This is a genomic window from Flavobacterium sp. 3HN19-14, assembly GCF_051373205.1.
GTDB lineage: Bacteria > Bacteroidota > Bacteroidia > Flavobacteriales > Flavobacteriaceae > Flavobacterium.
Genome location: NZ_JBPPZT010000001.1, coordinates 1785965 through 2016650, shown reverse-complemented (window position 1 = coordinate 2016650; position 230686 = coordinate 1785965). Strand labels below are relative to the sequence as shown.

At 41.1% G+C, this 230686-nt stretch carries 197 protein-coding genes, 2 tRNA genes, 3 rRNA genes and 49 pseudogenes (1 of these 251 only partly in view); 138 read left to right on the top strand and 113 right to left on the bottom strand.

The genetic code is table 11. The features are described 5' to 3' along the window. The first annotated feature begins 4 nt into the window (after positions 1-4). From ACSLFW_RS10790 to ACSLFW_RS10780, 3 genes are all read left to right on the top strand, one after another. Positions 5-367 carry a hypothetical protein gene (locus ACSLFW_RS10790; RefSeq protein ID WP_436555738.1) on the top strand — a complete coding sequence of 121 codons (363 nt, stop codon included), beginning with the start codon at positions 5-7 and terminating at the stop codon, positions 365-367. Next, positions 301-459 carry a helix-turn-helix transcriptional regulator gene (locus ACSLFW_RS10785; RefSeq protein WP_436557431.1) on the top strand — a complete coding sequence of 53 codons (159 nt, stop codon included), beginning with the start codon at positions 301-303 and terminating at the stop codon, positions 457-459. Before ACSLFW_RS10790 ends, ACSLFW_RS10785 begins: the two co-directional genes overlap by 67 nt. Before the next feature lie 78 nt (positions 460-537). Then, complete coding sequence (locus ACSLFW_RS10780) at positions 538-1062, top strand: DUF4199 domain-containing protein (RefSeq protein WP_436555737.1); 525 nt, start codon at positions 538-540, stop codon at positions 1060-1062. A gap of 106 nt (positions 1063-1168) precedes the next feature. On the opposite strand, the gene ACSLFW_RS10775 is transcribed toward ACSLFW_RS10780, so the two are convergent. From ACSLFW_RS10775 to ACSLFW_RS10765, 3 genes are read right to left on the bottom strand one after another with little or no spacing between them, the layout of a single operon-like run. Further along, complete coding sequence (locus ACSLFW_RS10775; RefSeq protein ID WP_436555736.1) at positions 1169-1414, bottom strand: hypothetical protein; 246 nt, start codon at positions 1412-1414, stop codon at positions 1169-1171. Continuing rightward, on the bottom strand, positions 1366-2235 hold the full coding sequence (locus ACSLFW_RS10770; RefSeq protein WP_436555735.1) for a M1 family aminopeptidase: 870 nt from the start codon (positions 2233-2235) through the stop codon (positions 1366-1368). Before ACSLFW_RS10770 ends, ACSLFW_RS10775 begins: the two co-directional genes overlap by 49 nt. Before the next feature lie 5 nt (positions 2236-2240). After that, positions 2241-3392, bottom strand: a complete 1152-nt coding sequence (locus tag ACSLFW_RS10765; RefSeq protein WP_436555734.1) for a hypothetical protein — start codon at positions 3390-3392, stop codon at positions 2241-2243. Between the two features lie 429 nt (positions 3393-3821). Here ACSLFW_RS10765 and ACSLFW_RS10760 point away from each other — a divergent pair, with 429 nt between their 5' ends. The 7 genes and pseudogenes from ACSLFW_RS10760 (at position 3822) to ACSLFW_RS10730 (ending at position 8621) form a co-directional block, all read left to right on the top strand. Continuing rightward, complete coding sequence (locus ACSLFW_RS10760) at positions 3822-3986, top strand: hypothetical protein (protein WP_436555733.1); 165 nt, start codon at positions 3822-3824, stop codon at positions 3984-3986. Then, entirely contained in the window at positions 3974-4672 is a 699-nt protein-coding gene (locus ACSLFW_RS10755; protein ID WP_436555732.1) for an aldose 1-epimerase family protein, read from the top strand. Before ACSLFW_RS10760 ends, ACSLFW_RS10755 begins: the two co-directional genes overlap by 13 nt. Before the next feature lie 136 nt (positions 4673-4808). After that, positions 4809-5369: pseudogene (locus ACSLFW_RS10750) on the top strand (GNAT family N-acetyltransferase). A gap of 55 nt (positions 5370-5424) precedes the next feature. Next, the gene (locus ACSLFW_RS10745) at positions 5425-5586 is read left to right on the top strand and encodes a hypothetical protein (protein ID WP_436555731.1); all 162 of its coding nucleotides are present in this window, start codon (positions 5425-5427) and stop codon (positions 5584-5586) included. 2 nt (positions 5587-5588) lie between these two features. Continuing rightward, entirely contained in the window at positions 5589-5822 is a 234-nt protein-coding gene (locus ACSLFW_RS10740) for a hypothetical protein (protein WP_436555730.1), read from the top strand. 106 nt (positions 5823-5928) lie between these two features. Beyond that, the gene (locus ACSLFW_RS10735; RefSeq protein ID WP_436555729.1) at positions 5929-7098 is read left to right on the top strand and encodes an ABC transporter ATP-binding protein; all 1170 of its coding nucleotides are present in this window, start codon (positions 5929-5931) and stop codon (positions 7096-7098) included. Between the two features lie 11 nt (positions 7099-7109). Further along, positions 7110-8621 (top strand): hypothetical protein, encoded by a 1512-nt coding sequence (locus ACSLFW_RS10730; protein WP_436555728.1) that lies wholly within the window; start codon positions 7110-7112, stop codon positions 8619-8621. 25 nt (positions 8622-8646) lie between these two features. On the opposite strand, the gene ACSLFW_RS10725 is transcribed toward ACSLFW_RS10730, so the two are convergent. Next, a complete protein-coding gene (locus tag ACSLFW_RS10725) occupies positions 8647-8844 on the bottom strand; it encodes a VF530 family DNA-binding protein (RefSeq protein WP_436555727.1) in 198 nt (65 codons plus the stop codon). 44 nt (positions 8845-8888) lie between these two features. Between ACSLFW_RS10725 and ACSLFW_RS10720 the strand changes: the two genes are divergently transcribed. The 3 genes and pseudogenes from ACSLFW_RS10720 to ACSLFW_RS10710 all read left to right on the top strand — a co-directional run bounded on the left by ACSLFW_RS10720 (position 8889) and on the right by ACSLFW_RS10710 (position 9871). Beyond that, on the top strand, positions 8889-9155 hold the full coding sequence (locus tag ACSLFW_RS10720) for a histidine phosphatase family protein (protein WP_436555726.1): 267 nt from the start codon (positions 8889-8891) through the stop codon (positions 9153-9155). A gap of 258 nt (positions 9156-9413) precedes the next feature. Beyond that, positions 9414-9799: pseudogene (gene smpB / locus ACSLFW_RS10715) on the top strand (SsrA-binding protein SmpB); the annotation flags it as partial. Continuing rightward, positions 9755-9871, top strand: a complete 117-nt coding sequence (locus ACSLFW_RS10710; protein WP_436557512.1) for an SsrA-binding protein — start codon at positions 9755-9757, stop codon at positions 9869-9871. The pseudogene smpB and the gene ACSLFW_RS10710, both read left to right, overlap by 45 nt. On the opposite strand, the gene ACSLFW_RS10705 is transcribed toward ACSLFW_RS10710, so the two are convergent. After that, positions 9868-11151: a T9SS type A sorting domain-containing protein gene (locus ACSLFW_RS10705; protein ID WP_436555725.1), complete on the bottom strand. Its 1284-nt coding sequence runs from the start codon at positions 11149-11151 to the stop codon at positions 9868-9870. The two genes, ACSLFW_RS10710 and ACSLFW_RS10705, sit on opposite strands and share 4 nt — an antisense overlap. Before the next feature lie 4 nt (positions 11152-11155). Beyond that, a pseudogene (locus ACSLFW_RS10700) lies at positions 11156-11715 on the bottom strand (protein-L-isoaspartate(D-aspartate) O-methyltransferase). 226 nt (positions 11716-11941) lie between these two features. Here ACSLFW_RS10700 and ACSLFW_RS10695 point away from each other — a divergent pair. From ACSLFW_RS10695 to ACSLFW_RS10655, 9 genes and pseudogenes are all read left to right on the top strand, one after another. After that, positions 11942-12908: pseudogene (locus ACSLFW_RS10695) on the top strand (Gfo/Idh/MocA family protein). Between the two features lie 27 nt (positions 12909-12935). Further along, the gene (locus tag ACSLFW_RS10690) at positions 12936-13823 is read left to right on the top strand and encodes a 3-hydroxyacyl-CoA dehydrogenase family protein (RefSeq protein WP_436555724.1); all 888 of its coding nucleotides are present in this window, start codon (positions 12936-12938) and stop codon (positions 13821-13823) included. Positions 13824-13837: 14 nt separating this feature from the next. Next, positions 13838-15054 (top strand): annotated as a pseudogene (locus ACSLFW_RS10685) (DUF1015 domain-containing protein). A 23-nt stretch (positions 15055-15077) separates the two neighbouring features. Next, positions 15078-15738, top strand: a pseudogene (locus ACSLFW_RS10680) (YggS family pyridoxal phosphate-dependent enzyme). Between the two features lie 136 nt (positions 15739-15874). Further along, a complete protein-coding gene (locus tag ACSLFW_RS10675) occupies positions 15875-16084 on the top strand; it encodes a four helix bundle protein (RefSeq protein WP_436555723.1) in 210 nt (69 codons plus the stop codon). A 113-nt stretch (positions 16085-16197) separates the two neighbouring features. After that, positions 16198-17557 (top strand): annotated as a pseudogene (locus ACSLFW_RS10670) (exonuclease domain-containing protein). Between the two features lie 38 nt (positions 17558-17595). Continuing rightward, positions 17596-18420, top strand: coding sequence for an ion transporter (locus tag ACSLFW_RS10665; protein ID WP_436555722.1), 825 nt, complete (start codon positions 17596-17598; stop codon positions 18418-18420). Next, on the top strand, positions 18417-19334 hold the full coding sequence (gene miaA, locus ACSLFW_RS10660; RefSeq protein WP_436555721.1) for a tRNA (adenosine(37)-N6)-dimethylallyltransferase MiaA: 918 nt from the start codon (positions 18417-18419) through the stop codon (positions 19332-19334). Before ACSLFW_RS10665 ends, miaA begins: the two co-directional genes overlap by 4 nt. Positions 19335-19357: 23 nt before the next feature. Beyond that, positions 19358-20098, top strand: coding sequence for an acyl-[acyl-carrier-protein] thioesterase (locus ACSLFW_RS10655; protein ID WP_436555720.1), 741 nt, complete (start codon positions 19358-19360; stop codon positions 20096-20098). 198 nt (positions 20099-20296) lie between these two features. Here the strand turns inward: ACSLFW_RS10655 and ACSLFW_RS10650 are convergent, their stop codons facing one another. From ACSLFW_RS10650 to ACSLFW_RS10580, 15 genes and pseudogenes are all read right to left on the bottom strand, one after another. Then, entirely contained in the window at positions 20297-21013 is a 717-nt protein-coding gene (locus tag ACSLFW_RS10650) for a response regulator transcription factor (RefSeq protein ID WP_436555719.1), read from the bottom strand. Positions 21014-21016: 3 nt separating this feature from the next. Then, positions 21017-22589, bottom strand: a pseudogene (locus ACSLFW_RS10645) (sensor histidine kinase). Between the two features lie 104 nt (positions 22590-22693). Then, on the bottom strand, positions 22694-23245 hold the full coding sequence (coaE, locus tag ACSLFW_RS10640; RefSeq protein ID WP_436555718.1) for a dephospho-CoA kinase: 552 nt from the start codon (positions 23243-23245) through the stop codon (positions 22694-22696). Positions 23246-23482: 237 nt separating this feature from the next. After that, positions 23483-24482 (bottom strand): annotated as a pseudogene (locus tag ACSLFW_RS10635) (glycosyltransferase). 84 nt (positions 24483-24566) lie between these two features. After that, entirely contained in the window at positions 24567-25340 is a 774-nt protein-coding gene (locus ACSLFW_RS10630) for a T9SS type A sorting domain-containing protein (RefSeq protein ID WP_436555717.1), read from the bottom strand. Further along, a complete protein-coding gene (locus tag ACSLFW_RS10625) occupies positions 25282-25776 on the bottom strand; it encodes a hypothetical protein (protein WP_436555716.1) in 495 nt (164 codons plus the stop codon). Before ACSLFW_RS10625 ends, ACSLFW_RS10630 begins: the two co-directional genes overlap by 59 nt. After that, positions 25721-27016, bottom strand: coding sequence for a hypothetical protein (locus tag ACSLFW_RS10620; RefSeq protein ID WP_436555715.1), 1296 nt, complete (start codon positions 27014-27016; stop codon positions 25721-25723). Before ACSLFW_RS10620 ends, ACSLFW_RS10625 begins: the two co-directional genes overlap by 56 nt. 202 nt (positions 27017-27218) lie before the next feature. Next, positions 27219-28410 (bottom strand): annotated as a pseudogene (gene fabV / locus ACSLFW_RS10615) (enoyl-ACP reductase FabV). Between the two features lie 59 nt (positions 28411-28469). Next, the gene (gene recN / locus ACSLFW_RS10610) at positions 28470-30122 is read right to left on the bottom strand and encodes a DNA repair protein RecN (protein ID WP_436555714.1); all 1653 of its coding nucleotides are present in this window, start codon (positions 30120-30122) and stop codon (positions 28470-28472) included. A gap of 45 nt (positions 30123-30167) precedes the next feature. Further along, a pseudogene (locus ACSLFW_RS10605) lies at positions 30168-30940 on the bottom strand (DUF4835 family protein). A 105-nt stretch (positions 30941-31045) separates the two neighbouring features. Next, a pseudogene (gene coaBC / locus ACSLFW_RS10600) lies at positions 31046-32255 on the bottom strand (bifunctional phosphopantothenoylcysteine decarboxylase/phosphopantothenate--cysteine ligase CoaBC). Between the two features lie 7 nt (positions 32256-32262). Continuing rightward, positions 32263-32580, bottom strand: a complete 318-nt coding sequence (locus tag ACSLFW_RS10595) for a DNA-directed RNA polymerase subunit omega (protein WP_026706405.1) — start codon at positions 32578-32580, stop codon at positions 32263-32265. 6 nt (positions 32581-32586) lie between these two features. Beyond that, positions 32587-33381, bottom strand: coding sequence for an outer membrane protein assembly factor BamD (locus ACSLFW_RS10590; RefSeq protein WP_436555713.1), 795 nt, complete (start codon positions 33379-33381; stop codon positions 32587-32589). Positions 33382-33629: 248 nt separating this feature from the next. Next, positions 33630-34511: a 4-hydroxy-tetrahydrodipicolinate synthase gene (dapA, locus tag ACSLFW_RS10585; RefSeq protein ID WP_436555712.1), complete on the bottom strand. Its 882-nt coding sequence runs from the start codon at positions 34509-34511 to the stop codon at positions 33630-33632. 2 nt (positions 34512-34513) lie between these two features. Beyond that, a complete protein-coding gene (locus ACSLFW_RS10580) occupies positions 34514-35032 on the bottom strand; it encodes a DUF6913 domain-containing protein (protein ID WP_436555711.1) in 519 nt (172 codons plus the stop codon). A 48-nt stretch (positions 35033-35080) separates the two neighbouring features. On the opposite strand from ACSLFW_RS10580, the gene ACSLFW_RS10575 reads away from it, so the two are divergent. Together ACSLFW_RS10575 and ACSLFW_RS10570 are read left to right on the top strand one after the other, a co-directional pair. After that, positions 35081-35857, top strand: a complete 777-nt coding sequence (locus ACSLFW_RS10575) for a 5'-nucleotidase C-terminal domain-containing protein (RefSeq protein ID WP_436555710.1) — start codon at positions 35081-35083, stop codon at positions 35855-35857. A 90-nt stretch (positions 35858-35947) separates the two neighbouring features. Then, positions 35948-36868, top strand: coding sequence for a bifunctional metallophosphatase/5'-nucleotidase (locus tag ACSLFW_RS10570; RefSeq protein ID WP_436555709.1), 921 nt, complete (start codon positions 35948-35950; stop codon positions 36866-36868). 80 nt (positions 36869-36948) lie between these two features. Here the strand turns inward: ACSLFW_RS10570 and ligA are convergent. From ligA to rpsF, 14 genes and pseudogenes are all read right to left on the bottom strand, one after another. After that, positions 36949-38948, bottom strand: a pseudogene (ligA, locus tag ACSLFW_RS10565) (NAD-dependent DNA ligase LigA). Between the two features lie 199 nt (positions 38949-39147). Next, complete coding sequence (locus ACSLFW_RS10560; protein ID WP_436555708.1) at positions 39148-39495, bottom strand: OmpA family protein; 348 nt, start codon at positions 39493-39495, stop codon at positions 39148-39150. Beyond that, complete coding sequence (locus tag ACSLFW_RS10555) at positions 39492-39791, bottom strand: carboxypeptidase regulatory-like domain-containing protein (protein ID WP_436555707.1); 300 nt, start codon at positions 39789-39791, stop codon at positions 39492-39494. Before ACSLFW_RS10555 ends, ACSLFW_RS10560 begins: the two co-directional genes overlap by 4 nt. Next, positions 39698-41083 carry a hypothetical protein gene (locus tag ACSLFW_RS10550; protein WP_436555706.1) on the bottom strand — a complete coding sequence of 462 codons (1386 nt, stop codon included), beginning with the start codon at positions 41081-41083 and terminating at the stop codon, positions 39698-39700. The genes ACSLFW_RS10555 and ACSLFW_RS10550 overlap by 94 nt, the downstream gene beginning before the upstream one ends. 11 nt (positions 41084-41094) lie before the next feature. After that, positions 41095-41589, bottom strand: coding sequence for a PorP/SprF family type IX secretion system membrane protein (locus ACSLFW_RS10545; RefSeq protein ID WP_436555705.1), 495 nt, complete (start codon positions 41587-41589; stop codon positions 41095-41097). Between the two features lie 110 nt (positions 41590-41699). Continuing rightward, a pseudogene (locus ACSLFW_RS10540) lies at positions 41700-41960 on the bottom strand (PorP/SprF family type IX secretion system membrane protein); the annotation flags it as partial. 96 nt (positions 41961-42056) lie between these two features. After that, positions 42057-44381, bottom strand: a complete 2325-nt coding sequence (locus ACSLFW_RS10535) for a gliding motility-associated C-terminal domain-containing protein (protein ID WP_436555704.1) — start codon at positions 44379-44381, stop codon at positions 42057-42059. Continuing rightward, the gene (locus ACSLFW_RS10530) at positions 44332-47409 is read right to left on the bottom strand and encodes an immunoglobulin domain-containing protein (protein WP_436555703.1); all 3078 of its coding nucleotides are present in this window, start codon (positions 47407-47409) and stop codon (positions 44332-44334) included. The genes ACSLFW_RS10535 and ACSLFW_RS10530 overlap by 50 nt, the downstream gene beginning before the upstream one ends. Before the next feature lie 19 nt (positions 47410-47428). Beyond that, positions 47429-47686 (bottom strand): hypothetical protein, encoded by a 258-nt coding sequence (locus ACSLFW_RS10525; RefSeq protein ID WP_436555702.1) that lies wholly within the window; start codon positions 47684-47686, stop codon positions 47429-47431. A 56-nt stretch (positions 47687-47742) separates the two neighbouring features. Further along, complete coding sequence (locus ACSLFW_RS10520; RefSeq protein WP_436555701.1) at positions 47743-49323, bottom strand: immunoglobulin domain-containing protein; 1581 nt, start codon at positions 49321-49323, stop codon at positions 47743-47745. Between the two features lie 419 nt (positions 49324-49742). Next, positions 49743-50216 (bottom strand): DUF6495 family protein, encoded by a 474-nt coding sequence (locus ACSLFW_RS10515; protein WP_436555700.1) that lies wholly within the window; start codon positions 50214-50216, stop codon positions 49743-49745. Between the two features lie 134 nt (positions 50217-50350). Then, a complete protein-coding gene (rplI, locus tag ACSLFW_RS10510) occupies positions 50351-50791 on the bottom strand; it encodes a 50S ribosomal protein L9 (RefSeq protein WP_436555699.1) in 441 nt (146 codons plus the stop codon). 61 nt (positions 50792-50852) lie between these two features. Next, a complete protein-coding gene (rpsR, locus tag ACSLFW_RS10505; protein ID WP_436555698.1) occupies positions 50853-51149 on the bottom strand; it encodes a 30S ribosomal protein S18 in 297 nt (98 codons plus the stop codon). Positions 51150-51151: 2 nt separating this feature from the next. Then, a pseudogene (gene rpsF, locus ACSLFW_RS10500) lies at positions 51152-51489 on the bottom strand (30S ribosomal protein S6). 167 nt (positions 51490-51656) lie between these two features. Between rpsF and ACSLFW_RS10495 the strand changes: the two are divergent. Next, a complete protein-coding gene (locus ACSLFW_RS10495) occupies positions 51657-52355 on the top strand; it encodes a LytR/AlgR family response regulator transcription factor (protein WP_436555697.1) in 699 nt (232 codons plus the stop codon). Here ACSLFW_RS10495 and priA read toward each other — a convergent pair. The 4 genes and pseudogenes from priA to nadC form a co-directional block, all read right to left on the bottom strand. Then, positions 52349-54791, bottom strand: a pseudogene (gene priA / locus ACSLFW_RS10490) (replication restart helicase PriA). The gene ACSLFW_RS10495 and the pseudogene priA overlap by 7 nt on opposite strands. 135 nt (positions 54792-54926) lie before the next feature. Next, complete coding sequence (locus tag ACSLFW_RS10485; RefSeq protein WP_436555696.1) at positions 54927-55352, bottom strand: DUF2147 domain-containing protein; 426 nt, start codon at positions 55350-55352, stop codon at positions 54927-54929. A 145-nt stretch (positions 55353-55497) separates the two neighbouring features. Next, positions 55498-56430, bottom strand: a complete 933-nt coding sequence (locus ACSLFW_RS10480; protein ID WP_436555695.1) for a YihY/virulence factor BrkB family protein — start codon at positions 56428-56430, stop codon at positions 55498-55500. 34 nt (positions 56431-56464) lie between these two features. Further along, positions 56465-57328, bottom strand: a complete 864-nt coding sequence (nadC, locus tag ACSLFW_RS10475; RefSeq protein ID WP_436557430.1) for a carboxylating nicotinate-nucleotide diphosphorylase — start codon at positions 57326-57328, stop codon at positions 56465-56467. A 193-nt stretch (positions 57329-57521) separates the two neighbouring features. On the opposite strand from nadC, the gene ACSLFW_RS10470 reads away from it, so the two are divergent. The 5 genes and pseudogenes from ACSLFW_RS10470 (at position 57522) to ACSLFW_RS10450 (ending at position 61469) form a co-directional block, all read left to right on the top strand. Next, positions 57522-58529 carry a DHH family phosphoesterase gene (locus ACSLFW_RS10470; RefSeq protein ID WP_436555694.1) on the top strand — a complete coding sequence of 336 codons (1008 nt, stop codon included), beginning with the start codon at positions 57522-57524 and terminating at the stop codon, positions 58527-58529. Position 58530: 1 nt separating this feature from the next. Beyond that, positions 58531-58833, top strand: coding sequence for a hypothetical protein (locus ACSLFW_RS10465; RefSeq protein WP_436555693.1), 303 nt, complete (start codon positions 58531-58533; stop codon positions 58831-58833). Between the two features lie 105 nt (positions 58834-58938). Further along, on the top strand, positions 58939-59094 hold the full coding sequence (locus ACSLFW_RS10460; RefSeq protein ID WP_436555692.1) for a hypothetical protein: 156 nt from the start codon (positions 58939-58941) through the stop codon (positions 59092-59094). A gap of 9 nt (positions 59095-59103) precedes the next feature. Then, positions 59104-60240, top strand: a complete 1137-nt coding sequence (locus ACSLFW_RS10455; protein WP_436555691.1) for a peptidylprolyl isomerase — start codon at positions 59104-59106, stop codon at positions 60238-60240. A 68-nt stretch (positions 60241-60308) separates the two neighbouring features. After that, positions 60309-61469 (top strand): annotated as a pseudogene (locus ACSLFW_RS10450) (peptidylprolyl isomerase). A 50-nt stretch (positions 61470-61519) separates the two neighbouring features. Here the strand turns inward: ACSLFW_RS10450 and ACSLFW_RS10445 are convergent. Next, positions 61520-61957, bottom strand: a complete 438-nt coding sequence (locus tag ACSLFW_RS10445) for a hypothetical protein (protein WP_436555690.1) — start codon at positions 61955-61957, stop codon at positions 61520-61522. Positions 61958-62211: 254 nt separating this feature from the next. Here ACSLFW_RS10445 and ACSLFW_RS10440 point away from each other — a divergent pair, with 254 nt between their 5' ends. The 6 genes from ACSLFW_RS10440 to ACSLFW_RS10415 all read left to right on the top strand — a co-directional run bounded on the left by ACSLFW_RS10440 (position 62212) and on the right by ACSLFW_RS10415 (position 66051). Further along, a complete protein-coding gene (locus ACSLFW_RS10440; protein ID WP_436555689.1) occupies positions 62212-63669 on the top strand; it encodes a beta strand repeat-containing protein in 1458 nt (485 codons plus the stop codon). Continuing rightward, complete coding sequence (locus tag ACSLFW_RS10435; protein ID WP_436555688.1) at positions 63638-64225, top strand: hypothetical protein; 588 nt, start codon at positions 63638-63640, stop codon at positions 64223-64225. Before ACSLFW_RS10440 ends, ACSLFW_RS10435 begins: the two co-directional genes overlap by 32 nt. Beyond that, positions 64222-64629, top strand: coding sequence for a right-handed parallel beta-helix repeat-containing protein (locus ACSLFW_RS10430; protein WP_436555687.1), 408 nt, complete (start codon positions 64222-64224; stop codon positions 64627-64629). Before ACSLFW_RS10435 ends, ACSLFW_RS10430 begins: the two co-directional genes overlap by 4 nt. Further along, positions 64560-65210, top strand: a complete 651-nt coding sequence (locus tag ACSLFW_RS10425) for a hypothetical protein (protein ID WP_436555686.1) — start codon at positions 64560-64562, stop codon at positions 65208-65210. The genes ACSLFW_RS10430 and ACSLFW_RS10425 overlap by 70 nt, the downstream gene beginning before the upstream one ends. Before the next feature lie 62 nt (positions 65211-65272). Next, complete coding sequence (locus ACSLFW_RS10420; protein WP_436557429.1) at positions 65273-65539, top strand: hypothetical protein; 267 nt, start codon at positions 65273-65275, stop codon at positions 65537-65539. Continuing rightward, positions 65536-66051 carry a T9SS type A sorting domain-containing protein gene (locus ACSLFW_RS10415; RefSeq protein WP_436557428.1) on the top strand — a complete coding sequence of 172 codons (516 nt, stop codon included), beginning with the start codon at positions 65536-65538 and terminating at the stop codon, positions 66049-66051. Before ACSLFW_RS10420 ends, ACSLFW_RS10415 begins: the two co-directional genes overlap by 4 nt. Positions 66052-66130: 79 nt before the next feature. On the opposite strand, the gene ACSLFW_RS10410 is transcribed toward ACSLFW_RS10415, so the two are convergent. Continuing rightward, complete coding sequence (locus ACSLFW_RS10410) at positions 66131-66697, bottom strand: GNAT family N-acetyltransferase (protein WP_436555685.1); 567 nt, start codon at positions 66695-66697, stop codon at positions 66131-66133. A gap of 99 nt (positions 66698-66796) precedes the next feature. On the opposite strand from ACSLFW_RS10410, the gene ACSLFW_RS10405 reads away from it, so the two are divergent. Continuing rightward, on the top strand, positions 66797-67249 hold the full coding sequence (locus ACSLFW_RS10405) for a GNAT family N-acetyltransferase (RefSeq protein WP_436555684.1): 453 nt from the start codon (positions 66797-66799) through the stop codon (positions 67247-67249). 200 nt (positions 67250-67449) lie between these two features. Here the strand turns inward: ACSLFW_RS10405 and ACSLFW_RS10400 are convergent. Next, positions 67450-68628 (bottom strand): annotated as a pseudogene (locus tag ACSLFW_RS10400) (AIR synthase related protein). An 82-nt stretch (positions 68629-68710) separates the two neighbouring features. Continuing rightward, entirely contained in the window at positions 68711-69985 is a 1275-nt protein-coding gene (locus ACSLFW_RS10395) for a PDZ domain-containing protein (RefSeq protein WP_436557427.1), read from the bottom strand. Positions 69986-70273: 288 nt separating this feature from the next. Here ACSLFW_RS10395 and ACSLFW_RS10390 point away from each other — a divergent pair. Next, positions 70274-71466, top strand: a pseudogene (locus ACSLFW_RS10390) (pyridoxal phosphate-dependent aminotransferase). Positions 71467-71532: 66 nt separating this feature from the next. Here the strand turns inward: ACSLFW_RS10390 and ACSLFW_RS10385 are convergent. The 4 genes from ACSLFW_RS10385 to ACSLFW_RS10370 all read right to left on the bottom strand — a co-directional run bounded on the left by ACSLFW_RS10385 (position 71533) and on the right by ACSLFW_RS10370 (position 78122). Beyond that, entirely contained in the window at positions 71533-71820 is a 288-nt protein-coding gene (locus tag ACSLFW_RS10385; RefSeq protein WP_436555683.1) for a T9SS type B sorting domain-containing protein, read from the bottom strand. A gap of 318 nt (positions 71821-72138) precedes the next feature. Next, the gene (locus tag ACSLFW_RS10380; RefSeq protein ID WP_436555682.1) at positions 72139-75798 is read right to left on the bottom strand and encodes an immunoglobulin domain-containing protein; all 3660 of its coding nucleotides are present in this window, start codon (positions 75796-75798) and stop codon (positions 72139-72141) included. After that, the gene (locus ACSLFW_RS10375; RefSeq protein WP_436555681.1) at positions 75758-77353 is read right to left on the bottom strand and encodes a hypothetical protein; all 1596 of its coding nucleotides are present in this window, start codon (positions 77351-77353) and stop codon (positions 75758-75760) included. Before ACSLFW_RS10375 ends, ACSLFW_RS10380 begins: the two co-directional genes overlap by 41 nt. Next, positions 77283-78122, bottom strand: a complete 840-nt coding sequence (locus ACSLFW_RS10370; RefSeq protein WP_436555680.1) for a hypothetical protein — start codon at positions 78120-78122, stop codon at positions 77283-77285. The genes ACSLFW_RS10375 and ACSLFW_RS10370 overlap by 71 nt, the downstream gene beginning before the upstream one ends. 290 nt (positions 78123-78412) lie before the next feature. Between ACSLFW_RS10370 and folE the strand changes: the two genes are divergently transcribed. The 5 genes from folE to ACSLFW_RS10345 all read left to right on the top strand — a co-directional run bounded on the left by folE (position 78413) and on the right by ACSLFW_RS10345 (position 82271). Then, on the top strand, positions 78413-79084 hold the full coding sequence (gene folE / locus ACSLFW_RS10365; RefSeq protein WP_436555679.1) for a GTP cyclohydrolase I FolE: 672 nt from the start codon (positions 78413-78415) through the stop codon (positions 79082-79084). 107 nt (positions 79085-79191) lie between these two features. Further along, complete coding sequence (gene cysS, locus ACSLFW_RS10360) at positions 79192-80667, top strand: cysteine--tRNA ligase (protein ID WP_436555678.1); 1476 nt, start codon at positions 79192-79194, stop codon at positions 80665-80667. A 4-nt stretch (positions 80668-80671) separates the two neighbouring features. After that, the gene (yidD, locus tag ACSLFW_RS10355) at positions 80672-80923 is read left to right on the top strand and encodes a membrane protein insertion efficiency factor YidD (protein ID WP_436555677.1); all 252 of its coding nucleotides are present in this window, start codon (positions 80672-80674) and stop codon (positions 80921-80923) included. A gap of 71 nt (positions 80924-80994) precedes the next feature. Next, positions 80995-81927: a prolipoprotein diacylglyceryl transferase gene (gene lgt / locus ACSLFW_RS10350; RefSeq protein WP_436555676.1), complete on the top strand. Its 933-nt coding sequence runs from the start codon at positions 80995-80997 to the stop codon at positions 81925-81927. A gap of 101 nt (positions 81928-82028) precedes the next feature. Next, entirely contained in the window at positions 82029-82271 is a 243-nt protein-coding gene (locus tag ACSLFW_RS10345) for a hypothetical protein (RefSeq protein WP_436555675.1), read from the top strand. 388 nt (positions 82272-82659) lie between these two features. Here the strand turns inward: ACSLFW_RS10345 and secDF are convergent. The 10 genes and pseudogenes from secDF to ACSLFW_RS10295 all read right to left on the bottom strand — a co-directional run bounded on the left by secDF (position 82660) and on the right by ACSLFW_RS10295 (position 98351). After that, positions 82660-85616: pseudogene (secDF, locus tag ACSLFW_RS10340) on the bottom strand (protein translocase subunit SecDF). 222 nt (positions 85617-85838) lie between these two features. Further along, positions 85839-86774: a malate dehydrogenase gene (gene mdh / locus ACSLFW_RS10335; RefSeq protein ID WP_436555674.1), complete on the bottom strand. Its 936-nt coding sequence runs from the start codon at positions 86772-86774 to the stop codon at positions 85839-85841. Between the two features lie 188 nt (positions 86775-86962). Beyond that, a pseudogene (locus ACSLFW_RS10330) lies at positions 86963-87768 on the bottom strand (DUF6588 family protein). Positions 87769-87793: 25 nt separating this feature from the next. Further along, positions 87794-89735 (bottom strand): annotated as a pseudogene (gene gyrB, locus ACSLFW_RS10325) (DNA topoisomerase (ATP-hydrolyzing) subunit B). Positions 89736-89950: 215 nt separating this feature from the next. Next, positions 89951-90253, bottom strand: a complete 303-nt coding sequence (locus tag ACSLFW_RS10320; RefSeq protein ID WP_436555673.1) for an enolase C-terminal domain-like protein — start codon at positions 90251-90253, stop codon at positions 89951-89953. A 46-nt stretch (positions 90254-90299) separates the two neighbouring features. After that, entirely contained in the window at positions 90300-90974 is a 675-nt protein-coding gene (locus ACSLFW_RS10315) for an enolase C-terminal domain-like protein (RefSeq protein WP_436555672.1), read from the bottom strand. A 68-nt stretch (positions 90975-91042) separates the two neighbouring features. Then, entirely contained in the window at positions 91043-92659 is a 1617-nt protein-coding gene (gene asnB, locus ACSLFW_RS10310) for an asparagine synthase B (protein WP_436555671.1), read from the bottom strand. A gap of 233 nt (positions 92660-92892) precedes the next feature. After that, positions 92893-93342, bottom strand: coding sequence for a hypothetical protein (locus ACSLFW_RS10305; protein ID WP_436555670.1), 450 nt, complete (start codon positions 93340-93342; stop codon positions 92893-92895). Positions 93343-93440: 98 nt separating this feature from the next. Beyond that, positions 93441-95189 carry a TonB-dependent receptor gene (locus tag ACSLFW_RS10300; RefSeq protein ID WP_436555669.1) on the bottom strand — a complete coding sequence of 583 codons (1749 nt, stop codon included), beginning with the start codon at positions 95187-95189 and terminating at the stop codon, positions 93441-93443. 135 nt (positions 95190-95324) lie between these two features. After that, complete coding sequence (locus ACSLFW_RS10295) at positions 95325-98351, bottom strand: tetratricopeptide repeat protein (RefSeq protein WP_436555668.1); 3027 nt, start codon at positions 98349-98351, stop codon at positions 95325-95327. Positions 98352-98619: 268 nt separating this feature from the next. Between ACSLFW_RS10295 and ACSLFW_RS10290 the strand changes: the two are divergent. Further along, positions 98620-99304, top strand: a pseudogene (locus tag ACSLFW_RS10290) (cell division ATP-binding protein FtsE). Positions 99305-99459: 155 nt separating this feature from the next. Here ACSLFW_RS10290 and ACSLFW_RS10285 read toward each other — a convergent pair. Further along, on the bottom strand, positions 99460-100692 hold the full coding sequence (locus ACSLFW_RS10285) for a hypothetical protein (protein WP_436555667.1): 1233 nt from the start codon (positions 100690-100692) through the stop codon (positions 99460-99462). Positions 100693-100774: 82 nt separating this feature from the next. Between ACSLFW_RS10285 and ACSLFW_RS10280 the strand changes: the two genes are divergently transcribed. Genes ACSLFW_RS10280 through ACSLFW_RS10270 form a run of 3 tightly spaced genes read left to right on the top strand, consistent with a single transcriptional unit; the run spans position 100775 to position 103324 of the window. Continuing rightward, on the top strand, positions 100775-101491 hold the full coding sequence (locus tag ACSLFW_RS10280; RefSeq protein WP_436555666.1) for a glycosyltransferase family 2 protein: 717 nt from the start codon (positions 100775-100777) through the stop codon (positions 101489-101491). Positions 101492-101493: 2 nt separating this feature from the next. Further along, on the top strand, positions 101494-102381 hold the full coding sequence (locus ACSLFW_RS10275) for a glycosyltransferase family 2 protein (RefSeq protein WP_436555665.1): 888 nt from the start codon (positions 101494-101496) through the stop codon (positions 102379-102381). 1 nt (position 102382) lies between these two features. Beyond that, complete coding sequence (locus ACSLFW_RS10270) at positions 102383-103324, top strand: glycosyltransferase family 2 protein (RefSeq protein ID WP_436555664.1); 942 nt, start codon at positions 102383-102385, stop codon at positions 103322-103324. Here the strand turns inward: ACSLFW_RS10270 and ACSLFW_RS10265 are convergent. Together ACSLFW_RS10265 and ACSLFW_RS10260 are read right to left on the bottom strand one after the other, a co-directional pair. After that, positions 103302-103709, bottom strand: coding sequence for a sugar 3,4-ketoisomerase (locus ACSLFW_RS10265; protein ID WP_436557426.1), 408 nt, complete (start codon positions 103707-103709; stop codon positions 103302-103304). The genes ACSLFW_RS10270 and ACSLFW_RS10265 overlap by 23 nt on opposite strands. Then, entirely contained in the window at positions 103709-104854 is a 1146-nt protein-coding gene (locus tag ACSLFW_RS10260; protein WP_436555663.1) for a glycosyltransferase, read from the bottom strand. The genes ACSLFW_RS10265 and ACSLFW_RS10260 overlap by 1 nt, the downstream gene beginning before the upstream one ends. On the opposite strand from ACSLFW_RS10260, the gene ACSLFW_RS10255 reads away from it, so the two are divergent. Next, entirely contained in the window at positions 104838-105980 is a 1143-nt protein-coding gene (locus tag ACSLFW_RS10255; protein WP_436555662.1) for a glycosyltransferase family protein, read from the top strand. The genes ACSLFW_RS10260 and ACSLFW_RS10255 overlap by 17 nt on opposite strands. Continuing rightward, positions 105962-107641, top strand: a complete 1680-nt coding sequence (locus ACSLFW_RS10250; RefSeq protein WP_436555661.1) for a hypothetical protein — start codon at positions 105962-105964, stop codon at positions 107639-107641. The genes ACSLFW_RS10255 and ACSLFW_RS10250 overlap by 19 nt, the downstream gene beginning before the upstream one ends. On the opposite strand, the gene ACSLFW_RS10245 is transcribed toward ACSLFW_RS10250, so the two are convergent. From ACSLFW_RS10245 to ACSLFW_RS10235, 3 genes are read right to left on the bottom strand one after another with little or no spacing between them, the layout of a single operon-like run. Continuing rightward, positions 107624-108907, bottom strand: coding sequence for an O-antigen translocase (locus ACSLFW_RS10245; protein ID WP_436555660.1), 1284 nt, complete (start codon positions 108905-108907; stop codon positions 107624-107626). The two genes, ACSLFW_RS10250 and ACSLFW_RS10245, sit on opposite strands and share 18 nt — an antisense overlap. Continuing rightward, positions 108908-110008, bottom strand: a complete 1101-nt coding sequence (locus ACSLFW_RS10240) for a DegT/DnrJ/EryC1/StrS family aminotransferase (protein WP_436555659.1) — start codon at positions 110006-110008, stop codon at positions 108908-108910. Then, positions 110005-110982, bottom strand: coding sequence for a GNAT family N-acetyltransferase (locus tag ACSLFW_RS10235; protein WP_436555658.1), 978 nt, complete (start codon positions 110980-110982; stop codon positions 110005-110007). The genes ACSLFW_RS10240 and ACSLFW_RS10235 overlap by 4 nt, the downstream gene beginning before the upstream one ends. 127 nt (positions 110983-111109) lie before the next feature. On the opposite strand from ACSLFW_RS10235, the gene ACSLFW_RS10230 reads away from it, so the two are divergent. Together ACSLFW_RS10230 and ACSLFW_RS10225 are read left to right on the top strand one after the other, a co-directional pair. Next, positions 111110-111973 carry a hypothetical protein gene (locus ACSLFW_RS10230; RefSeq protein ID WP_436555657.1) on the top strand — a complete coding sequence of 288 codons (864 nt, stop codon included), beginning with the start codon at positions 111110-111112 and terminating at the stop codon, positions 111971-111973. Then, complete coding sequence (locus ACSLFW_RS10225) at positions 111949-112899, top strand: gliding motility-associated C-terminal domain-containing protein (RefSeq protein WP_436555656.1); 951 nt, start codon at positions 111949-111951, stop codon at positions 112897-112899. The genes ACSLFW_RS10230 and ACSLFW_RS10225 overlap by 25 nt, the downstream gene beginning before the upstream one ends. On the opposite strand, the gene ACSLFW_RS10220 is transcribed toward ACSLFW_RS10225, so the two are convergent. After that, complete coding sequence (locus ACSLFW_RS10220; protein ID WP_436555655.1) at positions 112900-113502, bottom strand: trimeric intracellular cation channel family protein; 603 nt, start codon at positions 113500-113502, stop codon at positions 112900-112902. 109 nt (positions 113503-113611) lie between these two features. Further along, positions 113612-114352, bottom strand: coding sequence for an RDD family protein (locus ACSLFW_RS10215; protein WP_436555654.1), 741 nt, complete (start codon positions 114350-114352; stop codon positions 113612-113614). 20 nt (positions 114353-114372) lie between these two features. Between ACSLFW_RS10215 and ACSLFW_RS10210 the strand changes: the two genes are divergently transcribed. The 9 genes and pseudogenes from ACSLFW_RS10210 to ACSLFW_RS10170 all read left to right on the top strand — a co-directional run bounded on the left by ACSLFW_RS10210 (position 114373) and on the right by ACSLFW_RS10170 (position 122672). Further along, positions 114373-115344: a stage II sporulation protein M gene (locus ACSLFW_RS10210; protein ID WP_436555653.1), complete on the top strand. Its 972-nt coding sequence runs from the start codon at positions 114373-114375 to the stop codon at positions 115342-115344. A 2-nt stretch (positions 115345-115346) separates the two neighbouring features. Next, complete coding sequence (locus ACSLFW_RS10205; RefSeq protein WP_436555652.1) at positions 115347-116126, top strand: DUF4129 domain-containing protein; 780 nt, start codon at positions 115347-115349, stop codon at positions 116124-116126. Further along, positions 116126-117331, top strand: coding sequence for a DUF4350 domain-containing protein (locus tag ACSLFW_RS10200; protein WP_436555651.1), 1206 nt, complete (start codon positions 116126-116128; stop codon positions 117329-117331). The genes ACSLFW_RS10205 and ACSLFW_RS10200 overlap by 1 nt, the downstream gene beginning before the upstream one ends. Before the next feature lie 36 nt (positions 117332-117367). Continuing rightward, the gene (locus ACSLFW_RS10195; RefSeq protein WP_436555650.1) at positions 117368-118387 is read left to right on the top strand and encodes an AAA family ATPase; all 1020 of its coding nucleotides are present in this window, start codon (positions 117368-117370) and stop codon (positions 118385-118387) included. A gap of 13 nt (positions 118388-118400) precedes the next feature. Further along, positions 118401-119733, top strand: a pseudogene (locus ACSLFW_RS10190) (DUF58 domain-containing protein). Between the two features lie 140 nt (positions 119734-119873). Continuing rightward, positions 119874-120666 (top strand): annotated as a pseudogene (locus ACSLFW_RS10185) (TrmH family RNA methyltransferase). A 10-nt stretch (positions 120667-120676) separates the two neighbouring features. After that, a complete protein-coding gene (locus tag ACSLFW_RS10180) occupies positions 120677-121150 on the top strand; it encodes a hypothetical protein (protein WP_436555649.1) in 474 nt (157 codons plus the stop codon). Beyond that, positions 121147-121881: a serine hydrolase domain-containing protein gene (locus ACSLFW_RS10175; protein WP_436555648.1), complete on the top strand. Its 735-nt coding sequence runs from the start codon at positions 121147-121149 to the stop codon at positions 121879-121881. Before ACSLFW_RS10180 ends, ACSLFW_RS10175 begins: the two co-directional genes overlap by 4 nt. Before the next feature lie 35 nt (positions 121882-121916). Then, positions 121917-122672 carry a DUF3471 domain-containing protein gene (locus ACSLFW_RS10170; RefSeq protein ID WP_436555647.1) on the top strand — a complete coding sequence of 252 codons (756 nt, stop codon included), beginning with the start codon at positions 121917-121919 and terminating at the stop codon, positions 122670-122672. 144 nt (positions 122673-122816) lie between these two features. Here ACSLFW_RS10170 and ACSLFW_RS10165 read toward each other — a convergent pair whose 3' ends face one another. From ACSLFW_RS10165 to ACSLFW_RS10140, 6 genes and pseudogenes are all read right to left on the bottom strand, one after another. Continuing rightward, positions 122817-122999 carry a CsbD family protein gene (locus tag ACSLFW_RS10165; RefSeq protein ID WP_436555646.1) on the bottom strand — a complete coding sequence of 61 codons (183 nt, stop codon included), beginning with the start codon at positions 122997-122999 and terminating at the stop codon, positions 122817-122819. Between the two features lie 67 nt (positions 123000-123066). Next, on the bottom strand, positions 123067-124098 hold the full coding sequence (locus ACSLFW_RS10160) for a COX15/CtaA family protein (protein ID WP_436555645.1): 1032 nt from the start codon (positions 124096-124098) through the stop codon (positions 123067-123069). Between the two features lie 78 nt (positions 124099-124176). Beyond that, a pseudogene (locus ACSLFW_RS10155) lies at positions 124177-125605 on the bottom strand (CCA tRNA nucleotidyltransferase). An 18-nt stretch (positions 125606-125623) separates the two neighbouring features. Then, positions 125624-126192: pseudogene (locus ACSLFW_RS10150) on the bottom strand (L-threonylcarbamoyladenylate synthase). Further along, complete coding sequence (locus tag ACSLFW_RS10145) at positions 126192-127040, bottom strand: glycosyltransferase (protein ID WP_436555644.1); 849 nt, start codon at positions 127038-127040, stop codon at positions 126192-126194. The pseudogene ACSLFW_RS10150 and the gene ACSLFW_RS10145 overlap by 1 nt, the downstream one beginning before the upstream one ends. A gap of 75 nt (positions 127041-127115) precedes the next feature. Further along, complete coding sequence (locus ACSLFW_RS10140; protein ID WP_436555643.1) at positions 127116-127859, bottom strand: glycosyltransferase family 2 protein; 744 nt, start codon at positions 127857-127859, stop codon at positions 127116-127118. Between the two features lie 160 nt (positions 127860-128019). On the opposite strand from ACSLFW_RS10140, the gene ACSLFW_RS10135 reads away from it, so the two are divergent. From ACSLFW_RS10135 to ACSLFW_RS10120, 4 genes are read left to right on the top strand one after another with little or no spacing between them, the layout of a single operon-like run. After that, the gene (locus ACSLFW_RS10135; RefSeq protein ID WP_436555642.1) at positions 128020-128832 is read left to right on the top strand and encodes a glycosyltransferase family 2 protein; all 813 of its coding nucleotides are present in this window, start codon (positions 128020-128022) and stop codon (positions 128830-128832) included. A gap of 10 nt (positions 128833-128842) precedes the next feature. Next, the gene (locus tag ACSLFW_RS10130) at positions 128843-129463 is read left to right on the top strand and encodes a glycosyltransferase (RefSeq protein WP_436555641.1); all 621 of its coding nucleotides are present in this window, start codon (positions 128843-128845) and stop codon (positions 129461-129463) included. Further along, a complete protein-coding gene (locus ACSLFW_RS10125) occupies positions 129378-129794 on the top strand; it encodes a glycosyltransferase (protein ID WP_436555640.1) in 417 nt (138 codons plus the stop codon). The genes ACSLFW_RS10130 and ACSLFW_RS10125 overlap by 86 nt, the downstream gene beginning before the upstream one ends. 16 nt (positions 129795-129810) lie before the next feature. After that, positions 129811-129960 carry a glycosyltransferase gene (locus ACSLFW_RS10120; protein WP_436555639.1) on the top strand — a complete coding sequence of 50 codons (150 nt, stop codon included), beginning with the start codon at positions 129811-129813 and terminating at the stop codon, positions 129958-129960. A gap of 274 nt (positions 129961-130234) precedes the next feature. Here the strand turns inward: ACSLFW_RS10120 and ACSLFW_RS10115 are convergent, their stop codons facing one another. Then, the gene (locus ACSLFW_RS10115) at positions 130235-131050 is read right to left on the bottom strand and encodes a 2,3,4,5-tetrahydropyridine-2,6-dicarboxylate N-succinyltransferase (RefSeq protein ID WP_436555638.1); all 816 of its coding nucleotides are present in this window, start codon (positions 131048-131050) and stop codon (positions 130235-130237) included. A 136-nt stretch (positions 131051-131186) separates the two neighbouring features. On the opposite strand from ACSLFW_RS10115, the gene ACSLFW_RS10110 reads away from it, so the two are divergent. From ACSLFW_RS10110 to ACSLFW_RS10090, 5 genes are all read left to right on the top strand, one after another. Beyond that, on the top strand, positions 131187-131480 hold the full coding sequence (locus ACSLFW_RS10110; protein ID WP_436555637.1) for a GldL-related protein: 294 nt from the start codon (positions 131187-131189) through the stop codon (positions 131478-131480). Positions 131481-131548: 68 nt separating this feature from the next. Next, positions 131549-132286: a class I SAM-dependent methyltransferase gene (locus ACSLFW_RS10105; RefSeq protein ID WP_436555636.1), complete on the top strand. Its 738-nt coding sequence runs from the start codon at positions 131549-131551 to the stop codon at positions 132284-132286. Positions 132287-132415: 129 nt separating this feature from the next. Continuing rightward, positions 132416-132832: a Holliday junction resolvase RuvX gene (ruvX, locus tag ACSLFW_RS10100; RefSeq protein ID WP_436555635.1), complete on the top strand. Its 417-nt coding sequence runs from the start codon at positions 132416-132418 to the stop codon at positions 132830-132832. Positions 132833-133067: 235 nt separating this feature from the next. Continuing rightward, positions 133068-134564 carry a malate:quinone oxidoreductase gene (locus ACSLFW_RS10095; protein WP_436555634.1) on the top strand — a complete coding sequence of 499 codons (1497 nt, stop codon included), beginning with the start codon at positions 133068-133070 and terminating at the stop codon, positions 134562-134564. Between the two features lie 132 nt (positions 134565-134696). Then, entirely contained in the window at positions 134697-135485 is a 789-nt protein-coding gene (locus tag ACSLFW_RS10090) for an HAD family hydrolase (RefSeq protein ID WP_436555633.1), read from the top strand. A 21-nt stretch (positions 135486-135506) separates the two neighbouring features. On the opposite strand, the gene ACSLFW_RS10085 is transcribed toward ACSLFW_RS10090, so the two are convergent. Together ACSLFW_RS10085 and ACSLFW_RS10080 are read right to left on the bottom strand one after the other, a co-directional pair. Further along, positions 135507-136094, bottom strand: a complete 588-nt coding sequence (locus ACSLFW_RS10085; RefSeq protein WP_436555632.1) for a hypothetical protein — start codon at positions 136092-136094, stop codon at positions 135507-135509. Further along, positions 136007-137716, bottom strand: a complete 1710-nt coding sequence (locus ACSLFW_RS10080) for an FUSC family membrane protein (RefSeq protein ID WP_436555631.1) — start codon at positions 137714-137716, stop codon at positions 136007-136009. Before ACSLFW_RS10080 ends, ACSLFW_RS10085 begins: the two co-directional genes overlap by 88 nt. Positions 137717-137895: 179 nt before the next feature. Here ACSLFW_RS10080 and def point away from each other — a divergent pair, with 179 nt between their 5' ends. The 6 genes and pseudogenes from def (at position 137896) to ACSLFW_RS10050 (ending at position 141655) form a co-directional block, all read left to right on the top strand. Continuing rightward, on the top strand, positions 137896-138486 hold the full coding sequence (gene def / locus ACSLFW_RS10075) for a peptide deformylase (RefSeq protein ID WP_436555630.1): 591 nt from the start codon (positions 137896-137898) through the stop codon (positions 138484-138486). Positions 138487-138513: 27 nt separating this feature from the next. After that, a pseudogene (locus ACSLFW_RS10070) lies at positions 138514-138935 on the top strand (DUF5606 family protein). A gap of 86 nt (positions 138936-139021) precedes the next feature. Continuing rightward, the gene (mazG, locus tag ACSLFW_RS10065; protein ID WP_436555629.1) at positions 139022-139795 is read left to right on the top strand and encodes a nucleoside triphosphate pyrophosphohydrolase; all 774 of its coding nucleotides are present in this window, start codon (positions 139022-139024) and stop codon (positions 139793-139795) included. Between the two features lie 44 nt (positions 139796-139839). Beyond that, entirely contained in the window at positions 139840-140151 is a 312-nt protein-coding gene (locus ACSLFW_RS10060) for an antibiotic biosynthesis monooxygenase family protein (RefSeq protein ID WP_436555628.1), read from the top strand. 155 nt (positions 140152-140306) lie between these two features. Further along, on the top strand, positions 140307-141299 hold the full coding sequence (locus ACSLFW_RS10055; protein WP_436555627.1) for an amino acid permease: 993 nt from the start codon (positions 140307-140309) through the stop codon (positions 141297-141299). Further along, positions 141257-141655: an amino acid permease gene (locus tag ACSLFW_RS10050; protein ID WP_436555626.1), complete on the top strand. Its 399-nt coding sequence runs from the start codon at positions 141257-141259 to the stop codon at positions 141653-141655. The genes ACSLFW_RS10055 and ACSLFW_RS10050 overlap by 43 nt, the downstream gene beginning before the upstream one ends. A 45-nt stretch (positions 141656-141700) precedes the next feature. On the opposite strand, the gene ACSLFW_RS10045 is transcribed toward ACSLFW_RS10050, so the two are convergent. The 6 genes and pseudogenes from ACSLFW_RS10045 to ACSLFW_RS10020 all read right to left on the bottom strand — a co-directional run bounded on the left by ACSLFW_RS10045 (position 141701) and on the right by ACSLFW_RS10020 (position 150298). Then, positions 141701-141925 (bottom strand): hypothetical protein, encoded by a 225-nt coding sequence (locus tag ACSLFW_RS10045; RefSeq protein ID WP_436555625.1) that lies wholly within the window; start codon positions 141923-141925, stop codon positions 141701-141703. 791 nt (positions 141926-142716) lie between these two features. Next, positions 142717-144898 (bottom strand): annotated as a pseudogene (locus ACSLFW_RS10040) (DUF349 domain-containing protein). Between the two features lie 162 nt (positions 144899-145060). Continuing rightward, a pseudogene (locus tag ACSLFW_RS10035) lies at positions 145061-145797 on the bottom strand (shikimate dehydrogenase family protein). 18 nt (positions 145798-145815) lie between these two features. Next, positions 145816-147211 (bottom strand): annotated as a pseudogene (locus ACSLFW_RS10030) (tetratricopeptide repeat protein). A gap of 218 nt (positions 147212-147429) precedes the next feature. Continuing rightward, positions 147430-148621, bottom strand: a pseudogene (locus ACSLFW_RS10025) (aspartate aminotransferase family protein). Positions 148622-148691: 70 nt separating this feature from the next. Beyond that, positions 148692-150298: pseudogene (locus ACSLFW_RS10020) on the bottom strand (OstA-like protein). 327 nt (positions 150299-150625) lie between these two features. Between ACSLFW_RS10020 and ACSLFW_RS10015 the strand changes: the two are divergent. The 3 genes and pseudogenes from ACSLFW_RS10015 (at position 150626) to ACSLFW_RS10005 (ending at position 153633) form a co-directional block, all read left to right on the top strand. Beyond that, positions 150626-152427: pseudogene (locus ACSLFW_RS10015) on the top strand (alpha-amylase family glycosyl hydrolase). 79 nt (positions 152428-152506) lie between these two features. Next, the gene (locus tag ACSLFW_RS10010) at positions 152507-153082 is read left to right on the top strand and encodes a hypothetical protein (RefSeq protein WP_436555624.1); all 576 of its coding nucleotides are present in this window, start codon (positions 152507-152509) and stop codon (positions 153080-153082) included. Between the two features lie 323 nt (positions 153083-153405). Next, the gene (locus ACSLFW_RS10005) at positions 153406-153633 is read left to right on the top strand and encodes a hypothetical protein (protein WP_436555623.1); all 228 of its coding nucleotides are present in this window, start codon (positions 153406-153408) and stop codon (positions 153631-153633) included. Positions 153634-153665: 32 nt separating this feature from the next. Here ACSLFW_RS10005 and ACSLFW_RS10000 read toward each other — a convergent pair. Together ACSLFW_RS10000 and ACSLFW_RS09995 are read right to left on the bottom strand one after the other, a co-directional pair. Continuing rightward, positions 153666-154940 (bottom strand): annotated as a pseudogene (locus ACSLFW_RS10000) (adenylosuccinate synthase). 26 nt (positions 154941-154966) lie between these two features. Continuing rightward, the gene (locus ACSLFW_RS09995) at positions 154967-155449 is read right to left on the bottom strand and encodes a Fur family transcriptional regulator (protein ID WP_436555622.1); all 483 of its coding nucleotides are present in this window, start codon (positions 155447-155449) and stop codon (positions 154967-154969) included. A 179-nt stretch (positions 155450-155628) separates the two neighbouring features. Here ACSLFW_RS09995 and ACSLFW_RS09990 point away from each other — a divergent pair, with 179 nt between their 5' ends. The 3 genes from ACSLFW_RS09990 (at position 155629) to ACSLFW_RS09980 (ending at position 157113) form a co-directional block, all read left to right on the top strand. Beyond that, positions 155629-156060, top strand: coding sequence for a hypothetical protein (locus ACSLFW_RS09990; protein ID WP_436555621.1), 432 nt, complete (start codon positions 155629-155631; stop codon positions 156058-156060). Between the two features lie 31 nt (positions 156061-156091). Beyond that, positions 156092-156526 (top strand): hypothetical protein, encoded by a 435-nt coding sequence (locus tag ACSLFW_RS09985; protein ID WP_436555620.1) that lies wholly within the window; start codon positions 156092-156094, stop codon positions 156524-156526. Positions 156527-156663: 137 nt separating this feature from the next. Then, entirely contained in the window at positions 156664-157113 is a 450-nt protein-coding gene (locus ACSLFW_RS09980) for a hypothetical protein (RefSeq protein WP_436555619.1), read from the top strand. 71 nt (positions 157114-157184) lie between these two features. Here ACSLFW_RS09980 and ACSLFW_RS09975 read toward each other — a convergent pair whose 3' ends face one another. The 9 genes and pseudogenes from ACSLFW_RS09975 to ACSLFW_RS09935 all read right to left on the bottom strand — a co-directional run bounded on the left by ACSLFW_RS09975 (position 157185) and on the right by ACSLFW_RS09935 (position 165323). Continuing rightward, a complete protein-coding gene (locus ACSLFW_RS09975) occupies positions 157185-157397 on the bottom strand; it encodes an ACT domain-containing protein (RefSeq protein ID WP_436555618.1) in 213 nt (70 codons plus the stop codon). Further along, the gene (locus ACSLFW_RS09970) at positions 157379-158215 is read right to left on the bottom strand and encodes a TGS domain-containing protein (RefSeq protein ID WP_436557425.1); all 837 of its coding nucleotides are present in this window, start codon (positions 158213-158215) and stop codon (positions 157379-157381) included. Before ACSLFW_RS09970 ends, ACSLFW_RS09975 begins: the two co-directional genes overlap by 19 nt. Before the next feature lie 159 nt (positions 158216-158374). Then, positions 158375-159401, bottom strand: a pseudogene (locus tag ACSLFW_RS09965) (HD domain-containing protein); the annotation flags it as partial. Between the two features lie 80 nt (positions 159402-159481). Beyond that, positions 159482-160237, bottom strand: coding sequence for a LytR/AlgR family response regulator transcription factor (locus ACSLFW_RS09960; RefSeq protein ID WP_436555617.1), 756 nt, complete (start codon positions 160235-160237; stop codon positions 159482-159484). Positions 160238-160302: 65 nt separating this feature from the next. Continuing rightward, positions 160303-160623, bottom strand: a complete 321-nt coding sequence (locus ACSLFW_RS09955; RefSeq protein WP_436555616.1) for a 2TM domain-containing protein — start codon at positions 160621-160623, stop codon at positions 160303-160305. 10 nt (positions 160624-160633) lie between these two features. Further along, positions 160634-160947, bottom strand: a pseudogene (locus ACSLFW_RS09950) (2TM domain-containing protein). A gap of 15 nt (positions 160948-160962) precedes the next feature. Next, positions 160963-162318, bottom strand: a complete 1356-nt coding sequence (locus tag ACSLFW_RS09945) for a 2TM domain-containing protein (RefSeq protein ID WP_436555615.1) — start codon at positions 162316-162318, stop codon at positions 160963-160965. 26 nt (positions 162319-162344) lie between these two features. Then, positions 162345-162968 (bottom strand): hypothetical protein, encoded by a 624-nt coding sequence (locus tag ACSLFW_RS09940; protein ID WP_436555614.1) that lies wholly within the window; start codon positions 162966-162968, stop codon positions 162345-162347. Between the two features lie 205 nt (positions 162969-163173). After that, a pseudogene (locus ACSLFW_RS09935) lies at positions 163174-165323 on the bottom strand (TonB-dependent receptor). Between the two features lie 138 nt (positions 165324-165461). Between ACSLFW_RS09935 and ACSLFW_RS09930 the strand changes: the two are divergent. From ACSLFW_RS09930 to ACSLFW_RS09885, 10 genes and pseudogenes are all read left to right on the top strand, one after another. Next, on the top strand, positions 165462-166526 hold the full coding sequence (locus tag ACSLFW_RS09930; RefSeq protein ID WP_436555613.1) for a hypothetical protein: 1065 nt from the start codon (positions 165462-165464) through the stop codon (positions 166524-166526). Positions 166527-166649: 123 nt separating this feature from the next. Further along, a pseudogene (locus ACSLFW_RS09925) lies at positions 166650-167731 on the top strand (winged helix DNA-binding domain-containing protein). A gap of 68 nt (positions 167732-167799) precedes the next feature. Then, entirely contained in the window at positions 167800-168177 is a 378-nt protein-coding gene (locus ACSLFW_RS09920; protein WP_436555612.1) for a VOC family protein, read from the top strand. A 30-nt stretch (positions 168178-168207) separates the two neighbouring features. Further along, complete coding sequence (locus tag ACSLFW_RS09915) at positions 168208-168603, top strand: hypothetical protein (RefSeq protein WP_436555611.1); 396 nt, start codon at positions 168208-168210, stop codon at positions 168601-168603. A 135-nt stretch (positions 168604-168738) separates the two neighbouring features. Next, positions 168739-169200 (top strand): hypothetical protein, encoded by a 462-nt coding sequence (locus ACSLFW_RS09910; protein WP_436555610.1) that lies wholly within the window; start codon positions 168739-168741, stop codon positions 169198-169200. Between the two features lie 141 nt (positions 169201-169341). After that, positions 169342-170193, top strand: a complete 852-nt coding sequence (locus tag ACSLFW_RS09905) for a chloride channel protein (RefSeq protein WP_436555609.1) — start codon at positions 169342-169344, stop codon at positions 170191-170193. Continuing rightward, positions 170133-170612, top strand: a complete 480-nt coding sequence (locus ACSLFW_RS09900; RefSeq protein ID WP_436557424.1) for a chloride channel protein — start codon at positions 170133-170135, stop codon at positions 170610-170612. The genes ACSLFW_RS09905 and ACSLFW_RS09900 overlap by 61 nt, the downstream gene beginning before the upstream one ends. Next, entirely contained in the window at positions 170612-171229 is a 618-nt protein-coding gene (locus ACSLFW_RS09895; RefSeq protein WP_436555608.1) for an HPP family protein, read from the top strand. The genes ACSLFW_RS09900 and ACSLFW_RS09895 overlap by 1 nt, the downstream gene beginning before the upstream one ends. Continuing rightward, the gene (locus tag ACSLFW_RS09890; protein ID WP_436555607.1) at positions 171226-171498 is read left to right on the top strand and encodes a hypothetical protein; all 273 of its coding nucleotides are present in this window, start codon (positions 171226-171228) and stop codon (positions 171496-171498) included. The genes ACSLFW_RS09895 and ACSLFW_RS09890 overlap by 4 nt, the downstream gene beginning before the upstream one ends. Beyond that, positions 171381-171716 carry a DUF6265 family protein gene (locus tag ACSLFW_RS09885; protein ID WP_436557423.1) on the top strand — a complete coding sequence of 112 codons (336 nt, stop codon included), beginning with the start codon at positions 171381-171383 and terminating at the stop codon, positions 171714-171716. The genes ACSLFW_RS09890 and ACSLFW_RS09885 overlap by 118 nt, the downstream gene beginning before the upstream one ends. A gap of 97 nt (positions 171717-171813) precedes the next feature. Here ACSLFW_RS09885 and ACSLFW_RS09880 read toward each other — a convergent pair whose 3' ends face one another. Beyond that, complete coding sequence (locus tag ACSLFW_RS09880; RefSeq protein WP_436557422.1) at positions 171814-173277, bottom strand: aminoacyl-histidine dipeptidase; 1464 nt, start codon at positions 173275-173277, stop codon at positions 171814-171816. Positions 173278-173567: 290 nt separating this feature from the next. On the opposite strand from ACSLFW_RS09880, the gene ACSLFW_RS09875 reads away from it, so the two are divergent. From ACSLFW_RS09875 to ACSLFW_RS09860, 4 genes are all read left to right on the top strand, one after another. Next, positions 173568-174629 carry a DUF3810 domain-containing protein gene (locus ACSLFW_RS09875; RefSeq protein ID WP_436555606.1) on the top strand — a complete coding sequence of 354 codons (1062 nt, stop codon included), beginning with the start codon at positions 173568-173570 and terminating at the stop codon, positions 174627-174629. 225 nt (positions 174630-174854) lie between these two features. Next, positions 174855-175349 (top strand): RNA polymerase sigma factor, encoded by a 495-nt coding sequence (locus ACSLFW_RS09870; RefSeq protein ID WP_436555605.1) that lies wholly within the window; start codon positions 174855-174857, stop codon positions 175347-175349. Between the two features lie 85 nt (positions 175350-175434). Next, positions 175435-175992: a hypothetical protein gene (locus ACSLFW_RS09865; protein WP_436555604.1), complete on the top strand. Its 558-nt coding sequence runs from the start codon at positions 175435-175437 to the stop codon at positions 175990-175992. Further along, a complete protein-coding gene (locus ACSLFW_RS09860; protein WP_436555603.1) occupies positions 175992-176843 on the top strand; it encodes a TraB/GumN family protein in 852 nt (283 codons plus the stop codon). Before ACSLFW_RS09865 ends, ACSLFW_RS09860 begins: the two co-directional genes overlap by 1 nt. Here the strand turns inward: ACSLFW_RS09860 and ACSLFW_RS09855 are convergent. The 3 genes and pseudogenes from ACSLFW_RS09855 to ACSLFW_RS09845 form a co-directional block, all read right to left on the bottom strand. After that, positions 176840-177681: pseudogene (locus ACSLFW_RS09855) on the bottom strand (lysophospholipid acyltransferase family protein). The gene ACSLFW_RS09860 and the pseudogene ACSLFW_RS09855 overlap by 4 nt on opposite strands. A gap of 91 nt (positions 177682-177772) precedes the next feature. Next, the gene (locus ACSLFW_RS09850) at positions 177773-178162 is read right to left on the bottom strand and encodes an NUDIX hydrolase (protein ID WP_436555602.1); all 390 of its coding nucleotides are present in this window, start codon (positions 178160-178162) and stop codon (positions 177773-177775) included. Between the two features lies 1 nt (position 178163). Beyond that, the gene (locus ACSLFW_RS09845; RefSeq protein ID WP_436555601.1) at positions 178164-178421 is read right to left on the bottom strand and encodes a hypothetical protein; all 258 of its coding nucleotides are present in this window, start codon (positions 178419-178421) and stop codon (positions 178164-178166) included. A 118-nt stretch (positions 178422-178539) separates the two neighbouring features. Here ACSLFW_RS09845 and ACSLFW_RS09840 point away from each other — a divergent pair, with 118 nt between their 5' ends. Continuing rightward, positions 178540-178974 carry a DUF4268 domain-containing protein gene (locus tag ACSLFW_RS09840; protein ID WP_436555600.1) on the top strand — a complete coding sequence of 145 codons (435 nt, stop codon included), beginning with the start codon at positions 178540-178542 and terminating at the stop codon, positions 178972-178974. 55 nt (positions 178975-179029) lie between these two features. Here ACSLFW_RS09840 and ACSLFW_RS09835 read toward each other — a convergent pair whose 3' ends face one another. The 8 genes from ACSLFW_RS09835 to ACSLFW_RS09800 all read right to left on the bottom strand — a co-directional run bounded on the left by ACSLFW_RS09835 (position 179030) and on the right by ACSLFW_RS09800 (position 188791). Next, complete coding sequence (locus ACSLFW_RS09835; RefSeq protein WP_436555599.1) at positions 179030-181753, bottom strand: hypothetical protein; 2724 nt, start codon at positions 181751-181753, stop codon at positions 179030-179032. Further along, positions 181750-182226, bottom strand: coding sequence for a toll/interleukin-1 receptor domain-containing protein (locus ACSLFW_RS09830; protein WP_436555598.1), 477 nt, complete (start codon positions 182224-182226; stop codon positions 181750-181752). The genes ACSLFW_RS09835 and ACSLFW_RS09830 overlap by 4 nt, the downstream gene beginning before the upstream one ends. A 579-nt stretch (positions 182227-182805) precedes the next feature. After that, positions 182806-182914: ribosomal RNA gene (gene rrf / locus ACSLFW_RS09825) — 5S ribosomal RNA — on the bottom strand. A 120-nt stretch (positions 182915-183034) separates the two neighbouring features. After that, a 23S ribosomal RNA gene (locus ACSLFW_RS09820) occupies positions 183035-185908 on the bottom strand. A 175-nt stretch (positions 185909-186083) separates the two neighbouring features. Further along, a tRNA-Ala gene (locus tag ACSLFW_RS09815) sits at positions 186084-186157 on the bottom strand. A 121-nt stretch (positions 186158-186278) separates the two neighbouring features. After that, positions 186279-186351: transfer RNA gene (locus ACSLFW_RS09810), tRNA-Ile, on the bottom strand. A 94-nt stretch (positions 186352-186445) separates the two neighbouring features. Then, positions 186446-187953, bottom strand: a 16S ribosomal RNA gene (locus ACSLFW_RS09805). Together the 16S, 23S and 5S rRNA genes with 2 tRNA genes alongside form the textbook arrangement of a ribosomal RNA operon. A gap of 394 nt (positions 187954-188347) precedes the next feature. After that, positions 188348-188791: a hypothetical protein gene (locus ACSLFW_RS09800; protein ID WP_436555597.1), complete on the bottom strand. Its 444-nt coding sequence runs from the start codon at positions 188789-188791 to the stop codon at positions 188348-188350. Between the two features lie 163 nt (positions 188792-188954). Between ACSLFW_RS09800 and ACSLFW_RS09795 the strand changes: the two are divergent. Then, a pseudogene (locus tag ACSLFW_RS09795) lies at positions 188955-190105 on the top strand (MFS transporter). Positions 190106-190127: 22 nt separating this feature from the next. On the opposite strand, the gene ACSLFW_RS09790 reads toward ACSLFW_RS09795, so the two are convergent. Genes ACSLFW_RS09790 through ACSLFW_RS09770 form a run of 5 tightly spaced genes read right to left on the bottom strand, consistent with a single transcriptional unit; the run spans position 190128 to position 193101 of the window. After that, a complete protein-coding gene (locus ACSLFW_RS09790) occupies positions 190128-190457 on the bottom strand; it encodes a hypothetical protein (protein WP_436555596.1) in 330 nt (109 codons plus the stop codon). Next, positions 190439-191890 (bottom strand): NAD(P)-binding protein, encoded by a 1452-nt coding sequence (locus ACSLFW_RS09785; RefSeq protein WP_436555595.1) that lies wholly within the window; start codon positions 191888-191890, stop codon positions 190439-190441. The genes ACSLFW_RS09790 and ACSLFW_RS09785 overlap by 19 nt, the downstream gene beginning before the upstream one ends. Before the next feature lie 4 nt (positions 191891-191894). Then, entirely contained in the window at positions 191895-192293 is a 399-nt protein-coding gene (locus tag ACSLFW_RS09780) for a hypothetical protein (protein WP_436555594.1), read from the bottom strand. Further along, positions 192266-193003 carry an FAD-dependent oxidoreductase gene (locus ACSLFW_RS09775; protein WP_436557421.1) on the bottom strand — a complete coding sequence of 246 codons (738 nt, stop codon included), beginning with the start codon at positions 193001-193003 and terminating at the stop codon, positions 192266-192268. Before ACSLFW_RS09775 ends, ACSLFW_RS09780 begins: the two co-directional genes overlap by 28 nt. Then, on the bottom strand, positions 192907-193101 hold the full coding sequence (locus ACSLFW_RS09770) for a hypothetical protein (RefSeq protein WP_436555593.1): 195 nt from the start codon (positions 193099-193101) through the stop codon (positions 192907-192909). The genes ACSLFW_RS09775 and ACSLFW_RS09770 overlap by 97 nt, the downstream gene beginning before the upstream one ends. A gap of 232 nt (positions 193102-193333) precedes the next feature. On the opposite strand from ACSLFW_RS09770, the gene ACSLFW_RS09765 reads away from it, so the two are divergent. The 4 genes from ACSLFW_RS09765 (at position 193334) to ACSLFW_RS09750 (ending at position 195712) form a co-directional block, all read left to right on the top strand. Continuing rightward, positions 193334-193894 carry an RNA polymerase sigma factor gene (locus tag ACSLFW_RS09765; protein ID WP_436555592.1) on the top strand — a complete coding sequence of 187 codons (561 nt, stop codon included), beginning with the start codon at positions 193334-193336 and terminating at the stop codon, positions 193892-193894. Beyond that, positions 193881-194438 (top strand): hypothetical protein, encoded by a 558-nt coding sequence (locus ACSLFW_RS09760; RefSeq protein ID WP_436555591.1) that lies wholly within the window; start codon positions 193881-193883, stop codon positions 194436-194438. The genes ACSLFW_RS09765 and ACSLFW_RS09760 overlap by 14 nt, the downstream gene beginning before the upstream one ends. Before the next feature lie 129 nt (positions 194439-194567). Further along, on the top strand, positions 194568-195491 hold the full coding sequence (locus ACSLFW_RS09755; protein ID WP_436555590.1) for a hypothetical protein: 924 nt from the start codon (positions 194568-194570) through the stop codon (positions 195489-195491). Beyond that, positions 195482-195712: a hypothetical protein gene (locus ACSLFW_RS09750; RefSeq protein WP_436555589.1), complete on the top strand. Its 231-nt coding sequence runs from the start codon at positions 195482-195484 to the stop codon at positions 195710-195712. Before ACSLFW_RS09755 ends, ACSLFW_RS09750 begins: the two co-directional genes overlap by 10 nt. A 100-nt stretch (positions 195713-195812) precedes the next feature. On the opposite strand, the gene ACSLFW_RS09745 is transcribed toward ACSLFW_RS09750, so the two are convergent. Beyond that, entirely contained in the window at positions 195813-196445 is a 633-nt protein-coding gene (locus tag ACSLFW_RS09745) for a hypothetical protein (protein ID WP_436555588.1), read from the bottom strand. Positions 196446-196727: 282 nt separating this feature from the next. Between ACSLFW_RS09745 and thrS the strand changes: the two are divergent. The 5 genes and pseudogenes from thrS (at position 196728) to ACSLFW_RS09720 (ending at position 200765) form a co-directional block, all read left to right on the top strand. Then, positions 196728-198678, top strand: a pseudogene (gene thrS / locus ACSLFW_RS09740) (threonine--tRNA ligase). A gap of 77 nt (positions 198679-198755) precedes the next feature. Further along, positions 198756-199263, top strand: a pseudogene (gene infC, locus ACSLFW_RS09735) (translation initiation factor IF-3). Between the two features lie 103 nt (positions 199264-199366). Next, positions 199367-199564 carry a 50S ribosomal protein L35 gene (gene rpmI, locus ACSLFW_RS09730; RefSeq protein WP_187657964.1) on the top strand — a complete coding sequence of 66 codons (198 nt, stop codon included), beginning with the start codon at positions 199367-199369 and terminating at the stop codon, positions 199562-199564. A 168-nt stretch (positions 199565-199732) separates the two neighbouring features. After that, the gene (gene rplT / locus ACSLFW_RS09725; protein WP_436555587.1) at positions 199733-200077 is read left to right on the top strand and encodes a 50S ribosomal protein L20; all 345 of its coding nucleotides are present in this window, start codon (positions 199733-199735) and stop codon (positions 200075-200077) included. Between the two features lie 316 nt (positions 200078-200393). After that, positions 200394-200765, top strand: coding sequence for a hypothetical protein (locus ACSLFW_RS09720; protein WP_436555586.1), 372 nt, complete (start codon positions 200394-200396; stop codon positions 200763-200765). Positions 200766-200776: 11 nt separating this feature from the next. Here the strand turns inward: ACSLFW_RS09720 and ACSLFW_RS09715 are convergent, their stop codons facing one another. Then, complete coding sequence (locus tag ACSLFW_RS09715) at positions 200777-201169, bottom strand: winged helix-turn-helix transcriptional regulator (RefSeq protein ID WP_436555585.1); 393 nt, start codon at positions 201167-201169, stop codon at positions 200777-200779. Between the two features lie 67 nt (positions 201170-201236). Here ACSLFW_RS09715 and ACSLFW_RS09710 point away from each other — a divergent pair, with 67 nt between their 5' ends. The 11 genes and pseudogenes from ACSLFW_RS09710 (at position 201237) to ACSLFW_RS09660 (ending at position 206744) form a co-directional block, all read left to right on the top strand. Beyond that, positions 201237-202178, top strand: a complete 942-nt coding sequence (locus ACSLFW_RS09710) for an NADP-dependent oxidoreductase (RefSeq protein WP_436555584.1) — start codon at positions 201237-201239, stop codon at positions 202176-202178. 177 nt (positions 202179-202355) lie between these two features. Next, positions 202356-202574 (top strand): hypothetical protein, encoded by a 219-nt coding sequence (locus ACSLFW_RS09705; RefSeq protein WP_436555583.1) that lies wholly within the window; start codon positions 202356-202358, stop codon positions 202572-202574. Further along, positions 202531-202626: pseudogene (locus ACSLFW_RS09700) on the top strand (hypothetical protein); the annotation flags it as partial. The gene ACSLFW_RS09705 and the pseudogene ACSLFW_RS09700, both read left to right, overlap by 44 nt. 18 nt (positions 202627-202644) lie before the next feature. Then, positions 202645-202821 carry a hypothetical protein gene (locus tag ACSLFW_RS09695; protein ID WP_436557511.1) on the top strand — a complete coding sequence of 59 codons (177 nt, stop codon included), beginning with the start codon at positions 202645-202647 and terminating at the stop codon, positions 202819-202821. A gap of 61 nt (positions 202822-202882) precedes the next feature. Then, positions 202883-203371, top strand: coding sequence for a hypothetical protein (locus ACSLFW_RS09690; RefSeq protein ID WP_436555582.1), 489 nt, complete (start codon positions 202883-202885; stop codon positions 203369-203371). A 170-nt stretch (positions 203372-203541) separates the two neighbouring features. Further along, positions 203542-203787, top strand: a complete 246-nt coding sequence (locus ACSLFW_RS09685; RefSeq protein WP_436555581.1) for a hypothetical protein — start codon at positions 203542-203544, stop codon at positions 203785-203787. After that, positions 203781-203921 (top strand): helix-turn-helix domain-containing protein, encoded by a 141-nt coding sequence (locus ACSLFW_RS09680; RefSeq protein ID WP_436555580.1) that lies wholly within the window; start codon positions 203781-203783, stop codon positions 203919-203921. Before ACSLFW_RS09685 ends, ACSLFW_RS09680 begins: the two co-directional genes overlap by 7 nt. Positions 203922-204077: 156 nt before the next feature. Next, positions 204078-204838 (top strand): annotated as a pseudogene (locus tag ACSLFW_RS09675) (SDR family NAD(P)-dependent oxidoreductase). 85 nt (positions 204839-204923) lie between these two features. After that, positions 204924-205268 carry a hypothetical protein gene (locus ACSLFW_RS09670; protein WP_436555579.1) on the top strand — a complete coding sequence of 115 codons (345 nt, stop codon included), beginning with the start codon at positions 204924-204926 and terminating at the stop codon, positions 205266-205268. A gap of 11 nt (positions 205269-205279) precedes the next feature. Then, positions 205280-205822 carry a helix-turn-helix domain-containing protein gene (locus ACSLFW_RS09665; RefSeq protein WP_436555578.1) on the top strand — a complete coding sequence of 181 codons (543 nt, stop codon included), beginning with the start codon at positions 205280-205282 and terminating at the stop codon, positions 205820-205822. Positions 205823-205904: 82 nt separating this feature from the next. Beyond that, positions 205905-206744, top strand: a complete 840-nt coding sequence (locus ACSLFW_RS09660; protein ID WP_436555577.1) for an oxidoreductase — start codon at positions 205905-205907, stop codon at positions 206742-206744. Positions 206745-206811: 67 nt separating this feature from the next. Here the strand turns inward: ACSLFW_RS09660 and ACSLFW_RS09655 are convergent, their stop codons facing one another. Both ACSLFW_RS09655 and ACSLFW_RS09650 read right to left on the bottom strand, forming a co-directional pair. Then, positions 206812-207654 (bottom strand): isoaspartyl peptidase/L-asparaginase, encoded by an 843-nt coding sequence (locus ACSLFW_RS09655; protein WP_436555576.1) that lies wholly within the window; start codon positions 207652-207654, stop codon positions 206812-206814. An 84-nt stretch (positions 207655-207738) separates the two neighbouring features. After that, a pseudogene (locus ACSLFW_RS09650) lies at positions 207739-208634 on the bottom strand (cyanophycinase). A gap of 261 nt (positions 208635-208895) precedes the next feature. Between ACSLFW_RS09650 and cphA the strand changes: the two are divergent. The 3 genes and pseudogenes from cphA (at position 208896) to ACSLFW_RS09635 (ending at position 213766) form a co-directional block, all read left to right on the top strand. Next, a pseudogene (cphA, locus tag ACSLFW_RS09645) lies at positions 208896-211515 on the top strand (cyanophycin synthetase). Positions 211516-211639: 124 nt separating this feature from the next. Next, positions 211640-211957, top strand: coding sequence for a hypothetical protein (locus ACSLFW_RS09640; protein ID WP_436555575.1), 318 nt, complete (start codon positions 211640-211642; stop codon positions 211955-211957). A 208-nt stretch (positions 211958-212165) separates the two neighbouring features. Further along, positions 212166-213766, top strand: a pseudogene (locus ACSLFW_RS09635) (DPP IV N-terminal domain-containing protein). A gap of 122 nt (positions 213767-213888) precedes the next feature. Here the strand turns inward: ACSLFW_RS09635 and ACSLFW_RS09630 are convergent. Continuing rightward, the gene (locus tag ACSLFW_RS09630) at positions 213889-215160 is read right to left on the bottom strand and encodes an asparagine synthetase B (RefSeq protein ID WP_436555574.1); all 1272 of its coding nucleotides are present in this window, start codon (positions 215158-215160) and stop codon (positions 213889-213891) included. Between the two features lie 240 nt (positions 215161-215400). Here ACSLFW_RS09630 and ACSLFW_RS09625 point away from each other — a divergent pair, with 240 nt between their 5' ends. From ACSLFW_RS09625 to ACSLFW_RS09540, 18 genes and pseudogenes are all read left to right on the top strand, one after another. Continuing rightward, a complete protein-coding gene (locus tag ACSLFW_RS09625; RefSeq protein WP_436555573.1) occupies positions 215401-215616 on the top strand; it encodes a hypothetical protein in 216 nt (71 codons plus the stop codon). Positions 215617-215675: 59 nt separating this feature from the next. Beyond that, positions 215676-216209: a hypothetical protein gene (locus ACSLFW_RS09620; RefSeq protein WP_436555572.1), complete on the top strand. Its 534-nt coding sequence runs from the start codon at positions 215676-215678 to the stop codon at positions 216207-216209. Beyond that, positions 216203-217954 carry a hypothetical protein gene (locus tag ACSLFW_RS09615; protein ID WP_436555571.1) on the top strand — a complete coding sequence of 584 codons (1752 nt, stop codon included), beginning with the start codon at positions 216203-216205 and terminating at the stop codon, positions 217952-217954. Before ACSLFW_RS09620 ends, ACSLFW_RS09615 begins: the two co-directional genes overlap by 7 nt. After that, positions 217891-218526: a hypothetical protein gene (locus ACSLFW_RS09610; RefSeq protein WP_436555570.1), complete on the top strand. Its 636-nt coding sequence runs from the start codon at positions 217891-217893 to the stop codon at positions 218524-218526. Before ACSLFW_RS09615 ends, ACSLFW_RS09610 begins: the two co-directional genes overlap by 64 nt. Continuing rightward, entirely contained in the window at positions 218471-219646 is a 1176-nt protein-coding gene (locus ACSLFW_RS09605; protein WP_436555569.1) for a hypothetical protein, read from the top strand. Before ACSLFW_RS09610 ends, ACSLFW_RS09605 begins: the two co-directional genes overlap by 56 nt. Next, positions 219570-220004, top strand: coding sequence for a T9SS sorting signal type C domain-containing protein (locus ACSLFW_RS09600; RefSeq protein WP_436555568.1), 435 nt, complete (start codon positions 219570-219572; stop codon positions 220002-220004). The genes ACSLFW_RS09605 and ACSLFW_RS09600 overlap by 77 nt, the downstream gene beginning before the upstream one ends. Positions 220005-220348: 344 nt before the next feature. Then, positions 220349-221380, top strand: a complete 1032-nt coding sequence (locus ACSLFW_RS09595) for a hypothetical protein (protein WP_436555567.1) — start codon at positions 220349-220351, stop codon at positions 221378-221380. Then, the gene (locus ACSLFW_RS09590) at positions 221274-222974 is read left to right on the top strand and encodes a hypothetical protein (RefSeq protein ID WP_436555566.1); all 1701 of its coding nucleotides are present in this window, start codon (positions 221274-221276) and stop codon (positions 222972-222974) included. Before ACSLFW_RS09595 ends, ACSLFW_RS09590 begins: the two co-directional genes overlap by 107 nt. Continuing rightward, positions 222974-223639, top strand: coding sequence for a hypothetical protein (locus ACSLFW_RS09585; RefSeq protein WP_436555565.1), 666 nt, complete (start codon positions 222974-222976; stop codon positions 223637-223639). The genes ACSLFW_RS09590 and ACSLFW_RS09585 overlap by 1 nt, the downstream gene beginning before the upstream one ends. After that, a complete protein-coding gene (locus ACSLFW_RS09580) occupies positions 223636-224289 on the top strand; it encodes a T9SS sorting signal type C domain-containing protein (RefSeq protein WP_436555564.1) in 654 nt (217 codons plus the stop codon). Before ACSLFW_RS09585 ends, ACSLFW_RS09580 begins: the two co-directional genes overlap by 4 nt. Before the next feature lie 144 nt (positions 224290-224433). Continuing rightward, a complete protein-coding gene (locus tag ACSLFW_RS09575; protein WP_436555563.1) occupies positions 224434-225909 on the top strand; it encodes a putative Ig domain-containing protein in 1476 nt (491 codons plus the stop codon). Next, positions 225906-226634, top strand: a complete 729-nt coding sequence (locus ACSLFW_RS09570) for an SdiA-regulated domain-containing protein (protein ID WP_436555562.1) — start codon at positions 225906-225908, stop codon at positions 226632-226634. Before ACSLFW_RS09575 ends, ACSLFW_RS09570 begins: the two co-directional genes overlap by 4 nt. A 168-nt stretch (positions 226635-226802) precedes the next feature. After that, positions 226803-227111 (top strand): annotated as a pseudogene (locus tag ACSLFW_RS09565) (porin); the annotation flags it as partial. 5 nt (positions 227112-227116) lie between these two features. Then, entirely contained in the window at positions 227117-227815 is a 699-nt protein-coding gene (locus ACSLFW_RS09560; protein WP_436555561.1) for a hypothetical protein, read from the top strand. A 14-nt stretch (positions 227816-227829) separates the two neighbouring features. Then, complete coding sequence (locus ACSLFW_RS09555) at positions 227830-228264, top strand: hypothetical protein (protein WP_436555560.1); 435 nt, start codon at positions 227830-227832, stop codon at positions 228262-228264. Further along, complete coding sequence (locus ACSLFW_RS09550) at positions 228149-228841, top strand: hypothetical protein (RefSeq protein ID WP_436555559.1); 693 nt, start codon at positions 228149-228151, stop codon at positions 228839-228841. The genes ACSLFW_RS09555 and ACSLFW_RS09550 overlap by 116 nt, the downstream gene beginning before the upstream one ends. Before the next feature lie 4 nt (positions 228842-228845). Beyond that, a complete protein-coding gene (locus ACSLFW_RS09545; protein WP_436555558.1) occupies positions 228846-229655 on the top strand; it encodes a T9SS type A sorting domain-containing protein in 810 nt (269 codons plus the stop codon). Positions 229656-229914: 259 nt separating this feature from the next. After that, a protein-coding gene (locus tag ACSLFW_RS09540) for a YDG domain-containing protein (protein WP_436555557.1) crosses the window boundary here: on the top strand, positions 229915-230686 show its start. 6680 nt of this gene lie beyond the right edge of the window; the window shows 772 of its 7452 coding nt (coding positions 1-772); the start codon lies at positions 229915-229917; the stop codon falls past the right edge of the window.

The window sequence follows — 230686 nt, the reverse complement described above, 5'->3', positions numbered from 1 at the left end:
AATCATGCTTGTCGACAGGATAAAGGCGAACAGGGAAAATATCATTTACGGCATTTCGATTGCGTTGCTTATCGCTTTGATAAAATGGATGGAATTTCGATTTGTCGTCATCAGCAACCGGCTCGAAATTTACGTTGGCATCATCGCGCTGATTTTTGCTGCGCTGGGCGGATGGCTCGTTTATTCGTTGTTGCCGAAAGGTGGAAAACCTGAAATTCCCGTTACTGAAGTTCCTTTTATTTTCAATGAAGCCGAAGCCAAAATCCGCAACATCAGTAAACGCGAACTCGAAGTTTTAGCATTGATGGAAACAGGATTATCGACCAGGAAATTGCCGACAAGCTTTTTGTTTCTGTCAACACAATAAAAACCCACGCATCAAATCTGTTTGAAAAACTCGAATCCAAAAGAAGATTACAGGCAATTGCCGTCGCAAAAGCGCTGAATTTATTGCCTTAATTGCAAAATCATCCGAAAGGATGACCGCTGATAACGGCAGTTTTTCCAAATTTGCTGCCTAATTCAAATACATACAACATGAAAAAAATTATCATTAAGTACGGATTCATTTCCGGTGCAATCGCAACAATTTTTATGGTTATCGCATCGGTGATGATGCACAACGACCCGAATTTCCATGGCAGTATGATTATGGGCTTCGGCGGAATGCTGATTGCCTTTTCATTCATATTCCTTGGCATTAAAAATTTTCGCGACAAGCAAAACGGAGGCACTGTAAGTTTCGGAAAAGCCTTGCAGATCGGTATTTTAATTGCATTGATTTCTGCAACCTGTTACACCGGCGTATGGATGCTGGAACATCATTTTTTATATCCGGATTTTATGGAGAAATACAGCGCTTTGCAATTGAAGCACCTTTCAGAATCCGGATTGAGTGCTGGAGAAGTACAGACAAAAACTGCAGAAATTATGAAGATGAAAGAAGATTACAAAAATCCGTTTATGCGGATCATGTATACCTATATGGAGATTTTTCCGCTTGGCATTATCGTAGCTTTAATAAGCGCTTTGATCCTGAAAAAGAAAGCAGTTGTCTTATAAAAACTTGCGCCTTAGCATCTTCAATAATAAGATGTTAAGGCGCAAATATAATTCTTGTTAAATTGCTTTGATTTTGAATTAAGTCGAGCAATTTAACTATTTTATCCTACTTTTTATCTTTTGTAAATACAAAATCCTGCCCTTGTGCATGGAATGTTACCTGAGATTTATCCGCATTATACTGTGCAGTTAGCCCCGCTTGTTTGAATTCGAATTTGTCGTTCCCCATGTCTTCGAGTGGAATCAACGGATAGCCGGTTACCTGCAAATTCAGTATGCCATCGACATCTGAGAATTCAAGTTTTATCGGAAGCAGTTTACTTGAAAAAGTCCCGACATAATTATCAAGCACAGGTTCTGTTTCAAGCGTGTTAATGCCGCTTTTCCAGACATTATTACCCGGATTTGAATCAGGAAGTGCGTGTGAAGGGTCGAGGGTAATCGTGTCAATTTCTTCGGTTGTATTGCTGGCGAAGGTTCAGATTTTTCATTGCGCTGCCAAATTTCCACAGGCAGTTTTATCGTTTTGGCGCCGCCACTCTTGAATTTGATTTCAACAGTTACCGGCATTGCCATTTTTTCAAGGTTGACAATAGTAATTTTTGCGCCTTGTTTTGGGTCATTCTTTCTATATTTTACAGAAGCAACGCCCTGATCCAATTTCCAATTGTTGATGAACCAGCCGCGCCAGAACCAATTTAAATCTTCGCCACCGACATTTTCTATAGTTCTGAAGAAATCATCCGGAGTTGGGTGCTTGAATGCCCATCTTGCCACATAAGTGCGAAAAGCCCTGTCGAAGCGCTCATTCCCAAGGATTTGCTCGCGTAACATCGTGAGTCCTTCGCCTGGTTTTGCATAACCTAAAATGCCCAGATGCTCTTCTTTCAAACCATCAGGAGCGGTCATGACTGGTTCCAATTCAGGATTCGTAAATGCATCAGCCATCATCTGCAGGTCTTTCGTTTTGTCTTTATATTCGCCATTGTTGAAATCAGCGCCGCTAATTGAATTGATAAAAGTGTTAAAACCCTCGTCCATCCATGCATATAAACGCTCGTTCGAGCCCACAATCATCGGGAACCAGCTGTGGCCGAATTCGTGATCTGTTACACCCCAAAGTCCTTCACCTGTCGACTGCCAGTCACAGAACGCAATGCCCGGATATTCCATTCCGCCTACGATACCCGCAACATTGGTGGCCGCCGGATAAGGGAATTCAAACCATCTTTTAGAATAATTTTCGATGCAGCCTTTTGTATATTCCGTTGAACGTCCCAGGCCGAATTGCCATTGCTTTCTGCAGGATAAGCTGAAATCGCCATTGATTTTTTACCACTTGGAAGATTGATTCTTGCAGCATCGATGATAAAAGATGCCGATGAAGCCCAGGAAACATCGCGGGCGTTTTTTATTTTGAAGTGCCAGGTCAAAGTCGTTTTCCCTGAAGGCCTTGAAGCCGGATTGGTAACTTCGCTTTCGCTGCGAATCATGACAGTTTTGTCGCTTTTTGCAGCCTCAGTCCATCTTTTTTGCTGCTCTGCTGTATATACTTCAGTTGGATTTACCAATTCTCCTGAAGCAACAACGATATGATTGGCAGGTGCCGTAACGGTCAGGTCGAAATCGCCGTATTCGAGGTAGAATTCTCCTGCACCCAGATAAGGCAAAGTATTCCAGCCACGGATGTCGTCATAAACGCACATTCTTGGATACCATTGCGCAATCTCATATATCTTTCCGTTTTTGGTATCCTGGATGCCCATTCGGTCGGAACCGAATATTGGAGAGATGAATGAAAAGTCAATTTTAAGTTTTACCGTTCCGCCGTTGGCATTGATATCCTGTGGAAGGAAAACCTGCATGCGGGTATCATTGACTTCAAATTTGAGTTCTTTTTCGGTGGTTTTTCCGTTGGAAGTTGACAATAACTTCACAGATTTTATCTTGTGCCCGCCATCAAAATCCTGGCCTTTGTCGCCATTGCGGCTTCCTGAGAGCGGAATGATGGCTTCGCCTCGTGCCTCTTTTGAAAACAGATTCTGGTCGACATTCATCCAAAGGAAGCCAATTTTGTTCCGGACTGTTATTGGTGTAAGTAAGGATTTCTGAACCGGTGACCTCATCTTTTTGTCATCTAAGGTTGCAGAAAGTTGGTAATCGGCTCGGTTTTGCCAGTATTTTGAGCCGGGCTGCCCGCTTGCCGAACGCGTGTCGGTACCGTTTGAAGTATAAAACCCAGGTGCGAAGGCATCGTGGTAATTGTAGTTGGATGTTGCCGGTGCTTGTTGTGCATTGCCGCTCCAACCCGTGAAAACAAAGCCACACACGCGGCTTTAAGAACATTTTTTGTCATATCTATAGAATTGCTTTGGCAAATAAAAGAAAAAAAAAGATGCGGGGTTTAAAATGAAGGAGTTGGGGTTGATAAATATTCGTTAAAAGTTGGGTTCAGGTGTTGGGTTCAGGGTATTGCATGATGGGACACAGATGACGCGGATTATACAGATATCCGCGGATTTTCTGTTATTCATTGAAAATGATTTGAAATAGTAAAAGTTCAGGCGACACACACGCGTTAGGGATAGCAGCAAGTATCCTGACATTGCACATTATTATTTCCTTTTGAATGAAACTTTCCGCAATGGCAGATACTGCGGATAGCCCAACCCGCAGGGGAACGCCCAAAAAAGCACCGTGAAATCTATGATTTAGATTTAATCTGCTAAATTTGTTGTGAAGCAAATATTTCTTTAAGAATGAACATAACAATTTCGAACAACCATCTTACCGCCGTCATCAACCCGAAAGGCGCCGAACTCATTTCACTTAAAAATACCGCCGGTAAAGAATTCATCTGGGAAGGCAATCCTGATTTTTGGGCAAGCACTCGCCTGTGCTGTTTCCGATTGTGGGTACGCTAAAAAATAATGAGTATATTTTTGAGGATGAAAATTATTCGCTTTCACGCCACGGGTTTGCACGCGATATGGAATTTTCTGCGAAGGAAACTAAGGCCGACAGCGTTACTTTTTCATTAACGTCGACAGAAGAAACGATAAAAAATTATCCGTTCAGATTTATCTTCGAAATTAGTTATACGCTTAAAGAAAAAGGCCTTATCATCAGTTACAGGGTTTTCAATAATGACGAAAAAACAATGTGGTTTTCTTTGGGCGCACATCCTGCGTTTGCGCTTCCTGGCAATTTTGAGGATTATGCCATTGTATTCGATAATGATGAAAATCCGGAATATCATTTGCTTGAAAGCGATTTGATTTCGCCAAAAACTTCCTTATTGACGACGAAAAACGGTGAAAATGGCTTAAATTATTCGATGTTTGAAAATGATGCCCTGATTTTTAAAAAGCTGCAATCTAAAGGGCTTTCCATCCTGAAAAATGCAAATCCGTTTTTAAAAGTACATTTTGGAAATTTTCCTCATTTGGGCATCTGGACGAAGGCCAACGCGCCATTTCTTTGCATTGAACCTTGGTTTGGTCATTCAGATGCAATTGACAGCAATGGTGATTTTACGCAAAAACAAGGCATCCAAAATATCGGAATTAATGGTATTTTTGAAGCTGCATTCCGAATCGAAATCTTATAAAAAATCAATGTCAAGTTCAATTTCAAAAATCAAACCTGATATTAATTTTTGAAATTGATTTTTTGTAATTGTAATTGATTTTGTAATTGACCTTTGTAATTGACCTTTGTAATTGACCTTTGTAATTGATATTGATATGTTAGAACTCAATTTTACGCCTTTTCCAATTCTTGAAACAGAAAGACTTTTGCTGCGACGGCTTGAAAACAGTGACATCAGGAACGTTTTTGCATTGCGGTCTGATCCGGAAACTATGAAATACATTCCGCGCCCGCTTGTCACCAACGATGAAGAAACGCTCGCGCACATTGCAATGATCAATGAAAAGATTGACAATAACGAAGGCATCAATTAGGCAGTGACGATAAAAGGCAATCCGGAATGCATTGGAATTATGGGCATTTACAGGATTCAACCCGGGAATTACCGCGCAGAAGTCGGCTATATGATTTTACCCCAATACAACGGAAAAGGCATTGTCACCGAGGCGGTTGCAGCAATTGTACGATACGGGTTTGAAGATTTAAAGCTGAATTCTCTCGAAGGCGTCATCGATCCTGAAAATATTGCCTCGGCGAAAGTCCTTGAAAAAAACGGTTTTATAAAAGAAGCGCACTTTCTGGAAAATGAATTTTTTAATGGAAAATTTTTAGATACAGTTGTGTATTCGCTGCTGAAGAAATCATGGAACCGTTAAAGGAGCAACCTTTTCGCAAAAATTGCATCTTTATTTTATAAACAAAACTAAAATTATGAAGTTAAAATCAATCCTTTTTATCTTATTTGCAGCCGTAACCTTTACAGCTTGCGACCTTCACAGTTCTTCTTCCGCGAGCTGCGAGCAAACTATCGGCATTGGCACTACTGCTGTAACTGGCCCAATACTGCCTCCGTTAACCAAACCATTACACTAAATGTGACTTATCTGAGGTCGTCCTGTGCGACTTTTTCAGAATTTTCCACCATAAATGGTACGAGTACCCAAAATGTAACCGTAATGGTTGATGTTGACCCTTGCGCCTGTGTGAACGAAGAGTCGGTGACAGAATCGAAGAATTTTGATTTTAACAGAACTACTGCCGGAACTTATGTACTGAATTTTAAAAAAGCCGACGGTACTTTCTTAACCCATACAATTGTAGTTTCTTAATACCCGTTCAATAAATTCAAATCCCGATGAAATAGTCGGGTTTTTTTTTTTGCTTTCCTCTCATTGCAATAAGTAATTCTTTACATTTGGCTAAATATCACTTGTAATGAATGAATTTCAACAACAATTTGAGCAAATAAAAGATTACCTCAAATTTGAGGATTTTTCGCTGCTTACCAAACGCATCATCGACCTTACGCTCGACACCGAAAATATCACTTTTTATAAGCAAACCTGCGATTTCCTAAACTGGATTGATCAGAACGAAACCGATGCCGAAGGCAGAAAAGTGCGTTTTGAAGCAATGCTTTCTGCACTTTACAACGAACTTTCTGCAAAACCGATTCCGCCGAAAAAAATCCTTATCAGTACCGAAAAACTGCAAAAGTCATACGGCATGTCGCGCTTTTCACTCGGCCCAATTGATATGGAAATCCACGAAGGTGAAATCCTCGGCCTTGTCGGCGAAAACGGGAATGGAAAAACTACTCTGTTGCGCGCTTTGTGCGGCGAACTATTTCCGAGTTCAGGCAAATTGCAATACCATTTTGATTACGGGGACACTTACGACTTGCGCACCAAACTGGTGTATATTCCGCAAAGGACAGATACCTGGTATGGTTCGATGTATGAAAACCTGCAGTTTACTGCGGCTTCTTACGGCTATAAACCTGAAGAAAATGAACTTGTTGTAACATTAATCATAGCGCGTTTGGGGTTGCGAAAGTTCCGCGACCACAGCTGGAAAAGCCTTTCATCCGGCTACAAAATGCGTTTTGAACTCGCGCGGATGTTACTCAGAAAACCTAAAATTTTGCTGATTGACGAGCCGCTCGCGAACCTTGACATTCTGGCGCAGCAAACGATATTGGAAGATTTCAGGTCGATTGCCAAATCGCCTTTCCGTCCTATCGGAATTGTATTGAGTTCGCAGCAGTTGTATGAAGTCGAAAAAACTTCCGACCAGGTTATTTTCCTTAAAAATGGCGTTCAGAAGAATTTACATAATAAGGTTTCGGCGACAGAAGAATTTAAAGAAATTCAGCAAAATCATCTCGTAATAGAATTTGAAAGTGGTTGGTCGCAAAGCCAGTTGGGTGAAATTTTCAAAGACAAAAACCTGATTTCTTTACAATTTAACGGTGGCACTTACATCGCAACTTTCCCCGAAACTTTTACCATTTACAACTTCATGGCGTTGCTTGTCGCACAACAGGTACCGGTACTTTACTTGCGGGATATTTCCAATTCGACGCGCAGATTCTTCGTTTCCTAAAACCAAAAATTATGTTCAAAAACATCCAAAAATACCTGTTGATCAACTATTCGTTGTTATGGAACCTGAAAATCGTGCCGATTGCCGCGACCGCACTGGCCTTCAATATTTTGTTTTTTATAATAGGATATGCCAACGGCGCGATCGATTTTACTGAAACCGACGACAATTACCTTTCAAATCGAAATGACGGAACCGCCGTTTTCTTCGGTGTGCTTTTAGCCTTTTTGATTGCTGTCATCTGGCTGGTTTTTTATTTTAAGAATAATGCATATAAATCATTTTATCCAATAAAGAAATTTTCGCTTTTCAGTGAATGGGCATTATTGCTGTGTGGCGCCTTGCTGATCTGCACGTTTTCATTTAGTTATTTTTACGGAAAAGATACGAAAGTCCGCAGCTATTTTACCAAAGATGAAGCTGTAAGGCGCTGTAAAGTTTTAAGCGTCGGCGCATTCTTTATGAACAAAAGCGGCTATGTTTTCAATGAATATGTAACGGCAGACAGTGCGTCAACTATTGTAAACGTGCGGGTTGATAGTTTTAATTACCGCGGGCATAAATACCACGTCAATTCATTGATGAATAAAAACATTAAGGGATTCCAGTTTACCAATCAAAAGCAGGATTCCCTTTTAAGAGTCCGCATAAAAGACTGGCTTGTTCATAACCAGAAAGATTCGGTGCAAGCCGCGCTGCAGCAATACATGAAAATCGCCAAAGAACATTACCTGCCTGCAAATATTACGGCTGAACAATCAACAGGCCTCGTATACGACTATCCTGATTTTATGCGCTATAAGGAAATCGGAACCGAAGAACGCGAGTATTACAACCCGAATCAATATGATTATGAAAACCGAAGGACACAAATCGACACCGCCAATCAATACCTGAAAGTTATTGGCAACGACCAATATATCTATAACAAATATTTTGTTCCGGCCGAGCAACTTAACCATTCTTACGATACAATCGCCAGAAGCTGGGTCAATCCGACCGCAGATGCCGGTATGTTGAGAAATATATTTTATGCAGCGCTCGCGTTTTCAATCGCCGTATTTTCTTTCCGCGCCACATCCGGCAGAAACTGGCTGATTGCCCTTATTTCATTTGGCGTGCTCAATATGCTAACCGGATTGTTCAGCGCGATGGCCGGCACCGAAAAACTCTACCTTTATGTGAGTTGTATCATTGCAATTGCCATCATAATTTATTTTTTCGCCACTGTCGCTTCGGGAAAAGGAAAAAACATTTCCGGAGTTGTACTCAATGTGATTTTGTGGATCTTGCCGATAATTTTACCGTTGTTGTTTTACACCGGACTTGAAATTGCAAAATACGCGAGCGGCTATTATTCGTATGACCTCGATTATGAGATGAGAAGAAATGCTTTCCCGACCATTACGATGCTGATCGAGAGTTATGAACTGGTTTTTCTTATCAATATTCCGGTAGTAATCCTTATGATGTTGTATCTGTCGGTTGTGATTAAGAAATGGAAAGGTTTGGCTGAAAGCTGATTTTATTGAAATTTTGGTAATGTTTTTATGTAAAGCGCTTCGACTTTCTTCTTGCCCAATCGGTTTTCCGAAGAAAGGCAAGGCTCGATTTGATACTCGGATTTTCATTGAAACACTTGATTTTGATAAGTTCGCCAAGCGTATCGAAACCGTAATGTGCTTCAAGTTGTTCGAGCATCTTTTGCAAAGTGATGCCGTGCAGCGGATTGTTCTTATGTTCCATCCGGCAAAAATACGTAAATTAGAAGTCGTACATTAATGAAAGCAATGAAGAAAATATATTTTATCCTGATTTCAATCTTTATGCAGAATATGAATGCCCAAAACGAACCCCTAACTACAATTTATTTGTTCCGTCATGCGGAAAAAGCAGCAATGGCGGCCGATCCTGAATTATCAGAAGCAGGAAAACAACGGGCGCAATTCTGGATGCAGTATTTTGAAAATATTCCTGTTGACCTGATTTACAGCACGCAATACAAAAGAACGCAGTCGACAGCGTTTCCTTTGGCATCGAAAAAGGACTCGAATTAATCGCTTATTCGCCTGCAACATTAGATTTAAAAGCACTTGCGGCAGCCAATCCGGGAAAAATCATTGTAATTGTCGGACACAGCAATACGATTCCGAAACACATCAATCAGTTGCTTGGCACTGATAAATACAAAGACATCGACGAATCTGAATTCGGTAATCTTTATAGCATCAAAATCCAGGGAAACACCATCAACGACACACTTATCCATCCTTAAAATTGCGGTTTCGAACATTTGTGATTACCTTTGCCTTCCTATGCTGAAAACTGTAAATATCTTAAACAAAAGGGCGCGTTTCGATTACGAAATCATCGAAACGTATACGGCCGGAATTGTTTTGGCAGGAACCGAGATCAAATCGATCCGCCTCGGCAAAGCCAATATTACCGAGAGTTTTTGCGAATTTAATGAAGATGGAGAGCTTTTCGCGATCAACACCAATATCGATGAATATGCGTTCGGCAACCAATTCAACCATAAAGCCCGAAGCGAACGCAAGCTTTTGCTCAATAAACGCGAGCTGAAAGGCCTGGCGAAAAACGTGCAGGCAAAAGGATTGACGATTGTGCCGCTGAAATTGTTCACCAACGAAAAGGAATGGCGAAACTTGACATCGCACTTTGCCGTGGGAAGAAAACCTACGACAAGCGCGAATCGCTTAAAGAACAGGATACAAAAAGGGATATCGACAGGCTTAAAAAAGCTTTCCGTTAATTGCGGACGATTTTTCGGGTTACTTTTTTGCCGTCTTTTTCAATCGAAATCACATAAATTCCTGAAGCAAAATTGCTGGTATTTATGGTTTCGTTTTCTTTCACAGCCTTATTTTCATACACTTTTCTGCCCTGACTGTCGGTAATTATTACTGTAGCTTTATCAAGACCGTTGAAGCGGATTTCGGTATCAAACGGCACCGGATAAACCGTGACATTCTGCCCTGTAAAATCTTCAACACCTAAAATGCATGTCGATGCTGTTCCCGCTCCCGAAGAGAAAACGCCATTGATAACTTTCCAATTCTCCCAGCTGCCACCAGATCCGGTTTGCCAATCGCTGAGATTGAAATAATTCGTGCCGTTGGCAGTTCCGGGCACTTTGTAGACTTTTACGGCTTGTCCGCCCTGATTCCATGTAAGCGACGAACCAGACTGGCAGGTTTCAGGCAAATAACTGTCGTCGCAATTGGCCTGTGCGAAATAGGCGAATTCCTGATAATTCGGATAATCGCCGTAAACTTTTGCTTTTCCGGCCGCATCAATGCAAACGGCAACATATTCATTGGCTGCAATCCCGAACGAACGGATGCCTTCATCAGTCGCGATTCTGGCAAGAAAAGTCATCAAACGGCCTTTCCTGTCGGGATTATCGAAATGCGTATCCGTAATCGTATGGTTCAATATCGGAATATTGATAAAATCGTAAGCGCCAATCGTAACAGTATTGCCGTAAGGATTGCTCAAAGCCGTCGAAGAAGTTACCGAACCATTTTGTGCAGAAAAATAATGATCGCCCAAAATCGCCATTCCCGCGCTCGTGCCGCCAACCGGATAATGTTTCACATTGATGTGGTTATTGATGGCATCTTCGAGTGCATTGTCTTTGAAATAGGAAACATAATTGTATTGATCTCCGCCTGCAAACCAAATCATCTCGGCATTGGCAACTTTGTTCAATACATAAGGATTCGTAGCGCCTGCCGCTGAAGTAATCACAATCGATTCGACTGAATTGACCGTCACCTGGCTGGCCAAATCGCTGTAAATGTAATCGTTATAACCATCACTTCCGGAACAGCGTAAAATCAAAACATCACCTTCATCTGCCTGTTTCAAAAGCCAAACCATCGCATTATCGTGCTCGGTCGCGCCACCCATAAGACAGAATCCCGGAGATGGATTTGTATCGACATTAACCGGATTTCCTGTAAAATAACTGGTATAACCTTGAGCAAATCCGATAATTGGAAACAATAAAAAGAGTAGTATTTTTTTCATAAATCTAATTTTTATTTTCGAGTAAAGGCACAAACCGGAATTCCCCAAATTCATGCTTCTCAAACTGCGTTTCATTTTTGCGGATTAAAAGTGTCATGATCTGGTGTTCTTCGCCAAGCGGAATGACGAGCCTTCCCCTATTTTTAATTGCGCCATCAATGGTTTGGGGATTATCGGTGCACCGGCGGTAACAATGATGCTGTCGAACGGCGCATGATTCGGCAAACCTTTATAACCATCTCCAAATGATAAATGTTTCGGGCGGATTCCCAATTTCGGAAGCAGTACAGACGTTTGCTTGAAAAGTTCATTTTGTCTTTCGATGCTGTAAACTTTTGCGCCCATCATGCACAAAACCGCTGTCTGGTAACCTGAACCTGTACCAATTTCTAGGATTTTATCTTCTTTTTTTACTTCAAGCAATTGCGATTGAAAAGCAACGGTATAAGGTTGTGAAATTGTTTGCCCGGCGCCAATCGGAAACGCTTTATCCTGATACGCATAGTCTTCAAAACTCGAGTTCAGGAACAGGTGGCGCGGGAGTTTTTTGATGGCTTCGAGCACGTTTTTATCTGTAATTCCTTTTTCCTGCAAAACGCTGATGAGTTGATTGCGAAGTCCCTGATGTTTGGCTGTATCTTTCAAAATTGGCGGTGATTAATTTTGGTAAAAATAGTAAAGTAAATGAATTATGAAAGGTGAATTTAAAATTTTAAATCCGTCAAACTTTAAATGGTAAACTTTACGCTTTTAAACAAATAATCTTATTTTTGTTTGAAAATATACCAATATGTTAAAAGTGGGAGTTTTGGGTGCAGGCCACCTTGGAAAAATTCATTTGCGTTTGCTTCAACAATCTGAAAAATATGAACTCGTTGGTTTTTACGATGAAAACCACGAGAATGGCGAAAAGATTGCGAAAGAGTTCGGATACAAGCAATTCCATACCATCGCTACGCTGATTCACGCCGTTGATGTAATCGATATCGTGACGCCTACGCTTTCCCATTATAAATGTGCAAAAGTCGCCATCAAATCAGGCAAACACGTTTTTATCGAAAAACCAATTTCGAACACTGTCGAAGAAGCCGAAGAAATCATTGCGCTCGCCAACGAATACAAAGTAAAAGGGCAAGTCGGCCACGTTGAGCGTTTTAATCCGGCGTTCAAAGCCACCAAAGACATGATCGAGAATCCGATGTTTATTGAAACGCACCGTTTGGCAGAGTTCAATCCGCGTGGTACAGACGTTCCGGTGGTTTTAGATTTGATGATTCACGATATTGACGCAATTTTAAGCGTAGTCAAATCTCCTGTGAAAAATATCAATGCGAGTGGCGTTTCCGTAATTTCAGACACTTCCGGATATTGCTAACGCCAGAATTGAGTTCGAAAACGGTTGTGTTGCTAATTTAACGGCAAGCCGGATTTCACTCAAAAACATGAGAAAATCACGCTTCTTCCAAAAAGACGCGTATATTTCTGTTGATTTTCTGGAAAAGAAATGCGAAGTAGTGAAGATGAAAGACGCGCCTGAAAATCCAGGCGATTTCGATATGATTTTACAAAATGCAGAAGGCGTAAAAAAACAGATTTACTTTGCCAATCCCGAAGTCGAGCAAAACAACGCCATTTTAGACGAGCTCGAAACTTTTGCAGATGCCATCAACAGCAATACAACGCCAGTTGTGACTTTAGAACAGGGAACCGAAGCCCTGAGAGTCGCTTACCGCATCATCGATTGCTTCAAAAAATAAATTCCAATTTAAATTTCAATTTCAGATATGAAGAACATAGCCGTAATCGGAGCCGGGACAATGGGCAACGGAATCGCACATACTTTCGCGCAAAGCGGATTTATCGTTAAACTAATCGATGTTTCAGAAAAATCGCTTGATAAAGGCATGGCTACAATAGCCGGAAACCTAGACAGGATGGTTGCAAAAGGCACCATTTCCGAAGATGATAAACTTAAAACCATCGGGAATATCATTACTTACACAGACATTAAAGATGGCGTTGCTGGCGTTGATTTAGTGGTTGAAGCTGCTACAGAAAATGTCGATTTAAAACTCAATATCTTCAGGCAGCTCAACGACGCTTGTTCTCATAATACCATTCTGGCTACCAATACTTCATCGATTTCAATCACGCAGATCGGTGCCGTTGTGGCGCATCCGGAACGCGTTATCGGCATGCATTTCATGAATCCGGTGCCGATTATGAAACTGGTTGAAATCATCAGGGGTTACAATACTTCAGACGAAGTCACGAAATTAATCATGGATTTGTCTGAAAAATTAGGTAAAGTTCCGGTTGAAGTGAACGATTATCCGGGATTTGTTGCCAACAGAATTCTAATGCCAATGATCAACGAATCGATTGAAACTTTATACAACGGCGTTGCCGGCGTTTACGAAATTGATACCGTAATGAAACTCGGAATGGCGCATCCAATGGAGCCGTTGCAACTCGCAGATTTCATCGGACTCGACGTTTGTCTTGCGATTTTGCATGTCATGTACGACGGTTTCAAGAATCCGAAATATGCACCTTGCCCGCTTTTGGTGAATATGGTGCGCGCAGGAAAACTCGGCGTAAAATCCGGCGAGGGTTTTTATGATTATTCCGAAAGCAAAAAAGCAGAGAAAGTTGCGAAGCAATTCTCTTAATTAACAATCAATAAGTGGCCAAAATCATTCCTTTTCGCGCAGTCCGACCATCGTCAGATAAAGTTTCACTTGTAACTTCGCGTTCTTATGACGAATATTCGGCTGCAGAATTGGCGTCGCAACTCGACTTTAACCCGTTTTCATTTTTGCATGTATTGAATCCGGCTTATGTGAACCAGCAGAAAATCGGGCTCGAAAAAAGATTCAAGCTTGTCGCCCAGAAATACAACGATTTTAAGTCAGAGAATATCCTGATAAAAGAAGACAAACCGGTTTTTTATTTATACGAAATTCAATCGAAAGAGCGCATTTTCACCGGAATTATCGCCGGAACTACTATTGATGATTACAAATCCAACGTCATCAAAAAACACGAAGATACGCTGCAATACCGTGTTGAATTATTTAAGGATTATCTGCACCAAATTGGTTTCAATACAGAACCAGTTCTTGTAACTTATCCCGACAATGAAGCTTTAAGCGGTTGGATTATGGCAAAAAAGTCAATGCCGGCATTGTATGAATTTTCGACAACAAAAAGAAAAACATTCACTTTGGAAAATCGAAAGTAACGAAGACATCCAATGGCTGCAACAGCAATTTGAAATTATTGGTGATTTGTATATCGCCGACGGACACCATCGAAGCGCCTCAGCAGAGTTATTGTATGAACAGGATAAAGCTTCCGGCAACGAAAACCTCAAATATTTCATGAGCTTCCTGATTGCCGAAAGCAACGTGAAAATTTATGAATACAATCGTATCATCCGTGATTTGAACGGACATCCAAAAGAAGAATTCCTGCAGCTTTTGGGCGAGCATTTCTGGCTTAAAAACAAGGAACAGGAATTGTGGAAACCCACTAAAAAATTCGAATTCGGAATGTATTTCGATGGCGAATTTTACAGTCTTACACTAAAGGATGAATACAGTTTTTCTTCTGTATTAGAAAGACTTTGACGCGCAGATTTTATACGAAAAGGTGCTCAAACCAATTTTAGGCATTGAAGATTTACGCAATGACGAGCGCATCGATTATATCCCCGGAAAACAATCAATTGTGACCATCAAAGAAGTCGTTGATGAAGGCGAATTTGAACTCGGATTTATGCTTTTTCCAACCGGAATTTCAGAAATCAAGGAACTGGCTGAACCAAAACCTGATTATGCCGCCGAAAAGTACTTATATCGACCGAAATTCAGAAGTGGTTTGGTAGTTTATGAATTGTAGACTGAATAAAAAAATTGAAAAAAATGTCGATTGAAAATAACCTGCTTTTCATAAAAAAAAGCACTTCCCGCGGATGTTACGCTGGTTGCCGTTTCCAAAACCTGGCCTGTGTCAGATTTGATGGAAGCTTACAATGCCGGGCAACGCATTTTTGGCGAGAACAAAATCCAGGAAATGACCGAAAAATGGGAACAGATGCCAAAAGATACCGAATGGCACATGATTGGTCATATTCAGTCGAATAAAGTCAAATTTATGGCGCCGTTCGTAAGTTTGGTGCACGGCGTTGACAGTTTAAAATTGCTTGAAGAAATCAACAAGCAGGCTTTAAAAAGCAATCGCGTTATCAATTGTTTATTGCAAATACATATCGCTGAAGAAGACACTAAATTTGGTTTGGATGAAAGAGAACTCGACGAAATCTTAAATTCTGAAAAATTAAAAGAACTTAACAATATAAAAATCTGCGGATTGATGGGAATGGCGACATTTACAGAAAATCAGGCGCAAATCATAACGGAATTCCAAAATCTGAAAGTAATTTTCGATAAATACAAAAATCTGAAATCTGAAATCTGCAATCTCGAAATCCTGTCAATGGGTATGTCAGGCGATTACAAACTCGCAATTGAATGTGGAAGTAACATGGTTCGGATTGGAAGTAGTATCTTTGGAAATCGATAATTGCACAATATCAAAAATCAATTGCAATATCAAAAATCAAAACCAACCAACTTCTATATACGCCTATGCAATTAGCTGAACCAACTTTTGATAAGATTTATAATTTTGAAAATCGACTTGTTTGCTTTGCAGCTGAGTGTATTTTCTTCGTCAAGGGAGTATTTCCGACAAAGATTTTATATTTAAGCTGTCGCTCACTGTTAAAGAACTTAAAGAATCTAGAAATTCACTGAAAATTCTTGAATACATCAAAGAAGGCGACAACGATGAAAGGCAATGGCTTTTAAAAGAAGTAGAGGAAATAATCGCTATTGCCTCTAAGATGATTAGTAATAAAAAGAAATAATATAAGTCAGTTATTAGCTTCAATATCAATGATAAGGTGATTTTATTTTTAAAAATGATATTCCTTTTTGAACCTATTGAAATTGATTTTTGAAATTGATATTGATATTTTATATGTACGCAATACTCGACATAGAAACCACCGGCGGGCAATTCAACGAAGAAGGCATTACTGAAATCGCCATCTACAAATTCGACGGGCACGAAGTGGTCGACCAGTTCATTAGTCTTGTTAACCCTGAGAAACCAATTCAACCTTTTGTGGTAAAATTGACTGGGATTAATAATGCGATGTTGCGCTCGGCTCCGAAATTTTATGAAGTTGCAAAACGCATCATAGAAATCACTCAGGATTGCGTTTTGGTAGCACATAATGCCGTTTTTGATTATCGTATTTTGCGTACGGATTCCGTCGTCTGGGTTATAATTTCGAATCAAAAACCATTTGTACCGTTGAATTGGCGCAGAAATTAATTCCGGAACAACCGTCTTACAGTTTAGGGAAATTAGTGCGCGCTTTGGGCATTCCGATGGCAGACCGGCATCGTGCAAGCGGAGATGCTTTGGCAACCGTCAAGCTCTTCAAAATGCTTTTGGAAAAAGACATCGACAAAGAAATCGTAACCACATTCATCAAATTCGAAATCGAAAAAGGAATTGCCCCGAAATTGCTCGATATCGTCTGAAAGTTTGCCATCGCGAACCGGATTGTATTACATCCATAACGAAAAAGGCGAAATCATCTACATCGGGAAAAGCCGCAATATCCGCAAGCGCATCAACCAGCATTTTACAGGAACGACGAGCAAGTGCAAACGCATACAGGCCGAAGTTTTCAGGGTAACTTTTGAGGAAACCGGCAGTGAACTCATTGCAACGCTTAAGGAATCCGAGGAAATAAAAATCCACAAACCCGTTTACAACCGTGCCTTTAAAAAGACGGTTTTTACCTGGGCATTTACCTTGACAAAATTCGGAACGGATATCTTTCGCTGAAAATGCAGAAACAGACGCCCGTAAAAAAGAAATTGCGTTGTTCGCAAGCCAGCAACAGGCACAACGGGAATTGTTCAAGATTACTGAGCGCTATACACTCTGCCAGAAAATCAACGCTTTGGAAGAGGTGAAGACGAATTGCTTTCCATTTCAGATGAAAGCGTGTAATGGTGCGTGCATTGGGCAGGAATCGCCTGAAGAATACAATTTGCGCGTAACAGAATTTCTCGAAAAAGAGCAATTCCAGAACCAGAATATTGTGGTTTCCGACCGTGGCAGAAACGTCAACGAGCGCAGCGCCATCCTGATTGAAAACGGCATTTTCAGAGGTTATTGCTTTTACGACCTCAACTACCAGATCAATAATGTCGAAATATTGCGAAATCTTATTATTCCAATGCAGGCGAATCGCGATACCAAAAACATCATCCATTATTACCTGCAAAGAAATAAAGGCCACAAAATCATCTCTTTTTAAAGGATTTCGTAAATTTGAATATACCTGAAAAAAGCAGCTTGAATACGTCCAAAACAGAAAAGGCGAGAAAGAAATTCCACGAAATCATTTATGAAGCCGACACATTGCCCGGCAAATTATTTGATCTCGTGCTTATTTTCCTGATTTTAATCAGTATCGCAGCAGTAATGCTTGAAAGTGTCGCTTCAATTCAGGCTAAATACGGCAATGAACTCGAAATCGTCGAATGGATCATCACCGTATTTTTCACTTTAGAATACATAGGCCGCATCATCGCAGTAAAAAAACCACTTAAATACATTTTCAGTTTACAGGGAATTCTCGATTTATTGGCGACCATTCCGGCTTATATTGATTTAATTTTTCCGGGATTGCATTTTCTTGTTTCGATACGCGCGATCAGACTGCTTCGCATTTTCAGGATTTTAAAGCTCGGGCAATTCGTCGGTGCTTCTGACCAACTTGTTGAAGCACTCAAGAAAAGCCGCATGAAAATCGTCGTTTTCCTGTTCAGCGTTATCATCCTTTGCGTGATTCTTGGCACTGTGATGTATATCATCGAAGGCCCTGAAAGCGGATTTACAAGCATTCCGGTAGCAGTTTACTGGACAATTGTGACTTTAACGACAGTCGGTTTTGGCGATATCACGCCGCAAACGCCATTCGGGCAATTTGTCTCAATGGTGATTATGATTTTGGGCTACGGTATTATCGCTGTTCCGACCGGATTAGTGACAGCAGAATTTATGTCAAAAAGAACAGCTGACAACAACACGCAGGTTTGCCCGAATTGCAGTGCCGACCACCATCGCGATGATGCAGAATTTTGCTATCATTGCGGCCATTCACTCGAAAAAAAATGAAGTATTTAATCACTGTCATCGGGCCGACCGCCATTGGAAAAACTGCACTGGGCATTCAATTGGCGCAGCATTTTAAATGTGAAATCATTTCTTGTGATTCGAGGCAGTTTTTTAAGGAAATGAGTATCGGAACTGCCGCTCCGACTGTTGAGGAATTAGCCGCAGCACCGCACCATTTCGTTCACAACAAATCGATTTTTGATTGTTATACGGTTGGCGATTTTGAAAAAGAAGCCATTGTGAAACTCGACGAATTGTTTAAAACGAATGATTTCGCAGTAATGGTTGGCGGTTCCGGGTTGTATGTTGATGCTGTTTTAAAAGGATTTGACGATTTTCCGGAAATTGATATTGCCGTTCGTGAGAAAATTCAAAAGGAATATGAAATCTCCGGGATTTCATATTTGCAGGATAAACTAAAGGAGCTTGACCCGGTTTATTATGAATCGATTGTGAAAGAAAACCCGCAAACGCTTCAAAATCCACAGCGGTTAATGCGGTTTGTTGAAGTCTGTGTTGGCACCGGAAAACCTTATTCTTCGTTTTTGAAACAGAAGAAAAACCAGCGGAATTTTACACCAATCATCATCGGACTCGAGGCCGAAAGGCAAATCATGTACGACCGGATCAACCAACGTGTCGATTTGATGACAGCCGCCGGATTGTTGCCTGAAGCCGAAAAATTATATCCGCATGCAGCACTAAATGCCCTTCAAACTGTTGGTTACCGGGAGCTTTTTGATCATTTCGATGGAAAAACAAATCTTGATTTTGCCATCGAAGAAATTAAAAAAAATACGCGCCGATTTTCAAAACGCCAGTTGACATGGTTCAGGCGAACTGAAAATGCCAAGTGGTTTGATTACAAAACCGATGTTTTGGAAATTATTGATTTCATTCAATCTAAAATCTAAAATCTCAATTCTAAAATCTAAACATGCCAATAGCCGAAAACTTTACCTCGATTTTTTCAAAAGAATGGGAAATCAATTTCACGCAATGCACGCCGAACGGCTTGTTGAAATATACCGATTTGTGCAATATGCTGCAGTTGACAGCTGGTTATCACTCTGAAATTGGAGGCATCAGTTTCAGCGATATGCAGGAATTCAATCAGGCGTGGGTATTGAGCCGGATGCGGGTTGAGATCCTGGAATTACCGAAATGGCGCGACATCGTAACTGTAAAAACGTGGATTGTTTCTCTCGAAAATTCGCGTTCGGTGCGTGCTCTGGAAATGTATGTGAATGGTAAAAAAATCGTTGGATGTGAAACTTTCTGGGCGGTTTTCAATACGAAATTGAGGCGGCCGGAAGCACTCGCTTTACCAAGTGATCATTTTGAGAAATATCCTGATATTTTTTCTACAGTTGAAAGAGTGAAAAAAGTAGTGATTGCAGAAAATAATGAACTCGTTGGCCAACGTGAAGTTGTAATTTCTGATTTAGATATTGTAAATCACGTAAATAATGTAAAATATTTGGAATGGATTCTTGATTTGGTAGAACCTGATTGGATTTTAATGCAAGAATTACAAAGTTTCGATATGAATTTCATGAAGGAATTGGTGTTTGAAGATGACGTTTTAATTTATGGTTCAGAAACTGAAAATAGCGATGTCTTTTTGATTGAAAAGGATGAAAAGGCTTGTTTTGCACTGCAATTAAACTGGAAGTAATTTTTTACCGCAAAGGCGTCGAAGATTACCGCGAAGTTCGCAAAGCTTTACGTTGAAAGTAATTTATAATTCCACTACTCCCATAGCCCGGATAGCAACGGTTATCCTTTTGCCGCCTTATTTAGGCGGGAAAAGATATTAGTGGATAGCCGGATTGGCTTCAAAAAAAAAAGCCCCGGTTTCCCCGAAGCTTTTGATTTATTCTGCAACTTTGTTTTTTACTACCAAACGGAAACCTTCGCCGTGGATGTTGAGGATTTCGACATCTTCGTCTGGTTTGAGGTATTTTCTGAGTTTAGCGATATAAACATCCATACTTCTGGAAGTGAAGTAGTTGTCGTCTCTCCAGATTTTGGTCAGTGCCAGTTCACGCGGCATTAGGTCGTTTTCGTAAATGGCGAGCATTTTCAATAGCTCATTTTCTTTTGGCGACAATTTGATCGGCTCTTCGTCTTTGAAAGTCAGGAAACGCAGTTTTGAATTCAGGTGGAAATTTCCGATTGTGAATTCAAATTTCGTTACGTCTGTTTTGCTGTCTGATGCTTTTCTCTGGATGATGGCTTTGATTTTCATCAACAAAACTTCAGAATCGAATGGCTTGTTGAGATAATCGTCTGCGCCGACTTTGTAACCTTTCAACACGTCTTCCTTCATGGATTTCGCGGTAAGGAAAATGATTGGCACATCTTTGTTTTTTTCACGGATTTCTTTGGCAAGCGTATAACCGTCTTTGTACGGCATCATTACGTCAAGTATGCAAAGGTCGTAAGTATCTTTCTTGAATTTCTCGAAACCTTCCATGCCGTTTTTAGCCAAAGTGACGTCAAAATCGTTAAGAATTAAATAATCTTTCAGGATTGAACCGAAGTTCGGATCATCTTCAACTAAAAGAATCTTCTTGTTTTCTGTTTCCATATTTTAATTTATTAATGGTATTTTTAAAATGAAGGTACTGCCCTTCCCCTTTTCACTCTCTACTGATATCTGACCATTGTGGTCGTCTACGATTCGTTTTACGTAGGCTAACCCGAGTCCGTGGCCTTGACATTATGCAGATCGCCGGTGTGTTCGCGGTAGAACTTCTCGAATATTCTTTTTGTGCCACTTTGCTCATTCCGGCGCCGTGGTCTTTTATTTTAATGATGACAAAATCTTTTACATTTTCGGTGTAAAGGTCGATTATCGGCCTTTCCGGCGAGTATTTTATTGCGTTGTCAAGGATATTTACGATTACGTTGGTAAAGTGTACATCATTCAACAATGCGGTTGTGCGTTTGGCATTGAAGTGCGGATTGATAACACCTTCACGGTCTTCAATAATCAGGTTGACATGCTCCATGGCGTCTTCGATGATCTCGTGGATATCGATTGGCTCTTTGGTGATTTCGAGTTCTCTTTTTTCGAGTTTTGAAATCCGCAAGACATTTTCAACCTGTGCGTGCATTCGCTTATTCTCATCTCTTATCATTTGAAGATAGCGCTGTGTTTTTTCGCGGTCTTCGATAATTTTCGGATTCTTTATCGCATCTAAAGCCAGGTTTATCGTTGCAATCGGCGTCTTGAATTCGTGCGTCATGTTGTTGATGAAATCGGTCTTGATTTCTGAAATCTGCCTTTGCTTGATGAGTTGGCTCAGTGCGCTGCTGTAGGCGATGATAATAATCAACGTAAAAACGACTGATAAAATTGTTATCGAAATCAGCTCAGAAAAAAGAAATTTCTTCTTTTCCGGAAAACTGACGAGTAGTCGGTATTTGCTGTTGCCTTCTGCATCGACTAAAATCGGGATAGAGAAAGTTGCGTTTTTATCGAGCTTGAACTTATCTGATTTGATTTTCGTTGCGAGTCCGTTGCTGTAAATGGCAAATTCGAATGGCGTATTAACGTCGGCCTGCTTTAACTCTTTCGCCAGCATTTTCACGAGCCTGTCTTTTGAAATCCTGTCTTTCAGTGATTTGGTTTCTGCAATTTCCCTGAAGAACATATCGAATTGTGCCTTATCGAGGATTTTCACCCTGCGGATGGTCACGTCTGGTTTTACATTATGCTGTATATCAGATTTATCAATGGCGCTTCCTGAATAGATTTCGGTTTTGCTTTTTGAAACAATACTTTTGGCTTTCAGGATAGAATCTTTTTTCTTGTCAAAGAACGAAGGCATCTGGTAATCGTCGGCGATGATGCTGCTCGAATAAATGATGGTTTCGTTGGTCATCCGGTTGTTCTGCACGAGCATAAAATTGAGCAGCTCTGTAGTTTTCGGATCCTTCCCGATACTATCTTTTAACTTGTTATATTCGTTAATCAGGCTGTATGTTTCCTGCTGCTGTATGTCTTCGGCAACATTGTCAATGACTTGCTTTACGTGATATTTGAATTGCTCGTCGTTGTTTTTCAGGGAAGTATTTATCAGATACAGCTGAACCAGAATTATCCCAATCAGGGAAAGGCTCATCAGAAAAACAAGTAAGCGAAACAAGGTTTTATTCATCAATCACAAAATTAACATTTTAACATTTGTTCGTGTAATACATTAACCAAACATTAACATCTTAAAGAAGTTTTAATGAATCTGTAATTCCTGGTAAATTTTATTTACCTGTAGCTTAGTATTTTCGGGGAAATATTTTCGATAACGAAGTCACTTTTGGCGATTTTCATTTCGTCTGACCATTGATTTTCAATGCGTTTCAGGATGGATTCGCGGGAAGTGTTATCGCGGTGCATGACCCTTTCGATTCTGATTTCTAAAGGTGCGGTAACGGTGATGATTTTGTCGCAGTCGAGGTAACTGCCGCTTTCAAAAAGGATGGCGGCTTCGCGGATGACGAAAGGTAATTTCTTGAAGTTTTCAAGCCATTCTCCAAAATGGATTTTAACTAAAGGATGTATGATGCGATTGAGCTGTTGTAGTTTTCCGGGATCATTAAAAACGATATTGGCGAGTAACGAACGATTGATGCGGTTGTCTTCGATAATCTCTTCACCGAAATTTTCTCTGATCTGCGCAATGGCTTCAGCAGTTTCAGAAACTTCTTTGGCCGCAGCATCTGCAATGTAAACCGGAACTCCGAGTGCTTCAAACAGTTGTGCAACGGTTGTTTTTCCGCTGCCAATACCGCCTGTAAGTCCGATTATTTTTGCCATGGCTTCTTTTTAATCGTTGTTTTGAATTGTATAAAATACCGTCTCTTATACAAAATCAAAGCTTTAACAATTTTTACGGCGTTCCCGTAACCAAGTAATTCATTTTTTTATTAGGGAAGCAATTACCCCTTCCCTGAAGGCAAAATACAAATTTTTTCGACAGGTTGTGTTGCGGGAAAGCCGTAAAAATTCTTAAATCTTTTTGCGCAATCGATTATGATATCTCTTTCCGCTAAATTATTTTTTAAAGAATAATTCAGGGAAAACTTTTTCAGGATTTTTCTTAAACAATCCAACCATAACGAAGGATTTCAGGAAACCAAACCCATAACCGTAAAACTGGATTACGACTGCAATTAAAGATAGAAATCCTATTTTAACGCTTTTGTTGGATATAATTGACGAAAGGAAAAGTAATGCGAAATAGCATCCGTAAAGCAAAAGTAATATCTTACTTCCTGCTGCTAACAAAATCAATGCAACAAGAAATCCCAAGTCAAAAACCGTTGGAAAGAAAAACGTGAGTTTGCGATGTTCAGGATACCAACTGTTCAATATTGGCCGGGCTTTACCGAATTTATTAACCTGCTTATAAAATTTAGACCAGTCGATTCTGCGTTTATGGTAAACGTAGGCGTGCAGCAATAATTTCGTTTCAAAGCCAAGATTCCATAATCGGATTGATAAATCAGGATCTTCACCGGGGTGGATATTTCCAAAACCTTCCGGATGCTTCAAATGCTTTTTTAGAAAGTCCCATATTGAAACTCCGCGGCTGGAATTTATGTATTTTTTCAGATCCACCGCGAATTCCGCCAGTAGTAAGAAAAGAAGTCATGGCGAAATTGATAGATTTCTGAACGTCTGAAAAAGAATCGAGTGCGCGTCTGGACCGCCAAAACAATCGGCGTAGTTTCCAGAAAGTGCGCGGTCAACTTCACTTAAATATTCTTTCGGAATGATGCAATCGGAATCAAATATGATAAAATAATCGCCTTTGGCTTTTTTCATACCGAAATTCCTTGAATCTCCCTGGACCAGAATTGGGTTTGGAATAATAGGAAATTTGCAGTTTTTCGGAGAATTCTTTCGCGATATGCTCACAGGTAATTGTGGAACCGTCTTCAATAATAACAACTTCAAAAGGTTTCCCATAATCGGATCCTGTCAGGCTCGACAGCAGTTCGCTGACCTCGTCAGGGCGATTGTATACCGGAATGATGAGTGAGAATTGCATTCGCAGAAATTTCAGCAAAGATAAACCTTATAAAATAAAAAAGCCACCCCGAAGGATGGCTTTTCATATCGTCTGCCAATTTGGTTATTCTTTGATAACTTTAATTGTTTTAACCTGACTGTCTGCAGTAATTTTTACTACGTAAGTTCCGGCAGATAATTGCGACATATCTATTTGGGTCTGATTTGCATTCATAGTTTTGGCAATCACTTGTTGCCCAAGCAGATTGTAAACCGCAACATTGGTAATGTTTTGTGTGTGATTGAAATTCAACACATCTTTTACAGGATTCGGAGAATAAGAGAATCCTGCGAATGGTGTATCACCAACTGCTGCTTCAGCAGAAAGCACTCTAAGTAAGAAAGTTCCCTGCTCAGTAGCACTAGACCAAACCTGAACATAGTAAGTAGTTCCAACTGTCAAGCCAGTAAGGTTTTCAGTAGTAGCTGCAACAAGATTCGAATTACATGTACCTGTAACCGGCACTAATGCATCACAAGTACCTGAATAGATGTTGAAGTTTAATGAAGTCATCGTTTGATTTTCGCAAGTAACATCAGCTGTATCAGCACCAGCTACGAATGAGAACCATACATCCTGAATACTTCCGAAAGTATCACATGATGGCTGAAACGGACTTACATCTCCGAAAGAGTTGTCTGAAGTAGTGTTAGAACCGTCAGTCGGGACGTTTAAGGCAGAATCACAAGTCTGGTTGTCAACAGCCGGTGGCGTAACCGGAGCACAGGTAATTTCCATAGCAAAGCTTCCGTTACTGAAATCAGTATAACCTCTTACATCAATGTAATAAGTTGTAGTTCCATCGGAATGAAAGTTGACATACGACTGTCTGCCCAATGGACAGACATGAGTCGTCGTTACCCGCAACAGCAGTAAGGTTACCGCTTTCGCCTGTGTAAACTAATACCGCAGTATCGTATCCTGAAAGACAAAAGCCTAAAGTAACCGTTGATGGTTCACCATTTCCGGTAAATTTATACCAAACATTCCTGCTGGTTCCTGTAACACCAAATCCAACCGGAGCAGAAGCTTCATCAATGGTAGCCAACGTGGTATTACCAGTATAAGTCATTGCACATTCTACCGGAATTGCATCTGCAAAGTTGTCATTTATTGGGGGACAAGCTGTTTGATTTTGAGCCGGACTTGTCAATACACATGTATTGTCATCATCATTTGATACAGTAAAAATGACAGGTGTATTATTTGGATAAGGTTCAGAAAGTCGCCGCTCCTGCTTCTGTAAGTGTTTGTGGCGCACTTCCCTGATCATCAGCAATGGTGTTAGAAACGGCAGTTCCCATATCGGTAATCTCAACTTTTACATTGAATTGCTCGCCATTGGCACAGTCAGAAACAACAGTGTAAGTTACCGTTGCATCTGTACAGGTAGGAAGGCACTGGATTTGGAAAGTATGGGTTTTAGCATCTGTACCTTCACCATCAAGCAAGAAATAATAAGTTGTTCCTGCTGTTAATGTACCGATAGCATCAGTTCCCGCTCCATTATTATCGTCAATACATATCCACCCGGTTGCGTCACATGACCCTGAAGCTTCTTTGTAAAAATAATCGATGTAACCTCCGGTAGCTGAAAGCACTTCCAATGTATAATCGCCGGTTTCTGCCGGTGTAAAGCTGTAAATCAACTCTGTTTCCGGCGTATTCCATCCGCAGCTAAATGGGTTCCAGGCACCGTTACCAGCTACAATTTCTGCAGTAGTCGGCTCATTACAAGTTGCAATGACAGTCGCGTTCGCACAATTTGGCGGACATGTTGCCTGAGTTTGTACCGGGCTCGTTAAAGTACAATCTGAATCTTGTTCGTTGGCTACTGAAAAAACAACCTGAGTTCCGTTCGCAAAAGGCCCAAATAGTACAGCTCCCGGGGCAGTAACAATCTGAGGCGCACTACCCTGGTCATCAGAAATTGCGATAGAAGTTGCAGATCCCATATCGGTAACCTCAACGCTTACATTAAATTGCTCTCCATTGTCGCAATCAGAAACTACTGTATAAGTGGCCGTTGCCGGTGAACATGCAATAACTGACCAAGCCAATGTAAATGTCCCTTCTAGTGGTACTGGGCTAAAACTACTAGTATAACCGTCTTCAAGCCAATAAAATGTTTGGTCAGTTCCTGTTTCATTTTTCCAGGTGACTGTAGTGAAGTCGCTGTCGTCGAAACAAGCGACTTCAGTTCTATTGTCGCAATCGCCATAAAAAGCCTTATTGGCAGAATCGAAATCATTTGCAGTCTGGCCTATTGTAATTGTAGAACCATTCGGTACTAAAATGGAATAAAACAAATCCGGAGAAACATTATCTATTATCGCACCGGAATTATTACAAAAGGTAAGCTCGTCATTTGCTGCACCGACCGTAGTACCCGAAAACGGTGATGACAGCGTTGCCAAATCGATTGCTTCTGCGCAGGTTTCACCAGATTGTGCCCGTGCACTCCAATTGGTAAAAGCAAGCAAAAACAATAAAATTAAAGTAATTTTTTTCATTAGTTTTTCGTTTAAAGTTATAGTGGACTAAACTACAAAAAAATCTTAAATAATTACTTCAACATCAATCAAATTAGGTGCATTTTTATTAATTATAGAAATAATTCTCTGCTTTTTAAGACATAATCAAAATAAAAGAAGTTTTATCATAAAAAAAGCCTTTGAATGATCAAAGGCTTGAATTGTTTTCAATGATTTCTGACTATTTGATACTCTCGACCTCAACCAATTCATTGGCATCTTTTTTATAATCGACGCCATTTACGTCGAAACCAAACAGATTGTAAAAATCTTTCCTGTAACCTTCAAGGTCACCAATTTCGGAGAGATTTTCTGTAGTTGCTTCTTTCCATAAAGCAGAGGACCTGGTCATGAACATCATCGCGCATTTCCCAATCATCAATCCTGATCCTGCCTTTATCATCTGTCGGCACTTCATTTCCTGAATATAATCTTTGCTGATAAAGTCGCTGGATTTGCTCAATTGTTCCTTCATGCAACCCTTTCTCTTTCATAATTTTGTATAAAAGCGAGATGTATAACGGAATCACCGGAATTGCAGAACTCGCCTGCGTCACCAACGCTTTATTTACCGAAACATAAGCCTTTCCGCCGATATCTTTCAAATCATCCGTAATCGAAAAAGCAGTTGCTTCCAGATCGTCTTTCGCGCGGCCGATAGTTCCTTTTCTGTAAACCGGCTCAGTCACTGCAGGCCCGATATACGAATACGCAACCGTAATCGCGCCCGGCGAAAGCAGGTTTTCGTCTTTCAAAGCTTTCATCCACATCGACCAGTCTTCGCCACCCATTACGACAACCGTATTTTCGATGTCTTCTTCGTTGGCTGATGTTATTGAAATTTCAGAGACTTTTCCGGTGTGAAAATCAACAGTCTTATTCGTAAATGTATCGCCAATCGGCTTTAAAACCGAACGGTGCAGGACGCCCGTTACCGGATGCTGCCTTACCGGAGAAGCGAGGCTGTAAATCACAAGATCAATTTGACCCAAATCAGCTTTTATCAAATCGATTGCCTGTTGTTTTACTTCATTCGAAAAAGCGTCGCCATTGATACTTTTTGCATATAAACCTGCTGCATGCGCTTCTTTTTCAAAAGCGGCAGAGTTGTACCAGCCCGGAGAAGCCGTTTTGCCTTCCATTGGCGGCTTCTCAAAAAATACGCCTATAGTAGCGGCATCAGAACCAAAGGCAGAAGTTATCCTTGATGACAAGCCGAATCCTGTTGAAGCGCCAATAACCAGTACTTTTTTTGCACCGGCAATAGCACCTTTTGATTTCACATAATCAATTTGATTTTTCACATTTTGTGCCGCTCCGTCGGGATGTGCAGTCGTGCAGATAAAGCCGCGCATTCTTGGTTCTATGATCATAAATTTGTTTTTTTATTTTATATAAAACGAATCTGGTATTACAAAGATAGCCTGTTTTTTCAGTTCAACAAGGCTTTTGCATGATTTATGGCAGAGTCGGAAATGTTCTTTCCGGAAAGCATTTCGGCGATTTCAGAAACGCGCTCTTCTCTCGATAATAATTTCAGTTCTGACACGGTTTGTTCGCCTGAAACCGATTTGAATACCTTGAAATGTTCATCGCCTTTTGCAGCAATCTGCGGTAAATGCGTAATCGCGAAAACCTGCATGTCCTGACTCATATTTTTCATGATTTCTGCCATTTTATTGGCAATTTCGCCTGAAACACCCGTATCAATTTCGTCAAAAATGATTGTCGGCAATTTTGAATATTGGGAGAGAATCGCTTTTACGGCAAGCATGATTCTTGACATTTCCCCGCCCGAAGCGACTTTTTTCAGCAAGCCGAAATCGGAACCTTTATTAGCAGAAAATAAGAATTTGAGTTCGTCTTTTCCGTTGGAAAAATAATTTTCAGAAGGCGATAATTCAATATTGAAACGCACATTCGGCATACCTAATTCTGATAAAATTTCAATAAGTTTTCCCGATAAAACCGGAATGGCATTTTTACGATTTTGTGTAATTATAGTTGCATTTTCATCTAAATCGGCTTTCTTCCCGGAAATCTGTGTTTCAAGATTTTTAATGGCTGATTCAAGATTTTCGACAGAAACGACTTTGCTTTCGAGTTCATTCTGAATTTGCAACAGTTCATCAATCGTAGCAACCTGGTGCTTTTTCTGAAGATTATAAATCGTCTGCAACTGGTTGTTGACCAATTCCAATTGCGTTGGGTCATCGATGAGTTTTTCGCTTGTAAGATTCAATTCTGAAACTACATCGTCAAATTCAATCAACACACTATTGATGCGTTCCGATAAAATTGAAAATTCCGGTGAAAGCGAAGCAATTTTCTGCAGTGAAGCTTTAATTTCCTTCAGGTTCTGTAAAACACCGAATTGCTCATTGTCTGCAAAAGACAACGATTTGCTTAAATTCTCTTTAATAAATTCGACATTATTGAGCTGTTCATAAATGCTTTCGAGGTTTTCCTGTGCACCTGAAACAAGTTTGGCATTTTCTAATTCTTCGTATAAAAAAGTGTTGTAATCTTGTTCTTTTCTCGCATCTTTTAAATCAGCATTTAAATTTTCGAGTTCATTTTTATCAGCTTTCAATTTTCGCAAAAGCGATTCAAACGCAACAACATTTTGCTGATTTCCGGCAATCGCGTCGATGATTTCAAACTGGATTTTCTCGTCTGACAATTCCCGTGTCTGGTGCTGCGAATGGATGTCAATCAGGAACAATCCCAAATCCTGCAATTCCTGCAGATTTACCGGACTGTCATTAATGAATGCGCGGGATTTTCCTGTCGGAAGGATTTCGCGGCGAAGGATTGTAATGTCTTCGTAATCGAGATCGTTCGCCTCAAAAAAACCTTTTAAATGATAGGCTGAAATCTGAAAATGCGCTTCAATGACGCACTTTTCTTCTTTATTTTTAAGGGATGAAAGATCGGCGCGTTTTCCCAAAACCAATCCCAATGCGCCCAGAAGTATTGATTTTCCTGCTCCCGTTTCACCGGTAATAATGGAAAAGCCGCCGGAAAAATCAATGGATAATTTTTCAATCAGCGCAAAATTCCTGATAGACAACGAAGTAAGCATGGTGCGTTTTTAAATTCAATACTGCAGCAATTTAGGAAAAAAATCCTAAAGCTTTACCGCCGACCATTTTGAATTGTTGATTGGAGAAAGTTTGCCTAATTCCTGAGTTAAATCGGCAATATCAACTGTCGGGCTTCCTGAAAAAATGGAAACGATTTCATCTGCTTTGGCGTCAAAAAATACCCTGGTAAGGAATGCATTCGGTCTTAAAGCATATATTTTTTCAAGGTTCATGATGGCGTCTTTGACTTTTTGCTTTCCTCCTTTTACATTCTCGCTCATGATATCCAGACCCTCAGAATGATAAGAATATAAAGTTTCACGGATTGGCGCAAAAGTATTCGAAATCAAATCATTGATCAAAAAATAACGGTTTTGGTTGCCGTCAATCTGGCTCCATCCCTTAAATCCTCCTGTTTGTGCTGTACTTGCAACGGCTTGCGCCTGTGCGTAAAAATCAGAACCGCCCATTGGAGCAAAAGTATCGGCATCCATTCCAATTATAATGTAACTGTAGAAAGCAAGCACCGAAACCAGATTGGAATCAAAAGTATTCGGGTCGAAAATAAGTTGTTCAAACTCTGTATAACGGAAAGAAAACTCCTTGTCATTGAAATTAAAAACCGGTGAAGAATAAGTAGAATTAAAACTCGGGCGCGACGATTGCACCTGAATTGTTGCTACAAACTGGTCTGAGCTATAAGAAGAAACACTTATAAACATTGAACATTCGATACGCTCTTTCTGTTTATAAGTCTGGTTGGTCACTTTGTCTTGTTGACGAACTCGTTAAGTGATTTTTCAAGTGTCTTAAAAATCTGCCTGTTGGTTGTCGTAATCTGGTCAGCGTTGACCTGGACAGTGCAATTAAGTTCCTGGAATTTGCGATTCCGAAAAACATTAACAAAAAGAAAACCAGTATTTTATGCATAATGATTGATTACTTTATTTAGGATATCTGCGGCTACTTCTTCCTTCGATTTTAACTCCATCGGCTCGGTATTTTCAGCGCGGTCAATGAATGTGATTTTATTGGTTGGTTTCCCAAAACCAGCGCCTTCGTCCTGAAGTGAATTTAAAACTATCAAATCTAGGTTTTTTTTCCGGATTTTCAATTTTGCGTTTTCAATTTCGTTTTCGGTTTCGAGCGCGAATCCGATTAAAAACTGATTCTTTTTGATTTCGCCCAGCGATGCCAGAATGTCTTTTGTCTTTTCAAGTTCGATTGTAAAATCTGCCTTCGTTTTTTTTATCTTCTGTTCTGCCACAACTTTTGGCCTGTAATCTGCAACCGCGGCAGCGGCAATAGCCACATCACAGGAATTATAATGCGCGTGACAGGCTTCGTACATTTCTAAAGCTGACGTTACATGAACAATTTCAATGTGCGGTTTGCTGATTTTCAAATGTGTCGGACACTGAAATCAAAACCACAGAAGCACCAAGTGCTGCAGCCTTTTCGGCAATATCATAACCCATTTTCCCGGACGAATGATTTCCTATAAAACGCACAGGATCTATGGCTTCGTATGTCGGACCTGCAGTAATTAGTATTTTTTTTCCTTTCAGGGGCAATTTGCTTTCGATATCGGCTTCAAGGAAAGCCACGATATTTTCTGGTTCTGCCATTCGGCCTTCTCCTGAAAGTCCGCTTGCAAGTTCACCGGATTCAGCGGGAATGATAATATTTCCGAAACTTTTCAATGCATTGAAACTCGCCAAAGTCGACGGATGTTTGTACATATCCAAGTCCATCGCCGGAGCAAAATAAACAGGACATTTCGCCGATAAATAAGCAGCTAATAAAAGATTGTCGCAGGTGCCGTTGGCCATTTTCGACATCGTATTAGCCGTTGCCGGTGCAATGACCATCAAATCTGCCCAAAGGCCTAAATCGACGTGGTTGTTCCAGACGGCATTCTCGTCATCTTCATTATAAAACGAAGAATGAACGGGATTTTTGGAGAGCGTGGACAATGTAAGCGGCGTTACAAAATCCTTAGAAGCAGGCGTCATGATCACCTGGACATGTGCGCCTGCTTTTATGAAAAGTCTCACTAATGTTGCAGTTTTGTAAGCGGCAATTCCACCAGAAACGCCCAGTAATATTTTTTTTCCGCTTAAAACTGACATATAGTTTTTATTTTGTAGAATCTCTGTGGTAGATTTTGTTGTCTAGCCATTCCTGAACTGCCAAAGCGTGTGGTTTTGGCAATTTTTCGTAGAATTTAGAAACTTCGATTTGCTCTTTATTTTCGAAGATTTCTTCAAGACTGTCATTATAAGTCGCAAATTCTTCCAGTTTTTCTGTCAGTTCTTTCTTGATTTCAGAATTGATCTGGTTTGCTCTTTTAGCCATAATCGTGATTGCCTCATATACATTGCCGGTTGGCTCTTCAATTACGGTTTTGTTGTAAGTGATAGTGTTTACCGGTGCATTCGTCTTTTTTAAATCCATGACTTTTTATTTAGAATATTGTTTTAAATCTGTTTCAATTTTGGCCAGCATTTCGTCAGCCTCTGCTTTGTATTTGGTGTCTGCTTTAAATTTTATCAGGTTATTGTATGCCGTTTTGGCTAAAGTAAGCCTTTCCGCCATTCTCGCCTGAATACTGTTGATCGCCAATTTGTAGGCCGAATCAAATCTTAAATAAAGCGCGTCTTCCTTGTAAGGTGTTCCCGGAAAATCGGCAATGAAATTATCAAAAGCTACTAAAGCCGAAGGATAATCCATAATCGTATTGTATTGCTTTGCGATTTCAAAAGCCTTTTTCTCCAGTTTTTCTCTCAATTTTTTTGCAAGTTCATTTGCTTCGCCCATGTACTGTGAATTCGGGTAATTGTCGATGAAAGACTGTAATTTATCAATCGCTTTGTATGTATCAACTTGGTCTAAACTGTATCTCGGCGACAAGTAAGAATAGCTTTTTGCTCCTAAAAACGAGGCTTCTTCCATCTTTTCGCTTTTCGGATAACTCGATGCAAAGCTTTCAAACTGGAAACCTGCAGAATAATATTGTTTCGTATTGTAAAATGATTTGGAATACATATAAAACATCTTTTCTGCCTGCGGTTTTCCGCGGTAAGCCGGCGCAATCTGCTCGAAAAGTCGTATCGCTTTGGTGTATTTGCCTTTTTCGTACATTTTTGTAGCTACGTCAAACTTCAGACCTACATCTTCAGATTTCAATGCTCTTTGGTATGGACTGCAGGCACTTAGCGCAACGACGACAAGCAATAAGGCAAAAATTCTCTTCATTTTTTGTATTGGATTTTGTTGATTTCATGCAGATTCCCGATTGAAAAAAAATCCCGAAATCACGGGAGCAAATTTAGTTATTAATTGCAGACTACAAAACATTTTTTTTCTGTTGTAAATAAAGGGTTTAAAACAGATATAAGTTGCTAAAGAATTGCTAAAATTTTATGGAAAATTGATTAACACGAATTGCACAAATTCTCACCAATTAATTCGCAGAAATTTGTGTAATCCGTGTTTGATTTTTATTAATTATGGTTTTTTTTGACGAATGAATGAATTCTCCCGGCCAATTCATCATCAACCGAAACCAACGGCAGCCTGACGGTATTTTCAGACAGGCCTAAAACTTTGTGGATTTCTTTCACACCAGCCGGATTTCCCTGTTCGAAAATCATGTCAATTGAATCTGCGATTTTGTAATGTAAAGCGTATGCTTCATCAACTTTTTTAGCCAATCCGAGGCGTACCATTTCTGAGAATTCTTTCGGAAAACCTTCGCCAATTACTGAAATTACTCCTGCCCCACCAGCCAGTACAATCGGAAGCGTTACCATATCGTCACCCGAAATTACAAGAAAATCTTTCGGTTTGTCCTGAATCAGTTTCATCGCCTGGACGATATCTCCGGCAGCTTCTTTTACACCAATAATATTGCTGAAATCATTCGCCAGACGGATAATTGTAGCCGGCAAAACATTACTCGCCGTTCTTCCCGGAACATTATATAAAATCACCGGCAGCGGCGAAACTTCGGCGACAGCCTTAAAATGCTGGTAAATACCTTCCTGTGTTGGTTTATTATAATAAGGAGAAACGGATAATATCGCGGAAAAATGCGTGAAATCGCGGGTTTTCAATTCCTCAACCACTTGTGCGGTATTGTTGCTGCCAACGCCTAAAACGAGTGGCAATCTGCCGTTGTTGGCTTTTACAATGGTGTCAATAACCAATTCCTTTTCATCATTCGTAAGTGTTGCCGGTTCGCCAGTTGTTCCTAAAACGACCAAATATTCAACGCCGCCATCGATGACAAAATTGACGATTCTGGTCAGGGCTTCCGTGTCTACGGAAAAATCTTTTTTGAAAGGCGTAACGAGTGCAATTCCGGTTCCGAAAAATGATGGCATGGTCATATTTTGTTTAAAATTTTGAGGTATCTGAATAATTCGTCGGTAAAAACTTTGTAATTCTCGGCAATCGTACTGATCATAAAGTGGTTCAGCCTTTTGTCTATGGTTGAAAAACCGACTTTAAATCCGGCTTTTGTCGTGCAACTTACCAATAGCAATGCGGCTTTTTCGACATCATAATAATTGATGAGCAAATCGAAATCTTTTTTCATGAAAGCCTTCACATCTTCATTTATGATTTCGGCGTCCCAGCTTAAATCTTTAAGACTGAAAGTCGTATGTGCAAAAGTTTCGTTTTTTTTGATTTTGTCGCGATAAGCTAAAAGCGTAACATCAGCTTCATGGATTCCGTTGGCGATTAATTCACTGATAAGATTTTCTGTTTCAGTAAAATAGCTTTCATCAATTAAAATCCCGACCGTCCTGATGCTTTCGTTTGAAAATTCATTCTTAACATTGGACAGGCTTTTTTTTAACTTTCTTTTTAAGAAAAAATCTTTAAAAAATTTCAGAAACATAGTACTTTTACCGGATTACAAATTTAATTAAATTCAGCCGTATTTTCGATGGTAAATCTAAAAAAGTATAACGTTTTATCGCGTCATTTTGTTTTATTCTTAACATTTCTGGTTTTTGCGGCTTGCGGAAGTCAGCACAACACCATCACAGAAATAAAAGGAAAGCAAATCGGCATTACCGATAAAAGTTCCCAGACGCCTGCGATTGAAGATTTTGTAAAACCGTATCGCGAAAAACTAGATGCCGACTTAAATACCGTACTCGCCATTGCGCCCGAAACCATTGACAAAATTGGTGAATGGCAAAGCCCGATGGGCAATTTTATGGCCGATGTGACACTTAAAAAAGGCGATTCGGTTTTTATCAAAAGAGAAAACAAGCATATCGATATTTGTCTTTTAAACCATGGCGGCATCCGCGCCATCATCCCGAAAGGTGATATCACAACAAGAACCGCTTTTGAAATTATGCCGTTTGAGAACAGCCTGATCGTAATTGCGATGAAAGGCGAACAAATTAAGGAAATTGCCGATTATATTATTAAGGAGAAAAAACCGCATCCGCTGTCAGGAATGGGATTTACGATTGACAAAAGCGGGCAGTCGAAAAATATTCTGGTACAGGGAAAGCCTTTGGAAATGGGAAAAACATATTATGTGGCGACCTCCGATTATCTGTCAAATGGCGGCGATAATATGGTTTTCTTTAAAAAAAATACCGGCAGTTTTGACATGGAATACAAATTGAGGGATATTTTGATTGATTATTTTAAGGAAGTGAAAATTGTTCCTCTTATTAGTGATAAGAGGATAATTGTAGAATAATTAAGAACTATTCTGCCAACGACGTCCCTCGACTGCGCTCGGGATGACATCTAAATAACTTTGTGACTTAGCGCCTTTGTGGCAACTATTATGAAAAGAAGAGAATTCATACAAAAAACAGCGGCAACTTCAGCACTTCTGGCGTTGCCGAATATTCCGGTTTTCGGGATGGGATTTGGTGCAGGTCAGGTAAAACAACTGACGGTTTTGCATACGAACGACGTGCACAGCCACATCGACCCGTTTCCGCCGACGGATGCGAAAAACCCGAATATGGGTGGCGTTTCAAGGCGCGCAGCCTTGATTGAATCGATTAGAAAAGAGGCTTCAAATGTTTTGCTGCTCGATGCCGGCGACGTTTTTCAGGGAACGCCTTACTTTAATTATTATGGCGGCGAACTTGAATTCAAGTTGATGAGCATGATGAATTATGACCTTTGCACGATGGGCAACCACGATTTTGACAACGGGATTGAAGGTTTTTACAAGCAATTGCCGAATGCGAATTTTCCGTTTGTTTCTGCAAATTATGACTTTAAGAATACGATTCTTGACACGATTGTAAAGCCATATAAAATTTTCAATAAGAACGGAATTAAGGTTGGCGTTTTCGGACTTGGCGTAGAGCTGCAGGGTTTGGTCGACAAGAAAAATTATAAGGAAACTGTTTATAACGACCCGGTTTCTGTGAGCCAGGACATGGCGCGAATTTTAAGACACGAAGAAAAATGCGATTTGGTGATTTGTCTTTCGCATCTTGGCTACCAATATAAAAATGAGCCGGATAAAATCTGCGATGTGACTTTAGCGGCGAAAACGAAAGACATTGATTTGATCATCGGCGGGCATACGCATACTTTTCTTGACAAACCTACTATTGTTAAAAATATTGAAGGTGTTGATGTTTTGGTGAACCAGGTGGGTTGTTATGGGATTAATCTGGGCAGGATTGATTTTACTTTTGATAGCAATCAATCGAAGGTTCATGCTGCGAGAACGATAACCGTTTAGTTTTTTTTAAAACCATTAAGACATTAAGAAAAGTTAAGAACAAACTTAATGAACCTTAATGTCTTAATGGTTCAATATTATCAGGATAACATGTTAATAAAATCGTCCTCAGTGATGATCGGCACATTTAACTTCACTGCTTTTTCCAGTTTCGCCTGCACCATATTATCCCCTGCAACCACATAATCGGTTTTGGCTGAGATTGAACTTCCGACTTTTCCACCGTTGTCTTCAATGGCTTTTTTGAGGTCGTCACGTGAGAATTTTTCGAAAACTCCTGAGACGACGAATGTTTTGCCTTCGAGTAAATTGGTGGCGTCGGGATTATGTTTTTCGACGATTTCGAATTGGACGCCAAAGTTTTTCAGACGTTCGATGATGCGCTGGTTTTCTTCATTTTCGAAGAATTCAATGACGCTTGAGGCGATTCTTTCCCCAATCTCATCTACTAAAATCAAATCCATTAATGTGGCTTTGCTTAAAGCTTCTATGTTTTTGTAATGCTTGGCGAGTTTTTTGGCAACGGTTTCACCAACGAAGCGGATTCCGAGCGCGAATAAAACACGTTCAAACGGAATTTCCTTTGATTTTTTTATGCCATTCACTAAATTTTCTGCCGATTTCTGCGCCATTCTTTCAAGTGGCAAAATATCGTCAATCGTGAGTTCATACAAATCTGAATAATTATGGACGAGGTTATTATTATATAGTAGAGCGACCGTTTCTCCACCCAAACCTTCGATATCCATGGCTTTTCTTGAAATGTAATGTTGTATCCTGCCGATAATCTGCGGTGGGCAACCGTAGAAATTAGGGCAATAATGATTGGCTTCGCCTTCACCTCTGACAAGTTTGGTATCGCATTCAGGACAATGGGTAATGTATTGTGTTGGCGCTGTATTTTCAGGTCTTTTGGTAAAATCTACAGCAATAATTTTCGGAATGATTTCGCCGCCTTTTTCTACAAATACCTCATCTCCTACCCTGATATCGAGTTTTTCAATCTGGTCGGCGTTGTGCAAAGAGGCGCGTTTTACAACAGTTCCTGCCAATTGAACAGGCGCTAAATTCGCGACCGGCGTAATCGAGCCTGTTCTTCCAACCTGATAAGAAATCGAATTCAATCGCGTCGAAACCTGTTCCGATTTAAATTTGTAAGCCATCGCCCAACGCGGAGATTTGGCGGTATAGCCAAGTTCTTCCTGATATTGAAAACTGTTTACTTTTACGACAACACCGTCGGTTTCATAAGGCAAATCGTGACGATGGATGTCCCAATGGTCAATGAACGCAAAAACTTCTTCGAGATTTTTGGCAAGCCGGGCTTCTTTCGGGACTTTGAATCCCCATTTTCTGGCGGATTCTAATCCATCAAATTGTGTAGAAAACGGTAAATTATTTCCAATCAAAAAATACAAAAGACATTCCAAAGGGCGTTTTGCCACTTCCGAACTGTCCTGCAATTTCAAACTCCCGGAAGCAGTATTTCTTGGATTGGCATAAGGAACCTCACCATTTTCAATCAGTTCCTGGTTCATTTTTGCAAAACCTTCGAGCGGTAAAATGATTTCGCCGCGGATTTCAAATTTCTCCGGAATATCATCGCCTTTCAGCGCAAGCGGAATCGATTTAATCGTCTTGATATTATTCGTCACATCGTCACCCTGAAAACCGTCGCCGCGCGTTACGGCACGTTTTAATTTTCCGTTTTCAAAAGTGATGCTGATGGATGCGCCGTCATATTTCAATTCGCAGGTATATTCAAGCGGCACATCGCCTAAAACTTTTTGGATGCGTTTTTCCCAATCGATCAAATCTTCTTTTGAATAGGAATTATCGAGCGAATACATGCGGTAATCATGCGCAACGGTCTGGAAATTTTTGGTGATCATTCCGCCTACTCTTTGCGTTGGCGAATTTTCGTCGAAGAAATGCGATTTTCATCTTCGAGTTTTTGGAGTTCCTTTAGTTTCAGGTCGAAATCGTAATCTGAAATCGTCGGATTATCGAGTACGTAATAATTATAATTGTGTGTATTGAGGGTTTCGCGTAATGCCTGGATTTGCTGTTGGATGTCCATAGAAATGCTGTAAAATGCGGGAATTTATTTCGTTTAAAAGTAATAATTCTTATTGAAATTTTATACTTCCCGCCAAATTTTCTTTGCGTCTTCGCGCCTTTGCATGCATTATTCTCGCAAAGGCGCGAAGACGCAAAGTTTTAAAAAAAGGAAAACCACCTCCGGAGAAGTGGCTTTCCATGAAAATAAAAACTACCATTTATTTTTGTATCACGATAAAATCGGATCGTCGGTTTTTCAGGTGTTCTTCCTCTGAGCATTTGACGCCGTTTTTGCAGCGGTTGACAGGTCGGCTTTCGCCATAACCGATGGCACTTTCAATTCTTGATGAATCGATGCCTTTTGAAATGATGTATTGCTGTGTCGATTTGGCGCGTTTGTCAGACAATTTTAAGTTGTAAGCGTCTTTTCCGCGCGAGTCGGTGTGTGATTCAATCTTGATTTTTACATTGGGGAATTTCTGCATCACATAAACCACGCGGTCGAGTTCATCAGCGGCTTGCGGTGTGATGTCCCATTTGTCATATTCGAAGAAAATCGGGTTCACGATGATTTTTCCTGGCCGTTATCAACTTTCACCAAATCGGCATAATTGCTGAGTTCGAAGTTGACATCGGGAATTTCATCACCATCTTTATCCTTCGTTTCAACAGGTTTTTCGTCGCTGCTGTGGTTGAGTTTCGAGGCGACAAACCGGTACTTTTTGCTGCATGGCAAGGTGACTTTATATTTTCCATCAGCATCAGTTTTCACGACGGCTTTTGAATCCCCGAAAGGGTCATAAACAGTAATCGAAGCGTCGGCAATCGGTAATTTTGATTTGGAATTGATGACTTTTCCCAAACAATCTGGTTACAGTCAGGTTTGCCTTTTGTAAAATAATAGATGTCATCGTCGCCTTTTCCACCCGCACGATTCGAGGAAACATAGCCGTAAGTGTCGTTCGCATCAACGATATAAGAGAAATCGTCTTTGTTGCTGTTGATGGGCGCGCCGAGGTTTTTGGGTTCTGAGAAATTGAGTCCGCCACTGAATTTACTTTCGTAAACATCCAAATCACCCCAACCGTAATGCCCGTCGGATGCAAAATACAAAGTACCGTTTCTGAAAAAAGGAAACAATTCATTTCCAATCGTATTAATCGTCGGCCCGAGATTTTGCGGAGAATTCATCGTTCCGTCTTCGGCAATCTGCACAACATACAAATCCGTTTCTCCATAACCGCCGGGCATATCTGAAGCGAAAAACAGCCATTTCCCGTCTTCGCTCAAAGCAGGATGACCGACTGAATATTTATCGCTGTCGAAGAATAATTTTTCGAGTTTCGTGAGTTTTTCGCCGTCGATTTTTCCTTTTACGATTTGAAAATTGTTGGTTAGTTTTTTATCGACGATGAGTTTGTCATTTTTGTTGACGACGTTGGTTGTATAATAAGCCGTTTTCAGATCGGGGGTAAAAGTAATCGTTGCTTCGTGATAGCGCGTCATGACGTTAGGGAAAAACACTGTCGCATTGGATAGGCTTCCATCGGCGGCATTTCTTTCGGCAACATACAAATCTAAAAACGGCTGTTTGTTCCAGCTGTAGAGCTTTTGGGCGAATTTCATCGTGTCGCGGCTTGAGGCAAAGACGACTTTATCGCCGTAAAAAGCGGTTCCGAAATCTGATTTCGTCGAATTGATCTCGAGATTTCTTACCTTATACAAAGGTTTCGCATTCGCCAGGCTGTCGTTGACGCGCTTTTGAAAAACATAGCGGTCGATTTCCTTCTGGTCGCCTTTCTTGTCGAGGCGTTCCTTAATGGCTTTGTTCGCCTGGTCATAATCCATTACACCTTTTAGCGACTGCACATACCTGAGAAAATACTGATCAGTGAGATTATCGCCCTGCATTTCGTATAACTTTTTATACCATTTCAAAGCGTTGCGGCTGTCATCGCTGAAGTAATACGAATCGGCGAGATTCCTGACCGTTTGCGCCGTTGGCTTATCGTTTTTCACGAGATAATCTTCATAAGCTTTAATCGCATCCAGATAATAATAATCCTTGAAAAGCTTGTCGGCTTTTTTGAGTTTCGACTGGCCTAAAGCGGCAGTAAAACACAACAATAAACTGAGAAAGTATATTTTTTTCATGGCTTCTTGTTTTAGAAAAATCTTGGTGATTTAATTCGTTTTGCTGCCTTCATCAACTGAAATCTAATGATGATTTCGTGCGAACCGTCGTTGTATTTATTGAGGTCAGTGACCGTATAATCAAAGGAATATCCGGCGAAAATGCTGTTCGTGATCTGGAAACCGGCGAGCGCGCTTACGGAATCATCCAATCGATAAGAAGCACCTAAAGTCAACTTTTCCTGAATAAGGAAATTCGCAGAAAAATCTGCCGAAACCGGCGCACCACTGACAGCTTTGAGCATCACTGCGGGCTTGAATTTGAAATTATCTGAAAAAGTAAAAACATAACCTCCAATCGCATAATAATGCAGCCTTTCGGTGTTTACCGATTCCTGTACATCATCGTAATAATCGCCGCGAAGGAAATTCGGAACAGAAAGTCCGGCATACCAGTTATCGGTATAAAAGAAAATTCCGGCACCAATCGAGGCATTGACTTTATTGTCAACATTGGTGTTGAGCAATGCGTCATTCGGGTCGTAATAAATCCCTTTCGACCAATCGATGTTAGGATTCTCGCGCCGGCTTTTAAACCAAACGCGAGTTTTTTATCATAATCGAAGTTAATGGTATAGGAAAAATTTCCGTCGACGTATAGTTCATTCGATGGCCCGAGGCGGTCGTTTACGGCACTGAATCCGAGTCCGACGCGTTCATTGGCCAATGGCGCGTGAATCCCGAAAGCCTGTGTTGCCGGTGCGCCGCTTATCCCAACCCATTGTGAGCGGTGCAGCAAAACGGCGTCAAGCGAACCGGTCGAACCGGCATAACCCGGGTTAATGGTCATCGTATTGTACATATATTGCGTATATTGCGGATCTTGCTGCGCGGTCATGTTCATCGCGGTTAAAAAGACAATCAGCAACCCTGTTTTTCTGAAATTTATAGATGGTTTCATACTTATTATTTTTAGATTGATAAATTGGTGCGATTATCTGGCGAGGTACACCCAGCCTTGTTTGACAATTCCGTCGACACCTGTATTAAGAATGAAGTAATAAGTCCCTGAAGGCAGCTTATCTTGCCTACCGAAAGTTCCGACGTTTGGCGTGCCATCCCAATCGTTCATGTATTGTTTTTTCGTATACACCAAAACACCATACCTGTTGTAGATTTCAATAGAATTGTTCGGATAATTTTCGATGCAGTCGATACGGAACGTTTCATTTGAGCCGTCACCGTTTGGCGAGAATTCGTTGTAAACGATTAAGCATAACGGATCAGTCGTCACTTCAGCATGGTTATTTCCCGGATCGGAATCAGGAGGATTTGACGAAATGATTGAAGTGGTGTTCAGGTAATCGCCTGTCGGAAGTACTTTCACCGTAATCGCAAGTGTTGCGGTCTGGTTAGCGTTCAGTTGCGGAATATTCCAAATTCCGGTTATGTTGCTATAACTTCCAATCGAAGCGTTTGAACTGACGAAAGCATATCCCGAAGGTAAAACATCAGTCACAACCAAATCTGTAAATTGCCCTGAACCGACATTGCTGACGGTAATCGTAAAGACAACATTATCATTAACTGACGGCGTTGGGTTATCGACGGTTTTTGTAATTGTAATATCAGAACAAGTTGTGACGTTGACCGTTGCAATTGCGGTATTTGTATTGGAGCAACTATCTGTGTAAACAACTGTGACAGTTCCAACTCCGTTATTTGTCCACGAAATCGTGATGGTATTATCAGTTGTTGTTCCGCCAGCGGTCACCGTTCCATTCACGACTGTGTAAACGTAATTGGTTTTGCCGGGATTGGTGGTATAAGTAACGCTTTCGCCGATGCAGGCGTCGCCGTCGCCACCGGTAATTGCCGGAGTGCCGCCATTATTAACGGTTACGGTAATCGCCAGTCTTATCGAACTTTGGCAGCCAGAAACCGGATCGAGCAATGCGGCATAATACGTTCCGGATGTTAACGGTGTTGAAGAAACCAGCGCACTTCCACCTGTTGCAGCCGTGTAAAAAATCACATTCGGCTGATTCGTCTGGATGTTTGCGATAGTCGGATTTGAAGTAGTACAGAAATCCTGTGTATTGTCGTTGGTTGTAGGCGTCGCAGCGTCATTCACGGTAACGGCAATTAAAAGCCTTGTTGCCGACGGGCAATTGTTCGTTCCGTCGAAAGCGGCATAATAATTTCCGGAAACCAACGCGTTTGTTGACGCCAAAGCGGTTCCTCCTGAAGCAGTTGTGAAAAATTGCACGCCACTTTCATTGACTTGTAAATTGGCAACCGTCGGATTATCAATTTTACAGAAAGATTGCGTATCATCACCGGTTGTAGGTGTTGACGGTGTTCCAAAAGTGACGGATATGGCAAGACGAGTGGAACTTTCACAACCATTTACGATTTGCGAAACATAGTATGTCGCCCCGTTGACCAATGCTATAGTCGGATCTAAAGCATTTCCACCTGTGGCAGCGTCATAAAATATAACGCCTGTTTCATTCACCTGAATATCCGCAATCGTTGGGTTATTCGCCTGACAGAAATTTTGTGAATTATCATTTGTTGTAGGCGTTGCGGGAGATGTCAAACTAACCGTGATTGCCAGTCTTGTCGAACTTTCACAGCCATTTTCAGAAATCGCAGCGTAATAAATTCCGTTGGACAAACTGGTAGTTGAAGCTAATGCAGTTCCGCCCGTTGGCGAAACGTAGAAAATCACATTCGGCTCATTCACCTGCAAATCTGCAACGGTCGGATTGTCTGAAGTACAGAAATCCTGAGTTGCATCAGTTGTTGTTGGCGTTGCCGGATTTCCGATTGTCACCGTAATTTCGAGACGTGTAACACCACTGCATCCCGAAGCTGTGCTAAAAGCCGCATAATAAATGCCATTGGTAAGCGGCGTTGTAGTTGCTAAAGCTGCTCCGCCTGAAGCTGTAGTGAAGAATTCAACATCTGGTTCATTGACCTGAATATCAGCAACTGTTGCGTTTTGTGCCGTGCAGAAATTTTGCGTTGCATCGTTGGTTGTCGGCGTTCCGTTTGTGCTTAATGTTACGGTAATGGCTAATCTCACGGAGCTTTCGCAGGCATTTATAATTTGGGAAACATAGTAAGTTGTTCCATTTGTCAAAAGCGTTGAAGATGGCAACGCGCTTCCGCCAGTAGCAGTCGCATAAACAACAACATTGCTTTCATTGACCTGTAAATTAGCAACTGTCGGATTGCTAGCCGCACAAAATTCCTGTGTGGCATCATTTGTAGTTGGCGCAGCCGGGTCTGATATTGAAATTGTGATTGCCAAGTCTTACTGAACTCTCGCAACCTTCTTCAGTAATTGAAGCGTAATAAATGCCATTTGTCAATGGTGTTGTTGCAGTTAAAGCAGTTCCGCCTGTTGGTAAATTGTAGAAAACTACGCCGGTTTCATTGACCTGAATATCAGCAATCGTTGGATTTTCAGACAAACAAAAGTCTTGTGTGGTATCTGTAGTTGTTGGCGCTGCCGGATTTATAATGGTCACAGCGACTAACAATCTTACAGAACTTTCACAGCCACTTTGAGCAATAGCAGCATAATAATTTCCGGTTGTTAAAGCTGTAGTTGCCGGCAGCAGACTTCCACCCGACGCCAAATTATACCAAATCACATTCGATTCATTGACCTGAATATCAGCAACGGTCGCATTTTCTGAAAAACAGAATTGTTGCGTGGTATCATTTGTTGAAGGCGTTGGAACATCGTCAAGTGTCACTGTAATTGCAAGTCTTACTGAACTTTCGCAGTTTGTTGTGCCGTTCACCAAAGCCGCGTAATACGTTGCGCCGTTGACCAAAGCCGCAGTCGGATTCAAAGCTGTTCCGCCGGTTGCAGCACTATAAAATATTGCGCCGGTTTCATTCACCTGAATATCGGCAATCGTTGGATTTGCTGAAATACAGAAATTTTGCGTAGTATCGATTGTGGTTGGCGTTGCAGTATTGCTGATTGTTGCTGTAATAGCCAATCTTGCGGTGCTCGCACATCCGACAGATGCATCATAAGCCGCATAATAAGTAGTTCCGTTTACCAAGGCAGTATTTGCGGGAATCAAGTTTCCGCCTGAAGCGGCATCATAAAAAACAGCATTCGGTTCATTGACCTGCAAATCAGCAACGGTCGGATTTTCCGAAACGCAGAAATCCTGTGTGGTATCTGTTGTTGTCGGTATGCCGGAATCAATTACGGTAATTGTAACCGGTTTGAAATTTCCTGATTGGTTGAGGCAGCTTGCGTCACTTACCAATCCGATATAATAGGTGTATGGACTTCCCAATGCTGTCAGTCCCGAAACTGTAAGCGTTCCGTTTGGCGCAATGGTGTAAGTCACGCCGCCGACTGTTCCGTTTGTAATTGGCTGCGTATTATTATTTGAAAAATAATAATAGAATTGCGGATTTGCCAACGCAGATGAAGGCGTAATCACAGCATTTGTTCCGGTGCAAATCAACGCATTTGAAGCGGTTATATTGGCAACTGTAGAAAATGGCAAAATAGTAAACGTCACCTGAGTCCTGTCGGCAACAGCAGTCTGGCAATATTCATCTGAACTTATGCCTACGGAATAGGTGTAAGTTCCGGGAGCCAATCCGTTCAATACCAAACTTGAAGTTGTCTGGCCTGTAACAAGCGTATTTCCATTATACCAATAAAATATCGGATTCGTAATGGGCGGTGCAGCGGCTAAAGTTGCGGCTAATGTTACTGTTCCGGTTGGTGTACAAATGGTATCATCAGCACCGCCGTTGATGCTCACCGATGCAATGGCAGTTGAAGGTGCTGTTGCTCCAACGACAACGGTTACTATTCTGCGATCAAAAGTCGGACAGCCATAGCGAATCGCCTGAATGTAATAAGTGTAAGTGCCGGCAGCCAACGTCGCAGGAATTGTAAAGCTATTCCCAGTAGAAACCACATTACCACCTGTCGCAGCGTCATACCAGATATAGCTGCTGCAATCCTGTTGGGTAGTTGTCAATTGAATGCTCGTTCCCTGACACGCTTGGACGGTATTTGTATTATCGGCACCAACGACTGAAGTGTCCGCACTTCTACGAATATCATTCACTCGTAGTAAATCCAGGACCGAAGCAACGCCCCCAAACCTGATCCTTATACGATCATACGGTTGTGATTGCGGAGCAATTGTCAATCTTGCCTGCGCACCTCCTCCCAACAAAGTAAGGCTTAATAAGCTCGAGTTATTTACAATTGGTGCCCCAACAGGGGAATTGCCAAGGAAAAGCTGAATTGAAATTCCAGCCAATAAGTTTAAATCTAGAATTGTTGCTGGTCTTGAAACAATTATTTGTGTTGTATCACCAGAAAATGTTGGCGTATGAAAATCTACTGTCAATTCGGCTGTAGCCAAAATTCCCGCACCGCTGAACATTGTTGCATAAGTATTTACGTCGGTATCAACCGCATCATAAGGGTCGGCAACGCCAACTGTAGCTGAGGCAACACCAACACCCAAATCGACAGCACCGTAGAAAACATCTTCAGCATCATCAGAATTGCAGGCAATTTGTGTTACATTTCTATCGTAATACGCTTCATAAACTTTTACATTCTGTGCAACACTCACGAGCGAGCCGACTATGATCCTTACACCGTCATACGCCTGTGGCCCTGCTCCGTTTGCCGGAACGAACGTAAATTCAAAAGTATTTTGTCCCGTTAATAAATCAACTAAAGAACCTGATACCGGCTGAATATTCCCGATATCAACCGGTATATTCGACGCATTTCGTTTTGTACCTACGATTGAATAAGCGCCGGCGACAATCAATCCGCTGTATTCAGAACCTAATTTTACGGTTACCGGAGTTCCCGCTGCGATGGTTTGATTCCATTGTAAAGTTTGCCATGTGGTGCCAATTCCGAGTAACCCGAGTCCGGTGACGATTGTTGAAAACGTACGCGGATTTCCGTCAACTGCTGCAGGTGCATCTGCAACGCCGCCAGTGATGATGGAACTCCAGCTTTGGGTGTCTGCGTATTTTCTTTCGGTGAGCGGCGGACATTCATCAGCATCAATTACACTTACAAAAACATTACGGCTTACAGAGCAGCTGCCAAGTGTAGCTACTGCTGTGAATGTATAAAAGCCCGGCGTTGGGAATGGTCCGGCTGTATCTCCCGGAAGTGCAGTTCCCGCAGCATTATACCATATTATCGAGGCATTTGAAGTCGCGTCGAGCGTTACAGAACTTCCTGTATTTACAACCACGTTTGGGTTATTGATTGTTAACGTCGGCTGTGGATTTACAGTTACGACAACTTGTTGCATTGTCGAAGAACAACCGCCATTAAGACTTTGTGCCCTGGATAAAATAAGTGCCGCTGGATTGGATATTTGCAGCCGCATCAGCAGTTATCGGCATATTTGCACTATTGAAAAAGTTATATTGGATATCATCCGAACTGTCAAAATTCAGGATCGCATTGCGAAGATTTACACTTCCGCAACCTTGAATTGATGCCTGGACATTTAAAATAAGTTGCGAAGAAAAATTGACAGTTACAGGTTTTAAAGTATTTACGGCATTTTCGCAAAGGCCATTCACAGTAAGGGAAATATAATAAACGTAAGGCGATGCGGCCGCGTTAAGTCCGGTGATGGTTAAAGTTCCGGTGGTGTTATTTTTTGTGTAAGTAACGCCGGCATCTCCCGAATATCCTGTTGTGATTTCCTGGTTTTTGCCTGATCTTTATAATATCGGAAAGCAGTGCCTCCGTTAGAAGCCGTCGGTGCCAGAACAACTGAGCCGTTACAGGCGTTCAATTCATTCGCAATATTGATTGACGTCGCGGTTGGTAATGCAATTACATCTACGTTAATTCTTATTCTTAACGATTCTTCTGTACAACCAATTTTTCTGGCTGAAACATAGTAAGAAGTATCTGCATTTAAAATTCCTGTGACAAATGGCTGTCCGGAAGTTGTCGTGGCCAATATCGTTCCACCCTGCGCTTGTGAATACCAATTCAACTCGGTTCCTGCGACAGTTTGCGCGATTAAAGAAGCCGTTGAGCCAGCACAAATCACCGGATTTGAAGTAAACGAATCTGTAATCGTTGGATTAGCCGGCGCGCGAACAATGCCATACAAATCCAGGCTTTGTGTAAGTTGCACATTCAACAGTGAATTGTACCTGACTGTAATCCTGCTAACCGGTGAGCCAGGCGAAAACCTGATTCTCGCTACCTGATTTCCCTGCAATAAGGTAAGCAAATCAAGATTAAGCAACGAATTTAAGTTTACAGTTTGTACCAAATCAGGGCCATTGTAAGCAATAACCTGGATATTGTTGACAACGCCGAGCGTCAGTAAAGACGGGTCAATTTTCATTCTTATAAAAAACTGATCAGTGCTCGCAGACAAATCGTCAAAGTAAACGGTCTGCTCGATTGAGCCCGCTACATTCAGGATTCCCAAGCTGAGCCTTGAAAAATTATTCGGATTGGCATCGATGACATTTTGCGGATTGGCCACCCCTGCACCGCCCAACCCCAATAAATCGAGACTTAAGCCAGAGCCGTCAAACGAAGTATAGGAAGCGCCACCGCATGGATCAGGCGTTCCGATGTAAAAAGCTTCGTAAACGTCGAGCCGCTTGGTGTTGTTCAATCCTACTAATGAACCTAAACGATTGGTAAGCCGGATTCGGTTATAGGCTTGCGATGGTGTCAATGCGAGGAAATAATCTCCGGCACCATTGACCACAACACGCAATCTTGGCGTTGAAAATTCACTTATTGTCTGACTATTTCCAAATAAAACTATCGAATTGTTATTTTTTGCCTGTACTGTGAATTCCTGGTTACCAATCAATACTCCTCCGAGAACATCCGAAAGCAATCCGCCCAAACTACCGCCTAAAATGGCAGGCAAAAGATTGTCGTCGGTTTGTATTTTTACAAATGAAGTGGTGTTGGCGGGTAAAAGTGAAGGAAATTCGAGCTCAACATGACCGTCGTAATCACCAATCCCCAAAGCAATTCCGGAACTGGCGCGAATCCTTGCCCGTGTGGTTAAATTTCCGTCGATTGCATTTGATGAAAAATCGACATGATCCTGGCTTGAAATGCTTGTCGCATATACCGGAACCGACTGTGCCGCGGTGTTATTCACTGATAACAGGAATAAAATAAAGAAAAGATTCAGCGCGGACTTTCTGCAAAAAATGGTAGTGTTTTTCATAAGCCTGATTTTAATTATTATACTTTATTTCAGAAAAGACAATAGTTTACAGGGACACAAATTGTATCCAATTTTTTCAGAAGGCATGGAAAAAAATCACACCTTTCAGTAAACTTTAAATGAGTTAATTTTTAATGATAAATCTGAATTTCGGGTAACAATTCAGGCAGAATTTTTTATCACAAACAATTAACAAGAAACTTTTGTCATATAAAGCTAGGACACATTTCGTGAACTACAAAATAAAAAAGACGCTAAATGAGATTTTAAATAAAAATTTAGGATAATATTTAGATTTGTTGATATTTTAAGTTCGCAAATGTTAAATTAAATCGACAAAGCAAAAATAAATATTTCACAATAGATAATTTCAGAATTACCATATTGCATTTCGAACAGAAGAAAGAATAAAAGTCGTATTAAGATTCCAATACAGAAACAATCTGAAGATACAACTGTCCGTCGCTCAAGAACGCACCCTGACGGATCAGCTCAAAAATAGAAACGTTACGATCAGCGTCAAAAACTTTACTGCCACGCTTCATTTCGATATTATCAGTAAATAAATTATCGCCAAGCCATTCGAGTCCTGATTGGGTAAGGAAATCAATTTCAGCATCCATTGATTTAAGTACAATCGAATGAATGACGGTTTCATTGCAATGGAATAAGAAAATATAATTTTTAGAGAAATGCTCAAGGTATTCAGCACGCGTAAGCACACCCTCCCATATCAAATCTGAAAAAACATCGAGTTCCTGCTCGGCAATTTGCGGCTGTTCCGATTTTATTTTATCCCACTCAGACTTATCAATTGATTGTGTGGCCAGAAAGTTTATAAATTCCGGGTGTAGTTCTTCGAATTGTTCCTTGGTTAATCTGGAGTATTTCATATTATATTTATGATACTGATTTAGATAAGCAAGCCCCCGACTGCGCTCGGGGTGACATATCGTGCAAATTTACAAATCATCAAAAAAAAATCCCGACTTTCGCCGGGATTTTATATTCAAATATCTGAAAAATATTATTTCTCAGCAACGATTTCGTAAGGCAATTCAACAATCACATCACGGTGAAGTCTCACAGTAGCAGTATATTTACCGGTACGTTTAACAATTCCGCTGGTGATGTATTTCCTGTCGATTACCTGACCTGCTTTTTCCAAAGCTTCAGCGATGTCGATGTTGGTTACAGAACCAAACAATTTCTCACCACCTGCTTTTGCAGCAATCTTGATTTCGATGCCTTTCAGTGTCTCAGCCAATTTCTTAGCATCGTCAACAATTTTAGATTCTTTGTGCGCTTTTTGTTTCAAATTCTCAGCCAATACTTTTTTAGCTGAAGGTGTTGCTAAATGCGCGTGTCCTTGCGGGATTAAAAAGTTACGTCCGTAACCGGCTTTTACCGTTACGATATCATCTTTAAAACCTAAATTCTGAACGTCTTTTTTTAAGATCAATTCCATGTTGTTGTCCTTTTTATAGAAGTTAGGTTCCGTTTCCGGAAACCAACAACTGTGTTTTTAATTATTTCAATAAATCCGCCACATATGGCATTAATGCTAAGTGACGTGCTCTTTTTACGGCAACCGACACTTTTCTTTGGTATTTCAATGAAGTACCTGTCAAACGACGCGGAAGGATTTTCCCTTGCTCGTTAACGAATTTCAAAAGGAAATCTGCATCTTTATAATCGATGTACTTGATTCCTGATTTTTTGAAACGGCAATATTTTTTGATTTTATTGGTTTCAATGTTCAAAGGCGTTAAATATCTGATATCTCCGTCTTTTTTTCCTTTAGCTGATTGCTCTATTGTAGACATAATTAAGCTTTGGTTTTAAGTTTTGCTCTTCTTCTCTCAGCCCATGAAATCGCGTGTTTATCAAGACTCACAGTCAGGAAACGCATGATTCTTTCGTCACGTCTGAATTCAGTTTCGAAAGCAAGCAAGTGCTCACCTGCCAATTTAAATTCGAATAAATGGTAAAAACCACTTTTTTTGTTCTGGATTTCGTAAGCCATTTTTTTCAGGCCCAATCCTCTTTAGATACCATCTCTGCTCCTTTAGTCGTAAGAAAATCTTCGAATTTGCTTACTGTTTCCTTTACCTGGACTTCAGATAAAACGGGATTCAAGATGAAAACAGTTTCGTAATGATTCATATAAATATTTATTATTTATTAATAAGGGTGCAAAAGTAAACATTTTATTTTAACCTGCAAGTAAAGTGCAATTATAATCGACGAATTGCAATTTTTTCCTTTAAAAATTAGTTTGTTAATATTTTTTGATATACTTTTATTTTTCCCAAATTGAAAAGGCGAGATTTATGAAATTGAATTGCGTAATAGTAGATGACAGTTCCATCCAAAGGATGATTATTGGAAAACTGGTCAGTAACCACATCAACCTCAACTTAGTAGGCGAATTTTCCAATGCGCTTGAAGCCAAAAACTTCATGTCGTACAACTCTATCGATTTACTGTTTTTAGATGTTGAAATGCCCGTCGTTAGTGGCTTTGACTTGCTTGACGGACTAAAAGTGAAGCCACAGGTTATCTTCATCACATCAAAACCTGAATATGCTTTGAAGGCTTTCGATTATGATGCGACCGATTATCTGCAGAAACCTATTAATAATGTAAGGTTCGAGGCCGCCATCAAACGCGCCATCAACATGCACATTATGATGCGCGAAAGCCAGGAAGAAGACGGCGACCATATTTTCATCAAAAGCAAACTCAAAAAACTAAAGATTTTTACTTCAAAAATCAAATGGATCGAGGCTTACGGCGATTATGTAAAAGTAGTTACCGAAGACGAAAATCATCTCGTGCTTTCTACGATGAAATCTTTTGAAAATGATTTGTCAAAGGAAAAATTCGTGCGCGTGCACAAATCTTTTATCGTCAATATAGATAAGGTAGACAAATTCAACAGCAAATTTGCAGAAATCGGTGCTACGAAAATCCCGCTAAGCCGCAACAAGAAAGAAGATTTGAAAAAAGCGCTCGAAGTGCCTCAATAAAAATCAACATTCACCATAACTTTTATCGCGCGGTATTGTGCGACACTCTCAAAACTATTCAGCATCTTCTGGATAGTTTTTTTGTGCTTCCGATGGGCTTGTCGTGCGGAATTTTCACCATGATAGTCCGGATGTATTCATTGCGGATGCGGCTGATGGGCGGCTCTTCCGGACCTAAAACCGGCATCGACAAATTTTGTTGCATCACTTGGTACAACCACATCGAGCCTTCCTTTAATTTATCAAAATCGCGGTGCTTCAACGTGAGTTTTATCAAACGGAAATACGGCGGATATTTGTAAATCTTACGATCGTACAGCTGCTCCTTATACATTCCCGAAAAATCATTGTTGGCGACTTGCTGAATTGTGTTATGATTTGGGTTGTAAGTCTGGATGATAACTTTCCCGCGTTTCTCCGAACGTCCGGCACGGCCTGAAACCTGTGTCATCATCTGGAAACTGCGTTCAAAAGCCCGAAAATCCGGATGATATAACATGTTGTCTGCGTTCATAATTCCAACGAGACTAACATTATCGAAATCCAAACCTTTCGCAAGCATTTGTGTTCCCACTAAAATATCAATCTCGCGGTTCTTAAAACTGTCGATGATTTTTTCGAAACCGAATTTGCCGCGCGTCGTGTCCTGTTGATTCTTCCGATTTTTGAATTTGGAAAAAGCGAGTTCAGTTCCAATTGGATTTGTTCAGTTCCGAAACCTTTCGTTGTTAAATCTACACTCGAACAAACGTGGCAATTCGTCGGATTCGCCATCGAATAACCGCAGTAATGGCAACGCAATTGGTTTTTAAATTTATGATATGTCAGGCTGACGTCGCATTGCGGACATTGCGGTACGTGCCCACAAGTCATGCATTCCACAACCGGCGAAAACCCACGGCGGTTCTGGAATAAGATTACCTGTTCACCCAATGACAAAGCATTTGTGATATTTTCAATCAAAGTATCGCTGAAATGGCCTGACATTCTTTTCCTGAAATATTTGTCTTTTAAATCGACGAGTTCAATCTCCGGCATCATCACATTGTTGAATCTTTCTGAAATTTCAACCAAACCGAATTTTCCCGTAGTCGCATTGAAATACGTTTCAATACTTGGCGTCGCCGAACCTAATAGTACTTTAGACTCGTGCGCATTCGCCAGAACAATCGCGGCATCACGCGCATGATAACGCGGTGCAGGATCTTGCTGTTTAAAAGTCTGTTCGTGTTCTTCATCGACGATGATTAAGCCCAGATTGGCATAAGGCAAAAACAAAGCCGACCTCGCTCCAATGACGATTTGTGCAGCTTCAGAATTTTCAAGCACACGATTCCAGACTTCAACGCGTTCGTTATTGCTGTATTTGGAATGAAAAACTGAGACTTTATTTCCGAAATATTCGCGCAATCTTCCGACCAATTGTGTCGTCAATGCGATTTCTGGCAATAAATACAAAACCTGTTTTTTGTCCTTTATATATTGTTCAATTAATTGGATGTAGATTTCGGTCTTTCCTGAAGACGTTACGCCGTGCAAAAGGCAGACATCTTTGTTATTCAATTCCGCATTGATTTCTGAAAATGCTTTTTGCTGCGCCGGGCTTAATTGTAGTTTCTTGTCTTCGGCATCGGCGAAGATGACGCGGTCGTCCTGAATGAAATATTCCTCAAAAACTTCTTTATCAATTAAGGTCTTGACGATTGCAGCTGAAGAAGCGGCAGTTTCAATCAGTTGCTTTGATGTAATGGGTTTTTTTTCGGTTGCCGATAATTGAAAATAACTTAAAACCAAATCCTTTTGCTTATTTGCATTTTTGAGTTCAATCAGCAGGTTATTAAGGTCATTATTGTTGTATTCCGGGCGCAGGCGAATGTAACGCACTAATTTTGGTTTATAGATTTCAGAAACTTCTTCCTGTAAAACCAGGATATTCTTGTCGATCATTTTATGGATGACAGGAAAAATATTCTTTCGGTTTAAGATATTCGCGATTTCATGAATTCGTAAAGATGATTGCTGTTGCAACGCCTGGTATACCAGGAATTCTTCGTCGGTTAAAGCGATTTCATCAATGAAAACTTCAGCTTTTTGGGAAATTATGGTTTCACTTTCGAGTAATAGCGCCGACGGAATTGCCCCGCGGTACACATCGCCAATCGCGCACATATAATAGGACGCAATCCAGAACCAGTGATCGATTTGAATTTGCGTGACAATTGGCTTGTCGTCGAGGATTTCGTGGATTTCTTTTGCTTCGTATAAAATCGGTTGGTTTTGGTGCAATTCAATCACCAAAGCCGTATAAATCTTGCTTTTCCCGAACGGAACTGCGACGCGCATACCGGGTTTCAGGTAATCGAATTCTGCTTCAGAAATCCTGTAGGTAAAGGTTTTTGAAAGAGAAAGCGGGAGGATTACTTCGGCGTAGAACATGTTCAGATTCAGACTGCAGATGGCAGAAAGCAGTGATTTTGTTTGTGGATAATTATGCTACAAATTTATTAATTTCTTTTTTTAGTTATTTCTAAATCTGCAGTCTGCTATCTGAAATCTGCCGACTGCAACCTGCTACTTCACCCGATGCCAGTACTGTGTCCTTCCAATCAACGAAATGCCAATATAACCGCGTACTTTGAGTTTGTCGTCATTTTCGAGCGTAATGTAGCATTTGTAGAGTTTACCGCTTTTCGGGTCGAGGATTTTGCCGCCGTTATATTCGTCGCCGTCTTTGGTGAGTCCTTTGATTACGTTGAGTCCGATGAGGCCTTTGCCTTTGTCTTCGCCGGGACATTTATCGCATTTGTGCTTGCGGTTGTTCGGATTGATGACTTCCTGAATGCGGCCGTAAATCTTGCCTTTGAATTCGTAGATTTCGATGACGGCCATGGCTTTTCCGGTTTCATCGTCGATGGTTTTCCATTTTCCGATGATGGTGTGCTGGGCAATCCCGCTGATTGTGAAAAGGAGAAGTAAAAGTGACAAATATTTTTTCATGTGGATATGGTTTTAGCCCGGATTACTTCACAAGCTTTTATTTTTTATTTGAGTTCAGTGAATGCTTCGCATTTGCAGCAAGTAGCTTTTGGGCTGGCGTTCGGCCCGAAAACTACTGCGTATAGCCGGAATAGCTTCTAAAAAATCAAATTAAGCCTTTTCGTTTTCGGATGCTTTCCTTGTGCTCGCGGATGGTGACGTCGAGTTCAAAACCCAAAAGCAGTATCATGCAGTTGATCCAGATGTAGAACATCATGATGAGCAGCGTTCCGATAGAACCGTAAAGTTCGTTATATTTTGAGAACCGTACAACCCAAATGCCAAATCCGTAAGACGAAAGGATGATTAATATGGTAGTGAAAACGGAACCGATGGAGATGAAAGCGCGTTTTTCTGTCCGAATCGTGCCGTATTTGAACAATATCGAAATGACGATCAGGATCATCAGTATGACAAAAATGTAACGGCTGACGACAAGAATCGGGATATTGTCGTTTAACACATCCTGATTTTTGATGCTTTGGAGGAATACTTCGGAGATGACGATGATGGCGACCGTAGCGATGAGAATTATGGTCAATGTCAGCGACATTCCGAGTGCCACGAGATATTGGTGCACGAAAGCGCGTTTGTGTTTGACGCGGACAGAATTTTCAAAACCGGTTAGAATGGCGTTGAGTCCATTGGCCTGAAGGAAAATTGAGAGTAAAAATCCCGACGAAAGCAAGCCCTGGTAACTGTTATTAAGAATATCTAAAATGATGGCATGAATGGCTTCGTAAGTATTTGGCGGTACGCTTTCGGAGACGAATTTTAGAAAATCTGCCTGAAAACCTTGTATTGGTATGTACGGAATTAAGTTCAGAATAAACAGTGCAAATGGGAATAATGCCATGAAGAAACTGAAAGCAATAGAACCGGCGCGATTGCCGAGCGCTGCCTTTCCGACGCCGATGATGTAGATTTCAAGGAGTTCGTAGAGCGAGAGTTCTTCGAGCAATTTGACGCGCTTGAGAAAACGCGCTGCGGTGCGAAGCACTGGAATTTTTTCGATTTTGGCCTCTATTTCTTGTGACATCTACAAGTTCCGGTTTAGATTCAATTATTCATTATTAATTGTCAATTGCTTTTAAACTCAAATCCATGTTATAAATCGAATGCGTGAGCGCACCCGAAGATATATAATCTACGCCGCATTCTGCATAATTGCGTATGGTTTTTTCATTGATATTTCCCGAAGATTCTGTCTGGCATTTGTCACCGATTAGAGCTACAGCGGTTTTAGTATCTTCAAAATTGAAATTGTCGATAAGAATTCTGTGGACACCATCGTTTTGCAGGATTTCACGGATTTCATCTAAATTTCTCGCCTCAACAATGATTTTTAAATCGAGGTTATTGTCCTTTAAATATTGTTTGGTTTTGGTGATGGCATTTGTTATTCCGCCAGCGAAATCATTGTGATTGTCCTTAAGCATCACCATATCGTATAATGCGAAACGATGGTTTTCGCCACCACCGATTTTTACTGCCCATTTTTCTGCTGCCCGAAAACCCGGCGTTGTTTTTCTGGTGTCGAGGATTTTGGCTTTGGTACCTTCGAGCAACTTTACGTAATTGTTGGTTTTGGTGGCTATAGCGCTCATTCTTTGCATTGAATTGAGAACAGTTCTTTCCGCTTTCAGAATAGATTGCGAACTTCCGGAAACGTGCAATACAACATCGCCGTATTGTACTTCAGTGCCGTCATTGATGAAAATTTCGACTTTCAAATTGGCGTCGACATATTCAAAAATCATTTTGGCGAATGCGACTCCGGCAATGATGCCGCCTTCTTTGACTAACAGTTTTGCTTTTCCGGCAGCGGTTTCGGGAATACATGCGAGTGAACTATAATCGCCGGGACCAACGTCTTCGCGAATAGCATTTTCGATGATCAATTGTAATTCGGCTGCAAACTGTTGGTCAGAAATCATGTCTTTGTATTTGAATGCTAAAATAAGAAAAGCAGTCGGATTTTGCATTGCTTCTGAAAATCAAACCCGAAAATTTAGACAATCTTAACTATCATTAAGCCAATTTTAATCGTAACATTCATAAAATAATGTAATTTCGCATTTACTTAAAAAATACTAAGCCGTTTGGCCGTGCGCCAACAACGATTTGTCAATGAAAAACGAAGATATTCTCGCCATAAAGGAACTGCTCGCCGAACCAAAAAGAATAGCGATCATTCCGCATAGGAGTTCGGATGGCGATGCAATGGGGTCAACATTAGGCCTTTACCACTTTTTATTAGCGCTCAACCATAATCCGGTTGTTATTGCGCCGAATGAATTTCCGAAATTTCTGGCGTGGTTACCAGCTTCAGACAAGGTCTTGATTTTCGAAAAAGACAAAGAAGCCGTAACTAAAGTTTTACAAGAATCTGAGTTGATTTTTACGCTGGATTTCAATGCCTTACACCGCACAGGCGAGATGGAACATGTGCTTGACAAACTGACAGTTCCTTTCATTATGATCGACCATCACCAGAAACCTGACAGCTATGCAGCTTATATGTTTTCGGATACGAATTACGGTTCGACTTGCGAAATGCTGTATCATTTTATAGGCTTCTTAGGAGAAAAATCTAAGATTGACAAAACCATTGCGACTTGCATTTATACGGGAATTGTGACTGATTCTGGTTCATTCCGCTTTCCTTCGACGACTGCAATTACACATAATGTCGTCGCTGATTTGATTGAAAGAGGCATCAATAATGCCGAAGTACACAATTTACTTTTCGACAATAATTCTTACGACAGTCTGCTTTTATTGGGACGTGCTTTGCAGAATATGAAACTGCGGCCTGAATTTAAAACGGCTTATATCACGCTTTCACAACAAGAACTCGACCAGTTCAATTATAAAAAAGGCGACACGGAAGGCATTGTCAATTACAGCCTTTCAATAAAAGGAATTATTTTTGCAGCCATATTCATCGAGCATAAAGACGAGAATATCATCAAGATTTCTTTCCGTTCGCAAGGTGCTTTCGATGTGAATAAATTTGCGCGTGAACACTTTAACGGAGGCGGACACATCAACGCAGCCGGCGGAAAATCGTATCTTTCGCTCACCGAAACGGTAAAACGCTTTGAAAATATCTTAAAAACAACTTCAATTGAATAATATGAAAATCGCAAGAAACATCTTAACTCTTATCATTGGCGTTGTATTGATTTCGTGTTCGCAGCAACAGGCAAGAAAGCCTGTTTCGCAGACTTCGGGAAGTTTTATGAAGGAATCTGTCGAGCGCAATAAAAAGCTCGTTGCCGGAGAAGAAAAAGACATTCAGTTCGTAATCACTAAAGACACGGCGCACAAATATATCGCCTCTCAAAAAGGCTATTGGTATTATTACGAAAAGCAAAACACCGGCTCCGACACGCTTCGTCCGAAAAAGGAGATATCGCTTACTTTGATTACGAAGTGAAAGATCTTGCCGGAAGCGTGATTTATTCTGATATAGAATTGAAACCGCAAGTATACCGTGTGGATAAAGAAAACATCATGTTCCGGATTGCGCGATGGTATTAAAATGATGAAGAAAAACGAAAAAATCACGTTTCTTTTTCCATCACACGTTGCATACGGATTTCATGGAGACAACAAGCAAATTGGTCCGAATGTGCCGTTAATCGTGACAGTAACACTCAATGATTTCAAACCTGAAGACAAAACCAAAACAGAATAATTACTAAGAATGAAAACTAAACTGATTTTATTTTTTGCATTAGCATTTACCCTTTTTTCGTGCAAAGATGACCACAGCGATCTGCCGGACGGGCTTTATGCCGTAATCGAAACTGTAAAAGGAGAAATAATCGTTCAACTCGAATATGAAAAAACGCCAGTTACTGTTGCGAATTTCGTTACGCTTGCAGAAGGAAAAAATACATTCGTAAAGCCTGAATACAAAGGAAAACCGTTTTACGACGGACTAAAATTTCACCGTGTAGTGATGAATTTCATGATTCAGGGAGGCGATCCTGAAGGTACAGGCGCAGGTGATACCGGCTATAAATTTAAGGATGAATTTACCGATTTGTCTCATGATAAGGCAGGAACTTTATCAATGGCGAATTCAGGTCCGAATACGAATAGCTCCCAGTTTTTTATTACGCATGTTCCGACAGAATATCTCGATGGCAGGCATACAGTTTTTGGCCATGTCGTTGGAAATGGTATGGAAACCGTCAATAAAATTGTACAGGATGACGGCATTATTTCTGTAAAAATTATCCGCAATGGCGAAAAGGCGAAGAAATTTGATGCTGTGAAAACCTTCAATAATTATTATACCGCAGAAGCCGAAAACCAGAAGAAACAAGCATCCCTTCAGCTTGAAAATGAAAAGAAAATGGCCGCTATTGAAGCTGAAAAAGAAAAAACGGAGTTGCTGAAATACAAAAAATTCATGGATGAAAAAGTGGCGTTATTTGCTGCCGCGAAGAGTTCAGGCTCTGAAACCAAAAGCGGTCTCATTTACAAAATCATCAAACAAGGCGCCGGCAAAAGACCTGAATACGGTCAAATGATGGACATCTGGTATGCCGGTTATTTTGAAAACGGTATGCTGTTTGATTCCAACATCGCTGATGTTGAAAAGAAATTCGGAAAATACAACGAACAAAAGGCGGCGCAAAAAGGGTATTCGCTGATGCAATTCAAGGCTGGCAACAAAGTTGGACTTGTTCCCGGACTTATAGAAGGATTGGAGAAAATGTCGCACGGAGACAAAGCGATATTTTTCATTCCGTCGGAATTGGGTTATGGTGAAGCCGGAAACTGTCCGATTAAACCCAATACCAACATGGTTTTTGAAATCGAAATTAAATAACAACAATAGGGAATAATCCTGAAAACCCGGCAAATTGCAAATCGAGTAAGGAATTTAAAACAAAAAAAATGAAATTTAAAGTAATATGTCTTTTGTTTTTAACAATGACATCTGGTATTTACGCGCAGAAAGCAAAAAAAGCTGCTGCTCCAAAAGTCACGACTGCAAAAAAAGCTTTGGAAGCAAAACCGGCAGCCGGTGATGGCCTTTTTGCAGAATTTGAAACTTCAAAAGGAAAAATCCTTGTACAATTGGAATACAAAAAAGCACCGGTAACGGTGGCGAATTTCGTTGCGCTTGCAGAAGGCAAAAACGATTTTGTGTCGTCACAATACAAAGGAAAACCATTCTACAACGGTCTTAAATTTCACCGCGTGATTGCCGATTTCATGATTCAGGGCGGCGATCCTCTCGGAACCGGTTCAGGAGATCCGGGCTATAAATTCAAAGATGAATTCAATGACGATAAATTTACAGGCCCGGAATTTTAGCAATGGCGAATTCAGGTCAGGCCACCAACGGAAGCCAGTTTTTCATCACGCACAAAGACACACCATGGCTCAATGGAAAGCACACCATCTTCGGACATGTTGTTACTGGTCAGGATGTTGTAAACGCTATCGCCCAGAATGATGTGATGGATAAAGTAACCATTATCAGAAAAGGCGCTGAGGCAAAAGCTTTCGACGCGCCAAAAGTATTCTCTGATTATTTCAACAACAAATCACATGAACCAAAAGATTGCTGACGAAAAAAAAAAGACTGAAGAAGCTAAGTTTGCTCCCGTAAAAGCGGCTAAACTCGCTGCTTTGAATAAAATAAAAGCGACAGGTACTACAACTGAATTCGGATTGACTTACAGCATCCAGAAAGGCAATGGCCAAAAACCTGCTGATGGTGCAACCGTTTACATTCATTATGCCGGATACCTTGAAGATGGAACATTGTTTGACAGCAGCTATGAAGAAGTCAGCAAACAATTCGGGAAATTTGACCAGGCACGTGCTGACCAAAAAGGTTATCAGCCATTCCCGTTTCAATATGGCAATAAAGGCGGATTGATTCCGGGATTTCTTGAAGGTATCAATTTGATGTCATTTGGCGACAAGGCAACTTTGTTTATTCCATCTAAACTCGGATATGGTGCAAGTGGCGCCGGAGGTATCATTCCACCAAATGCTAATCTTATTTTTGAGGTTGAACTGCTGGAGACGATGCCAGGAAATTAATTCAAATATGTAATATTGAAAAAGGCACGAAGATTATTTCGTGCCTTTTTTTATTTTTTAAACTTCCAGTCAAATTCGTCTTTATCGTTGATAATAGCACCGATTTCAAACTTCGTTACTTCTCCAAACTCAGTCTGAAGGATGATCCAGTTGTCTTCATTGAAATAATTTTCATAACTGTCGAAAGCTTCTAACGTCCATTTTTTAAGGCCGTTTTCTATCAGCATTGCTTTGGCTTTGCCAATTTCCATTCCGATAATCTTCTGTCCAAAGATTTCCAGATTATCATTTGAACCTATCAGATATCCTAACCTGAAACCTTCTTCCATATAAAAAGTAAGTCTCAGTTTTTTTGAATTATATAGAGCAACAAGGTTTTCTTCTTCATCCTTATATATTTTATCAGGCATTCCATAAATCGCGGTGACATTTTCCTGTTGCATTCCGAAAACCAATTGGTCGATTCCGAATTTTGGCGTTATTTTCATTTAAATTGGATTTTTGACAAAGATAAACCATCCAAATCTTTTTCAAATTTGAAATCAACAATTTCATTCCTTGTACAATTACACTATTATGTTACACAATTACCATTTATCTGATTTTCAATAATTTAATTGGCTTTTAATTAACGTTTGTTAACGAACCTTAAAGGTAACTTTAACGTACACACTTCAATAAACCTTTCTTAAAACCGAAATTAATTATGAAAAGAAACTCTACGATTCAAAAAATTGTTTGCTTGATCGCCTTCCTCTCGGGAACGTTGGCTGCAAACGCACAATTGGTAACCATGGGCCTCGATGACGGTTCAGCTGGTTCATTAAGAAGCCAAATTTCCGCGGCGGTAACCGGACAACTCATTCTTTTTGCTCCTGGTGTCAATAGCGTAACGCTTACAAATGGTCAGATTACGATTGACAAATCATTAACGCTTATTGGAAATGGCATTGGAACTACCGTGATAGATGGCAGCGACAACGGCAGAATTTTCCTTGTTACTGATGGATCAGTCTCCTTCACAGATTTAATTCTAACAAATGGAACCGCTGATAACGGTGGCGCTGTCTATGTATCAAATGCCTCTTTAACACTCACAAATGTTTCATTGCTTGGAAACGTTGCCAACGGCACATCCGGAAGTGGCGGCGCGCTTTACATTGGAACTGGTGCTTCGTTAAGTGCATTAAATTGTACGATTACAAATAATACCGCGAACCGTGCTGGTGGTGGTATTGAAGCAGTTGACGGAACATCTACTTCCCTTACAAACGTCAGCCTCAACAACAACAATGCAGGAACAGCACCAGCAACAGCTGCTCCCGGAAATGGTGGCGGATTGCACATAACCGGCAACGGAACTGCCACAATTACCGGCGGAACGGTCAACCAAAACAATGCTGCCGCAGAAGGTGGCGGTTTGTGGAATGGCACAGGTACGATGACCGTAAACGGAACAACTATCATTGGCAACAATGCATCAGGTGCCGCATCAGACAATGGTGGCGGTGGATTGTACAATCTTAATGGCGGAACACTTATCATCAGCAACGCCAATATTGCCGACAACGATGCGAATGGAACTTCAGGAAGTGGTGGTGGAATCTTAAACGATGTCGGCGCGACATTAACGGTTTCCAATACATTCATCACAGGGAACACATCAAACAGAGCCGGAGGCGGAATTGAAAATAATGCAGGTTTTGTTACATTAACAGGTGTGAATCTCAACGCAAATACAACTTTTACAAGTCCGGGAAATGGTGGCGGATTGCACATCACCGGCGCCGGAACTGCCCAAATTAATGGCGGAACTGTCAATACAAATTCAGCAGGAAATCAAGGCGGTGGATTATGGAATGGAACCGGAACGATGACGGTTGATGGTACAACGATTTCAGGAAATACGACTTCAGGTGCAGCTGCCAATCAAGGTGGTGGCGGAATTTACAATTTCAATGCCGGAACGCTTGTAGTATTAAATTCCTCAATCTCTAATAACGTTTCAAACGGAACTGCAGGAAGCGGCGGCGGAATTTTAAACGATGCCGGCGGACAACTTTCTGTTACTGACACTTCTATCACTGGAAACACGGCGATTCGTGCCGGTGGCGGAATTGAAGATAATTCAGGTACAAGTACAATCATTTTGGATAATGTAAACCTCAATGGAAATTCCGTATCGCGACATTCCGGGTAATGGCGGCGGATTACATATCACTGGTGGTGGAAGTGCGACAATCATTGACGGAACCGTAAACAATAACACAGCTTCTTCAGAAGGTGGCGGGCTATGGAACGGCACAGGAACAATGTTGATTACCGGAACTACTATCTCAGGCAACACAGCTTCAGGAATTGCAGCAGATCAAGGCGGTGGCGGAATTTACAACCTCAACGGAGGGACTCTAACCATTGAAACGGCTGTAATCAGCAATAATATTGCTAACGGAACTTTAGGCAGCGGCGGTGGAATCTTAAATGATGTTGGTTCACATCTTTCAGTCACAGACACAGAAATCAGCAGCAACACAGCTGTTCGCGCCGGTGGAGGAATCGAAGACAATTCTGGTTCAGGCACGATTGTTTTAGCTAACGTAAGCTTAAATGGAAATTCTGTATCAGGGCAGTTCCGGGTAATGGTGGCGGATTGCATATCACCGGTGGCGGAAGTGCAACAATTACAGGCGGAACCGTTAACAACAATACCGCTTCATCAGAAGGCGGCGGACTATGGAACGGTACCGGAACAATGACCGTTACCGGAACAACAATTTCCGGAAATAGCGCAGCCGGAGCCGGGGCAGATCAGGGCGGCGGCGGAATTTACAATCTTAACAGCGGTACTTTAAGTATTACAAATGCGACTATTACTGATAACGATGCCACAGGAACTTTAGGCAGCGGTGGCGGAATTTTGAATGATGTAGGTTCGCAGTTGACCGTAACCAATTCAGTAATTTCAGGTAATACAGCTGTTAGAGCTGGTGGTGGAATTGAAGATAATTCAGGCACAAGCACCATCATCCTTACCGATGTGACTTTAAATGGAAATTCCGTCTCACGTAGCCTCCGGGTAATGGAGGTGGATTGCACATCACAGGTGCAGGAAGTGCTACAATCACAGGCGGTACAGTCAACAACAATACTGCAACTTTAGAAGGTGGTGGTTTATGGAATGGCTCAGGAACAATGACCATTACAGATGTAGAAATTAACGGAAATACTTCGAGTGGTTCCGCAGCTGATGATGGCGGAGCCGGTGTTTTCAATACTGCAGGAACACTTAATATCAATGATTCTATAATTTCGAATAACAACGCGACAGGAACAAGCGGCAGCGGTGGCGGACTTTTCAGTCTGGCGGGAACTGTCACAGTTACAAACACTGTTTTCGATGGCAATTCAGCTAATCGTGCAGGTGGTGGCGTTGAAATTGTAGCCGGTGTATTTACCATGACCGATTCTGATTTGATTAATAATGACGTTGACGGAACTGCCGGAACTCCAAATCCGGGTAATGGTGGTGGATTGCACTTAACAGGTGTTGTAACGGCTACTATTACAGCGACAACAATCACAGGAAACGATGCGCGTCGCGAAGGCGGTGGCTTATGGAACCAGACCGGAAGTACGATGACAGTAACAACAAGTACAATCGACTCGAATACTGCAAGTGGTTCCGGAATGCAACACACGGCGGTGGAGGAATTTTCAATAATGGTGGAAGCCTTTCGTTAAGCAATTCAACAGTCTCAAATAATACTGCTGATGGAACTTTAGGAAACGGCGGCGGTATTCACGTGAAAAACGGAACTGTAGTTGTTTTATTGACAACAATTTCCGGAAATTCATCTTTGAATGATGGTGGTGGAATCTACAATAATGCAGCTTTAGACGTAAATGCTTCAACAATTGCAGATAATGCAGCGACAGCAAATGGCGGTGGAATAGCCAATAATTCCTCTTCAGTTGTGTTGAAAAACACTATTGTTGCTACCAATGCAGCAACAACCGGAATTGATCTTCAAACAACACAGGTTCTTATACTTCAAATGGATACAACCTGATTGGTCACGACACTGCAAATGTTTTCACCGCACAAACCGGTGACATAGAGGGTACAGTTACTGCTTTAAATCCACTTTTTGGAGAATTAGCAGCGAACGGAGGCTTAACATTTACGCACGCATTGCTCTTAAATAGTCCTGCTTACAATGCTGGCGACCCGAACGATAACTTTAATGACCAGAATGACCAATCTATTTTTGGTTCAAGAAGAGATATCGGAGCTTCAGAAGCGCAAACTGAACTTGGCGTTGAAAATATTGCAATAAAAACTAAAAGTACAATTTACCCAAATCCGTCTAATGGAATCATCAATGTGTCATTATCAAATGCACATGACTCTGAAACGACAGCTTCAATCGTCGAAGTCGGTTCAGGGAAAATTGTAAAAACTTTCAGCACCAACACATCAATGAATCAATTCAACATGGGTAACATCGCAGCCGGTGTCTACATCCTGAAACTCGATTCAGACAATTACACAGAAACTCACAAACTTGTGATAGGAAGATAAATTGGTTTGGTTAATTAGTGCAAAGGCCTCAGCAGAAATGTTGAGGCCTTTGTTTTATAATTTATTTTGTAGATTTTCTTTAGCACTTTCCTCCCACTCGTTTCTGAGAATACTTAATACAATGCTGTCGCGCCTTCCCTTCATAAGTAGGCATGTTATTGCGGAGGATCCCATCTACTTTGCATCCAATGCTTTTCATCGCCGCAATGCTCCTGGCATTGTTATTATCGGCACGAAATTCAACGCGTTCCATTCCCAGTGTTTCAAAAGCATACGTCAATAAAAGCATTTTACAATGTTTGTTTAATCCTGTTCCCTGAAAGTCTCCGCCATACCAGGTGTAACCTAATTGTAAGGTCTTGAATGGAAACTGTATGTCGTAAAACCTAGTGCTCCCGGCATACTTTTGTTGTTTTTTATCATAAATGATGAAAGGGAATTCCGTATGATTATTGCGTGCTTTAATAGCAATGTCGATATAATTTTCAAGGTTTTCTTTTCCGTTGGCACGAACAAGTGAATACTTCCAGATATCAGGTTCATTTATTGAAAAGTGCAATAAATTATCCAAATCGCTTCGTTGTAAAGGTCTCAGTTGAACGTAATCATCTTCTAGAATGAGATTCTGGTTAAAGTCGAAATTCATGTTTTTAGCGAAGGTACAGAATCCGCTTCTTAATGCAAACCGTATTATTTTTTAATTCTTATCAGGAAAAAATTATTTTTGTACGTTAAAATGAATAGGATGATTTTCAGGGAAGCAACTATAGATGATATAAGGCAAATTCAAATCGTAAGGAATTCCGTCACAGAAAACCCACTATCCAACCCGGATTTGGTGACCGATAAAGACTGCGAAATTTTTATGTTCGAAAGAGGCAGAGGCTGGGTTTGCGAGATTGACAAGACAATCGTCGGATTTGCTATCGCAGATTTAGTCGACAGCAACATCTGGGCATTATTCCTGCATCCCGATTTTGAAAAGAAAGGCATTGGCAGAAAACTCCACGACATGATGCTCGATTGGTATTTTTCAAAACAGGATTATGTTTGGCTCGGCACCGCTCCGGGAACAAGAGCAGAAATTTTCTACGAAAAATCTGGTTGGAGAAAAGCCGGGATGTATGGTAAGGAAACCAAATTTGAAATGACCTCAACCGAATGGCAGTCGGTTAAGTATCATAAATCCAACCTTTAAATTTCAGCCTTGAAGGCTCAAAATTCATGCAAAAAGGTCGAATTTTCTCCCTTTGACATTCAAAATTCAACCTTAAAGGTTCAATTTCCAGCCTCTGAGGTTGAATTTTCATGCTCAATGGTTTAATTCTCAACCTAAAAGGACGAAATTTGTCTTATTAGGCTATTATTTGATGCTGACGCATTTAATTAAATCTTGTGCTAATATTCAAAAGTTCCGTATTCGGATTCAATCGTAAGCTGTTTAGTTGCAGAAGCTTCCACCCTGCCCACAATTTTCGCATCCACACCAAATGATTTCGAAATATTGATGACGTCTTCTGCAGCACTTTCAGGAATATATAATTCCATGCGATGGCCGCAATTGAAAGCCTGGTACATTTCCTTCCAATCGGTTTTTGACTGCTCCTGATCAGCTTAAACAAAGGTGGAACCGGAAATAAATCGTCTTTTATAACGTGAAGATTATCAATAAAATGAAGAATTTTGGTCTGCGCGCCACCACTGCAATGCACCATTCCGTGTATGGTTTCAGAATTGTATTTTTCGAGTATTTTTTTGATGATTGGTGCGTAAGTACGCGTTGGTGAAAGCACGAGTTTTCCGGCATCAATCGGAGCATCTTCAACTTTATCAGTAAGCTTTATTTGTCCGGAATAAACCAATTCAGCAGGAACCGCAGCATCGAAACTTTCCCGGATACTTTTCCGCAAGGTACTTTTCAAAAACATCATGACGTGCAGACGTTAACCCATTGCTGCCCATACCGCCATTATAATCTTTCTCATACTCAGCCTGACCGAACGAGGCCAGACCAACAATCACATCGCCGGCCTGAATATTGGCATTATCAATCACATCGGCTCTTTTCATCCTTGCCGTTACGGTAGAATCTACAATAATAGTACGCACAACATCGCCTACATCGGCAGTCTCACCGCCCGTTGAATGTATCGTGACACCGAAGTTTTTCAATTCCGCAATCAACTCTTCAGTTCCGTTGATGATGGCCGAAATCACTTCTGCCGGAATGAGGTTCTTATTCCTTCCAATTGTAGATGAAAGCAAAATATTATCCGTCGCACCCACACACAGCAAGTCGTCAATATTCATGATTAAGGCATCTTGTGCTATGCCTTTCCAGACAGCAATATCACCGGTTTCTTTCCAGTACATATAAGCCAAAGACGACTTTGTACCTGCACCGTCGGCATGCATGATGAGGCAATGGTTGTCGTCGTTAGTAAGGAAATCGGGGATTATTTTGCAGAAAGCTTTCGGAAACAGTCCTTTATCGATGTTTTTTATAGCATTATGAACGTCTTCTTTGGATGCAGAAACACCGCGAAGTGCATATCTTTTGCTGTTGTCGGAACTCATAAATCTTGTTGTGTTGTTGTCGGGCAAAGGTAACATTAAAGGTTTAAAATTTAAAGCTTAATGTTTAAAGTTTACCAAACACTCACAATATGTTCTCAAGCCTGAATTTGTATTTGATGACAGTACTTTTCCGATCTACTTCGAGCACGATGTTACGGCCGGCTTCAGATTTGAGTATTTCGTTGATGTCCTGCAAGGAATATTTATAACTTTGAACACCATTGATAGCAATCAGGACATCACCGCTTTTGAGTCCGATTTTATCGGCAGGAGAATTTTTCCTGACCGATACGATTTCATAAACCGGCTTTAATTCAAATTTATACTTCATCTCAAGCGGCGCAGATCCAAAATCGATTTTCACGGTATTGGCACTCGAATTATTGTCAATCCTTTCGGCTTGCACCCATTGCAATCCGGCATGATGCAGCACGATTCCGCTCATGTTATAATGAAATGGATCGTCAAAATCCTTATTTTTACGCAGGTACAGTTGCTTCTCTTTGTAATCGAATACGACCGAAAATCTCCTGAAAATTTCACCTCCGATAGAACCAAGTCGTTTATCAACCATTTTTACATTTTTTATGGAAAGCGTGTCAGGAAATGCAACCAAAGGCTTTTCAAACTCAAAATTGCTGATTGCAAAATTATAGATACGGGCTTTTTTTCCGAAGATATCTCCGCTAAAACCACGGCCGAGAAAATCCTCGAAGTTTTTTTCAGGCACAGCAATTGCACTGCTCCTGTTTTGAAAAAGCCAAACCGCATCACTGTTTCCGGTATCAAGTAATAGTTTTGCCGGAATTGGCTGTTCGTTCATTCCGACTTCTGAACTGATATAGGGTTTGCATTTTTCGATTGTAATCGGATATGATTTGTAACCGTTGATGATTTTTTCTTTATCTAGTTTTCGCGGGTTGTACACGTATAACTTCTTCCTGATATAATCAATTTTCACAAAATTATTCTCAAAAAAATGGTAACCGATAATGCCGTTAACAACTACACCAAGACTGGAGGAAAAATTAAATGTTTCGTCAAGAATTACCAATATTTCCTGATTCTTGCATTCAAGCCCGTGAAGTGATAAGGTATTTTTCTTGGATTTCAGGCCTTCGACAGCATCCTGTGTACCCAAACCCCTCAGCATAATTCTTTCGGTATTGTATAACTGGACTTCGTCATTTTCCCTGAGGCTGAACAAAATTGTTTCTTCTACGCCAGTATCCAACAGAAAATTCAGCTTGATGCCATTTACCTCAATGGGAAAAATAATCAGGTTATTGACCAGTTCGAATGGAATTGCAACCTTTTTTTTATTAGATGTAAATATAAATGCATCCTGCGCTGATATGCAGGTTCAGCAAAATATCAAACATACTGTCAACAGAAAGGTTTTCATTGCAAATTTTTATTAAAATTATAAAATAATGCTGATATAATGACAAATTCTCAATGAAATTCATAGCAATAGCAATGGCAAGTTCAATATCAAAAATCAGTATTAAATTTCAAATCTCTTTCACTATATAATTTTTACAATTGATTTTGAAATTGATACTGATATTGAAAGTTGAAATTTTAAAAGATTTGGCGCTCTATGAAAAAAGTTGCAATTTTGTGACACTTAAAAAAGAAAAACATGCCGAAAATTTCAAATAAAGGAAAACAGATGCCGGAATCGCCAATAAGGAAACTGGTTCCGTATGCAGATATCGCAAAGAAAAAAGGAAATAAAGTATACCACCTGAATATCGGCCAGCCTGATATCAAAACGCCTGAAGTTGCGATGAATTCCATCAAAAATCTTGACATCAAGGTTTTGGAATACAGTCATTCTGCCGGTTTTGAAAGTTATCGCGTGAAGCTTTCGCAGTATTACAAAAACCACGGACTTCCGATTGATGTTGCTGATATTATCATTACAACAGGAGGTTCTGAAGCTTTGCTTTTTGCGATGGGAAGTACTATGGATGCTGATGACGAAATCATTATCCCGGAGCCTTTTTATGCTAACTATAACGGATTTTCAACTGCGTCCGGCGTAAAAGTTGTGCCTGTGATTTCAACTATTGATACCGGTTTTGCTTTACCTCCCGTTGCTGATTTTGAAAAATTGATTACGCCAAAAACCAAGGCAATCCTGATTTGTAATCCGGGAAATCCAACAGGATATTTATATTCAAAAGAAGAAATGGAGCAACTGGCAGCTTTGGTAAAAAAACACGATTTATTCCTTATTGCTGATGAAGTTTACCGCGAATTCACTTATGATGGTGACATTCATTATTCGGTAATGAACATTCCCGGACTTGAAGAAAATGCCATCATGATTGATTCTGTTTCTAAAAGATATAGTATGTGTGGCGCCAGAATCGGTTGCATAGTTTCAAAGAATAAAGAAGTTATGGCTACTGCGATGAAATTCGCGCAGGCAAGATTGAGTCCGCCTACATTTGCCCAGATTGCCAGCGAAGCTGCCTTAGAAACACCTCAGAGTTATTTTGATGAAGTCATTACCGAATACAGAGACAGAAGGGATACGCTTATATCTGAATTGAAAAAAATCGAAGGCGTGAAAGTTGGAAGCCCGAAAGGTGCCTTTTATTGTATCGCACAATTGCCGATTGACAATGCCGATAAATTTGCGCAATGGCTTCTTGAATCTTATGATTTGAATGGTGAGACCGTGATGGTTGCACCAGCTGCCGGATTTTATTCCACCCTGGCGTTGGATTGAATGAAGTGCGTATTGCTTATGTGTTGAAGAAAGAAGACCTCATTAAAAGTGTCGCCATCCTTAAAGATGCGATTGCGGCTTATAATAAATTGTAAACCTTATTGTACTATAAAAAGAGCTTCTCAAATGAGAAGCTCTTTTGTTTATGATTATTGCAGCGTTTATCGTTTAATAGCGAAGTGTGCTTTGAATTCTTTTGTAATGCCTTGCTCAGAATATTTCACCAGGAACCAGTAATCGTCGGCGATCATTGGCTTACCGTTGAAAGTTCCATCCCAGCCTGTACCGGTTGAGCTGATTTCTTTCAACAGTTTACCGAAACGGTCAAAAATGAAGATTTTAGTATCCGGTTGGTTCTTCAACGTAGTGATATTCCATGTATCATGGTAACCATCGCCATTCGGTGTGAAATATTTCGGATAATCAACAATTGTAAGATCTTTTGGCACGCTATGACATGCTTTCTTATCACGTGCATGAACCGTATGATGGCCACTTTCGTCAAAGTTAATTAATGTTCTTACACCCGTAAAGGTATTGCTATCCTGATATGGTCCGTCATCAAGGCTATATTCATATTCACCCGGAGGATCGACAGTAACTACAACCGTTGCATTATCATCGAAATAGCCTGTGATTACATCTGCAGAAAGAATCCTTATAGGTTGGATTGAAGAGACAATCGGAGCTGTAGCAGAACGTGTACATCCCGTAAGAACACTCGTAATTTTAATTTTATAAATACCAATAGTATCAGCTACTATGCTTCAACAGGTTTCAGTCGGGATTACTACATCATCTAAAGACCATTCAAATGTAAACTGACCGTCATTTGCATAACCGCTGTCTAATTTAAAAGTCCTTGTAACAGTATTGGTATCCGGAGCAATACATATATATCCATCCTGAGGAAGTTTCGGATCAGGCAATTCCGTAACATTTATTGTAGCTACAGTATTTGGTTCACCCACTAAAGATTTGGTACAAACCGGAGTGTCATTTGTGGCAACACTGATCAATGTATATGTTGCAGAAGTTTCCAATACGCCTGTAGGAAGTATTGCGCTTCCTGATGGGGAAAGGATGATGGTCAATTCTTCGCCACCATTGATGGTATAAGTTACAATAGCATTAGGCGTTCCTGTGAAAATCACGTCAGCGGCCTGGCCTTCACAAATATTTTGTTCAAGACCTTCTTTAATCGTTGCTTCCGGAAGTGGATTGACAATCAAATAAACTGTAGCAGATGTTACAGAAGGGCAAGACGGACTGCTTACCACAACATAATAATTACCACTATCAGTTAGCTGTGACGTCGTATTGCCATAACTGGCAAGGTCGCCGCCTGTCGTCATGATTGGCGCACCATTGAAATACCATCTATAAGTAAGGTTGTTGCCTGTTGCTCCAACGGTGAAGTCAAAGCCATCGCCAAGACAAATGATTCTCGAAACAGGCTGTGTTACAATTACCGGAGCAACATTTACTACAACCACAGCAGGATTAGAAACCACCGGCGGACATGAAGAAACACTATTGCTTACAAAACATGTGTAAGTTCCGGCATCACTTAATACAGATGTTCCTATGGTTAATGTGCTTGATGTAGCGCCTGGCTTGTCGACACCATTTTGTTGCCATTGGTATACAAGATTGGTTCCGGTTGCAGTAACGCTGAGCGTAATCATTTCGCCTTCACAAATTGTCATACCGACTGGTTGGGTAAGAATAACAGGTTGCTTGTTTACAGTTACATGGACAGTATTTGAAGTCACAGGAGGCGCACAAGTTCCACCTACAATAACATAATAATCATTATCATCAGGAAGATTTTGCGAGGAATTTACTGTATAATCTGCATTAACAGCACCCGAAATCAACACGCCGCCTCTGTACCATTGGTAAGTCGGATTCGTGCCCGAAGCCACAACGCTTAAAGTAAAAGGTTCTAACTCACACAAGGTTACAGCTGTTGGCTGTGTGTCAATAGCTATTTTTTCATTCACCACAACCACAGCGTTATCAGAGAGTACAGTTTCATTACAGTCATTAGTTACCTCCAGATAGTAAGTTGCCCCATCAGCCAACGTAGCCGGATTAATTATCAGGGTAGAATTGGTCTCTCCTGGCAATTGTGTAGTAGTATCTTTAAACCATTGAAAGTGAAGTCCGTCTCCGGTAACAGTCGCAGAGATTGTAATCTGATCATCCTCGCATACCGTACTTCCCTGAGGTTGTGTAGTTATTGCAATCGGATCAGGAACCAACAGGCTTGAAGGCTGTGAAGTTACCGTACCACAAGTGTTGGTTATTACAACAGTGTAGTTACCAATGTCTGCGGTAGACGGGGTTGCAATTGTATAAGTATTCTGATCGTTACCGGCAATAGGTTGGTTATTATTGTCATACCATTGGTAATGAATATCAGTTCCCGTAGCTGCAACAGTGAAGATTGCAGGACTGTTCGGACAAACCGAAGTTTGAGCTGCCGGTTGCGTGACAATTACTGGTAAATCAACAATACCGATTGTAATTGATTGCGATAAGGAATTGATACACTGAACAGTTCCGCTGCTGGTTATATTGACAAGTGTGTAAGTCTGTGAGCAGGCAGGGGTCGTAAACGTAGCATTTCCTGATGCATCCAACAATACCGGCGGATAAACCGTATTTGCGCTGTCGGTATAATTAACAGTGGCATTAGGTGTTCCGTTTATCGTTAATGAAGGGCTCGTTCCGGCGCATATCGGGTTGACCGCCGCCGTGAAAGTATTTACAACCGGTAATGGGCTAACCGTCACAGAAGCCGATACGCTCAACGCTTTTGAACACGAAGGCGTGCTGTTGCTCGTAATATTTGTCAAATTTAAAGTTGCAGTTCCGGAAAGACCAGTCAAATCTATCGGAGCCGTACCCGCTGCATCCAAAATCACAGAACCAGTAGCTGCGCCGTTGTAATCAACTGTAGCGCCCGGATTTCCGCTGATGACAAAATGTGCAGTATCCGAAGCACAAATTACAGGATTGGTAATACTAACAGTAGCATCAGGCAAACCAACTGTAATCGTGATATCGTTTCCGGGAGGGAAAGGTATACTGCAAACCGGCACGGTATTGCTTTCAACTTTTACAAGCTCATAAGTCGTATCATATTGTAATGTCGCCGGATAGGAATAATTTCCTGACGCGTCTAACTGAACTGTTACATTATTATTTGCTCCGTTCGTATCTGAAACATTGAAAGTTACAAATGAGTCAGCCGTCCCTGAAAAATTAATATTTGTACTTGCATTGGTGCAAATTGATGACGATGGCGTCACAAATCCTACTGACGGTAACGCATAAACTGTTAGCGTGAGCGAATCTGTAGCACATTCAATACCGTCATTTTTCTTAATAACTGTATAAGTATAAGTTCCGGCTACAGAAGGCGAAGGCACATTCATCGGATTTTGAGCCGTTGAGGCAAAACCTTCTGGTCCAGACCATTCAAAAGTTGGCATGCTGTCATCCGGACTTACGGTCGCAGTCAGGTTGAAAGATGTTCCCTGACAAATGGCAAAATCATTCGTAGCATTCACTGTACAGGCAGTATCCCTAAATACCCGGAAAGGACTCGGCGATGTCGAAGTAGTGACATATTGCGGGCAGTCAGGCGTAGCAGCAACTGTATAAGTTATGATATAATCTCCCGGTGTGGTTTGCGTAAGATCAACTTCACCCGTAACAGGGTCAATGGTAATCGACTGTGGCGGAGTTGCTGTCGGATCGACCGGAGCAGCACTATAAACACCTCCCGTTGTCAAATCTGTAGAACCAATAACCGGAACCGGATGACCGCCCACATAATAAGTAGCATCAGGATAAGATATAGAGCCTGCAGGCTGGGCCGCATCTATTACAAATGAACGAATATTGGCGCAACTTGTTCCGGATACAAGATCAGTAATCCTTACCCATATCGTTTTAGGCAACGCTGCAGCTGTAGCCACTACATAATCATTGATAGAGCCATATGTTGTAAAAATGTCATTGCTGCCGTAATCTTTAGCAGATTGCTCATCTTCATAATAAAGAATCTCATAACTCGAAGCGGGTGCCCCGTTAAGAATATAGGTATCCTGATTAATGTTGAAATGAAATGGCGCAGCATTCGTACACATGAATACGCTAGGTTTCGGATCTAAAACAGCTAATGCCGGTTCGACGCTAACTGAAAATGAATCAGAAGGCTTTGGAGTGACGATAGTATTGTCGCATTTTGTATAAGATACTTCAACAGTATAATTCGCAGGCGTTGAAACGGCAGGACAGGCTTGAATTGAATTTTCAGTACTGACTACAACACCATTTTGGTCTTTCCATTCAACAGATACCAAATCCTGACTAACCGGCCGGAAGAAACCTCCATGCTTCGTTGTTCGCATCCCAGTTACCCGTATTTCTTCCTGGAGGAGTGACCGCTTTTAAACCGGTAGCATCTAAAATACCGATGACCCCTACACCACCCTGCCAAGGTTGGTAGTGCTTTCTTCTTTTGACATAAACTTCAATGATATTGGTTGTTTCATGCAATACGATTTGTGTTGTCTGGAGGCCAGCAGATGCACTTTGGCTACCTCGATATTGAGGCAATTCATTGAAATTCGCAACAAAATACCTGTTTGGCGCAATACCCTGAACATAATAGTTTACATTTTGTACCAACGGATCTGTTACACCACCGTCGTTCCCAACTGGACGGATATCTGTATCCTGATATACACCAAAAACACCGTTTTTTATCACAAAAGTACTACTAGGTATTGTTCCATTTAGAGCATAAGGGCAATATTTAAGCGGCGAACCTGTAGGAAGTTCCGGATCAGGACAAGCATCGGGCCATACTGGGTTAGGAGCACCTGCATAGGTTTGTGCACCTGAAATATCAAATGTAATTACACCATTAGTTCCTACCCTTACCTGATTGTAAGTAACGCCATAAAAACAAAAATTAAATGGCATCGTATAGGGTTTTGTCCAGGCGTCATCACACGGCGCATTTAAAATTGTACCACCTGTGTAATCATATAAATTCTGATAAGGTGTCGAGATAACATGATATGCCGATGTATCCCTGAGGTTGTAATAACTGGCCGTAAGCTGTGTACAATCGCCAGGCGTACAAACCGCAATTGGGTCTTCTATCTCGATTTCAGCCTTTGTATTTTGCGTACATGCAATAGTACTGTTCACCAAAACCGTTGCAGAATCCGAAAGCGTGTTCGAACATAGTGGTGATGCAATTGAGCCATTGGTCAAAGTAAAGGTATTTGTAACACTGACAAAAGGAGTATAAGTTGCCTGACCGCTGGCGTCAAGCGTCACACTGTAACTTCCAACAGTTGGCGCAGAAGTGAAATTGATAACAGCGTTCGGCGTTCCCTTGAACTTAAGCGTTACCGAATAACCAGGGCATATTGCCGTAAACGGCGCACTGACTTCAGCATAAACCCCAACATATACTGTTGCAACGCCCGCTTGCGGTTGTTCACAGACACTAGTACCTGTTCCCGAAGAAACCGAAATCAGGTTGTAATTAAAAACACCGGCAACCGTTGTAGGTACCGAAACTGTAACGGAGTCTCCTGTTGTTGTAGTAATAGTTTGATCCTGGACCATTATTGACATTATAAGTAAAAGTGTAAGGCCCGTTCCGTCTGCGCCGGTAAATGTAACAGTCGGATTTGGCGCACCAACACATACTGTATTAGATGAAGGTGTAACAGTTGCCGTTGGCAGCTTGTTTACAGTAATGGCGGCGCTTCCTGTCTGTACCTGCGAACAACCACTCACGCCGGCATAAGAAACGCCCGTAAGATTATAAGTAAAAGTTCCTGAAACATTCGTGCTTACCGGAATATTGACACTATTAAGATAAGTGGTAATTGTTTGGGTCGGAACTGTTATTGACGTTATAAGTAAAAGCATAAGGAGGCTCACCGCCTGTTCCTGTAAAAGTAATGTTAGGCTTATCATCGTTCATACAAACGGTTGCAGTTCCTGAAACTGCGGCACTTGGAATACCGAAAACCTTAACGGTAGCAGTAGAGGACTGAACCTGTTCGCAGGTACCGCCGCTTGAAATCTTTACAATTTTATAAGCGAAAGTCCCTGGTGTACCTGTCGGAACTGAAACATTAACGCTATTGGTATTAACAGTCGAAACCGTTATCTCCGAACCATTATTAATGGTATAAGTAAAAGTATACGGAATGAGTCCGCCTGTACCTGTAAAAGTAACCTCCGAAGCCAAGGCATTAATGCAAACAGTAATACTACCTGTAGCTGCAGCCGTCGGAAGCGGTTTAACCGTTACGGTTGCCGTTTGTGCTTGCGCCTGACTGTCTCCAGGATTTGTTCCGAAAGCAACATTGGTCAAATTGAAGTCAAAAACACCATCAACAGACGTATCTACAGTAACAGTCACACTATCACCCGTGGTAGTAGTAACGGTAATATCCTGGACCACTGTTGATATGATACGTGAAAGTATACGGTGCCGTTCCGTTAAAACCGGTAAAAGTAACTTCAGCAGTCCCATTCTGGCAAACAGTCGGGTCGTTGTCGTTACTGTAGCGGTAGGTAAAAATGCACCTGCAGACAAAATACTGTTGTCTTTTACAAAACTGTCATTTAACAGTAAAGTATTGGCATTCAGCGTACTTAAAAACAGTGCAAATATTAATAAAAGTAAGTTTTTTAACTTCATTTCGGAGGATTTTTAAAGATGCGAAATTTACAAAAAAATCATAAACATTTAACCCAAAATTCTTTTTTAACTTAATAGCTGTTAAATGTTATTTAACATACAACAGCTGAGATTGCTTTTACCCTCATCGTTTTTTGATTTTTTTTTCGTTTTGTAAAAAAATCAGGTCAATCCTTTATTTTCGGGCATTCAAGCTGATTATTTTATTTGCAAAACGATAGAATTTCTTTGCGTTTTATTAATTATCTTTGTGCGAGAAAAAAAATCGCCACTACAGGCCAATAGCATTTATGAATAAAAACGAAGATTTTTCAGACGAAATTGGCGATGACCACATCGCTTCAGGCGCCACAAACCCGATTCGCGAGGACGCTTTCGAACTTTCAGACGAACAAAAGATAGAATCTATTAAAAAGGATGTCGAAAATATCCTGAAAACTTTGGGGATGGATATGACAGACGACAGCCTCAAAGGCACGCCGAACCGCGTGGCGAAAATGTTTGTGAAGGAAATTTTTGGCGGACTCAATCCCAGCAAAAAACCAAAAGCATCAACGTTCGATAACAACTACAAATACGGCGAAATGCTCGTCGAAAAGAACATTACCCTCTACTCCACCTGCGAACATCATTTGCTGCCGATTATCGGCCGGGCACATATCGCTTACATTTCTAACGGAAAAGTCGTAGGTTTATCCAAGATGAACCGCATTGTCGATTATTATGCGAAAAGGCCGCAGGTGCAGGAACGCCTTACGATGCAGATTGTTCAGGAAATGCAGCGCGTGCTGAATACAGAAGACGTTGCGTGCGTGATTGACGCGAAGCATTTGTGCGTGAATTCAAGGGGAATCCGCGATATTGAAAGCAGTACGGTCACTTCAGAATTCGGTGGAAAATTCAAAGACGAGACAACCAGACGCGAATTTTTGGATTACATCAAAATGGAAACAAGATTTTAATTTAAAGCAGACTGCCCTAGCCCCGATAGGAGCAAGTAGCTTTTTTGGCCGGGGTTCGGCCGAAAAACTACTGCGGATAGCGGGATTGGCTTCTAAAAAATAAAAAAATGCCTTTATACAAAAAACATACGATTAAAATATACAATTCGCTTTCAGGCGAAAAAGAAGTTTTTACCCCCATTCACGAAGGAAATGTTGGGATGTATGTTTGCGGGCCGACGGTTTACAGCAATGTGCACCTCGGGAATGTGCGCACTTTTATGTCGTTTGATATGATTTTGCGTTATTTCAGGCATCTGGATTATAAGGTGCGTTATGTGCGGAATATTACCGATGTCGGGCATATCGTGGATGACGTGGATGAAGGCGAAGATAAAATCGCGAAAAAAGCGCGTTTAGAACAATTGGAGCCGATGGAAATCGTACAGCGATATACCGTTGATTTTCATGAAATCCTGAACCGCTTCAACTTTCTACCGCCAAGTATCGAACCGACGGCAACCGGACACATTATTGAGCAGATCGAAATCATAAAGAAGATTATTGACAACGGATTTGCGTATGAATCGAACGGTTCTGTGTACTTTGATGTAGTGAAATTCAACGAAGACCATCATTACGGGCAACTCAGCGGCCGCAACATCGAAGACATGCTGGCCAATACGCGCGATACAGACGGGCAATCGGATAAAATCAATTCACAGGATTTTGCGCTTTGGAAAAAGGCAGAACCTGAACATATCATGCGCTGGCCTTCGCCGTGGAGCGACGGATTTCCGGGCTGGCATTTGGAATGTACAGCGATGAGCACGAAATACCTCGGCAATCATTTTGATATTCACGGCGGTGGAATGGATTTGAAGTTCCCGCACCACGAATGCGAGATTGCACAGAATGAAGCCTGCACCGGGCAAGCACCGGTGAATTATTGGATGCACGCTAATATGTTGACACTGAATGGCAAGAAAATGGCAAAATCTACTGGAAATAATATTCTTCCCGGGGAGATTTTTACCGGCGATAATCCATTTTTGAGCAAACCATTTACGGCTTCGGCGGCACGATTCTTTATGATGCAGGCGCATTACCGCAGTATCCTTGATTTTTCTGACGATGCGATGCTGGCTTCTGAAAAGGGATTTAATCGTTTGATGGAAGCGATGGACGGATTGGCGGCAATTGAAGCCGGAAATTCTTCGACTTTGGATATCGAAACCTGGAAAAATGCTTGCTATGAAGCAATGGATGACGATTTTAACACGCCAATCTTAATTGCGAATTTGTTTGAAGGCGTGCGTTTCATCAATTTATTGAAAGAGAAATCGGCCACATTAACCGCCGCAGATTTGGAAAATTTTACAAGTTTGATGAATGCATTCATATACGACATACTCGGACTTGAAAATGAAAAATCAGAAAGCAATAATGATAAACTCGAAGGTGTGGTAAACATGTTAATTGATATGCGCAACGAAGCCCGCAGCAATAAGAACTTTGCACTTTCAGACCAGATTCGCGACCAGTTGACCGCTTTGGGCATTCAGCTCAAAGACGGAAAAGACGGCACGAGTTTTACTTTCTAAGCTGATGTCTCTCAAAAAAATATTGATTTTTCCTTTTGTGGCACTGGTAAGGTTTTATCAGGTGGCGCTATCCCCTGTTTTGCCATCTGCTTGTCGTTATGAACCAACTTGCTCGACTTATATGATTCAGGCACTTCAGGAACACGGACTTTTTAAAGGCTTATATTTAGGAACAAAAAGGATTATCAGCTGCAATCCGTGGGGCGGACAAGGTTACGATCCCGTACCGCCGAGAAGACATTATCATAAACATTAAATTAACTTCAATTTTAGAGGGTTTAAACGGTAAATCTATATTTTTACACTTCAAAAAATACGCACAAAATTATGACACATCCTTTACAAATGCTCTGGAATCCGTCAGAAGGAATAGATCTGGGCTTCTTCATGATTCGTTATTACAGTTTGATGTTCGTCGTGGCTTTCGGACTCGGCTGGTACATCATGAAAAAAATATTCGACCGCGAAGGCGAACCAATTGACAAACTCGACAGCCTTTTTATCTGGACAGCAGTTGCGACTTTAATCGGCGCGCGTTTAGGACATGTGCTATTTTATCAACCTGAACTTTTCAGCCAGGATATTCTAAGTGTATTCTTACCTTTCAGGACAAAACCGACTTTCGAATTCACCGGTTTCAGCGGATTGGCAAGTCACGGCGCAGCAGTTGCAATTGTTATCGCAATGGTTTATGTAAGCCGGAAAATAATGAAAAGACCGTTGCTTTGGGTACTCGACAGGGTTGTCATTACCGTTGCAAGTGGCGCGGTATTCGTAAGGTTAGGCAATTTCATGAACTCAGAAATTTTAGGAGACATGACTACTTCAAAATTCGGCATCAGGTTCCTGCACGATCAATTTGGTAAATCAGAAGCGATGAAGATTACCGGTATGAAAACGCCGAAAGAAGCCTACGACGCCATTGCTACAAATCCGAAATTCGCAAATTTCCTGCAAATGGTGCCTGCAAGACATCCCGCCCAATTGTATGAAGCGTTCTGTTATATATTCGTTTTTCTAATATTATTCTATGCGTATTGGAGAACCGATGCGAGACTAAAACCGGGACTTTTGTTCGGTCTGTTCATGATTTTATTATGGTCGGTGCGTTTCTTCGTAGAATTCCTCAAAGAAAGCCAGGACGGTTGGTTGGAATCGACTTTGGGCATTTTTTCTGACGGACAATGGCTCAGCATTCCTTTTATAATTATCGGAATTGTGTTTGTAGCAAGAGCGAGGAAATATCCGAATGCTTTGTAAATAATTTTCTGAAAATCTGATTAAGCCTGAAGTTTTCTTCGGGCTTTTTTATTCCCGGATATTTTAAAAAACCTTCGGGAAGGTGCCAAAAATGGGTCGGAATGGTCTTCCGTCTTGTCGAAACGGTCTTCCGTCTTGTCGGAATGGTCTTCCGTCTTGTCGGAATGGTCTTCCGTCTTATTGAAACTATCTTCCGTCTTATCAGAACGGTCGTACGTGTTGTCGAAACGGTCGTCCTTATCATCGAAATTGTCTTCCGTCGTCCAGCGATGATGTTCCGTCTTGTATCAGCAATTTTCCGCCAACTGAAAACCAACTTCCTTCAACAAAGGATGTTCTTTTAAACGGCAGTATCGGTAATCCTGTTATAAAATGCGGACTTATGACAATTACACTAAGAATTGTTATTTCTACTTTGCTGGAATGTTGTCCTATTCTGAAATACATCAAACAAATCAATATTCTAAAAAACTTGCGAAAATTATCAGTTGGATTCATACCGAAATTTTAACAATTTTTACGGCATTCCCGTATTGTAGAAATTTTATTTTTTTGTAGGGATGCATCCTCCCCTTCCCTGAAGGTAAAATACAAATTTTTCCGACACGTTGTATTGCGGGAACGCCGTAAAAATTCTTAAAGTTTTCTTCAGAATTTATGCCACATTATTGCAAAACAAAGCAAAAAAAAGACCCGACAAAATCGGGCCTTTTAAATATATTTCAATGAAGATTATGCGTTGTGCTCTTCTTCAATTCTTTTGTGCTCAGCATCCGGAATAGTATCACACAATACCGGAGTCGCGATGAACAATGACGAGTAAGTTCCTACTACGATACCAACAAGCATCGCGAAGATAAATCCACGGATGGATTCACCACCAAAGATAAACATGATCAACAATACCATAATCATCGTTAATGATGTATTGATGGTTCTTGACATAGTAGAGTTGATCGACTGGTTAACGATCTGGTTGAAAGTACCTTTTGCTTTTCCGCCAAGGAACTCACGCACCCTGTCAAATACGATTACGGTATCATTCATCGAGTAACCAATTACGGTAAGGATTGCAGCGATGAAATGCTGGTCGATTTCCATTCCGAATGGCATAACTTTCCATAATAAAGAATAAAGCCCTAATACGAAGATAACGTCATGCGCAACAGCGGCAATCGCACCAAGGCTGTACTGCCATTTTCTGAAACTTACCATAAGGTAAAGGAAAACAATCGCCATTGCACCTAAAACTGCCCAATAAGCGTTGGTTTTGATATCTGCAGCTACAGATGGCCAAACTTTTGTTGCCTGCATCACACCCAGTTTTTTACCGCTGTAGATGTTGATGAATTTATCGTAAGTCATGTCCTAACCGTAGTGTTTTTTCAATCCGTCGTAAAGCATGTGGTTTACTTTAAGATCGGCTTCGGTTCCGTGTTGCTCAACTTCATATTTGGTTGTAATTTTAAGTTGCGTAGGTTCTCCGAAAACTTTTGCTTCGGCACTTCCGAATACAGTTTTCAATTCTGCCGCTACTTCTTCAGCAGGCAACGCTTTATCGAAACGCACCTGGAAAGTTCTTCCTCCAAGGAAATCTGTTCCATAGTTAACGCCATTTGTTGATAACGAAATAATACTTACGATTACAACAGTACCTGAGAAAATATACGTCCATTTTTTGATTTTAAGGAAATCAAAGTGGAAGTTCGTGAACCAGTTTTTAGAAATTGAAGTAACAAATGTAAGGTTGTTTTTTCTTGCAACACTCCAATCCAAAAGGATTCTTGTGATGAAGATTGATGTAAACAACGACGTAACAATACCAATTAATAAAGTAACAGCGAAACCTTTGATTGGCCCTGAACCCAATACCACCAATACGATACCTGTCAAGATGTGGGTTACGTTCGCATCGATGATAGAACGCATTGCACCTTTCCAACCGAATGAAGTTGTGATGGCATCTTCGAGTGTTTTCCCGGCACGCAATTCCTCTTTCGCCCTTTCATAGATAATGATGTTCGCATCTACCGCTGTACCCATTGTCAAAACGATACCGGCGATACCAGGTAAAGTCAATACGAATCCGAAACTTACCATGAAACCAAAAAGGAACAATAAGTTCACTGCAAGCGCTACGTTAGCATAAATACCCGCTTTTCCGTAATAAACGATCATCCAAACGCAAACTAATAGAAGTCCGACAATAGAAGATGTGATACCGTGGTCAATCGCTTCCTGGCCTAAAGATCGGCCAACCACTTCTGACTGGATGATATCTGCTGAAGCCGGTAATTTACCTGCTCTTAAAACGTTCGCTAAATCTTTAGATTCTGCTACGTCAAAATTTCCTGTAATTTCAGAACGCCCGCCTGCAATTGCACCTTTCGATACACCCGGAGCTGAATAAATAACGTTATCAAGTGCAATGGCGATATAACCTTTATCGGTGTAAGCCTTACCGGTCATTTCTTCCCATTTTCTTGAACCTGCACCGTTCATCTGCATGCTTACAGATGGTTTACCCATTGGGTCAAATGCGTCAACAGCATCAGTAACAACACCGCCGCTTAGTGGAGCAACATCGTCTTTATTGCCTTTTAAAGCATATAATTCAACTGTTTCGGTTTCTTTTTTGGTTTTTTCATCAACAGATTTTACAATCTTACCCCAGCAGAATTTTGCAAAACGCTGGTTTGGTGCCAACAAAGCCCTGATATCCGGTCTTCTCAAGTAACCACCGATAAGTGCACTGTCCTTTGCATTGAAAACACCCAACACAGCTCCGCCCATTCCGGGAGAAACTATTTTGTCGATGATTGGACCAAGATTTTCTTAGCACCAGCGGCATTGTCTTCAGTTGTCAGTAAATTTTTAAGTGAATCTTCTGGTTTTGCAGCGGCAGCAGTTTCAGTTTTAACTTCGGTTTTCTTCAATGCTTCGTTGGCACTTACTAAAAACTGACCGATTTCCTGGCCTGTGAAAGTTTCCCAGAATTCTAACTGAGCCGTTTTAGAAAGGATATCTTTAATACGGTCAACATCTTTTGCACCCGGAAGCTCCACAAGGATTCTTCCTGACTGTCCGATTTTCTGGATGTTGGGTTGTGTAACACCAAATTGGTCGATACGTTTTCTCAATACTTCAAAAGCACTGGCAACAGACTCGTCTACTTTCTTTCTGATGATTTTCTCAACATCTTTATCGCTCATGCGGAAGTTGATCTCATCACGCAATTGCTGATTACCAAAAATATCTGGTGAGCCCAAAACCGTACCGCCGTTATTGGCGTAGAAATTCCTGAAGAACGCGTCGATATAATCCTCATTACCTTCCTGATTCGCGGTAGCATCGTTCAATGCTTTGTTGAAAGCAGGATTTTTTGAGTTATTCGACAATCCTTTAAGGATATCTTTTACTGAAATCTGGAGGATTACGTTGATTCCGCCTTCTAAGTCAAGACCTTTATTGATCTTTCTTCCTTTAACTTCATTGTAAGTAAAGAAATTTAAAAACACATCTTCTTTTCCGATGGAATCAAGGTATTTTTTTTCTTTTTCTGAATCGCCTTTGGCATAAGCTTTAGCGTTACTTTCAACATGGTCGGCAACAAAAGTGAATGAAAGTTGGTAAATACTTACCAATGCAAACAAAATTGCAAAAAATTTAACGAGTCCTCTATTCTGCATTATTACTAAAATTAATTAATTTTTCTTGTGTATTCTTTATTGTAATTCTCAAAAAAGACGAAAATTTATACTTATTTAAATATAAATCAACATCTTAGTGAGTTAGTGATTTTTTAAACCGAGCAAATATATAATTAACCGAAAGATTAACCAATTAATTTCTGATTAATCTCAAAAAAAAGACTGCAAAAAATGCAGTCTTATTATGTATTTGCATAAATATTATGCTAAAACTGACTTCAAATCAGCGTTCATGTTTCTTACAGCATCGGCACTTTTGGCAAATAATGCTTTTTCGGCGTCATTCAGGCTGATATCGAGAATCTGCTCGATTCCATTCTTACCTATTATACATGGCACACCGATGCAAATATCTTGCTGACCGTATTCGCCTTCAAGGAAAACAGAGCACGCAATCATCTTTCTTTGGTTGTTCAGGATGCTGTCTACAAGATAAGCTACTGAAGCGCCCGGCGCATACCAAGCCGATGTTCCCAAAAGCCCTGTAAGTGTCGCACCACCAACCATTGTATCAGCCGCAACTTTATCCAATTGCTCTTGAGAAAGGAATTCTGAAACCGGAATACCATTATAAGAAGCCAGACGTGTCAACGGAATCATCGTCGTATCGCCGTGACCGCCAATAACCATTGCCGAAATATCGTTGGCAGGCGTATTCAATGCTTTTGAAAGATAGTAACGGAAACGCGAACTGTCTAAAGCACCACCCATGCCGATGATGCGGTTTTTCGGAATTCCGGTCGCTTTTAAAGTGAGGTAAGTCATCGTATCCATTGGGTTTGAAACCACCACTATAATGGCGTTTGGAGAATGTGTCAATACATTTTCAGCCACAGATTTCACGATTCCGGCATTGATGCCAATCAATTCTTCGCGTGTCATTCCCGGTTTTCTCGGAATTCCCGATGTGATGACCACAACGTCGCTGTTGGCAGTTTTGCTGTAATCATTGGTTACGCCCGAAAGCTGCGTATTGAAGCCTGTATTGGTGGCACATTGCATGATGTCCATCGCTTTTCCTTCCGCAAATCCTTCTTTGATATCTAATAATACAACTTCACTCGCGATACCACGGTAGGAAATTGCATCTGCACATGAAGCGCCTACGTTTCCGGCGCCGACTATAGTAACTTTCATATTTGTATGGTTTTATTTTTAAAATTCATATTGAAGTGCAATATTCGTATTGACGAACTTACCAAAAGCAACAATTCCCTGAAGGTAAATCTTCCCGAAATCATATCTTCCTGAAACTTCGCCGATGGTATTGTATTTGGTTTTGTAAATGGATTCGAGGCGTTGGTTTAGTACTTGATGAAGCGGAATTATATTTTCAATTTCTCCTTTCGGCCCTCAACTGTGTATTCGAATTCACTTCTGTTGAAAATCAATCCGCCCGCCAATTCAAATTTTCCAAATTCTTTTGAGGCATTACCCTGTAATTGTAAGGTATTGATTTTGCTGTTCAATCCGTTTAATCCTAAATTGCCATAAGAAGTTTCCACATCAAGAAACTCAACTGTCACATCTTCTTTTGAATAGGCAAACATAACAGAAAGATGGATTTTCTTTTTTTCCAATGGCTTTATATAATGACTGAAATTGTATTTCACGCCCAATCCATAACCTGGTATTCGACGTGTTTCAGCGTAATTTTTGGTGAAAACTTTCCAATAACCTCAACACCAAATCCAATTCCTAAAGCACCCTGCAAAGACGGATAAATAATATTTTCCCTGTCAATACCTTCTGGTGTTTTCAAAGTCACCGGATCATCGCCTAAAGTTCCCGTCAATGTTGCGTAATTGGCATTCCCGAGGGCTGTTGGCGTTTCTGCTTCGGTCGCGCCATCAATTGTAAAGAACGACAGATCACTGTTAGAAATATGAAACGAACGGTCAGACTTCGGCACAAAAAATGTATTCATGTGAAGCCCAAGTGTGAAATCCCATCTTTTTGCTTCTTTCGGAGTCGCAATCCAGCCTGATGCCGCCTGATAAACTGCCGCATCTGTAGCCGGCGTAATGTATTGATCAGTAAAAAAAATCGCGTCATTGATGAGATTACCCAATTGCTGGAGTTGCTCGTCGGTTTGTGCCTTCACCTTGCCGAAGCAAAGCAAAGACACCATTGCGATTCCTTTTAAGCCGACCGTTTTACGCATCGATGTTGGCGTAAACAGCGTTCTTTTCTATAAATTCCCTTCTCGGCGGTACTTCGTCACCCATCAGCATTGAGAAAACCTGATCGGCTTCTGCAAGGCTGTCGATGTTCACCTGACGCAAAGTCCTGAAATTCGGATCCATCGTCGTTTCCCACAATTGTTCCGCATTCATTTCCCCAAGACCTTTATAACGCTGGATGGCTGCGCTTCCGCCCATTCTTTCGTTGGCCTGGTCGCGTTGTAAATCATTCCACGCGTACTCTTTCTTCGTGCCTTTTTTCACTAAATATAAAGGTGGCGCAGCAATGTAAACGTGTCCCTGCTCAATCAGTTCTTTCATGAATCGGAAGAAGAACGTTAATATTAAGGTAGAAATGTGGCTTCCATCGACGTCGGCATCACACATAATGATGACTTTGTGGTAGCGCAGTTTCTCAAGATTTAATGCTTTTGAATCTTCGGCAGTCCCGATAGTGATTCCGAGTGCAGTAAAGATATTCCTGATCTCTTCGTTTTCGAAAACCTTATGATGCATGGCTTTCTCCACGTTGAGAATTTTTCCACGCAAAGGTAAAATCGCCTGGAAGTTACGGTCGCGGCCTTGTTTTGCAGTTCCGCCCGCCGAATCTCCCTCGACAAGATATACCTCACATTTTGCAGGATCCTGCTCAGAACAATCTGATAATTTTCCTGGTAATCCGCCGCCGCCCATAACGGTTTTGCGTTGTACCATTTCACGCGCTTTTTTCGCTGCGTGACGCGCCTGGGCTGCTAAAATTACTTTCTGAACGATGATTCTTGCGTCGTTTGGATTCTCTTCGAGATAAGCTTCGATCATATCGCCAACCGCTTGTGAAACAGGAGAAACAACTTCGCGGTTACCCAATTTGGTTTTTGTTTGGCCTTCGAATTGCGGCTCGGCCACTTTCACAGAAATAATTGCAGTCAATCCTTCACGGAAATCGTCTCCCGAAATATCAAATTTCAGTTTGTCGAGCATTCCCGAAGCATCGGCATATTTTTTAAGCGAACGCGTTAATCCGGTTCTGAAACCCTGTAAGTGTGTCCCGCCTTCGTGGGTGTTGATGTTATTGACGTAAGAGAAAATATTTTCGGTATAAGAAGTGTTGTAAATCAACGCAACCTCAACCGGAATCTCGCCTTTTTCATGGTTCGATGCTGATAACATGCGAAATAATCGGCTCGCGGTTGCCATCGAGGTAACGGATGTATTCTTTTAAACCTTCGTCAGAATGGAAAACTTCTGAAACGAAATTTCCGTCTTTATCTACTTCCCTTTTATCCGTAAATGTAATCGTAATACCTTTATTAAGGAACGACAATTCACGCATACGCGCAGAAAGCGTATCGTAAGAAAATTCTGTTGTTTGTGTAAAAATCGTATCATCCGGATAAAACGTCTGGCGTGTACCGCGTTTTTCGGTTTCACCAACCTGCTTTACCGGATACATCGCTTTTCCTCGTTCGTATTCCTGCTCATAGATTTTTCCGTCGCGGAAAACCGTTGATTTCATGTGAACCGAAAGCGCATTTACTACGGAAACCCCAACACCGTGAAGACCTCCGGAAACTTTATAGGAATCTTTGTCGAATTTACCACCGGCACCAATTTTGGTCATAACAACCTCGAGTGCGGAAACACCTTCTTTTTTGTGCATATCAACGGGAATACCACGGCCGTTGTCTTCAACGGTAATGGAATTATCCTCATTAATCGAAACGCTGATTGTATCGCAATGGCCGCCCATCGCCTCATCGATAGAGTTGTCAACTACCTCATAAACAAGGTGATGCAAACCCCTTACACCGACGTCGCCGATGTACATGGAAGGACGCATTCTTACGTGTTCCATTCCTTCTAATGCCTGAATACTATCTGCTGAATAATTATTTTTCTTCGTTTCTTCGCTCATATTAAGTGGTATTCTGAATGATTTTTTGTTTAACGAACAAATATAGTCGAATCGAGGTTGATTTTAGCTTAAAACGGCTTATTTTAAGTGGAAGTTATCAACATTGTTTGTTAAATTCCCAATAGCAAATCCCAATTACAAATAAACTGCAATTTGAAAAATCCAATTTCAAACCTAAGATTAAGTCCTCAAATGTTGGAATTTTATTTTTGGAATTATTTGGAATTTAATACTACTCCGCTTCCATTCAATTCCGGAAAAATGATTTCTCCATAATCAAAACTGACACCTCTCGCAATATCTTTTGCCAAAAGCAAACTTCCGTCGCTGTCAATGAAATCGAGCAATGGTGCCAATTGCGTTAATGCAGAAATCCCGACTGTTGATTCAGTCATGCAGCCCGCCATGAGCAATAAATTGTTTTCTCTTGCGGTTTTTATCATGCGAAGTGCCGCCGTGATACCGCCGCATTTCATCAGTTTGATGTTGATGCCGTGAAATAATGGTGCGCAGTTCAAAACATCAGCTTCTTTCTGGCAGCTTTCGTCTGCGATTATGGGAAGATCAGGATTCGTCGCGGACTTTTTTCATTCCTTCGAAATCATCAGCTTTTAGAGGCTGTTCGATGAATTCGACGTTCCTATCTTTTAGGATTTTGGAAAATTCAATGGTTTCTTCTGCATTCCAAGCACAGTTCGCATCGATTCGAAAAATGGAAGTTGTAGTTTTCCGCAAAGCTTCAACAATTTTCAAATCATCTTTTGTCCCCAATTTAATTTTATAGATTGGCCATGGCTTTTCGATGATTTTCTGCTGCATCATTTCTATCGAATCGATAGCAATTGTATAAGAAGTCAACGGTGTTTTTGAATTTTCATCCGACCAGAAACTGCGGAGTGTTCTTCCGCTGCGACGGGCATAATAATCCCAAAAGGCAATATCGATGGCGCAAAGTGCGAAATAATTATTGTGAAGAAGGGGTTCTAGAATTTGCCATAAATCTTCAGGCGTTTCTCCGGAAAAATTTTCGACAACAGGTTTTGCCTTCGAAATACTGACTGACAAAGTTTCGATTGTACTGTTGTAATATGGATTTGCCGTTGCTTCTCCATATCCCGAAAATTCTCCGTCAGAAATACAAACAATCATCGTTTTCTGAATGTTTACGGTATATCTCGAAATCGTAAACGGATGCTGAAGCGGCAATTCAAATGCTTGGAAAGTGAGTGTCAATGCCATAAAAAAAGCGCCGGGTAACAACTCCCGACGCCTAAAAATACAAACAAACTACTATAACTACATTAAAATTATACTGAAATATTCGATTTTGCGATTTCGGTATCGGCCTGAACGTGTGCGGCATTGGCGCGTCCGCTCGGGTCTTGGTTTTCCTGCCATTTCGGGATCCATTTTCTCACGGTTTGCGCCGCGCTCAGTTGCGGGTAATGCTTGTGGAAAATGTCACGATAGAAATAAGCTTCTTTTGTGGCTGGCGTATTGTATGGGAATCTTTCTGCCGCGGCCTCGATTTGCTCATCGGTTACTTTTGACGCTGCATATTCGATCAATTGGTCAATCCAGTTATAACCGACGCCGTCGGAAAATTGTTCTTTTTGTCGCCACAAAACCTCGCTCGGCAAATATGGATCTTCAGGCGTATCGAAAGCTTTTCTCAGGATATATTTTTCTACGCCATCGTAAGTTTTCGGCTGTTTTTCTTCTGATTGGATCAACATCGCAACGTCTAAGAACGCTTTGTCAAGGAATGGAACTCTTGCTTCCAAGCCATGCGCCATGGTTGATTTGTCTGCACGAAGTAAATCGGCGGTGAATAATTTCTGGACTCTTTCGATGGTTTCTTTCTGGAAATCTTCGGTTGATGGCGCGTTGCGGAAATACAAATAACCTCCGAAAACCTCATCGGCGCCTTCGCCTGAAAGCACTACTTTGATTCCTAAATCGGTAATAGCTTTTGAAAGGAAATACATCGGCGTGCTTGCTCTCACTGAAGTTACGTCATACGTTTCCAAATGCCAGATTAATTTTTCAAGGATTTCAATTCCCTGCTCCACCGAGAAATGGATTTCATGGTGTTCTGTTCCTAAAAATTCTGCTACTTTTCTCGCAGCTTTAGCATCTGGTGCTTCTTCATCCAATCCGATTGAGAAAGAATGTAGTTTTTTGCCTTTTTCTTTCAACAATCTTGCAGCGATTGATGACGTTAAAGATGAATCCAATCCGCCTGATAATAGTACGCCGATTGGCACATCACTCATCAATCTTTTTCTGGTAGCTTCTGTTAAAGCTTCTCTGATTTGGGACAAATCGAGTGCATTGGTCGCTTTTTTGAAATCTTCGTATTCGGGTTTGTAATATTTTACGAATCCGGTTTCAGGTGTATAATAATGTCCGGGAGGAAATGTCGAGAATGTTTTGCATTGGTCGGCAATCGGTTTCATTTCTGAAGCGAAATACACACGGCCTCTTTCATCCAATCCGTAATATAAAGGTTTTACGCCAAGCGGATCGCGTCCGGCAATAAAATCATCGCCGTTTACGACTACGAAAGCGAAATCGCCGTCTAATAAATGAAGGAATTCATAACCGAATTCTTCATACAGATGCACGATGACTTCTGAATCAGATTTCGTCCTGAAAGTATGGTCTTTTAAAATGCCGTCGCGTAATTCCTGGTGGTTGTAGATTTCGCCATTGTGCACCATATAAGCAGATTTCGTTCCTTTTATAGGTTGTTTTCCTGAGTGTAAATCGATAATCGACAAACGTTCGTGGCTTAAAATATGGCCATTTTCAGTAATGTGGATATCACTTTCGTCCGGGCTGCGGTGCGACATTCTTTTTGACAATTGCTTTACCAGTTGTTCATCTTTTCCTTTTCCTATGATGGCTAAAATCCCGCACATAATCTGTTGCTTTAAATCTTGTTTTTGTTTATTTTGATATAGCAAATTTGAGTTTTATGTTTCGATTGTAAAATGATAAATCATATTTCAGTTATAAATTAAAACTTAAATACAATTATTTTAGATAATTTTAAAGCATATCGACATCAAATACAGCCCTAAATTGTAATCTGTAAAAATCGGGCATAAAAAAACCCGCCGAGGCAGGTGAATTGATAATTTTCAGTCTGATTTTATAGTACTTTCTCAATCAGGTAATTAGTGCCGTTTATTTCAAACTTAAAACCTTCGGTATTTCCCATCAGTTTTGTACCAAGCGGCGATTGCGGCGAAAGTGCGATGATATTTTTGCCATCGATGTTGATTTTCGGCAAAGCTGCACTTACAAAAAGTAAAATACCGTTGGCCTGAACCAAACTTCCTAAAGCGATCTTTTGGTGATTTGAATTGGCGTCAATCCTGTCAAGAATCGCTTTCTGCTCGAGAATTTCAGATAATTTATGATTGAGTTTTTCCTGCTCGATGTGCATCATTGACAATGCGGTTTCGTGCTTATCGCCGGCAGAACCTTTCGCATCATTTTTGGAATCTTCTGTCAATGCGGCAATCATGTCACGGAAAACATCGATTTTATCCTGGACTTGTTGTTGGTAATGCGTGTGGATTTTTTGTTTTAAAGTCATAATTCTACCGCGAAGGCACTAAGACACAAAGGCTCGAAGATATACCTTTTCAAATAATTGCTTTGTGCCTTCGAGCCTTTGCGCCTTTGCGTCTATTTTTAAAAATCAAATTTATAACTCGCTCCCAACATCAACTGAAACTGCTGCACCGGATAATTGATCCATTTTTCGTAAGCCTGATTGGCGATGTTATTTGCTTTCAGGAATGCCGTCAATCTTTCGTTGTATTTGTAGCCAACATTAAGATTGGCATCGAAATAACTGTCTAAAGTTTGCACAGACAAGTCGGATGCAAAAACATCTTTTCTTTCACCAACAAAAAATACATTCGCGCCTGCAAACCATTTTTTGGTAATGGCAACATCGAGACTTGAGCCTAATTCAATTCCCGGAAGATTCCAGGCTTCATCGTAGATACTTGTTTTATAACTATTGAAAGTTCCATTGATACCGAAAGTCACGGATTTGGAGAAATCAGCTTTTAATTCACCGAAGAAACTCAACGTTTTCACATCGTCATAAACCACCTGAAAGGAATTTGTGTAAGCATAACCTTCCGTATTTGTATTTGCCGCATCATAAGCGTTTGCTGTAAATAATGGCTTGCTTTTCTCGCTGTTGTAACCGCCACGGATATTATAACTCACATTATTAGCAAGTTTTCCTTTTAAACCTGCGTAAATATCATATTGATTATCTGTCGGTGCAACAATCAAAGTTGGTGAGAGAAACGGATTCTCATTCGTGAAATCACGATATGAATTCTGCCTTAATCCGCCTTCCGCGCCAGCGTAAAAAATCATCAAGTCACCGACAACTTTATAAGAAGCTTTGATGGCCGGATAAATGAATAATTTGCCGTCGGTTCTGCCATTTTGTTTTCCTGAACTGTAGAAAATCCCGGCACCAAGGTTTACCGATAAATCGTCTTTCTGATATAAAATCGATGGCTGCACGCCAAAATTGACATAGCTGTATTCTAACGAAGTCAAACCAACGTAATTCGTGTCTATCGTATCTATCCGGTAATAATCTTTTTCAAATGTGCCTCCCACATAATCAACCACAAAATCAGTATTGACTTTCGTGTCCATAATGTCAAAACTGAATTTTGGCTTCACGTAAAACCTGTTTTCCGCAGAACCCAGAGCGTCCCAGAAGCGATTATATTTTATGGAAGCTTCACTGAAAAATCCGTCTTTGCTGTTCAATCTTGCGCCAATATAAAAATTATGGAAAGTATGCGCCGGATCAATCGCATCAATCTGCGTTTCAGTCAAAACGCCTTCTTCAAGACCATACCAGTTATAAACCTGGTTTTGGTAACCTAAATCTGCCGTCCATGAAAATCCCGGCGTGCGGCTTCCGTAAGTCAAATCAAGCGAAGTATCGTAGAATTTATCGTCCAATTCGACACCTTTGATATTACCTTGTGACGACTGGTGGCGCAGCATTCCGCCTACATAATCGGTATCGCTTAGATTTTCCGTAATGAACAATTCAGCGTTAACGGCAGCGTAAGTCCCAAAACCTAAAGTTGCGTAATTTTTATAAATATGCTCCTGTTCTTCCTTGTCAACGCCGACGGCCTTTCCTTTTGCAGGAGTAAAAGTCGACGCTACCGGAAATGAGAATATATTATAAGTAATCGTTTCTTTCTTCAAGGTTTCTTCGTCATCGAGCGACGGTGTTTCCTTTACTTTAAAAGCGTCAGAAATCGTCGGTGTGTAAGGTTTCACAACGTTTACGACTTCGGTTCCGATATTTTCAGGATCTTTCTGCGCAAAAGCAGGTAAAGCTGCGAAGGTGATTATGAATGCTAATGTATGTTTGAAATTGATTTTCATATTTGTTTTATTTGGAAGAGAAGAAAGAGTAAAGAATCAAGAGCCAAGATATTTGCAGTAACTGCTAATTTTAATCCCTTTTCGTGATCTTCTCTCTATTCTAATTTCTTGATTCTTGTCTCTTGGTTCTTTTCTCTATTTCTGTATCGATGAATTGGTCTTGGCTTCTTCCGTCTGTATGATATCGCGTTCGGCTTTCGCTTCGGCAATCACGTCAGGGAAATCGGTGAAATTCTTGATGACGCTGTCGAGGATGTAATTCGCCTGGAATGCATCTTTGAGCCCGTAAAAATTCTTCGCCATCAGCACGAGTCCCTTTGCACCGAAATATTTATATCCGGAATAATCTTTCGTCAGTTTTTGAACCGCTGTATTCGACAATTCAAATTTGCCGTCTTTATTCTTGTAATAAGCGTCGTAATAATGCGCCTCAGCTCCTACTTCACCTTTTGCAATAGTGAGTAATTTTGCATAAGCGGCTCTCGCCTTCACATCATCATTGGTTTTTACCGCTGATCTGGCTACGATGATTTGCGCATCGCTTCGCACTTTATCATCCGTTTTCGGATTGGCGAGCACTTTTTCTGCAGAAATCACCGCATTCGGATAATCTTCTTTTTCGTAATATGATTTCATCAGATTGGCTTGCGCAAAAGTGATGTTCTGCGGATAATCTGCTTCGGTTTCAAGTCTTTTAAGTATTGGAATAACTTTATCGTAATTTTTGCTTTTCAGGTAAATTTCAGACAAGCGTGCCAAAGCCTGTTCTGTGAATTCATTTCGCTGGCGCGACACGACATATTCGTAATTCGGCGTCGCGTTTTCTGTCAGTCCGTCGGCGAAATACAATTGACCGAGATAGAAATTGGCGTTCAGTGCGTGAATTCCGTTCGGGAAATTCGCGATATAGCCTGAAAATCCTGAAATCGCTTTTTTCGCATCGTTTTGCAAATATTGCTTTTCAGCCGCTTCGTAAGTATCGTTATCCAATTCAGCATCAGAAACCTGAACAAAATCAAGTGTTTTTACCCAAGCTGCGTATTCATCGACTTTTCCGGAATCGACATAAATCAATCTCGCAGTTGAAACCGCTTCAAGTGATTCGGGTGTATTCGGGAATTCCGCAGCAATTTTTTTGAATTTCGTCAAAGCCAGCTGGTCGCGGTCGCTGTTATAATAGATCAGTCCTTCTCTAAGCATCGCTTTGGCACCGTAACTTCCGTTTTTGTAATCGGCGATTAATTTGTCGTACGTCTGGATGGCGTTGTCGTTTTTGTTTTCGGTCACATAAGTATTTCCAAGTTCAAACAACGCATCGTCGCGGTATTGCGATTTCGGGAAAGCAGTTACAAATTTGCTCAAGTCTTCAATTTTACGGTCATTTCTCGCCACAAACCCGTAGCTGATGGCTTTCTGGAATGCCGCATAATCTGCATCGACGCCTTTTAAATCAATGGCTTTGTTGTAAGCGTCCATTGCCGGCCAGTATTTGGCTGAAACAAAATAACTGTCGCCCAATCTTAAGTAAGCATCATTCAAACGCACTTTATCCGCTTTCGCAGCAGCTGAACCAACATAAGTCTGGAAATTTTCGGCAGCGTTCGCATACTCTTTTAACTTGAAATAAGCGTAAGCCAGATTGTAATTGATATTTTTGTTTTCAGGTGTGTCTTTTGCTTCTGCGAAAGCGATAAACTGCTTGAAACTGATCAGCGATTCTGAAAAACTGTCGAGATTGTATTCGGTTTCACCTTTCCAGAATGTCGCACGCGCTGAGAATTTCGCGTCTCTCGGTTCGGCGATTGATTTCTTGAACATCGCGAGTGCTTCCTGATAACTTCCATCCTGGTACAATTCCAATCCGCGGTAAAAAGTTACTTTCTGGTACGCCTGCTTGTTCGCGAAACTTTTGTTCTTTTCAAGCAAAGCCAACGCGCCTTTGTAATTTTTAGATGTGATGAACGAATTGATCAGCAACGTCTCGATTTCAGGTTTGTTCGGATTGTTCGGGTATTTTTCAAGGAAAGCCGATAAAACATCAGGAATTGTTTGATAGGAATTTCCGATTTCATAACTCAGTTTCGCATAATTCAAATACGCATCTTCCTGAATTTTGAGGTCGAATTCCATTTCAGAGGCATTTTTGAAAGCGTTCAGAGCCTGTTGTTTCCTGTCGGTTTTGAGGTAACTTTCTCCCAAATGATAATAGGCATTTTGCGCTACCGAGTCATTTCCGTCAATGATTTTATTGAACTGCGCAATGGCATTTTCGTAGTCTTTCTGCTGGTAATACGCATAACCGAGCATGTAATAATCGGTGTTGCTCCACTTGCCTTTCTTGCCTTTGTATTCCTTCAAAAACGGAATCGCCTTATCATATTCTTTCAGATTGAAATAACTTTCGCCGATGATTTTATTGAGTTCTGATTTTTCGGCGGCAGATGATTGCGCCATTGCGGTATTTCCGTCGTCGATTGCTTTCTGGAAATTTCCGGCTTTAAAATTCATGTCAGCCTGGAAGTAAGACATTTTTTTCTTGTACTTCTCTTCGCCTGCAATTTCGTCGAATTTCTTCGTCGCTTCTTTGTAATCATCGCCTTCGTAAGCGATTGTACCCAAATAATACGTCGCTTGCGAGTGATATTCTTTGGAAGCGGTACCCACCATATTGAAATATTTCACTGCATCTTTTTTATTTTTTGCGGTGTAATGACTATAGCCTTTCTGAAAATTGAATTTATCGGTTTCCTCGCTGCTGAGCCCATTTTCATCCACTTTGTCAAACCACACCAAAGCATCGGCATATTGGCCGTTGGCGAAATAATATTCGGCAACCTCAATAAATGCGCTGTTTTGTTTGGTCGACGTCGGATAATCCGAAACGAATTTTTCTACGAGTCCATCGGCGCCAGCCTGATTAAGCCGAATTGCAGAAATGGCGATGTAATAAGCACAATCTGCCTGAACATCGGGATTGCTATTCTCGTCTTTTACTTTCCCGAAAAGAATTTGCGATGCCTGGTATTGCTTGTCTTTGTAAAGCTCGACGGCGCGGTTAAAATCCTTGAGGTCGTTGGTATAAATTGCCGATTGCTGGGCCGAAATAGTTGTGGCTGAACCTGTTCCGAGCAGCAATAAATATAGCAATGATTGTTTACGCATGGGTTTGTTTTTTAAAATCCAAATATATCAAATTCCTTTGGGTATAACGAATGTAAATTGGAGTTTAGTATCATTTTAAAAGTTAAAGAAAACCAAACTTTTGGAGTTATAAAGTGGCAAAGCGGCAAAGTTTATGCGTTGTGAGTTTAGAAGTTTTGTCAAAATTTGCAACTCTGAAACTTTGCAACTCTAAACTTCACAACAATCAAAAATTTATTTTGAATCCCAGCGTTAACTTATTACTTTTACTCCCATAAACAAACCCATTATGTCGCAACAGGTACTTTTTCTTCGCAACGTTACTATTTACCAGGATAAAAAAGCCGTTTTAACCGATGTGAATCTCGAGGTCAATCGCGGTGAATTCATCTATATCATCGGAAAAACCGGTTCGGGAAAAAGTAGTCTGATGAAAACGCTTTACGCGGATTTGCCGATTCAGGAAGGACAAGCGAGCATTGTCGATTATGATTTGGTGACGATGAAAGAAAAAAACATTCCTTATTTGCGACGTAAAATCGGGATTGTCTTTCAGGATTTCATGTTGCTGCCTGACAGGACAGTGAATGAAAACATGATTTTCGTACTCAAAGCCACCGGATGGAAAGACGCCGAGGAAATGCAGTTCAAAATCAATGAGGTTAGTTGAGAAAGTCGACATGAAAGCCTTTGCCCACAAAATGCCCCACCAGCTTTCGGGCGGAGAACAGCAGCGTGTTGCTATTGCACGTGCGCTTTTGAACGATCCTGAAATCATTTTAGCCGATGAGCCAACCGGAAACCTGGATCCGCAAACCAGCGCCGAAGTCATCAGCGTGCTCAAAAAAATCAACGAAAACGGAAAGACGATTATTATGGCGACGCATGATTATGCGGTCATTTTGAAATTCCCGTCTAAAACGCTGAAATGTGAGAACGGGACGATGTTTGAGGTGGTTCAGCGCGCGGTGTAAGCGGAAATCCAAATAGCACCCGAGTGCAGCGAACTGACGAAGTAAATTATAAATACCAAATAAATTTCAATTTTTAAAATTTCAAACTTTGTTTGCGCAAAGTAATGTGTTGTTCAGGGTTTGGGATTTGTTTTTTGAAATTTGGAAATTATTTGTCATTTGGGATTTATATTTTGGAATTTAACCAAAAAATTCGCTGCCAAAAGCAGTACAAAAGGAAAAGTAATCACGTGAAAACGATCGCCCTGATCGCATGAAATTCCTGACGAAGTATAAATATACAGCACAAAAATTGCCATTATCCGTAATTTTTTATCGCCTTTGAATAAAAACCACAAACCCGTTATTGTTCCAAGAACTGTAAAGATGATATTCTGCCATTTTGAAATTGCGAGCAGTATTTTTTTAGAATCTTCGAAATAATTTGCGCCACGTACATCCTTTGATACTTCGATGTAAGCACTTCCCGAAACCATATTTCCTTTGACATCATCAACATACGATTTTAGCAGTGGAATTGTATTATTTTGCAACTGCGATTTCATATCTGAAGCCGCAATCTGCTTTTGCATTTTTGGTTCAAAACTGAACATATAATCATGCCGGCGGTTGTTCTGCTGGTCGAATTTTACATTGTTTTTCAGGCACCACGATTTGCTTCCGAGATAATTATAATAAGTTACCGCGTCAATGTAACTGACCGTGAAGTTGCCGAATTGATAGCGCAAACCCGCACATTGCACCAAAACCAAAGCCGTTGAAAAATAAAGCAGTAATGTCGATTTTGCCTTTCTGTTTTGAAACAATTCCCGTATAAAAAACAAGCAGAAAATTATCGCCAGGAAAAACATTCCGGGTTTTATCAATATGGCAAAAATGGCTAACGCAAGTGCAGCAGATAAATAACTGAATGCTTTTGTTGTGAAATACTTCGTCAGTAAAAAGAAAAAAATCGCAATGGTAAACATGAAAATATTTTCAGACATCAACTGAAAAACCAAGGCAGTATTTCCTATGAAAAATATTGAAATCAACGCCGGAATAAAAGCGTATTGTTGTTTCAGAAAAGTCCTCGCGATTTCAAATATTATCAAAGTCGTCCCAATCCAGCATATAACATTTACAAAATAACCAAATTCGAAAACCGCATCATCTGAAAAGCCAAAAAGTAAAGGAAAACCAATAATCGCAGCAATTCCCATCGGTCTATATTGGTTACCGATATGCAATTGGTACAAACTTTTTGCCGCCGAAAGATAACTGCTGCAATCCGGGTAAATAACGCCCTGAATACTCATTTGCGAAATAAAATCGAAAATATTGAGCCACAGCAACGCAAAAACGACAAGCAGCATATGGAATCTCAGTCTGAAAAATAATTGCCTCATGGTTGCGGTTTAAACAAAAATAGCCAAATTATTGCAATTCCGATATAGAAATGTAGCTTTGTGTCCAGATAGATTTTCATCAATGAACCAACTTTCCATCATCATTCCGGTTTACAATGAAGCGGCAACTGTGCATCTTTTGCTCAATAAAGTGAAGGCTGTAGTATTGCCAAACGGAATTGCGAAAGAAGTCATTATTGTCAATGATTGTTCTAGTGACGGCACTTCTGAAGCGATTAAAAAATATATTTCCGAAAATTCAGATTTAAATATCCGGTTCTTCGAGCATCCGAAAAATATGGGAAAAGGCGCCGCGCTCCATACCGGGATTTCAAAGGCGACAGGCGAGTTCACCATCATCCAGGACGCCGACCTGGAATATGATCCAAACGAATACAAAAATCTGCTGCAGCCGATTCTCGACGGTTACGCCGATGTCGTTTACGGCTCAAGGTTTATGGGCGGCAATGCGCACCGCGTCTTGTTTTTCTGGCATACGATTGGCAATAAATTCCTGACGATGTTATCCAATATGTTCAGTAATTTAAACCTGACGGACATGGAAACGTGCTATAAAATGTTCAACACTAAAATGCTGCAGTCGCTTTCGCTGAAGGAAAAACGTTTTGGATTTGAGCCTGAAGTGACGGCAAAAATTTCGAGGATTCCGAAAGTGCGGATTTATGAAGTCGGAATTTCCTATTATGGAAGAACTTACGATGAAGGCAAGAAAATCAACTGGAAAGATGGTTTTCGTGCAATTTTCTGCATTTTGAAATACGGGCTTTTTAAATTCTGATTATGCTGTCAATCGTAATCCCGACATACAATTACAATATTTTTCCGCTGGTTTCCCGTCTGAAGAAACTGGCAGAAGAGGCTGAAATTGTTTTTGAAATTATCACAATAGACGATGCTTCGGAGCGATTTTTAAATGAAAATAATGCGATTAATTCGCTTGAAAACTGCTCCTATGAAATCCTTGAAAAAAATATTGGCCGAAGTGCCATTCGGAATTTGCTTTCGCGAAAAGCGCAATATGGGAACTTATTGTTTCTTGATGCTGATACTTTTCCGGCGCACGATGATTTCATTACAAAATACCTTGGTTATATAAATTCTGATGCGCAAATTGTATACGGCGGCATTATTTACCAAAAAGAACAACCCTCAAAAACACAACTATTGCGGTGGGTTTATGGTATTTCGAGAGAATCACTTCCGGCTAAAGAACGCAATAAGGCGCCCTATCTTTCGTTTTTAACCTTAAATTTCCTGATTCGAAAAAGTGTTTTTGAAAAAGTGACGTTTAATGAGGAAATTCCCAATTCAAGGCACGAAGACACCTTGTTTTCATTTGAATTGATGCAACAACATATTAAGATGGTTCATATTGATAATCCTGTTTATCATCACGGACTCGAAAGCAGCGCGGTTTTTCTTGAAAAGTCTGAAGAAGCGCTTGACAACCTGAAATTCCTAACTGATAATCGCCTCATCGACACTGATTATGTAAGGATTGGGAAACTGCAGCAGCGATTCAGCAAATTACATCTCGACAAATTGATGTCGCGATTTTATAAATGGACAAAACCAATGCTGCTCAAAAATATCCTGGGCGAAAAGCCTTCGCTTTTGATTTTTGACATTTACAGGCTTGGTTATCTTTGTTCCATAAAAAAGCATTAAAATGGCGTTTTTTTCTGTAATTATTCCGCTTTACAACAAAGCCAATTTTATTGAAATTGCGCTGAAAAGTGTATTGGCACAGACTTTTACGGATTTTGAAATCCTGGTCGTGGAAGATGGGTCGACAGACGACAGCCTTGACATAGCCACTTCCATAAATGACCCGAAAATCAGGATCATCAGGCACGAAAAGAACAAAGGCTTATCTGCTTCGCGCAATACCGGAATACAAAATTCGACTTCAAAATATTTGTGCTTTCTCGATGCCGACGATGCGTGGCAACCGGAATATCTCGCCAAAATATATTCACTCATTCAGCAGTTTCCTGAAGCGCGTTTGTTCGCTACGAATTACGCTGAAAAATACCAAAACCAATCCGTTTTGCCTGCTTCAAGTCTTGAAAATTTTGAAAAAGACGGTTTGGTTCCAGACTTTTTCGCAAGCAATTTATACCAGCATATTTATTGTTGCTGCAGCCTTTGTGCCGATAAAGAAGTGTTTGAAACCGTTGGTTTATATGATGAAAACATCACTTTTGGCGAAGATGTCGATTTTAATATTCGTGCGAATTCAGTCTTTAAATTGGCGTATTCAAAGGAAGCGCCTGTACTTGTGAATGTTTTTTCTGAAAATCAGATTACGACTTCTAAATTGTCGGATAAAAGATTAGTGAATCTTGACAAATATGAGGAAATGGCGCGCAAAAATCCATCGCTGAAAAAATACCTCGATACAAATCGTTATGTACTTGCGAAGTTCTACCTTCTGGGAAATGACAAAGGAAATGCACAGAAAATGATTGACGGAATTGCGCCTGAAAATCTCAATTTTACACAAAAAACATTGTTGAGATTGCCAATTCCGGTATTAAAATTAATCCGGAAAATAAAGCTTTTATTCGTAAAAAAAGGAATCCGCCTTACGAGTTTTGGCTCGATTTAAGGTAAGCCGTATATTCACGGAAATTGCGGATGTAGTCGCTTTCGTCATACACTTCAGAAGCAATTACGAGGCAAACCGCACCAGACGAAAAATTCTCTAATTCGCGCCACATATTTGACTGGATTAACAAGCCTTTATCGGGTTTGTTCAACGTAACGACTTCAGTTGATTTTCCATCTTTTAAAACCACATCAAAACTTCCGGAAAGCGCAATCAAAACCTGCTTTAGATTTTTATGCGCATGTCCGCCGCGTTGCGCTGAACTCGGCACATCGTACAAATAATAAACACGTTTGATTTCAAAAGGAACGACGTCGTTTTCGATAACGGCGATATTGCCTTTTGGGTTTTGTTTCTTCGGAATTTCGATGATTTGTATGTCCATCATTTTATTTTAAGAAGCTCGAGCCATTGTTTGCCGATCTTTTCGATATCGAATTTTTCGGCAGATTTGGCGGCATTTGCTTTACAATGATAATATAATTTTTCGTCAAAAGCCATTTCTTCCATCGCCGATGTTAGCTTTTCGAAGTTTTGGTCTTCAACTAAAAGTCCGTTTTCGCGGTCGATAATTACTTCATCCGAACCACTTTTACACGCAAACGAAACTACCGGAGTTCCGCACGCCAGCGATTCAATAATGACATTCGGGAATCCTTCATTCTTGCTTGAAAGCACAAAAAACAAAGCCCTTTTGTAATATTCAAATGGATTATTGACGAAACCTTTAAACAAAATCATTTCAGAAAGTCCGAAATTAGCTGCCAGGTTTTCATAGTTTTTTCGGTTATCGCCATCGCCTAAAAAAACGAGTTTAATGCCTTTTTTTGGCAATTCAGAAGCTGCATAAGCGCGAATTAAACGGTCTTGCTGCTTGATATTATTGCCCATCCGCCCGACGGAAATGATGAATTTTTCATCTTCTGTTTCTGGCGAACCGGATTGAATAGTTTTCAAATCAACCGGGTTGTAAATGCATTGCACATTTCCGGCGATTTCCCTTTCAATGACTTTATTTTTAATGGCTTCCGAAACCGTTACGATATTGCGGTTCTTATAAATCATCCGTGCCAACCAATCTGATTCCGGGAAATAATATTCGAGTAAAAAATGGTGAACGGTGTAATATGTTTTTTCAGGAAAAGTAAATTCCGACAGCATCAATTCCATCAAAAACCTGGTGCGCATCCGAAAATCGATTACGAAATCAAAATCATTGCGTTTTATAAAATTACGCAATGCCCGAAAACGGATTGCCCTTCGCAATGGCGCGGCAGTTGTCGGTTTTATCAATCCTAAATTAAACAGCGAACCGGCATATTCATAACCAATGATGTCGGTTAAAATGCAATTGTGCACATCAAAGCCGTGATTTACAAAAAACACGGATAACAAGGCATGTACCTTTTCAGCACCACCGCCGGCAAGGCTGTCGCCGAGCAACGCTATTTTGTAAGGCCGTTGTTGTTGTATCATTTCGAAATCACTATTTTCGTAACAAATATAAACATTCATGCGGATTTTACTCATTGGTGAATACAGCCGATTGCACAACAGCCTCAAGGAAGGTTTGCTGGCATTGGGGCATGAAGTTGTTTTGGTGAGCAGCGGCGACGGATTCAAGCAGTTTTCGTCGGATATTTCTTTTGAGGCGAAATGGTGTAAGAACAAAATCGTTAATATTCCACGACAGATTATTTTTAAAATTTTCAGGTTTGATGTGGCTGAACTCGAGCGCGGATTCCGTTTTTGGAAGCTTTTGAAGCGATTTCGGAGTTTCGATGTCGTTCAGTTGATTAATGAAAGTCCGGTACAGACCACTCCAAAATTGGAACTTTTCCTGCTTCGCAAATTGTTTTCGCAGCACAAAAATATATTTGTCCTTTCGTGTGGATTGGATTACAACAACATGCAGTTCATGATGGCAAATCCCGGATTCAAATCGATGATGAATCCTTATATTGAAAATCCGCATTTAGAAAAATATTACGCGACACCATTGCAATATTTATCTGAAGGACAACAGAAAATCCATGAATTTGTATTGGAAAATTGCAAAGGAATTATAGCATCAGATTTGGATTATGTTCCTGCTTTGGAAGGAAATCTGAAATTTATCGGCCTGATTCCAAATCCCGTCAATATCGATAAACTGGTTTTTAAGCCGATTGAAATTCAATCAAAAATCGTTGTCTTTCTGGGCATCAACCGTTGGAATTATTATCCGAAGGGCATTTCCTATTTTGAAGAGGCCATTGAACGGATTGCAGAAAAGTACAAAGTAAAAGTGACGTTCGTTGTTGCCGAGAATTTAAGTTATAAAGATTATATCGTGTCTTATGAAGCTGCTCATATCTTGTTAGATCAGGTTTTTGCCATTGATCAGGGTTACAATGCATTGGAAGCAATGGCGCAGGGAAAAGTTGTTTTTACGGGTGCTGAGAAGGAATTTGAGGCTTACTACCACATCGAAAATTCCGTAAATATCAATGCAAAACCAAATGCAGATGATCTGGTTGAAAAATTGTCGCATCTGATTGAAAATGCGGATGAAATTATTGCCATCGGACAACGTGCACGGCATTTCATTGAAAAAGAACACCATTACAAAACCATTGCCCAAAAATATACCGAGAAATGGAGCAGTCATTTATAAAAAATAGCAGCAAAGAAAACCTTTATAAGTACTTTTTCTTTTTCATCGTCGCATTTTACTGCCTGGTTGTTTCGCAATACGGATTTGAAAACTGGGACACAGGATTTTTATCGGGATTTTCATGGAGAGTGGTTAATGGCGATATGATTTACCGGGATTTTATCCATGTAAGACCACCGCTTTCGATTTATTTTCACGCATTATTTATGTATTTATTGCCGGAAAACGGTCAGTTTTTTATGTTCCGGATTGTTGGCTATTTGTTATTTGCCTGTCAGGTCTATTGGTGCCTTTCGGGTTTTGACAATTTATTCGATTTGAAAAAAATCGGGTTTTCAAAATGGGGAATGATGATCGCTTGCTTCGTCATTTCAATCCATAATTTTTTTGGAAATCCCTGGTATAACAATGATGGGATATTTTTCGCGTCGATTGCATTTTTCCTGATGTCTAAAAACCGAAATCCCGGTTTTGTCAGGATATCCTTCATTGCGCTGTTTTGCTTTTGTTCGGCACTTACGAAGCAATCATTTTACTTCGTACCGATGCTTTTCGGGTTTTGGATTTTCATCGAAAATGGCTTTAGAAAAAGTTTTGTTTTCATCGGCAGCCTTTTACTTTTATCCGGATTTTTCATCGGATGGCTTTATACAAATGGCGCTTATGATGAATTTGTAGCGCAGATGACATCGCGAACCAGTTTCGGCGATTTATATTACGCAGGATTACGTGAATATGTGCGGGCTTATCATAACAAATATATTTTCGGAAGCGTCATCCTGTTACCGGCCATAATTGCTTTTTTTACAGAAAAACGAAAAATTCCAACCATCAGTAATTATCTGAAATGGCTGGCTTTTACGATATTTTTATCAGCAATTGTCATGTTGTATGTGGCCGGGATCAAGACCGCAATGACGGTTTTCTTTAATGCTGTAGTTGTTGCACTTTTATACAAAATCAACTTCAAATGGCAATCAATAAAGCACTATTTACCGATGATAGTGTTGATTGGTATTGCATGGTGCGTGTCTTTAAGTCTTGGTTATGCTACACCGGTCTTATTTGGAAGTGCATTGATTTTATGCTGGACATACCTGATGATTGATGAAATTAACGTATTGCGGCTTAAAAAAGTTTATGTCATTATTGGAATTATGGTTAGCGTTAGCGCTTTTTTACTGAATTACAGACCGTATCGTGAGCAACCGGTAACGCAATTGAATACTTCGCTTGAAAGCATCTCTCCAAAATTAAAATTCATAAAAACGACAAAAGCCAATTTTGAAAAATATGCCGATTTGAAAATCCTGGCGCAAAAATACAGGCACAATTACATCACCGCACCGTCAATTCCGATGTCGCATTATCTGTTTGATGATGAGAGTCCGCTGCCGGTTGACTGGATATTGAACTTCGATTTGGCCAACAGAGTTCCTGATTTACTTAGATTTTCAGCACAGAAAAAACATTATATTTTACTTGAAAAATCGTTTGTGACCCTTGGCGGCGAGGAGTTTCTGACCAATCGGTCTGAGCAGGAAAATTTTAGTGCTTATGCCCTGTTCATTTTTGACCATTGCCATCCGATTGGCGAAACAGAGCATTTTTTAATTTACGATTCTACTGAAATCGGGAAATATTTATCTAATCCCAAATAATGTTTTTCTAAAATAGATTACAAGAATGAGAAAATAAACCGCGTAAGTTATAAAATGTGCCATTACTACGCCTTCAATTCCATAAGCAGGCACAAGGAATTTACTTCCAAAAAACATAATTCCCATTGAAATGCATTCGGTAACGATGAAAGCAATTGTGTGTTTTCTGGCGACAAGATTATATCCTAAAATCAGTGAACATGCCTTGAATACATCGCCTGAAAGCTGCCAGAAGAACAAATTTTTCACTGGTAAAAAGTCATTTGTAAAAAGCATTCTGACTGCAAAATCTTTTAAAAAAAACAATACAATTAAAGCCAATGCGAAAATCGGAATAATGCCTTTGTAATAACTTCGCAAAACGATTTTGGTTTCGGAATTATCAATGGCTTTTACCAATTTCGGAAGGAAATAAACACCGCAAACTGTTGTGATAAACATCAGATAATAAGTCGAAATCCTTGAAATCGCTTCCCAAAAACCGGCTTGTTCAATGCCTTCCGTTTCGATTACATTATTGCGTATCGCCAAAAAAACCAATGGCGATATCACCGCCGAAACGACAGCCATCAGTGAGAAAGACGATAATTTCTTCATCAAATCGCTGCTGAACCATTTCGGTGAAATGTATTGCAGCATCGGAATCTCCCTTTTTACATACACGAATGACACCAAAAACAACAGCGAAGGTGAAATGACAATCGCCAATAATGCCCCGAAAGTGTGGTATTTTACAATCAATACAACCGACGCCAAAAGCCCGATGATATTGCCTGCGATAGTCGTGTAAATGACTTCCCTGAATTTCCCTAAACCGTTGATTATCGCAATTAAAACAAGGGAAGCTGCATACCAGGGCATGGCAATTGCCAACGCTTTAAAGACATAACCATAATCTGTTGTAACGCCGAAAATTGTGGCATTCCAGAAATCGGAAAAGAAAAAAAGCACCGCACTCATTACAATCGCTACAGCGCCAAGGCTAAAAAAAAGTGTAGAAACTACTTTCTTCAAAGCCATTTCATCAGCGTCACTTTCGGCAGTATATTTTACAACGCCATTTTGAAATCCTAAAGTTGAAATGGTTTCAAGTGAAGCCATAAAATTTCGCAGATTTCCCAAAAGTGCCATTGCGAACGGGCCTACAAAAACCGCAATCATTTTTGAAGTCACCAAACCAATGGCAAGCTTGATCATAACGCTCAGGCTGTTAAGCGAACTGATCCTGAATAATGGCGTTTTTACTATTGATTTGATGAAATTCAATTAAAACCGGTTTAAAATTTTAACTACGAAATCGGCTTCATCGATCGTCATGACCGGACTTATCGGAATACTGAGAATTTCTTCATGGATTTTTTCGGTAACCGGAAACGATAAATCATTGAACTGCGGCAAAGCTTTTTGCTTGTGTGGCGCAATTGGGTAATGGATTAAAGTTTCAATGCCGTTTTCCAAAAGAAATTGTTGCAATTCACCGCGATTTTTGGTTTGTATGACAAAAAGGTGAAAAACGTGGTGGTTGCCGCCATTGTATTCCGGCAAAGTGATTTTCGGATTTGAAATATTGGTGAAATAATGATTAGCGATGACTTTTCTCGCTTTGTTTTCCGCATCAAGATTCGGTAATTTCACATTGAGGAAAGCGGCCTGCAATTCGTCCAGACGTGAATTTGTTCCTGCATAATCACAATGGTATTTGACTTCTGAACCGTAATTGCGCAACAAATTAACCATTCTTGCGAGTTCGGTATCATTAGTCGTAACAGCACCTGCATCACCCAGCGTGCCAAGGTTTTTTCCGGGATAAAAGCTGAAACCTGCCGCGTAAGATAAATTTCCTGCCTTAACTCCTTCCGTATTTTCAGCGCCATGCGCTTGCGCCGCGTCTTCAATAACAAACAAATTATTGGCTTTCGCGACAGCGTTGACGGCATTCATATCGGCAAGCTGTCCGTACAAATGAACCGCCATAATTGCTTTGGTTTTTGGAGTGATTTTCTGTTGTATCAATTGCGGATTGAGATTGTAAGTCGCAGCATCAGGCTCCACCAAAACCGGAACCAAATCTGCTTGTAAAATCCCAAGAATACTTGCGATGTATGTATTTGCAGGAACAATTACCTCATCACCTTTTGACATTTTTCCTAACTGGATACAAGCTTTGAAAATCAGCGAAAGCGCATCGAGGCCATTCCCAACGCCGATACAATATTTTGTGCCGCAATAATTGGCAAAATTGTTTTCGAAAGCTTTGACTTCATCGCCTAAAATGTACCAGCCCTTATCCATGATTGACTGTAGTTTCTGTTGAAATGCAGTTTCATAAGGCGCGTTTATCTTTTGTATGTCAAGAAATTTAATCATAGTAAAATATTGTCGAAAAGCTTGAAATTGGCGGTTTCCACTTCATAAAAATCGTGAACGATTGTGCTTGCACCGAAGCTTTCTTTCCAGTAAGACAAACCGGAATTGAGTTTCTTTCCGCCTTCCTCATTCGAAATTCCGAAATCAAAATACTGCTTGTCCTTGAAAACATTTTTCAGCAAATGATCGTATAAAAAATCAAGGCTTCCGGCAGCTTCGCGATTTTCATCGGTTGAAATATATTGTGCATGCGCGGTCGTTGCGGTTTCGAAAATTGTTGTTCCGGCGATAATTTTTTCATTGTCATAAACGTTGAACTGGCGAATATTTTTAGGGAAATTCTGTTGCAGCAATTTGATTTCTTCCAAACTATGAACTGGCGAAGCGTCGTGTTGCTTTTTCAAATTCGGAATCAGGATTTCATTCCAGAAACCGTCGAAGTTCTTGTCTTCATGGATTTCGAATTTTGCTGCAATTGCTTTTTTAATACCGCGTTTTCTGATTTCGGAATAATTGTATTTTTCAGACAAGTCAATTACCGATAAGGTGTCGCGGCGAATCAATTTCGCTTCGACTAAAAACAGAACATAATCGAGTTCCTGCGCAGGTTTTTGATGATAAATCGATGGTAAAAGCTTAATTTGTAACACATCAATTTTGTTTTCATGAAGAAACGATAAAATTGTTTGAAAAATAAAAATAATCTCTTTTAATCGCAATTTTTCCTGATAAACCAATCCGCCATAAGTCAACCCGGAATGGGAATAAACTTTGCTTTCAATGACATTCGCAGGCAAAATCGCGAGCAGTTTTCCTTCCGAAAAAACCAGCAGCGAAAAATCCTTAAACCTCTCGGCGTGGTATTCCATAAAATCGCGATGGAACAAAAAAGTAGCATTCTTTGCAGCTGCAACAAACGCATTCCATTGTTCAAAATCGCTTGATTGGTATTGCCTGATGGTAAAATTTTTCACATTGGGTTTTTAAAACATCGGAAAATTACTGATTTTTTACTGAACAACACCAATCACAATTGTCAATTATCAATTGTTCATTTTCAATTGTATTAGTATCTTTAGCTCAGAAATAAATCGGCTTAAAGTGAAACACCATTTGCAATGTTTTTATTGTGCCCTCGCAATTTTCATGGCCAACTGTTGTTTTGCGCAGGATGTTGCGCTTTGGGAGCAATTCAACGGCAAATATGATTTTACTTTCGTTGGAAATACGTTAAATACTTCCGAAAATAACAGCAATACGCTTTGCTCGATACTCACAAGTTCTACTGCCAGTCTTACACTCAATTCAGGCGATACGATAGAAAAAGCCTACCTCTATTGGGCAGGTTCGGGAACGGGAGATTTCGACGTAAAACTTAATGGTACAAACGTCCCGGCTTCGCGCACTTTTGGTATTTTTCTCAATACTTTTAATTATTTCAGCGCTTTCGCGGATGTGACGCAGCTTGTGCAAAGCACCGGAAATGGCGATTACACATTATCTGACCTCGATTTGAATCCGTTTATCACTCCGACCCAATATTGCAACAACCGAACGAATTTTGGTGGCTGGGCGATGGTTATCGTTTATAAAAATGACGCGCTTCCGCTCAATCAACTTAATGTTTATGACGGATTACAAGGCATTCCGGATTCGATTAACATCACGCTCGACAGCCTCAACGTAATCGACAGCACGGGCGCAAAGATCGGATTTATAGCCTGGGAAGGCGATGTTTCGCTTGATATAGATGAAACGCTTATGATCAATGACCATGTACTCAGTAACGATTTGAATCCGCCTACGAATGCTTTTAACGGCACCAATACGATTACCGGTTCGTCTTCGCTTTACAACATGGATCTTGATATTTACGACATCGAGGATAATATTGCCGTTGGCGATACGAGTGCGCTGATTCAGATGACTTCGGCCGCGATGTGGTGTTTATCAGTACGATTGTGACCAAACTCAACAGCCAGTTGCCAGATGCGACTGTCACTATTGATAACGTCGAAAAATCCTGTAATTCCCGGACAATTGATGTGGATTATACGGTTCGCAACTTCAACAGCACAGAAATTCTTCCTGTTATAAATGTCGCTATTTATGCTGGAGATTCGTACCTCACGATGGTTCAGACCACAGCACCTATTGCGATTGGCGGTAGCGAAAGCGGGTCAGTAACGTTAATAATTCCGGATGAGATCCCCAATGAGTTTGAATTGCGGTTTGTAGCCGATCGCAACCAAATCGGCGTTGGTTTTGTGGCAGAAATCGACGAAAACAATAACACTAATGCTGAAATCATTTCGCTGATTGTTTCGCCGCCTTTTAATCTCGTTCCTCCGCTTGTTGCCTGTAATGAAGGTCTTTTACAAGGCACTTTTGATTTTTCTTCGTATGAAACACAAATCAAAAACAACCCGGGCGATACTGTCACTTTTTATAATTCGCAGCAAGACGCTTCCGCGGAAGTGAATCCGATTACGAATAGTGATAATTTTAATACGATTACGCCGAAAGAGATTTTTGCGCGTATTGAAACGCCGGAAGGCTGCTTCAACACTACCTCTTTTATGCTGACTGTAAAAAATTGTCCGCCGAAAATTTATAATCTTGTTGCGCCATTCACCGATAATTTCTATGACACTTTCTTAATTGACGGGCTCAGGGATATTTTCGTGAATTTCAGGCTCAATATTTACAACCGCTGGGGCGATGAAGTTTGGACGGGCAACAACAACACCGCCGATTGGGACGGAAAAGCCACGAAAGGCTTCAGGATGTCGGGAAGCGATTTGCCCGAAGGCACTTATTTTTATATCCTGGAGCTGAATGACCCGGATTTTCCGGAGCCGATGAACGGTTTTTTATACCTGAAACGGTAATTATTTTTGCTCCAAAGCTTTCAGATACCATTTGAATTTTACTGCCATCAGCCGCAATACGATAATCACAACCGACGTAATCAGGTAAACCAAATCTTTGTCTAATTGCAGCGATTTGAGTCCGAAAAATACGGCGCCGCCTGCAATGCACAATGTTGCGTAAATCTCTCGCCTGAAAATTATCGGAATCTCATTGCATAAAATATCACGGATGACGCCACCAAAACAAGCCGTCATTGTTCCCAACGCAATGCAAATCACTGGATGAAGACCAATTCCGATGCCTTTTTCGAGGCCAATTAAAGTGAAAACGCCAAGTCCGATGGTGTCGAATAAAAATAAGGAAGTCCGTAAATGGTCGAGTTTCTTTCTGAAAATTATCGCCAGGAAAAATCCCACAATAATAATATAAACATAATTCAGGTCGAGCATCCACCCTACCGGTGTCCTTCCAATCAGGATGTCACGCAGGGTACCGCCGCCAACAGCCGTTACGAATGCAATGATGAAAACCCCGAACGGATCGAGTTTTTTGTTCATCGCCGTTAACGCGCCTGACATAGAGAATGCCATGGTTCCGATGATGTCTAGAAGGTGGAACATAGGGGTTCAGCGTGTTGGGTTTAAGGTTTAGGGCGAAGCACGTCGACTGCGTTCGGTGTGACATTCGTTGTTTTGATTTTGGACTTTTGACTTTCGTCTTTCGACTACTTTACATTTTTTGTGTATAGAAGTTATAATCCTTAATTACAGTTCGAATAAAATCGTGGTCGTTGCCCGATTGGTTTTTAATTCCGGCAACGGTTTCCACTTTATGGCGGAGTTTGCTCAACATCGCGTAATCGCCGGCTTTTATCGCCGTTAACATCGTTTCTTTGATGATCCTGACGTCGTTATCGGAAAGTTTGATTACACCCGGATAAATTGGCACATAAGAAACATCTATTTCTTCTAAAATGGTGCTGTCAATGTTGACTTTATTCTTCAACGTAATCATCGCCGTTCCCGCCGCCATATCGCCTAAACGCTGGGCTTTGCTGCTTACGACAATTACAATAAGGCCTAATATGTAGGTGGTCCAGATTTCAATCAGCCGAAAAAGCCAGCGGATCAGGTAATCACCGAAACTTGCCTGATAGCCATCGATTTTTACGACTTTTATTTTCATGATCATTTTTCCGACCGTCTGGCCTTCGAAAATACTTTCCATCACCAGCGTATAAAACGTTACCGGTGAAAACAGAATTATCGATACCGCCATCGCCGACCATCTGTCCCAATGCGTCATTGCATCTCCTAAACCTAATTCGTTGTAAACCAGCCACAACAATAAAATGGTGTAAGCAACAAAAAGGACCACGTCGATTATCGCCGCCACAAGTCTTTCACCCAACGAAGCTGCAGTGAAATTTATATTTACATTTTGTGTCGTATTAATAGATAATTGCGTCATATTTTATATTTTAGCCTTCAATGAGAGAAGTTGCATTCATAAAACAAAATAAAGCAAAATGGCTCGAATTTGAGCAGGCAATTTTTGGTAAAGCTAAAAAAAATCCTGATGAAATGGCCAGTCTTTACATACATTTGGTCAACGACTTGTCTTATGCGCAGACCTATTACCCTAAAAGCAAGACGGTTACTTACCTGAATTACCTTGCCGCGCGCATTTACCAGAAAATCTATAAAACCAAAAGGCAGGAAACCAACCGTATCGTTTACTTCTTTTCGATTGAAGTGCCGTTGCTGCTGTACCAATACCGACGATATCTTTTGTATGCCTTCACGATGTTTTTTGCACTTGTGGCGATTGGCGTAATTTCGGCGCGATACAATACTGATTTCGTGAGGTTGATTCTGGGCGACGATTATGTAAACCGGACTTTAGACAACATCAAAGACGGAAATCCGGTTGCCATTTACAAATCCGGAAGCAATTGGGGCAGTTTTATCGGCATTACGATGAACAATCTGAAAGTGGGCGTCATGAATTATTTCTTTGGCATTACCGCCGGAATAGGAACTTTTTATATACTGACGCAAAACTCCATCATGCTCGGCTCATTCCAGTATTTCTTTTATGAAAAAGGCGTATTCTGGGCCAGCGTACGCGGGATCTGGATTCACGGTTCGATGGAAATTTTCGCTATTGTTATCGAAGCTGCTGCCGGATTTGCACTCGGTGCCGCCATACTTTTCCCGAAAACCTATTCGCGCCTCGATTCTTTTAAAATTGGTTTCATCGATACTTTCAAGATATTTTTAAGCACGATGCCATTTACGATTGCTGCGGGTTTCCTCGAAGGTTTCATTACGCGGTATTCCGTCGATATGCCGAATTGGCTCAGCGTTGGCATTATCCTTTCAACACTTTCGCTGATTTCGTGGTACTACCTTATTTTCCCGCATTTCGTACACCGCAAATTGCAAAAAAGCCGACCTTAATCTTGAGTAAATTCTTTTACATATTTTTATTTTTTTGCTATACGAACATTTTTGCACAGGATACCACTTTCGTGGATACGACTAAGGTTATGACCTCAAATGAGACTGTAAAAGGCAAGAAATGGAAAGAAACTGACATCGTCATCGACCGAAATGATTCCATTGAAAACGCGCATTTTTCTCCGAAATTCAAAGAAAAATACAAATCAGATGATTTCGTCTACGAAGAAAAACTAAAGCAGAAAAATGCCTGGCAGCGATTCTTGGAATGGCTGAAAAATCTTCTGGCATCGCTTTTCAGCACAGGCGGTGAATCCACTATGACCGTTATCGGATGGATTTTTACAATTCTCGCAATTGCGATTATTATCTTCATGATTTACCTCATCGTCAAAGCCATTCTGAACAAAGAAGGAAAATGGGTGTTCGGACGGAATTCCGATAAAAAAATCATCCGCTACGACGACATCGAAAAGAATTTACATCTCGTCGATTTTGAAAAATTAATCAAAGAAACACTACAATCCGGCGAGAAAAGGCTTACGATTCGCTATTATTATTTGTGGCTGCTGAAGATTTTCTCAGAAAAAGAAATCATCGAATGGGACGTTGAAAAAACCAATTCCGATTACCTGTACGAAATCAAAAATGCAAAGCTGAAGCACAATTTCGGTTACCTTTCGCACATCTACAATTATATCTGGTATGGCGAATTTGAAGTCGACGACGCCACTTTCGAGAAGACGCGCGCCATTTTCGAACAAACAATCAAATCTGTATAATGGACAAGACAATCAAGATATATATTGGCGTTCTCGTGTTCATTTTCGGACTGTTGATCGTCATCGATATGAACAAGCCTGAGCCAATCGACTGGCGGCCGACTTATGATACTTCTGATAAAATTCCGCTTGGATTGTATGTGCTCGACCACGAAATGCCTGCCATGCTCAAAAATCAGAAAATCCATAAAATCGAGGTGACGCCTTATGAATATTTTGAGCCGAAATACGATTACGATTCGCTGGTTGACGATTATAAAGTGCACGGAACTTTTATCGATATTGCACAGGACAGTTACAATCTTGACGAAAAATCAGTCGAGGAGCTTTTTTACTTTGCCGGACACGGAAATGATATTTTCCTGTCGATGAAAGATTTTCCGAAACAATTGTTAGACAGCCTGCATCTTAAACTCGGCGGCGGGTTTACATTTGAAGAGAAGAACCTGCAAAACTGGCTCGTGAACCCGAAATTAGGAACGCAAAAATACAATCTCGTTCAGGACGCCAGCGGTAGTTATTTTTCTAAAATTGACACGCTCAAGACAATTGTTTTGGGTTACCAGAGCATTGATACGGTGCGCGTCAATTTTATAAAAGTGCCTTATAGAAAGGGTAATTTTTATCTGCATACGCAACCGACAGCTTTCACCAATTTTCATCTTTTGGATGGCAATAAAGCTGAATATGCCGAAAAAGTACTTTCCTATCTTCCGAAAAAAGATTTGTATTGGTATGTGAAATTCCAAAATGGAAAAGTCATTTCGAATTCGTCATTATCGTATATTTTCAGCCAGCCGGCATTGACCTGGGCATGGTACATTTTTATTTTCGGAATGGTTATTTTCATGGTTTTCAATGCGAAACGAAGACAACGCATCATTCCTATCGTAAAACCTCTGACCAATACGACGATAGATTTCGCCAAAACCATCGGGAATCTCTATTTCCAGGAAGGCGACCACGACAATATAATCGAGAAAAAAATCATATATTTCCTTGAAAAAATGCGCCAGGATTACCTGATGGATACGAATGTGCTCGACGAGGCGTTCATCAAAAGGCTGCATCTCAAATCAGGAAAACCGATTCACGATATCCAAAGGGTCGTTTACCTGATTAACAACTATCGCAAGCACAATTATAAAGGTGTCGAAAGCGATTTGATTGACATGAACGACGCCATTGAAAAAATTATCAACTAACCGGGCATTCCGTTAAGAATGCCGAACAGAAGCAATATGGAAAACTTTGAAAACCCTGAAAATACGCAGGAAACCACAAACGAAAATGTAAATTTCCAGTTCAGGATTGATTTGGGCAAACTACAGGAAAGCATTGCTGCCATTAAAGAAGAATTAGGTTCGGTAATCGTCGGCCAGCACAAGATGATTGACCAGCTTTTGGTAGCGATTCTTTCCAACGGACACGTTTTACTCGAAGGCGTTCCGGGTGTTGCGAAAACCATTACAGCGAAATTGCTCGCGAAAACCATCAATATCGGTTTCAGCCGGATTCAGTTTACGCCAGATTTAATGCCTTCGGATATTTTGGGAACTTCGGTTTTCGATTTGAAAAAATCTGAATTCGAATTCAAGAAAGGCCCGATTTTTTCGAATCTGATTTTGATTGACGAAATCAACCGTGCTCCTGCAAAAACGCAGGCTGCTTTGTTTGAAGTGATGGAAGAGCGCCAGATTACGATTGACGGAAAACAATACATTCTCGATACACCTTTCCTTGTCATTGCTACCCAAAATCCTATTGAACAAGAAGGAACTTATCGTTTGCCTGAAGCACAACTCGACCGTTTCCTTTTCAAAATCACGATTGATTACCCAAAGCTCGACGAAGAAATCACTATCATCCAAAGAGAACATACGCTTCAGAACCACGGTAAACTTGACAATATCAAAGTGTTGCTTTCAGCAGACGAAATCAGGCATTACCAAAGCCAGGTGAAGCAAATCATCATCGAGCCGCAATTGCTGCAATATATCGCGAAAGTGGTCGTGAATACACGTGAAAATGCATTTCTGTATTTGGGTGCTTCGCCTCGTGCGTCGATTGCAATTTTGAATGCTGCGAAAGGTTTTGCCGCCATCCGCGGACGCGATTTCGTTACGCCTGAAGACATCAAAGACGCCGCTGTTCCGGTTTTGCAGCACCGTGTCATTGTTACGCCGGAACGTGAAATGGAAGGTATTACAAGTGTAGAAATCATCCGCCAGATTATTGAATCAGTAGAAATTCCCAGATAAATTCTCTTAAACTTTGAAACTCATAAAAAGCCTTTACATCAACAATTTTTTCTTCTACCTGCTCCTGGGCATCGTGGTATTGTTTGTATGTGCTTTTATTTTTCCGGTTTTGCTGACTGCTGTCAAATACCTGGTTTTTGGTTTTGGGCGCTTTTGTGTTTTTGGATATGTTGATTCTTTACTCGGCGAAAAATGGCATCGAAGGCACCCGCGTCACACCGGAAAAACTATCAAACGGCGATGAAAACCCGATTACGGTAAATATCCGGAATTATTATACTTTTTCGATTAACGTAAAAATAATCGATGAAATTCCGATCCAGTTTCAGGTGCGGAATTTTGAGATTTCGAGAAAAATCAGGAATGCTTCAGAAACCGATGTCGCTTATTATCTGAGGCCGACAGAGCGCGGCGAATACCATTTCGGATTGCTGAACATTTACGTTTCTTCGCCACTAAGGCTGATTTCACGCCGTTTCATTTTCAGCAAAGACCAAATGGTGCCGGTTTATCCGTCTTACATACAATTGCGAAAGTATGATTTGATTGCGTTTTCGAACAATCTCTTCCAATATGGCGTAAAAAAAATAAGACGAATCGGGCATTCAATGGAATTTGAACAAATAAAGGAATATGTGCCCGGAGACGACATCCGCACGCTCAACTGGAAAGCTACCGCGAAGAAAAACAGCCTGATGGTCAACCAGTTTCAGGACGAAAAATCGCAGTCCATTTATATGGTGATTGACAAAGGGCGTGTAATGAAAATGCCTTTTAACGGGCTGAGTTTGCTCGATTATTCCATCAACGCGACTTTGGTTTTATCGAATGTCATTCTTAAAAAACAGGACAAAGCCGGAATGTTTGCCTTTTCAAAAAAAGTGGCCAATCGCGTTGTTGCTGAGAAACGTTCGGCACAAATGAATAAGATCCTCGAAAGCCTTTATAACATTAAAACCGATTTTTTCGAAAGCGATTTCAGTCGTTTGTATGCAGATATCAAAAAGAACATCAACCAGCGCAGCCTGATTTTGTTGTATACAAATTTCGAAACTTTGGATGGATTATACCGTCAAATGCCTTATTTAAAAGGAATTGCAAAAAGCCATTTATTGGTCGTGGTTTTCTTCAACAACACCGAGCTCAACGAACTCATCAACAAAAAAGCCGACAATATTCAGGAAGTGTATGACAAAGTAATTGCTGAAAAATTTGCTTTCGAAAAACGCCTTATTGTTAATGAATTGAAGAAATACGGCATTTATTCTGTGCTGACACAACCCGAAAACCTGACTTTGGATACGATTAACAAATATCTTGAAATTAAGGCACGCGGAATTTTGTAATTGGTGCAGGGTTCTGGGTTTAAGGTTCATGGCGGCGCATGGGTTTAATTCATAATTAAATTTACATAAAAGGTCGTAAATTCGCATTCATAAGTTCAGGTATATATCTCTGAACCCTGAACCATAAACCTTATACCCCGTTGAAACAAATTACCTCCGTTCAAAACCCCTTCATCAAATCGCTCGTGCAATTGCAGGAAAAAGCGAAAATGCGCAGGCAAACCGGCACTTTTCTTATCGAAGGACAGCGTGAAATCACATTGGCGCAAAATGGCGGTTATGAATTGGAAACGGTACTTTTTTTTTCGGAATTGATTTCAGAATCCGAAGTTACCAAATTAACGCATAACCAAGTTCCACTCATCGAAATCAACAAAGAGGTTTTTGAAAAACTAGCTTACCGCGACACAACTGAAGGCGTTATCGCCGTTGCGAAAAGTAAAAACCTACAGCTTTCTGATTTAAAACTCTCAAAAAATCCGTTGATTTTAATTGCCGAAGCACCCGAAAACGCAGGAAATATCGGTGCCATGCTTCGTACCGCCGATGCTGCAAAACTCGACGCCGTTATCATTGCCAACCCGAAAGGCGATTTGTACAACCCGAATATCGTGCGCTCAAGTGTCGGTTGTCTTTTTACGAATAATATTGCTGTCGGCACCACGGCAGAAATCATTGCATTTTTACACTAACCGAAAGATTAATTTTTACTGCGCGACATTGCAGAATTCAACCTCTTATCATACGCAGGATTATACGAAACCAACCGCTTTAGTTGTAGGAACTGAGGCAACCGGACTTACACAGGAATGGCGTGATGCCGCAACACAAAATATCATTATTCCAATGCAGGGCGAAATAGATTCGATGAATGTCTCTGTCGCTGCGGCGGTATTGATTTTTGAGGCGAAACGCCAGCGCGGATTTGAATAATTTATAATAGATGAGATTGATTCCTCATAATAAGGTTATTTTACTTCCTGAACTTACCGCAGATGAAGTCTCCGCATTATTGAGCAACAATATCCAAACGGAATTCCATAGCTTTTTGAGTGACAAATCGAGGTATTTCGATGGCACAATTCACGATTATAAATTTGGAATACAAAAAAATGTAGTCTATCTACGATCCATTACCCCACAAATTAATGGCGAAATTATTAGTAATGATGGGCAATCGATTGTAACACTTATTTTTAAAGTGCCCTATCGTACGATGATTGGCTTTTGCATCACAATTTTAATCTGCATCGCTTTCAGCATAATTTTCCTCTTGGGAGGCAAAAGTAGTAACGTTAATTTTACTGTACCTTTGGGCTTACTTGTATTTACATATTTTGTTGATATTTACTTTTTTAATCTCGAAAGCAGACAAGCATTGGCATTCATCAAAAAAATCTTAAAAATAGAAAAATGAAAAAATACTTTTTACCTCTTATTTTACTCGTTTCTTTTTTTGCATCGTCCCAAATCCCTGAAAAGCAACTCGACGATCTGGTCGAAAACACGATGAAAACGTTCGATGTTCCAGGAATCGCAGTCGCCATCGTAAAAGACGGAAAAGTAGTCGTGGCAAAAGGTTACGGCGTACGCTCCATCATCACAAAAGAAAAGACCGATGCCAATACTCTATTCGGAATTGCCTCTAATAGTAAGGCTTTCACCTCTGCGGCAATCGCCATCCTTATTGATGAGAAAAAACTAAATTGGGACGATAAAGTTGTGAAATACATTCCGGAATTCAAGATGTACAACGATTATGTAACAAATGAATTTACAATCCGCGACCTCCTCACCCACCGCAGCGGCCTCGGACTTGGTGCCGGAGATTTGATGATCCTGCCCGATAAAGCCGATTTTACTGCGAATGACATCATCAAGAACTTACAATACCTGAAACCCGTTTCTGCCTTTCGAACCAAGTACGATTATGACAATCTTTTGTATATCGTAGCCGGAGAAGTCATTCACAGGGTTACAGGCCAGGAATGGGCGGTATTTATTGAAAACCGCATTATGAAGCCGCTCGGAATGGACAAAAGTGCCGGAACATGGGAACGCCTCAAAGACACTTCGGATGTGATTGCGCCGCACGTGCCTGTTGACGGAAAACTGAAAGTAATCTCACGTTACAAAACCGGATTTTAGACGCTGCCGGCGGCATTTATTCGAATGTAAATGACATGAGCAAATGGGCCATCATGCAACTCAACAAAGGAAAATACGGCAATGGTAACCAATTGTTTTCTGAAATCCGCCAGGCGGAAATGTGGACGCCGCAAACTATTATTCCGGTGAATACAATGCCTCCTTACAATACCCATTTTTCTGCTTACGGATTGGGTTGGGGATTGGCCGATGTAAAAGGATACAAGCAGATTTCGCATACCGGCGGCCTTGAAGGCACTGTTACGCAAGTAACGTTGATTCCTGAACTTCACCTTGGGATTATCGTCCTGACCAACCAGCAATCAGGAGCGGCATTTCGTGCGATAACCAACACGGTTAAGAATTCTTACATGGGAATTCCGGCTGAAGATTTGGTGGCACAATACAGTAAAACTGCCGGAAACAATGCCGTAGAAGACAACAAAATAACCAATGCAGTTTGGGAAATCGTTTCCAAAAACCAAAAAACGAAAATCAAAACCGACGCCAAAAAATACACCGGCACTTTTCATGACAATTGGTTTGGCGATATTGTGATTTCGGAGAAAAACGGGAAAATGTATTTCGCCTCGAAACGTTCGCCGCAACTCAAAGGCGAAGTGTTTTTTTACAAGGAAAATAATTTCGTAGTGAAATGGGACAATCCATATTTTCACGCAGACGCGCATATTTTCTACGAAAATGACAACAAAACGATAAAAATGCTGCCGATTGGGCCTGACACTGATTTCAGTTATGATTTTCAGGATTTGGAATTCACAAAAAACTAAAAAAGCCCATAAAAAAACTGCTTCAGGAGCGAAAGATTATTTCACGCATGAAGCAGTTGAATTCATTTTTTTCGGCTGCGCCAACTATCGGTTTTGAACGCCTTTAGTTGCCGGAAAAGCCAAAGGTCATAAATTCATTTTATTTTAATCGAGTAAAGCTTTGATTTCTTTTTCGGTTTTGCCGAGTTTTTGCTGCAATCTTCCCCAGAATTCGTCGTCTTTTCCTTCTTCATGAAGTAAATCGTCTTCGGTGAGATCGGCGAATTTTTGCTTGATTTTTCCTTTAAGTTCTTTCCAGGCTCCTTTTATTTCAGTTGAATTTGGCATCGCAATATTATTTTAAATTGATAATATCAAATTTACTTTCGATCCCTCAAAGAATCTTTACAGGATTTTATGAAACTGTTACAGGATTCTGTTTTCTGGTTTCCATCAACAAATAAAACTGAATTCCAAATAACAGCGAAGCGATCAATAAATGTGCGGTTTGCGTGCCGAACGGAAAGTCAAAATAATAAATCAGCATTCCTGTAAAAAACTCAACGACGATAAGCGCCATTACCCAATTTACTTTATTAAAACCGAGTGACATTTTTTTATTCCTGAAATACAGGAAGAAATTCAATCCGAAAATCAATACCGAAAATGACCTGTGAACATAAAAATTCAAAGGCGGATTTTCCAATACCAAACTCATTTGCCCATCGCCCAGAACTTTCACCTGTTCATCAACAAATTGACGTACCTGCGTACCTAAAGCAATTTGTACCAATGTCAGAACCAGGGTTAAAATGATGATATTACGAAAAGTACTGTCAGTTTTTAAAGTTGTATTTACAACTGAAACTTTTCGGATAATGAATAAAATCACCGCCACAATCACGAGTGCAACAATCATGTGCAGCGTTATCTTTATTGGATTCAAAACTGAATACACAACCGTAGCACCAAGCCAACCCTGAAATCCCATCAGGAAAACCGTCAGCCATGACAATAATGTAATTTTTCTGTTATTATTCCAAAACCAAATTGACAAAACTGCCATTGCAAAAACCACTATTCCGGCTAGCGCGCCGGCCAATCGGTTCAGGTATTCAATCCAGGTGTGTGTAGGGTTGAAAATCGCGTAATCGTGCTTGGTATAGTGCCGCCAGTGTGTTACATCAAAAGTGCTTCCTGTTGTAAAATTGTCTTTTGCAACCCATAAAGCCTCGTCTTTGATAATGACTTGCCCCGATTCAAATTCCCGGTTCGGTGTCCATGTTAATTCTTTGATGTCTGTAGGCGGAATGTAATAACCGAAGCATTTCGGCCAGTCGGGACAACCCATTCCGGAGCCGGTCATGCGCACCAAAGCACCGGCAATGATAACGGCGTAAACTAAAACAAGTGCGATTTTGGCGGTTTTGAGGAAATATTTTTTCATTTGATTTATTTTACACAGATTACACGATTTTCACAAATATTAAAAGTATGGATTTGTGCAAATCAGTGAAATCGTGTTTTAATTTTTCACAAGTCCAATTTGCGCAGCCTTTTTCATCATAAAATCATAAGCAGCCTGGTATTCATTCGGAATTTCACCTTCTAAAATGGCTTCCTTTATCGCTTCTTTTAAAATCCCGATTTCGCGCGAAGGCTTTAAATCGAAAATTTCCATGATCTGTTCTCCGGTAATCGGCGGTTGGAAATTCCGAACGTGATCGCGCTCTTCAACTTCAACAATTTTCTGCCTTACGATTTTAAAGTTATCGTGGTACTTCCTGAATTTATTCGGATTTTTAGTGGTGATGTCGGCTTCGCACAACGTCATCAGGTCTTCAACATCTTCTCCGGCGTCAAAAACCAACCGGCGCACGGCAGAATCGGTAACGATATCCTGCGCTAAAACAATTGGTCGTGAACTCATCATCACCATTTTCGAAACGAATTTGAGTTTTTGGTTTAATGGCATGTGCAGTCTTTCGAAGATTTTTTTGACCATTTTTCCGCCCAAAAATTCGTGTCCGTGAAATGTCCAGCCTTGTTTTTTATTGAAGCGTTTAGTTGGCGCTTTCCCGATGTCGTGCAGTAACGCAGCCCATCTCAGCCAGACATCATCGGTATTCGGACAGATATTATCTACGACTTCTAACGTGTGGTAAAAGTTGTTTTTGTGTGTATGGCCTTCGATTTCTTCGACGTTATTCAAAGCCGTTAATTCTGGCAAAATGATGTCGAGCAATCCGGTTTTGTACAACAATAAGAAACCGATGGACGGTTTTGGCGTACTTAGTATCTTATTGAGTTCTTCGACGATTCTTTCGCCGGAAATAATCTTAATCCTGTCTTTATTTTTTGCGATGGATTGCAGTGAATTTTCTTCGATTTGAAATCCGAGCTGTGTTGCAAAACGGATCCCGCGCATCATTCTCAACGGGTCGTCAGAATACGTAATATCAGGATCTAAAGGCGTTTTGATGGTTTTGTTTTCCAAATCTGCCAATCCGCCGAATGGATCTGACAAATCACCGTAATTAACTGCATTTAAGGAAAGTGCCAAAGCATTTATCGTAAAATCACGGCGGTTCTGGTCGTCTTCGAGCGTGCCGTTTTCTACTAATGGATTTCGGCTGTCAAAGGTGTAAGATTCTTTACGGGCACCCACAAATTCAATGTCGATGTCCTGAAAACGCAGCATCGCAGTACCATAAGTTTTAAAAACCTGGACTTTTGGTTTCTTTGGCAATAATGCTGAAACCTTTAAGGCGAGTTCGATGCCACTGCCGACGGCGACGATGTCTATGTCTTTTTTGGAATCGCCGGTCCAGAAGCAAATCCCTTACAAAACCGCCAATGACATAGCAATCAACGCCTGATTCCTGCGCGGCTTTTGAAATGATTTCAAAAATTTTATTGTTGAGGGCTTCTTTGTAGTTGGTTTTTATGGCCACAGATTACTGATTATTACGCTATTTGCGTATTATTTTCACTTGCGAATCGTTGGTCAGCTTGATAATTGTCGATGGCGTTCCCGAGATTCTTTCGTGGTGCAAATTTACAACATAGTCAACGCCTTTTATAATCTCGGGCTGATTTCTTTAAAACTTTTCGGCGTCGGCTGGCCTGAAATATTGGCTGATGTCGAAACAAGCGGTTTTTTCATCCGTTCCATTAACTTGAAACAAAAAGGTTCTTTCACGATGCGGATTCCTAAAGTATTGTCGGGTGCGATGACATTTTTTGCCACATTTCTTGGCGCATCGAGGATCAAAGTCGTTGGTTTTTCAGAAAAATCGATGATTTGCCAGGCGACTTCGGGAATGTCCTTGAAAACATTATACATCATTTTTTCGCCGTTCATAAGGCAAATCATGCTTTGGGTTTCTTCGCGCTGCTTGAGTTTATAGATTTTGGCGATGGCATCGGCATTGGTCGCGTCGCATCCGATTCCCCAAACCGTATCAGTCGGATAAAGGATGATGCCGCCATTTTTGATGACTTCAAACGCGTTGTGAATTTCCTGATTGATGTCGCCCATTATTTTTTGAATTTATAAATGCCTAAAGCACGTTTGAAATTTTTGCTGAAGACGGTAGATTTAATGCTGATTTTATTCTTAAGTCCCAAGAACCACCATTTTTTTAAAGGCAATTGATTTTGCGAAATGAGCGCACTAACTTCGTCTGAAACGATAAAATCTGCTTTGATGTCGTTCCATTTTACATCACCGTAACCATCAAATTCGTTGACTTTATTTTTTTGGTGTATGATGGAAAGCCAGAGCCGCTTGTCGCTGATTCGCGTAATACGGTTTTCTTTTTTCCAGATGTTGTGCGCTGTCGACCAGACGGTTTTCGGTTGGTCGTGTTTTTCGATTAAACTCACAAACGGGTTGAAAAGCTGTTCTTTTTTGCCGAGCATCCACGGATTTAAATTGAGCGAATAGCCAGCAGCAATGTCAATCACGCGGAAATCCTGCGAATCGAACTGCTTTTGTACTTCATCGATAAAATTCCGGTGAATGGTGTCGTCATTATCGATTCTTGTTGTGATGACGTATGGATTTTGCTTACGCCCTTCAATAATATTGACAATTTCAGGAATGAATGACGGCATTCCGTCAACATAATACAATTCAATAAAATCGTAAGGTTTTATAAGGTTTTCAATACGTGCGCGAAATTTTTCTGTCGTCGTAATATCAAAAAAAAGCAGCCACTTGAAATTTTTATTCGTTTGCGAAATGACCGACGGGAAGCAGAAACTTTCAAATAGCCACATGCGGTCTTCCATCCATTCGTCAGTCAGCAGGCTTTCGTTGTTTTTGGTAAATTCCCATTTTTTATACCTCAGGTTGAACCGTGTCATCAGATAATGATCAAACATAACAAGCCGTTTTTAGGTTAAACAATGGAATTTTATAGCGATTCCTGTTTCGCTTCGCTGTATAAACGCCTTAATTCAGTGTATCTTGCAGTAACACTCAGGGCATTCAGGTAACAAATGATAATGCCTTTTTTTCCGTCGAGAATACCCAATCTTACAAGATATTGGTACAGAAAATTGTAAATATGCGTGGCCCATATAATGGAAAATAGTCGGCTTGAAACCAACGCGGAATTTCTCCATCGCCTTTAGTTTCCCGTAAGCAATCATTTTCCCTTTATAGGTTTGGTAATCGGAATAGGAAAAATGGATCAGTTCATTCTCAAAAAAACCAACCTGTCCGTCAACGTCGAGTTTTTCATGCACCAGTCTTTGTGCAGTGTAACGCGCTTTGTCCTTTCTGAAAAGCCTGAAAATCCTGTCAGTTTGCCAACCGCTGAAGTGCAACGGTTTTTTTTTGAACATGAATTTTCTCGGGAACATATAAGCGCTTGCCGTTTTGGGTCTTTCAACAGTTTCGAGGATTTCGGCTTTTAATTCAGGAGTTAGACGCTCGTCGGCATCTATAAATAAAATCCAGTTATTGCGGGCCTTATCGATGGCAAAGTTGCGTTGTGAGGTATAATTTTCAAACTTATTTACAAGAAATTTTACATTCGAAAAGGATTCTGAAATCTCTTTTGTCCTGTCTGTACTAAAGGAATCGACAACAATTACTTCGTCAGCAAAATCTAAATCACTTAAAAGTTCCTGCATATGGATTTCCTCGTTCAACGTGATAATCAATACAGAAATGTTGTTGTTTGGCTTTTCTTCCATTAATTTTTAAATATCCAACAAATATAATTTATTTAGTATTTTTGCAAAGGTTTAAATCAAAAAAAAACGCGAAAAATTTGCATTCACGCAAGACTGTGCACAATAAATGCAATCGTTTTTTCTGTTTAAATGAAACAAAATCAACTAGTAAGGCAACGATATGAAAGTTTCTGTGATCATGAGCACCTATAACGCAGAAGCGTGGCTCGAAAAAGTGCTGTGGGGTTTCAGTGTGCAAACCGAAACAGACTTTGAAATCATTGTTGCCGACGACGGTTCACGCAATACTACACGCGAATTGATTGAACGTTTGCGCAGTGAAATCAAAATTCCCATTGTGCATGTCTGGCACGAGGACAACGGTTTCCAAAAATCACAAATCCTTAATAAAGCCATTGTGGCCGCGAGTTCTGACTACCTTGTATTTACTGACGGCGATTGCATTCCGAGGAAAGATTTCCTGAAAATTCATGTTGACAGAAGAGAAAAAGGCTACTTCCTTTCGGGCGGTTATATCAAACTGCCGATGCATATTTCTGAATTGATTTCGAAAGAAGACATCATCGAGCAACGTTGTTTCGACCTGAAGTGGCTTACAGCGAACGGATTCAAAAGCAGTTACAAGAACGTCAAATTCATTGCTTCCGGTTTTATCGAAACTTTTCTAAACTTTATTACACCTACGAAACCCACCTGGAACGGGCACAATGCTTCAGGCTGGAAAACCGATTTGGTAAACATTAACGGTTTCAATCAGGAAATGCAGTATGGCGGACAAGACAGGGAATTGGGTGAAAGGCTTTTTAATTCCGGCTTGAAATCGAAACAGATCCGTTACAGTGCGATTTGCGTGCATTCTGACCATGCCCGTGGTTATGTAAACGAGGAAACCTGGAAGAAAAACTACGCGATTCGCGAGAATACAAAGAAAAATAAGGTGATCAAAACGCCAATCGGCATCGATTCTAATTAATCCGACGACAATGCGTATATGTATCACCCGTTCGAGCCGCAATGCCTATTCTGAAACTTTCATACGCGACCAGATCGCAGAATTTTCAAAACTGGCAGAAGTGCATACGATTTACAGCGGACGGCTTCCTGAAAAGAAAGAAAATGGCACGTTGTTAAATTCAAAACCTTTCTGGTTACTTCATAAAATCGTAAAAGGAATTGCGGGAAGAAATAACTTTTTCGGGAATTACGGTGTAAAAAAATACCTCAAAGACAATAAAATTGATGCTGTCATTGCCAATTACGGAATGCCGGCTTCGCACATGGCGCCGATATGCAAAGCGCTTAATATTCCGCTGCTCGCGATTTTCCACGGGCATGATGCTACCGATGTAAAGTTGCTGAAAGAATACGACAGCAAATACAAACAACTCTTTAAAGACGCGGCTTACCTGCTTCCGGTTTCAGAAGATATGAAAGGCAAACTTATGGCTATGGGTGCCGATCAAAGTAAAATAAGAGTTATTCCGTGCGGAGTTGACCCAGAAAAATTCAAACCCGGAAATGGTGATGCGGAAAGAAAAAATTTTCTCGCCGTTGGCCGTTTTACGGAAAAGGAAAGGGCCTTTGCATACAATAAATGCGTTTAATAAGGTGCTTCAGAAATTTCCAAACACAAAATTGATAATGGTCGGTGGAAAATCAGGCCTTTTTGAGAAATGTGAAAACCGCGTCAAAGAATTAAACATAAGCGATTCCGTCATTTTTACAGGAATACAAAATTCTGAAGAAATTGCCAATCTGATGCAGACATCTCTGGCTTTCGTACAGCATTCGATTACTGCGCCAAACGGCGATATGGAAGGAACGCCGGTTGGGATTCTAGAAGCCAGTGCCTCCGGACTTCCGATTGTGAGTACATTGCACGGTGGCATAAAAAGAAGCCGTCATTCATGGCGAAACAGGATATCTGGTTCCTGAAAAAGAGGAAGATGCGATGGCAGATTTCATGATGCAGCTTTTGGAAAATCCTGAAAAAGCAAAAAAAATGGGCGAAAATGGACGTTCGCATATCATCGAAAACTACACGCAAAAAAATCAGATCGGCAAGATCTATGCACTTGCCAAAGAGTCTGCTTTAGTGTAAGGCTTCGATTTTATTCTGAACGGAAAGATTATCCAAATATTCATTTAATTCAGGGATAATGAGTTCAGGCAAAAATTTCTCGTATAATTTCTGGCCTTTCTTCATTTTTTCTTTTTTTTGATGCATTTCAGGAATTTGAAAAGTTGTTTTTTATCCTTTCTGTACGATCTTCAAACAAAATCAGTTTATCTATAGACGATACTGGTAGCCAGCACATCGCCAATCATTTTTTGCTGAATTACCAGTATTTTCATAATTTTTTCACTCAGGAAATTTATACCGCCACATCGTATTCACGCAACGCATCGTTCAGGCTTGTCTTCAAATCTGTCGACGGTTTTCTTTTTCCGATAATTAAAGCACACGGAACCTGATATTCGCCTGCAGCAAATTTCTTCGTATAGCTTCCCGGAATCACTACTGACCGTGCAGGAACAACACCTTTTCTTTCAACCGGCTCATCGCCCGTTACATCAATGATTTTTGTGGATGCTGTAAGACATACGTTCGCGCCTAAAACCGCTTCGGTTCCTACGCGGACACCTTCAACGACGATGCATCTTGAACCGATAAAAGCACCATCTTCGATGATTACCGGTGCGGCTTGCAATGGTTCCAAAACGCCACCGATTCCGACGCCGCCACTTAAATGCACATTTTTGCCGATTTGCGCACAGCTCCCAACTGTCGCCCATGTATCGACCATTGTACCTTCATCAACATAAGCGCCGATGTTGACATAACTCGGCATCAAAATTACGCCTTTGGAAATGTAAGCGCCGTGTCGCGCCACTGCATTCGGAACTACCCGAATCCCTTTATCCGCATAATTGTGCTTGAGCGGAATTTTATCATGATATTCAAAAATCCCGGAATTAAGCGTTTCCATTTTCTGGATTGGGAAATACATCACTACGGCTTTTTTTACCCATTCGTTCACCTGCCAGCCATTTGCGGTTGGTTCTGCTACGCGCAAAGTTCCGGCATCGAGCAAATCAACGACTTCCCTGATGGCATAAATGGTTGAGGCTTCCTGTAATAAACTGCGGTCGTTCCAGGCTTTTTCGATAATGGGCTGCAAATCTTTCATGGTAAGGTATTTTTAGCAAATATAGTTTTTTTAGCCGATTGCCGAAAAGCTAAAAGCCGTTTGTAAGTAGATTTATGCATTTGATTTTGATGCAAAATTTATTATATTAGCTCTACCAAACCAAAACCGCATCATCATGAAAACCAACACGTTCACCATTTTAAAGTACAGTTTTTCTCTTTCATTATTGATAGTTATAACTGGCGCGTTGTTTAAAATCAATCATATGCCTGCAGCCAATGCACTATTGACAATCGGCTTGATATTTACTTTTATTTATACGGTCGCAGCGATTCTCGAAATTTTCAATTCGCGCAGAATCAATAGTACTGAAAAACTGATGTGGCTCATCGGTTTCCTGTTTTTCAACTTTATAACAGGCATATTGTACATTTTATCTGCCCGCAAAAGAATCGTCGCCGCCTATTAAAGCTAATGATATATTAATGCGCTTGATATTGTTTTGTATAAGTTGTAAATTGTAGCAAATTACCAGCTATGAAAGACAATTTCTCCGGGCAGGCATCAGATTATTCAAAATTCCGTCCGCATTATCCGAAAGAAATGATTGATTATATCGTTTCTTTCGCCCAAAATAAAAATCATGCACTTGATGTGGCCACAGGAAATGGCCAGGTCGCCGTGCAGCTTTCAGCACATTTTCACGCTGTTTATGCAACTGATATCAGCGAAAACCAGTTATTGCATGCGCCCCAAATCCTCAATGTCATTTATAAAAAACTTTCCGCTGAACATACCGATTTCGGTGATAATGAATTTGACTTAATAACCGTCGCACAAGCCATTCACTGGTTTGATTTTGATTTGTTTTACAATGAAATTCGCAGAATCCTGAAACCTGATGGTATTTTTGCCGTCTTGGGTTACGGATTATTTTCTACGAATGACGATTCCGATAAAATCCTGCTTGATTTTTATAATAATATCGTCGGACCGTTTTGGGATTCAGAGCGCAGGTATCTTGACGAAATGTATGAAACGATACCTTTTCCTTTTGAAGAAATTCCTGCTAAAAAATTCGCAAATCATTTTACCTGGACATTCGACCAATTGGTCGGTTATCTCGAAACCTGGTCGGCGACCGAACATTACAAAGCGCATCACAACCAGAATCCAATTGATTTGATTCGCGAAGATTTGCAAAAATCGTGGGAGAAAAGCGAAAAGAAAGTCAGTTTTCCAATGCTGTTGCGAATCGGGAAATTAAAAGCTTGAACCATTAAGAAATTAAGGCGCATTAAGAATATGTGCTTAATGTATCATAATTTCTTAATGGTTTGATTTTTTTTCTACTGGTAAAAAGAATCTGACAATCAATATATCTTAACTTTGTCAAAAAAATAAATGCCACGAATCCTCGCCATTGATTACGGACAAAAACGCACCGGAATTGCCGTTACCGACGAAATGAAAATCATCGCTTCCGGACTTACTACAATCCCGTCTGAAACCGCAATTGCATTTCTTACTTCGTATTTTCAAAAAGAAAAAGTCGAAAAAGTTATTGTTGGCGAACCGAAGCAAATGAACAATGAGCCATCGCAAAGTGCTGCTGTCATTGATACTTTCGTTGAAAAATTTAAAATTGCATTTCCCGAAATCCCGGTTGTGAGAGTCGATGAACGATTTACTTCTAAAATGGCATTCCAAACGATGATTGACAGCGGGCTTTCTAAAAAACAACGCCAGAATAAGGCTTTGATCGATGAAATCGCGGCGACGATTATGTTGCAGGATTATCTTCATACAAATTCCAAATAGCAATTCCAAAAAACAAATAAGTTCCAGTTTCTAAATTTTCAAACCTGGTGTGCGCGAAGAATACGTAGCATGGAGTTTGGAATTTTTAATATTTAAACATTTGAGATTTATTTGTTTTTTGGAATTGCTATTTGAAATTCCCCTCTAACGATTTCGTAATTTCATGATTTTCTTGAACAGGATTAAGATAAATTTAGCACGGTAAGCGGTATCTTTGCAGTACAAAATTTTTGCCATGCCTGTAACCGTTACCATACCGGAAACCGACGTCGTTCTTATCGGCGCCGGAATCATGAGCGCTACTTTAGGCGTCATCCTCAAAGAATTACAACCCGACCTCAAAATAGAAATTTACGAAAGGCTCGACCACGCTGCTGCGGAAAGTTCTGATGCGTGGAATAACGCAGGCACAGGACATTCGGCTTTTTGTGAACTCAATTATACGCCGCAATTGCCGGACGGTTCTGTCGAAACTGAAAAAGCAGTAAAGATTGCCGAGCAATTTGAAGTTTCAAGGCAATTGTGGGCATATTTGGTAAAGCAAAATCTTGTCAGCGAACCGGAAAAATTCATCCGCAGCATTCCGCACATGAGTTTTGTTTGGGGCGAAGAAAATGTCGATTTTTTGAAGAAAAGATATGACGGACTCACGCAAAACCCTCTTTTCAAAAAAATGGAATTCAGCACCGATTTCGAACAATTGCAATCCTGGATGCCTTTGGTGATGGAGGGACGCGAACAGCATGAAAATCTTGCAGCGACTTTCATGCCTTTGGGGCCCGACGTGAATTTCGGCGAATTGACACGCAGTATGTTCAGCCATTTGCGCCAACTTCCGGGCGTTTCGGTTTATTTCGACCACGAAGTCAAAAGACTCGAGCAGACCGAAACGCGGGAATGGAAAATAAAAGTCAAAAATCTTGCAAACGGCCAGAAGAAAAAAATAAAAACCAAATTCGTTTTCATCGGCGCCGGCGGCGGTTCATTGCCATTGCTGGAAAAAGCACACATTCCTGAAAGCGAAGGTTTTGGCGGATTCCCGGTAAGCGGACAATGGCTCAAATGCACGAATCCTGAAGTTATCGAAAAACATTTTGCAAAAGTTTACGGAAAAGCAGCTGTTGGCGCACCGCCGATGTCGGTTCCGCATATCGACAGTCGAATGATCAATGGCGAAAAAGCATTATTGTTTGGCCCTTACGCAGGTTTTTCCACCAAATTCCTAAAGAACGGTTCTTATCTCGATTTGCCGCTTTCGATAAAAGCGAATAACGTAATTCCGATGTTGTCTGCGGGTTTTCATAATCTTCCACTCACAAAATATCTCATCGACCAGGTCATGCAATCGACAGATGACAGAATGGAAGCTTTGCGAGATTACGTTCCGAATGCCGACCCGAAAGACTGGGAACTCGAAACTGCCGGACAACGCGTTCAGGTCATCAAAAAAGACGAACACGGAAAAGGCATTTTAGAATTCGGAACAGAAGTGGTTACCAAAGCTGATGGCACACTTGCGGTTTTGTTAGGTGCTTCTCCGGGCGCATCAACTGCAGCTTCAATAATGATTGATCTGGTAGGGCGTTGTTTCAAGAACAAAGCCGAAAGTTCGGAATGGCAGCAAAAACTGAAACAAATGGTGCCTTCATACGGACAGAAATTAAATGCACAACCGGAGTTGCTTGAAGAAATTCGGACTTATACTTCACAGGTTTTGAAATTGGTTAATTAGCGAATGAGATAATTAGCGGATTAGCGAATGCTTATTTTGCGTTTAATACTTTCCGATTATTTTCTAATTATTTCATTTTCCGGTTTTCAATTTCATTCGCTAATTACCACATCCGCTAATTCGCTAATCAATATGATTAAACTCATCATCGCCGATATGGACGGCACGCTTCTCGATAAAAATAAAAAAGTCGGCACTGATTTCTGGGCAACTGAATCAAAAATGCATGAATCCGGGATTTTATTTGCCGTTGCCAGCGGCAGGCAATTTTACAACCTCGAAGCGGTTTTAGCTCCAATCAAAGACCGCACGCTCTTCCTTGCAGAAAATGGCACTTATGCATTTTATAAAGGAAAAGAAATCTTCGTAAGGCCATTGGATAAAGCAGCGGCAATACATTTTATAGAAATTGGCCGCAAAATTGAAAATGCCGACCTGATTGTCTGCGGAAAAAATGCTGCTTATTTGGAAAGTACAAATGAAAGATTTGTTACCGAAGTACGAAAACACTACAACCGCGTTGAAATAGTGGATGATTTGACGAAAGTTGACGATACCATCCTGAAATTTACGGTCTGCGATTTCAACGATATCGAAAAAAACAGCTATTCCTATTTCGAAAAATATAAAACTGATTTCAAGGTTGCAATTTCCGGCGATATCTGGCTCGATATTACCGATTTTCACGCCAACAAAGGGACAGCTATTGTCGAAATCCAGAAGCAATTAGGAATTACTTATGATGAAACCGTTGTCTTTGGCGATTACCTGAATGATGTCGAAATGATGCAAACCGCGAAATACAATTATGCGATGAAAAATGCGCATCCGGAAATCATCAAAATGGCGGGCTTTATTACTGAATTCGATAATGATAACAATGGCGTTTCAAGAGAAATTGAGAAGCTATTGAAAGTTTAAAAAGGCGAAAGTTTAATGCAATCACGCCGCAATCTCAATTTTTTTAGTCGCTTTTAAAATTCCTTCAGAAAGATTAATCAGCCAGACCAATTGTTCGATAATGAGTTGTGCTTCCTGCATTTTGAGTTGAAATTCCGTTTCATCAATTGTGTTATTCGCCCGTAATTCGCGTGCACGCAGGTTTTTGAGTTCTATAAAACGTAACTCCAGGTTTTCTTTCTTTTCGATTGAAACTTCACTTTCAGTATCATCAAGTACCGCGATAGCAAGGTTTAAATTCCGAATGACTGTATTCACTACAACATTAAATGCTTCGGAAGCCTTTGTTGTATGATGCGTTTGTACGTAAGTCCCTAAAGACGCCGACGCGGAAAGCAAAGTATGATTAAGCTCCACCAATTTATACAACTGCTGCAGCTGTTTTTGCTTTGATTTCGGCTCTTGCGTCATGCGCTGGAACGATGCCATTAAATTCCCCAATTCAATAAAAGCATTTTTTCTCGAAACACGATAAGATGGCGTCACATCGCCTTTTGCATTATAAAAAAGTGAAATTTCATTGAGGTAATTGCGGTTGGCTTCGATTGATTTTCGGATGTAAAGCGGCAAACTGACAAATTCCCACGACGGCCACAAAAAATAATTCGCGGTAAAAGCAGGATTCCGCCAACGAGCGTATCAACAATTCGGTATTCGACAACCTGACTGTTATTCGGCGCCAATAATCCATAAATTAAAATCACATACATCGTGACAAATGTAGCACCGACTTTATAATTAATTTGCGTAAAGGCGAATCCCATCAGCATAGAAAAAATAGCCAGCGCACCGATTACAACGTGATTTGAAATAAAAGTAAGCAGTAAAAAACCGATGATACCGCCTGCAACCGTTCCGATGATCCGATGATAAGAACGCTGTTTCGTAAGTCCGTAACCTGGTCGCATGATAACGATGATGGTCAACAAAATCCAATAAGAATTCTGGAAAAGCAGTAAATTTCCTAAAGTGAATCCAATCAAAATCGTCAGTGTAAGCCGCAACGAATGCCTGAAAAATGCCGATGAAAAACTGAGATTTTCACGAAATGTCTGCCACGGATAATACTGCGGTGCAACCAGTTTTTCAAGGTCACGATCACGGTCTTTGAATTTCACTTCTTTCCCTGAAGTGAAGGCGCGTTCGATAATCTTGATTTTTTCGATTTGTTTTTCGGCGTAATGAACCATATTGGTTAACATCAAAACGCCTTCGGATGCTTCGGCTTTTCCGAGTTTTGTTTCATAAGCTTCTATAACAGTAATCAAAGCTTCCAAATCTGAATTCAGTGAATGTCCTGAAACATATTTTTTCCCTTTCGCCAGACTTTTCGATATTCTTCTCAAAGTTGAAGCTAAATTGTATGCCAGATTTTGGTACGTTTCAAGCACTTCCGGATGTTCCTTGAATCTTTGGTGCAATTTGTTATGATCGAATGAAGTCGAAAGCGCCAGTTCGAGGATTTCAACCAAAGAAATAAAAACGAGCAGCATTTTCCGGTTTTGATTCGAACTCCCTGAATTGGTGCGGTTTCGGATTAAAATTTCGCGCAAATTTTCATGAATTACATTGATTTCAACCTGAAGGTGTAATTGGTTCTCGATGATTTTTGCTTTATCGGCATCGATATTCCACAAATCACCTCGGTATTTCATGTATTTCGAAGTAAGCCGCATGCATTCGGCAATCTGCAGAGTCACATAACGGTACGGCCTGAGTATGTCAAAAAGCAATGAAATCAGCAGATAAAACAATCCGCCGAGCAGCATCAATCCTGAATATTCCAGCATTTTTATCCCCGAATGAATGTGTGCAAACGCAAGGCAAACCGACAATAATCCCGAAAATGAAACCATCGTCGCACGTTGTCCGTACACAGAAATCATCGCCAGGAAAAAGACAATCAATCCCAAAACGGGGTATTGCAGCCACGAAAACGGATAAATCAGGTTCATGACCAAATTGAATCCAGCAACCATAAATGCGGCAACGAGAACGCCTTTCACCTTGTGTTTTAAATTACTCGGAATGTCGCTCGGATAAGTCAGAAAAGCGCCGATTGCAATCGTAAATCCGAGCTGGAATTGGTCAATCGCCGAGCTAACCAAAACCGGAATCACAGCCGCCAATGTCACTTTGAGCGCATTGGAAAAATTGGTGCTGTCGGTAAAGGCCCTGACTTTTGCAATCATTTATACAAAGTTAACGATAATAGTCGAAAGCGGAAAGTTTAAAGTTTAAGGTCTAAAGTTGTTTACGGCACTTCTTTCGCCTTTTGACTTTCGACTTTCGACTATTTTTAATACTTTTGCGCTTCGAAATTCGCATACTAACCGCTGCGCAATTTCGTTATCAATTAAATATTTGAAAGATGATTTTACCGATTGTAGGTTACGGTGCACCGGTACTGAGGGAAGTTTGCAAAGAGATTACGCCTGATTACCCGAACCTGAAAGAACTGGTTGAAAATATGTATGACACGATGTACAATGCTTACGGCGTTGGACTTGCGGCACCACAAATAGGCCTGCCGATACGTTTATTCATCATGGATGGCACGCCTTTCAGCGAAGACGATGACCTGACTGACGAAGAACGCGAAAGGCTTGACGGCTTCAAAAAGGTATTCATCAACGCGAAAATGTTGAAGGAAGAAGGCCAAGAATGGAGTTTCAACGAAGGCTGCCTGAGCATTCCGCATGTTCGCGAAGATGTTTACCGCAAAGAAATAATCACCATTGAATATTATGACCTTGATTTTGTAAAGCATACAGATGTTTTTGACGGAAAAGTCGCCCGCGTCATCCAGCACGAATATGACCATATCGAAGGCATTTTATTTACCGACCATATTTCGACGCTGAAAAAGCAAATGATTAAAAAAAGGCTGTCGAAAATCATGGAAGGCAAAATCAATCCCGATTATAAAATGAAACTCTTCGGCGGAAAAAAAGGCCGATAAAAAAGAAAAACGAATAAACTTTATATAATGAATTTAGAAAAAATATTAGCGATTTCAGGAAAACCGGGATTATACGCCTTAAAAGTACAAACACGCACAGGTTTTGTCGCAGAATCTTTATTGGACGGAAAGAAAATCACTGTCGGTTTAAGAAGCAACGTGAGCTTATTGTCTGAAATCTCAATGTACACCCACTCTGAAGAAAAACCTTTAGCTGAAGTAATGCGCAACATTGCCGTGAAAGAAGACAACAGCCGGCGATTTCTCACAAAGAAGACAATGACAAATTGATCGCTTATTTCAAAGAAATTTTACCGGATTACGACGAAGACCGCGTTTATGCTTCCGATATTAAAAAAGTGCTTAACTGGTACAATATGCTGCAGGCAAAAGGATTGGTTTCTAAAGAAGCACCGGCTGCAAAGTCTGAAACGGTTTCTGAAGAATAGTTAACATCTTTTTACAAAATATAATCCCGTTAGTTCATTTGAGCGACGGGATTTTTTATTTTTATACAAATTAGCTACTCCAAAAAATGAACACCAGACAACAACAACTCGACGCCTTCGGAAGATTGCTCGACATCATGGACGATTTGCGCGCGAAATGCCCGTGGGACAAAAAGCAGACTTTGCAGACTTTACGCCATCTGACGATTGAAGAAACTTATGAACTCGGCGACGCCATTCTTGATAATGACCTTTCTGAAGTGAAGAAAGAACTCGGTGATTTATTACTGCATATCGTTTTTTACGCGAAAATCGGAAGCGAAACCAACGACTTTGATATCGCTGACGTTTGCACGGAAATCTGCGAGAAACTCATCCACCGCCATCCACACATATATGGCGATGTTGAAGTGAAAGATGAAGAAGAAGTCAAGCAGAATTGGGAAAAGCTGAAGCTGAAAGAAGGCAAAAAATCTGTTTTAGAAGGCGTTCCCAAAAGCTTGCCTGCATTAGTAAAAGCCTCAAGGATCCAGGACAAAGTTAAAGGTGTTGGTTTTGACTGGGAAGAACCGCACCAGGTTTGGGACAAAGTTCAGGAAGAACTCGAAGAATTGCAGGAAGAAATCAAATCAGGCGACCAGAATAAAATCGAAGGTGAATTTGGCGATGTTTTATTTTCGATGATCAATTACGCGAGATTCCTGAATGTAAATCCCGAAGATGCCTTGGAACGCACCAACAAGAAATTCATCAAACGCTTTCAATATCTCGAAAGTAAAGCAAGCGAAATCGGAAAACCGTTATCGGATATGACTTTGGCAGAAATGGACGTGTTCTGGAATGAAGCGAAAAAGCTTTAATCTCTCAAATACCTGAACCTTGAACCCAAAACCCTGAACCCGATATGCAAACGCCATATTACGCCGTAATCTTTACTTCCACAAGAACAGAAGCCGATGAAAACTACGGAGAAACCGCTGAATTAATGGTCAAAATGGCCGCAGAACAACCCGGGTTTCTAGGCGTAGAATCAGCGCGAGATGAAATCGGCATCACTGTTTCCTACTGGAAAGACCTCGAATCCATCAAAAACTGGAAGAAAGTTATCGAGCACAAAACCGCACAGCAAAAAGGACGAAACACTTGGTATGAAAATTATACCGTGCGAATCGCTTTAGTAGAACGCGAATACAGTTTCGATAAGAATTCGCTGTAAACCATTAACTGTAAACTCTTTTAACTATATTTGACCAAAACCAACCAAAATATGTCTGAAAAACACGAGTTACAACGTTCCCTCGGCCTGATTGATGCCACAAGTGTAGTTGCCGGTTCCATGATTGGTTCGGTATTTTTATTGTTACTTCTGCCATGGCGCGCGACATCGGGTCTGCCGGATGGATTATAGTCCTTTGGCTCATTACGGGATTCCTTACGATGACTGCGGCTTTGAGTTATGGCGAATTGGCAGGAATGATGCCGAAAGCAGGCGGACAATTCGTGTACATACAAAGGGCTTACGGAAGATTGTTGTCTTTCCTTTACGGATGGACGGTTTTTACGGTAATTCAAACCGGCGTAATTGCCGCTGTCGCAGTAGCTTTCGCCAAATATACAGCCGTATTTTTTGACGATTTGAACATCGAAATATTCAAAGTTGGCGACAGCTGGGTTTTCAGTTATAAGCAAATACTGGCGATGGCGATTATTATTATGCTGACTTACATTAATACGAAAGGTGTCAAAACCGGAAAAACAATTCAATTGATTTTCACTTCTGCAAAACTGATTGCGCTTTTTTCAATCATTATTTTTGGACTTTATGTTGGCTTAAAATCAGATGTGCTTTCTCAGAATTTTAGCAATATGTGGGAAGCTTCGAAAACCGTAGTCAATCCTGACGGAACCGTTACCGTAACAAAACTCGTCGGAATTGCTGTCCTGGGCGCAGCCGGAGCCACAATCATCAATTCATTGTTTTCAAGTGACGCATGGAATAACGTGACTTTTATCGCCGGAGAAATTCGCGAGCCGAAAAAGAACATACCGAGAAGTTTATTTTTAGGAACGATGATCGTCACTATCATTTATATTTTGGCAAATATTGCTTACTTGGCTTTACTGCCAATGAAAGGCGCTCCCGGCGATGGTGGCGTAATGGCAAACGGGATCATGTTCGCCGCTGAAGACAGGGTTGGCGCCGCAGCTGCAAGCGTATTTATGGGGAATATCGGCGTTTTCGTAATGGCTGGATTGATCATGGTTTCTACTTTCGGTTGCAACAGCGGACTCATTTATCAGGCGGAAGATCGTTCTATGCCATGGCAAAAGATGGGCAATTCTTCAAAGGCGCAGGCGAATTGAACGCACATGACGTTCCGGCAAAAGCGTTATGGTTCCAGTGTTTTTGGGCATGCATATTGTGTATCTCAGGTCGATATGGCGATTTACTGACTTATGCCACATTTGCATCTTTATTGTTTTATATGCTCACCATTGGTGGAATTTTCATCCTTAGAAAACGCGAACCTGATGCCGAGAGACCTTATAAAGCTTTTGGTTATCCAGTAATTCCGGTGCTTTATATTATAGTAACGACTGCAATCTGCGTCGCTTTATTGGTGTATGATACTTTAAATACTGGTTTAGGGTTAGCAATTGTAGCGCTCGGAATTCCGGTATACTACCTCACGCTTAAAAAAGACCAGACACTTCAGTAGGAATTAAAAAAGAAAGAGGCTTCAAAAATGAGGCCTCTTTTTTACCTAGAATTTCAGGCAATCCGATAATAGCTTTTGCCACTTCTGCCCTAATTTGAAGTCTTCATCGAGTTTCATAAGGTTGTTGTCGTGTTTGGCACTGTAAAAAGAAACCCGTTTTTTCCTGCCGTTGTCACGTTTTTGAAATTCAAATGCCAATGATGTAATTGTGTTATCCGGCCCATCGGCTGTGATATCAAGCGCAACATCTTCGACTTCTGCAAGATTCACGAAATAGGTAATCTTCGGGTTTGTAATTAAAATCTACCAAAAGGAAAGCTTTTTTTTCACTGTCAAGCTGAAATACTTTTAAATGCTGCCTGTCTGTAATATGAAAGCGGTAATGCTGATAACCAGCCATAATCGTTTTTAGTCTTTTTTATTGATGGTTTGCCCTTTCATGACAAAGTATAAGGGAATCGCGATCAGGGCCATGAAAACGACCCCAATGATAGTTACTGATGTATCCATATTGTTTTTTAAATGATTTTTAATGCAGGAAACCCCGAATATTCAGGGAAAATATAATTCAGAGCAGCATCAAATCACCAGAAAAAATGAAAAGGAAAAAGCAGACGCGCTATATTGGAGGCGCGGCAATCGCAGTGAAAATATACATCCGAAAAATTACTCTTAACAGTAAACCTCCTGATTGGTAAAATAAAATTATCTGCGCATTTGGCCGTGAGTGTCGGCCAGGTCTTTTAGGTTGGCAATTAGCGTATGCCCCGGTTCAGGTTGCAGAAAAGCCGCTTCCTGGCTGTCTCTGCTAATAAATTGCGTTTGCGATTCGTGCTTTACAAAATAGGCATGAGAAGCCTTTACATTCGCAATACCCAAAGCCGGCAGCAGCAAAAGTAACAGACTAAATATAAATTTCCTTAAAACATTCACGCGGCAAAGTTAGGGCTTGTGAAACTAAATCCCTAAAAATCAATGAAGAAATGTTAATACTCATAAAAAAATCCAAATCCTGATTAAGACAATCAGAATTTGGATTTTGGAAATAGGATTTCAGGAAATTACTCCTGATTCAGGTTACGGAGTTGTTTCAATTTGTCTTTCAAAACAACCAACTCCTCTTTATGTTTTTCGATGCTTTTGCGCACTTCCAATACAATAGAATTCTCTTTCTTGGCATTTTTCGTATTTGTAAAAAACTGAATGTTATTTTCCAATTGGAAAATCTCACCCTGAACTTCATCAATCTTGCGCATCAGGAAGATTTTCTCATTGTCGAGTTTTCTTGTGTCATTTGATTCAGAAAGCTGGTCAATGCGGTTGTTGAAACGCATCATATCTGAGTCTTTTTACTCAGGCTCAGTTTTTCAAACAATCCGTCGAGTACTTTATTGAATTTGCCATCAATGTGCTTTCTTGAAAAAGGGACTTTCCCAATCGCTTTCCATGCTTCGATATGTGCTTTGATAGCGTCCAGATCGGTTTTGTGGTCGCCGGTAAATTCAAAATCTTTCAACGTTTCGATGTAGGCTTTTTTCTTGTCGAAAGCTTCAATCTCTTCAGAATTAGCCTCATTTTTCTGCGCTTTCAGCCTTTCGAAATAATGATTGCAGGCATCTTTGAATTCCTTCCAGATTTTATCAGAAAACTTTCTCGGCACGTGTCCAACCTGCTTCCATTCTTCCTGTATTTGCTTCATGATTGGCGTCGATGCTGCAAAATCCTCACTGTCTTTTATTGCATTCGCCTTTTCAACCAAAGCCTGTTTTTTACTAAGATTATCGTTTTGGTCTTTCTTAATGTCTTTGTAGAAAGAATTTTTGAGTGCATTGAAGTCGCGAACAGCCGTTTTAAACGATGCCCAGGTCGCTTCATTCACCTCAGCCGGAACTTTACCAATCGCAAAGAAAGCATTTCGCAAAGCTTCCACTTTCTCCACCTGGCCTTGCCATGAAGAGTGCGCACTGACTTTCTCCTGCGCCAAAACCTCAATTTGCGCAATGATCTCTTTTTCTTTTCTAAATGCTCATTTTCTTTTCCGCGTTGTGCTTCGAACAAGACCTCACGTTTATCGTGCATTTGTTTCGTAAGAGCCGAAAACTGGTTCCAGATTTCATCACGCTTTTCTCTCGAAACCTGTCCAATATCTTCTTTCCAGATTTTGTGCAAATCCTGCAATTCGCGGAACGCTTTGTTGATATCCGGTTCGTTCACCAATTCTTCAACACGTGCAATGATTTTTGTTTTGAGCTCTAAATTGTGCTTGAAATCCTTGTCACGCGCGTCACGGTCAAGGTGCAGGTAATCATAGAAATTCTCTACGTGAAAATGATAATTGTTCCAGACGTGGTTGTATTTGTCTTTCGGAATCGGCCCCGCATTTTTCCATCGCTCGCGCAAATCGTTAAAATGTTTGAGCGTATCCTTGATGTTGGTTTGCGGATTGATCAGTTCTTTCAATTCCTCAACAATCGCCAATCTCGTTTCAAGATTAGATTGCAAATTGTTTTGAAGACTCTTGAAATGAACGTTTTTCTTATCTCGGTATTGGTTGTATAATTGATCAAATTTCGTTTTTAACGGAAAATGATAATGGAATTCTTCAGTAGTTTCAGGGTTTTCTGCATTAAATTCTTGCTTTTTTTCATCTATAAAATGATTGTATTTTTCCAGAAACGCCGCTCTGATTTGTTCTACGTGTTCCCGAACAGACATGATTTTATCAACAGTAACAAGCTTTTCAAGCGCACCAATTAATGAATCCATCGGAAGTCCGTGGTAATCCTGCATCGGAATTTCTTCGCGAATCGTTTCATCTTCACTTTCAGCGGCATTCGTTTCTGCAATCGCATCAACGGCCTCATTTTCTGAAACTTCTTCCGCAACTTCCGATAGTGGAAGTGCTTCTGTTGGCGCTTCAACTACAGGTGCTGCTTCCGGATTTTCTTCAGCTTCATCAGCGGTTTCGGCTTCATTTGTCTCAGGCGAAGCTTCTTCAAGCGTATTATCCGGCACATCAGATTCTACTTCGGCAGAAGTTTCCTCAGTAACTTCCTCGGTTTCCGTTTCAGGCGCAACCTCAGTTATTGCAGCCTCTTCCGCATTCACTTCTTCCGAAACATCGGCATTTTCTGCTGCAACTTCCGTTTCTTCTACCTGGTTTTCAGCCTGCGCTTCAGGTTGATTTGTTCCTTCTAAATTTCCGTCTGCATCATGCAGGTTATCATTCTTTTCTTCAGACATTTTGTTAAATGTGTAAGGTTTATAAAATTTGAGGGCGTAAGGTACGAAAAAAGTCGAAAGATTAAAGTCGAAAGGTTAAAGTTTCCAAAGATTTAGTCAAAAAGTTTGAAGTTTTTCTGTGTATACATGCGGGTTTTCAACTTTTGACTTTCGACTTTCGACTCATTCATTCCAAATCTTCAGGCCTTTTCCGCCTGAAAAACCAGCATATCAAAACCGTTTTTGGTAACGGCGCCATTTGCTGCTGCTTTTTGCAAAAACAATGTTTCCGCCGGATTGTAGATCAAATCGTAAGCAATATGTTCAGAAGTAAAATATTCATAAGGAATTTCAGGACAGGCGTCAACATCGGGAAAAGTGCCCAATGGCGTGCAATTGATGATGATTTGATATTCGTTGAAAATCTCAGCATTGATTTCGTCGTAAGACAAAATCTGTTTTTCAGCATTTCTCGATACAAATTTATAAGCGATTCCGAGTTGGTCGAATGCGAAGGCTATCGCTTTGGAAGCGCCTCCGGTTCCGAGAATCAGTGCTTTTTTGTGGTGTTCCTGAAGTAACGGCTTCAGCGATTTCCTGAATCCGTAAAAATCGGTGTTGTAACCTTTGAGTTTGCCTTTTTTGGTGAATTTTATGGTATTGACTGCTCCAATGAAATTTGCAGTTTTCGACAATTTATCGAGATACGGAATTACACTTTCCTTATAGGGAATCGTAACATTCAATCCGCTCAAATCTTTCTCAGTAATATCACGAAATTCGGCAATATCCTGAATGTCGAAATTTTCATAGGTGTAGCCTTCAAAACCTTCCTTCTCAAATTTTTTAGCGAAATAGCCTTTGGAAAAGGAATAAGAAATATTGCGCCCGATGAGCCCGAAGTGTTTAGGGTTTTTCATTCAGGCGCTGTATTTTAATTATTTTTTGTACTTGTTAATGGCATTCTGCACCATTTTTCGCGTCCAGATTACCGGGAACAATTCTTCAAGCATCACGTGATTTTCAAAACTCAGACGTAGACCATTGGCAATGTGGAATTTTCCTTTGATGTCTTTCCCGAGCATGAAATACAATCCGGCGAGGCGGTATTCGATTTCAAAACTTTCAGGAAAAAATTCTGTTGATTGTAATAGCGTCTCAATTGCGCTGTCGAATTCACCTAAAAACTGCAAAATATCTACCCAGAATAACCACGTATCAAGTTCGCTGTCGCCGAATTCTACCGCTTTTCTGTAGCCGAATTCCGCTTCTTCATAGAAATTCATTTCGCGGTTGATGGTCGCATAACGTTTCCAGTACAAGCGATTTTGGTTGTCAATATTGAGCGCCTTGTTGACGTAATACAACGCTTTCTGATAATTTTTCAGGCGAACATAAAAATCAGTAATGGCAATCCAGCCTTTGTCTAAAAGCGGATCTTCGTGCACCGTTTTGTTGAAATATTTTAACGCCAGTGCTTTGTTTCCAAGTTTTTCGTGACATTTTCCGATTCTCAATAAAGCATAAGAAGTCGGGTCGTCGAGTTCGAGCGTGCGGTTGTAGGCTTCGATGGCATTTTCATATTGTTTCAGCCTTTCGAACGCTTTTGCTTTTTCCATAAAAGCACCGAGAAATTCGTCGTCGATTAAAGTCGCATAATCAAAAGCGCGCAACGCTTCTTCATATTGTTTTAGTCCGTAATGCAATCTGCCGGATTGGTGCCAGGCAATTTCACTGTACGGATTTTTCTCTATGTATTGTTCGAGAAAAGCAATCGCATCCTCATTCTGGTCCGAAAAATTCGAAGCAATACACCACATTATATAATGCGGCCTGGTCTTCGGTATCCTCTTCAAGGCATTTGATAAAGCTTTCTTTGGCTTTTTCAAGGTTGTCCATAAACAAATATTCCATTCCGATCAAGTTATATACATCGGCGTAATCATCGGTGTAATACAATGCGGTATTGAGCAATTCAACCGCTTTTTCGTGGTTGTCGCGTTTGGAAAAAATGTTGGCTTTCTGGATGTAAATTTCTTCGTTTGTAGGTTCGATGGCGAAAAGTTCGTTGAGGAGCTTGTCGGCCAGATCGAGTTTGTCATCATAGACCAGCATTTCTACCTGCACCAGCTTCAGGCCGGTGGATTTGGGATGCTGTTCGAGTGCTAATTTTAAGGCTTTCTTGGCAAGATTGGCTTTACCCATGTCGAGGTAATGAAGTATGATTTCTTCAAATTCCTCTGAATCAAAAAACAAAACTTTGTTGGTTTTGAGCATTGACTCGAATTTAGACAAGGATAAATTGTAGTCTTCTTCTTCGTTGCTTAATTGCATACTGTATATCTTTAAAATTATCCTACTCTAAAAGTAGGTAACGTTGTAATTGTCGTGGTAAAAAAAAGTAATTGTTGTGAACAATTTAATTAACAATAATCGCGTGTAATTATTGCGTTGAAGTTATTTGTAGCACTGACTAGCCCGGATAGAAGCGGTTATCCTTTTGCCGCCTTCTTTAGGCGGGAAAAGATAAGAGCGCATAGCCGGATCAGCTTCTAATCCATCTCATTTAGTATTTCATCCATCGCCTCAAGGATTATCGCGCAGCCTTCCTGAATCTCTTCGTTAGAAATCGTGAGCGGCGGCGTGATCCTGATGGCGCAACCTTCGAACAATAACCAGAATAAAATCAAACCTTTGTCCTGGCATTTGAAAATCACCTTGTTGGTGATTTCTGCACTTGGGGTCATCGCGGCTAGCATTAAGCCTTTGCCCCGTATTTCCTGTATCAAAGGATGTACCAAAAGGCTTCTGAACAGTTTTTCTTTCTCAAGCGCCTGTTGCATCAGGTTTTTGTCGAGGATTTCCTGTAAAGTCGCCAGGCAGGCTGCCGCTATGACAGGGTGGCCGCCAAAAGTGGTGATGTGCCCGAGTTTGGGGTTGTCGGCGAGCAAATCCATGTGCTTTTGGTTGGCTACGAAGGCACCGACCGGCATTCCGCCACCCATCCCCTTACCTATTATAATTACGTTCCGGAATGGCGTTGTAGTTTTCGAATCCGAATAGTTTTCCGGTGCGGCCGAAACCGGGTTGGATTTCATCGACGATCATGATGGTTCCTGTTTCATTGCAGCGTTCGCGCACTTTTCTGAGGAAATCATTTTCGGGTTGGATGAAACCGGCGCCGCCTTGAATACTTTCGAGGATGATTCCAGCGGTTTTGGTAGTTATTTTCTGTAAATCTTCTTCATTATTAAAGGTGATGAAATCAACATCGGGAATTAACGGGCGGAAAACCTGCTTGCGCTCTTCGAACCCCATGACGCTCATCGAACCCATCGTGTTGCCGTGGTAGGCATTTTTGCAGGAAATTAACTGGCTTCTTCCGGTGACGCGGCGGGCTAGTTTTAAGGCGCCTTCCGTGGCTTCTGTTCCTGAATTGACGAGATAAACTTTATTGAGGTTTTCAGGTAAATTTGCAACGAGTAATTTGCAATATTCTACCGCAGGATCTTGTGCGTATTCGCCATAAACCATCACGTGGGAATATTTATCGAGCTGATCTTTTATCGCATTATTGACGCGCTCATTCTTATGCCCGACTGCAACGGCAGAAACGCCGGCGACAAAATCGAGGTATTTTTTATTGTTGGTGTCGTATATGTAAGAACCTTCGGCATTAGAAACTTCCATTCCCAAAGGATATGGCGAAGTCTGCGCCTGGTATTTTAAAAAATCCTGTTTCAATTTGTTATTCGTTTATTTTGTCAACTGCCATCTGCAACCCGCGATCTGAGCACCGAACACTGAGCACCGATCACTCAACTTTAGCTTTTGGTTGCGGATGGTTCTTATCATAATCTGTAGTTTCTTTCAAAGGTTTCATCGGCACGTTTTCCTTGGCTTTTTCCGCTTCGCTTTCTTTTATGATTTTGTCGTTTTCCTCGTTTTCTTCTGCGGGAAAAATATCATCCTTTGATTTTATCTTTTCGTCTTCGCGCCAAATGAAACCGCGTAGTTTCCGGGCGTTTGCGGGTAAATCTTTTTCGGGATACAATTGCCCTTCGGGATTGTCCATTTTGGTCATTTCCTCGATTTTATTGTCTTGGAGCGTCAGGTGGATTTGCCCGCAGGTTCCCGTATCGATTCCGACCAATTCCTGCTTATCGTTCCTGAAGAAATACAGGATTTCGGCATTTTTGACGACGTCGGCTTCGGAGAGTTTGTTGTCTTTGAATTTCCCGTAGACATTGAGTCCTTTGACCTGATTGAAACCTTCGCCTATTGTATCGCGCGATATAATAAAAGCGTTATTAAGCACCTTGAGCGAGTCGATTTTTTCTGTTTGATTGTTACCGATAAGGTGCATGACGTCGCCTGTCAATTGATTTTTGCCGTTCCACATCACCGGTCTTCCTATTAATTGGGTCAGTGCTTTTTTCTGGTCAGAATGAATCGAATCGCATTTACCGCTCATGTCGGTTTTATAAAAACGGGCATTTTTGAAAGCGCGTATGATGCGGTTTTCGGGTTTTCCTGTTACCATCAGGATTTTTCCGTGGATATAAACCGAATCGTTTTCAACAAGATTAATTGCAACAGCATGTTTTGTCACGAACATCGAATCTTTTGCTTTATAAATTTCTGCGTAATGGCCTTTTACCAAACCTTTGTTGATGGAATCTGTGATTTTTACGTTTCTCGTTGCCGAAGCAAATTCGCGCGTGCGGTCATAATACAAACTGTCGCCTTCAATCAAACGGTTTTTGTAGCGGATGTAAGACTTTCGAAGGAAATGCGCAACGTTTTTCTTCGTATCGTAAAAGCCTTTTTCCGTATAAATATAATCCTCTTTACTGGTAATTGTCGATGGTCCGAATAAATAAGAATGTCCTGAATTTGAGTAATAATCCAAGTGATTCGACTTAATGACTGTTTTCGGATTTGTCAATGTAACAGCAGTCAGAAACACGAATTTCTTCTCTTTTACAAAATACCTTCCCGATTTGCTTTTGAGCGTATTTTCTTTATTGACAATGGTCCATAAGAGTTGTAGTAAGATTGCTGGATGTTTCGGTCGAAGTAAATTGTATCGGTTGACAATCGCATATCCGGCGAACGCAAAACCGCATTTCCGGTAGCAAAAGCTTGCTTTTCATTCCCGTTATATTCGGCGTAACTGCTATTCAAATACAGTGTGTCTCCCTGAACCATCTGTACATCACCAAAGGCCTTGAGATAATTTTCCTTTTCGAAGAAATAAGCCTTTTTGCAAGTCATGATAACGCCATCGTGGTTCACGCGAACATTTCCTGTCAATAATGCCGCACCCGGAACTTCTGCTTCATTCCGAAGAAAAAAATCTGCATTTTCAACGATAATCGGTTTTGCACTTTGTTTTGCCGGCGCTTTTTGCGCAGTCATTTTCTTGGTAACAACGGATTTTTTGAGAACCGCCGGCTTCGTTTGTGCCGAAATGCCATTCGAAACCAATAAAAAACAGCAGCTTATGAGAAAAAAAAAGTAGTTCTTCAACGGATAAATTTTCGTCAAATTTAAGGAAAATGTGGCGTTTTCAGGATTAATTAAGAAATATTTATTAGCGCAGGCAAAGGCTGTCTTCAAATTTTTATATTTGTAAAATCCGCGCCGCGAAAAAGACACGGAACAGCAGTTATGAAAAAAATTATAATGGCCGCAATGATCAGCCTTACACTGACCGCCAACGCACAAAATAAAAAGCACAAAGTAATGGTTCATCCAAAAAAAGAAAAAGTTTCGGAGAAGAAAGCAGTTGTATACCAGGTTTTTACGAGGCTTTTCGGAAACAAAAACACCAACAACAAGCCGTGGGGGACGATTACAGAAAACGGCGTCGGGAAATTCAATGATTTTACCGATACCGCGTTGCAGGAAATCAAAAAGCTCGGCGTCACACACATTTGGTATACCGGCGTTCCGCACCACGCTTTGGTGAATGATTATACATCGATTGGCATTTCAAACGACGATCCCGAAGTCGTAAAAGGCCGTGCGGGCTCGCCTTATGCCGTGAAAGATTATTATAATGTAAACCCGGATCTGGCGGTCAATCCAGCGAAAAGACTTGAGGAATTTGAGGCGTTGATTGCAAGAACCCACAAAAATGGACTCAAAGTCATCATAGATATCGTTCCGAATCATATTGCCAGAAAATATGAGGGAAAAACCAACCCGAAAGGCGTGCGTGATTTTGGCGCAGACGATGACACTTCCGTGGAATACAAGCGCGACAACAATTTTTATTATATTCCGGGACAGCATTTTCAGGTGCCGACATCAGATTCTTACAAACCATTAAATGGCGAAAAAAATCCGATGATTGATGGCACTTTTGATGAAAATCCGGCAAAATGGACGGGCAACGGCTCGAGACTGGCCAAACCGGATATCAACGACTGGTATGAAACCGTAAAAATCAATTATGGCGTAAAACCTGACGGAACGAAGGATTTTCCGGAATTGCCGGAAGGTTTCGACAAAAAATCATACAAAGAACACTTCGAATTCTGGAAAGATAAAAGCGTACCTTCTTCATGGAAGAAATTCCGAGATATTGCATTGTACTGGACTGCGAAAGGCGTTGACGGTTTCCGTTATGATATGGCCGAAATGGTGCCTTATGAATTCTGGAGTTATATGAATTCTGCCATAAAAATGAAAAATCCGAATGCCTTTTTGATGGCGGAAGTGTACAATCCGAAAGAATATCGTCATTATATCCAACTCGGAAAAATGGATTATTTGTATGATAAGGTACAGTTTTACGACAAATTGAAAGATGTAATTCAGGGCAAAAGTTTGCCGGATGGCATTTCAGATATCCAAAATGATTTGTCGGATATCGAACATCACATGCTGCATTTCCTCGATAACCACGACGAACAAAGGCTTGCAAGTCCGGAATTTGCCGGAACTCCTGAAAAAGGAAAACCTTTAATGGTGGTTTCTGCTACGATCAGTACTTCACCGACGATGGTTTATTTCGGCAGGAAGTTGGTGAAGCCGGAAATGAAAATGCCGGTTTCGGGACACATTCGCGCACTTCGATTTTTGATTACATCGGCGTTCCTAACCACCAAAAATGGATGAACGGCGGGAAATTTGATGGTGGGCAGCTTTCTCAATCTCAAAAAGATTTGAGGGATTTTTATAAAAGGTTATTGAATTTCACCATTTCGAGTGATGCATTGATGGGACAATTTCAGGAAATCCAGACAGAAAACCGCAATATCACCAAAGGCTATGATGCCGGAATTTACTCATTCGTTCGTTGGTCGTCTCATCAGAAACTTGTTGTGATTGCGAATTTTTCCTGGGTTACGAAAAGCCATTTTGACCTGGCAATTCCAAAAGCGGTTATTGAAAAATGGCAGCTCAAAGACGGCACTTATTTTCTGAAAGACCAACTATATGGAAAAAGCAGGATTGAATTCAAAGTTTTAAACGGCGAAGGTAGAGCGAATATAACTGTCGAACCATCAGAATCATTTATTTACGAGCTTGAGCAATAACACAATAAAATGTTATTTTTTACGCTACATCAGGAGGTTTTGATACTTTTATCCAAAATTCAGGTTAATGCATAAGGGCATGAAATTTTTTACTTTTATTTTAATAACGCTTTGTGCAACGGGCATTTATGCGCAGGAATTGAATACTTCGAAGCCGACAAAGCTCACGGGAATTTCAAATCCTACGACGCCCGATATCAAACCGCCATTGTTGTCGCCTCCAAAACAAACCGATGCATTGAACATTCCGAAATCAAACACATCTTCGCCACTTCCGACGGAAGATAAGCCTATCAACCTCAGCGGACAGAATGGTTTTGTCAATCCGAACGAAAAATACCTGACAAAATTAAACAAACGTACGGGCGGTTTTGAAAACGATCCGGCGATGAAAAGGAATCAGGATTACGGCCAGATTACCACTAAAGCGTCGAATGTTTACATCCTTTTCAGGGATTTTGGTGCGATTGATGGCGACCAGATTAAATTGTCAGTTAATATGACGCCATTGATTTCACAAGCGACTTTGAGCGGCAATTATCAGGTTTATAATCTTGCGTTGGTGAAAGGATTTAATAAGATTGACTTTTTGGCGCTGAATCAGGGGACTGAAGGTCCAGAATACTGCAGAGTTCAAAATTATCGAATTCGATGAAAACGGAAAGGTTTTGGTTGAAAACACATGGAATTTAGCGACTGGTTTTAGCGCAACTTTCCTGATAATCAAAGAATAAAAAACCATACTTCGAGATAATTATTGAAGCGAATCTTCTGAAAGTTTAACAATTTCTACGGTTTTCCCGTAATATAACGTATTGAAAAAAATCGTAACTTACCTTAAGGGAAGGGGCAATTCCATCCCTACGAAAAAATCGGATTATCCGGATACGGGATTGCCGTAAAAATTGTTAAATTTTGATGCTTGCATCATAGTTTACAATCACTGTATAATTCAGAATAGCGCTAAAAGAAAAACACATGAGCAAACGCATCCACAAAGCCAAAAAGCGGCAAAAGAAAAATAAGCTCGGCGTAAAAAATTCGCTCGTCAACAACATCAATGCGCGCAAAAAGAAAGGAAAATCGAGAAGTAAAAAGAAATCGACGATTTCCAAAAAATCCTATTCCAAACTAAAAAACAATTGGGGGAAACGTAAAAAGCGTGGCAGGAAGAAAACGAAGAAAAAAAGTAAAAACAAAAAATAAAAAAGGCTGTCCAAATCTGACAGCCTTTTAATTTATTTCATAATCGTCTGTTTCCTGTCAGGGCAGAACAGAAACAATCTTAATCGGCACTTCAACTTCAGCTTCAATAAAATCGATGTATTCTTTTAATTCAATCGGAAGTGAATCGTAAGTCGTCAATCCTGTCAAATCAGCTTTCCAGCCTTTGAATTCCTTAAAAATAGGTGTTACATTTTCAGGTTCGATATTGTATGGTAAATGCGTGATTTCTTCACCTTTGTAATTGTAAGCCGTGCAAACTTTCAACGTTGAAAATCCAGACAATACATCGCCTTTCATCATCATTAATTGCGTGACGCCGTTGACTTGAATCGCATATTTCAACGCCACCAAATCCAACCAGCCGCAACGTCTTTGTCTTCCGGTTACAGAACCGAATTCGTTACCAACACGCGCCATTGTTGCGCCGTCTTCGTCGAATAATTCTGTTGGAAACGGGCAGCTTCCTACTCTCGTTGCATACGCTTTGAAAATTCCGAAAACCTCGCCAATTTTATTGGGCGCAATTCCCAATCCTGTACAAGCGCCGGCTGCTGTCGTGTTGGAAGAAGTTACGAAAGGATAAGTTCCGAAATCCACATCCAACAAAGAACCTTGTGCGCCTTCAGCCAAAATCGACTTTCCTTCTTTTTGCGCTTTGTATAAATATTCTTCGCTGTCGATGAACGATAATTTCTTTAATTCTTCAATGGCTTCGAAGAATTCTTTTTCCATTTCGGATAAATTATACTGGATCGCAACGTCATAAAAACGAATCATCGCTTCATGCTTGTCTGCCAGTGCGCGGTACCTTTCTTTGAAATCTTCAAGTTCGATGTCGCCAACGCGGAGTCCGTTTCTACCGGTTTTATCCATATAAGTCGGTCCAGATTCCTTTTAAGGTCGAACCGATTTTCGCCTTACCTTTTGCCGCTTCAGAGGCCGCATCGAGCAAACGGTGCGTCGGTAAAATCAAATGCGCTTTACGCGAAATGATTAGTCTTGAATAAATATCGATGTTGAATTTTTCGAGACCTTCGATTTCTTTCTGGAAAACGACCGGATCGATTACGACGCCATTTCCAATCACATTAATGGAATTCTTGTGGAAAATTCCCGATGGAATCGTCCTTAAAACATGCTTGATGCCATCAAATTCCAATGTGTGCCCGGCGTTAGGCCCAGCCCTGAAAACGGGCAATAATGTCGTATTTTGAAGTGAGTACGTCAACAATTTTTCCTTTGCCTTCGTCGCCCCACTGCAATCCTAATAATAAATCTACGGTCATTCTATGTGTGTTTGTGTTGTTTTGTGTTATTCCGCGGAAGCGTTTTCCTCAGCTGCGGCTTTTTTCTTATTCGCATATAAATACAGCGAATGGTTGTGGATATCGATGTCAAAAATCTCTTCGATGGTTTTTTTAATCATCTGGATGCGCGGATCGCAGAATTCGAAAACCTCTCCGGTATCAGTCATGATGATGTGATCATGCTGCTTATCGAAATAAGATTTTTCATAATGCGCCTGGTTTTGTCCGAACTGGTGTTTGCGAACGAGCGCACAATCGAGCAGTAATTCGATGGTATTGTATAAAGTGGCACGGCTCACGCGATAATTTTTATTCTTCATCTTGATATACAGATTTTCGATATCAAAATGCTCCTCGCTGTCATAGATTTCCTGAAGAATGGCGTAGCGTTCAGGAGTTTTTCGGTGTCCTTTATTTTCAAGATACATTGTAAAAACGTTCTTTACAACTTCCTGATTTTTGCTGTTATCAACGGATATTAATGTCATGCGGCAAATATAAGGAAAAGTTTAGGAGGTACAAAGTAGCAAAGTGGCAAAGTTTAGTATTCAGTGCTCAGTATTCGGTCGGCAGCAATGCAATCGACATATCTTAGCACTTATCAATAATAAATATTTGCACGATAGGCACTTAATGGTTAGGTTTGCTGTAACTAACTGATTTACATATGAAAAAATTAATCTTATTTGCAGCATTTTCTATTGCTGCCCTTACCGCCGGAAGTTGTGCTTCCGAGGATGATGGGCTTCCTGAAAATAAAATTACCTTCACTGTTGACGGCGTCAAAAAAACCTATACTGCGATTGACATCGAAAGAAACGGACCTGAAGTAATCGTAAAAGCGACAACCGTCGAGCCGACCGAAGAATATATTCAGCTAAAAATGAATACGAATGACACAGGCGCCGAATCGGTTTATGAAGTCATGTATTTTAAGACCCAGACGCGTTGGTTCCATGCGGGCATCATTGGCAGCCTGATATCAAACCTGCAAATTAACAGCAATGGCCGCCTCAAAGGTACTTTTTCAGGTAATTTTGAAGCCGCCAACGACAATATGGTTGTTGTTACCAATGGCAAATTTGATATGTCTTATTAATTCAATAGATTTGCGTACAAAAATTTAAAAAATGAAAAAAATACTCTTATTCGCCGCACTTGCACTTGTTGCTTTCGGTTCTACCAACTGTTCTGGAGACCTCGAAAATACCAATGTTAACCGCATTACTTTTGTTGTTGACGGATTTACGAAAATCATCAACTACGTGACCATCACCTCAACTGACCCAAGTGTCGTTTCTATTTACGGACAAGTAAACGGCTCAACAGTCGAAACCATCAGGATCAACGTTTACAAAGAAGCCACCGGCACTGGTGCAATTCAGGAAATTGTTTTTACACAGGACAATGTTGAATATTACAGTTCGATTGGTAATAACGTTTCAACGAATGTCACGGCAAATGGCGCCGATCATAAAATAAAAGGTACATTTCAAGGCAACTTCAAGTCTTTGAGTAATTCCGGAAAAGTGATTGACAACGGTTCTTTTAAGATTACATATTAAGATTTTCATATTAAGATTTTCATTAAATGAAAAATCCCGCTTTAGTAATAAGGCGGGATTTTTTTGTACTGCCGCAATTAAAGTTGCTCAGTTAACTTTTTAATTTTATGTTTGCCGCTAACAAAACAAAATCTAAAATGAAAAAAATTATCTTATTCGTATCGGCAATCGCCCTTACAATGTCAATCAGTGCATGTTCATCAAATGATGACGATGGTGGAACAGGTGGAAAAGTTACTGCAACCGTCGATGGCGTTGCCAAGACTTTCGACGTCGTTGTAGTAAATGCAGAAACCATTACAGAGCAGGGAGAAACTTACAAAGAGCTTACTGTAGTGGCTACATCAAGTACTTCTGCAACAGAGGGATTCACTTTTTATCTTGACCAGGAAGATACGGGTTCAGATGTAATCTACGATTTCCGTTACCTCAAAAACAACGTTGGCTTTTTTGACAGCGGCAGCATGACGTCATCAATAACTACAAATACGGCTAACGGAAGACTGAAAGGTACATTTTCAGGAACGTTAAATGGTCTTGAAAATAATGTTGTTGTAACCAACGGTACTTTAGATATCCGTTACTAAGCAAATCTTACAATATTAAAAATCCCGCTTTAGCGATAAGGCGGGATTTTTTGTTTTTAGTTTTTCGCACACTAGTTTTTATAAACCCGCGTCACCTTATCAATCCCGTCAATCTTCTTGATATTATCGATAAGCCTTTTCAGGATTGTATTGTTCTGCACCACCACACTCACCTGCCCTTTGAAAATCCCGGCTTCGCTGCTGAGTGAAATGCTCTGGATATTCACGTGCATATTGCTCGAAATCACTTTAGTAAGTTCATTCGTCAAGCCGAGGCTGTCCATTCCCGTAATATCGAGAATCGCTTTAAATTCCTGCTGTGAAGAATCAATCCATTTGGCCTGAATGATGCGATACGCATAGTTGGATTGCAGGCTGATGGCATTCGGGCAGTCTTTTTGTGTACTTTGATGCCTTCGTTAATCGTCACAAAACCAAAAACCTCGTCGCCCGGAATCGGATTGCAGCACGTCGACAATTTATAATCGAGCTTGTCCTGGTCGATACCAAAAACGAGCATGTCATAATTGTTGCTGAGCTCTTCTTTCTGGATTTGTTCCGGCTGGTAAGTTGGCGTTCGCTTGATTTTGTTCTTGAAGAAATTCATGAACGTATTGCTCTTCAAGGCCGCATATTCCTTCAGTTGCGCATTTTCGATAGAACCTAATCCTGCGCGGTAAAAAAGGTCAAGACTTGTTTTTAATTTGAAGAAAACAACGAGTTCATTTATTGTATTTTCATTGACGGTCAGCTTCAGGTGGCGCAGTTTTCGCGTAAGCAACTCTTTCCCGTCTTCGGCAATTTTCTTCATGTTCTCATTCAGAACACTTTTGATTTTATTCTTCGCGCGCGCCGTGGTCACATAATCAAGCCAGTGTGAATTGGGTTTTTGATTGGCCGATGTAATGACCTCAATCTGATCGCCGCTTTTGAGTTCATGATTGAGCGGAACCAATTTCCCGTTAACGCGCGTCCCTCTCGTCCTGACACCGATTGCCGAGTGAATACTGAACGCAAAATCAAGTGAAGTCGCGCCTTTCGGCAATGATTTGATTTCGCCTTTTGGCGTAAACACGAAAATTTCCTTCGAATATAAATTCATCTTGAAATCCTCGACAAAATCTACGGCGTTGGATTCCTGGTTTTCAAGCGCTTCTTTGAGCAGGTTCAGCCAAACGTCGAGTCCGCTTTCTTCGGTCGCGCCTTGTTTGTATTTGTAATGGGCAGCATATCCGCGCTCAGCAATTTCGTCCATCCGTTCGCTGCGCACCTGCACTTCTACCCAACGGCCTTCGGCAGATGACGGTAATGTGCAATGCTTCGTAACCGGTTGATTTTGGTGAAGAAATCCAGTCGCGCAAACGACTCGGACTTGGGCGATAATGATCCGTTACAATCGAATAAATTTTCCAGGCGATGAATTTCTCATCGTGCTGTGACGATTTGTAAACGATGCGCAGCGCAAATTTGTCATACACTTCGTCATAACTTACATTCTGCGCCTTCATTTTGCGCCTGATCGAATAAATGGATTTCGGGCGGCCTTTGATGACATAGTCAATATTTTCAGTATCAAGCGAATTTTTGAGCACATCAGAAATCGTCTTGATATATTCGTCCTGTTCTTCCTTCGTTTCCTTGATTTTACTGACGATATCATTGTAAACCTGCGGTTCGGTATATTTCAGGCCGAGGTCTTCAAGTTTGCTTTTAATGTTGTAAAGTCCTAAACGGTGTGCCAGCGGCGCATAAATGTATAAGGTTTCAGATGCGATTTTGAGCTGTTTCGGCTCTGCCATCGAATCCATCGTCTGCATGTTGTGAAGGCGGTCGGCGAGTTTGATGAGGATTACGCGTACATCGTCATTGAGCGTCAGCAGCATCTTGCGGAAATTTTCTGCCTGGATTGAAATATTGAGGTCTTTCTGAACCTGCGCGATTTTCGTCAATCCTTCAACGATCTGCGCGACTTTCGGATTGAACATTTTTTCGATGTCGGCAACCGTTACGTCGGTATCTTCAACGACATCGTGCATTAACGCAGCAGCAATAGAAGTCGCGCCCAGACCAATTTCTGAGGCAACAATTTTCGCAACGGCGATAGGATGAAAAATATAGGCTTCACCGGATTTGCGGCGCTGGTCTTTGTGGGCATCAACCGCCACATCAAAAGCCTTGCGGATCAGTTTTTTGTCTTCTTCGCTGAGCGTTTGGTAGCTGATGCGCAGGAGTTCTTTGTATTCGCGGGCTATGGCTTTGTTTTCCTGTTCAATTTCTGTCTCTGTCATGGCATTTCAATCGTTGCCTAAATATAAGAAGAAATATAGCATGAACAACAACGGAATTTGTAAAAATCTTCTGCAGGAAATCAGTCAAGCCAGTCTTTAAATTCATTGACGCGTTCACGGCTTACTATGATTTCGTCGTTTTTGTATGTCGGCAAAATGACTTTCAGGCGTGAATTGCTGTACATTACGATTTCCTTAATCGCTTTCATCGGAATGATAAATTTACGGCTGACGCGAAAGAAATCTGCCGGATCGATTTCGGTTTCTAATTGTTCCAATGTAACATCAAGAAGATAATCGCGGTTGTCGTAAGTATGGATATAAGTGCCTTTATTTTCGCTGTAAAAACATTCGATTTCCTCCGTGTTGATCATTTTGAGCTGTTGCCCTAGTTTGATCGTAAAGCGTTTTTTATAACTTTTTTCAGCAGGATTGACGAACATTCTCTTGATCATTTCAAAATCGAGCGAAAGGTTTGGCGCGGCGATATTTCTGGCTTTGAATTTATTGACGGCGATTTCAAGTTCATCTTCATCAATCGGTTTCAGCAAATAATCAATGCTGTTGAGTTTGAAGGCGCGCAATGCATATTCGTCGTAAGCCGTCGTAAAGATAACCGCACTTTTGATTTCTGCTTTCTCAAAAATTTCGAATGAAAGGCCATCAGAAAGTTGAATATCGAGGAAAATCAAATTCGGATGTGGATTTTCACCAAACCAATTTAATGCTTCTTCTACAGAATGCAGCATTGTATTCACCTGCAATCCAAGCTTTTCAACTTTTCTTTGCAATAGTCGCGCAGCGGGTTTTTCATCTTCGATGATGAGAATATCCATTTTGGTACAGGGTTTGGGTTCTGGTACAGGGTTTTGAAACTAATCAATGAATACTGATCACTAAACTATTCCCATTTTCCTTTGCTTTTATTCTTGTCCATGATTTCACGGATTTTGCGTTCTTCCCAGTCACGCCCGAAATACACGTTCTTTCCGAATACGCCTACGGCATGAAAGGCGAGGCCAATTCCCCAGAAAAACGCGGTCGAAAAAGTATTGAATTCGAGGAATTTCTCGCCCGGATCGAGGGTAAAATATTTGGTAGCAATGAGAAATAAATTCACGAGAATGTAAACTGTCAAGTGCTTGTAGAATCCGGAAATGGCTTTTACGCTTTTTGCAGCCCTTTCGTATCTCATTTTTTCGTTTTCTGTCAGGTTTTCCATGATTGTTGGTTTATTGGTTAAAGTTGTTTCTTCTGTTTCGTTCCTCCTCCATGAAGGCTTTTAGTTTTTTATCTTCCCAATCCTTCCCTAAAATCGGGTTGTATCCGAAGGCAGATGTGGCGTGAAAAATCAGCCCTATACCCAGCCCGCCATCGAGAAATAAAACCAGTGAAATTCAGGTACGAATACCAGGTTAATCACAATCAAAACCGGGATTATAATACAATAGCACGCTAAATTATAATAAAAATTCCTGATTTCGCGCACGCGTTTTTTGGTTTTCCGGTATTCTAATTCTTCTTCGGGATTATTGAAATTTTTCATGATGCATTTCTTTAATTATTGCCATTTATCCGATTTGTGTTTTTCCATCAGTTCCCTGATTTTTTTGTCTTCCCAATCCCTTCCGAGGAATGGAACAAGATTGAAAACGGTGATTCCGTGCACGACTACGCCAAATCCCCAGCCCAATCCCGGCCATAAAAACCAGAGATATTCGGGCGAAGTAGTGAGATTTAATATGGCAAATGCAATGGTAAAAACGATATACGAAATCAGGTTGCCGTAAAATCCTTTGATATCGTCTACTCTTTTTTGTGCTTTGATGTAAATGCTTTCCTGGTCATTGAATTGTGTTTCCATAATAGCGATTTGTTTGGTCAGCATCGGCAGCGCGACACTGAAAATTTTGTCTGTTTGTTCAATTTGTACTTTGCGCCGCGTCATGATCGAGTAGCGGTTGATGATGTTCTGCAATCCGACGCCTTTGCGGTCCTGAAGGACTTCCTTTTTCTGGAAATCATTTTCGATGACGAGGTAATCGCCACGCTCAAAAATCCTTATATAGAGCGGTTTACTTTCGCTGGCGACATTGTGCTTTACCGTATTTTCAAGTAATAATTGCATGGATAACGGAACGACTTTAGCTTCCGGATTTTCGAGTTTTTCGGGCAATTCATAGAAAACGCTGTTCTCGAAACGCATTTTTAAAAGATTCATATACGTTTTTGCGAACGACATTTCTTCTTCTACAGAAACCAGGTCTTTGTCTTTTTGCTCAAGGACGTATCGGTAGATTTTTGACAGCGAAGTCGTGAATCTTTGTGCATTTTCCGGATTTTCCTCTATCAGTGAACTCAATACATTCAGGCTGTTGAACAGAAAATGCGGATCAATCTGGTTCTTCAGGCTTTCAAATTGCGCTGATGCAGTTCCGGCGATGATTTTTTGTTCTTTTACTTTCTTTTCCTGTGCCGATTTATAGAAATAAACAGCATGAAAAAACAACGAAATTACGAGCGTGATAATCAGCGAAACCACATAATATTCGAATCTTTCACCATAAAGAAAAGCCGTGATGTCGTGCCCGTGCAAAACCGTATCGACAAACATCCGGATGAAGAAAATTCCCGCCATTGTAAGCGAAATACTTCCGGCAGCACCAATGAGAATCCTGTATTTGGAATACTTTTCCCAAACTACTTTTCTGTTCAGGTATTGGAAAAACGCGCTGTTGACGAGCGTCAATGTTACGCCGTAAAGGCAATAATAACCTAATTCTTCAAGAAATTCCTGATTGAAAATCACTTTCCTGCCATACACAATCTCAATAAAAATCAACACGGCGGCAATGACGGCACTGATGAAAATGCCCCGCAAAATTGCCTTGAAAATATATCGGATGAATGTTTGCATGTCAATTGATTCAATCAGTTCTGGTATTATTTTTTGCAGCTTTTCTGTGTTTCCAAAGCACCGTCCAATCCCCAACTTGGGAAATACGGAACATCAGATTTGAATTTTCCGAAAAGCTCGATAGACCTATCAACCTGCGCGCACATTGGTTTAGTGTCATTCCCGAAATACTTGGCGCCACCGATTTCGAATTCTGCTTTACCGAAAACAACCCTTGGATTTTCAGGCGCGATGATGGCAGCTTTGGTATAAATCTCCATTACTTTCGGTGAATATTTCATGCCATTTACCATCGGATCATAAACAATCCACGCGGTATAAATCATCGCCTGCATCACCATGAGTTCGGCATTGTTGGGTTCTTTGTCTAATTCTATATCCAACGCAGCCTGCGCTTTTGTAAGCAATGCGCTGATGGTTTCTTTGTCTTTGGTTTGGAAAGCCGTGGTTGTATTCACCAAAGCAACATAATAATTCGGAAGCCAGTTGTTCTTTTCCGCGGAAGCGATTCTTTCAAAAAGCGCCGAAGCTTCAGTGTTTTTACCTTGTCCCCAAAGTTCGAAGGCTTTCTTCATGCCGTCATCGTATTTGGTTTGTGCGGTTAGTAAACTACAGATGAATAAAGTCGCTGTAATGATAATTTTTGTCATGATTTTATTTTTTAAATGGTTATTTGATGATTGAAACGTTTTATTTACAGGTCAAATTTACGGTGGTTTTCAGTGGTTTAAAATTTATTATGACTGAACTGTTGAATTTTGGGGATGAATCGTAATAGTCGAAAGTTGCAAGTCGAAAGCCGAAAGTCCGTTGTTGATTCTACTCTTTTGACTTTGGACTTTAGGCTTTCGACACCTACAGATTATCCAACTGATTGCTCTTCTTATCATTGCTGATTGTCCAGAAGAAACCTACGAAGAAAAATCTGTCGGCGGTTGGCGTCACTGCTTTGCTTTTGTAAAATCCATTGGCGTCGGGCGTATTGGCGTAATCGTAACCGAAAACATTGTGCGCACCCAAAACGTTCGAAACCGAAAAATACAAAATCTTTTGCTGGCTCAGCAAATACGCCCAGCTGAAACTCAGGCTGTTGTAGGATTTTGTGCGGCCATTCATAAAAACCGCTTCATTCGGGTTGTTATACGGGCGGCCTGAACTGAAGCTATTTGTCAATCCGAGTTGCGAACGCCAATCGGTAATGAAATATTTAGTCACGATGGAAAGGCTGTGGCTCGCCGCAAAATAAGGCGTCGCTTCTACCGGGTAATTCTGGTAATTGCGTTGTGTATCGATAAATGAATACGAAACCCAATATTCAAAATTCCTGAAGTTGTAATTGTCTCTCCAGAACAAGTCGAGTCCCTTCGCATAGCCGAAACCTGTGTTGCTGTAATTGGTCTTAAAAATGCCGTCGGAATCATACTTTACAAGATTGTCATATTTTTTGTAATACGCTTCAGCCCTTAAAGTCTGCCCGTTTTTGCTGTATTGGTAATTGAGGATGTAATGCGAAGTTTTCTCCGTTTCGAATTGGTCAGAGAATTTCAGGTAATCCTGTTTCGGCGCCTGCAAAAATTCGCCGTAAGCAAATGAAAACTGGCCGAATTTACTGACTTTATAGGCGATTGAAGCACGTGGCGCAATATTCGATTCATTCAAATAATCATTATTGGAAGCCCGAAAACCGATTTTTGCCGCAAATTTTTTCGAAAAGAAAATATCCGCTTCCGTGTAAGCTGCCGCAATATTAGCGTTATAACCGTCCGGAAAAGTATCGCCTTGAAATACTTTATAATGCTCATCAAACTGCGTGATAAAATAATCTGCACCGAATGTCAGCTTGACTCTTTCTGAAAAACTCTTCCTGATTTTCATTTTCAGGTGTGCCGCATGTTCGGTATTGTCAACATTATCAAGGTTGATGCCGATTTTGTTGTTGCTGTAACCGTAACTTAATCCTGTCGTAATCGCCCAGTTTTCACCGAAAAATCCTTTGTAACTCGAATTCAGGTACAAATTGTTGTTGTGCAAGTCGAAGCGCACTTTTTCGGGTTGATTGATGTCTTCCTGGTTCAAATCCAAAGCCGCAGCGTCAAAAGCAGCATATATTTTCAGCAATCCGCTGACGAATTTATAGCGGTAAACCATTTCGCCCGAAAGCGCCTGATACGGCTTGTTCCAGTCGACTTCCTGTGGGAAAGCCGCCTGGTATGGCGCAAGATTGATGTAAGCCGTGTTGATGCTGAAGGAACTTTTGTCCCATTTTTGCGTATTGCCGACGCCCAATCCGACAGTCATCAGCGACACATCTGTTTTTTCCTGATCCGGTTCGTCGATTGTATTGAGCAGCAAAACACTCGACAAAGCTTCGCCATATTCTGCCGAATAACCGCCGGTTGAAAATGAAATTCCGTTAAACAAAAAGGAGAAAACCTGCCGCGCGACGGAATATTGTTTGCAGAAGCGCCATAAGGCTGCGACACGCGGAGACCATCAACAAAGGTCTGCGTTTCATCTGATTCTCCGCCACGAACAAACAACCTGCCGCTCTCGCCCACGGTTTGTGTTCCGGGCAAAGTCTGCAATGCGGCAACAATATCTCCGGCAGAACCGGCCGTGGTGACAATATCCAAAGGCTTTAAGACTGAAACGCGCGCTTTATCGCCGGCTTCGAAAGTTCCGGCAGTGATGATAACGGCATCCAGGCTGGTGACGCTTTCGCGGAGTTTAATCATCTTATTTTTATAGGCACTGACGTCGATTTCTTCTGAATAGTCTTCATAAGTCAGGAAAGTAATTTTTAACAGGTGAACGCCGGTTTCTGTGGTCGTGAATGAGAAATTTCCTTCTGCATCGGTTGAACTTCCGTCGTAAGTGCCGTCTAAAAAAACATTCGCACCCGGAAGCGGCTGCCCTTTCGCATCGGTGACTTTACCGGAAACAGTGGTTTGGGCCGTCGCATTCAAGACAAAAATAAATAAGAAAAAACTAAAAAATGCTTTCATGATGTTGGTTTTGGTGAGGCAAAGATGCGGCGCGCCATAAAACTACGAAACTAATTTGTGCCGAATTGTAGAATTTTGTGGATGAATTGCAAACGGATTGAAAAATAAACTATTTTGGCCGTAAGAAAAAACCCAATTATGAAAACAATTGTACACGCATTCCTGCTTCTTTTCTCAGTTTACGGTTTCTCGCAAATCAATTATGAACCAGGATATTTCATTAATAATCAAGGCGTACGAAAAGATTGTCTGATTAAAAATCTAGACTGGAAGAACAATCCGTCGGAAATACTCTATAGATTTACCCAAGATGGCGATACGCAGACAGCGAAAGTTGCTGAAATAGCAGAATTTGGCGTGGGTGAAGAGAGTTTTTATAAACGTTTCAAATTTAATGTTGACGTGTCAGGCGTTTCCCTTTATGATATGAGCCACAAAAAAGAACCCATTTGGGAAGAACAGACTGCGCTTTTGAAAGTAATTACAAAAGGCGACGTCTATTTGTATAAATATGAAAATTCAGACCTTGTTCGTTACTTCATAAGTGTTTCGCCTCACGATAAGGTTGAACAATTAATTTACAAACAATACCTCAAAGACGAATCTGTCATTTATGAGAACAATTATTTTCGTCAGCAATTGCTTTTGATTTTGACGCCCGGGCAATCTACAACGCGCGATTTCGATAAATTGAAATACACAGAAAAAGATATTACGGCACTTATCGCAAAATATAGCACTTCAGCCACGGGCCAGCTAACCTATAAAGATTTATCAGGACAGCATGGTGAAAGTGTTATCAACTTTAAGGCAGTGGCCAGCGCCAGTTTGGTTAACTTTAATTATCAGGAAAACAATAGTAGTTATTCGTTTAGCGAATCAAAACCTGCTTTGGGGTTTGGTGTTGAAGTTGAAGCGGTTTTCCCATTCAATAAAAACAAATGGTCGTTTTTTGCTGCGCCGAATTATCAGGTGATGAGTAAAATTGAAGGCAATGAAGGAAATAATAGTTACTCCGTTTCCTATAATTTTATTGAAATTCCAGCCGGTGTCAGGCATCATTTCTTTTTAAATAAAAAGCTGAGATTATTTGCAGATGCGGGTTATAGGTTGGCCATTCCGACAGGGTCAGCAATAAGTTTCCAGGGACTTAACCTTGAAATACAAAATGCGTTCCGGAGTTTTTGCGGGTTTTGGCATTAGCAATGGTCGTTTTGCGATTGAAGCAAGATACGACGTTAAGTCGCAAGTCCTTAGATTTTATAATGGTGTAGAAGCGAGCTACAGTGCAATCGGCATCAAGGCAAGCTGTAAATTTCTATAACGATGAATCCTGATGTTTTGGTCAATCTGAGGCTTCAGCACCAATCAATCATTGAAAAAAGATCATTATCTCCGGAAAGGCTTGTAAGTCACATGGGCGCCATGCAGGCACAAGATTTTGCAATGTCAAAATGGGCTATTGCCAGCCGTTTGCAGAACGCTACTGAAAAAGAAATCAGAAAAGCACTCGATGATGGCAAAATATTGCGCACCCACCTAATGCGCCCACCTGGCATCTGGTGGCTGCAGAAGACATTTACTGGATGCTTGAACTTACATCCCCGCAAATAAGATCAGCAATGAAAGCGCACAAAAAATCGCTCGAAATCACGCCTGAAATATTGACCAGATCTTTTGCCGTTATGGAAAAAGTGCTGCAAAAAGCACATGCAAGCCGCGAGGATCTTTTAGCAGCGTTGGCTGGTAATAAAATTGCCGTGGGTCAATACCGCTCTTCTTTGTTATTGATGGAAGCCGAAATGGAAGGTTTGATTTGCAGCGGGCCGATGATGGGTAACAAGCAATCATACGCACTCCTTGAAAACCGGGTGAAGCGACCTAAATCGATTGACCGCAGTGAAGCTATTGAAAAACTGGCGCGAAAATATTTTACAAGCCATGCTCCGGCCACACTCGAAGATTTCGTTTGGTGGTCGGGATTGCCGGTTCGCGATGCCAGAAAAGGAATTGAATCGCTGCAATCTGATTTTGTTCCAGAAACAATCGAAGGGAAAATATATTGGTTCCCGAATAATTGTAAGGTTCATGAAATTGCCCAAAATGATGTGGTGCAACTGCTTCCCGCTTTCGATGAATACATCATAAGCTATAAAGACAGAAGCGCCGTACTGGACAAACTGTATCACGGAAAAGCCGTATCCGTTAACGGAATTTTCAATCCGATCCTTATCATTAACGGGCAAGTCGCCGGAACATGGAGCCGGGTTATTAAAAATGATGTGGTAAATATTACAATTCATCCATTCCTTTCAATTTCCAATAAACATCAAAAACTTATTGCCCAAAAAGCAGAAGAATATGCGGCTTTTCTCTGTAAAGAATCGAATTGGGAAATATTAAAATAAAGCTAAAACGCTCATCTGGAAAACATCTTATTCCAAATATTTGTAATTTAGGCTTTCAAAATTAAATTATGAAAATCCCATCCAACTACAATCCCGTAATGCCTTACCTGATTGTCAATGATTCTGTTGCATTCCTTGAGTTTTCAAAAAACACATTTGGTGCAACAGAGCAATTCATCAGCCGCACAGAGGACAATCGCATACAACACGGCGAAATTCGCATTCACAATGCGGTCATCATGTTTTCACAGGCCAATGAAAACTGGGGTGCTAAAACCGCAGGAATGTTCATTTATGTTGACAATGTCGATAAAGTTTACAAATCTGCTTTGGCGCACGGCGCAGTTTCATTAATGCCGCCCGCACAGCAGGATTATGGTTACACCGGTGGATTTGAAGACCCAAATGGCAACCATTGGTGGATTGTTGAAGGCGAAAAAGCATAAATTTCTAATCTAAATTCTAAAATTCCATATATGAAAACGCTAAAATCTTTATTATTCTTATTCGTATTATTGGCTGCAGGAAATGCCCAATCGCAGTCGGTTTTTGAAAAATGGCCGTCTATAAAGGCTTTTCATGAAGTGCTCTCGGCGACTTTCCACCCGGCTGAAAAGGGCGATTTAAAACCAATCAAGGCGCGTTATGAAGAGCTCGCCTTAAAGGCAGAAGATGTGTTGAAATCGACAATTCCAGCAGAATATCAAACCAAAGAAATCCTTGCTTCTGCAGAAAGGCTTCAGATCAAAACAAAGGCTTTACAGAAAAAAATGGCTACAAATGCCGATGACGCAACGATTATGAAACAGCTTAATGAAATTCACGATACGTTTCATGAAATCGTTGGCCTTTGTTCGGGAGAAAAGCATTAAAGTAGGAAAGTCTGATTTTATCGGACTTTTTTTTTCGCCTTAAAATTGTATGAAAAGTAATCGGAATCATGTAAATATTCTCGTGCAGAATTTCCAGAAATTTGTAAATATTATTAACCCATAAATAATACCAACATGAAAAAGTTAATCGGAATTACTGCTGCGATGCTGCTCACAGGATTCACTTTCACTTCGTGCAAAACCTCGAATGACAAAATCGAAGACGCCAAAGAAGACGTCGTTGATGCCAAACAAAATGAAGCCGCTGCGGAAGAAAAATACGACGCTGTAAAAAATGACACCGCAGTTTCTGACTATCAAAAACTCAAAGCCGGCACTGACAAACTGATTGCCGACAATGAAACACGGATTGCAGAATTCAAGGTAAAATTGAAAACAGAGAGTGCTGCCAATCAGAAAAAATTCCAAGCCAGAATTGATAAACTTGAGGCTAGAAACAACGAATTGAAAGCTGATCTCGATTCTTATGCCGATACCGGAAAAGAAAAATGGGACGCATTCAAAAACCGCGTTCAGAAAAGCATAGACGATATCGACAAAGATATCCAGGATTATAAAAAGGAACACAACTATTAAGACCCGTACCTTACAGGTCAGGAAAAGGCGTCCAGCTCAAATTTGGATGCCTTTTTGTTGCGTTAAATTCCTCGTAAAATCACATCAGGCATCGAAGTTTGCTTTTAGTTTGCCTAATTTTGTAGTTACATCACCTTTATAATGAATTACAAAAAAAATTCCGCTATTGATTTTCCGAAAAAATTAATTCTTGCATCACTTTTGGTTGGTCTTTTCAGCGCTTTGACCGGAATTGCGTTAAAAATAATCACAGAACATTTTGAAAGTATCTTATCGCTCGAAGCTTCTGAAAATGTAATCTATGTTTTGTTGTTTCCGTTTACCGGATTGATATTGATTTATTTGCTGCGGCATTATTTTTTTCGCAAAAAAGAAAACAAAGGCATTAAGGAAATCTTCGATGACATTCAATCGAAATCTAAAGGTTTGCCCGCTTACAAGATTCCTTCACATTTTATAAATGGCCTGATTACCGTGGCTTTCGGTGGTACAACAGGCATTGAAGTTTCGACAGTTGTCGCGTCCGCAACGATAGGCTCGGTGGCATCCAAAAAAGAAAATACGCTTCACAAATACAAAACCGAACTTATTTGCGCCGGAGTAGCTGCCGGAATTACAGCATTATTCGGAAGTCCGGTTGCCGGAATCTTATTCGCCGTTGAAGTCATCGCAAAACGTACAAACCGGTTTTTTTTCGCCATAAATTTGCTCGCCGTCACTGCAGCATCTGTTTTGGTTTATGTGATGAACGAAGCACCATTGTTTGCAATTTGCGTTGAAACCTGGCATTACTATGCGATTCCGTGGTTTATCGTTCTTGGAATTTTAGCCGGAATGAACGCTGTTTACCTCACAAAATGTGTCGTTTTCGCAAAAGCATTATTCGGAAAAATCGACTTGCATTTTTATAAAATCATCATTGGAGCTGTGATATTAAGTGCCGTTTTATCTGGCTCTTTCCGCAACTTTACGGCGATGGTTACAGCGCATTAAAATCGACTTTTTATCATGCGGACGAGTTACAGCTTACCGTTCCGGTCGCAATTACGCTTTTCGGAATCTTAATCTTCAAACCGATTGCGACTTCTGTGACTTTAGCAGCAGGTGGCGATGGCGGTGTTTTTGCTCCAAGCCTGATCATTGGCGGGTTTTTAGGTTTTTTTCTGGCAATTTGTCTCAATACATTTTTCAATGCAGATGTAATTCCGGTAAATTTTATCATTCTCGGAATGGCGGCAGTTTTGAGTGCGAGCATTCACGCGCCGTTTACTGCTTTATTTCTTGTCTGTGGCATTGTCGGTGATTATACTTTATTCTTTCCGATTTTGGCAGTCTGTTTGATTGCAAAATTCACTTCGAAATTGATTTTTCCGTACACCGTTTATACTTTTCAGCCAAAAACCAGCTACTGATGCCAATTAAGAAAATCAAACGCGGCTACCGCAAGACACGCTATATTCTTTACAAGGAAACTTTGGTTGATTTTAAAGAGCATTTCTGGGCTTTTGTGGGTTCTTTTGTCGGAATCGGGATTATCGCCTGGTCGCAATCGCTGTCACTTCCGGTTTCAGATGTTGTTTTCCTGATTGGCTCTTTTGGCGCGTCGAGTGTATTGGTTTATGGTGTAATCCAGAGTCCGCTTGCGCAACCGCGAAATCTTATCGGCGGACATTTGGTTTCGGCGATTGTTGGCGTGACTGTACAGCAATTCGTCCCCGATATTATCTGGATTACGGCTCCATTGGCGGTCTCTTTATCCATTGTATTGATGCAAATTACCAAAACGCTGCATCCTCCTGGCGGGGCAACGGCATTGATTGCGGTGACGGCTTCCCCGGCGATTAAAAATCTTGGTTACTGGTATGTAATTGCGCCCGTTCTGACTGGTGCATCCGTCTTACTTATTGTGGCTTTGATCTTCAACAACCTGACGCCAAACCGCCAATATCCTGCGAAGAAGCACGGTTGGTTTAAAAGGAAAATTCCTTATCTTCATCGCTATTTTAATGCTGAAGACAAAACACAATGATGAAAAAGATAATTCCGGTTTTAGCTGTCGGGGCGATTTTAGCTGGCTGCAAAAAAGAAACAGCGATAATTCCTCAAAAAATATTTCTACAGATTGAAAAAGCAAGTTGGTTTATTGGCAACTGGGAAAACTCTTCGCGTGAAGGTATTTTATTAGAATCCTGGAAAAGAAAAACGACAGCACGCTCATCGGCAGCAGTTTCTTCATTCAGAATAAAGACACGGTTTTTGCTGAACAAATTGCGCTCGAAGAACGCGATGGCGAACTAACGTACATTCCGACTGTTTCTGAACAGAATGAAGGAAAACCGGTTGCCTTCAAAATGACTTCTTCGACAAAAAACCAAATGATTTTTGAAAATCCGTCGCATGATTTTCCGCAGAAGATTACTTACAATCTCGTTGGAAAAGACAGCCTAATCGCCGAAATTTCCGGAATTAAAGGAGGCACGCAAAGTGCTGAAACTTTTAAAATGAAAAAGAAATAATTATCTTCTTCTTTGAAGAATGTAGTTGTTACTTGAATTATACACGTAAAAAAATCCGCTTTTGGGAGCGGATTTAAAATATTTCTGAAATCTGAATTTAATTCTTCAATGGAATATTCTGAAGGATTTCCAACACGAATTTCCAGTATTTCTGTGCCGAAGAAATGCTTGCGCGTTCATCCGGACTGTGCGCTCCTTTGATGGTCGGGCCGAATGAAATCATGTCCATATCCGGATAATTGGTTCCGAGAATCCCGCATTCGAGTCCGGCGTGACAGGCAACGACGTGCGGCTGCGTTCCGTTTTGCTTTTCATAAATCGATTTCAATACTTCAAGGATTGGAGAATTGACATTTGGTGTCCATCCCGGATAAGAACCGCCGAAAGTCACTTCACAACCGAACAATTCAAATGCCGATCGCAAAGCATTCGCCAAATCAAATTTGGAAGTTTCTACTGATGAACGCGTTAAGCACTGAATTGATAATTCACCGCCTTTGACAGTGATTTTGGCAATGTTATTCGAAGTTTCAACAAGGTTCTCCATATCAGCGCTCATTCTGTAAACGCCATTGTGTGCAGCATAAACGGCACGTAAAAATCCTTCCTGCGCCGGAACCGACATTACCTTTGAAGGCAAATCAGATTTTTCAATGAGGATTTCGAGTTTTGGTTCTGTCGTTTTGAATTCGGATTTGATGTCGCTGATGACTTCCTGCATATCGAAAACGAAAGCTTCGTCGTACATGCCGGCAATGATGATTTTGGCGACGCTTTCACGCGGAATTGCATTTCGCAAACTTCCGCCGTTGATTTCTGCAACCTGCAATCCGAAGTTTTCAAATCCGCCGAACAATACGCGGTTCATGATTTTATTGGCATTTCCTAAGCCTTTATCGATGTCCATTCCGGAATGGCCGCCGTTTAAGCCTTTTACAGTAATTGTATAACCAACTGAACCGGCAGGAACATCTTCTTCGTCATAAACTGCAGAAGCCGTTACATCAACGCCGCCGGCACAACCGATGTCGATTTCATCGTCTTCTTCTGTGTCAAGATTTAATAGGATTTCACCTTGCAGGACACCGCCTTTTAAATTGAGCGCGCCGGTCATTCCGGTTTCTTCGTCAATTGTGAAAAGTGCTTCAATCGCGGGATGCGGAATGTCCTTGCTTTCAAGAATCGCCATGATTGTGGCAACTCCTAGTCCGTTATCAGCGCCTAAAGTCGTTCCTTTTGCGCGCACCCAATCACCGTCAACATACATTTCGATGCCTTGTGTTTCGAAATCAAAAACGGTGTCGTTGTTTTTTTGGTGCACCATATCGAGATGCGATTGCAAGACAACCATTTTGCGGTTTTCCATTCCGGCAGTTGCGGGTTTGCGGATGATGACGTTGCGGATATCGTCTTCAAAAGTTTCCAAACCTAAGCTTTCGCCGAAGTTTTTCATGAAAGCGATGACTTTATCTTCTCTTTTTGACGGGCGTGGCACGGCGTTCAAGTCGGCGAATTTGTTCCAAAGTTGTTTTGGTTCGAGGTTTCTTATTTCCTGGCTGATTTTTGGGTTTAAGGTTTATGGTTTTGGGATCAGGGTTTTGGTACCTGAAACTTTGGGATAAAGTTACAAAGTTTCTGAAACATTTCTTTTTATTTGAGCCCAAGAAAATTTAACCGAAAGCACGCAAAGTCTTCGTAAGGTTCGCCAAGCTTTGGCTGACTTTGCTTAGCAGACTTAGCGTAAATCTTAGCGTGCTTTGCGGTTAAATCTGAAACTATGAATTATATTTACATTTCGAATTTCAATCAAATCAGTGAAAATTTGTGAAATTCGTGTTTAATAACATATCCGTGAAAAAAAAATTTATTCTTCCCGTATTTTTATTGGTACAGATTATCGCGCTGCAAATCCTGAAGTTTTTTCCGGAAGCAGTGGAAAACTGTTACAGCAATGGTTTATATATATGGGTTTCCAATTTTATGCGGGCGCTATTTGGCTGGATTACGTTTTCGTTTGGTGATGTACTTTATTTTTTGCTGGGATTTTTTATCGTTTGGTGGTTTTTTAAAGTCAGGAAAACGTGGCGGTATTTGTGGAAAGACAATTTACTGAAAATCCTAAGTTTCCTGTCAGTTGCTTATTTTGCATTTCATTTGTTGTGGGCGGCGAATTATTACCGCGTGCCTTTGTATCAAAAAATGAAAATTAAAAAGGAATATTCTGTTGAAGATTTGAGTGCATTTACTAAAAAACTAATTGTAAAAGTGAATGCGATTCAGTTTAAAATTACCAAAAGTGATACCGAAAAAATTGTTTTTCCGTATTCGAGACAGCAGGTTTATGAAAAGAACCTGAATGGTTATAAAAACCTCGCGGCGGTCTATCCATATTTTACTTACACGAATCCGAGTGTGAAGAACTCGATTATCAGTTTGCCGTTGACTTATATGGGATTTGCGGGTTACCTGAATCCGTTTACGGGTGAGGCGCAGGTGAATGATATGATTCCGATGTATAATTTTCCCGTGACAGTGACGCATGAAATGGCGCACCAGATGGGTTATGCGTCGGAAAGTGAAGCGAATTTCATTGGATTTCTGGCTTGTACGAAAAATGACGATTTGTATTTTCAATATGCGGCATATTCATTTGCGCTGAAATATTGCCTGAATACTTTGGAGCGGATTGAGGAATGCAAAAGCGACGAATTCATTCCGTTGATTAATGTTGGGGTTTTGCAGAATTATAAGGAAAGCCGGCAGTTCTGGAAGCAATACCAGTCGTTTGTCGATGATGGTTTTGAAGTAGTTTATGATAGTTTTCTGAAAGCGAATCAGCAGAAGGAAGGGATGGACAGTTATAGTAAATTCGTTGATTTGATGGTGAATTATTATAAGCTGGAGAAGCTGTGATCTTTTACAACCCTTGCAGCCTTTAACTGGAAGGGTTTTGATTTCCTGCTTAAAAGTTCTTAAAACCAAAAAATAGTATCTTTAGCCCCGATTGACAGCAGCTATCCTTTTGTGCCGGGGTTCGGCGCAAAAGATAGTGCAGAAAGCGGGACGACTGTTGAAAAATGAGCCAATGTTACTGCTTCAAAATGTAACAAAACCAATAAATATGCTACTAACGGGTATATGAGTGACGACTTAGAAAAATCGTTTGTGCAGCAATTGCAGACCAACCAGAATATCATTCACAAGATATGCAGGTTGTATACCAATGGCGATGATGCGCATAAGGATTTGTTTCAGGAAATCACGATCCAGCTATGGAAAGCGTTTCCGAAATTTCGCGGTGAAAGCAAATTTTCAACCTGGGCTTACCGCGTCGCACTTAACACCGCCATTACTTTATACCGAAAAAGCAAGCGTTCTGTCGCGACGACAGAATATGACAATTCGCGTCATTTTTTGAAGGACGAGGATTATAATTATGAAGAGGAAGAGCAGATTAAATTGATGTATAAAGCGGTGCATCAGCTCAATGACATTGAGAAAGCGCTGGTTTTTATGTATCTGGAAGATAAGGATTACCAGGAGATTTCGGAGACTTTGGGGATCAGCGAAGTGAATGCAAGGGTAAAAATGAACAGAATTAAGGGGAAACTCAAAAAAATATTAAATCCGTAGTTATGGAAGAATTGGATTTATTGAAAAAGGCCTGAAGAAGGACGAGCATTCCTTTAACCAGGTGTCGGAAAACGAGATTTATAAGATGCTGCATAAGAAATCATCTTCGATTGTGAAGTGGATTTTGATTATCAGTATTTTGGAGTTCGTTTTTTGGGCGGCGATTAATTATTGCCTTAAAGACGGCGATTTGATGAAACGCTTTGACAGCATGCATGTGGAGAATATTATGCTCACGCTGACTGTTGTCGGGAATGTCGTGATTGTGTATTTTTTCTATCTTTTTTATATGAATTACAGGAAGATATCGGTTACCGACGACGCGAAAACGCTGATAAAAAGCATTTTGAAAGTTAGGAAAACAGTTAATTACTATGTCTGGTTCAATATTGTATTTGGAATTATCGGCGCCATTGTCGTGCTGACTTTGCAGTTGAATTATGACGCAGAAACGATTGCGATACGGAATAAATTCATTGAGCACGGCAGCAGCACGGCTTATTATGCGATTGTTGCGGCGATGTCGATTGTTTTTATTGCGGTTTTTGTCGGATTGATCTGGCTTTTTTATCGATTGTTGTATGGTATATTGCTGAGACGCTTGCGGAAAAATTACGAAGAACTTAAAAAAATCGATTTATAATGAAATATCTTTTATCGATAATTATTGCTTTCTTTTTTGTCAGTTCGAATGCACAGCAATTGGAGAAATCATTGTTGTGGAAAATTTCGGGTAAAGGCGCGAAAACGTCTTATTTGTACGGGACAATTCACGCGACCTGTGATTCTTTGCTTGATAAAAAAGTTGAAAATGCACTGAAGGAAACCAAGCAATTATACCTCGAACTCGACATGGACGATCCGGGCATGCAGATGGCAATGATGAAAGATATGAATATGAAAGACGGGCAAACGCTTGATCAACTGACCACGAAAGAAGATTACGATATGCTGTCGAATTTCATACAGGAAAATGTTGGCGTCCCATTGGGAATGATCAAAACCATCAAGCCGTTTTTTATCAGTGCGATGTTTATCCCGAAAATTTTGGATTGTCCGATGCAGTCTGTCGAAGAGCATTTGATGAAAATCGGTAAAAGGTATAATGAAGAAGTGTTCGGACTCGAAACTGTTGAAGAGCAGATGCACGTTTTTGACGACATTCCGTACAAAGACCAAATGGACGAACTCGTAAAATCGGCAAAAGATAATCTGGCGAATGACAAAAAGGAATTTCAGGAAATGCTTGCCGTTTACAACACGCATGACCTTAATAAAATGCTCGAATTTTCGGCAACGGCAGAGAACAAACTGACGTCAAAATTTGAATCGCAGTTATTGACGAACCGCAACCAGAACTGGATTCCGAGAATTGAGAAAATCATCAAAACGACACCGACATTCTTTGGCGTTGGCGCGGCGCATTTAGGCGGTGAAAATGGTGTGATCAGATTGCTCAGGAAGCAAGGTTATAAAGTCGAAGCGGTTTTCTAATCCTCTTCTTTTTCAAGATTTTTCTCGAGGTTTTTATCAACGTGGAATTCGCGAAGGCGGTTGAGTTCTTCCTGCGCCTGCAATTCTTCGGGTGATAAAACTTTCAGGAATGAAGGATGCTGTTCAATGGCATATTCTACCTGCTCTACAATATCTTCAATAGTAGCGTTCTCGTAATCGATTTTCAAAGGTTCTTTTATGATGAACGATTGCAGGATGCCTTTCTTTTTCATCCGCAATCCTTTTTTATCGAATGAACGCCTGAAACCGTCTATTACGATTGGAACAACAACCGGTTTATAGGTTTTGATAATGTGCGCAGTACCCTTTCTGACGGGCTTGAAAGATTTTGTTGTTCCTTGCGGAAAGGTGATTACCCAACCGTCATTTAAGGCAATTCGGATATTTTCGGTATCATTTGGGTTGACTTCGCGCTGCACGTCTTTTCCTTTGGCCTGCCAGGTCTTTCAACGGTGATGGCGCCTACATAAGATAAAATTCGCGGCAATAAGCCTTCGGTCATCGTTTCTTTGGCGGCGACGTAATATATGTTGAGCTTCGGTTGCCATAAATAGCCGATATTCTTAATATTGTCTTCGCGGCCGCTTAAACTGGCATTGAACACATGAAACATCGCAACTACATCTGCAAAATAAGTCTGATGATTGGAAATAAATAAAACATTTTGCTGCGGCAAATCACGAATGATTTCTGACCCGTCAATGTGCAGTTTATTGAATCCGCGATAACGCCTGTGTGTAATTGCGCCGAAAATGCGGATGAGCCATTTTTTAATGAAAAGTATATGCCCGAAAGGATTTCTTTTGAATAATCCCATATTTTAAATCTTGATTGAACAGCGAATTTACGAAATTTTTCGGGAGTTTCGAATGTCGACTGACCACCAACCACTGATCACTGGATACCAATTACTGACCACCAATCACTTTCTTCAAAACATCTTTCAATTCGCTCATCATCATTGCAGTTGCGCCCCAGACAATCTGTTCGTCGATATTAAATCCGGGAACATCGATGGAAGAATTATAGGAAGTCGCCATTTTTTTCAAAACTACAATCGTATCGTCGAGAAAATCGTCGAGCGGTAACTCAATTATTCCTGCTACTTCCGCCGGATCCGCAATAAATTGTAATTCTTCTTTGCTATAACCTAAATACGGGAAAACCAAGAAATTGCTTGGCGGAATGTAAACATCGGAAAAAGCGCGTACGACAGTAATTTGTGAAGGCAAAATCCCAACTTCTTCATGGGTTTCACGCAAGGCAGTTTGTTCAAAATCGGCATCAAACAACTCCACTTTACCTCCGGGGAATGCGATTTGAGACGAGTGTACGCCGGGATAAGTATTCCTTATGATAACTAACTAGATGTGCCTTCTTATTTTTCGGGTAAAATAACATCATCACAGCTGCCTTTCTCGGATTGGCTTTTTCAAGGTCGAGGTTTTTCATGATTTCCATGCGTTCGAGCGGCGCCATTTTCTGGTGCGAAACGTCATCGGGAAGTTTTGCCTCAATTATTTTCGGAACCAGGGCGAGAAATGCATCAAAATCCATAAGCAAAGTTTATTTTTGCAAAAGATAAATATAGGTCAGAAATAGGTTTCCGCAAGTTAATACAATGTGAAAACTTACTGCGAACCCTAAACCCTGAACCCAATACCTTGCACCCAAAATGTATTCAAGAGAAGAAACCCAAAGACTCAAACGCGAATTCTGGATTGCTTTTGCGGAGAAATATCCGCGAAAATGGATGTTGTATGATACGAAAATCAAGGATTTTTCTTTTAAATTCTATGTTGATAACCGCAAAGCGCAGGTTTTGATTGACATTGAGCATCGAAACGAGGAAAAAAGGCTACAGTATTTTGAAAAATTGGAATCGCTCAAAAGCATTCTGGAAGAAGAATTTGTAAAGAATCTGGTTTTTGAAAAAAATTTCCATCTCGAAAACGGCAAAACCATCAGCCGGATTTGGGTTGAAAAGGAAAATGTAAGCGTCAGCAACCGAAATTACTGGGATGTGATTTTTGATTTTTTTGAAGAGAAGATGACGGCTTTAGAGTTATTCTATCGGGAATATGATGAATATATTAAGGATATTGAGTGAGGTAATTGTGAAATCCCTGCTATTTTCTATACCATACTCTTGTTCTAAATTGGTTTCAGTAATTGTTAAGGGATAATATATCTCGGATTTCAAAAATCTCATCTTTATATTTCCAAAAATTATTCTCTTCCATCAATTCATTAGCCAAATGATAATAATAAGCTGCATCCGTGTAGTTTTCATCATAAATGTATCCTCTGATTAATAAAACTAAATCTAGAACTTTTTCCGAAGGCACCTGATTATTAAATTCAAACTCTAATTTTTTTTCTTTATCAGCAATTATCATTTTGTGATGTCCGGTTGCAAGATTTATAAGATCTTCAGGCAGATAATTCTCAAAACTTAAATAATCCAACGGATTTATGTAATCGTTATGCAATGCTGAAAACGCTGCATGATATTCTGTCGCTTTTTGATTATTATTTTTTCTAAGTTCCAGCATAACCAGAATCCGCAAAATGTTAGAATTACAACTTTGACAGGTATTGTCCTGGAGAGCATTCATTAATATATTTTCCGCAGTATAGTAATTTTGCATCCTTATAAGACAGGGTGCAAGTTTCCATGCTAATTTCGTTCTTTCATGACCATAAGCATATTCTAGTTGCGCATTCAACAAATCTGCCGCCTTTTTATAATTTCCTTTTGCGAATTCCAGCATACATAATGTATCTTTAAAATCCTCATGATATTTAAGTACTGAATAATGCTTTTTAAGAAATTTATGTGCTTTTTTAATTAGTCCTGATTGTATATAAGTGCCTATCATGTGAATAAATATAGGCTCTTCAGCATAAATATCGGAGGTATTGTCAATTGCTAGGGCTTTTTCAAGGAATATTAATTTTTTCTGAAGTACTTCAGCACCTAACGATGACATAAAATAAAATCTGAATTTATCAGAGTCTGAAAAAACAATTTGATTTTCCTCAATAGCATTTTCTATTTTTACCATATATTCCTTCCATAAGGGTTTCCATTTTATGGATTGAACGAGTATAGCATTCACAGGGATAAACGATTCTGCTGTAAGAAATATTTTTTTTATTCCTACCAGATTTTGTGCTTTAGAATAAAAATCGACTGCATCGATGAAGTCTTGTATATGTTCTATCAATCTGACATCATCAAGGTTGCGCATCATTCCTTTTGCTTCTGCAGCTTGAGCCCAAATTTCATAGGCATCAGTCAATGGAGAATCATCAAACCATGTTCGGTAAGCAAATTTTAGGAGTGGGTGTACGGAATAGTAAAATGCATCAGTGTCTAACTGGAATATTTCATCGATAAGGCCCAGCTTCAAAAGTGGTTCAATTATTTCAATTCTGGTATAAATATCGCCTTTAGTTTCATTATTATAGTCTGCTACCAATATCTTAAAATCGCTATTGGTTACCGGTCTGTCAGAGAGACTGAGCATTTTCAAAAAATACTCCTCTTCTGTAGTTAATAAACGTTGCTGTCTGAACAATTCGAGTATGCGTACCAGCTTTTCCCCTTCTTTACTATTGTATAAGATATTTTTTTTATCCAACTCTTTTTTTAGCTCCGTACAAGGTATTCTGATACGCCCAAGGTATAAGCCTGCAGCTTTGAGGCAAAGCGGGTGATTTCCAAGAAAATCTGAACATTCGTTGAGTTCTTTTTTTGTACCTATCACATTAAATGATTTTAAGTACTCTGCCCCTTCTTCCTTTGAAAAGGTATCTAATTCCATCTCTAAATATCCTTCGGACTCGCGAAAATTAGAAATACCAACCCTACTCGTTATGATAACAATTGAAAAATGATTGTTACAGACATGCCGTAAAAAGGATTCCAAATGGCTGAATTTATTTGATAAATTACCATAATTGTATGCTTTTTCATCAACTATGTTCTGGATAATTTCAAGACCATCAATAAAAAATAGCGTTTCAATTTCATCGATAATTTTACATGTGCGATCCCTTAAATACCTGATTTCATTATTTTTTAAATCTATCCCACCATCGGAAAGCTCATTAGCTAAAGAGATTTCATTTAAAAGATTTTTATAATAGACCGAGAAATCATCGTCAATAACTTCAAGGATCTTTTTGAAAAAATATGATTCGTCTTCCGTTTTTGAATCATAGAAAGAAAACCAAATGATATATCGAAAAGAAGATTGTTTTTCGATTTCATCAACAATTTTACGTGCTAGGCAGGATTTTCCGGTGCCTCCAATCGCTACGATGTTTAAAAGACTAACCTTTTCCTGGGTGGTCGTATCGAACTTATTTGCAATAATATTTTTTAACCTCTTGATTTCGTTCTCTCTTGCTATAAATTTTTTAGGCAAAATATAATCATGTAAAAAAACAATTTTTAATGTATTTTTTATTTCACGACCATCTGTAGTTTGCGGATAATAGTGAGCCAACGATAAAATCAACTCATTAATTGTACCTATCGGATTTTTCCAGTACTCTCCATTTTTTGTATCTAAGGTCAATTGTTCAATATAAATATCTTCATCCATCTGCAATACAAAAATCATTGATCCGCATGCCTTGGCAGCATTTATAAGCTTACGGTTAGATCTTGAAGAAACCGCTTTATAGGTTGCACATAAAATAACAGGGACTTTTTGCGCCAAAAGTAAAGAAGTCTCTCCGATAATACTTTCGCCTATCGTAAATGTTCCACCGTGGATAATATTGTAACCCGCATCCAATAATGGTGTTGCAATTTCTTGAGCAATTGCTTCTTCGTCTTTAGCATGGGCTATTAATATCTTTCTGGTCAAAGTCATTTTATAGCTTTTAAAAGTTGAGACAAACCTATATCATAATCTTTAGCCAGATCTGCATACTTAATGTCTTGCAAAATTGCAGGCGCAGTACCACCTGTAAGCCGTACCGGCAAGATCTTAATAGATTTTCCTTGTAATTGCATATGCAAAGCTGCATACCATTCACGGCTTATATATTCCGATTCCACGCCTTCATCGGAATAACAAAGTATAAGATAATTTGCACTTTGCAACCCTTCGTTCATCTTTTTTAAAATCGAATCTCCAATATTTATTTCCCATATGTCAAGCCAGACATTATGCCCTTCGTTGCGCAGATGGTTAGCAAGGTTTTCTGCTTCATCATTATCTTTTATCCGGTGACTCATGAAAATACTTGCCATATTGAATAGGAGGCTTTTTATTTTGATATCTATAATTTTTAGTTTCCTGGCTTTATAACAAACAAACTTAACAAAAAATACAGAATTCATTAATAAAAAATTTGAAAATCAAAACTTAACACTTTTAAAATATAATTGCCGCAATAATGCATTTCTGTTTCTTAAATTTACTTTTTGAGTTATCGCTGCAATTTATTTTGAGATATTCTGATATAAATCAATTGATAGAAACTGATTAACATCCTTATTCTTTTCTGCCAAAAAAGACTAAGCATTACCAAAACTTAAAAAAAGTAAAACTAATAGTGCAACAAAATCAAGTTAGAAATTCAACAGAGCGGAACATATAAGAATTTAGGGGGAAGTCCATATGCAGAAATAGTTCACTTATTATTGCTTTTATGAAATACACAAACAAAAAAAGCATGTTTCCATGAGGGATTTGCAAAAGACCCGAGGGCTTTGCCATAACTGAGCATATGATATATAGAGGAAGCCCAGTCGACTTCAGGTACGCTAACTTCAGTTTGCAAGAATACAAAACAAAAAATCCCCATCAAATAAATGATGAGGATTTTCAAAAGAAAGGCGACGACCCGAGGGCTATGCCCGAACTGCGTCGCACCTATAAAAAAGAAGCCCAGCTTTTTCAAGCTGGGCTTCACTAAAGAAAGGCGACGACATACTCTCCCACAAACTGCAGTACCATCTGCGCAGGCGGGCTTAACTTCTCTGTTCGGGATGGGAAGAGGTGAGCCCCGCCGCAATAACCACCTTAAGTCGTTTTGCGAAGGGTGGCAGATTGAATCTGCCAACAATCACTAATATCTTTGACGTACTGGGATAAAGTAAATATTCATTTGAAAGAAAGTCTCCCGCCCTTGCGGGCGGGAGGAGCGTACATAAGCTTACGGGTTATTAGTACTACTTGGCTATGACATTACTGCCTTTACACCTATAGCCTATCGACGTGGTCATCTTCCACGACCCTTAAAAGAAATCTCATCTTGTGGTGGGTTTCGCGCTTATATGCTTTCAGCGCTTATCCCTTCCCGACGTAGCTACTCTGCGGTGCCCCTGGCGGGACAACAGATACACCAGCGGTCGGTCGAATTCGGCCTCTTGTACTAGAATCAGATCCACTCAAATTTCTTGCGCCCGCAGTAGATAGAGACCGAACTGTCTCACGACGTTCTGAACCCAGCTCGCGTGCCACTTTAATGGGCGAACAGCCCAACCCTTGGGACCTTCTCCAGCCCCAGGATGTGACGAGCCGACATCGAGGTGCCAAACCCCCCCGTCGATATGAGCTCTTGGGGGAGATCAGCCTGTTATCCCCGGCGTACCTTTTATCCTTTGAGCGATGGCCTTTCCATGCGGAACCACCGGATCACTATGCTCTACTTTCGTACCTGATCGACCTGTATGTCTCTCAGTCAAGCTCCCTTATGCCATTGCACTCTACGCACGGTTACCAAGCGTACTGAGGGAACCTTTAGAAGCCTCCGTTACTCTTTTGGAGGCGACCACCCCAGTCAAACTACCCACCAAGCAATGTCCCCGCAGCACGGGGTTAGGCTTCAGATAAGCAAAGGGTGGTATTTCAACAATGACTAACCTACGCCTGGCGACGCAGGATCGAAGTCTCCCACCTATCCTACACATCACTTATCCAAAGTCAATACTAAGCTATAGTAAAGGTGCACAGGGTCTTTCGTCCCACTGCGGGTAAACGGCAATCTTCACCGTTACTACAATTTCACCGAGCTCATGGCTGAGACAGTGTCCAGATCGTTACACCATTCGTGCAGGTCGGAACTTACCCGACAAGGAATTTCGCTACCTTAGGACCGTTATAGTTACGGCCGCCGTTTACTGGGGCTTCAATTCAATGCTTCTCCGAAGATAACATCTCCTCTTAACCTTCCAGCACCGGGCAGGTGTCAGGCCCTATACTTCATCTTACGATTTTGCAGAGCCCTGTGTTTTTGATAAACAGTCGCCTGCACCTTTCACTGCGGCCCGTTTGCACGGGCGACCTTTCTCCCGAAGTTACAGGTCTATTTTGCCTAATTCCTTAGCCATGAATCTCTCGAGCACCTTAGGATTCTCTCCTCGACTACCTGTGTCGGTTTACGGTACGGGTACTCACTACCTGAAGTTTAGAGGTTTTTCTTGGAAGCCCTTAGGCGCACTATCACTTTGTCCGAAGACTCCGTGTACTATCGGCCTTTGCCATTCTCTACGGATTTGCCTGTAAAGAATATAGCTACAGCCTTCAACGAACTATTCCGTCAGTTCGCGGCGCTTTCATCACTCCGTCACCCCATCACAGTAATGAGTAGTACGGGAATATTAACCCGTTGGCCATCGACTGTCCCTTTCGGGTTCGCCTTACTAACCGACTAACCCTCAGCTGATTAGCATAGCTGAGGAAACCTTAGTCTTTCGGTGTGCGGGTTTCTCGCCCGCATTATCGTTACTTATGCCTACATTTTCTTTTCCATCTGGTCCAGCATGCCTTACGACACACCTTCAACCCTGATGGAATGCTCCCCTACCACTGATATTGCTATCAATCCATAGCTTCGGTAATATGCTTATGCCCGATTATTATCCATGCTCGTCCGCTCGACTAGTGAGCTGTTACGCACTCTTTAAATGAATGGCTGCTTCCAAGCCAACATCCTAGCTGTCTGGGCAGACAAACCTCGTTCTTTCAACTTAGCATATATTTGGGGCCTTAGCTGATGGTCTGGGTTCTTTCCCTCTCGGACTTGGACCTTAGCACCCAAGCCCTCACTGCTGGTAAACATTATATAGCATTCGGAGTTTGTCAGGAATTGGTAGGCGGTGAAGCCCCCGCATCCAATCAGTAGCTCTACCTCTATATAACTATATCCAGCGCTGCACCTAAATGCATTTCGGGGAGTACGAGCTATTTCCGAGTTTGATTGGCCTTTCACCCCTACCCACAGGTCATCCGAAGACTTTTCAACGTCAACCGGTTCGGCACTTCCACTGTGTGTTACCACAGCTTCATCCTGCCCATGGGTAGATCACACGGTTTCGCGTCTAACACTACCGACTAAAGCGCCCTGTTCAGACTCGCTTTCGCTACGGATCCGGACCTGAAGTCCTTATCCTTGCCGGCAACGTTAACTCGTAGGCTCATTATGCAAAAGGCACGCCGTCACCCAACGAATGGGCTCCGACCGCTTGTAGGCGTATGGTTTCAGGATCTGTTTCACTCCGTTATTCACGGTTCTTTTCACCTTTCCCTCACGGTACTGGTTCACTATCGGTCTCTCAGGAGTATTTAGCCTTAGCGGATGCTGCCCCGCCAGATTCAGACAGGGTTTCACGTGCCCCGCCCTACTCAGGATACCACTATGAATATCATCGCTTACCCATACGGGGCTATCACCCTCTATGGCTGAGGCTTTCCAGGCCCTTCCGGTTCACTTTGCATTCAATCTCGTGCCTGACAACCCCAATCTTGCCGTGACAACATTGGTTTGGGCTAATCCGCGTTCGCTCGCCACTACTTACGGAATCACTTTTGTTTTCTTCTCCTCCGCCTACTTAGATGTTTCAGTTCAGCGGGTTTGCCCCTATCGGGTAATGCATCTTCAATGCATTGGGTTGCCCCATTCGGATATCGCCGGATCAACTGATGTGTGCTCATCCCCGGCGCTTTTCGCAGCTTATCACGTCCTTCTTCGCCTCTGAGAGCCTAGGCATCCCCCATACGCCCTTATTTTGCTTATTGTACTTTTTGTTCTTCCATACGAATATGGAAAAACTGTGTCTTTCTACTTTTTAAATATTTTCTTATCCCAATATGTCAATGAACGTTTTCCTTCAGACGATAGATGACAGACCTGAAGATGATAGACGCTGTGTCTTTTATCTATGTGTCTTTTATCTATCCGTCTCTCGGATAGTGGAGAATATCGGAGTCGAACCGATGACCTCCTGCGTGCAAGGCAGGCGCTCTAGCCAGCTGAGCTAATCCCCCAATTGATTTCTGATCTTAGATTTCAGAATTCAGATTGATTGAATCCCTCAACTTCCAGAATTTCCTTTCCCAAGCCTTTTCAATTCTAAAATCTGAATTCTAAAATCTTAAATAAAAATAGTAGTCCCGCCCAGACTCGAACTGGGGACCCAACATTATCAGTGTTGTACTCTAACCAGCTGAGCTACGAGACTCTGTACTTTTTTTCTTGGATTGTATTATTTGAATCAACAGCAAAGAGTAATTTGAACTTCCGATTAACATCGTTAGTATTGCGTCTTTCTCTAGAAAGGAGGTGTTCCAGCCGCACCTTCCGGTACGGCTACCTTGTTACGACTTAGCCCTAGTTACCAGTTTTACCCTAGGCAGCTCCTTGCGGTCACCGACTTCAGGCACCCCCAGCTTCCATGGCTTGACGGGCGGTGTGTACAAGGCCCGGGAACGTATTCACCGGATCATGGCTGATATCCGATTACTAGCGATTCCAGCTTCACGGAGTCGAGTTGCAGACTCCGATCCGAACTGTGACCGGTTTTGTAGATTCGCTCCCCCTCGCGAGGTGGCTGCTCTCTGTACCGGCCATTGTAGCACGTGTGTAGCCCAAGGCGTAAGGGCCGTGATGATTTGACGTCATCCCCACCTTCCTCACAGTTTGCACTGGCAGTTCTTGCTAGAGTTCCCGACATGACTCGCTGGCAACTAACAACAGGGGTTGCGCTCGTTATAGGACTTAACCTGACACCTCACGGCACGAGCTGACGACAACCATGCAGCACCTTGTAAATTGCCCGAAGGAAAAACTGTTTCCAGTCCTGTCAATCTACATTTAAGCCTTGGTAAGGTTCCTCGCGTATCATCGAATTAAACCACATGCTCCACCGCTTGTGCGGCTCGTCAATTCCTTTGAGTTTCAGGCTTGCGCCCGTACTCCCCAGGTGGGATACTTATCACTTTCGCTTAGCCACTCAGGTTGCCCCGAACAGCTAGTATCCATCGTTTACGGCGTGGACTACCAGGTATCTAATCCTGTTCGCTACCCACGCTTTCGTCCATCAGCGTCAATCCACCGGTAGTAACCTGCCTTCGCAATTGGTATTCCATGTAATATCTAAGCATTTCACCGCTACACTACATATTCTAGTTACTTCCCGAGAATTCAAGCCTGGCAGTATCAATGGCCGTTCCACCGTTGAGCGATGGGCTTTCACCACTGACTTACCTGGCCGCCTACGGGCACTTTAAACCCAATGATTCCGGATAACGCTTGGATCCTCCGTATTACCGCGGCTGCTGGCACGGAGTTAGCCGATCCTTATTCTTACGGTACCGTCAAGCCGGTTCACGAACCGGTGTTTCTTCCCGTACAAAAGCAGTTTACACACCATAGATGCTTCATCCTGCACGCGGCATGGCTGGTTCAGGCTTGCGCCCATTGACCAATATTCCTCACTGCTGCCTCCCGTAGGAGTCTGGTCCGTGTCTCAGTACCAGTGTGGGGATCTCCCTCTCAGGACCCTACCCATCGTTGCCATGGTAAGCCGTTACCTTACCATCTAGCTAATGGGACGCATGCCCATCTTTCACCGTTGGAACTTTAGTATCTGTGTGATGCCACTCTGATACACCATGGGGTATTAATCCAAATTTCTCTGGGCTATCCCCCTGTGAAAGGTAGGTTGCATACGCGTTACGCACCGTGCGCCGGTCTCTAGTTCCGAAGAACTATACCCCTCGACTTGCATGTGTTAAGCCTGCCGCTAGCGTTCATCCTGAGCCAGGATCAAACTCTTCATCGTATATTGTTTGCTGAATCTCTTCAGCTAATTTTTAGACGAATAGCTAACGTTTTTCGTAAATCTTCCGATTCACCTTACTCTTTTTTTCTTTGTTACGGAATCTCTCCCGTAACGGCTGTCAATCCAATATGTCTATGAACGTGTCTTCTTCTCTTCTCCGCTTCGTTCCCAAAGCGGGTGCAAAAGTACAACTTCTTTTTTATCCGGCAAGCATTTTTGAAAATAAATTTTAATTTTATTTTCTCCGCGCTTTTTCCATCATTTCAAAAGAACCTGTCGCTCCCCTTTCGGGACGGCAAAGTTAAGACTTATTTCAAAACCGGCAAATTTAAGGGCACATTTCTGTAATCTTTTTTTCAACCGCCTTTTCAGTAAATAAGTAGGAACGTCTGCCTCAATGCGGGTGCAAAAGTACACCGCTTTTCGGGTTGTGCAAACTTTTACGCAACTTTTTTTTACGGAATTTCATCGGTTTTGCGTAAGTCGCTGAAAGGGTGTTTTTTGGAGGGGAAAGTTTTTTTGCCTTCCGGGCTCTTGTCGGGTTTGTACAAGCTCTTGTCGGGTTTGTACAAGCTCTTGTTCGATTCGTACAACCTCTTGTTGGGTTTGTACAACCTCTTGTTCGATTCGTACAAGCTCTTGTTGGGTTTGTACAAGCTCTTGTTCGATTCGTACAACCTCTTGTTCGATTCGTACAACCTCTTGTTGGGTTTGTACAAGCTCTTGTTGGGTTTTGGAAAAGGCAGCGCCCATTGTGCAGGTTAAGGCGTTCTGGAAACCAGACGCGTGAGGGATGGGATGGAAAGCCCGCAGCGAAACAACTGTTCCCGGGTTTCACCGATAGCTCCCGCGAGGACTTGGAAGGACAGCCCGGCGGTGCTGCTACTGAATGCTTCCGGCGGATTTAAACCCTCAGCAGCAGCGACACGCCCGGAATATTAAAAATTCATGTTTTGAAATTGAAAGCGTAACTTTGCGCAAAATTTAAAATAACAAAACCAATGCATCCTATATATAATGTCCGGTTTGGGTTGGTTTGCCTGAGTTCGTTGCTCTTTTCTGCGAGTTTTAATATGCTGATTCCGGAGCTTCCGGCGTATCTGAGCAGTCTCGGTGGGGCGGAATATAAAGGACTGATCATTGCGCTTTTTACGCTGACGGCTGGAATTTCAAGACCATTTTCAGGGAAATTGACTGATACGATTGGGCGGATTCCTGTAATGGCTACCGGTTCTATTGTTTGTTTTATTTGTGGATTTCTGTATCCGGTGCTTGGAACTGTCGCGGGATTTTTACTGCTGAGATTGCTGCACGGATTTTCGACAGGCTTTAAGCCGACCGCAACTGCTGCTTATGTAGCTGATATTGTTCCGGCGGAACGTTGGGCGAAGCGCTGGGTTTTCATGGTTTGTGTTTTAGCATCGGAATGGCGATTGGGCCTGCGATTGGGAGCACCATTACTATGCATCACTCTATTAATATGTTGTTTTATTGTTCTTCTGCTTTTGCGCTGCTTTCGATTTTGATTTTGATGAACATGCACGAGACGCTGGCTGATAAACAAAAGTTCAGTTGGAAAGCATTGCAGATTTCCCGCAAAGATATTATCGCCGTTGAAGTTTTGCCGGCTGCCGTCGTGACTTTTCTTTCGTATTGTTCTTATGGCGCGATTTTGACGCTGATTCCGGACTGGAGTGCGCATCTCGGTATTGCTAACAAAGGTTTGTTCTTTATGGTTTTTACGCTTTCATCCTTATTAATACGATTTGTTGCCGGAAAGGCATCTGACCGTTATGGACGGAAACGCGTAATTGTAGTTGGATTGACACTTCTTGTCTTTGCACTTTCTATCGTTGGATATGCGGACACTGTTAGCGGAATGATTTTCGGCGCCGTAATATATGGGATAGCAACCGGAATCCTCTCGCCCGCCCTTAACGCCTGGACAGTCGACATGAGCCTGCCCGAACATCGCGGAAAAGCTATGGCGACGATGTATATTGCACTCGAAGCCGGAATTGGATTGGGTGCTTTGGGTGCGGGCTGGTATTACCACGATGTCATTTCGAAGATCCCTGTCATTATGTATTGCACTGCTATTATCACAATTCTTGCATTGATTTATATGTTCTTTAAGCAAAAAGAAGGCTGAACGGTTAAGTCCAGCCTTGTTATTACCATCCTAAATAGTAGTCTTTGTCGATCCAGACCGGGCGTTTGAGTCCGAAATGGTCGCGCAGCATTTTCTCCGCTTCGCAAAAGGCACCTTCAATCCAGCCTTGCTGGTCGGAATAGGCTTCGCCGCAAATATGGATTTGCTCGTTGGCATCGGGTTTTCTCATGTATGGCATCACATGTTTTACCGAAACGCCGGCTTTCCATGCATGGTAACCGGCACCGAACGGATCGTCAGACCAATCGCGGAACCACGTTACATAAGGATCCGGAATTTCGACATCAGTTCCGTGCAGCTCGCGCAATTCTTTTAAAACTTCGTCAACCATGAGTTTTGTGGCCTGTACGTCATTGATTGCATTGAGTTCTGTTTTAGAGGCTGACCTTGCGACTTTTGGCTTGAATAAGACTTTGTCATCTGAAAGCGCTTTCCAGAAAGTTTCCGTTTCCATATCGCCGTAGCTTCCAAGTAACATTGAGTTGTTGGTTTCGGGATCGGTGCCAAAATAATAACATTGGCGCAATGGTAAATCGGTGATGGAGTGGCCCAATCGATGCCAAGCTGGTCTTTCCACCATGGATATTTGAATCCCATTAATATTTTGAACGATGGCTCCATAATTACCGAACGCAGGATTTTATCGAGTACCGTATTTTCATTCACATCAAAAAAGAAATTGTTCTGGTCTAGCAATTCCAGTGATTTTCGCGGCATTGCCAGGATAATTGAATTGGCGTAAACGTGCCATTTTTTATTGGTCTGGGCATTGAGGAAAGTCAGTTGATACTTATAAGCTTTATTTTCAGGATGCTCTTTTGTAAAAGTAATCAGCTTGTTTTCAGACCAGATGCATGCGCCATTCTGCTCCATATATTGGTTCGCCAAAGCGTAGCCAATGCTGTCGAAACCTTCTTCGATGGTGCGGTACTTCACATCTGCAGAAAAATCGCCAACCATGTAAGGAAAGGCTTCTGCTGAATTCCAGTTGATGGTATTGGAATAATAACCGCCGGCATTGGCGACGAATTCATAGCCTTCCTGAGAAATGCGGTCTTTGATCAGGTTCCAGAAACCGATGTCGTTCACGCGTCTTCCATCGTAAGGCGAATCGGGGAAATTATAAGTCAATCGCGGTTTGATATCATCCCAATCGCGGCTTGTCAGTTGAAACTGGATGTTATACGGATCTTTGTCAATTACCTTATCGCTATAATTTTTCACGAACCACGGGTCGGCCATCAAAACTTCACAGATTATTTTGCTGAAAAGCTGGTCGGAACTATAGCCTAAATCGTCGTCATTTAAATAATATCGCGTGACGAGTTTTTCACCTTTTGATTGCGCGAGATTCCACGCATCTTGTTTCATGCGCTCCTTCCTTATATAGAACAACAATTTTGAAGTATCGCCCATCGGAAAATCAACATTCGTCATTTTGTCATTCAGCACTAACTTGCGTTTTTTCTGGTCTTTTTCCGATACCGGATAACCTTCAATAAGTGCTGTGATGATTTCCTGTGAAGTCAGGTAGCGCATGCCGCCGAGTTCTCCCCAGAAATTCATCCCGGGCATTACGACCGATTCGATGCGGCCGCAAATTCGCTCATTCATGTCAAAAATCTGCACTTGTGAGGCTTCGTATTTTTTGTCTGCCGTCAGGCGGAAAGCAGAATATAGTCCGGACATACCGCCGCCAACGATAGCGACTTCGATTTTCAATCCGTCCTTCATACCTGAATTTAAAGGTGTATTTTTATTCATGGTTTTATTTTTGTCTGAATTTTTTAAAGAATTTATTTCCTAATGCGAATGGCTCGATATCGAAATCTGTATGCCCGTCAATCGCCATATCTGATAAGATTTTACCGAGGTAAGGTGTAAATTTAGCTGCCCAGCCTGTCGCGTAAACGACAATGCTTTTGTGATTCTTTACATAAGGTGGTGCAAAATCAATCAGCAATTCTTTATTCGGAATCGTACTGAGTGCAATCAAACACGTTGAAGTAAAATGCGGCGTCGGATCCAATCCGGTCATGTGGTCGCGCACCCAATTTGAAGTATATTCAAGTTCCTGCTTGTTCGGAATTAATGTTGGTTCGTGCGGTTCATCGAGCGGTTCAACGACAAAATCCGGCGCTACGCGAATATAATCCGGGTGGTCCACGAAACGCCCGGAAATCCGTAAAACTGGTTGCCGTTATTGGTATCCTTAATTTTATTCTGGAACACAAACCACGTCGGATATTGGATTTTTGGATCGGTTTTCTTGAAATAAGCCGATGACATATTCCAATACGTCGCATCAATCTTAAAATTGAGCAGGTTGATGATGCTGTTGACATACGGTCCGGGAACGATGACGATTTTGTCTGCCGTGTAAACGCCGTTTGGCGTAGTGATTTCGTTTACTTTTCCGCTTTGACGGACATCAATCACTGGCGAATTGTCTTTTAAAGTCACATACGGACTTCTTGCTGCGATTTCCAACAGCGTTTCAATCGTCGCCTTGAAATCGATGCTCGCGCCGTCGGCTTGGAATAATCCGGTGTAATCTTCCGGCAAATTCCTGAAATGGAATTTGTCCTCGATTTCTTTTGAAGTCAGCTCTTCGTATTTTACATGAAGTGCCGTCATGGCGGCTTCCGCTTCGGCGATATTGCCTTCAGTAGATACAACCGTCGGGTCACCAAACCACAGCGTGCCGACTTTATCGAGCAATTTCCTGTTCGTGTGCGCTTGCAATTCGTCCCAGAACGGCATCGAATCCAATGCCATCTCTACCATATATTCATCCGGATATGGAATGCGGAACTGCCGAGAAACGCCTGCGGAACTTCCCAATTGGTTGACGAAAGTGAATTGCTCAAGAACCAGCGTTTTCGCCTTTCTTTCTGCTGTATGATAAGCGGTCGCAAGGCCATCGCCCCGCCCCCAATGATGATCACATCATAATGATTTGCTGTATTGCTCATAATTTATTGATTAGCCGAGTTCAAATATATTATGTATATTTTTGCTGTATGCGCGTAGAAATACCTGATTTTTATAATTAGCGGGTTAGCGAATGGGAGAATTAGCGAATTATTTCTCCTACTTAAATTCCTAATAATCAATAACTTAATTTTACCCTTAAAAAAAATTTAAGCTTCAGGCAACTTCTGAAAATTTATTTACGTCTATGTAATAGAACCTAACCAATCGAAATTGAAAATCATCAAATTACATACTTCCGATGAATCGCTGATCAAAAAGGCCCTGCAGCACGACGGCAAGTCAGAATTTGCTTTATACAACCGTTATTCAGGGCGGATGCTGAGTGTATGCCGGAATTATATTTCCGATTTGCATTATGCTGAAGACGTGATGGTGCAGGGATTTACGAAAGTTTTCGAAAACCTCGGAAAATTCAGGAATGAAGGCAGTTTTGAGGGCTGGATCCGGAAAATCATGGTGCGTGAAGCGATTGATTTTTTAAGAAGCCGGCGCCAGTTGCATTTTTCTGATATCGAAGAAGCCGAAACGTTTACAATCCAATCGGAAGAAGCAGACTATGACACTGAAATATTGCAGATGATGATTGACAATCTGCCGAATGGTTACAAAACAGTTCTTGTGATGTTTGCCGTCGAAGGTTACAACCACAAGGAAATTTCGGAAATGCTGGGCATCAGCGAAAGCACTTCCAAATCACAGCTCTTTAAGGCGCGACGTATGCTTCAGGAGCAATTATCAACAAAAAATAACAAAGAACATGGCATCCAATAATTTTGAAGAACAACTGCAGCGCAAACTCAACCAGCGCGCGATTGCGCCGACAGGAAATGCCTGGGAAAGGATCGCTTACAACAGGCAAATCCAGGTGAAAAAGAAAAGAAAAGCAATCATTTACTGGGTTGCGGCAGCAGCTATTATTGCATTCGGAAGTTTTTCGTTGTTGTTCCGGCAGCAAACAATTCTTCCTGAAAATAATGTTGTCGTGAAAGAAATTCCGGTTGCTCCGCAAGTACTTCCGCAAATCGAAAAAGAGATACCAACTGCCATTGTATCTTCTGAAGCGATTGTAAAACCAATGAAACCCGAAACAACTGAAACTGTAACGGTTACAGGAATTATACACAGCGATCCGTGGAAACTGCACCTGAACCTCAAAAAATCGAAGAAGTCGTCGCGCAACTCGAAACCATGGTACAATCCGGCGAAACGATTGATGAAAATGATGTTGATGCCTTACTCAGAAAAGCGCAAAAAGATATCGCACTCGAACGCGCCAATAAAAAACAACTGGCAACCAACAGTTCCGAGCTTTTAGAAACTGCCGAAAAGAAGTCGACCGCACTTTTAAAGACAAAGTTTTCGATTTATTCCACAAAAAATTCAAGACCATAAAAATCGCCCTCAGCGACGAATGATCATAATTACCCACTAAAACCCAACAATCATGACACGATTATTTTTAATTTTCGCCTTAACGGCGACAGGATTCTGCATGCAATTTGCGAACGCCCAGATAAGAGACAAAGGCATTCAATCTCAGGGCATTTTATCGAGCGACAACTACGTTGATCCCGAAAAAATTGCGCCGGAAGAACTGAAAAAACTACGCTTGGAAGATTTGAAAAAAGAGCTTGAAGACATTCCTGTCGAAGAAAAATACAAGCTCACCATTGAAGTTGAACGCATCAACACCTTACTTTCTGACGGAAAAATTACTGCTGCAGAAGCCACCTCCCAAAAGGAAAAAGCCGCAAAAAATGCCGCGCTTAACATCGACAGTAAAACCGCAATCGTTCAAAGCCAGATAGAACTTTTGGAACGCGATGAATATTTTCCGCTTAAATACGACCGCAGTTCCTACGTTGAACTGGGCGTCGGAAATGCTTACGATGAAGGCGGAAGCGCACTTTTCGGCATACATTACCACAATTCGAACAGAAAATATAAATATGATAAACGCACTACCTCAGACATCGTTATCGGGATGGGGATGAACAACACAATCCGCGAAGGCGAGTCTTTGGGCAAATCGCCTTATTATTTTGCCGGAAGCGCTTCTTATGAACTCGGAATCGCCTTTCGCACACGGGTCTTCAAAAAAACAAATCACATGCGGTTGGTTTATGGCTTGTCATTCCTTTTCAACACGCTTTCGATAAGGGACAACAAACATTTTGTAGACAAAGGCGACCAGACCGTTTTAGAAAATACAGGCCTTGATTTAAAGGAATCGAAAGCGCGTTTTGACTATTTGGTTGTGCCGTTTCATCTGGAATTTGGCCATCGAACAAGGTTGAGCATAAAGATTATTTCCGCTACAATATCAATTATAAATTCAAATACGGAATTGGCGGATTTATGGGAATGAACACAGGCGTTACACAGAGAATGCGCTACAAAGTCGACGGTGAAAGGGTTGTCGACAAGACGAGGCAGAATTTCAATGCGACCAAATTCGTTTACGGATTGAGCGGTTACATCGGAATGGGTTCGACTTCACTGTACATCAGATACGACCTGAATCCGCTTTTCAAAAACGCAGAAAAGGAACAGCATAATATTTCTGCCGGGTTGCGATTTGATTTTTAACTGACGTAAATTCTAATATCGAAATTCCAAATTCCAACAATTCAATGACGAAAGTTGGAATTTGGAATTCTTATTTGGTATTTATTATGATACAATATTATTACCTCACAATATTTTCAAGAGTGAATACAAAAGGCTCAGCACCGCCTCCTGTTATTACGACATCTGCGCTTTTAATACCATAAAGATCTATTTCCTTGACTTTCGATTTTAGCTCCCCATCCAAAATATCGCCTTCTCTGAGCCCCGGCACGGTTCCGATATATAGTTTCGCCCCGAAATCAAAAGTTTTACTTTGCCCGGCAGCAAGTGTTTTCATTGCATAATAATGGGAAACCGAATCCCTCCTTTTCAAGTCAATACGTATTGAGCTCCCCAAGACCTTGTTCCTTACAGTTATCTCAGTTTTTTTGTCAGTTGTTTCAGCCGATAATTGCGTTTCGATAGCATCGTCATTTCCCGTCACGTCAAAAACCTGTCCGCCATAGACAGGAATTTCCGGCGCAGCAATCCCTTTTTCATTAAAAGCATAAAGTATCAAATCATCTTGATGGATAATCAGGTGCTTATTGAGGACTTCGAAGTAATGTTTCACCTCCCAGACTACGGGAAATAATTTGTCATCTTCCATCATTTGATCTCCCGTTGGGTAATTTTTTTGAAAGATTACGATATCCCCTTTGCTGGGATCCTGTGATTTATTGATAATATCTATTTTTATATCACTAGCCATAATAATTGTTTTTTTAATTAATAATTTAATATTCGAAAATAAGTAACAAATTACAAAAACACAGTCGGTAATATCATAAAAAGAAACACGTATTTCTACGTGATTTTGAGCTATTTATTTATAAAATAAATCAATTTGCTGGCAATCTTTCAATTTTCGCCTTTTGTCAAAAAACAATTTGCAGTGTGCCGAGCCAAATCCAAAATAAATCGGCGATTAAATCCATATATATTGTATGTCTTTTCGTAATCCTTTATATTTGCCGTTCAAATTTTATAAACAATGATCAAGATTAGATTACCCGATGGTTCGGTAAAGGAATTCGAACAGAACGCAACACCAATGGATGTTGCCAAAAGCATTAGCGAAGGCCTGGCGAGAAACGTGATTTCCGCTTCCTTCAATGGTACAACTGTAGAAACAGAAACACCTTTAACGACCGACGGTTCATTGGTTTTATATACTTGGAATGATGCTGAAGGCAAGAAAGCTTTCTGGCACTCGACTTCACACGTTTTGGCGCAGGCTTTACAGGAATTATTTCCGGGCGTAAAACTCTCTATCGGGCCTGCGATTGAACGCGGATTTTATTACGATGTAGATTTTGGCGATAAGCCGATCACCGATGCCGATTTCAAGAAAATTGAAGACCGCGTATTGGAAATTGCACGTGAAAAACACGAATTCAAAATGCGTTCGTCTACAAAAGCAGATGCGTTGGCATTTTATAAAGCGGAAAACAATCCGTACAAAATTGAATTGATTGAAAATCTTGAAGACGGCACGATTACGTTCTGCGACCACTCGACTTTCACCGATCTTTGCCGCGGCGGACATATTCCGAATACCGGAATTATCAAAGCGATGAAAATCATGAGCGTTGCCGGTGCTTACTGGCGCGGTGACGAGAAAAACAAGCAGCTGACACGTGTTTATGGCGTTTCTTTCCCGAAACAAAAAGATTTGACGGATTACCTCGAATTGCTCGAAGAAGCAAAACGTCGTGACCACAGAAAATTAGGGAAAGAACTCGATTTATTCGCTTTTTCACAAAAAGTCGGACAAGGTTTACCGTTATGGTTACCGAAAGGCGCTGCGTTGCGCGATCGTTTGGAGCAATTTTTGAAAAAAGCACAAAAGAAAGCCGGATATGAGCAGGTGGTAACGCCTCATATCGGGCAGAAGAATTATACGTGACTTCTGGCCATTATGCGAAATATGGCGCAGACAGCTTCCAGCCAATCCACACGCCTGCCGAAGGCGAAGAGTTTTTGCTGAAGCCGATGAACTGCCCGCACCACTGCGAAATTTACAACAACAAACCTTGGTCATACAAGGATTTACCAAAACGTTACGCTGAATTCGGAACAGTTTACCGCTACGAACAATCAGGCGAATTACATGGATTGACACGCGTTCGCGGATTTACTCAGGACGATGCACACATTTTCTGTACGCCAGACCAACTGGATTCGGAATTCAAGAAAGTAATCGATCTGGTATTGTATGTTTTCGGAAGTTTAGGCTTTGAAAACTTTACGGCACAGATTTCTTTGAGGGATCAGGAAAACCGCGAAAAATATATCGGCTCTGATGAAAACTGGGAAAAAGCTGAAAACGCGATCATCAATGCTGCGAAAGACAAAGGTTTGACAACCGTTACTGAATATGGCGAAGCCGCTTTCTACGGACGAAACTCGATTTCATGGTAAAAGATGCGCTCGGAAGACAGTGGCAATTGGGAACCATCCAGGTAGATTACAACCTTCCGAAGCGTTTCGAACTGACTTACAAAGGTGCTGATAACGAGTTGCATCGACCGGTAATGATCCACCGCGCACCATTCGGTTCAATGGAAAGGTTTATCGCGATTTTGCTTGAACATACCGCAGGAAATTTCCCGCTTTGGCTGATGCCCGAACAGGCTATAATATTGTCTTTGAGCGAGAAATATGAAAATTATGCCAAAAAAGTTTTAGAATTGCTGGAAAATCACGAAATTCGCGCCCTAATTGACAACCGAAACGAAACAATCGGACGTAAAATCAGGGATGCTGAAACGCAGAAATACCCGTTTATGCTGATTGTCGGCGAGGAAGAAGAGAAGAACGGCACCATTTCCATCCGCCGTCACGGACAGGAAGGAAAAGGCAATATCACCGTTTCAATCGACGAATTCGCAACGATTGTCCAGGAAGAAATCGATAAAACATTAAAAACATTTAACGTTTAACTTAAAATTATAAAGTCATAGCAATAAGAAGCAACAAGGGTTATCAACCCAGAGTAGAAAAAAAAGACGCGCACAGGATCAACAACTTGATTCGCGGCGTACAGGAAGTAAGACTTGTAGGTGAAAATATCGAGCCGGGAGTTTTTAAACTTGCCGACGCACTGCGAATTGCCGATGAGCAGGAACTGGATTTGGTAGAAATTTCTCCCAATGCAGATCCGCCTGTATGCAAGATAATGGATTATAAAAAATTCGTTTACGAGCAAAAAAAACGCGACAAGGCTTTGAAAGCCAAATCAACTCAGGTGGTGGTAAAAGAAATCCGTTTCGGACAGGCAGACAGACGAGCACGATTACGAGTTCAAACGCAAAAATGCAGAGAAATTCCTTAAAGAAGGCGCGAAATTAAAAGCTTTCGTTTTCTTCAAAGGACGTTCTATCATATACAAAGATCAAGGGCAAATCCTTTTATTAAGACTGGCTCAGGATCTTGAAGAATTCGGAAAAGTAGAAGCGATGCCGATACTTGAAGGGAAGAGGATGATTATTTTCATCGCACCGAAGAAGAAAAATAGTCCAAAGTGAAAAGTCGAAAGTCTAAAGAATTCTAAGGACTTTCCGACTTTCGACTTTAAACTTTCGACTCACAAAAAGTAAGTAAGTTCAAATTAAATAAATTAGGGAAATTATGCCTAAAATGAAAACAAAATCCAGCGCTAAGAAACGATTCAAAGTGACCGGCTCTGGTAAAATCAAAAGGAAACACGCTTTCAAAAGCCACATCCTGACTAAAAAGTCGAAAAAACGTAAATTAGCGTTGACGCATTCAGCTTTGGTTCACAAAACTGACATGAAGAGCGTTAAAGAACAATTGAGAATCATCTAATTAGTCAAAAGCCTAAAGCCCAAAGTCAAAAGAATTTTCTTTACGACTTTCGACTTTTAACTTTAGACTTATAAATTCTCCGGTTAAAAGATTTAATAACCTTGGAGTACGGCCAATAAGTTCCTTCGATTCAATTCAGGACGCCTGCTACAAAAAAACAACAAAATTATGCCAAGATCAGTAAATTCAGTTGCTAAAAGAGCAAGAAGAAAAAAGATAATGAAGCAAGCCAAAGGTTTCTTTGGTCGTCGTAAAAACGTTTGGACAGTTGCGAAAAACGCAGTAGAAAAAGCAATGACTTATGCCTACCGCGACAGAAAAGCAAAAAAGAGAAACTTCCGCGCACTTTGGATTCAGCGTATCAACGCCGGAGCAAGGTTAGAAGGAATGAGTTACTCTCAATTCATGGGTAAAGTAAAAGCGAACGAAATCGAATTGAACCGTAAAGTTCTTGCCGATCTAGCTATGAACCACCCGGAAGCTTTCAAAGCAATACTTAAAAAAGTAAAATAAACGTTTAACACATTTTTGAACTTACTTACTAAAATCCGCTTTTCACAGCGGATTTTTTTGTGTCCCTTTTTCAGGCACTAAGGCACTCAGCTACTCAGTCACTGTTAGGGCGTTACCCTGTTGCGGAACTTCCCGATAAACCGCAACCAATCTGCCGCAACAGCGTCGGGCTATCCATTCCAAGTCCTCGCATCGCTCCGCCCCTCCGGGGCTCTGCTCGCTGCGGGCTTTCCATTTTTATCCCTAACGCAAACGTTTGAACTGACCACGTAGCATAAATAAATTTCGTATATTGCTCCATTCAAAATCCCCGGAAATGAAAAAGATAGCCATCCTATTCGTGCTCACCACCTTATTCTGCTGTTCAACAGACGAAACCAGCACCATAAGCGAAAACGTCAACGGCAACTGGCGCCTTACCAACTATATCTCTTTAATGGACACGCAGACCATACTCGGCAGCAATGACGTCATTTATCATTTCGATGTCGACAGCAAACGCGTCGTAATCCGTAACTACGTCGAAACCATTTATCCTTTTATAAAAAAAACAGGAAGTTACCCACTTGCGGGCGACAATACGACAATCATCATAGGCGGAAGAAAATATGCTTACGTTATTGTTGATGGTGAACTTAAACTAAGTGAAAATTCAGGTTCCGGAAGACTAACCAATACTCACTTTTGAGCGGTAATCCCTTATTTAATTTTCACTACATTACCTTTCTCAACCGCTACCATCCTGCCCCAATCGGCAATCGCCACCATCACAGGAATCAAAGTCTTTCCAAATTCTGTCAAAGAGTACTCCACTTTCAACGGCGGCTTCGTTGTAAAAACTTCACGTTTCACAATGCCGTCTTCCTCCAGTTGCTTTAACTGAATGCTCAACGTACGTTCGGTAACCACCGGCATGATTTTCCGTAATTCATTGTAGCGCTTCATCCCGTCACGTAAATGGTACAAAATCACCATTTTCCACTTTCCGCCAATAAAGCCCATCGTGATGCTCGTCGTACAAGGATATAATTTATTTTCAACCTTAAACAGTTCATTTTCAAAATCTAAAGCCATAATTTTATGCCTATCCATTTGGATAGTTATTGCAAAGTTATTATACTATACTTAATTTTGCAACTATAATTTTTATAGTACAAATATGAAAGCAATAATCATCAACGAAGCCGGCGGAAGTGACCAGCTTCAATTCGTACAAATTCCGCAACCAATTGCTGCGGTCAATGAAATTTTAGTAAAAGTAAAAGCACTTTCCATTAATCCTGTAGATGTCAAAACCCGCAGTGGCAAAGCCTTCTACACAAAACTAAAAGAAGAAAGCAAGCCGCTGATACTTGGTTGGGACATTTCCGGAATCGTTGAAGCTGTCGGTTCAGAAGTCACCGCTTTCAAACCCGGCGATGAAGTTTTCAGCATGGTCAATTTTCCAGGGCACGGCAACGCTTACGCTGAATATGTCGCTGCACCGGCCAATCAGTTCGCCAAAAAACCAGCCAATATTTCACATGAGGAAGCTGCCGCCGCAACACTTGCAGCTCTGACCGCTTATCAGGTTTTGAAAAAGCATGTAAAATCTGGCGACCACATTCTCATTCACGCAGCGGCCGGTGGCGTTGGGCATTTCGCAGTACAAATCGCAAAAATCATGGATGTAAAAATCGCAGGAACAGCTTCAGCAACAAATTTTGATTATGTAAAATCACTTGGTGCAGATCAGGTAATTGATTACACCAAAACCAATTTTGAAGATGAAATCAATAACCTCGATTTTGTATTGGATTCAATTTCGGGTGAACAACTCGTAAGATCTGTAAGCGTCACGAAAAAAGGCGGCACAGTACTTTCACTTCCGTCGAATGTAATTACTGATGAAGCCAGATGGCTTTCCGAACAAAACGGTGTAAAAGTAGAAGGCCAGCTTGTAGAAAGCAACGGCGAAGACATGAAGCAACTCGCCGAATGGTTAGAAAGCGGACAATTAAAAGCGACCGTTTCAGAAATTTATGATTTCAAAGACATGGCAAAAGCACACGAAAGCATTGAAAAAGCAAAAACACGTGGAAAAATCGTAGTGACGATATAATCTTGATTTCATAAAAAAGGCTTAAGTCCCAGTTACGAAAAAAGCTGAGCCGGGATTTTTTATCGACGAAAACCACGTAAAAATACCTGCTTTTAAAATCAGGTATTTTTACGCATAAACCAGAATCTTTAAAGAACTACATTGTGCGATATTTTTCAAACCAAACCAAACCCCCGAATGGGAAAAGAATCTGCGCTCCCGCAAACCAAAGAAATTATACTTACAGCCCAGGAAAAACTCTTCCGCGAGCAACTGGCTGCACTTCCGATTGATAACAACACCGCGAAGAAGATTGCCCAGATGGTCGCCGGAAAAATTCCGGAAGTCGGAGGCATCGTTTCTGCACTAATTGGTGTATTCTGGCCAATACAGAAGTTTCACTCTGGACCAGATTAAGGAACAAGTAGAAAAATTAGTCGATCAAAAAATCGCCCAAAACAACCTTGAGCAACTAAAAGACAAACTTTTGGGTATCCGAAAATCTGTAAAAGATTACAACCAATTGACTAATCTCGACCAAAGGTTGAATTCGCTCCAGTCGATTGATACCACTATCACGCAATGCATTCCGTCTTTTGTTCATGGCGCACCTGAATCGGCTTTTTCGACTTTTTGGGTCTCGCGCTCTTACATCTTACGATAAGGAGGAAATTTACAATCTACGCAAGGATGAAGCCAATAAAATATTATTGCGAAATAGCGTAATGCTTTACTGCACTTTTGCCCGCGTGGCACTTTCAAGAGTTTATAATGAGCGAATTAACAGCGTTAGCGTAACTTCCTATTTCGGGAACGAACCGGGTAAAAATACAATACTCCACGTTGATGTTGATATGGGGCATTGTAATGGAAATTTATATTCATCGCATAAAACCTATCGGGGTAAAGAATGGAATGACAATACAATCAACGAGCGCAAAGCATACTTTAATGTAGAAGTGCCAAAAGTATGGGACAATATGGTGGCAACTTCCCAATCTGATCTTGGCGATTGGGCTATGGATGCCATTTCGCTTTTGGAAGCAGAGTTTCCATATACTACACAAGAAGGGCTTGCCGAGCTGCAAACTGTCATGAATGAATCGGAATACAAAAAATTTGCAGACGATTACTATCCAAACGAAAGTATCTACAATCATCCGGTTACATCCAGACCGAAAATAACAACTAAAAATACAAGGCCAAGCTTCTAGCTATCGGTCAAACAAATCAAAACGGGGGTTTTGAATGAGAGGAAACCTAACGGACTTCGTGCTATAAAATTACGATTATTATAGCACGAACCGCCTCTCTTAGCAGCTCCTTCACACCTGGGAAATCCATATATTTGTGTTTTAAAATTTACCCAAACACAACAATCCGAATGCCCATTCCTAAAAAATTACTTTCCCGAAAAGACGAAATCACCTCAGATTTCCTTAAACTGGTAGATGTTCATCTTCAGGATTTACTCAACAGGAAAATCAGCCGGAAATTTCATTCGAAAGATTTTGCAGCATTATTGTTCATACATCCGGGACACCTCACCAATACCATAAAACTCACAACCGGAAAATCGCCATGTGACTTTATGGAAGAAGAATCGCCTCCGAATCACAAAAAATGCTGATTGAGACTAAAATGTCAGTCGCTGATATCGGACAGGTTTTTGGTTATGATGAAGCTACGAACTTTACTAAATTCTTCAAAAGTATGGTAGGAATGACGCCATTGCAGTTTCGGAAGCAAAAAGTTAACGATTAATAATGACTTAGAATCTATCTTGCAGCGCAGCGGTCTTGCGTCTTGCAGCGCAGCGATCAATCAGCAAAGCGGTCTCCGGAAAATTCTGAAGAGTACACCATTTTTGAATGCCATTCGGACTGTAACTTTGTGCTGTTAATCTTAAATAACTTAAAAATGACACAGCATAAAATTGCACTCGTAACCGGCGGAAGCCGCGGACTTGGAAAAAACATGGCCTTGGCGCTCGCCAAAAAGAGATTGATGTAATCCTGACTTACAACAGTAAAAAAGATGAGGCTTCGGAAGTTGTTGCCGAAATTGAAAAACTAGGGCAAAAAGCAGCCGCAATACAATTAAGCGTTGATGATTCGGCGGGTTTTGATGCATTCTTTATGAATGTAAAATCGGAATTGCAGTCCACTTTCGGAACTGATAAAATCGATTTTCTTGTGAACAATGCTGGCATTGGACTTTATGCGCCTTACGCAGAATTCACCGAAGAAAACTTCGATACACTAATGAAAATCCACCTGAAAGCGCCATTTTTCCTTTCACAAAAAGCTTTACCGATATTGGCCGATGGCGGCGGAATCGTCAACATTTCAACCGGATTGGCGCGTTTCAGCTTGCCGGGTTATTCCGCTTACGCGACAATGAAAGGCGCGATTGAAACGCTTACAAAATACCAGGCGAAAGAACTCGGTGCAAGAAAAATCCGCGTCAATGTTGTCGCTCCGGGCGCGATTGAAACCGATTTTGGTGGTGGAGTTGTTCGCGATAATGCAGACCTTAACGCACATATCGCATCACAAACCGCTTTAGGCCGCGTCGGACTTCCTGACGATATAGGTAGTGTGGTGGCGTTTCTGTGTACCGATGATGCTAAATGGGTCAACGCGCAAAGAATCGAAGTTTCCGGCGGGCAGTTTTTGTAGTATTCAGTGATCGGTGTTCAGTATTCAGACTACTAATACTGAACATCGAACATTAATATATGTTTGAAATATGTAACTTTGCAAAATGGAAGCAACAGAAACACTAGAAGCATTTTACAAAAACAATTTCATCATTCCGCAATATTTTCACAAAGGAATTGGGCATTTCAATGTATTTGATACCTCAGCCTGTTTTCAGAACGGCAAGAAGAATGTGCAGTACAGCCGGCGCGAATTTTACAAAATCAGTCTGGTACGTGGCGATTATCGTTACCATTATGCCGATAAAAGTATTGCGGTTTCGGGTTCGACGTTGATGTTTCATAATCCGCATGTGCCGTATACATGGGAGTTGACGGCCGGTGAACTTGGTGGCTTTTTCTGCATTTTTACGGATTCTTTTTTGCGGAGAGAATCCGCACAGCGTTAAATGAATTGCCGATGTTTACGCCTGGCGGCATTCCGGCATATCCGCTTACACCTGACGAAGAGGTACAGATAGCTGCAATTTTCAATAAGATGGAAACGGAACTCAACTCCGATTATGCCTACAAATTTGATTTACTGGCGAATCAATTGATGGAACTGGTGCATTTTGCCTTGAAACGCCAGCCTTCAGAAACGATCTACAAACATCCTGATGCGAATTCAAGAATCACCGCGGTGTTTATGGAACTACTCGAAAGGCAATTCCCGATTGAAAGTATTTCACAAAGATTTGCGCTCCGTTCTGCGAAAGATTATGCCGAAGAGCTTTCTGTACACGTCAATCATTTAAACCGTGCCGTGAAAAATACAACCGGGAAAACAACAACTTCTTTAATTGCCGATCGCATTGCCAGTGAAGCCAAAGCATTGCTGCGCCACACGAATTGGAATATTGCAGAAATTGGCTACAGCCTCGGTTTCGAGGAAGCCTCACATTTCAACAATTTCTTTCGTAAGCAAACTACGCTCACGCCTTCCGGATTTCGAAATGTTTGAATTTCGTAATTATTGGTTTGAATCCGGTTAACCCGAACGCTTCAAACGAAACTAATTTTGCTTCATAATTAAAATACTTATTATGAAGACACAAACTAAAACATGGTTTATCACCGGCGCCTCAAAAGGCCTCGGGTTAGAATTAGTAACCCAGCTTTTGGCAAAAGGCGAAAATGTGGCTGCGACCAGCCGCAATAAGAGTGAACTTGAAAAATTGGTTGGCGAAAACCAAAATTTCCTGCCGCTCGAAATGAATTTGGTTGATGAAGCTAATGTCGCCAAAGCGATTTCAGCAACTATCGAAAAATTTGGAAATCTTGACGTTGTTGTGAATAACGCCGGCTATGGATTATTTGGCGCTGTTGAAGAATTGTCAGATACCGAAGCACGCCAGAATTTTGATGTGAATGTCTTCGGTTCTTTGAACGTTATCCGCCAGGCATTGCCGCATCTTCGCAACCAAAAATCGGGACACATTTTTAATATTTCGTCGATCGGCGGCTATTTGGGGAATTTTCCGGGATTCGGAATTTACTGCGCCACTAAATTTGCGGTAATCGGATTTACTGAAGCACTTGCCGAAGAAGTAAAGGATTTCAATATCAATGTGACCGCAATTCTTCCGGGATATTTCCGCACGAATTTCCTTAATCCGGATTCTTTGTCAATTCCGAAAAATCAAATTGACGCCTACCAATCGACACGCGATTCGCAGGAATTACACGAAAAAACCATCAACAACAACCAGCCCGGAGATCCGGTAAAAGGTGTCGCTGCGATTATTGAAACAGCTGCCGCAGAAAATCCGCCTTTGCATTTATTCCTGGGAAGTGATGCTTACGCTTTGGCAAAAAACAAAATCGAAAGCATGACTTCAGAGTTGGAAGAATGGAAGAAAGTTAGTGTTTCAACTGATTTTTAAGCCAAATTAAAAAGCCGCAGATTCAAAGATTAAATCAGTGAATCTGCGGCCTTTTTATTCTTTTAATCTACTCGAAAACCTCTAAATTCTCACCGTCAAAACTGGCAAAAACCATGCTTGGATAAGAATCCTGATGGTACATATTGCCGCGTGAATCGATGGCAATCGCACCTGCGAAACCGTCGTATTCTTTTAATTCTGCGAAAGTTTTATCGTATGCCTCTTTGAGCGAAAACCCATCTGTCACACGCGTTACGATTTTTGCCGCAGTGGCGTTACTGACGATATCCTCGCCTACTCCGGTTAAGCTTACACCGCAAAAATGGTTGGCATAATTTCCGGCAACGGTAGCGGAATCAGATATGCGTCCCGGAATTTCAAAACCTTTTCCGCCTGTTGAAGTGGCAACTGCAATTTTTCCGTTTTTATCCAAAGCGACACACCCGACAGTTCCGGTTCTGCCTGCTTTTAATTTGGCTTCGTATTCTTCCCGCCGTTGCGGAATTTCAGTTGAAAACGCTTCAAATCCGTGCTTTCTGGCGAAATTTGTGGCACCACTTCCGCCTAAAACCTTATCGTCATAATCCTGTAAAACCTTCGCAACCTGAATTGGGTTTTTGGTTTCTTCAATATTAATGACACCGCTCATTTTAGACGTTGAGCCGTCCATCAAAGCAGCGCTCATGCGGATTTTCCCGTCGCTTTGAATTTGCGAACCGGTTCCGGCGTTGAAAAGCGCATCGTCTTCCAACGCTGAAACGGCGAAAACTACAGTTTCGAGTGCAGAATGTGTTTTCAGGAATTCATGCGAATCTTTTACAATACGCTCTAAAGCCTGTTGCTTGGCAACTTTAGTTTCGTGGTTGGTGGATGATTCTGAGAAAAAACCGCCGTGGATAATTACTTTCATGGTACAGGGTTCTGGGTATAGGGTTTAAGTTCCCTCGACTGCGCTCGGGATGGCAATCCAAAATTATTAACTATTCATTATTAATTAATCCGTAGGTTGTTTGAGTTCTTCAGCATATTGCGAAGACCGGATGTGCATTTTGTGCGACTCAAGATTGTAGGTATCATACATGCTCATAACGTGCGTTACAAGGTGTGCGATGGAAATCGGCTGCCCTAACTCCACTTCTGTAAGATTCGTGTCTTTGATTTCACGGCCATCAACTAAAATTACCAGTCCTGAGCCAATTGCCTCCATTTCAGAATTATTGGTAATCAGCAAACCGGTATCTTCTCCAAGACCAATTCCGAGCACTTTCGGATTTCCCACAACTGCCTGGAATAACCTTCCGATTCTGCCGCGTTGCACGAAATGCGTATCGATGATCACGCCGTCGATCAAACCAAGTCCGCTTGTGATTTTCACTTCGCCTTTCAGCAAAGCCTCACTGCTGCTGCCCTGGTAAATCATATTGTTAGAAGCTGCGGCAGCTCCGGCTGAAGTGCCTGCGTAAATGAATTCTTCGTTATGGTATTTATCGAGAATGATGTCGTGGAATTCCGTTCCGCCCAAAATTGACGTTAATCGCAATTGATCGCCGCCCGTGAACATTACTACATCTGCGGCTTTCAGTCTTTCGAGAACTGCAGCATCGCTGGCCTGTTCACGTTTTTCAATATGTAAGACATCAACGTTTTTAGCACCTAAATAATGAAGAGCTTTTACGTATTCGGGCCAATTTCGCGTGGTATTTTGGAAGCTGTTGTGATAACTTCAATGCGGGAATCCTGCTTGTGTTTCGATTCGTTTAATATCCTTTTAAGAATGCCTGTTTCAAAAAAATTCAGGTTATTGGCAACATTTTTATCGAGGTCGGTCTCAGTAAAACTGCCTTTGTCAACGGCACCGCCGATTATAATCAATTTTCCTTTTATCTTCATTTTGTAAAAATATACAAAAACTTAAAACTCGCAATTTTAGCCTGATTTATTTTTGAAAATTTTACCACCCGAAAATATATTCCACATTTAATTGAATAAATTTTGATTAGTTGGTTAAAAAAATTATTTTAGTTGCATTATATTCTGAATATTTTAACAAATTCGATGTTGATTTGCAATTCTCAATATCGAATTCAGAAGTAAGCCATTTACAATCAATGCATTAAAACAAACCACCAAGAACTAACTTTCCAAAACTTTATGAAAATACTAAAAGTGCAGGCGCTTCGCAGCCAATATCTGGAGCGTCCAAAGAAAAAAATTAATCCAGATGCGCCTTGACCTGGAAGAAATGGAACAATCTCCAACCAATAAAATTCCGGGCTTCAAAGAGCGTATTGAAAAAATGTTCCCTACAATGTATGAGCACCGTTGTTCCGAAGGTGTTCCGGGCAGATTTTTCCACAGGATTGAACGCGGTACCTGGATGGGACATGTCATTGAACATATCGCTCTTGAAATCCAGACGCTTGCCGGAATGGAAACCGGTTTCGGAAGGACGCGCGAAACTAAAACACCGGAATCTATAACGTAGTTTTCAGTTATACAGAAGAAAATGTCGGTATGTTCGCTGCCGAAAGCGCCGTACATATTGCCGAAGCGCTCATTGCCGGAACACCATATGATTTAGATGCCGATATTCAAAGAATGCGTGAAATCAGGGAGCGCGTTCGCCTCGGCCAGAGTACCGGAAGTATCGTTGAAGAAGCCGTTGCGCGTGATATTCCGTGGATTCGTTTAGGCACCAATTCTCTTGTACAATTAGGATATGGTGTCAATCAGATGCGTTTCCAGGCGACCATTACGCAAAAAACGAGCAGCATCGCGGTAGACATCGCCTGTAATAAGGAAGAAACCAAACGCATGCTCGACAATGCGTCGATTCCTGTGGCGAGCGGCAGTATTTGTGTTGATGAAGAAGATTTGAAAAATACAATCGATAAAATTGGGTATCCAATCGTATTGAAGCCACTCGACGGCAATCACGGAAAAGGCGCTTCCATCAATGTAAAAACCTGGGAAGATGCGGTTGAAGGATTGGCCTACGCCCAAAAATACAGCCGACGCGTGATTGTCGAAAAATTCATCACCGGATTTGATTTTCGTGTGTTGGTGATTGACAATAAGCTTGTCGCCGCTGCGAAAAGAGTTCCGGCACACGTAGTTGGTGACGGAAGAAGCACGATCCAGCAATTGATTGACGTTACGAATCTAGACCCAAGACGTGGTTACGGACACGAAAATGTATTGACACAAATTGACATCGACCGGGATTCGCTTGATTTGCTTGAAAAACTCAATTATACTGTTGAATCTGTCCCGAATCAGGGCGAAACTGTTTATCTAAAGTCAACCGCAAATTTAAGTACTGGCGGCACTTCCGTGGATGTTACCGACATGATGCACCCCGAAAATATTTTCCTTTGTGAAAGGATTTCAAGGGTTATTGGCCTCGACATTTGCGGTGTAGATATCATGGCAGAAAATCTTACACAGCCATTAAAAGAAAATGGCGGCTGTATATTAGAAGTCAATGCTGCTCCGGGATTCAGGATGCACCTCGCGCCTTCTGAAGGTTTGCCGAGGAACGTCGCTTCACCGGTAATCGATATGTTATACCCTCCGGGAAAACCAAGCCGTATTCCAATTATAGCGGTTACGGGAACCAACGGAAAAACTACAACGACAAGGCTTTTGGCGCACATCGTAAAAAATAACGGTTATAAAGTCGGCTTTACCACTTCAGACGGTATTTACATCCAAAACCACATGATGGAGAAAGGCGATACGACCGGACCAATCAGCGCCGAATATATCCTGAAAGATCCAACAGTAGAATTTGCCGTACTTGAAACCGCACGTGGTGGAATTTTACGTTCCGGATTGGGTTTCAGCCGTTGCGATATTGCCGTAATTACCAATATCCAGGAAGACCATTTGGGCTTGAGCGACATCCATACACTTGACGATTTGGCACGTGTAAAAAGCACTGTCGTGAAAAGCGTCAAGAAAGACGGTTGGGCGATTTTGAATGCCGAAGACGAACATTGCGTCAAAATCGGTGAAGAACTGAATTGCAACGTCGCTTATTTCAGCATGGACGAGGAAAACCCTCTGATTAAAAAATTGTCAAAAGAAGGCAAAATTGTCTGCGTCTACGAAAATGGTTTCATCACTGTGAAGAAAGGCGAATGGAAAATCCGCGTTGAAAGGGCGACGCACGTACCTTTAACATTAGGCGGAAAAGCCAAATTCATGATTGCGAACGCACTAGCTGCGACACTCGCTTCCTATTTATGGGGATTTAAAACCGAAGACATCAGTCTTTCGCTGCAGACATTCATACCGAGCGTGGCGCAAACACCGGCCATATGAATATTTTCGAGTTCAGGAAATTTAAGGTTTTAATTGATTTCGCGCACAATCCAGCCGGTTATCGCGGTGTCCAGGATTATCTGAGCAGTGTCGAGGCCAACAAAAAAATCGGCATCATTGCCGGTGTCGGCGACCGTCGCGACGAAGATATCAAGGAATGTGCAAAATTGGCCGGAGAAATGTTCGACCACATTATCATCCGCAGGAAAAACACCTGCGCGGCAGAACAGAAGAGGAAATCGTCAATCTGATTCTCGAAGGCATCTCCGAATCAGGAAGAAATGTCACTTACGAAATCATCACTAAAGAAATTGATGCAATCAAACATGCCATCAATATCGCTGAAGAAGGCACTTTTATTACCGCTTTGAGCGATGTCGTTACAAATGCTATCGAAATCGTACAGCAATATTTAGACAAGGAAAACGAAGGCGGTTCGCTGTAAATTTTTCTTTAGATTGTAACAAAGGACAATGTTAACAGACTGATTAATCTGTTGGCGTTGTCCTTTTTATTTACATTTGCCACCAGATTACAACTTTATATGTTTTCATAAAAACCAACCGATCATGACTAAAAAAATCACATTTGTTGTTAGCTTTTTTATCGCTGTTTCCGCTTTCGGACAAAACAAAAAAATATCACTGGAAGATGCTGTAATGCAACAGCAACGGCTTTTTCGTGCTGATAAAATGTTGGGATTTCAATGGATTCCTGAAACGAATAAATATGTTTACCTCGCTGACAATGCGCGGAAACTGATGACCGCGAATTCAGCAGATTTGAAAGCCGTGGAATTGGTGACATTAGCTGATTTGAACAAAGCAGTTGGCGCAGATTTAAGAATTTCGCGGGCATTCAATGGAAAAATGCTTCAACTTTCGTAATCGCAAGCGGGAATAAATATTATGAATATAACTTCGTTTCAAAGTCTGGGAAATTAATCGCTGAATTAAGCGAAACTGGCGAAAATGCAACTCCTGATGACAATCTGAATAACATCGCCTACACCGAAAAAAACAACCTTTTCATCCTGAAAAACGGGCAAAAAATTGCAGTGACGAACGAAACTGACGAAGACATTGTTTCGGGGCAATTTTTCGCAGGAATGAATTCGGAATCACAAATGGTATTTTCTGGTCGCCAAATGCAAACTTCTTAGCTTTCTACCAAAAAGACCAACGCGAAGTGGCAGATTATCCGTTGCTTGATATCACAGAAACTCCGGGAAAATTACAGAATATCAAATATCCGATGATTGGGCAAAAAAGTGAAAAACCTAAAGTTGGTATTTATAATTTGGCTTCGGGAAAAACGGTTTTTATTTCGCCTAAAGGCAATGTCGACGATTACCTGACCAATCTTTCCTGGACGCCTGACGAAAAATTCGTAGTTATCGCAGAACTGAATCGCGGACAAAATGATATGCATTTAAATGTGTATGACGCGGATTCCGGCGTATTTGTAAGAACATTACTGGAAGAGAAAAGCGACAATTGGGTTGAGCCGGAACATCCTGCATTCTTCCCAAGTAAAAAATCGAATAATTTTGTTTGGATCAGTGAAACGGATGGCTTCAATAACCTTTATTATTATTCGATTGACGGAAAACTCATTAAAAAACTGACGCAGAATAAATTCATCACACGTGATATTTTGGGCGCAAATGCTGCCGGAACTGAAATTTATTTTTCTGCGACAGGCGCAAATCCCACGAATTTACTGGCTTACAAAGTTGATTTGAAAGGAAAGCAGACTTTAATTACAAAAGACGAAGGAACACACTTAGTCGCGATCAGCACTGACGGGAATTGGGTTTTCGATGAATATTCGAACCATACAACACCTTCAAAATCTTTATTGTATGATAAAAATCTAAAAGCGAAAACACTTCTCGAAAGTACCAATAAATACGACGGTTACGTAATGGGCACTTCCGAAGTGAAAACCATCAAATCTGCAGACGGAACAACAGATTTATACACAAGACTTATCAAACCAAGCAATTTTGACGCTTCGAAAAAATATCCGGTTTTGGTTTATGTTTATGGCGAGCCGCACGCGCAATTGGTAACGAATACTTTCCTTGACGGCGCGAATTTATGGATGTACTGGATGGCAGAACAAGGCTATCTCGTTTTTACCGTTGACGGACGCGGTTCTGACAATCGCGGCGTGGCTTTTGAAAGTGTCGTTCACGGAAAATTGGGCGTTAACGAAATCGACGACCAGATGAAAGGTGTCGATTATTTGAAATCTTTGCCTTATGTTGACGGCAATCGTTTGGCTGTTCACGGCTGGAGTTTCGGCGGATTCATGACGACTTCAATCATGCTTAGAAAACCAGATGTTTTTAAAGTTGGCGTTGCGGGCGAGCTGTAACCGACTGGAAATATTATGAAGTCATGTACGGCGAACGTTATATGGACACGCCGGCAGAAAATCCAAAAGGATTTGAGGAAGCCAGTACGTTGAATTATGTCAACAATCTCAAAGGGAAATTACTTTTGATTCACGGGACAAGCGACGATGTCGTGGTGATGCAGAACAATTTTTCTCTGATTAAAAAATTCGTCGAAGCCGGAAAACAGGTTGATTTCTTCGCTTATCCGATGCACAAGCACAATGTAATCGGTAAAGACCGCGTGCATTTGATGACGAAGGTTTTGAATTATGTAATTGAAAATAATAAGTAATTTTTAATTGAAAATGGATAATTGAAAATGAATTAAGGTTAATCAACACTGATTTATAAAATAAAAGCCGGAATAGTTCCGGCTTTTTTTATTCGTAATTTGAATTGTCAATTATCAATTAATTAAGTTTTCTGCTTCTTTTTTCTTGCCGCCGGAAACAATACATTATTAAGAATCAGCCTGTAACCCGGTGAGTTTGGGTGCAGGTCTAAAACTGTCGGTGCATCGCCAACGCGGTGTTGGTAATCTTCGGGATCGTGTCCGCCGTAATAGGTGAACATTCCCTTTCCGATTTGACCATGGATGTAACGCGCTTCGCCATTGATTTGGTTTTCGGCCATTACCAGCACATTTGACTTTATCAAATCGCTGTTGAAAGCGGTGGTTTGCCCCATAAATCCCTTTACAAGCATTGTATGATTCTGGCAAAGCATGCTTGGAATAAGATCCCATTTGGCGGAAAAATCCATTAGCGTGAAATAATCTTTTTCCATCGGCACATTTGTACGTTTTGTAGTCATGTCGATATCCGAGAATTCATAAACAACCGGGTTTCTTTCGAGAATATAATCCTTAAAAGCGAATGTTTTTGAGTAATCTATTTTTGATTGGTAATTGCCTTCGCTTGCGTCGCCATCGAACATCGGTTCGCAGATATCGACACCATCTGCGGAAAGCGCAATATCGAAACTGTCGGTTGCGGAACACATGGCGAACATGAATCCGCCGCCAATCACGAAATCACGTATTTTTTTCGCAACAGCGAGTTTTTCTTCAGAAACTTTGGCATAACCTAATTTTGCGGCAAGTGCTTCGGCGTCTTTTTTCTGCTCGATATACCATGGGGAATTTCTGTTAGAGCCGTAGAATTTTCCGTATTGGCCGGTAAAATCCTCGTGATGTAAGTGCAGCCAGTCGTATAACAACAAACCGTCAGACAACACTTCTTCGTCATAAATCGGCGTAAACGGAATTTCTGCATATGTCAAAACCAAGGTCACCGCATCGTCCCACGGCTGTTTGCCTTTTGGCGTATAAACCGCGACTTTCGGCGCTTTTTCGAGTACTACTGTTTCCATATTTTGAGACGGACTTGAAATTTCCTCAAGGATCGAGTTCGCTTCACCATCGGAAAGCACTTCTGAAGTCACGCCGCGGATCTGGCATTCCTTGCGGATTTCGGGTGCGTCAGGAAGCAGGAAAGAACCGCCGCGGTAATTGAGCAGCCAACTTGCCTTGTATTGTTTGTCCAGGCACCAATAGGTGATTCCGTAGGCCTTGAGGTGATTTTGCTGCGCTTCGTCCATCGGCAATAAAATAAACGATGCACGTGCCATTAATCCGAAGAAAAACAGCAGCAAAAAAAGAAAATATTTAGATTTTATCACTTTCATTTTCAATGCTTAATTTGATTTCGAAGATAATGCAATTACGACCTATCATCAAACATAAAATTTGTTAAATATGTTTTTGCGATTTGTATAAAAATATTTAAAATCAGACCCGAAAATTTCATTTTCCGTCGTAGTTATTAACAATTCACAAGAAATCCTTAACAAATTGTTAATGCAAAAGAACTTATGTTACTGATATTGTGCTTAAATTTGTAGCCTGTTTATTCTAAAATAAAACCTATGAAAACAATTTTACACAGAAGTATCATTCAAACAGTTGCTTTGATTATGCTTTGCTTTGTTTCGACAGTAAGTTTTGCCCAGACGCCTTATGCGATGAGCAACGGGACTTACACGCAGGATTTTGCGAACATTGCCAACACAACTAATTTCGGCAACAGCTTTGCCGGAAGCGGTACAGACGACAATCCTTATGGTGTGGCGGTTGCTCCTTAACGGCACTTCCTAATGCACCTAACCAGGTTACTGTATTCCAGACGGGTACAAGTGGCGGCGTGCAAAGAGGTACAGGAAATATTGTTTTACTGGCGACGGGAAGTACTACCAATGCGGCCGCTTTTGATTTATATCTTGATTTTACCGGCAGGAATGCGGGAACAATTACATTAGATTGGGCACAACTGAGTAATCCCGCAGGAAATCGTGGTTCGACCTTTACATTGCAAACCAATACAGGAACATCAGGTGCTTTTGTGATTTTACCGGGTTCAAGCGTTTCTGTAGTAAATGGTGTTGCATCAAGCGGAACGCTTACTACGATTGCACTTCCGGCAGGGTTTAATAATAAAGCTGACGCAAGAATCAGGTTTTATCTGAGCACTGACAACGCGGTTGGAACTACCGGTAACAGGCCTAAGTTTTCAATTGATAATATTGCCGTTACCTCAACTTTAATTGGTGCGACTCCGGTGATTACGGTTGACCCGACGACTTTACCTCCGATTGGTTGTCCGATAGGCGATCACGCAGTTTCATCGACCAATATCACCGTAAATGGACCGATCTTAACAGCAACAATATTGTGGTAACTGCACCACAGTATTGGGAGGTGAGTTTAGACAGTACCAACTGGTCAACAAGTCTAAACATCGCTCCGGTTTCCGGAGCAGTGACCAATATAACAGTATATGCCCGTTTTTCTCCTATCCTCCCGGGCAGTTTTGGCGGCGACATCACTTTTGCATCATTAAATGCAGTAACGAAAACAGTTGCTGTAATTGGTACAGTGTATGTCGATAACTTATACGAATCAACGATTACAGAAAATCCGGCTTTTGTATATACGACCAATATTCCATATGCTGATTATCAATCGGCAGACATTACCGCTGCCAACAGCGTTGAAGTGGCAGGTTTTACGATAGTTGATGATGCATCAGGTGACCCTTCTAACCTCGACGGCGCTTCAACAACGCTGAACAGTATTACTTTTTCGCTTAGCAATTTTGCCATGTTGCAAAAAGTGGCACTTTATGATGGTGCGACAGAATTAGGTGAAGTGAGTGCTGCAGCCACAGTTAATTTCTCAGGACTCACTTTAACTGCTGTTGACAACGGAACTAAAAATTTCACATTACGTGCTACATTTAACACTACGGTGACCGACCATAGCAATTTCCAATTCACGATAACCAACGTGACTTACGATCCTAATGGTTCAGGTTTTACAGGCACAGACGCAGGTGGTGCATCGTCTAATATTGCAGGAAATAACAACAAAATCAGTGTTACTGCTTCAAAAATCGTTTACGGTGTGAATGCAGCTACATCGGTTGTAAATGTTGCAATGACACCTTCACCAACAGTAAGAGCACTTGATGCGAACAATAACCTTGACTTAGATTACACATCTGACGTCAATATTACTTCAACTGGTACATTGGCAGTTACTCCAACAACGGTAAATGCTGTAGCCGGTGTGGCAACTTTTTCTGCTTTAACGCACACACAATCAGGTTTAGGATTACAGATTACGGCTTCTTCCGGGGCATTCACGCCTATTGCGAGTGCACTTTTTGATGTTTACAATCCGATTTTTGTCAACCAGATTACAGCTACGAATCCAAGTGCGTTGAATCCGTTTACAACAGGACAAATTGTTGATACGAATTTAACCGTTTCCGGTATCGGAAGAAGTGCTGCCTTAACTGCAGTTTCTGCCGCCGATCGTTATGCCGCAAGCGGATTCAATACTCCTTCTTATGATGCAACCAGGTATTTTGAGTTTACAATCACGCCGAATCCGGGTTATGAAATTGACTTTTCAAATTTCATCTACACAGGCCAGGCTTCAGGTTCGAGACCGACAGCTTTTTCTTTCCGTTCAAGCGTAGACAACTATGCTTCTGAAATTGGAACGCCAGCTGCGGTTGGCGCTAACATCAGCCTTGCCGCGGCAGCTTACCAGGATATCGCCGCACCAATTACTTTCCGTATTTACGGTTATGGAGCAAGTGCAGCTGGTGGAACATTCAGTGTGAATGGATTTACTTTTAACGGAAGCGTCACGGTGAGTCCGATTGCATCGATTTCGGCTTTGCCAAGCAACATTACCACACTTGATTATTTTGTAAATGCAGGCCTTCGGCAGCGCAATCTTTCAATATCAATGCTGCAAGCCTTAACCCGACGGCAGATAATATTACCATCACAGCTACCGGAAATTTTGAAGTTTCGACAGACAATGCCACATTTTCAAGCAGTACAACATTGGCTTACACCGGCGGGGCGATTAGCAACATTCCGGTTTATGTACGTACAATCGCTAGTTTAGGAGTTGGCACTTATACCGGCTCAGTTGCCCTGAGTGGCGGAACTGCACCAACAGCTACGGTAAATCTGGAGGGAATTGTAAGAACGCCTTTTACTGTACCTTATACAAACAGTTTCAGGACACAGGCTGTCGTGAACGATGCTGTTGCGCAAGGTTTCGTAATCAACAATACTACATTCAATCTGACAGGATATGAATTGATTGCCAATGGCGGTTATATTGAAACACCAACGATTGATTTTACGCAATTGAGCACCATGCAGGTGGCGTTCTCTTCGGCTACATTTAATGGTATTACAGGACAGACACTTCAGTTGCAGATTTCTACTGATAATGGAGCGAATTATACGCCGTTAGCAACATTTGTTTTACCATCTGCTACTTTTGTGGTGTATAAAACGAATATCGATTTTGCTTCATATCCTTCTGTAACAGGAAAATTGAGGGTACAGATGACTGCCGGAACCAACACTTCGCGTTTCCGTGATTTTTATATCTTGAATACTACAACATGGAATGGCACTTACCTGGTCAAATGGTACGCCAAATGCGAATGTAATTGCTACAATTGAAGGCGATTATTCTTCATTATCGAACGGACCGATTACCGCTAAAAACCTTACGGTTACAACCGGAAATGTCAGCATCAATTCAGGTGACACCATGCATCTTGAAGATGAACTTACCGTAAATGGCGGAACTGTTACTTTTGACAATAATGCCAACCTGATTCAGGTAAATACTGCCACGAACACCGGTAACATTACGATGGAAAGAGACGCCAGCATGCGACGTCTTGATTATGTTTATTGGGGATCTCCGGTTACTGGGCAATTGTTGTCATCGTTCTCACCACTGACCGTCACGAACAGGTTTTACGAATTTAACGAAGCTACGCACGCTTTTGCAGCGGTTGATCCTGCCGTTACGAGTTTTGCACTTGGAAAAGGATATTCTATCAGGGCGCCGAATAATTTCAATACATCAATCCAGACCTTTTTAGGTTTCTTTGCAGGTGTTCCTCATAACGGAACTGTAAATGTTGCTGTAACGAAAACCGGACAAGGATATAACTTGATTTCGAATCCTTATCCGTCGCCAATCAGCGCGACTGCTTTCGCGACTGCGAACCCAACTATCGGTACGCTTTACTTCTGGACACATACCAACCAGGTGGCGGCTTCAGGAGCGAATTATGCTACATTCAACGGAACTGGTGCTGCTTCTGCCAACGGAAGCGCTATTCCGAACGGAACCATCCAAATCGGGCAAGGTTTCCTTGTAAAAACTCCTTCTGCGCAAAATGTAGTTTTTAATAATGCAATGCGCGTCGATAACCACCAGAACCAATTCTTCAGAGACGGCAATACGAATACAGACAAAAGCCGTCTTTGGTTAAATTTAAGCAATGAAACTGAGCCTTTCAGTCAATTATTGGTAGGTTACATCGATGGTGCTACCAATGATGTTGACGTTCAGTTTGACGGTAAATTACTTGAAACTGAGAAAAGTGCGTTATACAATCTTATTGGTGATGAAGGTTTCGTAATTCAGGGGAAAGCCACTCCATTCACCGCAACAGATGTTGTTCCGTTAGGATTCAAGGCTATTGCTGATGGTAATTTCACAATTACAATGGGCAGATTTCGACGGGCTTTTTGCAGAAGGACAAGACATTTTCCTGAAAGATAACGTTACCGGAATCACACACAACATCAAGGAAACGCCTTATACATTTGCAACTGTTGCCGGAACCTTCAACAACCGTTTTGCAGTGATTTACCAAAACAGTACGCTTGGTGTTGACCAGCCTTCGCTTGATGCCAGCAACATTGTGATTTTCAAACAAAATAATGCGTTGAATATCAATTCCGGCGCTTCTGTAATGCAGAGCGTTAAGGTTTTTGATATTCGTGGCAGAATGGTTTACGAAAACAAAATTGTCAATGCTTCAACTGCCGTTGTAAACCTTAATGTTGCACAACAGGTTTTGGTTGTACAGATCACTTCTGATGATAATAAAACCGTAAGCAAGAAATTCGTTTTCTAAACTGCTTTACAATTCTTACAAAACCTCTTACCTGATTGTAGATAAGAGGTTTTTTCATGGATTTATACTTTACATTAACAATATCTTCACGGTTTAAATTTTAACAATTTGAGATTTAGATTTAACTTTGCAGGAAATTCAAAAAAATAATCTATGAAATCATTTTTACTTAAAAACAAGTATAAGTTTCTGATGTTTTGCGTGGCTTTCTTAAGCGTGCAAAATACAGCCTGGTCGACAGGAGTGGACTTATAACTTCGGCACCGGCACAGGCTCATTTACCTCGAGCACTGCTTCGACATCATTTTTACCAACGCCAACTTCGGGTACATCGAGGGTGAGGGTTGGAACCGAATCCTGGTTCATTTGTACTTGCCAATCCGGGTCTCGCGGCTTTAGGCGCTGACAGTGAGCTTCAGTTTACGTCTAACACAGGTTCAACATCGACTTCTAAATTTTCAATTTACGATTATGTTACCGCTAATAAAGGTTACGTAAAATTCAAAATCGCTTTTAATGGCGGAACCAACGGCGTTTACAATTTTTCATTGGGTGATGGCGCTACTTTCAGCGATAATAACGCGGTAGCTACTTCACAGGTTTTTGCAGGATTGAGATGGAGTTTAGGCGCATCAAATGCCGTAACTTACAATGTATTGAACGCCGGAACATACGGCACAACCGGGATTTCCAACCCGACGACATTATTCGTTCAAAATACTGCTACGGTTTATCAGGTAGAGATTTACGCGAATAACAGCAATGCTTCTACAAATTATACCAGAAGCTCAACAAGCTACAGCCTTCCCGCAGATTCATGGGATTTATGGGTTGACGGGACAAGAGTCGGCACCGCATTGGCTTCAGGACAGCTTGCCAACAATGCCAATTTCGATTCATTCGCTTTCAACCACCAGGTGAGCGCTACTACGCCCGGAACGGTATACTTAGACGACATCCAATATGCCAATCTATTGCCATCGAATGCAGCGCCAACCGCAACAGCCGGAATTTCAGGAACTGCAACTGTAGGACAGACTTTGACGGGTTCGCATACATATAATGATGCTGACGGAGATTTAGAAGGCACATCGACTTACAGATGGTTACGCGCCGATAACGGCTCGGGATTGAATGAAGCTGCGATTCCGGGTGAAACTGCAACAACTTACCTGCTCGGTTTAGCCGATGCCGGAAAATTCATCAGGTTTGGCGTGACGCCTGTGGCTGCAACAGGGGCATCTCCGGGAGCGGAAGTTTACAGTTCGTATGTTCGTTCCGATCAGCACCGGAAGCAATTCACTTTCGACCATTACTGCAGATTTGGGCTTTACGCCAACATCCAACGTGAATTACCTTTCCTACATCGGAACTGACGTAACAGGGACAAGCCTTGAAGTTGCGAAATTCAACCTGAATGATGTAACAGGCGCTCCGGATGACACGCTTTCAACAACTTTAACTGCGCTTTCTTTTTCGGTTTCAGGATATGAGCAATTCGAAAAAATCGCTTTATATGATGATACGAATACTGAAATCCAGGAAGTGGCTTCGGCTGCTGCAATTAATTTCACAGCATTGACCATTACTGCTGCTTCGGGAAGCTCAAAAAGCTTTTCCGTCAGAGCGACTTTCAAAACTATCGTTACAGATAATGTTCAGCCACAATTGACCATCACAGCTGCAACGGCCGATTCTAACGGTTCATTTTTTGCAGATGCGAATGCCGGCGGTGCAAGTTCGTCAACGTCGAATAATGACAATAAAATTGAAGTCACTGCGACAGCTTTGCAATTCGTTCAGGATGCTACCAACACAAATGTTGATGTAAATATGGTTCCTGCACCAACTGTAAAAGCAATCGATACCAATTCAAATATAGATCTTGATTTCACAGCTACTGTAAGCATTACTTCTACAGGAACGCTTGCAAGTACTCAAAACGTCAACGCGGTAAATGGAATTGCTGCTTTCCCGGCAATTAATCATTCTGTCGTACAAAACGGCGTTCAGTTGACGGCTGCTGCGAGTGGACTTTCAAACGCAACTTCCGCTTTGTTCAATATAACTGTTCAGGAAGCAGGAGAATTATTGTTTGAAGAAAACTTTAATTTTTCAGGTGTATTAACGGCTAACGGATGGACACAGATTGCTGCCATTGCCACCAATCCTATTTCAACAACAACCGGTTTGTCTTACACTGACTACGGTTCTACAAATGTCGGAAACGCTGCTGCGATGACAACAGGTCAGGACGTTTATCATACTTTCACTTCTCAGAATCCGGAAGCGGGAACAATTACAACTTATTATGCAACTGTAGTTGCTGTGCTTACGCCAACAACCGGTGGTGATTATTTCATGACTTTGGGAGAATCTTCTACGTTTGCAGGTTCAGCAACTTTCAGAGGAAGATTGTATGCCAAACAGGGAAGTTCAGCTTCTAAAGTAGTTTTTGGTATCGCGACTTCTACGACTCCGGTGAGTTATGACACTACAGAATATGACATCAACACGCCTATCTTATTGGCTGTGAAATATGTGTTTTCTGCAACAACTTCTACCGCTTATCTTTACGTAAATCCATCTGTTTATTCAGAACCTGCGGTAGCCAGTGCCAGTAATTCAATCGCTTCAACAGTGGCTGTCGGATTAAATGCAATCGTTTTAAGACAAGGTAGCGCTGCTGCTGCACCAACCATTCAGGTTGACGGCGTTCGTGTGGCAACCAATTGGGGTGCGGCTTTAGGAAATCCGCAATATGGAAGCAATGCTAACATCACAGCCGGAAATTACAATTCTGTAAACGTCCTTGGCGGAACACTTACTGCAACCGGTTCAGTTACGGTAAATAATGCCATTACTGTTCAGGGAAGCGGTGATTTCATCATCCCTAACAATACCAATTTGATCCAGAAAGGTGCTGTCAATAACAATTCAGGGAACATCACCGTAAAAGAGATGCGTTGATGAAACGCCTTGATTATGTATACTGGTCTTCTCCGGTTGCCGGACAGGATTTGAAATTGTTCTCTCCATACACTGTATCGACAGTAAATGCACCGGGTTATCCAACTGCAACAGGCGCGTCCCGTTTCTACACTTATGACGAAGTGACTGCAGCTTATCAGGTAATTCCACAGCCGTTAGGCGTAAATTTTGATGCTGCTAAAGGTTACATGCTGCGTGCTCCGAATAACTTCGATTCGAATCCAAATGCTGCTCCACAAACCTTTAACGGTTCATTCAATGGTGTACCGAACAACGGAGATATTTCAATTCCGGTCACTTATTCAGGTGCAACAAAAGGTTTCAACATGATTGGAAATCCTTATCCTTCAACAATTGACGCCGCCGCTTTATTGGCTGCCAATACCAATATTTCGACGCTTTATTTCTGGGCGCACGTAAACCAGAATGCCGCTTCAGGGGCTAATTATGCTACTTACAACGGTGTTGGTACAGCTGCCGCAACTGGTGGCGAAACACCAAACGGAACGATTCAGACAGGACAAGGTTTCTTAGCAAGAGTAACATCAGCAGGAAGTGTGAATTTTACGAATGCACTTCGTGTCAATAATACAGCAGGGCAATTCTTCAGAACTGCATTAGTTGAGAAAACCGCATCTGGTTGAATTTATCTGAAAACGGAACACCGAGAAATCAAATCTTAGTAGGTTATGTTACCGATGCAACCAATGGCCTTGACAACAATTTCGATGCAAAATTAATCGAAACTACCGGAAGTAAACTGTACAATCTTGTTGACAACAGCGAATATGTAATCCAGGGAAGAGCGCTTCCGTTTGTTAATACAGACGAAGTGGCTTTAGGTTTCATGACCGAAACTGCCGGGAATTTTACGATTTCTGCAGACCATTTCGACGGATTGTTTGAAAACGGACAGCAGATTTTCGTAAAAGACAACCTTACCGGAACAATCCATAACATTACGGAAGCACCTTATACTTTCGCTTCTGCAGCCGGAACTTTCAACAACCGTTTTGCAATCGTTTACCAGGCTGCAACACTTGGCGTTGAAAACCCAACTTTGGACAGCAACAGCATTGTGATTTACAAACAAAACAATGCACTTAACATCAATGCCGGCGCAACGGTAATGCAAAGCGTAAAAATTTTCGACATCAGCGGAAGAATGATTTACAATAATAATGATGTGAATTCGGCTTCGACTGTAGTGAACTTAAATGTGGCACAACAGGTTTTGGTGGTGCAGATTACTGCTGCAGATAATAAAACGGTAAGCAAGAAAGTCGTTTTCTAAAACTTTTTTCAACTTTATAATTTTAAAACCTCCTTTACGGGAGGTTTTTTTATGCCTGAAATCAAAGTTAACGTAACAATCAGTTAATACACCCTTAACATTAACCCTTTCATTACGAAGTACCTTTGCGCAAAATATCCAGACATGAAACAAGTTTACGTATCGCTGACTGCCTTTTTATTACTGATGATTTCCTGTACGACCGACAGGGATATCACCGAAAATGTCGTAATTCCGAATCCGGATGCGGTTTTGGTGCATTATTGGAATTTCAATGATTTGCCGGGCGACCCTAACTTGAGTAATGTCACACCAGACATGACTTTAATTCCAAACGGAGCTCGAATTGATTATGTTGGTACAGGAGATGGTCGTATGGATAGTTTCGACCTTGGATATAGTTTAAATGCCCGTAACGGTGATACTGAAGGTTCAGGATTGATGGCCAGAAACCCAAGTAACACGCGTAATCTGATCATCAGCCTTTCGACATTCGGATTTAAAAAACCAATCGTAAAATTCGCCACAGCAAGAAGCGGTTCGGGCGCGACAACTCAGAATTACAGTTATACCATTAATGGTACAGATTACATCACAACTGACCTTCCGACAACGACATTTACGGTTTCGGAAGACCCAACAATAGATGTTGTGACATTAGATTTCAGCAACATTTCAGGCGCTGATAATAATGCGAATTTCAAAGTAAAAATAAGCTTTGCGGGAGATACTACTTCAGCGCTTAATGGAAATGACCGTTTTGACAACATGACAATGGAAGCAATTCCATTAACTGCCGGAACCGCACCAAGCGGATTGAGTTATACTTCTCCGAATGCCTTCATTGTAAATTCGCCAATCACACCGTTAACGCCAACAGTTACAGGAAATGTAGTTGCATATTCCGTATCCCCTGCCCTTCCTGACGGCTTGGCGATTGATGCTGCAACAGGTATCATCAGCGGAACTCCGACGGCTTTATTTTTAGAAGCAACTTATACTGTTACCGCATCGAATACTGCCGGAAGTACAACGGCAGCTGTAGTGATTTCGGTAAATCCGGTGCCGGCTGCAGCGGTAATTCATTATTGGAATTTCAACGGATTGCCAACCGGAAATCTTACGACTATAAATGCCGATATGTCTTTGATTACGACTGCTACAGCCAACATCACCTATCCGGGAACAGGAGCAGGTTATATCGACCAGGTAAGTCCGGGATCGACATTAAACGCGCAAAACGGCGATGCCGAAGGTTTAGGACTCCGCGTAAGAAACCCAAGCAACACGCGTACATTAGACATCAAAGCTTCAACAAACGGTTACAAAAATATTGTCATCAAATTCGCCACCGAAAGAACCGGATCGGGCGCTACGGAACAGAATTATTCCTACAGCCTTGACGGAATCAACTTTATTACGACTTCACTTCCTGTGACGACTTACAGTCCGACTGTCGAACCAAATTTTGACATCGTGACTTTAGATTTATCGGCCATTTCAGGTGTAAACAACAACCCGAATTTTGTGTTCCGCATCAATTTTGGCGGAACGGCAGCTTCGGGCACCAGCGGCAACAACCGTTTTGACAACCTAACCATCCAAGGCAATAATTTATGAGAAATTTGAAATACAGCATTGCAGCCATCATTTTGGGTTCGGTTGCAATTTATGCGCAGAAAGCCGTCAGCATCAAACCTGAAAAATATATTTCGCTCGACATTCCGGAGCCATCGGATGTCTGCTTCCGCCCTGACGGAAAAAGTATGTTCATCGTAAGCGACAACGGATTTTTATTCGAAACCGACACCGAAGGCAAAATCATCCGCAAGGCCGATTATGCCGGACTCGACAATGAAGCCGTTTATGTGGATGAAAAATACGTTTATGCCGTTGAAGAAGTCACGCGTAAAATCAAAATTTTCGACGTCAATACATTGAAATTAGAAAGAACTGTAAATCTTCCGTATTCCGGCGGACGCAACAAAGGATACGAGGCGCTTACATTCAACAAAGCCAAAAATAAATTCGTGATTTTAACTGAAAAAGATCCGGTTTATTTGTTCGAACTGGACGCAGATTTAAAAGTCGTTAATGAAATCAACATGAGTAAAATTGCGCGCGATATCTCAGCTGCGACTTACTACAACAATGCACTTTGGCTGTTAAGCGATGAAGACATGACGGTTTTCAAACTCGACCCGAATACTTACGAAGTACTTGCAAAATGGAAAGTGCCAATCATCAACCCGGAAGGCATCGCATTTGACAAAAGCGGCAACCTGCTGATCCAGTCAGACGATATGAAGCGTTTGTATTTCTTTAAAAATCCTGAAAAACAGTAAGATGAAAAATAATTTCTACATACCATTCACATTATTTTTATTTGTAACTTCGACTGCTTTCGCACAATTGACGCTGACCAATGGCAATCATACGCTTGAAATCAGCGGAAGCGTTTCGAGTTATTACAATTACAGGGCTTTGAAACCAGGGAAGTTGAAAGGGACAAAGACCGTTTCAAACTGCGCGACGCACAATTGCAATTGGAAGGAAGAATCGGAAATATTTGGGAATATGAAGTCCAGGTTGATTTTGCCGACATGGCCGCCAACAACAATAACGGCACGCCGGATCCTGAAAACCCGGGTTTGATGGATGCTTACGTGATTTACAAAGGCCTCGGATTCATGGATATTCAGGCAGGTTACGGAAAGTTGTATTATTCGAGAAGTTCTTTGGTGCCTTTCGCTTATTCGACTTACTGGCAACGTGCGGAACTCACCAGGGCGATATTTTCAGTTCACGTGACGTGGGTGTGACTTTGATGAAAAGCTTCTGGAACCAGCGCATCAACGCTTATGTTGGCGTTTATACAGGCTTGGGCGAATTGACGCTCAACGGCGATAATGACGCGAGCGGACAACCGGAATATGCCGGAAGAGTCGATTTTTCGTATCCGTCAAGATACCGTTACCGCGAGATTGACGACAGGATTACGCCGATACCCATGTTCTCGATTGGAATCAATGGAAGATATGCGAACAAAGCGATTCCTGACGGAGAAGAAATGTTGCCGAATTCAACCGGAGAATACGGCATTAAAGTAATTAATGGCAAGAAATATGTGTACGGATTTGACGCGGCTTTTCAATATATGGGCTTTTCAGGACAATTCGAATTGCACCAGATCAAAGGAGAACCGAAATCGCCGACAGACCCGTTATTGCACAATCTGACTTCGGAACAGACAGGAGGTTATTTTTTGGCTGGAGGTTATGTGGCACAGGTGAATTATTTTGCAAAGAAAATCAAAACGGTTTTTTCTGCGCGATATGAAGAACTTGATCTGAATGACCTGGTTGCCGGAAATTCACAGCGTTTTTCGCCGGCAATCGCTTACCAACTGGACGGATTTGACGCAATGATCAAGTTCCAGTATTTCAATGTACTGAAAGAAGAAAGCGTCGACCCGCTAAAATGGCGCGAGCAATACAGAATCGGAATTCAATTGAACTTTAAATAATTAAATAAATAGACATGATTAAAAAATTACTCCTTACGGCATTGCTGGTTTTCTCGGCCAATGCATTCGCGCAGATCAGCTCGTTTCCGGCTTCGGAAAGCTTTGATGCTGTTTTCACAGAAGGTACCGATGTTGCGTTCATCCCGAACTTAACCGGAAATACCGTAAATCCGACCGCTACGGCTACAAGGATTTTCCGTGACGAAACCACTTACTTTTCTGCTCCGGCAGCTTTGAGCATTATCCCGACAAGCGGATTTACTGGCGATGTACGCGTTAGCCTTAACATGACAACCGCATCTTCTTTGGCATTTCTCTTTCAAAGCAAAATCGATGTTAAACGGCGACGGAACCGGAACAAGAGATGTTGTTTTGAACATGGAAACATCAATCGACGCCGGTACTACATGGATTGGCACTCAGGTTGTAGCTTCACTTCCAAATGCTGATCAGGATGATTTTAGTGATTTTACTTATGCTTTACCGGCTGCCGCTAACAACCAGGCAAATGTATTGGTTCGTTTCCGCGTGACAAGAGGCGACGGAAGCGGAACTGCAGGAAAACTAATCATTGACGATGTCAATATCGCACAATCTTCAACTCCGCAATTGGCCGTTGACGAGACTTCAATGACATTCACACAGGTTGTGGGAGCACCATCACCAAACCACACGGTAAATGTTTCAGGAAGCAATTTGACCGGAAATATTACGCTTACTGCAACTACAGATTTTGAAATCTCATTATCTGCCACGACAGGATCTGGTCCTTCACTTTCATTAACTCCAGCTGCAGGCGTTGTAGCCGAAACGGTTGTATATGTAAGAATGAATGCCGCTGCAGCCGGAGATTATACCGGAACTGTAACTGTTACTACTGCCGGAGTGACCAGTGCTGTTGTCGCCCTTTCGGGAACTAATACAGCGGTGAATCTTACCAACCCTGAGCCGTTACATATCGGCGCCTGGGCCTGCAAGTATTTTTACGGCTTGGGATCCTGCATCTGCAATCAATACTTTCCCTGACTACATGGCTTTCTGGACACATGCGGTTACAGATCCTGATTTGACAACGCCTTTCACTGAAGACTGGCACTGTCTTTATAACCTGACAAACAGGTCGCGTTTTGCAGGCGAAGGGGATAATGGCGTTTCATTTGTCAATACAGGAAACTCGCAATACACAGGTGTTTGCGACGGTTCAGATCCGGCACAGGCAACAGGTTCAACTATCGAAAACGGGCGTTCAGGAGCAGTTGTATTGAGTCTTATGGCAGACCAGCCAATCGGAATCGGCTCTTATGTTTCTGCAGATTTGCACTGGACGGCAAGAACTATTTTGAAAAACAACCGCGTTTACGGATTGAGATTACAATACCGCAACGGTACAACTAACAATGTCAATCCGAATGAAGGATGGACAGAATTTGCAACCACACAAAGCTACACCAGTGGTGAAGACAATACTTCACAGGATTTTGTAACCGTATTACCAGCTGAGCTTTTGAATGAAGAATTCGGATTTCAGTTGCGTTGGGTTTACTATTACATCAGCGGAACAGGAAGCCGTGCACAGTTGGCTTTAGATGACATCAGCATCAGCAATATCGTTTTGGGTACTGAAAATTTCGAATTGAACAATCGCTTCAGCTTTTATCCAAATCCGGTAAATGGCAATATGATTCATTTTAATGTGGCTTCAGATGTTAGTATTTCTGACATCAGCGGAAAACAAATCATTTCTGCAAAAAACGCAACTGATTTAGATGTCAGCGCATTGACTTCGGGTGTTTATTTTATCAGAAATAATGAAGGTAAAGTATTGAAAATGGTGAAATAATTTTCAAAAAAACATTTTTAAAAACTCCCTGTAGCTAAAACTGCAGGGAGTTTTTTATTGACCGATGCATTGCGGGCATTGGCCTCAAAAATATAGAATTTAGATAAAAAATTACTTGATTTACAACATCAAATTCAGCGAAAATACACCAATGTTAAATATCTCCTAACAATAAGTTAACATATATTAATTTATCGCTAAAGCCTTTAGAAGTAATTTTACGGCCTGATAAATTAAAGTCTATCAAATTAAAAAAATTATGAGAAAAACTACATCTGAATCAAGCGCTTTTGGGCGGACAATGATGAAAATGAAACAACTCCTGATTCCGGTTTTACTGCTGGTTCTAGGAACTGCTGCCAACGCGCAGACGACCAGCAGATTTAACGACGGTTACCTTACCGTTTTTAAAGTGACTTCCGGCGCAGCGTTAGGGAACACGGGAACACAAATCGTAACCGAGGAGTATCTTCCGACTGGTGCCGCTCAGGCTTCACCAAACTTTAGCGTTACACTTCCAACAGGGGCGAGTGGCGTTGTTGTTTCAGGAACCGCTTCTTCAGCCGGTGCAATCAGCAGGTCTGAGAACGGCCGTTACCTGATTATTCCGGGTTATGCTGCCGCAATTGGCGCTGCCAATTCTACATTCAATACCAATGGAACTGCGCGGACTTTAAATGCTTCCGGTACATTGGGAACCGGAATTGTTGGCTCTTTCTACAGTACAAACAACGACCTTCGCGGTGCAACAAGTGATGACGGAACAAATTACTGGTTCACGGGAGGAAGTCTTGGTATCAGATATTCTAATAACGGAACTACTGTTTCGACCATTTCTACAACAAGCACGAATACACGTGTTACTCATATTTTTAACGGCCAGTTGTACTATTCTACCGGTTCGGGAACAAACGGAATTTATCAGGTAGGCACCGGGAAACCGACAACTACAGCAACTTCAGTAATCACTGCGCCAAGTACAGTTCCTTACAGTTTTTCTGTAAGCCCTGATGGATTAACGATTTATGCAT

Coding starts and splice junctions, on each gene's coding strand:
- ACSLFW_RS10790 (WP_436555738.1), top strand. CDS start 5: ATGCTTGTCGACAGGATAAAGGCGAACAGGGAAAATATCATTTACGGC.
- ACSLFW_RS10780 (WP_436555737.1), top strand. CDS start 538: ATGAAAAAAATTATCATTAAGTACGGATTCATTTCCGGTGCAATCGCA.
- ACSLFW_RS10770 (WP_436555735.1), bottom strand. CDS start 2,235: ATGGAATATCCGGGCATTGCGTTCTGTGACTGGCAGTCGACAGGTGAA.
- ACSLFW_RS10760 (WP_436555733.1), top strand. CDS start 3,822: ATGAACATAACAATTTCGAACAACCATCTTACCGCCGTCATCAACCCG.
- ACSLFW_RS10745 (WP_436555731.1), top strand. CDS start 5,425: ATGAAGTTAAAATCAATCCTTTTTATCTTATTTGCAGCCGTAACCTTT.
- ACSLFW_RS10735 (WP_436555729.1), top strand. CDS start 5,929: ATGAATGAATTTCAACAACAATTTGAGCAAATAAAAGATTACCTCAAA.
- ACSLFW_RS10730 (WP_436555728.1), top strand. CDS start 7,110: ATGTTCAAAAACATCCAAAAATACCTGTTGATCAACTATTCGTTGTTA.
- ACSLFW_RS10725 (WP_436555727.1), bottom strand. CDS start 8,844: ATGGAACATAAGAACAATCCGCTGCACGGCATCACTTTGCAAAAGATG.
- ACSLFW_RS10720 (WP_436555726.1), top strand. CDS start 8,889: ATGAAGAAAATATATTTTATCCTGATTTCAATCTTTATGCAGAATATG.
- ACSLFW_RS10710 (WP_436557512.1), top strand. CDS start 9,755: ATGGCGAAACTTGACATCGCACTTTGCCGTGGGAAGAAAACCTACGAC.
- ACSLFW_RS10705 (WP_436555725.1), bottom strand. CDS start 11,151: ATGAAAAAAATACTACTCTTTTTATTGTTTCCAATTATCGGATTTGCT.
- ACSLFW_RS10690 (WP_436555724.1), top strand. CDS start 12,936: ATGAAGAACATAGCCGTAATCGGAGCCGGGACAATGGGCAACGGAATC.
- miaA (WP_436555721.1), top strand. CDS start 18,417: ATGAAGTATTTAATCACTGTCATCGGGCCGACCGCCATTGGAAAAACT.
- ACSLFW_RS10655 (WP_436555720.1), top strand. CDS start 19,358: ATGCCAATAGCCGAAAACTTTACCTCGATTTTTTCAAAAGAATGGGAA.
- ACSLFW_RS10650 (WP_436555719.1), bottom strand. CDS start 21,013: ATGGAAACAGAAAACAAGAAGATTCTTTTAGTTGAAGATGATCCGAAC.
- coaE (WP_436555718.1), bottom strand. CDS start 23,245: ATGGCAAAAATAATCGGACTTACAGGCGGTATTGGCAGCGGAAAAACA.
- ACSLFW_RS10625 (WP_436555716.1), bottom strand. CDS start 25,776: ATGATCAGGGAAGTGCGCCACAAACACTTACAGAAGCAGGAGCGGCGA.
- ACSLFW_RS10620 (WP_436555715.1), bottom strand. CDS start 27,016: ATGAAAAAAATTACTTTAATTTTATTGTTTTTGCTTGCTTTTACCAAT.
- recN (WP_436555714.1), bottom strand. CDS start 30,122: ATGCTTACTTCGTTGTCTATCAGGAATTTTGCGCTGATTGAAAAATTA.
- ACSLFW_RS10595 (WP_026706405.1), bottom strand. CDS start 32,580: ATGGATTTAAAAAAGACGAATGCACCGGTAAACACTATCACTTACAAC.
- ACSLFW_RS10590 (WP_436555713.1), bottom strand. CDS start 33,381: ATGAAGAGAATTTTTGCCTTATTGCTTGTCGTCGTTGCGCTAAGTGCC.
- dapA (WP_436555712.1), bottom strand. CDS start 34,511: ATGCCATCATTTTTCGGAACCGGAATTGCACTCGTTACGCCTTTCAAA.
- ACSLFW_RS10580 (WP_436555711.1), bottom strand. CDS start 35,032: ATGTTTCTGAAATTTTTTAAAGATTTTTTCTTAAAAAGAAAGTTAAAA.
- ACSLFW_RS10575 (WP_436555710.1), top strand. CDS start 35,081: ATGGTAAATCTAAAAAAGTATAACGTTTTATCGCGTCATTTTGTTTTA.
- ACSLFW_RS10570 (WP_436555709.1), top strand. CDS start 35,948: ATGAAAAGAAGAGAATTCATACAAAAAACAGCGGCAACTTCAGCACTT.
- ACSLFW_RS10550 (WP_436555706.1), bottom strand. CDS start 41,083: ATGAAAAAAATATACTTTCTCAGTTTATTGTTGTGTTTTACTGCCGCT.
- ACSLFW_RS10530 (WP_436555703.1), bottom strand. CDS start 47,409: ATGCAACAAGTTGTCGTAACTGTAAATCCACAGCCGACGTTAACAATC.
- ACSLFW_RS10520 (WP_436555701.1), bottom strand. CDS start 49,323: ATGAAAAACACTACCATTTTTTGCAGAAAGTCCGCGCTGAATCTTTTC.
- ACSLFW_RS10515 (WP_436555700.1), bottom strand. CDS start 50,216: ATGAAATACTCCAGATTAACCAAGGAACAATTCGAAGAACTACACCCG.
- rplI (WP_436555699.1), bottom strand. CDS start 50,791: ATGGAATTGATCTTAAAAAAAGACGTTCAGAATTTAGGTTTTAAAGAT.
- rpsR (WP_436555698.1), bottom strand. CDS start 51,149: ATGTCTACAATAGAGCAATCAGCTAAAGGAAAAAAAGACGGAGATATC.
- ACSLFW_RS10495 (WP_436555697.1), top strand. CDS start 51,657: ATGAAATTGAATTGCGTAATAGTAGATGACAGTTCCATCCAAAGGATG.
- ACSLFW_RS10485 (WP_436555696.1), bottom strand. CDS start 55,352: ATGAAAAAATATTTGTCACTTTTACTTCTCCTTTTCACAATCAGCGGG.
- ACSLFW_RS10480 (WP_436555695.1), bottom strand. CDS start 56,430: ATGTCACAAGAAATAGAGGCCAAAATCGAAAAAATTCCAGTGCTTCGC.
- nadC (WP_436557430.1), bottom strand. CDS start 57,328: ATGATTTCTGACCAACAGTTTGCAGCCGAATTACAATTGATCATCGAA.
- ACSLFW_RS10470 (WP_436555694.1), top strand. CDS start 57,522: ATGAAAAACGAAGATATTCTCGCCATAAAGGAACTGCTCGCCGAACCA.
- ACSLFW_RS10465 (WP_436555693.1), top strand. CDS start 58,531: ATGAAAATCGCAAGAAACATCTTAACTCTTATCATTGGCGTTGTATTG.
- ACSLFW_RS10460 (WP_436555692.1), top strand. CDS start 58,939: ATGATGAAGAAAAACGAAAAAATCACGTTTCTTTTTCCATCACACGTT.
- ACSLFW_RS10455 (WP_436555691.1), top strand. CDS start 59,104: ATGAAAACTAAACTGATTTTATTTTTTGCATTAGCATTTACCCTTTTT.
- ACSLFW_RS10445 (WP_436555690.1), bottom strand. CDS start 61,957: ATGAAAATAACGCCAAAATTCGGAATCGACCAATTGGTTTTCGGAATG.
- ACSLFW_RS10435 (WP_436555688.1), top strand. CDS start 63,638: ATGGAAATTCCGTATCGCGACATTCCGGGTAATGGCGGCGGATTACAT.
- ACSLFW_RS10430 (WP_436555687.1), top strand. CDS start 64,222: ATGACCGTTACCGGAACAACAATTTCCGGAAATAGCGCAGCCGGAGCC.
- ACSLFW_RS10410 (WP_436555685.1), bottom strand. CDS start 66,697: ATGAATTTCGACTTTAACCAGAATCTCATTCTAGAAGATGATTACGTT.
- ACSLFW_RS10405 (WP_436555684.1), top strand. CDS start 66,797: ATGATTTTCAGGGAAGCAACTATAGATGATATAAGGCAAATTCAAATC.
- ACSLFW_RS10380 (WP_436555682.1), bottom strand. CDS start 75,798: ATGCGAACAACGAAGCATGGAGGTTTCTTCCGGCCGGTTAGTCAGGAT.
- ACSLFW_RS10370 (WP_436555680.1), bottom strand. CDS start 78,122: ATGAAGTTAAAAAACTTACTTTTATTAATATTTGCACTGTTTTTAAGT.
- folE (WP_436555679.1), top strand. CDS start 78,413: ATGAATAAAAACGAAGATTTTTCAGACGAAATTGGCGATGACCACATC.
- cysS (WP_436555678.1), top strand. CDS start 79,192: ATGCCTTTATACAAAAAACATACGATTAAAATATACAATTCGCTTTCA.
- yidD (WP_436555677.1), top strand. CDS start 80,672: ATGTCTCTCAAAAAAATATTGATTTTTCCTTTTGTGGCACTGGTAAGG.
- lgt (WP_436555676.1), top strand. CDS start 80,995: ATGACACATCCTTTACAAATGCTCTGGAATCCGTCAGAAGGAATAGAT.
- ACSLFW_RS10345 (WP_436555675.1), top strand. CDS start 82,029: ATGGTCTTCCGTCTTGTCGAAACGGTCTTCCGTCTTGTCGGAATGGTC.
- mdh (WP_436555674.1), bottom strand. CDS start 86,774: ATGAAAGTTACTATAGTCGGCGCCGGAAACGTAGGCGCTTCATGTGCA.
- ACSLFW_RS10315 (WP_436555672.1), bottom strand. CDS start 90,974: ATGGCATTGACACTCACTTTCCAAGCATTTGAATTGCCGCTTCAGCAT.
- asnB (WP_436555671.1), bottom strand. CDS start 92,659: ATGTGCGGGATTTTAGCCATCATAGGAAAAGGAAAAGATGAACAACTG.
- ACSLFW_RS10305 (WP_436555670.1), bottom strand. CDS start 93,342: ATGACTTTAAAACAAAAAATCCACACGCATTACCAACAACAAGTCCAG.
- ACSLFW_RS10300 (WP_436555669.1), bottom strand. CDS start 95,189: ATGAAAATCAATTTCAAACATACATTAGCATTCATAATCACCTTCGCA.
- ACSLFW_RS10295 (WP_436555668.1), bottom strand. CDS start 98,351: ATGCGTAAACAATCATTGCTATATTTATTGCTGCTCGGAACAGGTTCA.
- ACSLFW_RS10285 (WP_436555667.1), bottom strand. CDS start 100,692: ATGAGGCAATTATTTTTCAGACTGAGATTCCATATGCTGCTTGTCGTT.
- ACSLFW_RS10280 (WP_436555666.1), top strand. CDS start 100,775: ATGAACCAACTTTCCATCATCATTCCGGTTTACAATGAAGCGGCAACT.
- ACSLFW_RS10275 (WP_436555665.1), top strand. CDS start 101,494: ATGCTGTCAATCGTAATCCCGACATACAATTACAATATTTTTCCGCTG.
- ACSLFW_RS10270 (WP_436555664.1), top strand. CDS start 102,383: ATGGCGTTTTTTTCTGTAATTATTCCGCTTTACAACAAAGCCAATTTT.
- ACSLFW_RS10265 (WP_436557426.1), bottom strand. CDS start 103,709: ATGGACATACAAATCATCGAAATTCCGAAGAAACAAAACCCAAAAGGC.
- ACSLFW_RS10255 (WP_436555662.1), top strand. CDS start 104,838: ATGCGGATTTTACTCATTGGTGAATACAGCCGATTGCACAACAGCCTC.
- ACSLFW_RS10260 (WP_436555663.1), bottom strand. CDS start 104,854: ATGAGTAAAATCCGCATGAATGTTTATATTTGTTACGAAAATAGTGAT.
- ACSLFW_RS10250 (WP_436555661.1), top strand. CDS start 105,962: ATGGAGCAGTCATTTATAAAAAATAGCAGCAAAGAAAACCTTTATAAG.
- ACSLFW_RS10240 (WP_436555659.1), bottom strand. CDS start 110,008: ATGATTAAATTTCTTGACATACAAAAGATAAACGCGCCTTATGAAACT.
- ACSLFW_RS10220 (WP_436555655.1), bottom strand. CDS start 113,502: ATGTTCCACCTTCTAGACATCATCGGAACCATGGCATTCTCTATGTCA.
- ACSLFW_RS10215 (WP_436555654.1), bottom strand. CDS start 114,352: ATGACGCAATTATCTATTAATACGACACAAAATGTAAATATAAATTTC.
- ACSLFW_RS10210 (WP_436555653.1), top strand. CDS start 114,373: ATGAGAGAAGTTGCATTCATAAAACAAAATAAAGCAAAATGGCTCGAA.
- ACSLFW_RS10200 (WP_436555651.1), top strand. CDS start 116,126: ATGGACAAGACAATCAAGATATATATTGGCGTTCTCGTGTTCATTTTC.
- ACSLFW_RS10195 (WP_436555650.1), top strand. CDS start 117,368: ATGGAAAACTTTGAAAACCCTGAAAATACGCAGGAAACCACAAACGAA.
- ACSLFW_RS10180 (WP_436555649.1), top strand. CDS start 120,677: ATGAGATTGATTCCTCATAATAAGGTTATTTTACTTCCTGAACTTACC.
- ACSLFW_RS10175 (WP_436555648.1), top strand. CDS start 121,147: ATGAAAAAATACTTTTTACCTCTTATTTTACTCGTTTCTTTTTTTGCA.
- ACSLFW_RS10170 (WP_436555647.1), top strand. CDS start 121,917: ATGAGCAAATGGGCCATCATGCAACTCAACAAAGGAAAATACGGCAAT.
- ACSLFW_RS10165 (WP_436555646.1), bottom strand. CDS start 122,999: ATGCCAAATTCAACTGAAATAAAAGGAGCCTGGAAAGAACTTAAAGGA.
- ACSLFW_RS10160 (WP_436555645.1), bottom strand. CDS start 124,098: ATGAAAAAATATTTCCTCAAAACCGCCAAAATCGCACTTGTTTTAGTT.
- ACSLFW_RS10145 (WP_436555644.1), bottom strand. CDS start 127,040: ATGTTTGATCATTATCTGATGACACGGTTCAACCTGAGGTATAAAAAA.
- ACSLFW_RS10140 (WP_436555643.1), bottom strand. CDS start 127,859: ATGGAAGAAAAGCCAAACAACAACATTTCTGTATTGATTATCACGTTG.
- ACSLFW_RS10135 (WP_436555642.1), top strand. CDS start 128,020: ATGAAAGTTTCTGTGATCATGAGCACCTATAACGCAGAAGCGTGGCTC.
- ACSLFW_RS10130 (WP_436555641.1), top strand. CDS start 128,843: ATGCGTATATGTATCACCCGTTCGAGCCGCAATGCCTATTCTGAAACT.
- ACSLFW_RS10125 (WP_436555640.1), top strand. CDS start 129,378: ATGGTGATGCGGAAAGAAAAAATTTTCTCGCCGTTGGCCGTTTTACGG.
- ACSLFW_RS10120 (WP_436555639.1), top strand. CDS start 129,811: ATGGCAGATTTCATGATGCAGCTTTTGGAAAATCCTGAAAAAGCAAAA.
- ACSLFW_RS10115 (WP_436555638.1), bottom strand. CDS start 131,050: ATGAAAGATTTGCAGCCCATTATCGAAAAAGCCTGGAACGACCGCAGT.
- ACSLFW_RS10110 (WP_436555637.1), top strand. CDS start 131,187: ATGAAAACCAACACGTTCACCATTTTAAAGTACAGTTTTTCTCTTTCA.
- ACSLFW_RS10105 (WP_436555636.1), top strand. CDS start 131,549: ATGAAAGACAATTTCTCCGGGCAGGCATCAGATTATTCAAAATTCCGT.
- ruvX (WP_436555635.1), top strand. CDS start 132,416: ATGCCACGAATCCTCGCCATTGATTACGGACAAAAACGCACCGGAATT.
- ACSLFW_RS10095 (WP_436555634.1), top strand. CDS start 133,068: ATGCCTGTAACCGTTACCATACCGGAAACCGACGTCGTTCTTATCGGC.
- ACSLFW_RS10090 (WP_436555633.1), top strand. CDS start 134,697: ATGATTAAACTCATCATCGCCGATATGGACGGCACGCTTCTCGATAAA.
- ACSLFW_RS10080 (WP_436555631.1), bottom strand. CDS start 137,716: ATGATTGCAAAAGTCAGGGCCTTTACCGACAGCACCAATTTTTCCAAT.
- def (WP_436555630.1), top strand. CDS start 137,896: ATGATTTTACCGATTGTAGGTTACGGTGCACCGGTACTGAGGGAAGTT.
- mazG (WP_436555629.1), top strand. CDS start 139,022: ATGAACACCAGACAACAACAACTCGACGCCTTCGGAAGATTGCTCGAC.
- ACSLFW_RS10060 (WP_436555628.1), top strand. CDS start 139,840: ATGCAAACGCCATATTACGCCGTAATCTTTACTTCCACAAGAACAGAA.
- ACSLFW_RS10055 (WP_436555627.1), top strand. CDS start 140,307: ATGGCGCGCGACATCGGGTCTGCCGGATGGATTATAGTCCTTTGGCTC.
- ACSLFW_RS10050 (WP_436555626.1), top strand. CDS start 141,257: ATGGCAAAAGATGGGCAATTCTTCAAAGGCGCAGGCGAATTGAACGCA.
- ACSLFW_RS10010 (WP_436555624.1), top strand. CDS start 152,507: ATGAAATTTTTTACTTTTATTTTAATAACGCTTTGTGCAACGGGCATT.
- ACSLFW_RS10005 (WP_436555623.1), top strand. CDS start 153,406: ATGAGCAAACGCATCCACAAAGCCAAAAAGCGGCAAAAGAAAAATAAG.
- ACSLFW_RS09995 (WP_436555622.1), bottom strand. CDS start 155,449: ATGACATTAATATCCGTTGATAACAGCAAAAATCAGGAAGTTGTAAAG.
- ACSLFW_RS09990 (WP_436555621.1), top strand. CDS start 155,629: ATGAAAAAATTAATCTTATTTGCAGCATTTTCTATTGCTGCCCTTACC.
- ACSLFW_RS09985 (WP_436555620.1), top strand. CDS start 156,092: ATGAAAAAAATACTCTTATTCGCCGCACTTGCACTTGTTGCTTTCGGT.
- ACSLFW_RS09980 (WP_436555619.1), top strand. CDS start 156,664: ATGAAAAAAATTATCTTATTCGTATCGGCAATCGCCCTTACAATGTCA.
- ACSLFW_RS09975 (WP_436555618.1), bottom strand. CDS start 157,397: ATGGACAGCCTCGGCTTGACGAATGAACTTACTAAAGTGATTTCGAGC.
- ACSLFW_RS09970 (WP_436557425.1), bottom strand. CDS start 158,215: ATGAATTTATATTCGAAGGAAATTTTCGTGTTTACGCCAAAAGGCGAA.
- ACSLFW_RS09960 (WP_436555617.1), bottom strand. CDS start 160,237: ATGGATATTCTCATCATCGAAGATGAAAAACCCGCTGCGCGACTATTG.
- ACSLFW_RS09955 (WP_436555616.1), bottom strand. CDS start 160,623: ATGGAAAACCTGACAGAAAACGAAAAAATGAGATACGAAAGGGCTGCA.
- ACSLFW_RS09945 (WP_436555615.1), bottom strand. CDS start 162,318: ATGCAAACATTCATCCGATATATTTTCAAGGCAATTTTGCGGGGCATT.
- ACSLFW_RS09940 (WP_436555614.1), bottom strand. CDS start 162,968: ATGACAAAAATTATCATTACAGCGACTTTATTCATCTGTAGTTTACTA.
- ACSLFW_RS09930 (WP_436555613.1), top strand. CDS start 165,462: ATGAAAACAATTGTACACGCATTCCTGCTTCTTTTCTCAGTTTACGGT.
- ACSLFW_RS09920 (WP_436555612.1), top strand. CDS start 167,800: ATGAAAATCCCATCCAACTACAATCCCGTAATGCCTTACCTGATTGTC.
- ACSLFW_RS09915 (WP_436555611.1), top strand. CDS start 168,208: ATGAAAACGCTAAAATCTTTATTATTCTTATTCGTATTATTGGCTGCA.
- ACSLFW_RS09910 (WP_436555610.1), top strand. CDS start 168,739: ATGAAAAAGTTAATCGGAATTACTGCTGCGATGCTGCTCACAGGATTC.
- ACSLFW_RS09905 (WP_436555609.1), top strand. CDS start 169,342: ATGAATTACAAAAAAAATTCCGCTATTGATTTTCCGAAAAAATTAATT.
- ACSLFW_RS09895 (WP_436555608.1), top strand. CDS start 170,612: ATGCCAATTAAGAAAATCAAACGCGGCTACCGCAAGACACGCTATATT.
- ACSLFW_RS09890 (WP_436555607.1), top strand. CDS start 171,226: ATGATGAAAAAGATAATTCCGGTTTTAGCTGTCGGGGCGATTTTAGCT.
- ACSLFW_RS09870 (WP_436555605.1), top strand. CDS start 174,855: ATGAGTGACGACTTAGAAAAATCGTTTGTGCAGCAATTGCAGACCAAC.
- ACSLFW_RS09865 (WP_436555604.1), top strand. CDS start 175,435: ATGCTGCATAAGAAATCATCTTCGATTGTGAAGTGGATTTTGATTATC.
- ACSLFW_RS09860 (WP_436555603.1), top strand. CDS start 175,992: ATGAAATATCTTTTATCGATAATTATTGCTTTCTTTTTTGTCAGTTCG.
- ACSLFW_RS09845 (WP_436555601.1), bottom strand. CDS start 178,421: ATGGATTTTGATGCATTTCTCGCCCTGGTTCCGAAAATAATTGAGGCA.
- ACSLFW_RS09840 (WP_436555600.1), top strand. CDS start 178,540: ATGTATTCAAGAGAAGAAACCCAAAGACTCAAACGCGAATTCTGGATT.
- ACSLFW_RS09835 (WP_436555599.1), bottom strand. CDS start 181,753: ATGACTTTGACCAGAAAGATATTAATAGCCCATGCTAAAGACGAAGAA.
- ACSLFW_RS09830 (WP_436555598.1), bottom strand. CDS start 182,226: ATGAATTCTGTATTTTTTGTTAAGTTTGTTTGTTATAAAGCCAGGAAA.
- ACSLFW_RS09790 (WP_436555596.1), bottom strand. CDS start 190,457: ATGGTTGACGAAGTTTTAAAAGAATTGCGCGAGCTGCACGGAACTGAT.
- ACSLFW_RS09785 (WP_436555595.1), bottom strand. CDS start 191,890: ATGAATAAAAATACACCTTTAAATTCAGGTATGAAGGACGGATTGAAA.
- ACSLFW_RS09770 (WP_436555593.1), bottom strand. CDS start 193,101: ATGAGCAATACAGCAAATCATTATGATGTGATCATCATTGGGGGCGGG.
- ACSLFW_RS09760 (WP_436555591.1), top strand. CDS start 193,881: ATGGCATCCAATAATTTTGAAGAACAACTGCAGCGCAAACTCAACCAG.
- ACSLFW_RS09755 (WP_436555590.1), top strand. CDS start 194,568: ATGACACGATTATTTTTAATTTTCGCCTTAACGGCGACAGGATTCTGC.
- ACSLFW_RS09750 (WP_436555589.1), top strand. CDS start 195,482: ATGGGAATGAACACAGGCGTTACACAGAGAATGCGCTACAAAGTCGAC.
- ACSLFW_RS09745 (WP_436555588.1), bottom strand. CDS start 196,445: ATGGCTAGTGATATAAAAATAGATATTATCAATAAATCACAGGATCCC.
- rpmI (WP_187657964.1), top strand. CDS start 199,367: ATGCCTAAAATGAAAACAAAATCCAGCGCTAAGAAACGATTCAAAGTG.
- rplT (WP_436555587.1), top strand. CDS start 199,733: ATGCCAAGATCAGTAAATTCAGTTGCTAAAAGAGCAAGAAGAAAAAAG.
- ACSLFW_RS09720 (WP_436555586.1), top strand. CDS start 200,394: ATGAAAAAGATAGCCATCCTATTCGTGCTCACCACCTTATTCTGCTGT.
- ACSLFW_RS09715 (WP_436555585.1), bottom strand. CDS start 201,169: ATGGATAGGCATAAAATTATGGCTTTAGATTTTGAAAATGAACTGTTT.
- ACSLFW_RS09710 (WP_436555584.1), top strand. CDS start 201,237: ATGAAAGCAATAATCATCAACGAAGCCGGCGGAAGTGACCAGCTTCAA.
- ACSLFW_RS09705 (WP_436555583.1), top strand. CDS start 202,356: ATGGGAAAAGAATCTGCGCTCCCGCAAACCAAAGAAATTATACTTACA.
- ACSLFW_RS09690 (WP_436555582.1), top strand. CDS start 202,883: ATGCTTTACTGCACTTTTGCCCGCGTGGCACTTTCAAGAGTTTATAAT.
- ACSLFW_RS09685 (WP_436555581.1), top strand. CDS start 203,542: ATGCCCATTCCTAAAAAATTACTTTCCCGAAAAGACGAAATCACCTCA.
- ACSLFW_RS09680 (WP_436555580.1), top strand. CDS start 203,781: ATGCTGATTGAGACTAAAATGTCAGTCGCTGATATCGGACAGGTTTTT.
- ACSLFW_RS09670 (WP_436555579.1), top strand. CDS start 204,924: ATGGAAGCAACAGAAACACTAGAAGCATTTTACAAAAACAATTTCATC.
- ACSLFW_RS09665 (WP_436555578.1), top strand. CDS start 205,280: ATGTTTACGCCTGGCGGCATTCCGGCATATCCGCTTACACCTGACGAA.
- ACSLFW_RS09660 (WP_436555577.1), top strand. CDS start 205,905: ATGAAGACACAAACTAAAACATGGTTTATCACCGGCGCCTCAAAAGGC.
- ACSLFW_RS09655 (WP_436555576.1), bottom strand. CDS start 207,654: ATGAAAGTAATTATCCACGGCGGTTTTTTCTCAGAATCATCCACCAAC.
- ACSLFW_RS09640 (WP_436555575.1), top strand. CDS start 211,640: ATGACTAAAAAAATCACATTTGTTGTTAGCTTTTTTATCGCTGTTTCC.
- ACSLFW_RS09630 (WP_436555574.1), bottom strand. CDS start 215,160: ATGAAAGTGATAAAATCTAAATATTTTCTTTTTTTGCTGCTGTTTTTC.
- ACSLFW_RS09625 (WP_436555573.1), top strand. CDS start 215,401: ATGAAAACAATTTTACACAGAAGTATCATTCAAACAGTTGCTTTGATT.
- ACSLFW_RS09605 (WP_436555569.1), top strand. CDS start 218,471: ATGGCACTTACCTGGTCAAATGGTACGCCAAATGCGAATGTAATTGCT.
- ACSLFW_RS09600 (WP_436555568.1), top strand. CDS start 219,570: ATGGTAATTTCACAATTACAATGGGCAGATTTCGACGGGCTTTTTGCA.
- ACSLFW_RS09590 (WP_436555566.1), top strand. CDS start 221,274: ATGTTCGTTCCGATCAGCACCGGAAGCAATTCACTTTCGACCATTACT.
- ACSLFW_RS09585 (WP_436555565.1), top strand. CDS start 222,974: ATGAAACGCCTTGATTATGTATACTGGTCTTCTCCGGTTGCCGGACAG.
- ACSLFW_RS09575 (WP_436555563.1), top strand. CDS start 224,434: ATGAAACAAGTTTACGTATCGCTGACTGCCTTTTTATTACTGATGATT.
- ACSLFW_RS09570 (WP_436555562.1), top strand. CDS start 225,906: ATGAGAAATTTGAAATACAGCATTGCAGCCATCATTTTGGGTTCGGTT.
- ACSLFW_RS09560 (WP_436555561.1), top strand. CDS start 227,117: ATGAAAAGCTTCTGGAACCAGCGCATCAACGCTTATGTTGGCGTTTAT.
- ACSLFW_RS09555 (WP_436555560.1), top strand. CDS start 227,830: ATGATTAAAAAATTACTCCTTACGGCATTGCTGGTTTTCTCGGCCAAT.
- ACSLFW_RS09550 (WP_436555559.1), top strand. CDS start 228,149: ATGTTAAACGGCGACGGAACCGGAACAAGAGATGTTGTTTTGAACATG.
- ACSLFW_RS09545 (WP_436555558.1), top strand. CDS start 228,846: ATGGCTTTCTGGACACATGCGGTTACAGATCCTGATTTGACAACGCCT.